Annotated in this window: 197 protein-coding genes and 4 pseudogenes (1 of these 201 cut by a window edge); 105 read left to right on the top strand and 96 right to left on the bottom strand. The window is 45.8% G+C overall.

Annotated elements, in window-relative coordinates:
- From ABWW54_RS01005 to ABWW54_RS00975, 7 genes are all read right to left on the bottom strand, one after another.
- Nucleotides 1-48, bottom strand: partial view of a mechanosensitive ion channel family protein gene (locus ABWW54_RS01005; RefSeq protein ID WP_353409182.1) — the start only. 789 nt of this gene lie to the left of the window's left edge; 48 of the gene's 837 nt are visible here — the first part of the coding sequence; its start codon is at nt 46-48; its stop codon lies off the left edge, out of view.
- Nucleotides 49-54: 6 nt separating this feature from the next.
- A complete protein-coding gene (locus ABWW54_RS01000) occupies nt 55-459 on the bottom strand; it encodes a DUF2721 domain-containing protein (RefSeq protein WP_353409180.1) in 405 nt (134 codons plus the stop codon).
- 41 nt (nt 460-500) lie between these two features.
- Complete coding sequence (locus ABWW54_RS00995; protein WP_353409178.1) at nt 501-5,819, bottom strand: DNA repair ATPase; 5,319 nt, start codon at nt 5,817-5,819, stop codon at nt 501-503.
- 288 nt (nt 5,820-6,107) lie between these two features.
- Nucleotides 6,108-8,060, bottom strand: coding sequence for a hypothetical protein (locus ABWW54_RS00990; protein WP_353409176.1), 1,953 nt, complete (start codon nt 8,058-8,060; stop codon nt 6,108-6,110).
- Nucleotides 8,061-8,085: 25 nt separating this feature from the next.
- Complete coding sequence (locus ABWW54_RS00985; protein WP_353409174.1) at nt 8,086-8,763, bottom strand: DUF1449 domain-containing protein; 678 nt, start codon at nt 8,761-8,763, stop codon at nt 8,086-8,088.
- A 14-nt stretch (nt 8,764-8,777) separates the two neighbouring features.
- Nucleotides 8,778-9,464 carry a PspA/IM30 family protein gene (locus ABWW54_RS00980; RefSeq protein ID WP_353409172.1) on the bottom strand — a complete coding sequence of 229 codons (687 nt, stop codon included), beginning with the start codon at nt 9,462-9,464 and terminating at the stop codon, nt 8,778-8,780.
- Between the two features lie 10 nt (nt 9,465-9,474).
- Complete coding sequence (locus ABWW54_RS00975; RefSeq protein WP_353409170.1) at nt 9,475-10,152, bottom strand: YjfI family protein; 678 nt, start codon at nt 10,150-10,152, stop codon at nt 9,475-9,477.
- An 89-nt stretch (nt 10,153-10,241) separates the two neighbouring features.
- Here ABWW54_RS00975 and ABWW54_RS00970 point away from each other — a divergent pair, with 89 nt between their 5' ends.
- Nucleotides 10,242-10,787 (top strand): TFIIB-type zinc ribbon-containing protein, encoded by a 546-nt coding sequence (locus ABWW54_RS00970; protein ID WP_353409168.1) that lies wholly within the window; start codon nt 10,242-10,244, stop codon nt 10,785-10,787.
- 118 nt (nt 10,788-10,905) lie between these two features.
- On the opposite strand, the gene ABWW54_RS00965 is transcribed toward ABWW54_RS00970, so the two are convergent.
- The 9 genes from ABWW54_RS00965 to ABWW54_RS00925 form a co-directional block, all read right to left on the bottom strand.
- The gene (locus ABWW54_RS00965) at nt 10,906-11,961 is read right to left on the bottom strand and encodes a putative urea ABC transporter substrate-binding protein (RefSeq protein WP_353409166.1); all 1,056 of its coding nucleotides are present in this window, start codon (nt 11,959-11,961) and stop codon (nt 10,906-10,908) included.
- Between the two features lie 18 nt (nt 11,962-11,979).
- The gene (locus ABWW54_RS00960; RefSeq protein ID WP_353409164.1) at nt 11,980-13,176 is read right to left on the bottom strand and encodes a toxic anion resistance protein; all 1,197 of its coding nucleotides are present in this window, start codon (nt 13,174-13,176) and stop codon (nt 11,980-11,982) included.
- A 90-nt stretch (nt 13,177-13,266) separates the two neighbouring features.
- Nucleotides 13,267-14,058 (bottom strand): hypothetical protein, encoded by a 792-nt coding sequence (locus ABWW54_RS00955; protein ID WP_353409162.1) that lies wholly within the window; start codon nt 14,056-14,058, stop codon nt 13,267-13,269.
- A 23-nt stretch (nt 14,059-14,081) separates the two neighbouring features.
- The gene (locus ABWW54_RS00950; protein WP_353409160.1) at nt 14,082-15,647 is read right to left on the bottom strand and encodes a phosphate ABC transporter substrate-binding/OmpA family protein; all 1,566 of its coding nucleotides are present in this window, start codon (nt 15,645-15,647) and stop codon (nt 14,082-14,084) included.
- A 59-nt stretch (nt 15,648-15,706) separates the two neighbouring features.
- Nucleotides 15,707-16,540, bottom strand: a complete 834-nt coding sequence (locus ABWW54_RS00945) for a vWA domain-containing protein (RefSeq protein ID WP_353409158.1) — start codon at nt 16,538-16,540, stop codon at nt 15,707-15,709.
- Between the two features lie 15 nt (nt 16,541-16,555).
- Nucleotides 16,556-18,268 carry an ABC transporter substrate-binding protein gene (locus tag ABWW54_RS00940; RefSeq protein WP_353409156.1) on the bottom strand — a complete coding sequence of 571 codons (1,713 nt, stop codon included), beginning with the start codon at nt 18,266-18,268 and terminating at the stop codon, nt 16,556-16,558.
- A gap of 107 nt (nt 18,269-18,375) precedes the next feature.
- Entirely contained in the window at nt 18,376-19,269 is an 894-nt protein-coding gene (locus ABWW54_RS00935; protein ID WP_353409154.1) for an ABC transporter ATP-binding protein, read from the bottom strand.
- A 13-nt stretch (nt 19,270-19,282) separates the two neighbouring features.
- On the bottom strand, nt 19,283-20,110 hold the full coding sequence (locus ABWW54_RS00930; protein ID WP_353409152.1) for an ABC transporter permease: 828 nt from the start codon (nt 20,108-20,110) through the stop codon (nt 19,283-19,285).
- A gap of 56 nt (nt 20,111-20,166) precedes the next feature.
- Nucleotides 20,167-20,577: a CopD family protein gene (locus ABWW54_RS00925; protein ID WP_353409150.1), complete on the bottom strand. Its 411-nt coding sequence runs from the start codon at nt 20,575-20,577 to the stop codon at nt 20,167-20,169.
- Between the two features lie 162 nt (nt 20,578-20,739).
- On the opposite strand from ABWW54_RS00925, the gene ABWW54_RS00920 reads away from it, so the two are divergent.
- Entirely contained in the window at nt 20,740-21,498 is a 759-nt protein-coding gene (locus tag ABWW54_RS00920) for a DUF4097 family beta strand repeat-containing protein (RefSeq protein WP_353409148.1), read from the top strand.
- A gap of 51 nt (nt 21,499-21,549) precedes the next feature.
- Here the strand turns inward: ABWW54_RS00920 and hemW are convergent, their stop codons facing one another.
- Nucleotides 21,550-22,719: a radical SAM family heme chaperone HemW gene (gene hemW, locus ABWW54_RS00915; RefSeq protein ID WP_353409146.1), complete on the bottom strand. Its 1,170-nt coding sequence runs from the start codon at nt 22,717-22,719 to the stop codon at nt 21,550-21,552.
- 99 nt (nt 22,720-22,818) lie between these two features.
- Here hemW and thrH point away from each other — a divergent pair, with 99 nt between their 5' ends.
- Nucleotides 22,819-23,442 (top strand): bifunctional phosphoserine phosphatase/homoserine phosphotransferase ThrH, encoded by a 624-nt coding sequence (thrH, locus tag ABWW54_RS00910; RefSeq protein WP_353409144.1) that lies wholly within the window; start codon nt 22,819-22,821, stop codon nt 23,440-23,442.
- On the opposite strand, the gene ABWW54_RS00905 is transcribed toward thrH, so the two are convergent.
- Nucleotides 23,439-23,843: an RNA-binding S4 domain-containing protein gene (locus ABWW54_RS00905; RefSeq protein WP_353409142.1), complete on the bottom strand. Its 405-nt coding sequence runs from the start codon at nt 23,841-23,843 to the stop codon at nt 23,439-23,441. The two genes, thrH and ABWW54_RS00905, sit on opposite strands and share 4 nt — an antisense overlap.
- A gap of 230 nt (nt 23,844-24,073) precedes the next feature.
- On the opposite strand from ABWW54_RS00905, the gene ABWW54_RS00900 reads away from it, so the two are divergent.
- Nucleotides 24,074-24,778 (top strand): hypothetical protein, encoded by a 705-nt coding sequence (locus ABWW54_RS00900; RefSeq protein ID WP_353409140.1) that lies wholly within the window; start codon nt 24,074-24,076, stop codon nt 24,776-24,778.
- Nucleotides 24,779-24,902: 124 nt separating this feature from the next.
- Here the strand turns inward: ABWW54_RS00900 and ABWW54_RS00895 are convergent, their stop codons facing one another.
- The 3 genes from ABWW54_RS00895 to ABWW54_RS00885 all read right to left on the bottom strand — a co-directional run bounded on the left by ABWW54_RS00895 (nt 24,903) and on the right by ABWW54_RS00885 (nt 26,899).
- Nucleotides 24,903-26,174, bottom strand: coding sequence for a metal-dependent hydrolase family protein (locus tag ABWW54_RS00895; protein ID WP_353409138.1), 1,272 nt, complete (start codon nt 26,172-26,174; stop codon nt 24,903-24,905).
- A gap of 71 nt (nt 26,175-26,245) precedes the next feature.
- Nucleotides 26,246-26,635 (bottom strand): hypothetical protein, encoded by a 390-nt coding sequence (locus ABWW54_RS00890; RefSeq protein ID WP_353409136.1) that lies wholly within the window; start codon nt 26,633-26,635, stop codon nt 26,246-26,248.
- Between the two features lie 9 nt (nt 26,636-26,644).
- The gene (locus ABWW54_RS00885; protein WP_353409134.1) at nt 26,645-26,899 is read right to left on the bottom strand and encodes a hypothetical protein; all 255 of its coding nucleotides are present in this window, start codon (nt 26,897-26,899) and stop codon (nt 26,645-26,647) included.
- A gap of 203 nt (nt 26,900-27,102) precedes the next feature.
- Between ABWW54_RS00885 and hisB the strand changes: the two genes are divergently transcribed.
- The 11 genes from hisB (at nt 27,103) to hemL (ending at nt 34,475) form a co-directional block, all read left to right on the top strand.
- On the top strand, nt 27,103-27,696 hold the full coding sequence (gene hisB / locus ABWW54_RS00880) for an imidazoleglycerol-phosphate dehydratase HisB (protein ID WP_353409132.1): 594 nt from the start codon (nt 27,103-27,105) through the stop codon (nt 27,694-27,696).
- An 8-nt stretch (nt 27,697-27,704) separates the two neighbouring features.
- A complete protein-coding gene (hisH, locus tag ABWW54_RS00875; RefSeq protein WP_353409130.1) occupies nt 27,705-28,361 on the top strand; it encodes an imidazole glycerol phosphate synthase subunit HisH in 657 nt (218 codons plus the stop codon).
- Between the two features lie 30 nt (nt 28,362-28,391).
- On the top strand, nt 28,392-29,132 hold the full coding sequence (gene hisA, locus ABWW54_RS00870; RefSeq protein WP_353409128.1) for a 1-(5-phosphoribosyl)-5-[(5-phosphoribosylamino)methylideneamino]imidazole-4-carboxamide isomerase: 741 nt from the start codon (nt 28,392-28,394) through the stop codon (nt 29,130-29,132).
- A gap of 4 nt (nt 29,133-29,136) precedes the next feature.
- Nucleotides 29,137-29,919 (top strand): imidazole glycerol phosphate synthase subunit HisF, encoded by a 783-nt coding sequence (hisF, locus tag ABWW54_RS00865; protein ID WP_353409126.1) that lies wholly within the window; start codon nt 29,137-29,139, stop codon nt 29,917-29,919.
- 17 nt (nt 29,920-29,936) lie between these two features.
- Nucleotides 29,937-30,320, top strand: coding sequence for a phosphoribosyl-AMP cyclohydrolase (hisI, locus tag ABWW54_RS00860; RefSeq protein WP_502907754.1), 384 nt, complete (start codon nt 29,937-29,939; stop codon nt 30,318-30,320).
- Nucleotides 30,317-30,640: a phosphoribosyl-ATP diphosphatase gene (locus tag ABWW54_RS00855; protein WP_353409122.1), complete on the top strand. Its 324-nt coding sequence runs from the start codon at nt 30,317-30,319 to the stop codon at nt 30,638-30,640. The genes hisI and ABWW54_RS00855 overlap by 4 nt, the downstream gene beginning before the upstream one ends.
- Before the next feature lie 13 nt (nt 30,641-30,653).
- Nucleotides 30,654-30,860: a Sec-independent protein translocase subunit TatA gene (tatA, locus tag ABWW54_RS00850; protein ID WP_353409120.1), complete on the top strand. Its 207-nt coding sequence runs from the start codon at nt 30,654-30,656 to the stop codon at nt 30,858-30,860.
- Between the two features lie 5 nt (nt 30,861-30,865).
- Complete coding sequence (tatB, locus tag ABWW54_RS00845) at nt 30,866-31,264, top strand: Sec-independent protein translocase protein TatB (RefSeq protein WP_353409118.1); 399 nt, start codon at nt 30,866-30,868, stop codon at nt 31,262-31,264.
- Between the two features lie 87 nt (nt 31,265-31,351).
- Nucleotides 31,352-32,092 (top strand): twin-arginine translocase subunit TatC, encoded by a 741-nt coding sequence (tatC, locus tag ABWW54_RS00840; protein WP_353409116.1) that lies wholly within the window; start codon nt 31,352-31,354, stop codon nt 32,090-32,092.
- 62 nt (nt 32,093-32,154) lie between these two features.
- The gene (locus ABWW54_RS00835; protein ID WP_353409114.1) at nt 32,155-33,036 is read left to right on the top strand and encodes a bifunctional 5,10-methylenetetrahydrofolate dehydrogenase/5,10-methenyltetrahydrofolate cyclohydrolase; all 882 of its coding nucleotides are present in this window, start codon (nt 32,155-32,157) and stop codon (nt 33,034-33,036) included.
- A 164-nt stretch (nt 33,037-33,200) separates the two neighbouring features.
- Entirely contained in the window at nt 33,201-34,475 is a 1,275-nt protein-coding gene (gene hemL, locus ABWW54_RS00830; RefSeq protein ID WP_353409112.1) for a glutamate-1-semialdehyde 2,1-aminomutase, read from the top strand.
- Nucleotides 34,476-34,513: 38 nt separating this feature from the next.
- Here the strand turns inward: hemL and ABWW54_RS00825 are convergent, their stop codons facing one another.
- Nucleotides 34,514-35,113, bottom strand: a complete 600-nt coding sequence (locus tag ABWW54_RS00825; RefSeq protein ID WP_353409110.1) for a DUF4870 domain-containing protein — start codon at nt 35,111-35,113, stop codon at nt 34,514-34,516.
- A gap of 114 nt (nt 35,114-35,227) precedes the next feature.
- Here ABWW54_RS00825 and metK point away from each other — a divergent pair, with 114 nt between their 5' ends.
- The gene (metK, locus tag ABWW54_RS00820) at nt 35,228-36,394 is read left to right on the top strand and encodes a methionine adenosyltransferase (RefSeq protein ID WP_502907742.1); all 1,167 of its coding nucleotides are present in this window, start codon (nt 35,228-35,230) and stop codon (nt 36,392-36,394) included.
- A gap of 90 nt (nt 36,395-36,484) precedes the next feature.
- Here the strand turns inward: metK and ABWW54_RS00815 are convergent, their stop codons facing one another.
- Nucleotides 36,485-37,576, bottom strand: a complete 1,092-nt coding sequence (locus ABWW54_RS00815) for an AI-2E family transporter (protein WP_353409108.1) — start codon at nt 37,574-37,576, stop codon at nt 36,485-36,487.
- Between the two features lie 77 nt (nt 37,577-37,653).
- Between ABWW54_RS00815 and ABWW54_RS00810 the strand changes: the two genes are divergently transcribed.
- On the top strand, nt 37,654-38,199 hold the full coding sequence (locus ABWW54_RS00810; protein ID WP_353409106.1) for an adenine phosphoribosyltransferase: 546 nt from the start codon (nt 37,654-37,656) through the stop codon (nt 38,197-38,199).
- Between the two features lie 80 nt (nt 38,200-38,279).
- Nucleotides 38,280-38,675 carry a hypothetical protein gene (locus ABWW54_RS00805; RefSeq protein ID WP_353409104.1) on the top strand — a complete coding sequence of 132 codons (396 nt, stop codon included), beginning with the start codon at nt 38,280-38,282 and terminating at the stop codon, nt 38,673-38,675.
- On the opposite strand, the gene ABWW54_RS00800 is transcribed toward ABWW54_RS00805, so the two are convergent.
- Entirely contained in the window at nt 38,672-39,049 is a 378-nt protein-coding gene (locus ABWW54_RS00800) for a CAP domain-containing protein (RefSeq protein WP_353409102.1), read from the bottom strand. The genes ABWW54_RS00805 and ABWW54_RS00800 overlap by 4 nt on opposite strands.
- Nucleotides 39,050-39,497: 448 nt before the next feature.
- Here ABWW54_RS00800 and ABWW54_RS00795 point away from each other — a divergent pair, with 448 nt between their 5' ends.
- Nucleotides 39,498-41,591, top strand: coding sequence for a S8 family peptidase (locus tag ABWW54_RS00795; RefSeq protein WP_353409100.1), 2,094 nt, complete (start codon nt 39,498-39,500; stop codon nt 41,589-41,591).
- 84 nt (nt 41,592-41,675) lie between these two features.
- On the opposite strand, the gene ABWW54_RS00790 is transcribed toward ABWW54_RS00795, so the two are convergent.
- The 3 genes from ABWW54_RS00790 to ABWW54_RS00780 all read right to left on the bottom strand — a co-directional run bounded on the left by ABWW54_RS00790 (nt 41,676) and on the right by ABWW54_RS00780 (nt 44,551).
- Nucleotides 41,676-42,407: a helix-turn-helix domain-containing protein gene (locus ABWW54_RS00790; RefSeq protein WP_353409098.1), complete on the bottom strand. Its 732-nt coding sequence runs from the start codon at nt 42,405-42,407 to the stop codon at nt 41,676-41,678.
- A gap of 89 nt (nt 42,408-42,496) precedes the next feature.
- Nucleotides 42,497-43,870 carry a hypothetical protein gene (locus ABWW54_RS00785; protein WP_353409096.1) on the bottom strand — a complete coding sequence of 458 codons (1,374 nt, stop codon included), beginning with the start codon at nt 43,868-43,870 and terminating at the stop codon, nt 42,497-42,499.
- Between the two features lie 33 nt (nt 43,871-43,903).
- Complete coding sequence (locus ABWW54_RS00780; RefSeq protein ID WP_353409094.1) at nt 43,904-44,551, bottom strand: PspA/IM30 family protein; 648 nt, start codon at nt 44,549-44,551, stop codon at nt 43,904-43,906.
- 305 nt (nt 44,552-44,856) lie between these two features.
- Between ABWW54_RS00780 and ABWW54_RS00775 the strand changes: the two genes are divergently transcribed.
- Nucleotides 44,857-45,480, top strand: a complete 624-nt coding sequence (locus tag ABWW54_RS00775) for a TetR/AcrR family transcriptional regulator (protein ID WP_353409091.1) — start codon at nt 44,857-44,859, stop codon at nt 45,478-45,480.
- Nucleotides 45,477-46,517 (top strand): hypothetical protein, encoded by a 1,041-nt coding sequence (locus ABWW54_RS00770; protein ID WP_353409089.1) that lies wholly within the window; start codon nt 45,477-45,479, stop codon nt 46,515-46,517. Before ABWW54_RS00775 ends, ABWW54_RS00770 begins: the two co-directional genes overlap by 4 nt.
- 35 nt (nt 46,518-46,552) lie before the next feature.
- Here the strand turns inward: ABWW54_RS00770 and ABWW54_RS00765 are convergent, their stop codons facing one another.
- On the bottom strand, nt 46,553-46,747 hold the full coding sequence (locus ABWW54_RS00765) for a CPXCG motif-containing cysteine-rich protein (RefSeq protein ID WP_353409087.1): 195 nt from the start codon (nt 46,745-46,747) through the stop codon (nt 46,553-46,555).
- 93 nt (nt 46,748-46,840) lie between these two features.
- Between ABWW54_RS00765 and ABWW54_RS00760 the strand changes: the two genes are divergently transcribed.
- The 3 genes from ABWW54_RS00760 to ABWW54_RS00750 all read left to right on the top strand — a co-directional run bounded on the left by ABWW54_RS00760 (nt 46,841) and on the right by ABWW54_RS00750 (nt 50,411).
- Entirely contained in the window at nt 46,841-47,959 is a 1,119-nt protein-coding gene (locus tag ABWW54_RS00760) for a hypothetical protein (RefSeq protein WP_353409085.1), read from the top strand.
- A gap of 6 nt (nt 47,960-47,965) precedes the next feature.
- Complete coding sequence (locus ABWW54_RS00755; protein WP_353409083.1) at nt 47,966-49,228, top strand: amino acid permease; 1,263 nt, start codon at nt 47,966-47,968, stop codon at nt 49,226-49,228.
- Between the two features lie 313 nt (nt 49,229-49,541).
- Nucleotides 49,542-50,411, top strand: coding sequence for a hypothetical protein (locus tag ABWW54_RS00750; RefSeq protein ID WP_353409081.1), 870 nt, complete (start codon nt 49,542-49,544; stop codon nt 50,409-50,411).
- A gap of 122 nt (nt 50,412-50,533) precedes the next feature.
- Here ABWW54_RS00750 and ABWW54_RS00745 read toward each other — a convergent pair whose 3' ends face one another.
- Entirely contained in the window at nt 50,534-51,856 is a 1,323-nt protein-coding gene (locus tag ABWW54_RS00745; protein ID WP_353409079.1) for an ABC1 kinase family protein, read from the bottom strand.
- A 151-nt stretch (nt 51,857-52,007) separates the two neighbouring features.
- Here ABWW54_RS00745 and ggt point away from each other — a divergent pair, with 151 nt between their 5' ends.
- Nucleotides 52,008-53,762 carry a gamma-glutamyltransferase gene (gene ggt, locus ABWW54_RS00740; RefSeq protein WP_353409077.1) on the top strand — a complete coding sequence of 585 codons (1,755 nt, stop codon included), beginning with the start codon at nt 52,008-52,010 and terminating at the stop codon, nt 53,760-53,762.
- Between the two features lie 409 nt (nt 53,763-54,171).
- Complete coding sequence (locus ABWW54_RS00735; protein WP_353409075.1) at nt 54,172-54,519, top strand: hypothetical protein; 348 nt, start codon at nt 54,172-54,174, stop codon at nt 54,517-54,519.
- Nucleotides 54,520-54,798: 279 nt separating this feature from the next.
- Here ABWW54_RS00735 and ABWW54_RS00730 read toward each other — a convergent pair whose 3' ends face one another.
- Nucleotides 54,799-55,071, bottom strand: coding sequence for a hypothetical protein (locus tag ABWW54_RS00730; RefSeq protein WP_353409073.1), 273 nt, complete (start codon nt 55,069-55,071; stop codon nt 54,799-54,801).
- The gene (locus ABWW54_RS00725; protein ID WP_353409071.1) at nt 55,061-56,884 is read right to left on the bottom strand and encodes a winged helix-turn-helix domain-containing protein; all 1,824 of its coding nucleotides are present in this window, start codon (nt 56,882-56,884) and stop codon (nt 55,061-55,063) included. Before ABWW54_RS00725 ends, ABWW54_RS00730 begins: the two co-directional genes overlap by 11 nt.
- Nucleotides 56,885-57,212: 328 nt before the next feature.
- Here ABWW54_RS00725 and ABWW54_RS00720 point away from each other — a divergent pair, with 328 nt between their 5' ends.
- The 4 genes from ABWW54_RS00720 (at nt 57,213) to tdh (ending at nt 64,102) form a co-directional block, all read left to right on the top strand.
- Nucleotides 57,213-59,309, top strand: coding sequence for a fibronectin type III domain-containing protein (locus tag ABWW54_RS00720; protein WP_353409069.1), 2,097 nt, complete (start codon nt 57,213-57,215; stop codon nt 59,307-59,309).
- A gap of 299 nt (nt 59,310-59,608) precedes the next feature.
- A complete protein-coding gene (locus ABWW54_RS00715; protein WP_353409067.1) occupies nt 59,609-61,744 on the top strand; it encodes a hypothetical protein in 2,136 nt (711 codons plus the stop codon).
- Between the two features lie 148 nt (nt 61,745-61,892).
- A complete protein-coding gene (locus tag ABWW54_RS00710; protein ID WP_353409065.1) occupies nt 61,893-63,080 on the top strand; it encodes a glycine C-acetyltransferase in 1,188 nt (395 codons plus the stop codon).
- On the top strand, nt 63,080-64,102 hold the full coding sequence (gene tdh, locus ABWW54_RS00705) for an L-threonine 3-dehydrogenase (protein ID WP_353409063.1): 1,023 nt from the start codon (nt 63,080-63,082) through the stop codon (nt 64,100-64,102). Before ABWW54_RS00710 ends, tdh begins: the two co-directional genes overlap by 1 nt.
- A gap of 71 nt (nt 64,103-64,173) precedes the next feature.
- Here the strand turns inward: tdh and ABWW54_RS00700 are convergent, their stop codons facing one another.
- Nucleotides 64,174-65,010, bottom strand: coding sequence for a purine-nucleoside phosphorylase (locus ABWW54_RS00700; protein ID WP_353409061.1), 837 nt, complete (start codon nt 65,008-65,010; stop codon nt 64,174-64,176).
- A gap of 116 nt (nt 65,011-65,126) precedes the next feature.
- Here ABWW54_RS00700 and ABWW54_RS00695 point away from each other — a divergent pair, with 116 nt between their 5' ends.
- Nucleotides 65,127-65,822 (top strand): NUDIX hydrolase, encoded by a 696-nt coding sequence (locus tag ABWW54_RS00695; protein WP_353409059.1) that lies wholly within the window; start codon nt 65,127-65,129, stop codon nt 65,820-65,822.
- A 38-nt stretch (nt 65,823-65,860) separates the two neighbouring features.
- Nucleotides 65,861-66,439, top strand: coding sequence for a thioredoxin family protein (locus ABWW54_RS00690; protein WP_353409057.1), 579 nt, complete (start codon nt 65,861-65,863; stop codon nt 66,437-66,439).
- A gap of 58 nt (nt 66,440-66,497) precedes the next feature.
- Here the strand turns inward: ABWW54_RS00690 and ABWW54_RS00685 are convergent, their stop codons facing one another.
- On the bottom strand, nt 66,498-67,337 hold the full coding sequence (locus ABWW54_RS00685) for an SDR family NAD(P)-dependent oxidoreductase (RefSeq protein WP_353409055.1): 840 nt from the start codon (nt 67,335-67,337) through the stop codon (nt 66,498-66,500).
- Nucleotides 67,334-67,999, bottom strand: coding sequence for a TetR/AcrR family transcriptional regulator (locus ABWW54_RS00680; RefSeq protein WP_353409054.1), 666 nt, complete (start codon nt 67,997-67,999; stop codon nt 67,334-67,336). The genes ABWW54_RS00685 and ABWW54_RS00680 overlap by 4 nt, the downstream gene beginning before the upstream one ends.
- Before the next feature lie 165 nt (nt 68,000-68,164).
- On the opposite strand from ABWW54_RS00680, the gene ABWW54_RS00675 reads away from it, so the two are divergent.
- Entirely contained in the window at nt 68,165-69,037 is an 873-nt protein-coding gene (locus ABWW54_RS00675) for a metal-dependent hydrolase (RefSeq protein ID WP_353409053.1), read from the top strand.
- Between the two features lie 19 nt (nt 69,038-69,056).
- Entirely contained in the window at nt 69,057-70,478 is a 1,422-nt protein-coding gene (locus tag ABWW54_RS00670) for a flavin-containing monooxygenase (protein WP_353409051.1), read from the top strand.
- A 69-nt stretch (nt 70,479-70,547) separates the two neighbouring features.
- Here ABWW54_RS00670 and ABWW54_RS00665 read toward each other — a convergent pair whose 3' ends face one another.
- From ABWW54_RS00665 to ABWW54_RS00645, 5 genes are all read right to left on the bottom strand, one after another.
- On the bottom strand, nt 70,548-71,720 hold the full coding sequence (locus ABWW54_RS00665) for a helix-turn-helix domain-containing protein (RefSeq protein ID WP_353409049.1): 1,173 nt from the start codon (nt 71,718-71,720) through the stop codon (nt 70,548-70,550).
- Nucleotides 71,721-71,840: 120 nt separating this feature from the next.
- Nucleotides 71,841-72,587, bottom strand: a complete 747-nt coding sequence (locus ABWW54_RS00660) for a sugar-binding protein (RefSeq protein WP_353409047.1) — start codon at nt 72,585-72,587, stop codon at nt 71,841-71,843.
- 14 nt (nt 72,588-72,601) lie between these two features.
- Entirely contained in the window at nt 72,602-73,120 is a 519-nt protein-coding gene (locus tag ABWW54_RS00655) for a gluconokinase (protein ID WP_353409045.1), read from the bottom strand.
- Nucleotides 73,110-75,494: a GH36-type glycosyl hydrolase domain-containing protein gene (locus tag ABWW54_RS00650; protein WP_353409043.1), complete on the bottom strand. Its 2,385-nt coding sequence runs from the start codon at nt 75,492-75,494 to the stop codon at nt 73,110-73,112. Before ABWW54_RS00650 ends, ABWW54_RS00655 begins: the two co-directional genes overlap by 11 nt.
- 14 nt (nt 75,495-75,508) lie before the next feature.
- Nucleotides 75,509-76,894 carry an MFS transporter gene (locus ABWW54_RS00645; RefSeq protein ID WP_353409041.1) on the bottom strand — a complete coding sequence of 462 codons (1,386 nt, stop codon included), beginning with the start codon at nt 76,892-76,894 and terminating at the stop codon, nt 75,509-75,511.
- A 75-nt stretch (nt 76,895-76,969) separates the two neighbouring features.
- On the opposite strand from ABWW54_RS00645, the gene ABWW54_RS00640 reads away from it, so the two are divergent.
- The 13 genes from ABWW54_RS00640 to ABWW54_RS00580 all read left to right on the top strand — a co-directional run bounded on the left by ABWW54_RS00640 (nt 76,970) and on the right by ABWW54_RS00580 (nt 105,281).
- Entirely contained in the window at nt 76,970-77,161 is a 192-nt protein-coding gene (locus tag ABWW54_RS00640; protein ID WP_353409039.1) for a hypothetical protein, read from the top strand.
- 482 nt (nt 77,162-77,643) lie between these two features.
- Entirely contained in the window at nt 77,644-80,349 is a 2,706-nt protein-coding gene (locus ABWW54_RS00635; RefSeq protein ID WP_353409037.1) for a glycoside hydrolase family 3 protein, read from the top strand.
- Nucleotides 80,350-80,705: 356 nt separating this feature from the next.
- Complete coding sequence (gene fbaA / locus ABWW54_RS00630) at nt 80,706-81,779, top strand: class II fructose-bisphosphate aldolase (RefSeq protein ID WP_353409035.1); 1,074 nt, start codon at nt 80,706-80,708, stop codon at nt 81,777-81,779.
- Nucleotides 81,780-82,391: 612 nt separating this feature from the next.
- Nucleotides 82,392-93,710: an SdrD B-like domain-containing protein gene (locus tag ABWW54_RS00625; RefSeq protein ID WP_353409033.1), complete on the top strand. Its 11,319-nt coding sequence runs from the start codon at nt 82,392-82,394 to the stop codon at nt 93,708-93,710.
- Nucleotides 93,711-93,730: 20 nt separating this feature from the next.
- A complete protein-coding gene (locus ABWW54_RS00620) occupies nt 93,731-95,950 on the top strand; it encodes a C25 family cysteine peptidase (protein WP_353409031.1) in 2,220 nt (739 codons plus the stop codon).
- Nucleotides 95,951-96,160: 210 nt separating this feature from the next.
- Complete coding sequence (gene miaB, locus ABWW54_RS00615) at nt 96,161-97,570, top strand: tRNA (N6-isopentenyl adenosine(37)-C2)-methylthiotransferase MiaB (protein WP_353409029.1); 1,410 nt, start codon at nt 96,161-96,163, stop codon at nt 97,568-97,570.
- Between the two features lie 287 nt (nt 97,571-97,857).
- Complete coding sequence (locus tag ABWW54_RS00610) at nt 97,858-98,829, top strand: PhoH family protein (protein ID WP_353409027.1); 972 nt, start codon at nt 97,858-97,860, stop codon at nt 98,827-98,829.
- Nucleotides 98,830-98,857: 28 nt separating this feature from the next.
- Nucleotides 98,858-99,343: an rRNA maturation RNase YbeY gene (gene ybeY / locus ABWW54_RS00605; RefSeq protein WP_353410360.1), complete on the top strand. Its 486-nt coding sequence runs from the start codon at nt 98,858-98,860 to the stop codon at nt 99,341-99,343.
- A 22-nt stretch (nt 99,344-99,365) separates the two neighbouring features.
- Nucleotides 99,366-100,226 (top strand): CorC family transporter, encoded by an 861-nt coding sequence (locus ABWW54_RS00600; protein ID WP_353409025.1) that lies wholly within the window; start codon nt 99,366-99,368, stop codon nt 100,224-100,226.
- 1 nt (nt 100,227) lies between these two features.
- The gene (locus ABWW54_RS00595; protein WP_353409023.1) at nt 100,228-101,154 is read left to right on the top strand and encodes a 5'-3' exonuclease; all 927 of its coding nucleotides are present in this window, start codon (nt 100,228-100,230) and stop codon (nt 101,152-101,154) included.
- Nucleotides 101,155-101,219: 65 nt separating this feature from the next.
- Nucleotides 101,220-103,142, top strand: coding sequence for an ExeA family protein (locus ABWW54_RS00590; RefSeq protein ID WP_353409021.1), 1,923 nt, complete (start codon nt 101,220-101,222; stop codon nt 103,140-103,142).
- Nucleotides 103,143-103,160: 18 nt separating this feature from the next.
- Complete coding sequence (locus tag ABWW54_RS00585) at nt 103,161-103,607, top strand: general secretion pathway protein GspB (RefSeq protein WP_353409019.1); 447 nt, start codon at nt 103,161-103,163, stop codon at nt 103,605-103,607.
- A gap of 90 nt (nt 103,608-103,697) precedes the next feature.
- Nucleotides 103,698-105,281 (top strand): peptide chain release factor 3, encoded by a 1,584-nt coding sequence (locus tag ABWW54_RS00580; protein WP_353409017.1) that lies wholly within the window; start codon nt 103,698-103,700, stop codon nt 105,279-105,281.
- Between the two features lie 31 nt (nt 105,282-105,312).
- Here the strand turns inward: ABWW54_RS00580 and ABWW54_RS00575 are convergent, their stop codons facing one another.
- Entirely contained in the window at nt 105,313-106,155 is an 843-nt protein-coding gene (locus ABWW54_RS00575; protein WP_353409015.1) for a 6-pyruvoyl trahydropterin synthase family protein, read from the bottom strand.
- Nucleotides 106,156-106,230: 75 nt separating this feature from the next.
- Here ABWW54_RS00575 and gltX point away from each other — a divergent pair, with 75 nt between their 5' ends.
- From gltX to pgi, 12 genes are all read left to right on the top strand, one after another.
- The gene (gltX, locus tag ABWW54_RS00570) at nt 106,231-107,637 is read left to right on the top strand and encodes a glutamate--tRNA ligase (RefSeq protein WP_353409013.1); all 1,407 of its coding nucleotides are present in this window, start codon (nt 106,231-106,233) and stop codon (nt 107,635-107,637) included.
- Nucleotides 107,638-109,009: 1,372 nt separating this feature from the next.
- On the top strand, nt 109,010-109,711 hold the full coding sequence (locus tag ABWW54_RS00565; protein WP_353409011.1) for a DUF3450 domain-containing protein: 702 nt from the start codon (nt 109,010-109,012) through the stop codon (nt 109,709-109,711).
- Between the two features lies 1 nt (nt 109,712).
- On the top strand, nt 109,713-111,056 hold the full coding sequence (locus ABWW54_RS00560; RefSeq protein WP_353409009.1) for a MotA/TolQ/ExbB proton channel family protein: 1,344 nt from the start codon (nt 109,713-109,715) through the stop codon (nt 111,054-111,056).
- A 90-nt stretch (nt 111,057-111,146) separates the two neighbouring features.
- Nucleotides 111,147-111,671 (top strand): MotA/TolQ/ExbB proton channel family protein, encoded by a 525-nt coding sequence (locus ABWW54_RS00555; RefSeq protein WP_353409007.1) that lies wholly within the window; start codon nt 111,147-111,149, stop codon nt 111,669-111,671.
- A gap of 84 nt (nt 111,672-111,755) precedes the next feature.
- The gene (locus ABWW54_RS00550) at nt 111,756-112,160 is read left to right on the top strand and encodes an ExbD/TolR family protein (RefSeq protein WP_353409005.1); all 405 of its coding nucleotides are present in this window, start codon (nt 111,756-111,758) and stop codon (nt 112,158-112,160) included.
- 4 nt (nt 112,161-112,164) lie between these two features.
- A complete protein-coding gene (locus tag ABWW54_RS00545; protein WP_353409003.1) occupies nt 112,165-112,767 on the top strand; it encodes an energy transducer TonB in 603 nt (200 codons plus the stop codon).
- A 91-nt stretch (nt 112,768-112,858) separates the two neighbouring features.
- Nucleotides 112,859-114,244, top strand: a complete 1,386-nt coding sequence (locus tag ABWW54_RS00540) for a tetratricopeptide repeat protein (protein WP_353409001.1) — start codon at nt 112,859-112,861, stop codon at nt 114,242-114,244.
- A gap of 91 nt (nt 114,245-114,335) precedes the next feature.
- On the top strand, nt 114,336-115,118 hold the full coding sequence (locus ABWW54_RS00535) for a DUF3450 domain-containing protein (RefSeq protein ID WP_353408999.1): 783 nt from the start codon (nt 114,336-114,338) through the stop codon (nt 115,116-115,118).
- Between the two features lies 1 nt (nt 115,119).
- Nucleotides 115,120-116,544 carry a MotA/TolQ/ExbB proton channel family protein gene (locus ABWW54_RS00530; protein ID WP_353408997.1) on the top strand — a complete coding sequence of 475 codons (1,425 nt, stop codon included), beginning with the start codon at nt 115,120-115,122 and terminating at the stop codon, nt 116,542-116,544.
- A gap of 28 nt (nt 116,545-116,572) precedes the next feature.
- Nucleotides 116,573-116,983, top strand: a complete 411-nt coding sequence (locus ABWW54_RS00525; protein ID WP_353408995.1) for an ExbD/TolR family protein — start codon at nt 116,573-116,575, stop codon at nt 116,981-116,983.
- Nucleotides 116,984-117,081: 98 nt separating this feature from the next.
- Complete coding sequence (gene gap, locus ABWW54_RS00520) at nt 117,082-118,074, top strand: type I glyceraldehyde-3-phosphate dehydrogenase (protein ID WP_353408993.1); 993 nt, start codon at nt 117,082-117,084, stop codon at nt 118,072-118,074.
- Nucleotides 118,075-118,233: 159 nt separating this feature from the next.
- On the top strand, nt 118,234-119,841 hold the full coding sequence (pgi, locus tag ABWW54_RS00515) for a glucose-6-phosphate isomerase (RefSeq protein ID WP_353408990.1): 1,608 nt from the start codon (nt 118,234-118,236) through the stop codon (nt 119,839-119,841).
- A 130-nt stretch (nt 119,842-119,971) separates the two neighbouring features.
- On the opposite strand, the gene ABWW54_RS00510 is transcribed toward pgi, so the two are convergent.
- The 3 genes from ABWW54_RS00510 to pyrC form a co-directional block, all read right to left on the bottom strand.
- On the bottom strand, nt 119,972-121,708 hold the full coding sequence (locus ABWW54_RS00510; RefSeq protein WP_353408988.1) for an energy transducer TonB: 1,737 nt from the start codon (nt 121,706-121,708) through the stop codon (nt 119,972-119,974).
- 123 nt (nt 121,709-121,831) lie between these two features.
- On the bottom strand, nt 121,832-122,617 hold the full coding sequence (locus ABWW54_RS00505; protein ID WP_353408986.1) for a TerC family protein: 786 nt from the start codon (nt 122,615-122,617) through the stop codon (nt 121,832-121,834).
- 98 nt (nt 122,618-122,715) lie between these two features.
- A complete protein-coding gene (gene pyrC, locus ABWW54_RS00500; RefSeq protein ID WP_353408984.1) occupies nt 122,716-123,747 on the bottom strand; it encodes a dihydroorotase in 1,032 nt (343 codons plus the stop codon).
- A gap of 229 nt (nt 123,748-123,976) precedes the next feature.
- Between pyrC and thrS the strand changes: the two genes are divergently transcribed.
- From thrS to ABWW54_RS00485, 3 genes are all read left to right on the top strand, one after another.
- Nucleotides 123,977-125,908, top strand: a complete 1,932-nt coding sequence (thrS, locus tag ABWW54_RS00495; protein WP_353408982.1) for a threonine--tRNA ligase — start codon at nt 123,977-123,979, stop codon at nt 125,906-125,908.
- Between the two features lie 220 nt (nt 125,909-126,128).
- On the top strand, nt 126,129-126,908 hold the full coding sequence (gene bamJ, locus ABWW54_RS00490) for a BamJ family beta-barrel-assembly machinery protein (RefSeq protein ID WP_353408980.1): 780 nt from the start codon (nt 126,129-126,131) through the stop codon (nt 126,906-126,908).
- A gap of 99 nt (nt 126,909-127,007) precedes the next feature.
- On the top strand, nt 127,008-127,256 hold the full coding sequence (locus ABWW54_RS00485; RefSeq protein WP_353408978.1) for a glutathione S-transferase N-terminal domain-containing protein: 249 nt from the start codon (nt 127,008-127,010) through the stop codon (nt 127,254-127,256).
- A gap of 27 nt (nt 127,257-127,283) precedes the next feature.
- On the opposite strand, the gene ABWW54_RS00480 is transcribed toward ABWW54_RS00485, so the two are convergent.
- Nucleotides 127,284-128,192 carry an AEC family transporter gene (locus tag ABWW54_RS00480; protein WP_353408976.1) on the bottom strand — a complete coding sequence of 303 codons (909 nt, stop codon included), beginning with the start codon at nt 128,190-128,192 and terminating at the stop codon, nt 127,284-127,286.
- Nucleotides 128,193-128,205: 13 nt separating this feature from the next.
- Nucleotides 128,206-130,104 carry an ATP-binding cassette domain-containing protein gene (locus ABWW54_RS00475; RefSeq protein WP_353408974.1) on the bottom strand — a complete coding sequence of 633 codons (1,899 nt, stop codon included), beginning with the start codon at nt 130,102-130,104 and terminating at the stop codon, nt 128,206-128,208.
- Between the two features lie 108 nt (nt 130,105-130,212).
- Between ABWW54_RS00475 and ABWW54_RS00470 the strand changes: the two genes are divergently transcribed.
- The 19 genes and pseudogenes from ABWW54_RS00470 to ABWW54_RS00380 all read left to right on the top strand — a co-directional run bounded on the left by ABWW54_RS00470 (nt 130,213) and on the right by ABWW54_RS00380 (nt 157,872).
- Nucleotides 130,213-131,028, top strand: coding sequence for a hydroxyacylglutathione hydrolase (locus tag ABWW54_RS00470; protein WP_353408972.1), 816 nt, complete (start codon nt 130,213-130,215; stop codon nt 131,026-131,028).
- A 146-nt stretch (nt 131,029-131,174) separates the two neighbouring features.
- Nucleotides 131,175-131,309, top strand: a complete 135-nt coding sequence (locus ABWW54_RS00465; RefSeq protein WP_353408970.1) for a hypothetical protein — start codon at nt 131,175-131,177, stop codon at nt 131,307-131,309.
- A gap of 295 nt (nt 131,310-131,604) precedes the next feature.
- Nucleotides 131,605-132,795: pseudogene (locus ABWW54_RS00460) on the top strand (immunoglobulin-like domain-containing protein); the annotation flags it as partial.
- Nucleotides 132,796-133,266: 471 nt separating this feature from the next.
- On the top strand, nt 133,267-135,864 hold the full coding sequence (locus ABWW54_RS00455) for a chitodextrinase precursor (protein ID WP_502907753.1): 2,598 nt from the start codon (nt 133,267-133,269) through the stop codon (nt 135,862-135,864).
- 213 nt (nt 135,865-136,077) lie between these two features.
- Entirely contained in the window at nt 136,078-136,716 is a 639-nt protein-coding gene (locus tag ABWW54_RS00450) for a hypothetical protein (protein WP_353408968.1), read from the top strand.
- A 61-nt stretch (nt 136,717-136,777) separates the two neighbouring features.
- On the top strand, nt 136,778-137,116 hold the full coding sequence (locus ABWW54_RS00445; RefSeq protein ID WP_353408966.1) for a hypothetical protein: 339 nt from the start codon (nt 136,778-136,780) through the stop codon (nt 137,114-137,116).
- Between the two features lie 15 nt (nt 137,117-137,131).
- Entirely contained in the window at nt 137,132-137,536 is a 405-nt protein-coding gene (locus tag ABWW54_RS00440) for a hypothetical protein (protein WP_353408964.1), read from the top strand.
- Nucleotides 137,537-137,607: 71 nt separating this feature from the next.
- Nucleotides 137,608-146,475, top strand: a complete 8,868-nt coding sequence (locus ABWW54_RS00435) for an FG-GAP-like repeat-containing protein (protein ID WP_353408962.1) — start codon at nt 137,608-137,610, stop codon at nt 146,473-146,475.
- Nucleotides 146,435-147,085 (top strand): hypothetical protein, encoded by a 651-nt coding sequence (locus tag ABWW54_RS00430; protein WP_353408960.1) that lies wholly within the window; start codon nt 146,435-146,437, stop codon nt 147,083-147,085. The genes ABWW54_RS00435 and ABWW54_RS00430 overlap by 41 nt, the downstream gene beginning before the upstream one ends.
- Before the next feature lie 172 nt (nt 147,086-147,257).
- Complete coding sequence (locus ABWW54_RS00425) at nt 147,258-147,602, top strand: hypothetical protein (protein WP_353408958.1); 345 nt, start codon at nt 147,258-147,260, stop codon at nt 147,600-147,602.
- 141 nt (nt 147,603-147,743) lie between these two features.
- On the top strand, nt 147,744-148,082 hold the full coding sequence (locus ABWW54_RS00420; RefSeq protein ID WP_353408956.1) for a hypothetical protein: 339 nt from the start codon (nt 147,744-147,746) through the stop codon (nt 148,080-148,082).
- Nucleotides 148,083-148,125: 43 nt separating this feature from the next.
- On the top strand, nt 148,126-148,458 hold the full coding sequence (locus ABWW54_RS00415; protein WP_353408954.1) for a hypothetical protein: 333 nt from the start codon (nt 148,126-148,128) through the stop codon (nt 148,456-148,458).
- 418 nt (nt 148,459-148,876) lie between these two features.
- Nucleotides 148,877-149,206: a hypothetical protein gene (locus ABWW54_RS00410; RefSeq protein ID WP_353408952.1), complete on the top strand. Its 330-nt coding sequence runs from the start codon at nt 148,877-148,879 to the stop codon at nt 149,204-149,206.
- A gap of 164 nt (nt 149,207-149,370) precedes the next feature.
- Entirely contained in the window at nt 149,371-151,674 is a 2,304-nt protein-coding gene (locus ABWW54_RS00405; RefSeq protein WP_353408950.1) for a hypothetical protein, read from the top strand.
- 240 nt (nt 151,675-151,914) lie between these two features.
- Nucleotides 151,915-152,838, top strand: coding sequence for a branched-chain amino acid transaminase (locus ABWW54_RS00400; protein ID WP_353408948.1), 924 nt, complete (start codon nt 151,915-151,917; stop codon nt 152,836-152,838).
- Between the two features lie 56 nt (nt 152,839-152,894).
- Complete coding sequence (waaF, locus tag ABWW54_RS00395) at nt 152,895-153,917, top strand: lipopolysaccharide heptosyltransferase II (protein WP_353408946.1); 1,023 nt, start codon at nt 152,895-152,897, stop codon at nt 153,915-153,917.
- Nucleotides 153,917-154,936 carry a lipopolysaccharide heptosyltransferase I gene (gene waaC, locus ABWW54_RS00390; protein WP_353408944.1) on the top strand — a complete coding sequence of 340 codons (1,020 nt, stop codon included), beginning with the start codon at nt 153,917-153,919 and terminating at the stop codon, nt 154,934-154,936. Before waaF ends, waaC begins: the two co-directional genes overlap by 1 nt.
- A gap of 191 nt (nt 154,937-155,127) precedes the next feature.
- Nucleotides 155,128-157,161 (top strand): lipopolysaccharide core heptose(I) kinase RfaP, encoded by a 2,034-nt coding sequence (gene rfaP, locus ABWW54_RS00385; RefSeq protein ID WP_353408942.1) that lies wholly within the window; start codon nt 155,128-155,130, stop codon nt 157,159-157,161.
- A gap of 9 nt (nt 157,162-157,170) precedes the next feature.
- Nucleotides 157,171-157,872 (top strand): lipopolysaccharide kinase InaA family protein, encoded by a 702-nt coding sequence (locus ABWW54_RS00380; RefSeq protein ID WP_353408940.1) that lies wholly within the window; start codon nt 157,171-157,173, stop codon nt 157,870-157,872.
- Nucleotides 157,873-157,903: 31 nt separating this feature from the next.
- On the opposite strand, the gene ABWW54_RS00375 is transcribed toward ABWW54_RS00380, so the two are convergent.
- Nucleotides 157,904-159,070: a patatin-like phospholipase family protein gene (locus ABWW54_RS00375; RefSeq protein WP_353408938.1), complete on the bottom strand. Its 1,167-nt coding sequence runs from the start codon at nt 159,068-159,070 to the stop codon at nt 157,904-157,906.
- A 289-nt stretch (nt 159,071-159,359) separates the two neighbouring features.
- Nucleotides 159,360-160,661: pseudogene (gene rhlB / locus ABWW54_RS00370) on the bottom strand (ATP-dependent RNA helicase RhlB); the annotation flags it as partial.
- Between the two features lie 255 nt (nt 160,662-160,916).
- On the opposite strand from rhlB, the gene trxA reads away from it, so the two are divergent.
- The gene (gene trxA / locus ABWW54_RS00365) at nt 160,917-161,243 is read left to right on the top strand and encodes a thioredoxin TrxA (RefSeq protein ID WP_353408934.1); all 327 of its coding nucleotides are present in this window, start codon (nt 160,917-160,919) and stop codon (nt 161,241-161,243) included.
- A 443-nt stretch (nt 161,244-161,686) separates the two neighbouring features.
- A complete protein-coding gene (gene rho / locus ABWW54_RS00360) occupies nt 161,687-162,949 on the top strand; it encodes a transcription termination factor Rho (RefSeq protein WP_353408932.1) in 1,263 nt (420 codons plus the stop codon).
- Between the two features lie 383 nt (nt 162,950-163,332).
- Here rho and ABWW54_RS00355 read toward each other — a convergent pair whose 3' ends face one another.
- Both ABWW54_RS00355 and ABWW54_RS00350 read right to left on the bottom strand, forming a co-directional pair.
- Nucleotides 163,333-165,108, bottom strand: coding sequence for a DUF885 domain-containing protein (locus ABWW54_RS00355; protein WP_353408930.1), 1,776 nt, complete (start codon nt 165,106-165,108; stop codon nt 163,333-163,335).
- 78 nt (nt 165,109-165,186) lie between these two features.
- Nucleotides 165,187-165,378, bottom strand: a complete 192-nt coding sequence (locus tag ABWW54_RS00350) for a hypothetical protein (protein ID WP_353408928.1) — start codon at nt 165,376-165,378, stop codon at nt 165,187-165,189.
- Between the two features lie 217 nt (nt 165,379-165,595).
- Between ABWW54_RS00350 and ABWW54_RS00345 the strand changes: the two genes are divergently transcribed.
- The 6 genes from ABWW54_RS00345 to ABWW54_RS00320 all read left to right on the top strand — a co-directional run bounded on the left by ABWW54_RS00345 (nt 165,596) and on the right by ABWW54_RS00320 (nt 169,948).
- Nucleotides 165,596-166,375: an SGNH/GDSL hydrolase family protein gene (locus ABWW54_RS00345; RefSeq protein WP_353408925.1), complete on the top strand. Its 780-nt coding sequence runs from the start codon at nt 165,596-165,598 to the stop codon at nt 166,373-166,375.
- A gap of 6 nt (nt 166,376-166,381) precedes the next feature.
- On the top strand, nt 166,382-166,993 hold the full coding sequence (locus tag ABWW54_RS00340; protein WP_353408923.1) for a DUF938 domain-containing protein: 612 nt from the start codon (nt 166,382-166,384) through the stop codon (nt 166,991-166,993).
- Nucleotides 166,986-167,846, top strand: a complete 861-nt coding sequence (locus ABWW54_RS00335) for a rhodanese-like domain-containing protein (protein WP_353408921.1) — start codon at nt 166,986-166,988, stop codon at nt 167,844-167,846. The genes ABWW54_RS00340 and ABWW54_RS00335 overlap by 8 nt, the downstream gene beginning before the upstream one ends.
- A gap of 7 nt (nt 167,847-167,853) precedes the next feature.
- Nucleotides 167,854-168,213, top strand: a complete 360-nt coding sequence (locus tag ABWW54_RS00330) for a YigZ family protein (RefSeq protein ID WP_353410356.1) — start codon at nt 167,854-167,856, stop codon at nt 168,211-168,213.
- A 99-nt stretch (nt 168,214-168,312) separates the two neighbouring features.
- Nucleotides 168,313-169,179 (top strand): ABC transporter ATP-binding protein, encoded by an 867-nt coding sequence (locus ABWW54_RS00325; RefSeq protein ID WP_353408919.1) that lies wholly within the window; start codon nt 168,313-168,315, stop codon nt 169,177-169,179.
- 10 nt (nt 169,180-169,189) lie between these two features.
- Nucleotides 169,190-169,948 (top strand): hypothetical protein, encoded by a 759-nt coding sequence (locus ABWW54_RS00320; RefSeq protein ID WP_353408917.1) that lies wholly within the window; start codon nt 169,190-169,192, stop codon nt 169,946-169,948.
- Nucleotides 169,949-169,975: 27 nt separating this feature from the next.
- On the opposite strand, the gene ABWW54_RS00315 is transcribed toward ABWW54_RS00320, so the two are convergent.
- Nucleotides 169,976-170,563, bottom strand: a complete 588-nt coding sequence (locus ABWW54_RS00315) for a lysophospholipid acyltransferase family protein (protein WP_353408915.1) — start codon at nt 170,561-170,563, stop codon at nt 169,976-169,978.
- Nucleotides 170,564-170,825: 262 nt separating this feature from the next.
- Here ABWW54_RS00315 and ABWW54_RS00310 point away from each other — a divergent pair, with 262 nt between their 5' ends.
- Nucleotides 170,826-171,752 carry a lysophospholipid acyltransferase family protein gene (locus tag ABWW54_RS00310; RefSeq protein WP_353408913.1) on the top strand — a complete coding sequence of 309 codons (927 nt, stop codon included), beginning with the start codon at nt 170,826-170,828 and terminating at the stop codon, nt 171,750-171,752.
- A 45-nt stretch (nt 171,753-171,797) separates the two neighbouring features.
- On the opposite strand, the gene ABWW54_RS00305 is transcribed toward ABWW54_RS00310, so the two are convergent.
- From ABWW54_RS00305 to ABWW54_RS00215, 19 genes are all read right to left on the bottom strand, one after another.
- Nucleotides 171,798-172,721 carry an OmpA family protein gene (locus ABWW54_RS00305; protein ID WP_353408911.1) on the bottom strand — a complete coding sequence of 308 codons (924 nt, stop codon included), beginning with the start codon at nt 172,719-172,721 and terminating at the stop codon, nt 171,798-171,800.
- Between the two features lie 46 nt (nt 172,722-172,767).
- Nucleotides 172,768-173,520 carry a TadE/TadG family type IV pilus assembly protein gene (locus tag ABWW54_RS00300; protein ID WP_353408909.1) on the bottom strand — a complete coding sequence of 251 codons (753 nt, stop codon included), beginning with the start codon at nt 173,518-173,520 and terminating at the stop codon, nt 172,768-172,770.
- A 4-nt stretch (nt 173,521-173,524) separates the two neighbouring features.
- Nucleotides 173,525-174,073: a tetratricopeptide repeat protein gene (locus ABWW54_RS00295; protein ID WP_353408907.1), complete on the bottom strand. Its 549-nt coding sequence runs from the start codon at nt 174,071-174,073 to the stop codon at nt 173,525-173,527.
- 1 nt (nt 174,074) lies between these two features.
- A complete protein-coding gene (locus tag ABWW54_RS00290; protein WP_353408905.1) occupies nt 174,075-174,425 on the bottom strand; it encodes a DUF192 domain-containing protein in 351 nt (116 codons plus the stop codon).
- Nucleotides 174,426-174,430: 5 nt separating this feature from the next.
- Nucleotides 174,431-175,309, bottom strand: coding sequence for a type II secretion system F family protein (locus tag ABWW54_RS00285; protein ID WP_353408903.1), 879 nt, complete (start codon nt 175,307-175,309; stop codon nt 174,431-174,433).
- Entirely contained in the window at nt 175,302-176,153 is an 852-nt protein-coding gene (locus tag ABWW54_RS00280; protein WP_353408901.1) for a type II secretion system F family protein, read from the bottom strand. The genes ABWW54_RS00285 and ABWW54_RS00280 overlap by 8 nt, the downstream gene beginning before the upstream one ends.
- Entirely contained in the window at nt 176,153-177,874 is a 1,722-nt protein-coding gene (locus ABWW54_RS00275; RefSeq protein ID WP_353408899.1) for a TadA family conjugal transfer-associated ATPase, read from the bottom strand. The genes ABWW54_RS00280 and ABWW54_RS00275 overlap by 1 nt, the downstream gene beginning before the upstream one ends.
- A 2-nt stretch (nt 177,875-177,876) precedes the next feature.
- Complete coding sequence (locus tag ABWW54_RS00270) at nt 177,877-179,196, bottom strand: type II and III secretion system protein family protein (RefSeq protein ID WP_353408897.1); 1,320 nt, start codon at nt 179,194-179,196, stop codon at nt 177,877-177,879.
- 12 nt (nt 179,197-179,208) lie between these two features.
- On the bottom strand, nt 179,209-180,408 hold the full coding sequence (gene cpaB / locus ABWW54_RS00265) for a Flp pilus assembly protein CpaB (protein WP_353408895.1): 1,200 nt from the start codon (nt 180,406-180,408) through the stop codon (nt 179,209-179,211).
- A 139-nt stretch (nt 180,409-180,547) separates the two neighbouring features.
- Nucleotides 180,548-180,787 carry a type IV pilus modification PilV family protein gene (locus ABWW54_RS00260; protein ID WP_353408893.1) on the bottom strand — a complete coding sequence of 80 codons (240 nt, stop codon included), beginning with the start codon at nt 180,785-180,787 and terminating at the stop codon, nt 180,548-180,550.
- Nucleotides 180,788-180,824: 37 nt separating this feature from the next.
- Complete coding sequence (locus ABWW54_RS00255) at nt 180,825-181,535, bottom strand: hypothetical protein (RefSeq protein ID WP_353408891.1); 711 nt, start codon at nt 181,533-181,535, stop codon at nt 180,825-180,827.
- An 11-nt stretch (nt 181,536-181,546) separates the two neighbouring features.
- Nucleotides 181,547-182,401 (bottom strand): hypothetical protein, encoded by an 855-nt coding sequence (locus tag ABWW54_RS00250; protein WP_353408889.1) that lies wholly within the window; start codon nt 182,399-182,401, stop codon nt 181,547-181,549.
- On the bottom strand, nt 182,398-183,825 hold the full coding sequence (locus ABWW54_RS00245; protein ID WP_353408887.1) for a pilus assembly protein TadG-related protein: 1,428 nt from the start codon (nt 183,823-183,825) through the stop codon (nt 182,398-182,400). Before ABWW54_RS00245 ends, ABWW54_RS00250 begins: the two co-directional genes overlap by 4 nt.
- A gap of 75 nt (nt 183,826-183,900) precedes the next feature.
- Nucleotides 183,901-184,248 carry a hypothetical protein gene (locus ABWW54_RS00240; RefSeq protein WP_353408885.1) on the bottom strand — a complete coding sequence of 116 codons (348 nt, stop codon included), beginning with the start codon at nt 184,246-184,248 and terminating at the stop codon, nt 183,901-183,903.
- A gap of 95 nt (nt 184,249-184,343) precedes the next feature.
- The gene (locus ABWW54_RS00235) at nt 184,344-184,631 is read right to left on the bottom strand and encodes a Flp family type IVb pilin (RefSeq protein WP_353408883.1); all 288 of its coding nucleotides are present in this window, start codon (nt 184,629-184,631) and stop codon (nt 184,344-184,346) included.
- 533 nt (nt 184,632-185,164) lie between these two features.
- Nucleotides 185,165-186,808, bottom strand: a complete 1,644-nt coding sequence (ubiB, locus tag ABWW54_RS00230) for a 2-polyprenylphenol 6-hydroxylase (RefSeq protein WP_353408881.1) — start codon at nt 186,806-186,808, stop codon at nt 185,165-185,167.
- Nucleotides 186,801-187,415: a ubiquinone biosynthesis accessory factor UbiJ gene (locus ABWW54_RS00225; RefSeq protein ID WP_353408879.1), complete on the bottom strand. Its 615-nt coding sequence runs from the start codon at nt 187,413-187,415 to the stop codon at nt 186,801-186,803. The genes ubiB and ABWW54_RS00225 overlap by 8 nt, the downstream gene beginning before the upstream one ends.
- A gap of 5 nt (nt 187,416-187,420) precedes the next feature.
- The gene (gene ubiE / locus ABWW54_RS00220; RefSeq protein WP_353408877.1) at nt 187,421-188,167 is read right to left on the bottom strand and encodes a bifunctional demethylmenaquinone methyltransferase/2-methoxy-6-polyprenyl-1,4-benzoquinol methylase UbiE; all 747 of its coding nucleotides are present in this window, start codon (nt 188,165-188,167) and stop codon (nt 187,421-187,423) included.
- 18 nt (nt 188,168-188,185) lie between these two features.
- The gene (locus ABWW54_RS00215) at nt 188,186-188,563 is read right to left on the bottom strand and encodes a gamma-butyrobetaine hydroxylase family protein (protein ID WP_353408875.1); all 378 of its coding nucleotides are present in this window, start codon (nt 188,561-188,563) and stop codon (nt 188,186-188,188) included.
- A gap of 165 nt (nt 188,564-188,728) precedes the next feature.
- Between ABWW54_RS00215 and ABWW54_RS00210 the strand changes: the two genes are divergently transcribed.
- The 3 genes from ABWW54_RS00210 (at nt 188,729) to ABWW54_RS00200 (ending at nt 190,706) form a co-directional block, all read left to right on the top strand.
- Nucleotides 188,729-189,088, top strand: a complete 360-nt coding sequence (locus tag ABWW54_RS00210) for an acyl-CoA thioesterase (protein WP_353408873.1) — start codon at nt 188,729-188,731, stop codon at nt 189,086-189,088.
- A gap of 218 nt (nt 189,089-189,306) precedes the next feature.
- Complete coding sequence (locus ABWW54_RS00205; RefSeq protein ID WP_353408871.1) at nt 189,307-190,017, top strand: SIMPL domain-containing protein; 711 nt, start codon at nt 189,307-189,309, stop codon at nt 190,015-190,017.
- A gap of 26 nt (nt 190,018-190,043) precedes the next feature.
- Nucleotides 190,044-190,706, top strand: coding sequence for a hypothetical protein (locus tag ABWW54_RS00200; RefSeq protein WP_353408869.1), 663 nt, complete (start codon nt 190,044-190,046; stop codon nt 190,704-190,706).
- A gap of 72 nt (nt 190,707-190,778) precedes the next feature.
- On the opposite strand, the gene ABWW54_RS00195 is transcribed toward ABWW54_RS00200, so the two are convergent.
- From ABWW54_RS00195 to dapF, 7 genes are all read right to left on the bottom strand, one after another.
- The gene (locus tag ABWW54_RS00195; protein ID WP_353408867.1) at nt 190,779-191,945 is read right to left on the bottom strand and encodes a cytochrome-c peroxidase; all 1,167 of its coding nucleotides are present in this window, start codon (nt 191,943-191,945) and stop codon (nt 190,779-190,781) included.
- 271 nt (nt 191,946-192,216) lie between these two features.
- Entirely contained in the window at nt 192,217-193,923 is a 1,707-nt protein-coding gene (locus ABWW54_RS00190) for an alkaline phosphatase D family protein (RefSeq protein WP_353408865.1), read from the bottom strand.
- A gap of 113 nt (nt 193,924-194,036) precedes the next feature.
- Nucleotides 194,037-196,472: a TonB-dependent receptor domain-containing protein gene (locus tag ABWW54_RS00185; protein WP_353408863.1), complete on the bottom strand. Its 2,436-nt coding sequence runs from the start codon at nt 196,470-196,472 to the stop codon at nt 194,037-194,039.
- A 324-nt stretch (nt 196,473-196,796) separates the two neighbouring features.
- Nucleotides 196,797-198,023 carry a cytochrome b/b6 domain-containing protein gene (locus ABWW54_RS00180; protein WP_353408861.1) on the bottom strand — a complete coding sequence of 409 codons (1,227 nt, stop codon included), beginning with the start codon at nt 198,021-198,023 and terminating at the stop codon, nt 196,797-196,799.
- Nucleotides 198,023-198,949, bottom strand: coding sequence for a tyrosine recombinase XerC (gene xerC, locus ABWW54_RS00175; RefSeq protein ID WP_353408859.1), 927 nt, complete (start codon nt 198,947-198,949; stop codon nt 198,023-198,025). The genes ABWW54_RS00180 and xerC overlap by 1 nt, the downstream gene beginning before the upstream one ends.
- A 1-nt stretch (nt 198,950) precedes the next feature.
- A complete protein-coding gene (locus tag ABWW54_RS00170) occupies nt 198,951-199,622 on the bottom strand; it encodes a DUF484 family protein (RefSeq protein WP_353408857.1) in 672 nt (223 codons plus the stop codon).
- The gene (gene dapF / locus ABWW54_RS00165) at nt 199,619-200,464 is read right to left on the bottom strand and encodes a diaminopimelate epimerase (RefSeq protein WP_353408855.1); all 846 of its coding nucleotides are present in this window, start codon (nt 200,462-200,464) and stop codon (nt 199,619-199,621) included. Before dapF ends, ABWW54_RS00170 begins: the two co-directional genes overlap by 4 nt.
- A 39-nt stretch (nt 200,465-200,503) precedes the next feature.
- Between dapF and yrfG the strand changes: the two genes are divergently transcribed.
- A complete protein-coding gene (gene yrfG, locus ABWW54_RS00160) occupies nt 200,504-201,148 on the top strand; it encodes a GMP/IMP nucleotidase (protein WP_353408853.1) in 645 nt (214 codons plus the stop codon).
- A gap of 18 nt (nt 201,149-201,166) precedes the next feature.
- Here yrfG and ABWW54_RS00155 read toward each other — a convergent pair whose 3' ends face one another.
- From ABWW54_RS00155 to glmU, 5 genes are read right to left on the bottom strand one after another with little or no spacing between them, the layout of a single operon-like run.
- Nucleotides 201,167-201,691 (bottom strand): GNAT family N-acetyltransferase, encoded by a 525-nt coding sequence (locus ABWW54_RS00155; RefSeq protein ID WP_353408851.1) that lies wholly within the window; start codon nt 201,689-201,691, stop codon nt 201,167-201,169.
- Complete coding sequence (locus ABWW54_RS00150) at nt 201,688-202,446, bottom strand: enoyl-CoA hydratase/isomerase family protein (protein WP_353408849.1); 759 nt, start codon at nt 202,444-202,446, stop codon at nt 201,688-201,690. The genes ABWW54_RS00155 and ABWW54_RS00150 overlap by 4 nt, the downstream gene beginning before the upstream one ends.
- Before the next feature lie 20 nt (nt 202,447-202,466).
- Nucleotides 202,467-204,638, bottom strand: a complete 2,172-nt coding sequence (gene uvrD / locus ABWW54_RS00145; RefSeq protein WP_353408847.1) for a DNA helicase II — start codon at nt 204,636-204,638, stop codon at nt 202,467-202,469.
- A gap of 6 nt (nt 204,639-204,644) precedes the next feature.
- Entirely contained in the window at nt 204,645-206,480 is a 1,836-nt protein-coding gene (gene glmS, locus ABWW54_RS00140; RefSeq protein ID WP_353408845.1) for a glutamine--fructose-6-phosphate transaminase (isomerizing), read from the bottom strand.
- 20 nt (nt 206,481-206,500) lie between these two features.
- Nucleotides 206,501-207,892, bottom strand: a complete 1,392-nt coding sequence (glmU, locus tag ABWW54_RS00135; RefSeq protein ID WP_353408843.1) for a bifunctional UDP-N-acetylglucosamine diphosphorylase/glucosamine-1-phosphate N-acetyltransferase GlmU — start codon at nt 207,890-207,892, stop codon at nt 206,501-206,503.
- 255 nt (nt 207,893-208,147) lie between these two features.
- Here glmU and pdxA point away from each other — a divergent pair, with 255 nt between their 5' ends.
- The 3 genes from pdxA to rpmE all read left to right on the top strand — a co-directional run bounded on the left by pdxA (nt 208,148) and on the right by rpmE (nt 210,228).
- A complete protein-coding gene (gene pdxA / locus ABWW54_RS00130) occupies nt 208,148-209,098 on the top strand; it encodes a 4-hydroxythreonine-4-phosphate dehydrogenase PdxA (RefSeq protein WP_353408841.1) in 951 nt (316 codons plus the stop codon).
- Between the two features lie 13 nt (nt 209,099-209,111).
- A complete protein-coding gene (rsmA, locus tag ABWW54_RS00125) occupies nt 209,112-209,903 on the top strand; it encodes a 16S rRNA (adenine(1518)-N(6)/adenine(1519)-N(6))-dimethyltransferase RsmA (RefSeq protein WP_353408839.1) in 792 nt (263 codons plus the stop codon).
- Nucleotides 209,904-210,024: 121 nt separating this feature from the next.
- Nucleotides 210,025-210,228, top strand: a complete 204-nt coding sequence (gene rpmE, locus ABWW54_RS00120) for a 50S ribosomal protein L31 (protein WP_353408837.1) — start codon at nt 210,025-210,027, stop codon at nt 210,226-210,228.
- Nucleotides 210,229-210,307: 79 nt separating this feature from the next.
- Here rpmE and xth read toward each other — a convergent pair whose 3' ends face one another.
- The 5 genes from xth to argH all read right to left on the bottom strand — a co-directional run bounded on the left by xth (nt 210,308) and on the right by argH (nt 214,797).
- The gene (gene xth, locus ABWW54_RS00115) at nt 210,308-211,093 is read right to left on the bottom strand and encodes an exodeoxyribonuclease III (protein ID WP_353408835.1); all 786 of its coding nucleotides are present in this window, start codon (nt 211,091-211,093) and stop codon (nt 210,308-210,310) included.
- Between the two features lie 19 nt (nt 211,094-211,112).
- A complete protein-coding gene (locus ABWW54_RS00110; RefSeq protein ID WP_353408833.1) occupies nt 211,113-211,790 on the bottom strand; it encodes a glutaredoxin domain-containing protein in 678 nt (225 codons plus the stop codon).
- 56 nt (nt 211,791-211,846) lie between these two features.
- Nucleotides 211,847-213,103 (bottom strand): diaminopimelate decarboxylase, encoded by a 1,257-nt coding sequence (lysA, locus tag ABWW54_RS00105; protein ID WP_353408831.1) that lies wholly within the window; start codon nt 213,101-213,103, stop codon nt 211,847-211,849.
- 114 nt (nt 213,104-213,217) lie between these two features.
- Nucleotides 213,218-213,361, bottom strand: a complete 144-nt coding sequence (lptM, locus tag ABWW54_RS00100; protein WP_353408829.1) for an LPS translocon maturation chaperone LptM — start codon at nt 213,359-213,361, stop codon at nt 213,218-213,220.
- A gap of 17 nt (nt 213,362-213,378) precedes the next feature.
- Entirely contained in the window at nt 213,379-214,797 is a 1,419-nt protein-coding gene (gene argH, locus ABWW54_RS00095) for an argininosuccinate lyase (RefSeq protein WP_353408827.1), read from the bottom strand.
- Between the two features lie 176 nt (nt 214,798-214,973).
- Between argH and hemC the strand changes: the two are divergent.
- From hemC to ABWW54_RS00055, 8 genes and pseudogenes are all read left to right on the top strand, one after another.
- Nucleotides 214,974-215,903 (top strand): annotated as a pseudogene (gene hemC, locus ABWW54_RS00090) (hydroxymethylbilane synthase); the annotation flags it as partial.
- 30 nt (nt 215,904-215,933) lie between these two features.
- The gene (locus tag ABWW54_RS00085; protein ID WP_353410354.1) at nt 215,934-216,671 is read left to right on the top strand and encodes a uroporphyrinogen-III synthase; all 738 of its coding nucleotides are present in this window, start codon (nt 215,934-215,936) and stop codon (nt 216,669-216,671) included.
- A gap of 199 nt (nt 216,672-216,870) precedes the next feature.
- Nucleotides 216,871-217,986: a uroporphyrinogen-III C-methyltransferase gene (locus ABWW54_RS00080; RefSeq protein WP_353408825.1), complete on the top strand. Its 1,116-nt coding sequence runs from the start codon at nt 216,871-216,873 to the stop codon at nt 217,984-217,986.
- A gap of 2 nt (nt 217,987-217,988) precedes the next feature.
- The gene (locus ABWW54_RS00075; RefSeq protein ID WP_353408823.1) at nt 217,989-219,251 is read left to right on the top strand and encodes a heme biosynthesis HemY N-terminal domain-containing protein; all 1,263 of its coding nucleotides are present in this window, start codon (nt 217,989-217,991) and stop codon (nt 219,249-219,251) included.
- A 38-nt stretch (nt 219,252-219,289) separates the two neighbouring features.
- Entirely contained in the window at nt 219,290-220,105 is an 816-nt protein-coding gene (gene mutM / locus ABWW54_RS00070) for a bifunctional DNA-formamidopyrimidine glycosylase/DNA-(apurinic or apyrimidinic site) lyase (RefSeq protein ID WP_353408821.1), read from the top strand.
- Nucleotides 220,106-220,270: 165 nt separating this feature from the next.
- Nucleotides 220,271-222,496, top strand: a complete 2,226-nt coding sequence (locus ABWW54_RS00065; protein WP_353408819.1) for a S9 family peptidase — start codon at nt 220,271-220,273, stop codon at nt 222,494-222,496.
- A gap of 199 nt (nt 222,497-222,695) precedes the next feature.
- On the top strand, nt 222,696-224,813 hold the full coding sequence (locus ABWW54_RS00060) for a S9 family peptidase (protein WP_353408817.1): 2,118 nt from the start codon (nt 222,696-222,698) through the stop codon (nt 224,811-224,813).
- Nucleotides 224,814-224,866: 53 nt separating this feature from the next.
- Nucleotides 224,867-225,316 carry a 2OG-Fe(II) oxygenase gene (locus tag ABWW54_RS00055; RefSeq protein ID WP_353408815.1) on the top strand — a complete coding sequence of 150 codons (450 nt, stop codon included), beginning with the start codon at nt 224,867-224,869 and terminating at the stop codon, nt 225,314-225,316.
- Nucleotides 225,317-225,335: 19 nt separating this feature from the next.
- Here the strand turns inward: ABWW54_RS00055 and ABWW54_RS00050 are convergent, their stop codons facing one another.
- From ABWW54_RS00050 to ABWW54_RS00005, 10 genes and pseudogenes are all read right to left on the bottom strand, one after another.
- Nucleotides 225,336-226,412: a glycosyltransferase gene (locus ABWW54_RS00050; protein WP_353408813.1), complete on the bottom strand. Its 1,077-nt coding sequence runs from the start codon at nt 226,410-226,412 to the stop codon at nt 225,336-225,338.
- Nucleotides 226,413-226,447: 35 nt separating this feature from the next.
- The gene (locus tag ABWW54_RS00045; RefSeq protein WP_353408811.1) at nt 226,448-226,954 is read right to left on the bottom strand and encodes a GNAT family N-acetyltransferase; all 507 of its coding nucleotides are present in this window, start codon (nt 226,952-226,954) and stop codon (nt 226,448-226,450) included.
- A gap of 4 nt (nt 226,955-226,958) precedes the next feature.
- Nucleotides 226,959-227,792 (bottom strand): hypothetical protein, encoded by an 834-nt coding sequence (locus ABWW54_RS00040; protein ID WP_353408809.1) that lies wholly within the window; start codon nt 227,790-227,792, stop codon nt 226,959-226,961.
- A 63-nt stretch (nt 227,793-227,855) separates the two neighbouring features.
- A complete protein-coding gene (locus ABWW54_RS00035) occupies nt 227,856-228,296 on the bottom strand; it encodes a hypothetical protein (RefSeq protein ID WP_353408807.1) in 441 nt (146 codons plus the stop codon).
- A gap of 35 nt (nt 228,297-228,331) precedes the next feature.
- Complete coding sequence (locus tag ABWW54_RS00030; protein ID WP_353408805.1) at nt 228,332-228,976, bottom strand: DUF1349 domain-containing protein; 645 nt, start codon at nt 228,974-228,976, stop codon at nt 228,332-228,334.
- Between the two features lie 33 nt (nt 228,977-229,009).
- The gene (locus tag ABWW54_RS00025; protein WP_353408803.1) at nt 229,010-229,303 is read right to left on the bottom strand and encodes a hypothetical protein; all 294 of its coding nucleotides are present in this window, start codon (nt 229,301-229,303) and stop codon (nt 229,010-229,012) included.
- A gap of 70 nt (nt 229,304-229,373) precedes the next feature.
- The gene (locus tag ABWW54_RS00020; RefSeq protein WP_353408801.1) at nt 229,374-229,664 is read right to left on the bottom strand and encodes a hypothetical protein; all 291 of its coding nucleotides are present in this window, start codon (nt 229,662-229,664) and stop codon (nt 229,374-229,376) included.
- A gap of 85 nt (nt 229,665-229,749) precedes the next feature.
- Entirely contained in the window at nt 229,750-229,830 is an 81-nt protein-coding gene (locus ABWW54_RS00015; RefSeq protein ID WP_353410352.1) for a hypothetical protein, read from the bottom strand.
- A 2-nt stretch (nt 229,831-229,832) separates the two neighbouring features.
- Entirely contained in the window at nt 229,833-230,252 is a 420-nt protein-coding gene (locus ABWW54_RS00010) for a hypothetical protein (protein WP_353408799.1), read from the bottom strand.
- A gap of 48 nt (nt 230,253-230,300) precedes the next feature.
- Nucleotides 230,301-230,686, bottom strand: a pseudogene (locus ABWW54_RS00005) (hypothetical protein); the annotation flags it as partial.

The following is a 230,686-nucleotide window of genomic DNA, read 5'->3' as shown; positions in this document are numbered from 1 at the left end:
CAGAGCGAGGTCCCAATATTGTTTGTAAGCGTTGATGTCTGTTTCCATAAAAATTTACGACTTGGTTTTTCTGACCTCGGTGCGGTCAAGTTCAATTTTGAGTGATTGTCCTGACTTCATGATTTCAGTCAGAGATAGCGTCAGTGAGATGACCATGCAGACTAAGCTGCCAACAAACAAGACTTCTCCCGTGTCTTGTCTGTCAAACATCAGGCACAGCATTGCCAATACACAGAATAAAAACGCCAGAACCCCAAACGCCTGCATGTATTTAATGAGAATAATGCGTAAATGCAAAGAACGAATTTGTTCTATTCTGTTGCCGCTATCATGATCGTCGGAGCTGCTATTGAGTGCACGAATAATATTCGCTAAGGCCAAATACCGATTGGTATAGGCCAGAAACAAGAGCGATATTCCTGGGAACAAGAACGCTGGGTCAGTGATGTTAAGGATCATAGGGCGGAGTGTACCCTATGCTTGAACCTACACGGAAGGGGTTAGGGCTTCTGCGTGCGCGATTTTGCTTTCTTCGTTGCTGCTTTTGTAATTGACTCTTTAACTTGATCAACGCGCTGTCCCAGCTCGGTGATATTTTCAAGCGTCCTCAAATCGATGTCCATTTTCTTTTCCATGCTTAGTATCAAAGGTTTAATACTGTTTTCCATTGCATTGGCCATCGTATCGAGGGTGTCCACCATTTGTGGCGAAGGTTGGTTTACAACTTCCACAACGGGAGGAGATCTGTGTTCAAAAGATTTGGCTATTGCAGAAATTGACCTGGCAAGTTGTGCCATTTGTTGACTTTGCTCAAGGTGCCAGCGAGCTTCTCTGTCATTGGCGGAATCTTGAGCATGACGTTCATTGGCTTGTCCTTCGGATAATGCGGAGTTCAATTGGTTGAGGCTTTGCACTATATCCATCATCTGGTTTGCGATCCGAAGCCCACTGTCGGCGTCGTCGCCACCGAGCGCATTGCTTCTTGAAAAGTCCTCCTTCATTTTTTGCCAGCGTGTTTGCTCACTTTTACTTAAGGAGCCTCTGAGCTCGCCAAGTTTTAGTAGGTTTTCTTCGGTTCCCTTGGTTAATAATTGCGACTCACCTAAGTAGTGATCATCAATGAGCTGCGAAAGCTCGGACTGATTCATGACTCCTGAGACTTTCTCAGCCATTTTGTTCATGTTTCTGTAACTGCCTTGCAATTTAAACGCGGGCTCGGTGCGATAGCGATCATCCTGCGCGGCAGATGCAATGTACTGTTGATTTACTTTAAATATGAGTTTTTGAATCACAAACAGCTTCTTTAGCACCGTTACAATTTCATTGATTTCGGCACCGCTATACTGATGACTTAAGTCAGTGCTTGCGACAGTTTCCCCTTGAGCCATTTTGATTAAATGGTAAACGTCTTGCATGTCACGTGTGGCAAGTGGTGCCAGTACTGGATTAGATGTTAATGCGTTTTCAATATAGCTAAGAGAAAACTGTTCCTCCATGCCACCTAAAATATCGCCAAGATTATAGATGTCAGCTCTGTTAGCCAGCATATCCGGGACTTTAAACACCTCGCCGGATTCAGTGTACGGGTTACCAGCCATTACGACACAAAACTTCTTGCCGCGCATGTCGTACGTTTTTGACTCATTGCGCCATATTCCTTCTATACGTCGCGTTCCATCACAGAGTGATATGTACTTTTGTAAAAACTCTGGGTGCGTGTGTTGGATGTCATCTAGGTAGAGCATCACGTTGTTACCCATTTCAAAAGCTAGGTTGATTTTTTCCAGTTCTTGCTTGGCGGTCGAGTTGGGTGCTTGCTCTGGGTCTAGCGAGGTCACATCGTGGCCTAGGGCAGGGCAATTTATTTTCATGAAAATTAGCCCCAAACGGTTCGCCACATATTCCATTAATGTGGTTTTTCCGTAGCCTGGGGGGGAAATCATCATGAGTAATCCCATTAAGTCTGTTCTCTTAGACTCACCGATTGTGCCCATTTGCTTTGCTAGGTTATCTCCTATAATTGGCAGATAGGATTCATTCACAAGTCTGTTTCGAACAAATGAGCTTAATGGCCTAGCCTTAAATGAGTTGAGCTTTAATGCCACTCGTTCTTCGTTCATAACGTGACTTCTTAGCTCTAAGTAGGCTTGGTAGTTTGGAATCGTCACGTTGTGGTGTTGATGCATTCTTTGCATGAACTCATCAGCACTGATGGTCAGCGTTTGATTTTCAAGTCTCGGATGTTCCCCTAAAAGCTGATCCACGGTTTGGTCGAGTTTTACCGAATTTTTAAAGAGGTTTAGCCCGCCAATTAGGTTGACCGCAGTCTCAGGGATGTAACGTTTTAGTGATGTCATCTCCTTTCGGTGTGCTAGGGCCTCAAGCCAAGCCGTCGCTAACGCGTATTGTTGTCTAGGTTGTTCTTTAAGGTTGTGAATGGATTGCTTAAATGATTCTAGGGCATTGGAATCAAGGCTTCTTTCGAACGACGACATTAATTCGGCTGCGTACCGGCTTTGAACAAATGCGTTATTGTCGCGGTTAGTTGTTGCCAGTTGTTCGGCCAAATAACTCGCTGAGCGCTCAAGTGATTGTTTGGTCGCATCGAGATTGATTTTTTCTGCGAAGCCCTCGATTTTTCTTCCTATGTCATTAGCAAGCAAGGAAAGCGCTTTGTCATCCGCAAATAGCTTGCGAAGTTCAAGGGCTGAAGTCGCCCTTTGGCGCCATTCGGTCTTTAGTGAAGAATGTTCAGCTTCAAGTAATGGCAGGTTCATGTAAAAAAGCTGAGCAAGCGCGCGCGACGAAGGGTCGTAGATTAACAGGCCTGCATCCTGCAAGACTGGAATAAGCGACTGTAGTATTTGAGCGGCATCATGATCGTGTATCCCTTTTTGGTAGCCTTGCTTATAGAGTGGGGTAGAGTAGTCACGAATCAGCTTCACTAGGCTTTCAGGCTCATTAATGCCGTGCGCGAGTGACTTAAGGTTAAGGTTTTGTTCTTCGCGTTTCGCCGATTCGAGAACTTGATAGGCTAAATACTCGGCTCGATAGACCGTGTCGGTTTCCGACTCAAGAGACATCGACCAGTACTCTTTTGCTTTGGACAGAGTTGGGTTGCAGACTTCTTCGTAGTAATTCGTACCGATTAAATGGAAGAACAACTTGTTGTCGCGAGGGATAATCGTAAGATCAAGGTCTTGCTGATTCACGCTGAATTTATGCTTCGTTCCAAGCTTGATAACCTTGCCGCCGTCTTCATAAATGTCGCTCTTGTCACGCAAAGATCGAATTGCTTGTTCTTTTAAGGCTTTAAAGCGAGAGTCGATGTCATCGGCAGCGACTTCAGAGTTTAGGTCTCTGAGTTGGCCAACCAAATCAGAGATTTTCATTACTAACGCGTCCGATGCGAAATAGGTATTCAGCTCGTCGTTACTTGATAACTTAAGCGATCGTTTCTCAATACTTTTTAAAATCCGAGAAGCGGAGTCCGAGAGTGTTTGAGCTCGTCGTTGTTGAGCCTCAATTAGACTTTGTTTGTGGGCCTCAAAGGAATCATATATTTCTTCGCGCTTCTCCATAATGTCAGAGAGAAATTGATCAAACTCTGAAAACTGACTCTCAAGGTCCTCTAATTGAACCAATAGTTTCGCAAGTTGATCGTCACACTTTTCTGGTGTGTTGGCAGCGCTTAATGCATTTGTGATACTTTGAGAGAACAGTTTGAACTGCGCCGAAAACTGTGCGATGGCTTCTTCAGAACCCAGCCCTTTTTGCTTTTGAGCGCCTTTTGCCTTTGTCTGGTTAAGCTTGGCGTAGACCTCTGAAATGGTGTCAACAATACGAGTTCGAACGGTTGTGTCTTCGATGTCTAACGTTGTGATCAGTTCCGACAATAGATCAAGTTGTGCGGTGGTATCACTAATGCGATCTAATACAGGCTTTATATCGGCGTTAGATTGAGCGATGTCGATGGATTCTGTGAATTCCAGTGTCCGTGAATGATATGACTCTAGAGACGCTTCATTACTCAGAAATATAACGGTTTGCTGGCCAAGTACGTCTTCATTGTCAATCAGTTCTTTAGATAGTGATTCGAGCTCGTGTACGTCGATGTACCGATAGGACTTGATGGTCGCTAAATGTCCTCGCTGTTTCCTTAGTTCGGAAATGGTTGAGACGAACTGCTCGGCCGTCTCCCAGGTAGTCGTTGTTATTCTACTGATTAGCGCTTGTTGCTCTTTTTTTGCGTCAGCAAGTGCCTGTGATGATTGTTGCTGAATGCTCTGAACTTTTTCGAATTCATCGATAACAAGTTCTGATGTAGAAGCAATGTCGTGTAGGGTGCTGGCGATCGTTTTGTTATTGGGGTTTTCAAGCCAATAGTGTGAATCAAAAACGCGTTTTGCCGCACGGTTTAACTCTTCGTAGTGGCGCATCGAAACTTCTTTGTTTTCTATTTGCGCGTATATGGAGTATAAATCCGATACGCCCCTTACTAATTCTGAGTTGCCTATTTTTCCTAGTTCGGTTGAGCTTTCAGGTTGTTGGCTTGCGAATTCTGCACTGATGTAGGATGTTTGCCATACCTGCATTGGATGCACGCGAGTTGGTTCGTGCTCAGCCGAGAATATGACGAGTTTCCCGTCGCCGCGCAATGCGTAACCGTTGCTGTAAATTGGGTTTTGTAGACTTTTAGTTATTAGGTTGTAGCTAAACAGAGCAAACTTTCCCTCGATGGGCTCATAAAATATATACAGTACGTCTTCACCATTAGGCGATCGAATTGTACGTTTAAATTGAAGGCCTTTGACCTCGTCTGGGAACGATTTGGATTCACCAGTTTGAAGGTAGACCCCGCCTGGAAAAATAATTCCGTGATCTTCTGGCAATTGAACACAAGATTGCCCCAATGCGTCGATTCGATGTACGTCTTCGGTAAGTGTATTAAATACAAGGTAGCGAGTGTCGTTCTCTTTGTAGGGCCTGATTGCTAACAAGATCAGGTCGCCTACCATGGCGTAGGAAACGTCTGCGTCATCTAACGATTGGTTTTTCTCCTCTACTGGTTCAGAGTAAATGCCTAACCCATCTTCCGTGTTATCTTCAATCTTGACCGTTAAATCACCACCAATCGTCTCAACAAATATTCGGTCCGCTATATTTACATGAGGGTGTTTGCCGTGAACAAAATCGTCTCGTGTAGAGTCAATCCACTCGAAGTCGTATTGTTGAGGAAGTTGAATGTCGCGTTCACCACGGTTGTCAATGTAACTAACGTCAGTGCCATCGGGTGATATTGTCCATCGAAAGACTCGTAAGTCGGAGGCGCGTTCACCGACCTGAAACCCGGCTAATAGCTTGCCGTCTTTGGTGGTTAATTTTACCAGTCGAGCAGCTTTGTAGTATCGATACAGTTCTTCAAAATCACTTTTAAAGCTGGAATCTGAGAGAAAAGATGACTTCAGGTCAATGGCTTTTAAGGTCAAATCTTCCGAATCTTGATCGAGCTCCAGCAGGGCGAACACATCATCGATTCGTGTTTCCTTTTTCAGCCCAATGAATACGTTGTAGCCGAAAAGTAAAGCGTCTCCCACCTGCACTATATCGCGCGCAATACAGTTGTTTTCTGTGCGGACTCTAGTACGCCCTATGGCTTCCATTTGTACGCCACCAAATTCAGCTAGGCGCGCCTTATTTAAGTCTTGCGCGTGTTTTTTTAGCTGTTTCCCCTGTTCATCTAAACGTGTGCGAATAACCTCATAGGCACCAGCCTCTGCTACTGCATTGTCTAAAATCTGATTGTCAGAACTGGCCATTTACTATCCTTCTGTTTAGGCAGCGTACGAAGATACTGCGATAGTGTTAACTGGGTTATTCGCTAAAAGCTAGAGTTTAGCGTTTGCTTATTTCTCAAGTAGAGCTGTCATCTCGGTCTGTTGTTTCGTCACGTTCTGAAATCGCTACAAATTTGTTGGCATTCATTTGATCGCGGTTTTGGAATGCTTGGATGGATCTTAGTGCCATTTCTATTGGATCGTTGATCATGCTTCTACCTCGATTGACGTACCACGCATTTCAAATTCGAGAGATGCGTGGTCATGGTTTTAAGAACTGTGTTCCTTTTCATCTGCACTCTTTGGCGAGGCTTGATTGTCAGGGCTGGGTAAGAAATTTGATAATTGACCAATTAGTGATTGGACGGTTTCGCTTTTGTTGGTTAAACCGTCTACCGCTTTTCCTAGAGAAAGTGATTTCGCAAAGGTGTCAAAGAAGTGTCCCTCACCTCCAACAATGTCAATTTTTGCTTCTCTGAGAGCGGTCGCAAGTACTTCTGCATTTTCTTTCGAGATGACTTTTCCGGCTTCAATAGATGCCATGGTTTCTTTCAAGGCGGTCTCCAGCGTCATGCGGAACTCTTCATGGGATCTGGCGTCATCACTCATGGTGTTCATGGCGTCGAATTTGTCGGTTAAGCCTTCAGCTTCCGCTTTAAACTGCGCGAGGGTTACATCTGCTTTTGCAGTTCCAATTTTCGCGCTCGCATCGGCCTCCGACTCTCCTTTAGCTTGAATTATTTCAGCTTCAGATTTCCCTAATTCTCGCACTGCAGAGGCTTGAGCTTCCCCTTTGTCTCGCACCACTTTTGCCTCAGCCTCGCCGGTCGCTTTTACAACTTCCGCTTGCGCTAATCCCAGAGCAGCACCTTCGGCTCGGGCGCCTTCAGCCAATTTTATTTTGGCTGCAGCTTCTTTTTCTGATGCTTCGAGGTTCGCTTCAGCAAGTACTGTAATCTCCACAGCCTTATGCTTCGAGGCCATTTCAGCCGCTTCAGCCGCTTTGACTTCGCGAACTTTTTTCTCTTCTGCATCACCTTCCGCGGATTTGACTTGTATCTGTTTTAACCTGTCAGCTTCAGAAACTTCCCTAACTTCGTTGATTTTTTCTTCTTCGATAGCGACAGTTTTATCGACTGCAACGCGCTCTCGAATGATGTCGGCGATATTTTTCTTTTCGCGCTCTACGTCTTTCTCAGCTTCGATGCTCGATATTTCAACTTCCCTATCACTCTGTACGCGTTCCATTCGTTTTGTGCGATCAACTTTCTCTGTTTCGATTGCTACTGCACGTTGGCGGTTTTCGTTGGCGATTTCGATTTCTCGTTGTTGGTTCTCGGTCTGAATAGAAAGATCTCTTTCAACTTCAATTTTTGCGGTTTCGGCCTTGAGCTTTTCCTCTTCCTGAACCTTAACTGTTTCGGCCTCTTCCCTTGCTACAACGGAAGCGACTTCTCTCGCTTGTTTTGCTTCCGCGTCGGCTTGTTGTCGTTCCAACTCTAGCATTGCTTCTTTAGCTTCGACGTTTTTCTTCTTGATCGCGAGCTCTTCGTCTTTTTCAAAGATGTTTGTTTGTACGTTTTGAGCGGCGGTAAGCTCAGTGATTTTTCGAATCCCTTCAGAGTCGAGAATGTTGTTAGGGTCTAATGCCGACTTTGGCGTTTGTTCTAAATAGTCAATGGCGACGTCTTCCAGTGAATACCCATTTAAGTCGCTACCTATTGCTTCAACGATGGCGTCTCTAAATCGTTGCCTGTCTTCAAACAATTCGACAAAATCGACCTTCTTTCCAACGGTCTTTAATGCTTCGGAAAACTTGGCGGCAAACAGGTCATAGACGGCCTGGGTGTCAGATGCACGTTGTGTTCCGACGGCTTTAGCTACGCGTAACACATCTTGTTCAGTTTCATTAACACGTAAGTAAAATGCAACCGCGATGTCAGCGCGCATATTGTCTTTACAGATCAGTCCGTCTTTTCCTCGTCGGTCTACCTCTAGTGTGATTAGAGATATCTTCATCAATTCCTTCATATGAATGATCGGGAGAACCATCCCGCCGGTGAACGTCACCTTCGGTTTTGCTCGTAAAGTATTAATGATCAGAGCGGTTCCTTGTTCTACTTTGATGTAGAACTTTTTCACTAGCATTAATATGCCAATAATAAAAACAATGATGAAGCCAACCACCATTAGTATGGGGGTGTATACCGTTAGATCTGCCATAGTCTATTCCCTTTGTTTGAGTTTTTTATACGCCGTCGAATTCGCTTTTTGCGATTACGCGGTAAAGATTGTTTTCGTTAATTTTTTCGATGACAACTACTTGGTCATTCTTTTTGAATTCTGTGTCGCCCATTGATCGAACGTTCAGTAGAAGGTCGACCCCATCAACACTCAGGAGCGCTTCTCCTCGATCAGCGTTAACAATCGCGGAACGAACACTGACCGTTTGACCTATGATGTGTTTGGTTTCATCAATGTCCAGCTTGGAGAATAACTTTCTAATAGGCCTGATCACTAAGGATGTCAGCATGACCGAGGCGTAAATTGATATCAGTAGAAGCCCAATACTCGCAACAATTTTTAATGCGGCAGTAGGGATCAACGGGATCAATAGGTAGGTGCCGTAATAACAAAACAACCAGCCAAAAATCGAAATGAAGGTCAACACAATTGTTAAGGGGACGCCGCCTAAACCGAATTTCAGTAGTAGGCCAGCAATTCCCTCTTGAGCAGATGTCGAATCGGCCGCATCAATGTCACCGTCATAATCCAGATCGAGTACGTCCAGGTCAACCATTCCCAGAACGGCGATAATCCAATAGAGCATGCAGATAATCAGTAATACCGTAAATATCGCAGTAGGAAATGAGGTTACTATTTGATGAAATGCGTTCATGTTTTCGTGTAAAAAGATTGCGAACATAATTTCCCCCTGGGTTATCGTTTTTTGTTTTTAATCCGATCGAGGACTTTTTTCGCGCTAGCATCATTCGTAATGCCGGCTTCGCGCAATCGTCTATCCAAGTCACTTTCCATTGAGTCTTGCGCTATCTCTCTATCTGCTGCGAGCTCAGCTTCGGTATGTCTTTGTTTTTCTTTTATTCGTTGAAGAGAGTCAATCGCTGTGCGCAATCGAGGGTTTTCAGAACTGTAGCGTTTGGCCACTAATTGCTGGGCTCGCTGCAATGCTTCTGTCGCCTTGATGGTCTCTGTTTGCTGCTTTAGTTTTTTAAGTTGAATTTCGGCCACATTAATCGTGTCACGTAGTGTGTCGGCTTGTTCTTTGTGTTTTTTGATCGACTCACTTTGAGCAGTCTTAATGTTTTCAAAGTCAGCGATCCGTTCAGATATTTCTAAGGCCAGTGCGTCATCTTTCTGTTGTAAGGCGATGAGTACAAGTTCTTCGCTCTCCTTAATTTTCGTTCTGAGTGTGGCGGAAGTTTCCTCCGCGACTTTCTGGCTCGCTATGATGTTGGCGAGTGCGCCTTTCGTGTGATTGAGGTCTTCAGCGGCATCTCGAATCTCTTGGTCTAAGATGTGCAGTGCATGTTCGTCGATTACATTTTCTCCAACCTCATTCACGCCGCCTTTGAGTGCCGTAATCATTTTTGACCAGATGTTCATGCGGGTCCCCTTAACTGGCTATTTCGAATTTCAAGAAACAAGAAAACGCTTCCGTTGCTTGGATAACATTTTCGGCTAACGTTTCCACCTCCAATACTACTTCGTTGATACTTGATGCTGAACTTAGAGCGCCAAACATGTGGTAGTAGTCACCGTGAGTGTCGTCGGTATCGAGACTAATGGTAGAGAGAGGCAAGTACTTATGAGTTTTAAGTACATATTCGTTGAATTGGGTTGTGTCAGAAATATCTTCAGCGCAAAACAAAACGGCCTCAACAAGTATTTGTTCTCCACCCACGCTGATGAATATTGGCAGGTCGCCGTACTCGTGCATACCTATAACGATTGAAGAGTCTAAGCCCTCAATGATTTCGATGGTGCAGCTGCCGTTGCTAAATGCTGGTCGATCTTTTAACGCACCGTAAAGGCTTTCAGTGGTCCAGCGGTGCGCGTTTTTGTTGTGCATATTATGCCCTCCTGTGGGTGTTTCAACGTGTTGCGAATAGGGTGTTTCAAGGTTTAGTGGCTGTGTTTCGATGCCAACAATGGGGGTTCTCAGCTCCTTTTCTACTTCATGAAGCAATTTCGAGTTCTCTGGGAGCACCCAAACTTCCTTTTTGACTAGACCTTTATCCCGCAGCCTTCTGCGGTATTCACGTTGATATTCTGCTGATGATTTTTTAGTCATGTAAGTAATAATATATCTTACATGTAAAATTGTCAAATTATGTCACATGTAATATAATTGTGCTTATTGAACATAAATGGGAAATTAAGATGAATTGCACCGCGTGTAAGAAAGGAGTGTTAAGTCCGGCGTACTTGGATGTCATGTTGCCAAGTCATGCCTGTAATGAGTGTGGTGGCGTGTTTTTGCGAATGATCGATTACTTTCGCTGGCAAGAAGATAACGAAAATATTGACTTGGTTGCCAACCCACCCGTCGGTATTCATGCTGAAGAGACATCGACAGCGATCTTGTGTCCAAAGACTGGTGTCTTAATGACGAAGTATCGAATATCAAAGGACACTGAGCATCGCTTAGATTTCAGTGCTGCAGCGAACGCGGTGTGGATGGATAAGGGAGAATGGGAACTATTGAAAACCGCAGGTCTGGCGACCAGGCTCAATAACCTATTTACTAGTCACTGGCAGCATGACATTCATGCTCAAGAGTCGAGCGAAGTGATGAGAGAATTGTACGCTCGGCGCTTTGGTGAGCACTATGCGGCGTTAAGTGAATTTAGAGCTGTGCTGGACGCCATGGATGATAAGCACGAGGCGATTGCCTACCTGATGGCTGAAGACCCCTATAAACCATAGAGCTTGAGGTGTGTTGTGCAAGCAGCCGGCGTTGGTTTAACTGGCGTAGTGCGGTTGCGGCTTAAAGGGGAGCGCAAGAATTTATTGCTCCCCTCCCGTTGTGACGTGGTTGTCTTTATTAGAGCTTTTCGTCGGCCGCGAGTTTCATGAAAGTGTCGTTAAACCGCAGCTTAACGTTGTTTTTATCTCCGGCTATTGTTCCATCTGGGTATTCGATACCCACCAGATCGGCATTTTCAGCATCAGCACCATAAAGCCCTTTGTCGAAGCTGAAGTTTCTCACATCGTCCATGGTTTTTTTAAGGTCGTCGCTCTTCGTGAAGTCGACGGCGTCGGATGCCGAGTAAAACATGGCGGTTGTTTTGAGCTGTGATTTGAACTCAGCGACCGTTCCGCCCGAATTTTCAGCCATAAATGAAAGTGCTTCTTCTGACGTTTTGCCTCGCCCAGCGATCTTGGATAAGGTTTCGTACCAAGCGCCTGTTAAGGCTTTTTTGAAACGTTCATCGGCGTTGGTTTTAACCACCATCAGATCAACAATTTCACCTTCGATTTTAGATGAATCGAACACCAATGTTGCGTCCTTAGCGTTGCGTGTTTCTATCAAAGGCGGATTCCACGTCACGACAGCACCATTGGGGTCGCTGACAAAGAGTGCTGCGATATCGGCGTCGGAGGTGTTAACGACGGTAATGTCGCGCTCTGACAGCCCGTTCATGTCCAGTGCTCTGGCTAGCATGTAGTGTGAGACAGAAAGTTCGACCAATCGTACTTCACGGCCTTTCAAGTCTTTGACGCTTTCGCCGTTCTTGATGACTATGCCATCATTGCCATTTGAAAAGTCACCAACAATGAGTGCCGTGCTGTCGATGCCGCCAACCGCCGGAATGGTGAGTGCATCCATGTTCGTCATGGTGCAAGCATCGTAGGCGCCTGTTGTATAAAGGTTAATTGATTCGATATAGTCGTTTATGAGCGTTAACTCTATGTCGATGCCGTATTTGTCAGCCCACTTTTTTAAAATTCCTGACTCGTCAGCGTAAGCCCATGGTTCCCAGCCAGTGTAATGCGACCAAGCAACCTTGAAGGAATCTTTTGCGAGTGCGTTGGTGTGGGTTGTCAGTGTTGATAGCACTAATGCAATCAATAGTAAGCCTTTTTTGATGTTCATCATATCTCTCCGTCGGGTATCTTAAAGCTCGATGCTTAGCTCTTGTTTTACTTGCGTGCCTTTTTCCATTTTGACTATAGAGTCTTCCATTTTTGTGGTTAAGGACTCCATCTCCAAAATTGACTGCGCCATGTGCGGTAACGCCTCTCTTCTGAAGGTGCTGATATCATTGAGCGCGCTATCGACATTTTCAAATGCAATCTTAAGTTTTTCAATGTCCAGGCTCGCACTGGATGCTTGCTTTTGTATTTCAACACCTTGGGTTTTCAGTTGCTCCGAAGTTTGAACGATCAGCTCATTGGTCGTATCACTGACGGCTTTCACGCCTTTGAGAACTTGTTTCTGATGCTGTAGCGCAACGGCAAGCGTTGCTGCGGTTTGTAGAGCAGTAACCGTGACATTGAGCGATCGGTCGACACCGCGTATCAGCTCTCGATTGTTTCGAACGATGGTTTCCGTGGTTAGCACCCCCTGCTGATTAACGGCTAGTTGTTGCTGTAAATCGATGATGCGCTGCTTTAATGGAAAGAGCACTTCGTCTTGGAGAAACAGTTTTCTGTCTTCGGGAACTTTACCGCTTTCAAGGGTCGTTGTTAGCTTTTGGTCCATAATGTGGCCATAAGCGATGTAGTCGTGAAGCTTGAAGGTGAGTTCACGCATCTCAATTTGGTCTTGCGAGAGGGTGACGTTGTCCCGCTCGAGCTGTGAGCGACCATCTCGGAGGCTGTTTATTATATCTTCAAGAACGTTTTCTACCGATTGGTATCGTGCAAACCATCGGCTTAAGGGCGTGCCGATGCCTGGAAGCATAGATAATAGTCGTCGAATACTGCCCATATCAAAGTCAACCCGGTTCGGGTTTATGTCGCTCACCTGTTCTTGTAGATTAAGCAGGGAGTTAGCCACTGAGCTTCCGTCTTGTGCGTCGTCCATAAGGTTGCGCATAGGTTCCTTCAGCATGGCACTTTTACGTGCCAACTCTCTTGAGACATTTTCCCCTAAAGCTTGAACCGCTCTGGCGTGATCCTGTTGCGCCCTAAGATCTTTAGGGTCAATGCTCAAAAGGCGTTCGATCATTTCGTCGGCTTGTCGCTCTATCGCCGGATCAATCTTGCTCTGTTGGTCTTCTTTTTGTGCAACAGAAGGCAGGCTTTTTTCTGCTTGCTCCAGCGTGAATAGTGCTAGGCTGTTCTCCGTTTTGGTAATTGTTTCACTCATATTTTACTCCTGCTGTTACTAAGTATTAGTGGTTGGGTAGTTGGGCATCGATAAGGGGTTGCCGTAATCACTATGTACGGACTCCAGGTTTTATTCGATGGCGTATTTATCTGACCTCTTTATCAGGCTGCTGAGTTCAGACATTGCGTCATCTATATCCATGACGGCGTGGCCAGCCTCTGTTTTTGTGTTTGCAAGTTTTGTCGTCACATGATCCAGTTGAGTCAGCGCTTTGTCATTCTGGGCGAGCAAGGCATCGGCTCGATCCAGTTGTTCTTGGCGAAGGGTCAATCTCTGATTTAGTGTGCTTTGTAGTTCTTGATTGTCTTGATCTCTTGCGCTTTTGAGTTGCCACTCAATATTGTCAACATCAATGGTGCTTATGCTTCTTAAAACCAGGCAAATGTTTTCAAGGTTATCTATGCCGCCTAAAAACACCTGTTCAGCGATGGTTAGATAGCGCATATACGTTATCTCGTTCTTGTTTAGACGTTTCCCCAAAATTGCCGTTAAGTTGTGATACTTGCTTTTAAATTTATCTATCTGGAGCACGCCTCGGTGCTCGCCCAGCGTGCTTAGCTCGCCTTCCAATCCTTCTAGAAGTTTGTTTCGTTTGCTTACTAGTTTGTTCCTGACGCCCGAAATATAGTGCGTGGCGTACTTATCTTTATTTAAAAAATAGTTGCCTATAAACCCGCTTGCACCCATCGCTAAGCCTGCGCCTATTGCGCCTAAGGTGAATATGTTCAATCCGAACGCAACGGCAGACACGCCACCTAGCATGGCTATTGCGGTTGGATAAACTGCCGTTGCCTGTTGCGCTGATTTTCCTAAAACAGCTTTACGAACGGCTGATTTGGATATTTCTTTAAGATCGTTCACGGTGTGTGCTCATAGAAATTGACTTATAGCTCTTGTGCAACCAGAACGATTTCGACTCTGGGTAACCTGTAGTTGTAGGCTCGAGACGATTCTCCCGATTGTTTTTTAAGGGGTCTTTGTCCGCCAAACCCAATGGCTCGCATTCGGTCCTTATCGACGTTGTAGGTCGTATTTATGTACCTTTTCACTGAATCGGCTCGGTCAGAGCTCAGTTCGATATTAACTTTTTTGTCTCCGCGTAAGCCTGTGTGGCCTCGAATTTCGAGTCGGTAATTAGGGTAGTGCTTTAGGTTTTCTATGGCTTGGTCAACTTGGCCTTTGCCTTCGAGCGTTAATAGATAGGTGCCACTGGTAAACACGATGGGTCTGACTTTCAGTGTTCCAATTTCACTAAGTCGGTCCCACTCTTTTGTGCTGAGTGTATCAAAGTCACTCAGCAGACTTTCATCGTTGCTGACTAAGTTTTTATTGGCATCACCAAATGCCCCTCCGAGACCATTTTTTTTGTAGAGCTCGTTAACGAATTCGCTGTTAGTTATGCGGTATGGATCTTGATTCGGAATCGGATTGCGATCTATGTCTCCATAATTGGTAAGAATTTCGATGGTCGATTCGATGGTGTCTATGAGCGCTTCCTCAGAGAGCGAACGTGACAATGTTCCGTACCATCTGCGAACATTGTCCGTCAGCGTAGACCAACTTACGCCATTTAATAGGTTTTCCACAGCGCTTTTTTCAAGCCCGGTGCTCTTTGATATATCGTTAATGAGTTTGTCATTATCATCGCGATAGTATTTTAGTGTTCTAAAATAGTTCTTCAGTAATAGCTCGACTACCTCAGGATTTTTCTGAGAATACCGTCGGTTGGTGATCAATATATCCACAATAAGTTGACGAGTGTCTTTCGTGCTCAGAATTCGTTTCACACCCTTTAGACTTAAGGCTCGTGAAACGTCGGGCTCCCACAATACCGCGGCTTGAACCTCTTTATTGGAAAACGCCTTCAGCGCTGCAGATGAACCGTCTGTTTCCTTTAGCCAGGCGCCGTCTTTGCGTAAGTTTTGTATATCAAAGTGCACGGCTACAGACTTTAGTAAGTGCTCGCTGGGGGAATCAGGCGTTAGTGCAATGCTAAGGTTCTCGTTCGATTTGAAGTCATCAAGTGATGTGATCTTATCTGACCAAGCGACGATCGCGTCTCCGCCTTTCGATTCGTCCAAGACCGCGGTAATAACGCCTGGATAGTCTTTGTCAGCGCCATTTACAATGTAGCTGTCGACGGTGCCAACAGCAAAATTGTATTCTCCGCTGGCTAACTTCGCATAGCGTTCTACATAGTTTGCGCCATCGTCTATGCAATTGAGTAAGTAGCCACTCTGGCGCATGCGTTTCTTCATTTCTGGAGAGCACAACGGGAAGTACCCAACCCAGTTGTCATAACCGATTGTGATTCTACCCTTGGTGCCTTTTGCGTCAGAAGAATCCGTCTGCAGGTAATCACCGACAATGGGCAGTACGAATTTGCTGCCAACGATCGCAACTATTCCGATAAACAGAAATATGGACGCTATTTTTACGTGCTTACCCATAACGATGAATGTCTCGATGTGTTTTTATATTAGTCTCAAAATGTGCTCTGAAAGGCTGCTTAGTTCGTTGAGAAGGTGTCGGCGTCAAATGAGGGGGATTCAGCAAGCACTTCAGACAGGCCTTTAGTTAGGCTGTTTGCGTCGTTGGCTTGTTTGTAATACGTTTTCCCTGGTTGGTTTAACGAGTGGCGGCTGTCGATGCAAAAACCGACCGTATGAATGACCACCGGAGACTTCTCCAAAACTCTTTCAACTGCAGAGTGTGGCGTCTCTTTTTCTGAAGACGCTTTCCCATCAGTCACAACCACAAGATTGTATTCGCCGTACCCTAATTGACGTTTTGCTTGTGCTTCGAGTGCTAAGTAGCCAATGTTTATTGCGGATTTGAGAGGTGTTCCGCCATCTGCACGAGTGCTATTAATGGCGTCAATGAATGAGTCTCTGTTTCCCGTGCCCAATGGTATTCGTTCGTTTCGACCATTGCCGTCAAATATAAATAGGCCGATATTGGCATCACTAGGAATGCTCTTTGCAAAACTTGCGAGTGAGTCTCTAGCCACGCTTAGTTTTGATCGTGAGCCTGAGCAGCCTTGTTTTGCCATGCTCCCAGAGCCATCAAAAACAACGTAATAGTTTTTGCTCGTCAGGTTAGCTGCAATTGCCTCGGTACTTTCGCCGAGTGTAGGCCAACTATTGTCGGTGGCCCTGAGTCCATAGGCCGACCCTGTGCTCGAACGCTGCTCGGCATAGCGTTCGCTACTACCGATGCCCGAGGTGTTACCAGAACTGTTGGTCTGGTTGCTGGTGTTTGATGAATTCCCTGAGTCGTCGCCAAAATAGTATATGGCCGCTGCCGCGAGAATGGCATACCCGATAACACTCGATGCTTTCATAGATGGCTCCCTGCTCTATAGTGGTGAAAAGACGTCAGCTTCAGCTTCAACTTGAATGATGCGAAACTCCACTCGCATGTTTGAGCGCCATTCCGTTTCTGTCTTGGGTGCGCAAGGCTGCCCATTACAGACCCCTGTTTTGGGTTGAGCGATGCCGTGGCCAACGACCGCAAATTGACTGCTATCAATGCTAACGCCATTGCGTTTAGAGTAGCTTATTAGATTGTCTCTTACTTGTTGCGCACGACTGACACTCAAGTTCTTGGCTGATTGCTTTATCCTACCCAGTACAACTGCGGGTTGGTTTTCCTTTTTCTTTCTTAAGTAGCCCATCGGGTCGGAGTGTCCTTCCACCGTAATGATGGCGCCACCGTAAGTCGATGCTAGGCTCATGACTTTATCAAACGCATCGCTGTATAGGCTTTCGGTAAACACTTGTTGGTTCGGTTTGAAAAACACCTCGAAACTGAAAAGCTCACCGTCTTTGAGTGCCCCTTGTTGTTGTTTTTTCGTTACTACCTTGGCAACCTCTCGCTCATTGAAGCGGGGAGCCTCTGCCTTTTTAGCGATCGTTAAACCTTTACGTAGCGCATTAAAGTCCCAGTCGGCATGGCCTAGCGTGGAGCGACCTGTAATCAGGCTGATGCTGCTCAATCCGTTTTGTATCTCCTTATTCAGGCGTTCGAAGTTTCGAGGGTAGCGAGCATCTTGGAAGAATTTAATGTTGTCTTCGAAGCGAGTAAATTCAGCGTCTGCGTACAGACCTTCAGCGTCGCCGATGGCTTGTGGGCTGTCCAACAGCATCTCAGCTGAGGCTCTCATCAGGCGTTGGTATTGGGATGAGTTTGAGCGCTTGCTTTTGACAACTGAGGCGACAGATTCTTGGGCCTGAATTAATGATCTTACCAATCTACTTACTTCTTCTTTGTTGGCATTTAGATAGTCGGACCTAACGGCGTAGACGTCTGAGATCACTCTATTGGCGGTTTTTGTGGAAAGGAGGATTTTTGCCCCCTTAACCGAATCTTCCGCGCCGGTGCCCACATTTCCACCGGATGTCAGCGCCAATGCATCTGGAATGATCACGAAGGCGGCATCGATATTATTTTCGTACAATGCGTTCATCGGAGAATTGTCGGTCCCCGTTAAGTCTGATAGCCACTTAATTGATACGTCATTCAACGAAAGGCCTGCGTCGTTCAATATTTTAGCCAAGTAGTCAACATGAGGACCGTAGGCTTGTAGGGCAATGGTTTTGCCGCGGAGGTCCTTTGCGGATTTGATGTTGTCTTTCACCACAAGAGCGTCTCCGCCAGCCGACCAAGTCAATTGATAAATAACCACCGGTTTGGTTCGTTTATCACGATTTAGTAGGTCACTCGCGGCGTTTATCATGCCGAGCGTGCCTCGAAGGTAGGGGGTATCGCCGCCTATAAATTGTTCCAATTGTTCGGTGAACACATCTTGTCTCTTGAGCGTTACGCGCACATTGTTTTTGTCGAAGATGGATCCAGAAGCGGTGGTCTTCTTATTCCCGTTTGCGTGGATAGTTGCTATGTCGCCACCCCAGGTGATGATAGGCAGCGTAACCGTTCCGTCTTTTACGTTTTTGGCTCTCGTTTTTACAACTTGATCTAAAGGAGCTGCCGATACATATTGTGGTTTGGAAAAAGAGACTTGAGAAGTCACAGACAACAGCGCAATGCTAAAAGCGAATAAGCGTTTCATTCTTATTGGTTCCCTTGGTTGTGCGAATGGTAGAGTAGTCGAAGGAGATCTCAATGACTCCCGAATACTTTATTTAAGGTCAATTAGACAATTTTCAAGATCACATCTCAAGGGATTGAGCGTGCATATTCTTCGTTTAACAACGTCTGAAAAGAATCAGGATGTTCTAAGTTGAAGTGTTTAACATGTTGTTGAACCTCGGGATCAAAGCCTTCTGAGCGAATGGTGGAGATCAGGTCTTGAAACGCGCGACTTGTTTTGATTTCAGTCGAAAGCGCAACGCTGGGCAGTTGATAGTCGGCGACAATTTTGGCGCCGCGTTCTACATTTCCCCGATCGTCCTGGTAGTACTGTGACAGCACCAGCATTCGTGACCCTAGATAACAAGCCTCTTCTAGATCGTGAGTAACAAAAAAGATCGTTAGCTTTTTAGCGTCCCATAGCTCTAGCAGGAAAATTTGTAATTCTTCTCGTGTGTCTGGGTCAAGCGCACCAAATGGTTCATCCATTAGTAAAATGGGCGGTTTCATGATTAATGCTTGGGCTATTGCCACACGCTGTTGCATTCCTCCGGAGAGCTCGTGAGGATGTTTGTGAGCGGCGTCTGACAGTCGAAGTATGTCCAAGTAGCGCATGGCTTCCTCGGTATCGCTGTCGTTTTTAAACCAGGGTAGATACCACTTCTGTTTGGTTAGGTTCTTACCCAATAGTACATTTTGCAATACGGTTAGCTGAGGGTACAGTGAGTATCTTTGGAACACTATGCCTCGATCTTGATCTGGAAAACTAACTTGCTTGTTATTGATTTTTAGCGAGCCGCTATTTGCTGCTTCTTGGCCGAGGATTAATCTAAGTAGGGTGGATTTTCCGCACCCGCTAGGCCCTACGAGAGTGCAAAACTCTCCAGGGTTGACGGCTAGGTCTACGTTGTCAAGAATTAGCTTGTCGCCATAGCTCTTGTAAAGATTTTCAATCCGAAGAATGTTTTTGCTGTCTTTCATAGGGGGTCTTAATCTATTTAGAAGCCACATACCACGCGTATTTGCGATGGATGATTTGTTTTAGTATGTAATCGAAAAAGAAGCCTAAGAAGGTGATCCAAATAACGTATGGGATGATTAAGTCCATGCTGAGGTATCTGCGAACCAGAAAAATCCGGTAGCCTAGGCCGTCGGTGGACGCGATAGCTTCGGAAGCAATCAAGAATAGCCACGCTGCGCCTAAACTTAATCTGATTGCTTCTAGTAATCTCGGTAAAATCTGAGGTAATACGATTCGATAAACCACCGCCAATTGAGAAGCACCAAGCGTTTGAGCCTTAACAATTTGCTCACGGGGTATCTTGTCGGTAGCCAAATAGATATCGCGAGCGATAATTGGGAACGTGCCTAAAAAAATCAGAGTGATTTTCCCTACTTCTCCTACGCCAAAGGCGATAAACAGGATCGGTAGTACCGCCAGAGGAGGAATCATGGATAGCACAGTGACGAATGTGGCGAATGTGGCAGACATGCCCTTGAATACGCCCATGTTTAGGCCCAGCAATAAGCCTAGAGCCGCCGCGAGTCCGACTCCAATAAAAAGGCGTTTTAGGCTTGATGCCGTATCTTGCCAGAGTTGATACTCGCCAGTGCGCCTATTTTCAGTGAAGGCAGCCTTGTCGATGGCTTTGATCATTTTGGAAATGCTGGGCAGCAACTTGTCGGCTGGGTTTGCTTCCAGCCTTGCGTTAGATGCTGACACGTATAACGCGATGGCTAAGGCAAATGGCAAAATGGTTAAAATCACTTTGAGCCATTTGGGAGGGCTGGCGTTCAGTCCAAAAAATAGTGGGGCTTTCATTGTCTCAACTGTTGGTGCTGTGCGGTTAATCTCGTTGATTGACGCAACTGTGTCATTTAAAAGGGCTTCAATACCACTAGAAATACAATGGGAATCAGCAATAGAACTGGAAGTTCATTGAGCCAGCGATAGAAAATGTGGCCATGAGGTATTTCGTCACGTTCGAACTTTTTCATCGTCGAGGCACACCAGCCGTGGTAGCCGGACATTGCCACCACAAGTAAAATTTTTGCGTGCAACCAACCTCCGTTAAAACCGTAGCTCAGCAACCAGATTCCAAATACCCAGGTGGCGATCATGGCGGGGGTCATAATGCCTCGCATTAGTTTGCGTTCCATGACTTTAAAGCGTTCTTTGCTTACATCATCTTCAGACATCGCGTGATAGACAAACAGTCTTGGCATATAGAAAATTGCTGCCATCCAGCAGATGACGGCGATTATATGGAGAGATTTTACGTAAAGCATAATTGAGCGGTAGGGAGTTATCGTTATGGGCTTAGATTATCACAGTCTTAGAGAAAGGTTTCATATGCGAGCAAATTGATCTTTAATGGTTTTTGGTAAACCTTTTGGCGTCTAAGTGCGTCTAAATAATAAATCGACTGACCAAGCAACGAGGAAATTTTAATGTATAAATATGGTGTTTTACTTTCGGTTCTGCTGTTTAGCAGTTCATCAATGGCATGGAATTGCAGTGAAGAGCGCACAATATCCACTGAGCTTGATATCGGCGCAGTTGCGGATATACGTGTTCAGGCAGGAGCGGGCGAGTTATCAATTAAAGGAAGCGACCAGAGAGGAAAGATCGGCTTGGTTGCTAAGTTATGCGCATCGGATGAAAGCGTTCTCTCCGAAATGGACGTTGAAACCGAGATTGACAATGAGTACGTGTCCATCGAAACGAGTATGCCTAAAAAGTGGAGCGGTAATACCTCCATGTCGATTGATTTATCTCTAGTTGTTCCCAAAGGGTCTCGTTTGGACGTAAAAGATAGTAGTGGAGACTTGGAGGTTAAAGGCGTGTCGGAGCTTACGCTTGTTGATTCTTCGGGAGATATAAAGATAAAGAATATCGAAGGTAAAGTTGATTTAGCTGACTCATCTGGCTCAATCAGAATGGCGGGCGTGGGCGAGGCTGAAGTAGCGGACAGTTCTGGGGCAATAGATGTTCGTGATGTTGTTAAGGATTTTACTATTAACGTGGATAGTTCCGGCGATATTGAGGTTCAAGGAGTTGGCGGGGATGTTTTAGTTAAAGTAGATAGCAGTGGCTCGATTGATGTTAAGGATGTTGCTGGCAGCTTCACAGTAGAAAAAGATGGGTCAGGCGGTATTCGATATGACAATATCGAAGGCGAAGTCGATATTCCCCGTAGAAAAAGATAGGGCTTTTAAGTCAAAGCAAGCTCTCTTTATTTGGGAGAGAGCTTGGGCGGTTTACTCCGATTGAGAATGTTCCAAGTAGTCTTCAAGCATGTTATTGAGCATGTTGTGACCAAAGAGAGTCGGGGTGATTTGGCTGTTTGTTTTATCGATTAATCCTAGTTTTAGGTGTTTCTGAATCAAAGCTGAAATGGAATGCTCGCTTTGAGCTGTGCGAGCCTCAAATTCGGATATCGAAAAGCCGTTATTGAGTCTCAGAGCATTAAGCATGTATTCGAACGTAAGTGTCCGTGGTGCAACTTGGCTTTTGCCTCCGAGCTTAGATGTTTTTGTAAGGTAGCTGTTCGGATGTTTGATTTTCCATGTTCGATAAACTCCATCGATCGTGGTTATTTTTCCATGTGCTCCTGCTCCAATTCCTAGGTAGTCTCCAAAATTCCAATAGTTTAGGTTGTGCCGACATTGGCGGGAATTTTGTGAGTAAGCAGAAACCTCGTACTGCTCATAGCCATGCTCTAGCAAGGTCTTTTGAAGCGCTTCTTGCATATCCCAAAGGGCTTCTTCTTTGGGAGTGATTGGTGGATTGTGGTGAAAAAGAGTGTTGGGTTCTATCGTTAATTGATAGCAAGACAGGTGAGTCGGTTGAAGTTTGATTGCTTGAGCTAAGTCTGACAAGGATTGTTCTAAAGTCTGATCAGGCAGTCCGAACATTAGGTCGAGGTTGAAATTATTCAACCCCGCCTCTTTAGCGTATTTCGCTGCGGCGATGGCTTCGGTTGAGCTGTGCACTCGTCCGAGGCGATTTAGGTGTTGTTGGTTGTAGCTCTGAACGCCGATTGAAAGTCTGTTTATGCCAGCCTCTTTAAAGCCTGCAAACTTGACCGCCTCGCTACTTCCGGGGTTAGCTTCGAGCGTAACTTCGATGTCCGCAGCAAAGTCGAGCCTCTCTTTTAGACCCCTAAATAGGATTTGATAGCTTTTACTGCTAAATAGCGAGGGGGTGCCGCCGCCGATGAATATTGTTTTTATCTCACGATCACGAACGGCTTCGCCGAAATCGAGTAGGTCAGCATCAAGGTCAGTAAGTAGTGTTTCCACATAGCGAGGTTCGTTGATCTCCTGCTTAGCTTGATGTGAGTTAAAGTCGCAATAAGGGCATTTTCGTTCACACCAAGGAATATGAATGTAAAGGCTGAGCGGAATTTTACGGTATTGAAATTGCATGTTGAGATTGTAGTGTCTACACCAGTCTTTAGCTATTGAATAGTGAGCTCAGTCGGATTATGGTTTGCTGCTGAGAACTTTTACCATAAGTGTTTTTCTATGAATGTTGTTTGTTTGGATTTGGAAGGGGTGTTGATCCCAGAAATATGGATTAATTTTGCAGAAAAAGTCGGTGTTAAGGAGCTATTAGCAACCACTCGCGATATTCCGGATTATGACGAGCTAATGAAGTTTCGTTTAGAGTTGTGCGCCAAGCATGATTTTCGAATTCAGGATATACAGGAAGTGATTGCCACACTGTCGCCATTAGAGGGTGCCAAGGCGTTTAGCGATGCACTAAGAGAAGATTATCAACTTATCATCTTGTCTGATACTTTTAAGGAGTTTGCGGAGCCGATGATGCGTCAATTGTCTTGGCCGACCATTTTTTGCCATGAACTGATTATTGATGACGATGGACGAATTAGTAATTACAAGCTTCGTAAACGGGACCATAAGCGAGAAACCGTAAAGCGACTGCATGAATTGAATTTTAACGTTGTTGCTGCCGGCGACTCGTATAATGACACCACAATGTTAGGCGAGGCCGAGCAAGGAATACTGTTTTGTCCGCCACAGAATGTGATTGATGAGTTTCCCCAGTTCCCCGTTGCCGCGGATTATGACGAATTGCGATCGGAAATTGATTCAGCCATAAAAAAGATGGAGCCCAGAGGAGGTTAGTTGTCTCTGCGCTTTAGTGCGCGATGTTCTCGGACACCGCGCTTATCAGGCTTGCGCAATTCAAACTCTATCTTTGGTTGTGATTTGATCGTGTCACTCATTTTTTTTCGTTGGGCTTTGCTGTTTTCAGTTTCGCAATAAAGCGTTTGAGCGATGACAGCCGGACCTCGATTTTCGCTGAGTTCAAGAATTTCAATTTGCATTTCATGATAGCCGCGTTTGACAAGCAATAGATCGCCCACCTTTACCGTTGAAGCGGGCTTACAGTTTTGGTTGTTCAAAGAAACCTTGCCGTTTTTCAATGCCTTCACAGAAAGTTGCCTTGTTTTAAAGAATCGGGCTGCCCAAAGCCATTTGTCGATTCGAACTTTGTTGGGTAATTTGTCTAATTTTGAACTCATAAGGGAGAGTTTACCGAACACTCAGTCATCGTGAAATATTAATTTTGGTGCGTAAATTTGAAAAATTCACAATTTTGGTGCATTTTGGGTCTATACTAGTAGATAGTCTATTAAATCAAAGTATTAGCAATCATTTGTAAGTGATTACTTTTACAGACTAATAAAAAGAATTAAAAGATAACTTTAGAGAGTTAAATGGCCTGTGTGGTTTTTGCTGCGAGGTAGAGAAAATGGATACATCAGTTGTTAATAAACAATTTAATTTTAAGGTAGGCAAGAGTCTAGTTGCCTTGGCCGTTAGTGCGTTGTTCAGTGTGGCTTCGCTCGCGGCTGACGATGCCCCAATGGATTTGGTCGATTCAGTATTGTCTGAGGCTAAAAAAACGGTTAGTTCCACCAAGTTTACAGGCGATTTTAACGTGTCGGTGTTTGGAGAGGGCGAATACGACTCCTTTCTAGGAAAGAGTGAGATCTGGGCTGATAACTGGGGCGTTTCTGCTGAGCTAAAGCAAAATGATCAAAGTGATGTGTTTGGATTGCCGAAAGAATCTAGCTTTTTTAATCTGGATGTTAAGCGTCGCTTTGGTAGCCATGACAAATCAAATATTGAACTTGGGCTAGGCTGGCAAGAACTCAACATTGATTCACAGTTAGACGCGAGTGGCCCTAAGGTTTCATTGGCTGGAAAGTACAATCTGTTGAAAGATTTTCAGGTCTATGGGTCTACGGCCTATTTTCCAGAGCTGGAAGATCAAATTAAGGCGGACACCACGCTTTCTGCCTATGAATTTGAAGCTGGATTGTTGTACACACCATTACCTTCTCTTTCTGTGAAAGCTGGCTACCGCGTATTCACGCTTGATCTTGAAGATCCGGTGCTAGAAGAACTTGGGTCTACTTCAGGGTTTCTGCTTGGTACTGATCTGAGTTGGTAGAATAATACTTAACTTACTTGCATCGATGCTTGAGTGTAAATAGGTTGCTTTCTTGTTGCTTCTAAACTCTGTGCTGATGAAAATTAGTGGTGATATCAAATTGGATTGATATCACCTTTTGCGTTTATTGCTTAAACACTTCGCCGCCCTTCATAACGAAACTTATATTTTCTAAAAGCTCGATATTATCGAGTGGGTTTCCATCGACGGCAACCAAGTCGGCGTGTTTTCCTTCACTCAAACTCCCTAGCATCGCAGTCTCGCCAAGTAGCTCCGCGGCGTGAACCGTTGCTGCTCGAATGGCTTCCATTGGCGGCATGCCGGCATCGACCATCAATTTGAACTCTTTGGCGTTGTCGCCGTGAGCAGATACACCGCTGTCGGTACCGAAGGCTATTTTAACTCCGGCTTGGTACGCTTTCGTAAAGTTTCCTTTCAACTGAGGGCCTATTGCCGCCGCTTTGGGTCGCACGATTTCAGGAAAGTAGCCGTCAATTTTGGCTTTCTCGGCCACAAACTCTCCGGCGAGGATGGTGGGAACTAGGTAAGTTCCGTGTTTTTTCATAAGGCTCCTAACTTCATCCGTCATTAAAGTTCCGTGTTCGATGCTGCTAACACCGGCCTTTATAGCTCGGATCATGCCTTCGCCGCCGTGCGCGTGAGCAGCCACTTTAAAGCCATAATCGTTGGCTGTTTCGATGATCGCTTTTAATTCGTCTTCCATGAATTGGGGGTTTTGGCCATTTTTAGCGGTGCTTAGCACGCCACCTGTTGCCGTAATTTTTATTAAATCTGCGCCTTCTTTATACCGTTGCCTTACGGCCTTTCTGGCCTCAGTGGCGCCGTTGACAACGCCATCTTTGGCATGAGGGTCGCCAATCAAATCATCGTTAACGCCGTTTGTTGGGTCCGCGTGGCCGCCGGTCGTAGCCAGAGATTTTCCGGCAGTAAATATGCGCGGTCCAGTTGCATAACCTTGCGCGATGGCCGTGCGTAGCGCTCTGGTTACCGTGCCGTCATCGCCCAAATTCCTAACTGTTGTAAACCCAGAGGCTAAGGTTACTTCTGCGTACTTCGCAGCGCGAAATGCAAAGTCTGCTGTGTTGAGTCTAAACCCTTCTGAGTAGCTCTTCGGATTGCTCTGGGAGGTGAGGTGAACATGCATGTCTATAAGTCCAGGTAGGCATGTTTTATCGCTTAAATCGATGGTGTTAGGTGCGGGCGACGTCTCAGCTCGTATGCTGATGATCTTTCCATCTGAAACTTGAATGGTTCTGGCTCCCGTAAGCTTTTTGTTCACTACATCAACTGTATTTCCACAGATCACTGTGAACGCTTGGGCAGTACTAATTTGTGGTGCGAGGATAAGTGCGCCAGCCAAAAGTAAGTGTTTCATTGTTTTTCTCCGATGGTTTAGCTCAGGCGTGAATCTTGCTGTTTGGCTTAAGAGTGTGGTCGCTGAGGAAGTTAATCGTTATTTTCTTTGTCCATTAAAAAGTCCGCTCTGCTGCGCAGGGTTTTGCGATCTCGGATTGCAGAAAAAGGGTCATTGTCTGAACTTGTGAGCTCCTTGGATTTGGCAATTTTTTCCTTGGTGCTCTGCTTGTTGGGCTTAATTTTGCTTCGTATAGCATGGTACAGAATATACACGCTAATACCGGATATCCATGCGATCCATTTATAAATAAATGATGCTCGGTCAATGTTTTCTGGTCCAACTGCTGTTAAATAGTCTTGGTGAATGCTGCTGACGACTATAAGGTAAGCGAGTAATATTAGGGTGGAGATTATGCTGGCTTTATATTGCTTCCAAATGATGACGATGAACGCCCATCGAAATGCTTGTTTGAATATCATGAGATCACCTTAACCAAAAAAATTAAGCCCTAACAATGCAAGAACTGCCAATAGTCCTTTTTCCTTGATGGAGCTTTTGATTTTATCTTCTTCTTCTTTGACCACTACCTCTAAGTCATCCTGGCGCATTTTTCTTGGGTCGTTGCCGGCGACGATAATTCGAGTACGAGCACGGTCGATGGCTTTTTCCCTGATAAAACGCCGGTATTTACTTGGGATGCCGCCAACATAAGGAATCGTTATTGATTTTGACTCTGATTTCATACTTTGGTCATTTTGATCGGGTTATCGGGATTAAATGGTGTTTTTAGCGCATCGAGTGCTCTGAAACGCTTCGAAGAACCTGCATAGACTGATGTTTTCTGTATGTCCAAGCCCAGAACAATGCTAAAATTCGCGCCCACTGACTTACTATTTGCGATCATTTTCATCGATTGCAATGATTTTTACCCTCACACATGACTGGCATGAGCAATCGCATAGCAGAAGTTACGCGTAATACTAGCGAAACACAAATTACCGTTAAATTGAATTTAGATGGTACTGGAAAAACGAATTTTGATACAGGCGTGCCGTTTTTAGAGCATATGATGGATCAGATTGGGCGTCATGGCTTGATAGATTTGGATGTGGTTTGTAAGGGTGATCTGCACATAGATGATCATCACACGGTGGAAGATATTGGCATTACCATTGGGCAGGCTTTTGATGAGGCCGTTGGAGATAAAAAAGGTATCCGACGCTATGGGCATGCTTACGTACCCCTTGATGAGGCCTTAAGTCGCGTGGTTGTGGATTTTTCTGGGCGCCCGACGTGTATGCACTCCGTTGATTACAGAAGGGCTAGGATTGGCGGCTTCGACGTGGATCTTTTTGATGAATTTTTCCATGGGTTTGTGAATCATGCTCGTTTGACTCTGCACATTGATAACATTAGAGGTAAGAACGCCCATCACATCGCCGAGACAATTTTCAAGGCGTTTGGCCGAGCGTTACGTATGGCGTTAGAAAATGATGAGCGCAGTGTAGGGGTCATTCCTTCCACTAAAGGTAGCTTGTAGGAATAGTCATGCAAATTGCTGTTGTTGATTTGGGGGTGGGTAACCTTCGTTCTGTAAAGCAGGCAGTGATCACGGTTGCTGAGGATGCGGACGTGATTTTAAGCAGTGATGCCGACGCACTTCTGCGGGCAGATAAAATAGTGTTGCCTGGCCAAGGTGCCGTCGGAACTTGGTTTAAGGAGCTCAATGCTCGAGGGCTTTCCGATGCTTTGATGGTGTGCCTTAAAGAGAAACCGTTGCTTGGGATCTGTGTGGGAATGCAGGCCTTGTTCGAATACTGCGAAGAAGATGGAGGCCAGGCGGGTTTAGGTGTTTTTCAAGGCGATGTTAGGCATTTCAGTCACTTTCATACAGATAGGCTCGAGACTGATGATCGTTTAAAGATCCCTCAAATGGGATGGAATCAAGTGTTTCATTTGCGAGACCATCCTTTGTGGTCGAACATTGAGAATGAATCACACTTCTATTTTGTTCACAGTTATTGTGCAAACACGTCACCGGATGCTGACTTAGGTACTGTTTACGGAGGCGCAGATTATGGCCATAAGTTCATTGCGGCGGCTGGCCGAGATAATATATTTGCGGTCCAGTTCCACCCTGAAAAGAGCCATGATAATGGCTTGCAACTGTTAAAGAATTTTACTAACTGGGATGGACGGGCTTAAGCTCGATGAAATCCAAAAAAAAGATTTGTTATGTTATTGATACCCGCAATTGATATTAAAGAAGGTAAGTGTGTGCGTCTTCGTCAAGGCTTGATGGAAGACTCAACCGTATTCAGTGATAGCCCCTTAGAAATGGCCGATAAATGGGTTGAGCTAGGTGCCAAGAGAATCCATTTGGTTGATTTAGATGGTGCGTTTGCGGGGCAACCAGCCAATGCTGACGTAATAAATGCCATTGCGGAAAAGTACCCAAACGTTCCTATACAAATTGGTGGTGGTATCCGTGACCGCGCGACGATTGAAGCTTATCTTGAAGCAGGTGTGCAGTATGTAATTATTGGTACTCGGGCAGCAAATGAACCGGAATTTATCGCAGAAATCGCACCGGAATATGGTCAAAATTTGATCATCGGATTGGATGCGAAAGATGGTATCGTGGCCGTGGATGGCTGGGCAAAAATGACCGAACATAATGTTGTTGACCTTGCTAAGCGTTTTGAAGGGGATGGGGTTCAAGCGATCATCTATACCGACATAGCGCGAGATGGAATGATGCAAGGCGTCAACTTGGATGCTACTCAGCGCTTGGCTGAATCTGTCTCTATCCCCATAATTGCGTCGGGTGGAGTGACTAATATGCAAGACTTAGTTGAGCTGCAAAAAATTGAAGGCTCTGGGATTTCTGGAGTGATAACCGGTCGCGCGATTTACGAAGGCGGCCTTGACTTTGCTGAGGGTCAAAGATACCTAGACAGCATGCTGAAAGCTTAGTGCGATGCCATTAGCGAAGCGAATCATCCCATGTCTAGACGTTGATAATGGGCGTGTGGTCAAAGGGGTTAACTTTGTGGGTATCAGAGATGCTGGTGATCCCGTTGAGGTGGCTAAGCGTTATAACGAGCAGGGTGCTGATGAAATCACCTTTTTAGATATTACGGCAACCTCTGACGACCGAGATACAATTTTGCACGTGGTTGAAGAGGTGGCAAATGAGGTTTTTATTCCTTTAACCGTTGGCGGCGGTGTGAGAGAGTTGGCCGATGTTCGCCGTCTGCTTAATGCGGGTGCGGATAAGATATCGGTGAACAGTACAGCGGTGTTTAAGCCCGAGTTTATAAAGGAAGCCAGCACTCATTTTGGTTCACAGTGCATAGTGGTGGCAATAGATGCAAAACAAACTCACTTCATTGATAAAGGTGATATTGCTGATCGTTGGGAGATTTTCACTCACGGTGGTCGTAAGCAGACTGGAATAGATGCGATCGAGTGGGCTCAAAAAATGTCGGAGTACGGCGCAGGAGAAATTCTGCTTACGAGTATGGATGGTGATGGAACCAAGGCGGGTTACGATTTAGCGCTGACTAGGGCGATAACAGACTCTATAAACATTCCCGTAATAGCATCAGGTGGGGTCGGCAATTTGCAACACCTAATCGAAGGTGTTGTTGATGGGGGAGCCGATGCCGTGCTAGCCGCGAGCATCTTTCATTTTGGTGAATTTACCGTTCTTCAAGCAAAGCAGGCCATGCGCGATGCTGGTATCGAAGTACGGCTTTAATATCGAGAAATATTGTGATTAGTTGGTTAGAAGATATTAAGTGGAACGACGCTGGTTTGGTGCCCGCCATTGCTCAGGATGCTGAAACTGGTGAAAACTTAATGGTGGCCTGGATGAATCGAGAGGCTTTGGCTGAAACGGCAGAGCTTGGGGTTGCCGTGTATTTTTCTCGTTCTAGGCAAAAAATGTGGCGAAAAGGAGAACAATCCGGTCACCAACAACGTGTAGTCGAAATGCGTTTAGACTGCGATTCAGATGTTATTTTGTTAAAAGTAGAGCAAAAAGGTGGCATTGCCTGCCATACTGGTCGTCGAAACTGTTTTTATAAGATATTTCGCGATGGCGAGTGGGTCGAGGTTGATCCTGTCTTAAAAGACCCTAAAGAGATATATAGAAAATGAGCGATCGAGTACTTGATGAGGTTCATGAGGTATTAATGTCCCGTCTGGGGGCTGAACCCGGGTCATCATACGCGGCCTCTTTGTACGATAAGGGCTTAGACGCTATCCTGAAAAAGGTGGGTGAAGAAGCTACCGAGACTGTCATGGCGGCGAAAGACGGTGACGCCGAAAAAATAGTGTATGAAATTGCTGATTTGTGGTTCCATACGATGGTTTTATTAGCTCATCAAAAGCTTAAACCACAACAGGTACTGGACGAACTTTCTCGTCGAATGGGTACCAGCGGGCTGGCTGAGAAGGCCGCGCGCAAATCTAAATAGTGAGGAAATTATCATGGGCTTAGGTGGAATTTCAATTTGGCAACTGTTGATTGTATTAGTGATCGTCGCGTTGATTTTTGGTACGAAAAAACTTCGCGGTGTTGGTGGTGATCTAGGTGGAGCCGTTAAGGGCTTTAAAAAGGCGCTATCCGATGATGACTCTAAGAGTGAAGAGTCGGTTGATCAAAGCGAAAAAGAACCAGCCGCTGACGACAAATAATTGGCATGTTGGATATTGGCTTCTCAGAGCTGCTAGTCATCGGGGTAGTTTTGCTCTTGGTGATGGGTCCGGAGCGATTGCCCGAAGTTGCGAAGCAGATTGCGTTTTTCATTCGTAAAGCTCGGCAAGGTGTTTATCGTTTGCGGTCGGAAATGCAAGATGAAATCGATGGGTCGCCGTTTGCGGATCTGGAAGCAGCGAAGCGTGAAATATCGGATCTTAAAAATGACCTTAGGCAATTCGGTCGTGACTTGGCCGATTCAGCGGAGCAAGATATAAATCACACTGATTCGCAAAACAGTAGCGCTGAAACTATAGGCAATGCTGTTGCAAAGACTGAGTCAAAAGGTTCGTCAAACGACGTGCATGTTGAAAGCTCTGGTGCGCAAATTCCTAAATCATAGCGTACCAATTATTAACTTTTGGCCGAGATAGAACGTTATCTTAAATGAGACGCGTCCGGCGGCAAAGACAGACATTAAATACAATTCGTGCAAGAACAAACCACACAAAAATCAGAACCATTTGTATCGCATTTAGTCGAACTGCGAAATCGCATGTTATGGGCGGTTGGGGCTGTGTTGGTCGTATTTTTGTGTTTAGTGCCATTTGCTAGCGAAATTTACGCTTGGTTTGCGCAACCTCTGATAGCGGCGATACCCGATGGTGGCAGTATGATCGCGGTTGATCCTCACGGCACGTTCTTTATCCCGTTTAAGTTGTCTTTTGCGGTTGCCTTTGCCATTGCTATTCCGTTTGTGCTCTATCAAGTTTGGGCATTCGTCGCTCCGGGCTTATACCAAAACGAAAAAAGTATTGTGATCCCACTTGTAGTATCCAGTACGGTTTTGTTCTACCTAGGAGTGGCGTTCGCCTATTTTGTGGTGTTTCCACTCATGTTCCAGTTTTTCGCCGCAATGACCCCTGATGGAGTGGCATTTACGCCAGACATAGCATCGTACATGAGCTTTGCTTTAAGTATATTTTTTGCGTTTGGGATGGCTTTTGAGGTGCCTGTGGCTTTGGTGTTGCTGGCGCGGATGGGCGTGGTTTCGCCAGCTAGAATTGCTCAAAATAGAGGGTATTTTATTTTGGGGGCGTTCGTTGTGGCCATGTTAATGACTCCACCAGATCCATTTTCGCAAATCATGCTTGCTCTTCCTGTTTGTTTGCTTTTTGAAGTTGGCTTGTTCTTTGCAAGGCGTGTGGAGAAAAAGCAGGCGCGACTGTAGTTACTCCGGCCCACTTGGTTTTTGTAATCAATAAAGAATTTTATTAGGAATTTTTCAATATCATGAATGCGCAAATAATAGACGGCAAGAAAATTGCTGCCGAAATCCGTTCTGAAGCAAAACTAGAAGCCACAGAGCTGATTGCTGACGGCGTGCAGCCTTGTTTGGTGGTGGTATTAGTCGGAGAAGATCCTGCTTCTAAAGCGTACGTTGGTAGTAAAGTGAAGGCTTGCGAAGAGACTGGAATCAAATCGATCAAAATAACGCACCCCAGTGATGTTAGCGAAGAGGCACTTATGGCCGATATAGAGCGTTTGAACGCTGATGTGTCGGTTCATGGGATATTGGTGCAGTTACCTCTTCCGAGCCACATTGATGAGGATGTGGTTACCGAGCACATACATCCGAACAAAGATGTGGATGGCTTTCACCCAGTTAATGTGGGGAAGCTGAGTATTGGAATCGATTGCCTTACTCCATGTACGCCCACTGGAATACCTGAAATGATTGTCCGTAGCGGCATTGATATGTCTGGTAAGCATGCCGTAGTTATAGGGCGAAGTAATATTGTTGGTAAGCCTATGATGAGCCTGTTGGTTCAAAAAGGAGAGAAGGCAAACTGCACTGTGACTTGTTGTCATAGTGGTACTAGAGACTTAACGTATCATACAAAACAAGCCGACATATTGATTGCGGCCATTGGTGTGCCAGAATTTGTTAAAGCAGATATGGTCAAGGAAGGTGCAACTGTGATTGACGTGGGTATCAATCGAGTCGAAGACCCTTCAACAGCAAAAGGGTATCGATTGGTAGGCGATGTTGATTTCGACGAGGTTAAAGGCGTTGCTGGCGCTATTACGCCAGTGCCTGGTGGTGTAGGTCCGATGACGGTTGCTATGTTGATGAAAAATACGAATAAAGCCGCTCGACTGCTCACTCGTTAACCGTTTTAACTTAGCTGGTATTAGTGAATTTTGCCGTCAATGCTTTGGTTGAGCGGTTGTGTCATTTGCGAGTTAACGTAATTAATCACCCTTCTTTCCCCACATGTTGAACAAAATTGCGTGCTAATATTCCAGCCCGAAATAGAAATTTAGACACTATTATCATGACAGAATCCCGGTTTTCTATCGCTCAAAAATACATTCCAGGCGGAGTCAACTCCCCAGTTCGCGCTTTTAAAAGTGTGGGCGGCGAGCCTATTTTTATTAAGAAAGCAAAAGGTTCTTATGTCTGGGATGCTGATGATAAGCAGTATATTGACTATGTTGGCTCATGGGGGCCTATGATCTTAGGGCACGCGCACCCAGAAGTGATTCAAGCGGTACAAGAGACGGCAGCCAATGGTTTGAGCTTTGGAGCACCCACAGAGTCAGAAACAACGTTGGCGCAGAAAATCTGTGAGCTAATTCCCAGTATTGATAAGGTGCGAATGGTCAGTTCTGGAACCGAAGCCACAATGAGCGCATTGCGCTTAGCGCGGGGCTATACTGGGCGCGAAAAAATCATTAAATTCGAAGGTTGTTATCATGGGCATTCCGACAGTCTGTTGGTGAAAGCTGGCTCCGGAGCGCTTACGTTTGGTGTACCAACATCACCAGGAGTTCCGGCTTCTCTAGCAGAACTTACCATCACACTGCCGTTTAATGACCTAGATAGTCTCGAGCAGGTCTTTAAACAGATAGGTGAAGAAGTGGCGGCCATTATTATTGAGCCGATTGCCGGAAATATGAACTTTATCGCACCTAAAGTTGGCTATCTTGAGAAAATGCGCGAGCTGTGTGACCAGTATGGAACCGTTCTAATTTTTGACGAAGTCATGACCGGGTTTCGCGTTGGTTTACAGGGAGCACAGGGAGTGTATGGGATAACTCCAGATTTAACGTGCTTTGGTAAGGTGATTGGCGGTGGAATGCCCGTAGGTGCCTTTGGGGGGCGCAAAGACATAATGGGTCATATTTCACCCGACGGACCTGTTTATCAGGCGGGTACGTTGTCGGGAAATCCAGTGGCGATGGCTGCTGGAATAAAAACCTTGGAGTTAATTTCCGCGCCTAACTTTTTTGAGAACCTCACGGTGAAAACAAAAAGTTTGTTGATCGGCTTAAAGAATGTAGCGCAAAGCGCGAATATCCCCCTATGTACTCAAGGTACCGGAGGCATGTTTGGGTTCTTTTTTACTGATCTAGAACGAGTTTCAAGTTTTGAAGAATCAATGGCCTGTGACTCTGCTCGGTTTAATAAGTTTTTCCACGGAATGCTCGAGAGAGGAATATACTTAGCGCCATCATCATTCGAAGCTGGGTTCGTTTCATGCACCCACAGTGAGAATGACATTGCAGACACCATTGAGAGAGCTGCTGAGGTCATGGACACACTTTGATGGACGGGTTTTAGCTTGTCTCAGCTGCGACGCTACTGTTAAGAGAGGGGCGTTGGTAGGATATGCCGGTCAATAATTGAAATATTGGCTGGGTACCTAAACACCGCACCACCTTTAGCTTTGATTATGGCAATTATTGTAAATACGAGATGTAGTAGTAGCAGTAGCAAGGCAGCAAAAACGCCTACGATCAGCAAAGCCATGAACATTGAAACCAATAAATAGAGATACAGTGTAATTTGTTGGCAGATGGCTTCTCTGCCATGGGTGTCGAGAACTCGCGATTCAGAGCGAGTATTCACCCAAATAAAATAGCAGGCCAGAAAGTTCGCCAGCGGTATTCCGGTAAAAATAAGTAGTCCCGAGGCATGAATCATTGCTGCCTGACTGTTGGTATCCGCATGTTTCGAGTTAGCCTCTGAAGAGGCTTCTGGTAATTGGGGCTGTCGTTTAACAAGCAGTAACATCCCCGTGAGTCCACACATTAACCCTCCAATTAACAGCATGATGGCGGTGAAAAATTGAATTTGAATAGCATCATCTATGCCAAATGCTGACCGTATTATCGGAAGCATGGCTATGCTCATCATCATTAATGCTATCGCAATAAAGAAAGAGCTTGAAAGGCGGTTTACCATTGCACTTAATTAGTTAGGCAGAGTTGAAGTTATTGGGCTGTATTAAATCATAGTCAATGATAGAATCCGTCGACTATTTTCAAAATACCCTTGATTTAACGAAAAGGTATAATTATGCGTGATTTTCTATTTACATCCGAATCAGTCTCTGAAGGCCATCCTGACAAGGTCGCCGATCAAATCTCTGATACAGTTCTTGACTATTTGTTCGAGGAAGACCCCAACTCTCGTGTTGCGTGTGAGACGTTGGTAAACACGGGCCTTGTTGTTTTATCCGGTGAAATTACGAGTGAACGCGGTCTGGATGGCGTCGTTGAACGTGTGCGAGAAACCATCAACGAAATAGGCTACAACGATTCTGAAATGGGGTTTGATGCTAAATCTTGCGCCATCATGATGACGCTTGATCGGCAATCGCCTGACATTGCGCAAGGCGTGAATGAAGGTGAGGGCCTGGATCTTGATCAAGGCGCAGGGGACCAGGGGTTAATGTTTGGTTACGCGTGCACAGAGACAGATGTGCTGATGCCTATGCCGATAGAATATTCTCATCGTTTGGTTAAAAAGCAATCTGAGATGCGTAAAAGCGGGCAACTTCCTTGGTTGCGTCCCGATGCAAAGTCTCAGGTAACAGTGCGCTACGAAGGTGGGAAGCCAGCATCGATCGATGCCGTTGTACTGTCGACTCAGCATGATGAGAGCATTAAGCAGAAAGATTTAGTGGAAGCTGTTATTGAAGAAATCGTGAAGCCAACATTGCCGGCCGACATGATAACGGCGGATACTAAATTTTTGATTAATCCGACTGGGCGTTTTGTCATCGGCGGCCCTGTAGGCGATTGTGGAATCACTGGGCGAAAAATTATTGTGGATACATACGGTGGAAGAGCGCATCATGGTGGTGGCGCTTTTTCAGGTAAAGATCCTTCTAAAGTGGATCGATCTGCGGCTTACGCTGGGCGATATGTGGCTAAAAATGTGGTTGCCGCAGGCTTGGCAGATCGTTGCGAAGTGCAGGTGGCTTACGCGATTGGTGTTGCTAAACCAGTTAGTCTGATGGTTAACACGTTTGGGACTGCCAAAATAGAAGAGTCAAAAATTGAAGCCCTAGTGGCAGAACACTTTGATTTGCGGCCTAAGGCCATTATTCAAACACTTGATCTGTTGCGACCTATTTATAAGAAAACAGCGGCGTATGGGCATTTTGGTCGTACTGAACCGGAGTACAAGTGGGAATCCACCGACAAGGCCACTTTATTGAGAGATGCGGCTGGTTTGTAAGTTTTTACCCAAGCGTTAATTCGGGATAAGAGGCGACGAGTCACGAGACTTCGTCGCTTTTTTACAACTAATACTCAGCCAGCTTCAACTTTAATGGGCGATTTTTTCAAGTTGCGCCTTTGTGTGTTTGGCAAACTTTAGGCTCCCGTCCCCAGATAAAAGAACGGCGATATAGCGAGTGCGTTCGAAATGTGCGAACACGATGAGCATCATCACCGTAATTGGGACACTTAAAAACATGCCCGCTATTCCCCATATGCTGCCCCATAGTGTTAAGCTCATCATGACAACAAAGGGACTGACGTTTAATGAATTCCCCATTAGTTTGGGTTCTAAGACGTTTCCAACGACAACTTGAATTGCTCCGACCCCGATCAGTACCACGAAGAATGGGAAGAATGTGTCGAACTGTATCAGTGCTAACATGGCTGGAAACAGCGTCGCGATTATGGAGCCTATCGTAGGAATAAAGTTGAGTAGAAAGATGCTAAACGCCCAAAAAACCGCGAAGTCAACGCCAACCATTTTAAGGACGAAGTAGCTGATTAGGCCGGTGATGGTGCTGGTTAATGACTTAATCCAGAGGTAGGTCTGAATATCCTCCTGAACGTGTACTAAAATACTCATGACTGATCCGCGCTTCGCTTGATCTGGGAAGATTTCTTTGATCTTCTTTCGAAAGGTGCCTTGTTCAGCGAGCATAAAAGCTACGTAAATTAATACCAGTGTTATGTTGCCGATCATGGCGACAACGATATCAGTGAAGCCAGTTAGCAGTGGTGCAATCTCAATGCCTTGAACCAAATCAGAAACTTTCGGCAAGCGATCAAAAATCTGGGCGGGAATTAACGCATTAACTTTGGTCGAAAGGTTAGCGAAGTTATCTCGATATCGGGGGATCGAGTTTTGCACATTTGCGACATTGTTTTGGACCATATCGATCGCGAACGCGATGAAAATTCCTATGCTAATTATGGATAGCAGCATAGTAAGCCAATTAGGTTCTTTTACCCATGGAATGATCTTAGTGTAGGTTCTGCTCATGGCATTGATTACGTACCAAATCATCAGCGCTACGGCCAGTGGTACTAAAAAGGCTTTGCCCACTACTAATACGTAAAAAACCCCAATTGTCGCCAATATGACGAGTGAGATCGAAATGGCTCTAGTGTCCAGCTTCATTATGTTCTTCCTATGTTGCGTGTCTAAATAGTAAGGGCTAAAAAGCCAATCAACAAGGTATGCTTTAGGGTATTGTTATGTCTTTCTACAATCACACCATTTCTAGAGTTATGGATTTAGCAGCAATCATAAGAACCATTCCGGATTTTCCAAAGCCAGGCATCCAGTTTAAGGACATTGAATCGATCACAGAAAACCCAGAGGCCTTTCGATACGTCATTGACTCTTTTTCTGACAAGGTTCAAGAGCTAAAGGTGGACAAGCTATTGGTGTTGGATGCGCGTGGTTTTCTTTTCGGTGCCGCTATAGGTTATAAGGAGGGGTTGCCGATAGTAATGGCAAGAAAGAAAGGTAAGCTCGGCGGTGAAACGGTCACCGAATCGTATTCGCTCGAATACGGCGACGCCACCGTTGAATTGCAGAAGACGGCAATATCAAAAGGGGATAGAGTCGCCATTATTGATGATTTATTGGCAACCGGAGGAACGGCTAGCGCAGCGTCATCGCTGATTGAAAAGCTAGATGCTCACGTTGTACTTTGCGCCTTTGTTATAGAGCTTGATGCTCTTAATGGTCGGCTTCAACTGCCGGACTCAGAGGTGCATTCATTGGTGCATTTTTAGATTGCTGTTCAGGACATTTATCCATAAGGCTGTGGTGATCATAATAGGCGGCTTCGATCAATTAAATTTTCTATTTTAAGATGAATGACCATTCAATATTAGTGTCTGCGGTGACTAGCAATGGTGTTGCTGGTTCAGAGTTTAGCGAACTCGAAATACGGTTGACAGGCGACGAGCAACGTCGTTTGAGCGAACAGATAGCGGCTGTTAACTTTAGGCTGAGAACCAGTTCCTGCAGTTACAAATCGGGGTTTCATGTTGCGGGTGATCCAACGTTGTTGATCGTTTTGGCGGGGTGCCTTCGGATTACCCTTAGAGCTGGCGATCACAGAGACTTTTCGATGGGGAAAATGTTTGTAGCTCAAGACTATCTAGCCGACGGAGTCAAATTTTCACCTGAAATTCATGGACATCGTGCCGAAGTGATTGGCGAGGAAGGAATTTTGGCTGTTCATGTTAAGCTGTCTAGGCGCTAGAATTCAGCAAAAACAACCACCCAAATTGGGCCCGATTTTGCAATACCCACGCTATTGAATTTAGAATTCATGACATTTTTACAATGTTGACTGCTGTTCATCCAAGCCTGATGAATTGCCGTTGTATCCCCATCTCCCCGTGCTATGTTCTCGCCCAGCGTTTTCCATTTTCTGGAATGCCGTGAGACTCGCTTACTTAGAGCTGCGTTCCGAGCTCCAATATGGCTTAAGGAGGACTTTTTTTTGAGGTGCTTTGCATGCCTTGTGGCCACCTTATGAAGGCCACAATCTAGCTTCAGACTTTTTGTTGGGCGTAGCTTTTTTGAGCCGCATTGTTGGGTGATTTTTCGTGATCGGTTGTGTTGGGAGAGCATGTCTTGCTCTAAGTTCGAGGCAGAACACGAAAAACTCTTTTTCCGCCACGTATTTTCTGCGTTTATTTCGCTTCTCAGTCGAATTATATCCTTTATTTTGGCCTCTAAAATCGTATTATTTTGTGCCTTCACAATTGTGTTGATTTGGCTTTGCGCGTGATTTGTTGCAAAAAATAAGAGCACGAAAATCGCGGAAGTTAAGGTTTTCTTATATTTAGCGAGATTTTTTAACATAATCCATATTATTGCTCGTTTTGTAATTCTTAGCTATTGCAAGACATCTCGTCCAGAATATTCAGTAACTTAAGTGACAAAAGCAAGGGTGCCCAGATTCGAATTGTTCGATATAGTGCACACTGTCTAGTTTTAGACGTGTGGGCAAGAGGGTAGTAGGTATAGGTAAGTCTTGCCTTACAAATAAAACCCCATCACTTAGGAAAATAATAAAATGATAAAAAATAAAAACGCGCTCAAAAGCTCGTTGTGCGGTGTCTCATTGAGCCTGCTCGCGATGTCGGCGCAAGCGGTTGTATTGCAAGACGATGCAGCAGCTTCTTTCAAAACCTCATCATCAACTCAAGCAAACCCAGCGTTCGCAAATCAACTTATCATCAAGTATAAGGACTCTTCATACGAAGGACAAAGTTATGCGTTGACCAGCGATATTGAAAAGACCGCTTCAAATGCCATGGGCGTGCCAATGAAGCATCTCAGAAGAATGGCGACGGGCGCCCATGTAATGTCTTTGCCAAAGAGCAAAGGCGGGGCAATGAGCAAAAAGCAACTGAAAACACTGATGCTTCAATTGCAATCCAATCCGAGTGTTGAATACGTTGAAATCGATCGCATGCTACAGGCGATGGCAACGCCTAATGATCCGCAATATGCGAATCAATGGCACTATTATGAAACGACTGGCGGCCTAAACACGCCGACGGCATGGGATACAACGACCGGCGCCGGTGTTGTTGTCGCGGTAATTGATACAGGGATAACGGCTCACCCTGACTTAGACGCTAATATCTTGCCGGGCTATGACATGATTAGCTCAGCGACCGTCGCTAATGACGGCAATGGACGAGATTCTAATCCAGCCGACACTGGCGATGCCGTGTTGGCAGGGGAGTGCGGAACTAACTCGCCGCCTAGCAATCAAAACAGTAGTTGGCATGGTACTCACGTGGCTGGAACAGTCGCGGCGGTCGGTAACAACAATACTGGTGTTGTCGGTGTTGCTTATGGAGCGAAAGTTGTTCCGATTAGAGCATTGGGTAAGTGCGGAGGTTTTACCTCTGATATTGCAGACGGCATTATATGGGCAGCAGGCGGAAGCGTTAGTGGCGTGCCGGCTAACCCAAATCCTGCCAAAGTGATCAATCTCAGTCTTGGTGGTGGTGGCTCATGTGACGCGACGTCTCAGGCCGCAATTAATCAAGCTGTTTCTCTTGGCGCGACGGTCGTTGTGGCGGCTGGAAACTCGGCTCAGAATGCAAGCAATGCGACCCCCGCAAATTGCCAAAACGTAGTGACAGTTGCCGCCACTAATCGTAATGGTGGTCGTGCTAACTATTCCAATTTTGGTAACGTGGTTGATTTAGCTGCGCCAGGTGGGCAGCAAAGTGATGGCATATCTGAGGGCGTGCTTTCTACACTCAATACTGGAAACAATGGTCCCGCATCACCGAACTACGAGTACTATCAAGGCACCAGTATGGCAACTCCGCATGTGGCGGGTGCTGCCGCTCTTATGTACGCCGTAGACCCTACGATTACTCCTGCTGAAGTCGAGAGCCTTTTAAAATCCACTTCACGTAGTTTTCCTTCGTCATGTTCAGGCTGTGGTACTGGTATTGTTGACGCAAGTGCCGCTGTTGCGGCCGCTAACCCCGGTGGTGGAAACCCTGGTGGCGGTCAGAACGAATTGACCAACGGCACAGCGAAAACCAACCTATCAGGAGCGCAGGGTAGCCAAGTGGTTTATACGCTTGACGTACCTGCTGGGGCAACTGATTTGAGTTTCGTCATGAGTGGCGGTTCGGGCGATGCCGATATGTACGTTCGTTTTGGCGCACAGCCAACCACCAGTACTTATGATTGCCGGCCATACCGTAATGGTAATAACGAAACGTGTGATATCAGTAACGTTCAGACAGGCACTTACTACGTCATGCTCCGAGGGTATAGCTCTTACTCTGGAACTAGCTTGGTTGGGAGTTTCACGGCGGGCGGTGGTTCTGGGCAGCCAGACACGATTTCGCAGAGCAATATTTCTGGTGCGCAAAATCAGTGGGTCGACTTTGAGCTGGATGTTCCAGCTGGACAAAGTAGCCTTGTGGTGAGCATCAGTGGTGGATCTGGCGATGCCGACCTTTACGTCCGTCGTGGTGCAAATCCAACGACTAGCACTTACGATTGTCGTCCATATCGTAACGGCAACAATGAGACGTGTACGATTAGTAGCCCTGCGGCTGGCACCTACTTCATTCGCCTTCGAGGTTACCGAGCTTTCTCTGGTGTTACGTTAACGGCAGCGCCTCAGTAAATTTAATCATTGCTAATTGATTTGGCAATCGACTAAATAGAGCGGCCATTAACTATTTGTTAATGGCCGTTTTTCTTTAACGCGTTATTTGAGCAGTTTCTTGAATGCGTGAAACTCCCACTTTCGTATCGCTAAAACCATACTTGTTCCATGTCTTTTTGTGAATGAACGCTTGCTGTCTTCAGTGTTGAGTTCATCATACAACTCCCCAATGCTTTCCAGACGTTCGATAATTTGAAGTATCGACTTATCCGAAAGGTCACCGAGCTTGATTATCCTAGCCGCATCATCCCCAGAGAATGAACCACTTAAAAACCGTTGTTGAGCTTCGTTCCGAAAGAACTGTTCTATAGGCCCATTCTTGTGCCACGCAAAATTGTTGGAAATTAGGCGTTTGATTTTGTTTTCAGGAAGTAGCTCAATCATTTTCATTCGATCAAGTTGCGCCAAACATCGTATGCAATCCGTTTCGCTAAGAGCATAAGTCTCCATTATTTCTTGGATCGTCCAATTATTAACAACGCAATAAGCAATCAGACACAACGCCGCGTCAGATACGAGTTCTCTTTCATGTTCAATACTGAGCTGTTCAATTTTGGGTGTCCTTGCCTCGTATTGAGCAACCAAATCGCTGATCTCTATGCCCAGTATTTCGCAAATTTTATCTAGCCTTTTTAATGAAAAATTTTTGCTGGAAAACATGTGCTTTATCGTCGATTCAGACAAATTTAGCTTTTCGGCTAACTGTTTATATTGAATCCCTTTGATTCTAAGTTCTGCTTTAAGTACGTCTACGAGTTGAGGTGAACGAGCCATGAGAAGTGTTTTTGTAGACGTAATGTCTTTGTTATGTGCGCCAAATTAGATGGACTAATTTGGCGCACTTTGTTGAGAATTTAACTAGTTTACGCGGCTTGCTTATTCGATGGCAATTTTAATCTAAACCCATATTTATCGAAAAGAGAGGCTATGATGATCAGTGTGATTCCCAACCCACCAATCAAAACCCACGAGCCTACGTGTAACAAGCTAACGATTTCTATCAGCGTTATTAGGACCGTTGCCGCAAGACCAGCAAATGCAAGCAGTTGTGCAGCCCGAAGCCCTTGGATTGTTTTCGCGCTATGCAGTATCAATAGAAGTACGGCAGAAATTGATACTAGACTGATGACTTTTACCAGTAATTGGTAGCTCACTGCAGCATAAATAACGTTAATGGCTATCACGCAGAATGTGGTGATTGAAACTAATGCTCGAAGAACAGTACCCTCGTGCCCGTTTGGTTGCTTCACCAAGTCCAAGGTTATTCCAATAAGTATGGCTGAAAAGACGGCCGTACTGTAAGAGTCAAATTGGTGTGGAATCAGTGACGCAATCAGGCAGCCGATAATTATGCCAGCGACGTACTGAGCAATGGTTAATAGGCTTTGTAAGGCGGACTTAGAAGAAAGCAACAGCGTCACATTTTTTAGCCCGTAGTAAATTAGGGAGAACAGGGTTAGTAGCACAAGTTCATCTACCGCGTATAAGCCAAGCGATCGAACGATGATGATTGAGCCTGGTAGAAATAGGCATGCCAACGCGTATTTGGCCTCGAGCGTGAGTAATATTTCCTTGGACTTTACTATGCCTAGAGTCACTCTCGTTGCGGCAAACAGCGCCACACCAGCTAATGCCGCTGCGAACATTGCCTCACGCGCGGGCACCAAAAGTAGGCTACAAATCATTAGAAAGCTGACCGTCAGCTTGGGGGCGACCTTTCTGGCAAATATGCTAAAACTAAATAGAGAAAGTAGAGACAAAAGCGCAATAGCGCCCAACGCTAGCGGCACAAATTGCCCTATGCTAACCGCTTGCCAATGAAGCATTGAGTGATAATTGTCCCCAAGTGCGCTGTCGAGTTGAAACATGGAGTACGTTAGCGCGCCAAGAATGGTGAAATTAGCGACAGCAGAGACCAACCCAAGACCGAAAAAGACGCGAGCGCCTTTAGCTTCTTTAACTATAAAACTCAAGAAAATCCCCGCGCCTGTAATCAACCCGGTCTGGGTGAGTAGCTTCATGTAGCGGTTTAAGTCGTTGCCGTCGGTCCAGCCTTCGATCAAAAATAGAGAGATAGAAGCGATAACGGCACAGGCCCCAAATATTCTAAGAGCGGCGGAAAGTGATCTACCCCCATTGGATTCCAGTTTGTCTTCAGTGCGCTGGCCATGGTCGGGCTCTTGGTAAGAGTCTTCGATGCCGGATTCGATGATCGAGCTATGCGTAATAGATGTCATATTGATCTCCTTGTTACGTCGATTGCTGTGTTTCTACACAGAGTTGTTTTTATCTTTGAGAGCAGAAAGCTGGTCCAAAAGCTTTGCTTTATCTTCTTGCTGAGCAAACTGTGCTTCTAATGGATCAGAGCAACATGCGTCGCTTACTGCCAGCTCTGTTTCAAGGACAACGCTTTCCCAGCGTTCAAACGTTTCATCTAGCTGCTCAGAGATATTGGATTTTGAGGTAACTTTACTGACATCAGCCACCGCCTGCCTTGATCTCATTAGATTATGGCGTTGCGTCATTTCATCAAGTTTGGTTTTCAACGTACTAAGGTTAGTCGACACGCTACTAATGAGGCCATCTTGCTGCTCTATGCTTTGCTTTAGTCTATTGGATTCCGCCTCGTTTTGGTTTCTCCGTGTTAGGCACTGAAGTGCCTTGCTTTCATTTTCAGTGGCTAGTGATTTCGCACGGTTTTCCCATACTTTGATTTGCTCAATAGACAGTTGCAGTTGAGATTCATACGCATTCTGTTGTTGGCGTAAAGTGGCTAATCGTGCTTGAGTTTTGGCGACGGCCTGTCTTGTTTGCTTAATACTCGCATCAATAATCGCGTCATGGTTTTCCAATTGTCCTACGGCACCTTCAAGGGTTGCAGTAACAGAGGTAGTAAGTCGTTTAATCAAATTCATCATATTCTCCTCCCAAAAAATGGGTTTCGTGTGTGTGTGTGATATCTGACTAAAACTATCTTTATCGTGTTTGAGCAATTGAACAATAGTGATTGATAAAGTGTCGCTCAATTGGCACCAAGGTCAATATATCAGCACTATCAATGCGGAAAGTGTGACAAAAATGAATTCAAGTGCCGAATAATGGCTAAAATGTGGTTTTCGTATCGAGCTTTATGGATCAGCTTTAAAAATTAGATATCAGAAGGTTTGATTTTGTCACCGACCGGTGATATAAGTGTCACCAACAGGTGATATTAGTGACTTCTATGAAAAAAGCCGTTAAGAATAAAGAGGACACAATGCAACGAATGGTCTCTTCGGTGGGAGAGCTAATAGCGGAGCAAGGGTTTGCCAATGTTGGTGTTAACGCACTTGCAAGAAAGGCCAAGGTCGACAAGGTGCTTATCTATCGGTACTTTGATGGACTAGAAGGGCTCTACGCCGCTTACGCAAATTCAATTGACTTTTGGCCGAGCGTTGAAGAGATTTTGGGCGAAGAGGATGACGTCCAAGAACTAATGTCTCAGCCGTTCGATAAGGTATTGAGGACCGTATTGGAGCGATTTGCGAACGCTGTTCGTTCTCGTCCATTGACGATTGAAATAATGGCCTGGGAAATGGTAGAACGGAATGCCCTAACGATCGCGTTAGAACAAGTCAGAGAGCAAATGGGATTAGATCTGGCAGCTCACATGCAGAAATTAGATCTCCCTAGTGCGGATTGGCCTACGATAACCAACACCTTCATCTTTGCCATTAATTATTTGGCAATACGTAGTCGCAAAATAGAGCGTTTTACAGGAATTGAAATTAATAGCGAACAAGCATGGACGCGTATGTTTGATTCGATGGAATTCTTAATCAATGGAACAGGAAATAGTAAATCATGAAAAAACAAAATAACGGCAGTCGTCCATTAGTCAGTATTTTGATGTTATGTGGGTTTCTAACCATCGTTGTAACGGGGATCATGTCGTACAGTTTTCGTTATAATCAGCTGTTGTCGGCAGTTCATACGGTATTTGGGTTACTGTTTGTGTTTTATGGCATTTTTCATTTAAGAAATAACCTTCGCCCGCTCGGTTCGTACTTAAAGAAAAACGAAATGCGTAAATGGGTTTGGAGCAGCGTGTTGATTATTCCTGTGGTCATCATCAGTCTCGGCTTGGGAGTTCCGCCGGCACAGTGGCTGATCGATGCAGGGTATGCATTAAAGGAATTAAGACCGATAGATCGTCAGCGAAGTTCGACTATCTACACAAAATTAACGCAGACAGGTCAAAAGCTCAGTATAGACATAAAGGCAGGAGAGCACTATTCCGGGCCTGGAGCAGTCATTATGGGGGTAACGACAACCGCTGTTCCACAAATGGCCATGTGGGTCGAAAGTTTTGAGGGCGAATATTTGGAAACACTCTATGTCACTAAGAAGGCTTCTGATAGTTCGTATATTGGTTCAATTTTTGGTGGCGAAGAGGTGCGACGCCCAGAGGCATTGCCGCATTGGTCGCACTCGAGAGGCGTAGTCAGCGAGGACGGTTTGCTCATGCCCAGTTCGGCGCAACCTTTGGCAGACGCGCTGACTGGAGCAACGCCGTTAACAAGCTTTGACTTACGTACCGTGACATCCGCAAAGCTAGAAAGAATAGTCGTAAAACTAGAGATCAATCGATCATTTGATTTCAATGATTTCTATCATGAAAAAGCGTATCCGGATGACCCTATTTACAGCGGCAGCGGAAATTCGGCACAACCATCGCTAATTTATTCGGTGGCCATCGATCTATCCTCCAAGCAGCCTTACTACTTTCTGTCTCTTGTTGGCCGTGGCCACCATTCTGGACGTGATGGCGATATTCACACTGACCTATCTGGCATTAGCACAGCTAAGCAAATGATAGCCAGGGCGATAGTTGAGGTTATGTAAGTACGCATGTTGTGGCGCTTGCCCAGTAATAAGCGCTAGAATGCATTTTCATCGTCAGTGAAAGTATCTACCCGTATTAAGCTCTGACCGTCTGACTCAATAATGAATTCAATTGGACGACAGCATACATAGCAATCTTCTATTGTTTGTTGATTGCCTTGGCTAAGATCGATATATGCGGTAAAACGTTCGCCACAATACGGGCACGGTGTTTGATGTTCATGCAGCATTCTTTAAGTGTAAGAAATAGCCCGTCAATGTTGCATGAAATACCTTCGGGACTCCGCTCCACGAAACATTGAAAAATACGATTTGATAAGCTAATGAAACACAGAGAAATTCAACGCACGCAGTCTCAGCCATCGTGGTGGGATCCGTATTCTTGTCAGCCATATAAAATGAAGTCTGAAGAGAAGCCAAGATCAGGCGTTAGTAATATTTTTGAATACGTCAAAGTAGCGTTATCAAACTTGATAGGGCTGCCGTTCATTGTTCTTCAATACTTGGCGCTATCAAAGAAGCACTCAAGCAAGTCTGCAACCGAATTTATTGGATTGAGCGTGGCTCTGGATCTTGAGTATGCACCTCAAATGGTCGAAATGGTTAAAGAGTTGGGCGTTAAGCAGCTCTTGATTCGAATTCCCAGTTGGGATACGGATGCGCTCCCTGACTATGTGAAATTTATGGAAATGTTTGATGACGTCGAGTTTGTGGTGAATGTATTGCAAAGTCGCGATAGCGTAACTCACCTCGGTGAATGGCAACATCAGACTCGTTCCATCGTTGGTGCGACTCGTCATTTGACCAAGATCTATTGGATTGGTAACGCGGTTAATCGTACAAAATGGGGATGTGTGCACTCCGGTCAAGCATTGGACCTTCAGGAGAAAGCAGAAGAGCTTAGGGCTGAATTTCAAGGCATTAAATTATTGGGTTCCTCAATAATCGATTTTGAACCGTTATTAAGCTGGCGTACCCTTTGGAATCTTCGTAAGTATCGTTTGGAGGGTAACGCAGCGCTGCTGTACGTAAATCGGCGCCATTCTCCCTATGGAACACAGTATGGAATCTTTGACTTAGAAAACAAATTGCGATTAGCGAAAGCGATGACACGGTTATCAAACCGTTGTGATGACAAGTTGTGGATTACGGAAACCAATTGGCCTCTTTTAGATACAAAGCCATACACACCTAACTCAGGAAATCCAAGCAGAACGTGTGATGAGGTAACGCAAGCTGAGTACTTAAAGATGTATTACCAAATCGCTTGGCAGACCGGTTGGGTAGAAAAAGTGTATTGGTGGCAGTTAATAAATCCAGGTTATGGATTAGTCGACCATCGAAGCGGGGAGCTAAGGAAAATGCCATCATATTACGCAATGAAGGATCTGTTGGGCGGCGAGTTGGAATTGCCTGCAAAGAAAATTGATAACCCATACTAAAGCAATATGAACAGTGAAAAGCCTATTTGGCACGGAGTGGTATTGGTCGCAGGAGGAGCGGTAGGCGCAGGGATGTTTGCGTTGCCCATGGTGTCGGCAGGAGCCTGGTCTGCGTGGGCTCTGATGGGGCTTGTTTGTGTCTGGTGGGTCACCTATCTTGCGGCGAAACTTCTACTCGACAGTAATATTGCAGTCTTGGGTGACGGATCAAGTCACAATCGCTCTATTCATGCTCCACCTCTGTCGTTCGGTACGCTGGTTAAGTCTGTGTTGGGTGTACGATGGGCATTGCTCAATAACATTAGTCTGGTATTCATCATGATGATTTTGATGTATGCCTACATAAGTGCCGGCGCCAGTATCGTTAGTTTGAGTCTAGATCAGTTTGGATTAAGTGAGCTAGACTTGAACCGATCGCTGTTAAGTGTCCTGTTTTCAGTGGTGGTTGCTCTTATTGTGTGGCTGGGAACCTCGGCCGTGGCTAAATTAAGTGTTGTTCTAATGGCTATGATGGCGCTGAGCTTTCTGATTGCCGTGATTGGATTGTTCCCTCAGGTCGATGTAACGCTATTGATGCAAAATCGATTCTCATACTACACATTCCTTTTGGCTGCTATTCCTGTATACGTCACAGCGTTTGCGTGTGCTGGGCTCGTGCCGACATTGGTTAATCATTATCGGTCTGACCGAGGGAAGGTTGAGCGATGCCTATTCTGGGGCACATTGTTAGCTCTTGGGATATACATTGTCTGGTTGGCTGCGACGTTTGGTACGATCGGGCGTCATGGCTTTGCGCCTATTCTGGAGGGCGGTGCAAATACTTCTGATTTGGTGCAAGCCTTGTCGGTAGCGGATGCGAAGGCGTCAACAGCGTCTTTAAGCCAAAAACTAATGTGGTTCTCTCACTGCGCAATTATCACGTCGTTTTTAAGCATCGGATTAGGTCTTTTCCACTTTATTCAGGACAAGCTGGGGTTGGGGGCGCGCTTGGTTCCGCGCAGCAAAGCCGTATTGATCTGCTTTTTGCCGCCGACAATCGCAAGCTTCTTTTACCCTAAAGGGTTTTTAGTTGCCATCGGGTACGCTGGCCTATTTGTGGCATTCAGCTTTTTTGTGGTGCCGGCCGTGATGAGTATGAGGCGCTTGAGTCAGCACCGAACGTTTGAGTTCTCACCTACGTGGATCATCCCCACTGTGTTTGGAGCTGGGTTGGTTTGTGCTGGCCTGAAAACACTTTATACATTTGGTTATTTGGCAAAATTTCCTTAAAAATTAAGGAGTAATTAGGTTTTTGAGGAGCCGCGCATCGCTGCGTTGTTCAACTCGTAGAATGCATTTCTTGCCATTGAAAACGTGAAAGAGATCGCAAGAAATGATATATTTTGCGATTCGTTACAGTTGATATCTATCAATTTGATGCAGAAAATAATATAAAAAAAACAGTTTTCTCTACAAATGACTAAAAAGGCATCAATAGGCATTCGTCGAGCCTAACGAAACTCACCGTTGATTCAGTTATCGGTGTTAGAAATAGAGTAGTACTGCGTGTAACTCTTTTAAGGGTCTAAATAGGTTGGAAATCATGAATAAATTTATCACTCCTAGGTCGAGTGTAAGGTCACGGTCCCCCGTGTTTTTTACCGTTGTTGTGTTTTTGAGCTCGTTTTGCTCGTCTTTGTATGCGCAAACGGTTGGCACGATTGGTGTGGCGGACATTACGTATAAGGCATCAGAACAAAAACTGTGGAACGATGCGAATGTCGTTAAGGAAGTCGCGGCTAGCCTTAATAGCGAGTTGGTCCAGACTCGAAAATTCACCGTTTTAGATCTACCTCAGGTAGAGAGGAGACTGTCAACGCAAGGGTTGACGTTGGCCGGATTCTACGCAAAAGAATATAAGAGCACTGAGTTGTTGCAGGCTGGTTTGGACTACATCTTAACGGTCGACATCACAGACTTTTCTTTCGCAAGTAATGGATCAAGCGACAATGTGAAGGCTAAAGGCATTGTCAGCATGGACTTTAGACTATTGGGAGTTGCGGATGTCACGGCCGACTTCGAGTCTCAAGTTATGGCGCAAACTAGCTTAACCTTACCAGCGAATTCAAAATTCGATTCTACTAACCTCATGAGGCAAGCCGTTAAACAGGCCTCTGAAGAGTTGGTAGATCAAGTTGTTACTACTCTGCATCCGGTTAGAATTATGCAAATCAACGACGAAGGGTTAATAACATTGAATTACGGCAATGGCTTTTTAGAGGCCGACGATGTCGTGTTGGTTTATGGAGCCGATCAGCAGATTAGCTTGGATGAGAATGGCAGAATAGTGGGCGAACCTGTCGGTAGGATTAAAGTGACTTCAGCGAGACGTAAATTTTCCAGTGCTCAGGCGATAGACGGGTTTACTTCTTTGGAAAAAGGGCAAGCTGGCCAAGTGGTGCTGGCGCAATAATACGAAAGAGAGGGTGTCAATGGGCCCCTGCGTATGTGTGATTCGGGTGGTGCCCACTGCGTGGCGCCCACCGCGTGGCGCCCACCGCATGATGGTTGAAACTCAAGGAGGCAGGGTTTATTTTACTTAAGGGTGGCGATGTAAGGTTCTACCATTTTATTGACATTCACCTGTGCGCCGAGCCTGGTTGCCAGTAAAAACATGCCCCCTAGTTTTCGATGCAGGTATAGCACACTGGTTGGCGGTGTCTGCCAAAACTCCTTATAGCCATAGACTTGTTCCGATAGTTCTGCGATCCGTTCTGACAAGCGAGCGTTTTCAAAATCGTATGTTCCTTTTTCTTGAAACGATTCTAGAGCGATATTAAATATCTCCACCAAAAAGTCTTGATACTCCTCACTCGCTTGACTTGCAACGTATCCTAATCTGTCGGCAGCGTCTAGGGTTAGTTCCCTGTCTTGTGCGACAACTCCTCGAATCATGCGCTTATAATCAGTAGCGAACTTTTTAGTGAATTTGCGAGTTGCCCCAAAGTCTAAAAGTACAATTTTGCCGGATTCTTCTTGATATAGGTAGTTGGCGAAATTGGGGTCGGTCTGCATCAACCTAATCTCGAATAGCTCGCTGAGCATCAGAGCAAATAGGTTCTCCATAAGCTCATCAATTTTTGACGGTGCAATTTCGGTTATGCTGTCCACTGGCACACCACCGACATAATCCATCGCCAAAATTGTTTTGGTGCTTAATTCGGGATAAGCCTTGGGTACAATAAATCGCTTATCCGAACCGAGCGTAGACTGAAATTTTTGTAGGTAGGCTAATTCTTGCTCATAATTTGCCTCCTCATGCAGTTGTGCTTTTGCATCGACTAGTAACGTGGAGATATCCATGTGAGAAGGAAGTAGGCGGGACACCTTCAATAAGCTGGCTATATTGTCTACGTCACTATCAATACTTTGAGCTACTCCGGGGTATTGGATCTTTAAAACGATCTCGCTTCCGTCATGAGTAGTTGCTCTATGCACTTGGCCAATGGAAGCCGCTGCTAAGGGCTGATAGCTAAAGCTCTGAAATTGTTCTTGCCAGTTGTCACCGTAACTTTCAACTAGTGACTGCACTAACTGGTGGCGTGGCATAATGAATGCTTTGTCTCTAAGCTGGCCGAGAATTTTTGAGAGCTCCGGGGGAAGAAATTCCGCGCTTTCCATCGAGAGAAGTTGCCCTACTTTCATCGCTGCACCGCGCATCGCTGACAGTTGCTTTGCTACCCTCCTGGCGTTGTTCGGGGTAAGAATTAGATCGCTCATCTTAGGTCGATTTCCTTTCGCTAGTTGTTTGGCTCCTTCGCCCAACATGCCCGCTGCGACCCCACCAGCCATTCTAGCAACGCGCCCGAAGCGGCTGATTCTAGACTTGGGTATGGCTTTCTCTTTATTTTTGCTCATGCTGTGTAGTGTATCTTTGATTGATGAGTTCTTCATCACATTCAGGGTCTCTATCTTTAGAGTGCAAAATGGGTCTACAATGCAGTTCACGAGTCAGGGCTATAGGCTCTATTCATTAAGACCCCTAATTGTCGAAAAGGCATAGATAAAAATGGTAAAAAAACAACTAATTACGCTTATTGGCTTTCTGCTTACAGCGTGTTCGAGTACGGCAGAACTAGTGCCGTTGGAATCGGAATCGTCCCTTAAGCAAGGGATGGTGGTTACTGCAAACCCGTTGGCGACTAAGGCTGGTGCAGACATTTTACGTAAAGGAGGATCTGCTGTAGATGCGGCAATTGCGATTGAAGCTGTGTTGAGTCTTGTTGAACCGCAAAGTTCGGGGCTTGGTGGGGGCGGTTTCATGGTCTACTTCGATAATCAATCGAAAAGTTTAGTCACCTACGATGGACGAGAGACCGCGCCGAAAAATGCCAATGAACGTATGTTCTTGAATGATCAAGGAGAGTCCATTGGATTTTTAAATGCAAAGAATAGTGGTTTGTCTACTGGCGTACCTGGAATGGTGTCAATGCTAAAGTTGGCCCATGACGATTATGGCGTATTGACATGGGGGCCGCATTTTGATTCTGCAAAGAATCTGGCTCGAGAAGGGTTTGCAGTGTCTCCTAGATTGCACGGTATGATTAAACGGTTTGGGAAGTACATCCCTAGTACCAAAGATCAAGGGCCAATCGACGCCCATAATTATTTTTTTGATGCTTCTGGTGAGCCGTTGGCAATTGGTGCAATACGAAAAAATCAGGATTACTTTCAAACGCTTGAGTTGATCTCAAATGACCCAGATGATTTTTATCGAGGAAAAATAGCCGACCTGATTGTCGAGCAGACTTCGCAGTCTCCAAGGTCTGGCTCCCTGAGCCTTGATGATCTAGCAAAGTATGAGGCAACTAAGCGAAAGGCAATTTGTTCTCCCTATAAGGATATGCAACTTTGCGGTCCACCACCACCCTCCTCATGGCTGGCGGTTGGGCAAATCATGGGTTTGATAGAAGCGGGTAAAGAAAATTCCAGTGCGGCCGATGGAAGTATTGAAGATTGGGTATCATTTGCGCAAGCGCAACGTTTAGCTTACGCCGATAGAGATCAATTTGTGGGCGATGCCGAATTTGTAAGCGTGCCTGTTAATGGCCTGCTTTCGCCAGAATATTGGCGAAAGCGTGCACAAGATACTGAGCAAGACAAGGCGGCACAGGCGGTTAGTTATGGTGACCCTTGGGAGTTTGAAAGCACTGAACGGGTTGCCTACGGTAAAGACGCAACTGAGGACATGGCTGGTACTACCCACTTTGTTGTGATGGATTTGCAAGGCAATGTTGTGTCGATGACAGCCTCGGTAGAAAGCATTTTCGGTTCTACTAGAATGGCGGGTGGCATGTTCTTGAACAATCAATTGACGGACTTTTCATTTAAGCCCAAGGATAGCGTTGGGCGTGAGGTTGCCAACCGCATCGCACCAGCTAAGCGTCCGAGATCATCGATGTCGCCGACCATTGTGTTGAGTAAGGACGGTGAGTTTTCGATGGCGACGGGTTCTCCCGGAGGCAACTCAATTATTGCTTATACCGCGAAAACGCTAGTGGGTGTTTTGGATTGGGGTTTAAGTCCACAAGAAGCGGTTGAGTTGCCGAATATGGTTGCGCGTGGCAGTAAGGTTCGCATCGAGAAAGAGAGGGCCAGCGATGAATTGGTGCAGGGCCTCAAGGACTACGGCTTCAATGTGAAAGAGAGTGCTGGCGAAAACTCCGGTCTGAGCGTGATTTTTCGAAATGAAGAAGGGGTGTTAATGGGGGGCGTGGATCCGCGTCGAGAAGGGACCATTGAAGTCGTAGAGGCGACAAACTGAGTCAGCATTTGAAGTCATTCGACCAAGGAGGGTCGAATAGTCAGCCGTAGGCTTTTTGTGGGCACGGCCTTTTGCTGATTATTCGGTTGAGTGTTGCGATTCGACTATTTTTTTCAAGCTATTCTGCTTTTGAGTTCCCTGATTCTCTTGTTTCATTAGATCTGTCAAATTCTTAACGCGTAATGTTTGGCATGTAAGCTATTGATAGTAATGTGTTTAAAATTCATTACATAAAAATTACGCTGGCATTAAATGCTATCTCGATTTTTGTCCTATAGTTTTTCCATCATTTGGACGCAAACGAAAACAAACAAGTTTCGGCGGCGTATATTTAGTTAAAGAGGAAAAAGTGCGGAAGTCATATTGGATCAAAATCTTGTTGGTACCGAGCCTAAGTTTGGTTGGGTGCATGCCTACGCAAGAGTCTGAAGTGTCTATGATCGCCCTTATTGCAAACGCGGCTAAATACGAAGATCGTAAAGTGAAGACTTATGGGTTTCTTAAGGTAAAAAGAAATGCTGGTCTGTTTGTTAATCGTGAAGATGCGCTGAATGACAATGTTTATCACTCGATAGCCCTTGATACATTAACCGTAGATGAGCTAGAGGCGATAAAGGCATGCAACAACCAATATGTATCCATAACGGGAACGCTAAATTTGAAAAACAACAGCCTGACTTTCTCTGACCAAGTTCAGATTAGAGGTAAGACAGAAGACATATATTCAAAGCTCGTTTGTAACATTAAAACAATATAGGAATCTCCCCCATGAAAAAAATTACTCTACTATCAACGCTTGTACTTACATTTCTTTTTTCAAACACCGTAATCGTTGCCAGCCCCAGTGCAAAAGAATCTGCAGACTCGTTGGCACCTGAACCAAGTGTGTTATGCCAAATTTGCCCTAAATGTTGCTCGAGCGACGTCTACTAACTGCTAGAGACATCACCATTAAATGGACTAGCTTGAATCGCTCTCGATTTAAGCTAGCCTTTGGTATTTTGAAAATCTACTAGAAGACGCGTTACGATCAGCACTACTTTCTTTCCAATACCTTAATTTCAGTTTCTTCGTTTAGAAGTTTCGGGTAAAGAATTTTCGTTTCGTCATTTGAGATTGTGTAATCCAAAAGCGGATTCTTAATCGCCAGCACGGTCGTATTTTGGCTGGTACCCAAGTCATAGAATTTAAGCTCGTTACCAGTATCGTTCACTGAAATATAATAAAAGCCACTTCCTCGAGAATATAAGCCATCATACGCAAATACATTTGTGTCGCTTACCAGCTTTGTCTCAGACTTAGTTTTCATATTCATTAACCAAGAGTCCGTCTTGGTGATACTTGTAATACAGAAGGTCACCCATGTTGGTGAGCTCTGGGCCATACCCCCCTTTGTCTGTGATTTTGATGGGCTCCGAATTGCCAGTTAAATCTAACTCATAAATTTGCCAGTCGCCGTCGATATCCGAAGAGTAATAGACCGATTCTCCATCCTTTGACCAACTGGCCGTTTCTATTCTGAAGGACTTTTTGTATTCGATAATACGCTTGTACTCTTTGGACTCAACGTCGATGACATACAACTGGTTGTCCTTCGATGATAGAATTTTTGAGTCATCAGGAGACCAGCGAATTCTTTGAATACTGCGGCCGTCGGTGAATTTGCTTAGTTGAAACTCTCGACCATTTTCTGATCTTATCCAAATCTGAGGTTGCCCACTTCTGAGTGACATAAATGCAATGTCATTAGCGTTGTGTGCGAATTCTGGGTATAGATCTATCTCACTGGACTCAATAAAAGGCTGTTCCTCTGTGTTACCAAGTTTTCGGCCCCAAATATCAATGCCAGTTTCCCCCGTCATAATGGTCAGTTTGTCTTCTGATTTGTGGCCATTGATCGAATGAAGTGTGCCGGAGTTCTCTAGAACCTTTTTATGAAAGCCATGTTTTATCGAATACGCGTTAATATTGTCGTCCTCGTCAATATGATAGATGTATCGATCATCGTGCGACCAGGTTAGGGCCTTGCGCCAGTCATTTAAATTGAATAGATTGCGAGTTTCTCGTGTCTGTAGGTCTAACAGCATTACTTGAGTACTTCCCCAGTTTAAATCTCTGGTGAATGCTAATTGATCTTCGCTGTTTGAGAGTGCAATATGGATATCACCTTTGGATTTGCCGGTTTCAGGGTTTGTAAGTTGTTCTTTTTTAAAAGTTTTTATTGAAAATTGGTAGATTTTGTACGGGTCCACCGCAGAGAATGAGTCCGTGTAATAGATGTGCTCGCCATTTCCCCAGATTACATTATTGGGTAATCCACTAGCGTTGCAATCAGTTACCTTTTCGGCAAGTCGATTTTCGTCGGCTACTCGGACTTTCATTATTTGACATTGGCCATCTAAATGTCTAATAAAGACTATTTCTGATCCGTCAGGAGACCAAGATGGAGAAAAGTCATCACCAGCATGTTGGGTGATTTGAATAGGTGATTCGCCGTCCACCGATTGCACAAACAGTTTAAAGTGGCGTCCGTTTTTAGGTCTATGGCTGTAACCGATAAAATCACCATTCGGTGAGTAACTAGGATCCTTTTCTTGCCCTAATAGGACGCTAAATGGTTTGATGACGTTAAATGGGTCTATCGAACGATAATCCAGAGACTTTACTATTTTCCCATACGCGAACCAGCCTATAGCAACTAATAAAGGGAGAGTCAGGAAAATTGCCAATGCCTTACTCGTCGTTCTCACTGGGTTTGCTGTCGTGTCGACAGACTGCCCAGTCTGTTTAGAGGGTGTGTTTGCTGTTTCTTGCCACGAAACGGCTTGGTTTAACTGATAGCCTTTTTTTCGAATAGTCGAGATGTACAGTGCATCATCGTCTTTGCTTAGAATTTTGCGAATCTGGTTTATGATTCGATATATAGCATGGTCGCCTACGACTCTGCCTTTCCAAACATGCTCTACGAGTTCATCTCGACTTATTACTTCGTCCGGGTGTTGTGCGAAGTAAACCAAGACATCCATAGCCAAAGGCTCAACAAAGAACTCCTCTGAGTTGAGAGATAACTTATTTTGATCGGGAATAACCTGCCAAGCACCGACGATGAATGTTTTGCTCATTAATTGAACCTAAAAACACATAGCCAAACGTCTTAATATAAACAAAATAAAGGGGTATTGCACGAGACCTTTAACCCTAGAGGTGAGCCGCATGAGGTTTTTTCATCCGTGTGGGTCCGAATTGCTCAGTAGATCGAGTGGTCCAACCAGATTGAAATCGATGGGTTTGATTTAAGTCTTTGATTTAGAACATCATTACCTCTCCATTACGTACAAATTCCCCAGTTCTTACACTCTCATAACCTTCATTACTTCAGATTGTGTCAAATTGCGTTGGTCGAAACGACTTCCCCATCAACAAATTGAGCAACCCTAGAGGACTGAAACAATGAACCCCTTTAAAATAGTAACCATGGCGTCTGTAATACCGGTTATTTGGATTTCTGGAATGACCGCAGCGATTGCCGTCGAAGATCAAGCGTCTTTCGAACGAACCGATATTGCGCAGCCACAAAGATTGATTGAAGACTGCATCTTGCAAGAAGTCAGCGATGGCACAAACAGAGTGCCGGAACTGATTCCGATTGATGATTGTGGTGGAGGCGGTAGCGGAGGCGGTGGTCCGTACCGAGCTCCCAGTACACCCAGTTCGATTACTTACGCTCCCTACACAAACAGTAATACGATGCGTGTTGCGTGGGGTACCAGCAATGGTTATGGATACTCTGTGCAGTATGAATTGTATGAGAGTCGCAATAACAGCGCTTGGAGCAAAATTTACACCGGTTATAGCCGAAGCAGAATTCTTACGAACAAAACAGCGGGTAAATATCGTTATCGCGTGATGGCAAAGAATACCAAGTACAGCAGTTCTTATCGTTATGGTAGCGATGCCTTGATTAATCCTCGAGAGGATGAAAATCTGTATTCGAAATATCCGTCGATTATGAGTGCAATGGATCAAAAAAATCTTCAGCATCGAAACTCCGCCTCGCCAGCGAAAACGGCACTAAAGCGCGCTAAAACGGTGGGTCAAAGCACGGCTATGCGTACCAGCGACGGGCGCTTCTATTTGGGAGATGGCTTTGATCTTGTGAGAGGGACACTCAAAGAAACGTGCCTGGATGTAGAGCACACCGGTTTTAGCATTACAAAAACACCGCCACTTCAACCAAGCACATTTGATGTTAGTTACGTGAACGACAATCGTCATCTGGCGCAACTTTTGGAAGTTTCGGCGTCTGCACAGATCGGCTTTTCGGGAGATGATTTTAGTTTAGGTCTGTCGGGCGAAAAAGAAAGGTATGTCAAATCGGTGACTGACGAAAGCCATGTTCGGTTTGTGGTAAAGGCAAATAATAGGCGCGAGTTTTGGAAACTAAACACGCCAACTGACGCCATTTACCCTGAGTTAGTGAGCCATGTTTTGTCACCAAACAATGAGGAAGCGAAAGCGGATTTTAGAGAACGCTGTGGCGATAACTTTATTAATAGTGCAAACCTTGGTTCAGCGCTCTATTTGGTGTTTACCTTCGATTCAAAGAAGTACTCATATGAAGAGCGGGAGAATGCAAAAGCCGAGCTTGGCTTGAAAATCAGTGATGTTTTCTCTGCAAACGCCGCCACAGGATCTTCAAGTTCGCTTACGGAAGTGCTAAATCGTCTTGAGGTTAAAATTAACGCGGATCAAGTAGGCGGTCCTGTCGGATTGGCCGCAAGCATCAATCCTTCAAACGTCATGCAAAAGTACAACCAGTTTGTACAAGATACCAATCCTGCTAACTGGGCGGCAGTGGACTACACCACGAATAATTATCAACGTCCCACCGCCTATAATGCATACACTCATGAACAAATTTTCGCGAAATACACCGGCAATCAAGGGCCGTTAGCGCAAATGAAGCGTTGGTTAGACATTAGTGTTCAACACAAAGAGCGCTGCGATCCGTACGCAGAATATGGTCAGAATCGCCCTACGCTATGCGGTACCTCTGAAGCCGAAATTAGTATTGCGATGGACTTGTGCCGAGAAACTCGTGAGTGGAATAATTGTGTTCACCCTTATCAATACAACACCGGAGATTTGACTTCTACGACACCAGGAACCTACCTTTACGGATGGTTGTCGAGCAATGTTAAGAAGCTGGCCGAGGACACTAACTCCAAAAGCTATAACCATCATGTTCACAGAGGTTCAAAGACCGTCAAAGACAGCACTTGCCTAGCTTCTTCTCTGTGTTTTACAAATAAGTTCAGAGGTAGTGGACCCGGTATTGGGAAGGGGTTTGATGTTAATACTGGTTACTATGATAACCCTAAGGGAAATGGTCGTACTTACAAGGTCTACCCAAAGCATTGTGCTTTAACCGAAGTTTATTTAAAGACAGGCCGCCCACCTTTTGGTGATACCACGGCTGATTGGAACTACACGGTGAATGTAGAGGGGCTGTGCCCAGTTAATGAAGATTTTGTGATCATTCCTTAATCACGCATTCCATGTGTTTGTTTAGCTTAGGAGAAAGTCGGTTGTACCGGCTTTCTCTTTTCTATTGTGAAAAGAAGTATGAATAAGGCGTAAGTGTCGTCCCGAAACCGCAAGTTGAGATGATAGTATGGATACACTCAGTCGTCGCATATTGCGAAGAAGATTCTTCGAGAGCATAAACGGCGGCCGCGGTTTTCATGTTGACACTATGCAGGTTGCTGAAGCCTGGTCATGATGCCGATTGTTGAAGAGGGACTAAGCCCGACAGGCTGGGTATACAATGAAAAAGGAGAGCTGGAATGAAAAGAATGTTACTGAGTTTGGTTTTAGGATGTTTCCTAGGGGGCTTTGGGATGTACATTCTTTCTCCTAAAAGCCCAACGGGTTCTTCCCAGAAAAAGTCAATTGGGGCGATTCTTGAACAAGTTGAAAAATCGGACCAGGTGGAAGCAGGAGTGGCGGAGTCGCCCGATCGATTCGCCATGTACAAAACAATTGACGATATTCTTAAGCTGCGATCTGATTTTCAGCAAACCGAGGCGTTGTATGTGCTTGCTGGAAGAGCAAGCCCTCGTAGGTTAATTGATTTGGTGAAACAAGCGGAAGAGGTGGCGGATGCGTCAGATCGTGGTTACGCCCTCGGTATTCTGTTTGCTCGGCTCACTGAAGTAAGCCCAGATCTAGCGCTTGAGGCCGCGAGCGATGTGCGTTTTGCGGCGGATGAAAATATCATTAGGGCCATATGGCGTACGTGGGCCAGACTGGATTTTGATGCGGCTTTAGCCGCCGCAAAGGAACTTTCTCCGCAGAATCGTAAAGAAGCTGCCGTCAATGCGATGTATTGGGCTTTAGGGGTGTTTGGCAACCAAAAAACAAATCAAATAATGGCCGTAACAGGCATTGAGCCAAGTTTGTGGGCTGTCTCTCAGACGATAGAGAAAATGGCTAAAAATTCGATTTCAGAGGCGATTGATACTGTTAATCAACTGTCAAGATTGAATCATCAAACCTACGTTGCACGTGACTTAGCGATCTTTGCAGCGAAAAGTCGTCCGGATTCGGCCTTGAGCTACGTTGACCTGTTTAACTCCTTGCCTGCAAGTAAAATTTATCGCGCCACTGTACTTAAAACAGTCGCCGAGCAGTCGCCTGAAACCGTGTTACAAACCTGGCGCGCCTCTGGTGGTGTGGAAGGAGCGACTGACGCGGTCTTTTCAGCGTTGGCACAATTGGCCTACGAAGATTTTGATCAGGCCACTGCATACGCAGAGGAGACTGTCGATGCGAACGTTAAAGCGAGAATGCTCAAGGTTATTTTAGCGGTTAAGGTCAGAGAAAACCCAGATGAGGCCATGGTGTTGGCGCAGCAATACCAAGAGCAGGGGATCAAGGGAATGTTGGCGTACACGGTGCAACGAATTCTTTCCGTGTCCCCATCGGATGCTCTACTGGCACTGGAATCTATGCCGAAAACGCCTGAAATTAATCGATTGATGGCGAAGGCCATCGGTCGCCTTTCTGAGAGCGACCCCAATGCGGCTATTGCGAAAATCCAAACTCTTGAGGATCCAGCTTTACGGGCTAAGGCGACTGCCCAACTCGTGACTGCGTGGTCTAGAAGTGATGTGGATTCGGCCTTAAGATATGCATTGACTTTGGACGAGTTGCAGGTATCTCAAAATAGTATTGGCATTGATCTTCAGTCAGCGAACCTGGATTTGGCGATGCAGTTTCTTGAAAAGTTTGATCAATCGAGCGTTGGTAGCAGCGTGTACGGTTTTGCAAATAGCTTATTGGAGCGTCATGGTATGGAGGAACTCATATCATTGCTTAGGCCGTACGATAAAAATGAAAGCTTTGCGAATATGAAAACGGTTCTTTTAAATCAAGTATCCAATAAAAGCATTGATGATGCTGAGCGCTTCATCGACGAGTTTTGGCGAGATGAAGATAAGAGCGATGCTTACGTTAATTTGGCGCACAGCGCTATTTACCAACGACCTGAGCAGGTGTTGTCTTTATTGGACAAGGTCGATAATGAATCTGATAAAGTCGCAATGGTTAGCAATATCATGGGGATTTGGGCGCACAAAGATAAAGCTAATGCCAGAGCGTGGGTTCAAGGTTTGCCAAATGGCCGAGTACGAGACAATGCGATTGTCGCTTATTCGCATCAGTTGGAGCCAGATTCTAACGGAGATACCAGGCTCATCAATTCGATTGAAAACACGGTACTCCGTGAAGAGGCGGTTATAGGAATGCTTTTCGATAAAATAGAAGAGGGGCCAGATAAAATCAATCGCTGGGGGGCTAGGTTTAACCTAAGCCAGCAAAGCATGTCCTACCTGTCTTCGATCGCGGATTGTTATAAGGTGGACGCGAACCAACCAGAATTGTTGCGAAAATGCCGTTCTTTGTTTTCTTCACGTCTCTGAGAGCACCTTATATTTGGAATATTCTTTGTCAAATTCGTGCATTAGCGAAACAAAGTGTTGTTTTTAAACAAAGCGGGCTCGGCATCAGTTCGCATCGCGTTTTTTGGCGTTAGTATCACCAGAATTAGAATTTAATAGGGGGCCTCTAATGGATCTTCTTTCCCATCTTCAGCAAGAAATAAACCAGCTTAAACAAACCGGTTTGTATAAAGCTGAGCGCGTTATTAGCTCGTCTCAACAGGCTCAGGTTTCTCTAGTGCAAGGCGACACAGTATTAAATATGTGCGCAAACAATTATCTAGGCTTGGCAAATCATGAACAGTTAATCGAAGCGGCTAAGGGCGGATTAGACAGCCATGGATTTGGTATGGCGTCTGTGCGATTTATATGCGGTACTCAAGACATTCATAAACAACTGGAGAAGAGCTTAAGCGACTTTCTGGGAATGGAAGACACTATTTTGTATTCGTCATGCTTCGATGCTAACGCTGGTTTATTTGAAACTTTGCTTGGAGCCCAAGACGCCATTATTTCGGACGCTTTGAATCACGCAAGTATCATTGACGGGGTACGGTTATGTAAGGCCAAACGCTATCGCTATGCAAATAATGACATGCAGGAATTAGAAGCGCAGCTCAAAGCCGCGAAGGCGGAAAACCCACGTTTCATGTTGATTGCCACCGACGGCGTTTTTTCAATGGATGGGGTAATCGCCAATCTAACAGGGATTTGCGATTTGGCTGAAAAATACGGTGCGATGGTCATGGTGGACGATTCTCATGCTGTCGGCTTTATTGGTGAAAATGGTCGTGGCACTCACGAGTATTGTGATGTGATGGATCGGGTCGATATCATTACTGGCACTTTAGGCAAGGCAATGGGAGGAGCTTCTGGCGGATTCACGGCGGCTAAAAAAGAAGTGGTGGAATGGTTGCGTCAGAGATCACGCCCATATTTGTTTTCTAATTCTCTAGCACCAGCAATTGTGTCGGCCTCAATTCATGTATTGGGTATGCTTAAGGATGGTAAAGCACTGCGTACGCGCTTGGAGCGCAACTCAGAGCATTTCCGAACACGCATGAATGAAGCTGGATTCAATTTAGCTGGCGCCGATCATGCAATCATACCGGTGATGTTGGGAGATGCGAAGGTAGCGTCGGAAATGGCCGCTAAAATGCTGGACAAAGGCGTTTATGTCGTTAGTTTCTCCTTCCCTGTTGTACCGAAAGGCGCCGCTCGGATACGAACTCAAATGTCGGCGGCTCATTCATTGGAACAAATTGACTATGTGGTTGATGCGTTTATCAGTGTTGGCAAAGAAATGCAGGTGATTTAATGAAGGCTCTCTCAAAATTGCATTCAGAACCGGGTATGTGGATGGTCGATGCCCCGAGACCCGAGTATGGCCACAACGATCTATTAATCAAGATTCGAAAGACGGCCATTTGTGGCACTGATATGCATATTTATCATTGGGATGAATGGTCGCAGAATACCATTCCAGTCCCAATGATTGTCGGTCACGAATACGTGGGTGAGGTCGTCGCTATGGGGCAGGAAGTAAAAGGCTTTGAAGCCGGTGATCGCGTCTCTGGTGAGGGCCACATTACCTGTGGGCACTGCCGTAATTGCCGAGCTGGTAGAGTTCATCTATGCCGCAATACCATCGGAGTTGGGGTGAATCGACAGGGTGCGTTTGCTGAGTATCTAGTAATACCCGCCTACAATGCTTTTAAAATACCTGACAATATCAGCGATGATTTGGCGGCGATCTTTGATCCTTTTGGAAATGCTGTTCATACGGCACTGTCATTTAATTTAACCGGTGAAGATGTGCTAATAACCGGGGCGGGGCCAATAGGAATAATGGCTGCTGCGGTCGCTAAACACGTGGGGGCTCGACACGTTGTCGTGACTGATGTCAATGACTATCGCTTAGACTTAGCTTCTAAAATGAACGCCACACGGACCGTAAACGTCGCCAAGGAAGACATACGCGATGTTATGTCTGAGCTCGGTATGACCGAAGGCTTTGATGTTGGAATGGAAATGTCTGGGGTTCCCTCGGCGTTTACCAGCATGTTGGAGAATATGAATCATGGTGGAAAAATAGCCATGTTGGGAATCCCGCCAAAAGACATGGCCGTAGATTGGAATCAGGTGATCTTCAAAGGGCTTGAAATCAAAGGTATTTATGGGCGTGAAATGTTTGAAACCTGGTATAAAATGGCCAGTCTTATTCAGTCTGGCTTAGATTTAAGTCCAATGTTAACCCATGAATACCCAATCGATGAATTTCAAGCTGGTTTTGAAAAAATGGCATCCGGCCAATCTGGCAAAGTTATTCTAAATTGGTGAGCTGGGTTCGGTCTGTGGAATAACGCATGCTGTTTGGTAGGCATTAAGAATTATGAAATGAGTGTTTAGAGTCAGTTTTGGGCAAGCACTGTTTCCAGAATCGATTTGATTTTTTGACCGGCGAGGCTGGCGTTAGCCAATACTTCTTCAATGGTGTCTGGCTGTTGGTTTGCATCACCCAGGGCTAAATTGGTGATGGCCGACAGTCCTAGCACATCCATGCCGATGTGATTTGCCGCGATTACTTCGAGCACTGTTGACATCCCGACGGCGTCAGCGCCAAGGGTCCGAAACATGCGTCTTTCAGCGGAAGTTTCTAACGACGGTCCAGTGACGCCGATGTAAATACCGCTGTGTAATGAGGTGCCGTTTTTTTCGGCTGCCGAAAAAGCGCTACCAGAAAGTGTTTTTGAGTAGGCCGTGGACATATCAGGAAATCTCACTCCGAAGTCTTCTGCCTGCCCAATGACCGGATTTTGACCAGTGAAATTAATATGATCGTTAATCAGCATAACGTCACCTGGCCGATAATTTGGATTCAATGCGCCAGCGGCATTCGTGACCACTAAAGAGTTTGTTCCTAATTGCCCAAGCGCATAAATCATCGTGCACACCTCTTGCGCGCTATAGCCTTCATAAAGATGCTGTCGTCCTGAACACAATGCGATTGTCTTGGTGCCATTACTGACAAGCTCCAGTAGGCCTTTGTGGCTTGGTGCGGTGGATTGAGGTAACCCATCAATTTGTTGATATTCTATATCACCTACTTTATCGAACCCATTTAACTCCAACCCAGATAACCCGCTACCTAGGATAACGGCTTGTTCGATGGAGTCGCCAAATTGTGAGCGGATACTGCGTTGTGCACTCTCGACGTTTTGTTTAAAAGCTTGGTAGGAATTCTTCATGGATATGCTCAGAGTAAGGGCGTTATGCGATTGTTTAGTATTCTAGAACAGATTAACTGTATCAGGCATAATTGGGTTTATGTTGTAGTGAATTAGGCCGTTAGGCACAGGGCGGGATGCACCAATTAGATCAAACTCAGTTACAGTTGATACGTGATTATCAGCCTAAGGAGCGAGTACAGCAAACATTAATGAAAGCCGCTGTGACGTTAATTTTACGAGACACTAAACACGGAACTGAAGTTCTGTTAATGCAGCGAGCTTTTCACCCGAAAGATCCGTGGTCAGGCCAAATGTCTTTTCCCGGCGGAAAAATCGAGACAACTGATGAGTCTTCTAGAGCAGCCGCTGAGCGAGAGGCATTTGAAGAAGTTGGTGCTAAGCTAAACGATCAAGATTACGTTGGCCGTCTTGATGACCTCTATGGCTTGAAAGTAAATGACGTCTTTAGTGTGCACATTGCCTGTTTTGTGTACAAAGTATCACGGGACTTGGAGTTGGTAGCGAATGAAGAAGTAGCTGACATGGTTTGGCTTCCATTTCAGTTTCTCAACGACCGAAAAAATGCACACGATTTTGTGCATCCGAGTGAGCCTTCATTGGCTATGCCTGCGGTAATGATCAATGCACAAAAATCGCAAATCTTGTGGGGGTTGAGTTTGCGCATGTTGAGCAATTTGCACGTCGTGTTAAATCAGCCTATGGCCGTCCTCAGCAAGCAAGAACATGCGCAATTACGAGAAATAGAAAAGCGAGAGCTAAGTGAGAAAGTGCTTGAAAAAATCCAGCAAGAATTAGACGATGGAAACTGAATTTTCATCCTCTGAAACGTTTATCTAAAGGTATTAAAATGGTTGCTGTTTCCTCTACTATGCAAGCGCTTGGAAGTCTGGCTCATGATTTTTCCTTGCCAGACGTTCGACGCGACAATACATTGATTTCATTGGCCGACTACTTGAATAAGCCTCTATTACTAATGTTCATATGTAATCACTGTCCGTATGTGGTTCACATAGCACAAAAAATGACCGAATTGGGTAATGAAGCCCAGTCAAAGGGGTTTGGTGTGGTTGCGATAAGTGCAAATGATTCAGTCGCGTATCCCCAAGATGGACCCGAACCGATGGTTGATTTTGCAAAACAGCACGGGTTTGAGTTTCCCTATTTATTTGACGAGACTCAAAGTGTCGCAAAAGAGTATGCGGCTGCCTGCACCCCTGATTTTTTTGTTTATGATAGAGGCCATCGCCTGCGCTATCGAGGACAGATGGACTCATCTAGGCCTGGCAACGCTCTTATTGTTGATGGTGCTGATCTTAATAGCGCGATTAATGACGTTCTGCATTCGGGCTTTGCCAATGAAGAACAAGTTCCGAGTATCGGCTGCAACATTAAATGGCGTTCTGGGAATGAGCCGGACTACTTTTAACTAAAACTGCATGTCCCATGAATGAAACGCTCTCACAGCACGTTGGTGAAGTACCACATTACCGCCGAGCGACCTTCATGATCAGCTCTAGGGCTTGATGATAGTGGTTTGGGAAATGCCGTTGAATCCAATCCATTGTTTTTGCGTCTCCCCCAATCACCAACCTCCTTTTGTTCCTTTTTACAGCGTTAATTATTTGTGTAGCTGCGGACTGAGCTGTGGTTCTGGCCAGCTTTTCAAACTCCTCAGCGTCAGCCAGGAACATTTGATCTAGATCGGTGGGTGGTGTGCTTCCTTCGCGTGAATTGAGGGCAATATTCGTTTTTATCCCTCCAGGGTGTACTGACGTACAGCTTACCTTGGAGCCAGTGGCGTTGAGCTCTTGGCGCAACGCCTCAGTTAAACCACGAACGGCAAACTTGCTGGCATTGTAGGCTGCTTGTCCCGGCACCCCAATCAGTCCGAACAAGCTAGAGACATTGACGATATGCCCCCATTGGGCTCGCTGTAGGTGTGGAAGAAAGGCTTTGGTGCCATACAACACGCCGGAAAAGTTGATGCTCATTAGCCACTCAAATTCCTCTAAGGTCGTGTTTTCAAAGGTGCCTGTACTCAGCGCTACACCAGCGTTATTAATGATAACGTTGATTTGATCGAAGTGTTCTTGTACCAAGTCAGCATAAGCAAAGACACTTTCTTTATCGCTCACGTCCAATTGGTGAGAGTGGACATTAATGCCTTCGCGGCTAACGAGTTCGGTGGTTTCCTGGAGCGTATCTCCATTCAAGTCAGAAATTGCCAGATCAGCCCCTAGATGCGCAAGCTCAATTGCGAGCTCTCGCCCAATTCCGCTGCCCGCACCGGTGATTACATAGGTTGCTCCTTTAAATTTATTCATGATTTCTTACCGTCGTTATCAATTTCGTTTGAGGTGTGGCTTGCACTTAAGCTGGTATCGAGTTGATGGTCACGTAGGTTGAGCAAAATTTCGGCTAGCCATTGCTTAAAATGCGCGCGTTCGGACTCGTCTGTGCCAAAACCAAGAGCCTCTTTTATGCTGCTTCCAGACACTACTTCCCCTACCAATGCTAGAGTAACCAGCATTACCAATCGGTTGGTGTTCTCTTTCGATGCCGTTGGGTCCATGGATTTTCTAAATTCGTGAGACAGCGTGACGATTTGCTCCATATTAGAACGCAAAGAGCTTTCAGCGCCGCTTAAATGTAGCCACACTGCAGAGCGACCTTCGTCACCATGATACGAGGTTTCAAGAACACGAGTAATTGCGTTGACACGTTCTTCAGGTGGCGCTCTTAACGCGTCGTCAATTGCGCGGGTGATTCGCTCTGTCGCTCTTTGCCCAACTCGTTCAGCCAGAGCATTGATCAGGCCCTCGCGGGAGCCGAAATGATGAATGATATTTGGGTGAGCCATTCCTGCCTTCTTTGCAACGGCGCTGATGCGTAAACCCGCCGGGCCTACATCAACCATGAGGGCCTCTGCGGCATCGAGAATCGCATTCTTTGCGATTTCGGGTGAACTATGCGTTTTTCTAGCCATTGGTATGTTGACAGTTTTGTAAATAGGTTCTAAATTAGTGTCATTCTAGTTTACAAAACTGTAAACAACAAGCTGCGCAACGTTGAATTAGCCGTATTTGGCCTAAATACGGCTAACGACTCAGCTTGAATATCTAACCATAGGCCAGTTTAGTTTGAGGTTGTTATGGCTGCCGAATCACCATCTTTAACTGTCGATGAGCCAAGTGTGCACGGTGTATCCAGATCAAGAATAGACATTGAGCCGCGCCGTGTTGGGTTTGAGTACGAGGATGTAGACTCTCCGTTCTTTTACGAAGGAAATCCATGTATCTCAGCAATGTGGGTTTCTTTGTCGGCTAGTTTTCCTCTGGGTGAGGCTGAGTTTATTAAGTCGACGCGTTTTTTCGAAGATCAAATTACCGATGAGAAGCTTAAGGAGGATGTCAAAAATTTTGTACAACAAGAAGCGCATCATTCATTGCAGCACCGTCAGGTAAACAAGTATTTTGATGGGCTGGGTTACTCAACAAGTAAACTCGAGGATTTCTATAAACAGGAACTCGATAAGCGGGCGAACAAATGGAGTCATGAAAGACGACTCGCTCACACTGTGGTGGTAGAGCACGTCACGGCGGTGATGGCGCATTATGCTTTGACGAAGAAAGAGCGTATGGCGGGGTTTCCTGAGTCTATCCGTTCATTGTTTCAATGGCATGCCATTGAAGAAATAGAGCACAAGTCAGTGACGTTTGATGTCTACCAACACTGCGTTGGAAACCGCAAGCTACTGATGTGGGCGTACTATTATTTTTTCTATTATGAGTTTCCATTGAACGTGTATCTGTCGAGTCGGTTTTTGTTAAAGGATATGGGCTATAAGGTTTCCTGGGCTGAGCGAAAAGGCTTATGGAATTACTTGAATGGTGAAGACGGCCTCGTAAGTTCGATGAAACCACTTTATCGTTTGTTTCGAAAGCCAGGCTTTCATCCTTGGGATCACGATGACTCAGCGCTCGTTGCTGATTGGAAGCAGCGACTCTCCCCCTATTTTAAGTAGTATCAGCAGAGCATTTGTAATGAATAATATAGAACATCTTGACGCGATTGTAATCGGCGCGGGTATCTCAGGAATTAGTGCCGCTTATCATTTGCAAAAACATTGTCCGACTAAGCGTTATAAGGTGTTAGAGAAAAGGGCTAATCTGGGGGGTACTTGGGATCTATTTAACTATCCTGGGATCAGGTCTGATTCTGATATGTACACCTTTGGCTTTTCATTTCGCCATTGGGAAGATGATTCATCAATTGCTGAGAAAGGCAAAATACTCAACTATCTGGGTGAGACAGCAAAGCAATTCGGTATTGATAAGAGAATTGATTACGAGGTGGAAGTACGCAAAGCGAGCTGGGATTCAAACGAGAATCGCTGGACGTTAACCACGAGAACCGGTGATCAATATTGTTGTCAGTATCTTTTTATGTGCTCTGGGTATTACAACTACGAGCAGGCTCACACCCCTGAATTTGATGGAATAGAGCGTTTCAACGGAGATGTGATTCACCCGCAATTTTGGCCTAAAGACTTTGATTATTCAGGAAAAAAGGTTGTTGTCATCGGTTCTGGGGCGACAGCAATCACATTAGTTCCAGCAATGGCGGATACCGCAGAACATGTGACTATGCTTCAGCGGTCGCCAACGTATATGGGGGCTAAACCCGCAGTAGACCCCATTGCAAACAGGCTGGGGTCACTGTTTGGTCGTTGGGCAGCTCGCTGGTGGTTTATTTTATCAACAATGTTTATCTTCGCTTTCTGCAAATTGTTTCCAAGCAAAGCCAAGCGAGTAATGAAACAAGAGATTAAAGATCTTTTGGGAGACAAATTTGACGACAAGCACTTTACGCCAACTTATGATCCTTGGGATCAGCGTGTCTGTTTGTGCCCTGATGGCGATTTTTTTGACGCGTTAAATGATGAAAAAGCATCGATAGAAACAGACACAATAGATGGCTTTGAAGTGGATGGTATACGATTGAATTCCGGTAAGAAACTCGACGCTGATGTCATCGTTACGGCTACCGGCTTAAAGATCCAGTTTTTTGGTGGCATGGATATTGTGATTGATGAGCAACCGCTTAGGCCCAATGATGCCTATGTCTATAAAGGAATGATGCTTAGTGATGTGCCGAATACCTTTTTAGCCGTTGGTTATACCAATGCGTCATGGACCTTAAAAGTGGATTTGACTCACCGTTACGCCACTCGATTGATAAATTACATGGATAAAAACGGGTATCAGCAAGGTAAGCCAAAAGTTAAAAAGGAGATGCACGATATACCATTATTGAATTTGAGCTCTGGATACATTCAGCGTTCTATAGAAGAGCTTCCCAAACAAGCGTCCCGTAAACCATGGCGCTTAAATCAAAACTACATTTTGGACACCATTGCATTAAAATATTCGCCAGTAACAGATCAAGAAATGGAGTTTTTATAGATTTACTTCTTGGATTCGACCGAATGGCGCATGGATTTGTCATCTATACGCCGACATCGAGAGCGGGCATTATTTCCCAAGCATTTTATTGCGATATTGACTGGGTGTGCTTCCTACCATTTTCTTGAAAAACGTGTTGAACGTAGCCTTGCTGTTGAATCCACAATCGGCCATGACTTCAATCATGGTTTTCGTACTTTGATCGGGGTTAGCAAGAATTTGCTTTGCTTCTTCCACTCGATAGTGATTTACGAACTCAAAAAAGTTGTGGTTGTAGTGACGGTTGATCACGTTAGATAAACTTCGTGATGACATTTGTAATTGTTTCGCGAGTTGGTCTAAGGTCAAAATGTTAGCAAGAAAGGGCTTTTTTTCAGTCATGTGTGTTTCAATCAGTGTGACCACCGCGGGGTCGATCTCGACCTTTTCAAGTTCCGGGTGCGCTTCTTTTGTTTCGCTGATCGGTTCTATTCCTTCAAACAGAGAGGATTGAGAAATGCTTCTGAAAATGAGAGCACTCACCAAGATAAAAACAGTGTAATTTCCAGTTAATCCTAGAAACTCAACGTCAATCGTATAGGGTGTATGAACACTAATGAGTATCGCGACCGAGACTAACACGGCCCATATACGTACGACTAAAAAGCCAATAACCAAAAAGTTAAGCCAACCAAAGTCAATTTCGTCGGCATTTGAATAACGTTTTCGAATTTGTTGACGACAATGTCGAATGTCAATCAAACACATTACGCTAAACGCCGCGCGTAAAAGTTCTCTAGCGAATCCGGTTAGGTGTCGCTCCAATGTGCCTTGATTCCAGTCATAGCCAGATAAGAAGGAATATTTGTCAGAATAACTCAGGGCGTAGAAATCAATGGTCACCCAGACTAAATATAACGCCGCCGGCGCCAGAAATAGTAAATCAATTCGGCTTAGTCGGTAATCTTTATAGACTAACGAGCGAGTGTACCAGAGCAGAATTGGCCCTTCGAGCCAGTACGCGATTTCGAAAACACGATACAGGTTGGGGGAGAAGTTAAGGGCAATGAGTTTAAACCCGTCACCATAGTTGATTAGTAAGTGGAGCGGGATAAAGGCTTGAGTAATGAGAAACCCAATCAGAAAAATATCACTTTTGTGCCGTTTATGCGGCACCAACATTATGAGCAACGCAAACAACAAACTCTGGTAGATGGTCGCCAGAAGTATGATGTCGTGCGTATTAAATATTAGGTTTTTCACTCTACTCTCCTAGGTGATCGGATGAGAGTATAACCTAAGCGTAGATGAATCTGGTGGCCCTAAAACAGCTCGTTGATCGAGCTGTTTGCTGAGAAGTTTGGTTGATCTAATATCGCCCGTTCAGTCCTTTGCATTGACCAACGTCAGAGTATCAAATACATCGGCATCAATATAGCCTCGATTCCTATCGCCATTAACTGGTTCAATTTCATGAGAGCCGATAAAGTGCTGTCGACCGTCTGGGCCATCTGAGTCGCAATAGGCCACCATAAATCCAAGCGTTTTTCCGGCAGACAATGTAATAGGTTTGGCTGTATTGTTAATGTCTTTGAACGTGTCTGGGTAAACTAGGAAAGCGGCTTCCCAAATGATCTTATTGCCTGACTCGCTCGAGCGCTTCCAAACGCTCTCAACGTGTTCATTGAGCAAACGTGGTTTACTCTTGAGGTTGTAATCAACGGTTTGGTTGTCGAGCGCTATGTGATAAGCAAATGCGTTGTAATTATCTAAGTGCTTGCCGCCGGATTTGTCTTCGTCTAAAAAAACTTCCAGAGTGTCGTCTTCCCAATACATTTCTAGCGGGTCGGCGTGTGTGTCGATGAGGATGTCATCAACGATCTCGGCTAACAAAAAAAGTCTGTCTTCGTTCCAGATAACTTTAAATCGACCTGTGAAATCTTCCGCACTCGGGGCTTCACCAAGCGTCAGTTGATCGATGGACTCCCATTGAGCCGCGTCCCAAATTGACTGATCGATGCGCCCATCGATCACTGGAGCTTGTTTAGCATAGGGTGATTCATACGCTTGCACTGATAAGCACAGGGATGAAACCAGTAATAAAACAAGGGATATTATTCTTAATGGCACGTTTTTCTCCGAAATTAGGGTGTTGAATTGCGTAATGCAGTGAGTGATCGTTCAATGAGTTCATCTATCGAGCAATCAATATCGACACTAATTGTGCCGGGGTCAAAGCTAGGGTCTTCCAGTGCTTGATACTGGCTTTCTAGTAAGCTGCTTGGCATGAAATGGTGTTGACGTTTTTCCATTCTGCTTTTTATTAAGTCAATGGGCCCGTTCAAATAGAGTGTGGTCACCGACGTCGCCGCAGACCGTATTTTTGATCGATGCGTTTCTCTTAGGCCCGAAAATGACAAAACACAGCGCTCACCGGATTGTATTGTGGTCACTAAATAGTCGTAGATAGCGTTTATCCATGGTGTGCGCATTTGATCTGTAAGGGGGCGACCGCTTTCCATGCAACGCTTGTTTTCGATCGAATGGAAGTCGTCTGCTTCAACAAATGTGTAGTTTAGGTGTTTGGCAACGGCAGAGGCAATAGTGGACTTTCCGCAGCCACTGACCCCCATCACTACGATTAATTGAGAGTCACCCGCCATTAGGCAACTCCACTTTAACGTCATAGTGACAGCCGGGTTCTATATTTTTAATTAATGCGCCGCTTAAAAGCACGTCATTCACATGGATCCTGGCCTGCTGAACGTCGCTATTTCTCGTAATGTCGATGTTGAATTCCGAGCCCCTGAAAAATCGCGTTAGTTTTGCCGATGGCCAGTTAGTCGGCATATTAGGAGATATTTTCAAGCCGTCTTTCGTGCCGGCAACGCCAAATAAGCCGTCTATTAAGCAGCGCATGAACCAATGAACTGTGCCGGTATTGAATAGTTGGCTTGAGCGCCCAGCTGTGCGCTTGAATTGGCGATATGCGCCTCGATAATAATTCGGTATAAATACTGGGAGTTGCCCGCGCTTCTCCAGATCATCAGACTCATTGTTTGGCAGCATTTTTCTAATGACATCGTAAGCTCGATCCGCGTGGCCTTGTTGATACAATGCATAGCTGTAGAATGCCGCCGCGTGGTTGTAAACAGAGCCGTTTTCAGCTGAGCCGGGGTGTTTCTGAGTAAGCCGTCCAACGTCTTCTCTCATGCTGGTGTAGGCTGGCGATAGCATCTCTACGCCAAAGGGGGTGACGAGGTGCAGATCAATTGCAGCGATCATTGCCGCTTCTCTGCTTGAGCTCGCTGCGCCGCTTAACATAGCCCATGATTGTGGGTTGAGGTAAATTTTGCCCTCGGAGTCGTCAGCGATGCCAAAAAGTTTTCCATCGTCCGTAATACCTCGGCCGTACCAGTCGCCATCCCACAGATGTTTGTTGACAGCCGCATTACATGCATTGCTCATGGCCTGAAACTCAGCGGTGAGGTCAGGAAGGTTTTGAGCATGGCAGATTGAAGACCATACTTTGCAGGCGTAGGCTGTGGCTAATGTGAGCCAGCCTGAAACGCCCTTACCTTTGTGTCCGACCATATTCATGGGGTCACACCAGTCGCCTTGTGCGATGAACGTTAGGCCTCGGTCATCTCGTTGATTGAACAGCCATCGCATCGCTCGGTGGATGTGTTCCGCCACGGTTGTTTGCTCGTCTGAATCAGCAAACCCGATGGTATTTTCGAGAAATTCGAAATCGTTCGTTTCTTGTAGGTAGGCGTCAATACAAATAGGTAACCACACACAGTGATCCATGTGCGGTATTTGATTGATGTATTTAAGTTCCGCTTGTTCGCTGAGTAGGACGCCATCAGGCATGGCGCCATTCGTGCTTTGTTGAGATAGAGCACGTATAAATGCAGAGCGCGCTCGCTCTGGGGATACGTACGCCATTCCCATGTTGTCTTGCAGATAATTTCGTGTTTGAGGGTCGGTGCTTAACCGATTAACATCGCCATGATAATAAACCTGACGCGGTAGCCAATGATTAACAAAGTTGTCCAGTTCTTTATCCGGCGTCTCTATTGAAAGGGGAGAGCGGCTGCGATTTATGTAATTTTGGTACTCTTTCGACGCTCGTGAGAACCCGTCGTTCTCAGTAAATAGGGCTGCATTTATCGCCTCAATTTCTTCCAGATTCTTTGCGGGTCCAAAAGCGAATCTCAATTGCTCATGTTGTCCTGGCTTTAGCCTTAGGGAATATTGCATCGCGCAGGTTGGTGTTTCGTAACTCGCTTCTTCGTTGCCTAAGTTTGCGGTCGAAAGCGCGTCTGGATTATGGAGACCCCCGTCTCCTTCAAAAGCCGATTGGCGTGCGCAATAGGAGTCCGGTGATCGTTCGGCCAGCAAGAACGTCAGATCTTTTAAATCTCTGTTTTTAAAATAGTCCGAATACTGTTGGTAAGGGGTAATGGATTTACAAACAATGGCTTGTAAGCTCTCATCGTAGTTCGCTGACTGATTCATCCAAGACATGTAGCCGACTGGAAAATAGGGTGTCAGCGATAGTCGTTTATCGACGTTCGCTACATTCTTTATTTGAACCTCCCAAAGTTCAAGTGGGCGATCGGGACTGAGTGTGACGCATATCTTGAGTTCAATGTCATTCTGCACCACTAGCCATGAAATGCAGTCGCCCGAGACTGAGAAGTCAAAACTGCGAGGCTGGCTTCTAACGGGCTCAAACGGAGCCGAGAATAATTCCTTGCTATCTAAATCTTTTACATAGAAAAAGCGGCCTGGGTGATGAGCGTAGTATGGCTGCTCAGGCTGCATAAAGGTCTTCGCTTCGAGGTTCGGTGCGTGAGCGTACTTTGCTGGCTCAGGTTGCATGAACTGAGCTGTGGCATACCCTCTGCAATTTATTTGCAGCATCATTGAAGGGTTCCACAGAAACGCCGAAGCCAGAGGCATTGCGGTAGGCGAACTCAGAGATACGGTTTGCCCTTTTAAACGAACTAAGGGCGATTTACTTTGTTTCATTGTTGTAGAGTCTTCTATCGGTTCGCCATGGAGGCTCTTTCAGCTAATTCGGTTTGAATTAGATCAAGCTTTTTATTGCTTAGGTTGTAAAACGAGACGACCACCACCGCGATAAGTGCAAAAATGCCGGGAAGAGCCGTTTGTAAAAAGTTGATGCCATCCATTGAGGCACCAGTTTGTGCTTGATTCGCTTGATACCCTAACATTCCTAGCAGCCCGAGCATCGCGGCGGACCCTGCTGCGCTACCAAGTTTCTGAGAAAAGGTGGCGGCCGAGAAGGTCATGGCCGTCGCACGATTGCCGGTGCGCCATTCGTTATAGTCGGCAGCGTCTGCGTACATAGACCACGTTAATGGAGACTTAGGACCTAACGCCAAACTAATCAGTATGTTTAGGGTGAACATAGCCCAAATCATGTCCTTAGGCACAAAATAGAATATGAATGACAAGATTGCCACGATGCTCATGAGGACAATCAGTAGTTTTCTCTTGTCAAACGCGCTCATTAAGAATGGCGTGGCTAAGCAGCCTGTTAGATAGGCGATCGATTGCCAGAATAGATAGTTTCCTAAAAGGCCTTCCTGGCCAACGTAGTATTTGAAATAGTAAAAGGCTGATCCAGCTCGCAACGTGAATGTGATCATCAATATCAGGGCTAGAATAAACAAAATAATCCACGCTCGATTTTGCAGTAGTTCTTTGATGTCTTCAGTGGGGCGAGTCTTCTGAGTGGGTGGTGGGGCCACACGTTCTTTGGTGAACAAGAATGTAATCAGGAAAATCACTGAAGCGATTGTGCCGTAAAGCGCGACACTCATTTGCCACCCTAATTCCGGGTTTGATTCGCCCAGCGCTTCGATCAAATCTGGGGTAAATTTCCCGATCAAGGCCGACGCGAGAAACGCGAAGATGAACCTGACGCTAACCAGTAGATTTCGCTCCCGCACATTACCGGTGATTACGCCAGAGAGCGATGAATACGGCGTTGATAAAATTGTGTAACAAAGCATCATCGCGCAATAGGTGGCAAAGGCCCAGATAGCTTTCCCTTGCAGAGAAAGATCCGGGGTTGAAAACGCCAAGACAGCGGAAATCCCCATTGGGATAGCGCCCCATACTAAATAGGGGCGAAATTTTCCCCAACGGGTATTGGTTCGATCTGCGATCGCGCCCATCAGAGGGTCAGTAAATGCATCAACAATTTTGGCCCAAAATATGACGCCGGCAGCCATCGCCGCACTTAAACCTAGTGTGTCCGTATAAAACGCCGCTAGGTAGCCACCAATGAGTGCCCAATAAAAATTAAATCCCGCGTCACCAACCCCGTAGCCCAATCGCTCTTTCCATGAAAGTGTGGCTAGACGAGACGTGCTATTTTCTGAAATAGTCTTAGTATTCAAAAGCTTAACCTCATAATTTACGATTTTTGTCGTAAAATTTTGTGTTTTTTCAGTATAGCCGATAGGAGTCGGAGAATGAGCTTCAGCGGCGTTCAACTTTTCGTAATACTTAAATTTGAACGTTCAAATACACGTAAGGGCGTGAAGTTTGACGACGAGGTTGACTCACCCTCATATAGTTGGACTCGTATCAAAAGAAGACTGTTTTTGATGCACAGCATGGCCGCCGTAATCGAGACTATCGAACGTTTTCTTGGAGATTTATAAAATGAGAGTCACACGGCGCGTTAATCAAGTAATACATCGACGAAGATCGATTTGATTGAATTTCATGCATCGCTTAGTTGGGGCGAACCGGGATTGCTGCGATAAGCAGAAGCCGGCGAAACTTTATTAAATAGAGGAGGAAATAACCGTATCAGGTAGGTGAGGTCAATCTTCACTGCAGTCTGAACGTGTTACCGAAATTTTATCTCTTGCTCCCATCGAGCGTGGTCGTGACCGATTTACATCGATTCACGTCTTAGTGTCGGTCTTTGTGCGAGTTGCGCGTTAAGCGTCAGACTCCAGATGTGACAGGCATGAGCATTTCAGGCTCGAAGCGGCAATGATCTGTTTTTTTGCTTTTCGAGCCTGAACTAAGCTCAAAAACAACAATAAATAATTAGAACTAGCTATAAAGCGATATCTGGTTGCTAGGGGCGGCCCATCAGTCAGGGTTTCTTGCGAGAGGTATTGCGGGTAACAGAATGATCAGTATGTTTTCTCCATCAAAAGAAGGTTTAGGTCGTAAGTCATTATTGACTTCAAATGCATTTATCCAAGGATCCGTGCTAGGCAATAGGCATTTGAAGAGCGCTCTCATTGCGGGATTTTTGGTGTCCACTCTAGGCGCGTGCACTTCCAGTAGCGTGAATGAGTCTACGCAGGCTGACAACGCTTCTTCTGATAAGGTAGCAACAGAAGAAACCGGATATCAGCCACATCTTTGGCCTAAGCGTGACACCAGCCCTCCACGAAATGATGATGTGGAGCGACGTGCAAAACAGGTGTTAGCGCAAATGTCAGTGGAGGAAAAAGTTGGGCAGATAATGCAGCCTGAACTTAAATACGTTACAGCTGAGGACATTAGAAAGTATCACATCGGTTCTGTGCTAAATGGGGGTGGCACTTCACCCAATAATAACAAGTTTGCTACCGTTGAAGACTGGGCCAATTTGGCGCAGCAGTTCTACACCGCTTCTATGGATACATCAGATGGAAAAGTAGCCATTCCACTGATATGGGGTTCAGACGCGGTCCATGGTAACAACAATGTTTATGGCGCCACTTTGTTTCCTCATAATATCGGTTTAGGTGCCGCTGGTGACCCCGAATTAATGTTCCGAGTTGGACGTGCAACCGCAATGGAAGTCGTTGCTACCGGAGTCGATTGGACATTTGGCCCCACCGTGGCGGTAGTGAGAGATGTTCGGTGGGGAAGAACCTATGAGTCGTATTCGGAAGACCCTAAAATTGTACGAGAATACGCAAGTGAAATGGTGCGTGGAATCCAAGGCGCCGACTCAACCCCTGGATATAAGCCAAAAAATGTAGTGGCAACAGCCAAGCACTTTTTGGGGGACGGTGGCACAACACAAGGTGTGGACAGGGGCGACACAGCCGTCAGCGAAAAAGAGCTTGTGGACGTGCATGCGGCTGGATATATCTCCGCGCTCGATGGAAACGTACTCACAACCATGGCGTCGTTTAATAGTTGGAACGGTAATAAGCTGCACGGACATAAATACTTGATGACGGACATTCTCAAAAGCCGCATGGGTTTTGATGGCTTGGTGGTAAGTGATTGGAATGGTCACATGCAGGTGCCTGGTTGTTCTGTCAAACAATGTGCGGCGGCGATAAACGCAGGCCTAGATCTAGTTATGGTGCCCAGCGATTGGAAAGCCATGCTCGAGAACACGATCAACGCTGTCAATTCTGGTGAAATCCCCATGGCGCGTTTGGACGACGCCGTAACGCGTGTTTTACGAGTTAAGTTGCGCGCAGGTCTCTTTGATGTCGGCCCAGTCTTAAATAGGCCTCATGTCGGAGATGTATCGCTAATGGGGCATAAGGACCACCGAGCGGTCGCACGCGAAGCGGTAAGAAAGTCGTTGGTGATGCTAAAGAATAATGGTTCCGTTTTGCCGCTGTCTTCAAAAAGCAATATTTTGGTGGCAGGCGATGGTGCTCATAATATTGGTAAGCAGGCCGGCGGCTGGACCTTGTCTTGGCAGGGAACTGGCAATAAAAATGAAGACTTTCCTGGCGCATCTAGCATCTGGGATGGGATTCGGGATCAGGTTGAAAGCGCTGGTGGAAAGGCGGTGTTAAAAGAAGATGGGGCGTGGTCTAAGCAAGATTTCGATGGTAAGGCGCCGGATGTTGCGGTTGTTGTTTATGGTGAGGAGCCCTATGCAGAATGGCATGGCGATATCACTAACATTGAATATCAGTATGGGCGAAAGTCGGATATCAAATTGCTTAAAAAGCTAAAGGATCAGAATATCCCCGTTGTGTCTGTATTCATTACTGGGCGCCCGCTTTGGGTGAATAAGGAGTTGAATGCATCAGACGCTTTCGTCGTTGCTTGGTTGCCTGGTTCTGAAGGAGCGGGTGTGGCAGAGGTCTTATTGAAGAGCGAGGACAACTCTATTCAATATGATTTTCAAGGGAAGTTATCCTTTAGTTGGCCCAAATCCGTTTCTCAATCTGTCTTGAATGTTGGGCAAGAAGGTTACGATCCGCTATTCCCTTACGGCTATGGATTGACTTACGGTGACTCAGCATTAATTGCCAATAATTTGGATGAGAGCACCGCGCGGATGACCGCAGGTTCCTTGGAAGAATCTTGGATGTTCGTATCACGAGAAATGTCTGAATATCAATTTCGCCTAATCGAAGAGGGCGCTGAACCCGTCTTGGTGGATGGAAACAGAAAGGTCAGTGCAGACGACGAAAACCTTTTGCTGATGTCTGTAGACAAGGTAGCGCAAGAAGATGCGCGCAGAATGTCTTGGAAGGGTTTACGCCCAGCCACGGTGTCTCTTGCAGCAAAATATCCACTGGATTTTAGCGAATATCTACGTCAAAGCTCGGTGTTGTCTTTTTCAATGCGAGTGGATAAAGCCCCCAAGGGAAATGTGAGTTTGTCGATGGTTTGCGCGCAAGACTGTGATAAATCAGTGGACTTTACCGCATCGCTTAAAGCCGCTTCGGTGGGTGAATACGTAGACTATAAGTTTGATCTAGGGTGCTTCGTTAACGATGAGGCAACTCTAAAAGCACTAACTCAGGCGTTTGTTATTAGCTCTGATGACGAGCTTGATGTAGTGGTATCGGACATTAAGGTTATGCCGAATGTGGCCAAGGGTCTTAAAAACGACTGCGGCCATGCTGTCGCGCTCAACTAGGTCACTGAGATTGATAATTTGAAAGAATAAAAATCTAAACTGATTGTATTGACGTTAGGTTGAACGATTTCCTCCTCTCTCCTCCTCTCTCCTCCTCTGAGGTGGAAACAGCAGCGGCAATGTTGATTTCGGTTAACATTGCCGCTTTGCTGCTGTTTTTATGGCAAATTCTCTCGGTAAAATATTGATTATCAAGTGCAGTTTGGTTGATTCGCGGGACATTAAGGCTCAATGAGTTTAAACTACGGCCATCTGACCATCTTGCTATGCAATACGCCATTTCACGAACTGTATTTCGCTAACACAAGGTGAGAATTAATTCTGATTTTAGTCAAGCCATACATGGAGGAGAGACCATGAGCAAATTTCGCACGGGCGTACTTTACGGCCAAGAATTGATAGACGTTTACGAAGACGCCAAAGCTAACGGTTATGCATTACCTGGTGTCAATGCGGTTGGTACGTCAAGCGTCAATGGCATTTTGGAGACCGCTGCAAAAGTCCAATCACCGGTTATCGTTCAGCTGTCTTTTGGTGGTGGCCATTTTTATGCAGGAAAGAGTCTGAAGAATGACAACTTGCAAGCGTCGGCATTGGGGTGTATCTCGGCCGCTAGACATGTGCACGAGTTGGCTGAAATGTATGGCGTGTCAGTGATTCTTCATACCGATCATTGTTCACTCGAAAACATAGCTTGGGTCGATCAGTTGATTGAATACCAGGAGGGTTTTTATGAACGCTTTGGTAAGCCTTTGTTTAGCTCTCACATGCTGGACTTGTCCGAGGAGACTTTAGAAGAAAATATTGAGATTTGCGAAAAATATCTCACTCGGTTGAGTAAAATCGAGGTCGGTTTAGAGATAGAGTTGGGTATCACAGGTGGTGAAGAAGACGGCGTTGATAATTCAGACGTGGACGTTAGTAAATTGTACACACACCCATCTGAGGTGTTTTATGCGTACGAACGCTTAAGTAAAATAAGTCCAAATTTTACCATCGCGGCGGCATTTGGGAATGTGCATGGTGTCTATAAGCCGGGCAACGTCAAACTGTCAGTCGAAATCCTCAAAAATTCGCAAAATTTTGTGGCGGACGAGATCGGCAAAACAGGCACTAAACCGGTCAGTTTTGTTTTCCATGGTGGCTCAGGTTCGTCTCAGGATGACATCAGAAAATCCATTGAGTATGGCGTAATCAAGATGAACTTAGATACGGATATGCAGTGGGCATTTAGCGCCGGTTTGAGGGATTATTTTAAGGATAATGCGGACTATGTTGCTACTCAAATAGGTAATCCAGAAGGGGACGATGTTCCGAATAAGAAGTATTACGATCCAAGAAAGATGCTGCGCCAGGCTGAAGAATATTTTGTTGCGCGGCTTGAAGAGTCGTTCGCGGATTTGAATTGCGTACAGCGTAATATTGACTAGTCTTGGCACTTAACTTTACAAAATGTACTGAATAAGTTGATTTTAGGCGTTTTTTTACGGATAAGCGCGCGTCAGTTTCTTTAACTGGTGCGCTTATTTTGGTATATTTTGCTCCAAACTCAGGATCGATGTTTGGTGTTTGTCATTAATAGGTTGAAAGTACTGACAAAAACCCTCTGATTTTGTGGTTCGGTGGTTGGGGTCTTCCATTTCAGGGTTGGATGATCTTCCTTTATTTCAGAAAATTGTGTCAACTTGTAAATTTTGCGATTTGCGGGGTGCGCTAAAGCGCGCTTGATGATAATTTTCCGAAGACAATACTAGTGAGCAGAAGCGGTTGGTAAAAGTACAGGGTTTCTGTTTATAGGGATTGTTTTTAATTTGGGGTTGGTTAGGTCTTTTTGGTTTTCGTTCAGGGTTTATGAAAGTCATCTTTAGTAGATTTGCTTGTCGCAATGCTGGTTGGCATTGCTGTCGGGTCCGTAGATCTATCCCGTTTTAATATTACTTCACACGAACTAATGAATAGTGACGCACAACTGCGTCTCCTTATTGTTAGGTGCCTGCTTGGTTGGCTGGCGCCAGTGTCATAGAGGTTACTCGGGCAATATAATGTTATTTAAGCAAGCATATAAAAGGGTCGCAATTGCTGCGGTTTTAGGGGTGGCATCTCAGTTAGCAAGTGCGACTGAGGAATTCTTCGTTCCATTTCCAGAGGATCACACTCTGGCGTTCTTAAGAGATATAAGCTCGACTCCGCTTTGCCCTGCAGGCACTCCCATCGTCGATAATGGCTCCCCTAGCCCGACTGACGACGTGCGCACCATTACTGACTTTGTCGTTCGCGTTGACAATACTTTGATTGTTATTGACCATTTTGAAGATGGGTATGAGCCAGGTAGCCTTGAAGACATAGCGCTTGGTGGATTGGGAACCCCTCAAGTCACGACTCGAGTATACGGTGATGGCGATATTAGTAACGGAGCGGTTCCTGGTGTTACCACAAATGCCGGAGATATATTGCTATCAGGTCAGGTTGTGGTCTTTGAGGAAAGTATTGATACCGGGACGCAGATTGGAGATGTTGAAATTGATGGGGCTGCCATAACCGGCGGTGGAACCCGTACACAAGACGGTCTGGATGGTGGCGATAGAATTTTCGCTACCGAAACTATTAACGTGACCCGAGCTCAATGGGCGGATGGCCCTGGAACCCTGTTCGCGGGCGCGTTCGAACTCTTTCCTTTAAGTCAATGGGGGCAGAGTTTTACCCTCCCTGTTGGCGAAGACTCGGCGGCTGGAGAATTCGCTTGGACCGGTCTCACGTTGATGGCGGCCAACGATGGTACAGATGTATCTATCGATGTGAACGCTGACGGAGACTTTAATGACGTTGGGATTGACGTAAATACCACGATTAATCGTGGTGAAACCGTTGAGGTTTTTGGTCGTAACAATTCCGGAGGACAAACGACGGGCGGTCTTTCTCAAGGTGCGAGAGTTGTAACGTCGGATATTGTTCAGACAAATATCATTTCGGGTGAAGAGTGTAGTAACTATGCGGCTCGATGGTTTACTCTGTTCCCGGATGCGCTGTTGGGTAATAACTATTACGAACCCGTTTCCACTCGAGCAGCTGACGCCACAAAGATTTATTTATATAACCCTGCAACCTCACCTATTTCTATTAACTGGGAAACAACTGCCGGCGTTCAAACGCCGATTATTGTTCCTGGGCGCGGTGTTGTGGCTCAAGAAATGCCCGTTGATTCTGGAGCCCGCTTTTATACCGACAGTTCAGTTAACTCATTTGGCGCTTTAACCGTGACTGATGTGGTCGGTGGCGCTGAGTCAATTGTGCACGATTGGGGGCATGCCTCGACGTCACAGCGTTTGATGGGTAACATTGTTCAAGTTGGCTACGCGGAAGGGGATGACCCCTCCCGCGATGACCTATACCCTGCTAACGCTGGTATTGGTGAAAACAGTTCTCCAGTGTGGCTCGTGGCGGATAACCTTAAAGATCCGACCGATACGCAGTATCAAATATGTGTGGATGTGTCAGGTGATGGTGGTCCCAATACTGACCCAAATACCGGAAATCAGTACGATTATACATTTTTGCTCGACCGTCTAGATAGCGCTCGCCTCTACGATGGTGGTAGAGATACGCCCAATGCCACCCCGGCCCACTTAGATGGGGACCAAAGTGGTATGTTGGCGTTTGTCTGTGATGGCAGTGATGCGATTCTAGCGGCCGCTTGGGGGCAGGCTCCAGACACGGCTGCTCGAGGCATTCCAGCGGTCGATTTAGGGACGACTGTACGGTCGGTCAGTGCGGATGTGGCGTTTCTTGGGGACACTGTCTTTGAAGACACAAATAGCAATGGCGTTCGCGATCCAGGCGAAAATGGCATTCAAGGCGTTACCGTTATCTTGACGCCATCATCGGGGGTTAATTTAGGAGCCGGGCCGGGCCAGCCGATTACAACCACGACTGATTTTAATGGAAGCTACCTTTTTCCAAGTTTGATCAGCGGCGACTACACGGTCGAAGTGATACCGCCTTCAGGCTGGGTTCAAACCTTTGATCCAGATGCCTCTAACGGTGACCCGGTTGTTCTCGATGACACATCAAGTCCAACGATCGTGGATGCAATTGGTCGATTGGATCAAGATTTTGGGTACGTTAATAATGTGCCTGCAGGTCAAATCGGTGATTTTATTTACAATGATGTCAACGGTAATGGAATCCAGGAGCCCGGTGAAACCGGGATTCCTGGCATTGATGTGGAGCTGTGTACGCTTGGCGCATTTACCGATTTCGCGACCGATAATTTTAATGTTGCTTCTTACAGTATTAATGCGGCGCAATGGTCTGGGAATTGGATTGAGCTGAATGACGACAATAACCCCGGCACCGCAGTTGATGGTGGGCATGGTTTTGGCGGTGTCGACGGTTTTAACTTAAATATTTTTGCTGATGCAGCGACGATTCGAGGGAACGTCAATGGCGCAGGTCCAAGCATTACCCGCCAATTTGACCCTTCTTCTTTCGACGATCAATTGACCGCCACACTCATTATTCGTGCAAACGCCGGTGTTACCTATGAGTTAGGTGACGACCAACTTGATGTGCAAATATCCATCAGTGGTGGAGGGTTCACATCAATAGGCACGATAGAGGCCGCTAATTTGAGCACGGCGTTCACGCCGGTAGCCTTTACGTTTGACAGTCAGGGTGCCAGCAACGTCCGAATTAGACTCCAAGTCAATGGAAATAACATTACTGGTCCTGAAGTAGAGGCCCTGATTCTGGATAACATCGCAATCTCCGGCCGAGCGGTAACGTGTTCCACGCTAACCACGGATGCCTCTGGTTTTTACCTGTTTACTGGACAAGCGGATGGATTTTACAGCACCACAGTATTGAACCCTCCTGCTGGTGCAACAAACACGGATGACCCATCCGGTGACGCAAATAATACCAACGAATTCGAACTGACGTCTTCTGGTGGCTTTGGCGGTAATCTTGAACAAGATTACGGCTATTTCATTCCAGCTCAAGTTACTGGGCATGTGTATTTTGATGTGAACGGTAATGGTGTGCAGGATGTAGGTGAGCCAAACATTCCGAACCTAGACGTTGAAATTACCGATTCTTTAGGCAATTTGCATGTGGTTACCACCGATGCGAATGGCGACTACATTTCGGAGGTTCCGCCGGGATCAACGATTGTTAAGCTTGACGAAACTGACCCAGACTACCCCACTGATTTTATTCAAACTGATGGTGTAGATCCCAACCCAGTCATCGCTGTCGCAGGTATTACTGTTGACGCCGGTGATGACGGGTTTTATCAAGGTAACTCAATCGGTGACACGGTCTATCAAGAACAAGATGGCGTGGTGGGCGTTCAAGACGGAACGGACCCAGGTATTCCTAATCTAACGGTGACCTTGACTCCTCCTGCTGGTGTGGACTTAGGGTTAGGCTCAGGCGTGCCGATTGATACGATTACTGACGCCAGTGGACAATATTCGTTTGTTGGTTTGCCGGACGGTACTTACACGGTTACCGTGCAACAACCCACTGGTTCTACCCAGACAGAGGACCCAGATGGCGGCAACGACAATCAATCTGTGGAAGATCTGGTTGGCGGAGAAACGGATAACGATCAAGATTTTGGTTACACAAATACCGTGCCCAGTGGCCTGGTTGGTGACCTGATTTTTACCGATGCGAACGGCAACGGGATATTTGATGCGGGTGACACGCCGCTTCAAAACATCGACGTTCAAATTTGTGGTGATTTAGACGATAACAATGCGACAGTGAATACGTGTCGCACCGAAACCACTAATGCCAGCGGTAACTATTTGTTCGGTGATGGTCTGAACCCTGATGGCTCTCCGAACGCAGCTGATTCCGGATTGCCCGCCACAGGATCTGGTGAGGTATACACAGTCACTGTGTTAACACCGCCTGCGGGCCTGACCAATAGTGCTGACCCAGATAATGGCTTGCCAAACTTTAGTCAACTTACCTTGACTGCCGCTGGCGGTAACCTTGATCAGGACTTTGGGTATTTCACCCCAGCACTTATCAATGGTCATCTTTACTTTGATACCAATGGTGATGGTGATCAGGATGTCGGTGAGCCTGATTTAGTTAATATTGATGTCATTATTACCGACGTCAATGGTAATCAACAAGTTGTGGCAACCGACACTGATGGTAACTACGTTGCTCAAGTGCCTCCTGGCTTAACAACGGTTAACGTTGATAATACGGACCCTCAATTTCCTCTTAATGTCACGCAAACAGAAGGTACGGACCCGAGTACCGTTACCGCAATCAGTGGCAACAATGAATTTGCTGGAAATGATGGTTACACCCAATTGGGTTCGATCGGCGATCTTATCTTTTTTGACAATACAGGTTCCGGCACAATCGGCGTCTATGATGTAGGTGTAGATTCTGGTGTTCCTGCTGTGGTTGTTACTCTGACGCCCCCAGGTGGAGTTGACTTAGGTAATGGCGCAGGTGTGGCGATTACCACCACCACAGACGCTAACGGTAACTATCTTTTTGATCAATTGCCGGCAGGTAGCTACACGGTTTCTGTGGCTGCCCCTACTGGCGCTGTGCAAACAGTTGACCCTGAAGAGTCGGGCCAATGTAGCACGTGTGATAGTCAGTCATCCGTCACTATTACGGCTGCGGGCAATGACTTGGATCAAGATTTTGGTTACAGCATAGGGTTGTGTCCCGTCGGCACTATTACGTTCGATGAATATACGCTGGCGTCCGCCAATTCGACGACCATATTTAATAGTGAATATTCCACAGGCGGCGCAGATAATACAAATTCTCCGCTCGCTGGCGGTCAAGGTTTTGCCATCTCGGCGACCGGTGGTGAAAACGTGGCTGTTGTGTACAACACCAATGCCGGTACCGGCGGTAACGACCCTGATTTAGAGATTTCGAATACCGGTAACGCGCTAATTGTTCAAGAAGGCGGAAACTTGGGCGGAATAGGCGAGGGCGGGTTTATTCCCGATGACGTCGTTGGTGGCTTGATTACGTTTGACTTTGAAACGCCAATTACTGAATTCAGTGCTACTTTGGTGGATTTTGAAGGGCCTGCCGCGACACTTACTTTCATTAATACGGCAACCGGCGCTTCAGTGTCGGTCAGGCATGACCAAATTGTGGCTGGCTCTGGTATTGCTGCCTTTGAACAAACAGTGGCTGATTGTCCTTTGCTCGCGGACGAGGAAGTGTGTGTGATCAATAATACGATCACTGCTCAAGAGTTGGCTACCTTTGGCAGCGTGGTCATGAATTCGTTCAATCGAATTGAATATCAATTCGCCGCCAGCGGCGCGATTGATGACATGAACTTTCGCTACGACTGTACTACCTCTTCGGCTATTGGGGATACGGTATTTTCAGATACTAATGCGAATGGCGTTCAGGATCCTGGAGAAGCAGGAATTCCAGGAATTAATGTGCAGATTTGTGGTGATCTTGATGATAATGATGTGACCCCCGCAACATGTCGAATCGAAACTACGGATGCGAACGGCAATTACCTGTTTGGAGACAATCTGACGGCGGATAAGTTGACGGCAGATCCAGCTGACGATCCCTTGCCGCTGACCAATGGTACTGAAGACTATACGATTGAAATTTTGAATCCTCCTGCTGGGCAGGCTAACTCAGCGGATCCTGACGGCGGAGTTTCGAACGTTTCTCAGCTTACTTTGCCAAATGCGTTGGCTAATTTAGATCAAGACTTCGGTTATACCGTGCCTGGCACTCTAGGAGATCTTATCTATTATGATATTGATGGTGATGGCGTTTTCAACGGTGCAGACTCTGGTATAGCTGGTGTGTTGGTTCGATTGGACTTGCCCGATGGCAGCACTGAGTTTGATACCACCGATGCCAGCGGAATTTATTCATTTGATACAGCGCCGGGCGGGGATTACACCATCACGGTGGATCCGAATGGTAATACGTTACCGACTACCAGAATAAGCACAGTTCCTACCGCTGATCCAGACGGCGGAGCTGACAATAGCTCTGTAATTACGTTGGCTCCTGCGGCGTCAAATCTTGATCAAGACTTCGGTTACCAACCTAATAAAATATCCGGTAATGTCTCTGAAGACACGACAGGTAATGGCGCTGGCGACACCAATCTCGCTGGCGTTATTGTTCAGCTGTATTCCGACCCTAACGGTGATGGCGATCCGAGTGACGGTGCATTACTAGGCACGGCGACAACTGATTCAAATGGTAACTATGAATTCATCACTACCGACGCTAGCGTCGGTGTGCCTGAAGACGATTACGTTGTTCTTGAGATTGATCCGGCAGGCTTAAGCTCGGTGAGCGACGGTGACATTACGCCCGATGTGGGTGGAGATGTAGCCAATAGCGCTGCGCCGTTGGGTAATCTGGACAATATATTGCCAGTGACCGTAGGGGCTGGTGAAGTCGACGCCGACAATAATTTCGTAGACACCAACGTAGGCAGTATCGCTGGTCGAGTTTGGTTCGATGAAGATCTTGATGGCATACTCGATACAGAGGAAACTGGTATTACTGGCGTTTCTGTTCAACTTTTGAACAACCTTGGTGCGGTGATTGCCACGACCGTGACCGATGAAAGCGGTAACTATTTGTTTCCAAATCTGACAGCGGGCGATTACACGATTAACGTTGTGGACTCAACTCTGCCAACCGGCTTGAGTAATACGGCGGGTGTCGGTGGTGTGGACCCTAAAGCGGTCGCATTATTAGCTGGCGAGAATCGTCGCAACGTCAATTTTGGTTATATTCCAGATGATTCTAATGAAGGCGCCGTTGGTGATCGAGTATGGGCGGATGCTGATGGCGATGGCGTTCAAGACCCGGGTGAAGCTGGGATTAGTGGTGTTGTCATGTCTTTGCGAGATGGCGACGGTAACGTCATAGCGACAACAACAACCGATCAAAACGGGGACTACCTATTTACCAATATCACGCTGGTAAACGGGAGTAACGTTGGGGTTGCAGATGACCTTAGTGTCACTATCGATAATACAGGTGGCCCACTGGCCGGATACACGCCTACTTCAGGTCCTCAATCTGAAGGGGGGTATCTCAGTAATCCTGTCACGCTAACTCCCACTAATCCAACTGTGACGGATTTGGATTTTGGCTTTAATCGAGCAAATCTAAATTCATTAAGCGACACTTTCTGGTTTGATGCAGACGCTGATGGCATTTTTGATCCAGAGGAAAATCCGATTTCTGGCGTTACGGTTAATTTGTATAACGACTCCGATAACAATGGCATCCCCGATGTGGATGCTAATGGTCAACCAGAAGTGGTCGCCACGGATGTCAGTGATTCCAATGGCGATGTTGATTTCTCAGGGCTTGAAGATGGCAACTATATAATCGGTGTGACGGATATTAATTCCGCTCTAAACGGTTTGAATGGAACCACGATCGAAGCCGTTAATGCTTTGTCCGATACCGTGACCTTGGCGGGTGGTGCAACGGATGATCAGAACAGTTTTGGGTATAACAATCCTGGCCTGATCTCCGGCGTGGTCTATAACGATGAGGATTCAAACAGCGATCAGGACCCAGGAGAAGCGGGCACACCACAACAAACGGTCACACTTTTGTTGGATTCGGACGGTAATGGCAGTTTTGAAACGACCGTGTCTACTACCCTGACGGGGCCAGACGGTTCCTATGAATTTGACGGCTTAGTTCCGGGTGATTATCGCGTGGTGGTTACGCCACCTGCGGGCACACAAACTGAAGACGTTGATTCGGTCATCGATGACCAAACAGACATATCGCTTGCGATTGGTGAGAGCTCTGTAAACAATGATTTTGGCTACGTGAATAACCCTGAGCTATTTAATATCTCAGGTACTGTGTTCCTAGATCCAAATAAGAACGGAGTCGAAGACGCCGGTGAAGTGGGCATACCTGAGATCTCCCTAGAGTTGAGAGTGCCAGCCATCGAAATTATTAACGGTTTACTTGATGTTAATGGCGATGGAGTTGGAAATGGCGCTGATGATGGAACCTACCTTGGTGTGACTATTATCAACGGGCGACCAGACTTAAATGATGATGGCTCTACCAATGGCGCGGACGATGGTGAGATTAACGGTATAACGATCATAAACGGTCGATTTGACACGAATAATGATGGTTCTGTTAGTGTCGCTAACCGGCCTTTAGATGATCTTAATATTCCTGCGCTCGTGGTAGCGACAACCACCACAGATAGGGCAAACGCCACGTTGGGAGACTACTCGTTCAGTGGCCTGCCAGCGGGTAACTACGAAGTCGCGGTTACTGACGAAGCCGCGCTATTGGGAGGCTATGATATCACCAGTGGCTTAGATGTACTGGATGCTACGATAGTGAATGCGGACGTGGTCGACGTTGACTTTGGTTACATACGAGAAGAAACAACAGGCTCACTATCTGGAACTGTATGGGTAGACGAAGAGACGTCGGATGATCCGTATAACGATGTACCAGATGGCAACGAGTTGAAGCTATCGGACGTTGATGTTTACTTGTGTACGGCACCATTATTGCCAGCGGGATCAACATTTCCTGGGACGACCGACGATGTATTGAGCTTTGAGCGATTTACATTTACACCGACTGGTACGATTAGCTCAGTTAATCAAATTCGTACTTTGGGTACGGTGACTGACACTACGCCGCAATCAACCATTGGTTTAATCGGCGGAGACACCAATGGTGCAGTAGAGGATTTTGGTTATATCTATCAGGGTTTTATTAACTTGACTGAGACCGGTGAATATAACTTCAGAACCACTTCTGATGATGGAACCGTTCTATTTATTGATGGTGAATTGATTGTCAATAACGATGGGTTGCACGGCAACGTGACGGTGACAAATCAAGTGACATTGGATGCTGGATTCCACTCAATAGAGATTCAATTCTTTGAGCGTGGCGGTGGCCAAACGCTAGTGGCGGAGTTCAGTTTGCCGAGTGCGCCAGCTAGCTTTAATGCGGTTGCCTCAGCTCAGTTGTCGACAGTGGTCGATTTCTGCGATCCGTTGCACCCAAATTATTTGGCAACGACTCAAACCGACGCTAATGGAGATTACTCTTTCAAAGACTTGCCTCCAGGCCAGTACGTGACTGATTCTGATCCAAAGGACATCCCAGATGGTTTAACGAATTCAGTGGACCCGGCTCCTGTGAACGTGTCTGAAGGCGAAGACGTTACTGATGTTGATATCGGTTATCGTCCTGAAGCTGGATCTGGAGCGTTATCGGGGTTTGTGTGGGTAGATGCAAACGGAGACGGTATTGCTCAACCCGGTGAAGCACCTATTGGTGGTGTCACGATAGAGGTTAGAACAACCGATGGACTGACCAGTGGTTCAGGAACCGTACTCTTCACTACGACCACAAATCCTGATGGATCGTGGAGTGTGACTGATATTACTGGGGCGGATCTGCAAGATGGTTTTCTTGTCAATTACGTGCAAGCTGACATCGATACTCAATCTGGGTTAGATCTTAGTGAGACTCAGCCTACCAACTTCCCGCTAGGAGACTTTAATTATTTTCCTGTCGATTTGTTAAGCGACGATGATAATAATATTTCGTTCTTAGATTTCGGCTTTCAACCTCCGAGCGATACAGCAGGAAGTTTGGCTGGAACCATCTATGCTGATGTTGACCAAGACGGGAACTATACCCCTGGTGTGGATAACGAACTCGAAGACGTTAGTTTGAACTTAGTGAATGCGGCAGGCGATGTGATTGCTACCACAACGACTGTCCCGTCGTTCATAGATCCTGATACAGGTGATGAGCGCAACTATCTGTTTACTGGGTTAGCGGACGGTGATTACCAAGTTGTTATTACCGACAATCAGAATGTAACACGCGAGTTAAATCCATCGGAGACGATAGTAAACCCGTCTACGATTGATACGTCCAATGCGGCAACGCGTAACCTTATTGATCGCGATGCCGGATTTGTTTCTGATACACGCTTAAGATCAATCGGAAATCGTTTCTTCTTTGATATCAATGGCGACGGAGACGTCGATGAAAATGAGCCAGGCATAGCGGGAATCGTTGTTCAATGCTGGTTGGATGCAGACGCGAGTGAAACGCCTGATGATCCGTCAGTTGCGTCAGCTGATCAGCAGCCTGTACCCGGCATAGATAATTTAATTAGAACGGTGACCACTGATGCAAGCGGCGAGTACTACTGTACTAGTCTTCCTGAAGGTCAGTACATTGTGACAGTCGCTGACGCAGGCGGATTTTCTGAAGCCGCGGACAGCACATTGATCACCGGTAATGCAGGCGACAATTTTGCTAAGCCTTGGACCTACGTTGTAACGCAAGCGGCGTCAGGTGTACCTAACTACACGGCGGATTTCGGAGTGTCGGGAAGCAACACCTTGAGTGGCACGATCTTTGTTGAAGACGAAGACTTAGTTGAGCCAGCTGGAACTGGTATTGCTGCAGGCGAATTAGATGGTGTGGCAGGTGGCCCGAGTCCGGACACGTCAGCAACACCCATTGATGACCCAGTGGTAGCTGGCGTTCCGGTTGATTTGTATGTGCAGGCGCCAGACGGAAGTTTTAATTTGATTCAAACTGTATTAAGTGGTGCGGACGGTGACTATTCATTTACTGGTTTGCCAGACGGGAATTACCGCGTGGTGGTACGACCTGATGGAACGGGTATTGACGGCTACGGTCAAACAGGTGATCCTGACCTGGTGGCTGTAGAAGCTGTTTCAGGCAATGCCTCTGATTTGGTTTGTGATAGCCCGACGGCGGCACTTTGCGATGATCAAACAGGCACGCCGATTGATGTCGATTCTGGCAGTGCCAGCGGAGCAGCGGTCAATGTGGTTGGTATTGATTTTGGTTACCAACGTAACTTCACAACAACGCCAGTTACAATGAACTCTTTTGAGGCAACGCGCATCGGCGACAATGTGAGATTTGTTTGGCAAACTAGCAACGAAGTGGGGCACGCGGGTTTCCAGATTTACGCTCGCACAGAAAGTGATTGGCAATTGATTTCAGATGAGCTTATTCCCGGGCTTCCGGGCCAAGCGTTACAGGTGCGTACGTATGAATTTACAACGCAAAGTGATGCAACTTGGTTCGCGTTAGTGGATGTGTCAAATGGCGAAGAAGTAACGGCTCACGGGCCATTCAGAGTTGGACAAGCCTATGGGGCGACGGAAACTGAAACGGACGGTTTTGATTGGAGTCAAATTGAAAAGGCTAAGCCAGCGAATGACGATCAATATGACTCAATTGAAGAAATTCTTCGAAACGCTGAGTTAGATGATGAAGAGCGTGCTGAACGTGCGCTTTCTAACTAGACTGGGCGGGAGATACTGATATGAAAACGATGACGATTAAGCAAGTGATGATCAAAGATCGAGTGAAAATGAGTGGTGTTAAGCGCGGCGTTGGTATAACTCTGGCGGGTTTAACCGCATCATTAATGATGTCGCCAACGGCCATGGCCGTTGAATTGCTGAATCTCATGGTCAATGACTCAGGTATGCAGCGAGTCACGTATGAAGAGCTTGCGAGTGCTGGCGCTGATTTACGAGGTTTGAGAACGCGGAAAATGAACGTCACGGTCGATGGCGATTCCGTGCCAATGCGTATCGTAGGGCAGCAAACTGGGTCTCAACGTTTCTTTGGACCTGGTGGTTACATTGAGTTTTACGCTGATTCTGCCGAAAGTCTGTATTCTGAAGAGCAAGCGTATACATTGCACTTTATGAGTCGAGCGGAGTTAAGGCAGACTCCTCCGAAGTCGATTCGCAACGATAAGACGAGAACGGACGTAACGGCCAATGCCGCGACAAGTTACCTTCATACTTTGGTTGTAGAGCAGAATAACTATTATGATTTTGCCGCGCCATCAAAGACAGACCCTTGGCATTTTGGTCAAAACTACAGCATTTTCGCTACCCCATATTATGACTTCGAGCTCGATAATGTCGTTGGCGGAAGCGGCTTGGCGAGCGTAGAAGCTCAGATGTATGGATTGTTGGATTTTCAAATAGAAGGCAATGATCATCACTATGAGGTACTGGTGAATGACCTAGTCTTAGGGGACCAGCAATTTGACGGTAACTCAATTGACACATTCACGGCTTCTAATGTGGTGGTGAGTGAAGGCACCAATACGTTTAAATACAACTTTCGGCCTATTGCTGAAGTTCCATTTGATATCGTTACGCTAAACCGCTTCGAAGTCACCTATAACCGCTACTCAATTACCACGTCTAACTATTTAGAGGGCCGGTTTAATACAGGCCACGCGGTTGTTGAAGGAATCACTTCAGACGATTTTAGTGTTTACCGACGTTATGATAACGGCACAATCGAACGACTGACGAGAGCTGTTCGAAGTGATGATAACGTTGTTTTTAATACACGAGGTATTGATGCTGAGTATATTGTCGCTGCCGATACTGGTTTTAAGCGCCCAGTTGTACAACCGCTATTAACCAAGCAGAACATCACATCGGGTCGAGCGGAGTATTTGGTTATCGCGCACAGTAGCTTGATGGGAGATGAGCTTGATGAGCTTGTGGATCTTAGGTCTCAAGAATATGCGGTGAAAGTCGTAGACGTAGAGCAAATTTACGCACAATTTGGCGATCATGTGCCCAGTTCAGATGCGATTTTTAATTACATTAAATTTGCCGCAAATAGTCTGGATACTAAAATGGTTGTTTTCATTGGAAACGATACTTACGACTATAAGCAGCAGCAGACACAGTCGGTTAGCCTTATACCCACTCGTTACGTAACCACTCCGGGCGGCTTGCTTTTGGTAACGCAAACGCCTTCCGATGCGGCTTACGGAGACTTGATTGAGGGCGGTGCACCAGAATTACCCATTGGCAGAATTTCCGTTCGCAATAAGAGCGAATTAGCCTCGGTGGTGAATAAACTAAAAGCCTATGAAGCCAGAGATGGTTACGTTGGTAGAGTATTAGTAGCCGCGGATAAAGAAGACAGTGGCAATGGTATTTCCTTTACACAAGACGCGGAAGCTCTTATCGCGGCAATGCCGAAAACGTGGCGAGATTCGATACGAAGTGATTTTCGGGCCTTTCCAGACGTTGATGGTGGACAGTTGGCTCATGAAAAAGCACTGCGTGCTATGAATGCAGGCGTGTCGGTTGTTAATTTTATTGGTCATTCTTCTCACAGACGCTGGAGTTTCAGTACTCCTCCGATGTTGTTATCTAGTCAGATTGCAGGTTTGACCAACGTTGGTAAGCCTGCTTTGGTTACACAATGGGGTTGTTGGAATAGCTATTTCGTGGATCCAGCCGGAAACACGATGGCTGACGAATTTTTGTTGGGCGGTGAAAATGGCGCGGCGACGGTACTAGGTGCCTCTACGTTAACGTCGTCGGCTGAAGAAAGAGCGCTTGGCGTCGAGCTAAATAAACGCATGTATGATCAGGGGGTGACTATCGGCGATGCCGTAGTGCAGGCTAAAAAGGCCGTGGCTGAGCGTGAGGATTTCCCAGCCATTCAAATGGGTTGGCAAATTATTGGGGATCCAGCGCTGAAGGTAAACCCCTAACGTTAAGCACTCTTTGTGAACAAAAAGCCGCCATTTGAGCGGCTTTTTTGTTGTCTGTGGTCCTGGGCGTGCATGTTTTGATTGTTTCTTAATTAATCTGAGTGTCTTCTACTTGAAAATGCCGCTAAAATACGCGCCCGCTCTATTTGAGCCTCAATCAGAACAGTGTGCCCCTGAATTAACAACAGTAACGACCACTAAACAACCGACATGACAAATCAAATTACGATCGAGCCTTCGGACATTAAAAAGTCGAGCAAGCAAACAAGCGCCTCTAATACAATCGATGCATCGGGTGCCCAAAAAAAAGTATTTATAAAAACCTTTGGGTGTCAAATGAATGAGTATGATTCTAATCGCATGCTTGATTCATTGGGCGAATCACATAACGCCATTAAAACCGACAGTGAGCAGGACGCTGACATTATTCTGCTTAATACGTGCTCAGTGCGAGAAAAGGCCCAAGAAAAAGTATTTTCTCAGTTGGGTCGTTGGAAAAATCTTAAAGATAACAACCCTGAGTTGGTGATCGGAGTTGGTGGGTGCGTCGCATCCCAAGAAGGCGACAATATCATGAAGCGTGCACCTTACGTTGACATGGTGTTCGGGCCGCAAACTCTGCACCGTCTACCGAAAATGGTTGATGAAGCTCTCGGATCTAAAGAGTCTCAAGTTGATATTACCTTTCCGGAAATTGAAAAGTTCGATAAGTTGCCTGCGCCAAAAGTGGAAGGGGTAACTGCGTTCGTTTCAATTATGGAGGGGTGCAGTAAATATTGTTCATTTTGTGTTGTTCCGTATACGCGTGGAGAAGAATTCTCACGTCCGTTCGACGATGTCTTGGCGGAAGTGTATTCTTTGGCGCAACAGGGTATCCGTGAAGTGACTCTGCTAGGTCAAAATGTGAACGCTTATTGGGGCCCGATGCATGATGGCTCCATGGCCGATTTCGCATTATTGATTCGATACGTCGCTGAAATTGAGGGGATCGAGAGAATAAGGTACACCACATCGCATCCGTTGGAGTTTACCGATAGCCTTATTAACGTCTACGCCGATGTGCCTAAGCTCGTTAATCATTTGCATCTGCCTGTTCAATCTGGTTCTGATAGGATTTTGGCGGCCATGAAGCGCCGCTATAAAGCGCAAGACTATATTGAAATCATTGAGAAGATCCGAAAGGTTCGGCCAGATATCAGTATGTCTTCAGACTTTATTATCGGATTTCCCGGGGAAACGGATGAGGATTTTGAAGACACCATGAATCTGATTGAAACCATTGGCTATGACTTGTCGTTTAGTTTCATTTACAGTACACGCCCTGGTACCCCAGCTTCCGATTTGGAAGACGATGTTCCTATGGATGTTAAAAAGGAACGTTTGGCACGATTACAGAAGCGCATCACAGAAATGGCCATGGGAATCAGTCATGGTATGGTTGGCTCCGTTCAAACCGTGTTGGTGGATCGCCCTGCTCGCAAGGATCCTAAGCAAATATCGGGGCGGACCGAAAACAACAGGGTGGTGAACTTTGACGGTGATCAATCATTGATCGGTCAGTTCGTGGATGTGAAAATCACCGAAGCTTTGCCGAATTCGCTACGAGGAATTATGGTTTAGCCAAAAGCGATATTTGGTTCTCGCAGTTGCGGCATGTTTGCGTAATTAGGCTTGTTTTATTTGTGTTTGTGTTCTATAAAAGTTGTATGCAAATATTATCCACCTGCGAGAAGTCTAGCGTTGGCTAGCGTGCATTTGCCAATCTGGTCAATTTATTATGGATCGAGTAGCGCCCAGTGGACGTGGCAGAACAGCTCATTTAACCTAGCAATTAACCGATTAGCATTAACACTGAAACGTATTCAGCCTGCACCTAATGCGGTCTTACAACCTATCGGAACACACTTTTGAATCAAGCACTCCCTGCGAAAACGCTTTCGTTAGACTCGCCTGAGTCTCCCATTGACAACACACGGTTATCGATATTATGCGGAGAGCGGCATGCAAATATCAGAATAATCGAACAAGAGCTGGCTGTAAAATGTTACCAGCAAGGTGGTGATTTTGTGATTCAAGGTAATGCCTCGGATGTTGGTGTTGCGTTTAAAGTCATAGAAAAACTGTATAAGCTCACTAATAGAGGTCAAGGTTTGGACGAATCAAAAATTTATCAAGTAATCAACAATATGTCAGAACCAGGTGATGAGGATCTAGATTTTGAGCGCGTTAGGGCGCCATTAAAGCAAGTTGTTGCCAAGTCAAAAACACAAAGTGAGTACATGCGAGCAATCGAGAAGCACGACGTTGTTTTCGGGGTTGGCCCAGCCGGGACAGGAAAAACCTACATTGCGGTTGCCAAAGCAGTTGAGGCACTTGTCAGTGATGAGGTTAAGCGGGTAGTTTTGATACGCCCGGTGGTTGAAGCGGGAGAGCATCTCGGCTTTTTGCCTGGTGATATTGGGCAGAAAATAGACCCCTACTTACGTCCGCTTTATGACGCATTGTATGAGCTGCTTGGCCCCGAAAAGGTACAGGGCTTAATAGAACGGAAAATCATAGAACTCGCTCCTCTAGCGTATATGCGTGGACGCACTCTCTCTGATGCATTTGTAATCATGGATGAAGCGCAGAATACAACCGTAGCACAGATGAAAATGTTGTTAACTCGCACTGGTTTTGGTTCCAAGGTTGTCTTAACCGGAGACCTCTCTCAGTTAGACCTTCCAAAAGGCACTTATTCTGGGCTAAAGCATGCATTAACTATATTGAGCGGAGTTCGGGGCATTAGTGTGACCAAGTTCACCGGTAAGGACATTGTTCGGCATCCATTGGTGCAGCGTATCGTTGAAGCCTATGAGAAGCATGATCGAAATGACTGATGAGGTCGGTGAGCCTACGCGTGAATGCATTGAACTTGTGGTCGATGTGCAAATTGCGCAGGACTTAGATCGTAGTCGCATAGCAGACGCACTTCCGTCAGATCAGCTACTCAGTGATTGGGCATCAAACGCTTATCGAGCTGTCTGCGAATATGGGGGATGGCCGACAACGAATGAAGTCACAATTAGGCTCGTGTCAGGTGATGAAATTGAGCAGTTAAATGGTGATTATCGTGGTAAGAATAAGGTAACTAACGTGCTTTCTTTTCCATTTGAGGCGCCACTGGGCATTGACGTTGAATTGCTGGGTGATGTGGTGATCTGTCACGATGTAGTCATGACAGAGGCGGCGGCCGAGAATAAGAAACCATTTGATCATTACGCTCACATGGTGACTCACGGTGTACTTCATCTATGTGGGTATGATCATCAATGCGATACGAGCGCCCATGAAATGGAGTCGCTAGAAATACGAATTTTAGCCAATAATGGTTATCCTAACCCCTATCTATAGAACGCAGTTTTAATCGACAAACATGAAAAGTAAAGACCAACCTCCTTCGATATTGCAGCGCATTGGCGCTGCGTTAATTAGTTTTATACCTGCGCGTCGCGCTGCCTCCAGAGAGGACGTACTCGAGCGTTTGCAGCAGGCTGAGGAGGATGGAATCGTGGAGCGCGACTCTTATGACATGATTCAGCGCATCTTATACGTGTCTGACATGCGAGTACGAGATGTCATGATACCTCGCACGTCGATGGAGATTATAGAGCGAGATGCGACGCTCGATAGTTGTTTGGATGTCATGGTAGAGAGTGGGCACTCTCGATTTCCGGTGATCGACAACGAAAAAGATCAATTTGTTGGAATTCTGTTAGCCAAGGATTTGCTTAAGTTTTTCGATGAGGATAACAAGCAGCGTTTTACCATGCGCGATTTAATTAGACCCGCCGTGTTTGTGCCCGAGAGTAAACGCTTGAATGTTTTGTTAAGTGAGTTTAGAACCTATCGGAACCATATGGCGTTAGTTGCTGACGAGTTTGGTGCCGTGGCAGGGGTTGTTACGATTGAAGATGTGTTAGAACAAATCGTGGGCGACATCGAGGACGAGCATGACGTTGATGAAGAGGAAGACTTCATTCGCACGCTTTCCAATGGGGAAACTTTGGTTAAAGCTCTGTTGCCGATTGATGAGTTTAATGACCATTTTAAGACGTACTTTAGTGAAAGTGGCAGCGACACTATCGGAGGGCTGATCTCTCAAACCGCTGGTCACATACCCCAACCAGGGGAAGGCATTGAAATTGAGAACGTGAAATTTGAAATCATTCACGCTGACTCCAGACGGATTCACATAGTGAGAGTCATCAAACTGACTAACGACATAGAAAACTGATATGAGTAGTTACCCAGAACGAGAAGCGCCTACGGCCTATCTTATCGACGCCAGTATTTATATCTTCAGGGCTTGGTTTTCCGTTCCTGATTCGATGCGCGGCGAAGGCGGTATGCCGGTTAATGCGGTGTATGGTTTTTGTAAGTTTTTGACCGAATTTTTGGAACGTAGTAATGCCAGCCATGTGGCCGTCGCATTCGATGAAAGTCTAACTCAATCTTTTCGTAACGACATCTATCCTCAGTATAAGATGAACAGAGAGTTGCCACCTAAGGAGTTGTCAGATCAATTTAGACTCTGCAAAAGAGTCGCCGAGGCGTCTGGTTTGTTGTGTCTAGCTCACGATCGATACGAAGCGGATGATCTTATTGCAGGTGCGGCAAAGTCGGTCCGAGAAGACGGCTATAGAGTCGGTATTGTAACGGGAGATAAGGATTTAGCGCAGGTTCTAAGAGGACATGATTTTTGGTGGGATTTTGCTCGCGATCGGCAACTGGGTCCCGCCCAAGTTGTAGAAAAATTTGGTGTTCCCCCAGAAGCGATTCAGGATTATCTCGGTTTGTGTGGAGATGCTGTAGACAACATTCCAGGTATTCCTGGAATTGGTCCTAAGACGGCAACCGCATTGCTGCAAGAGTTTTCGACCATGGAGCAAATCTACGATCGGCTGGGCGATATTCAGTATTTAAAGGTTCGCGGAGCTAAAGGGTTGGCGGCTAAGTTGAAAGAGCATCGTGAACAAGCGTTTCTGTCAAAACAATTAGCGACGGTAGAATATGATATTCCTATCCCCATTACGGCCGACGGGTTGCGGCGAAAGTCTGCGGAATTAGGTTCTTTGCAACAAGTTGGCGATATTATGGGGGGGCGAGGGGCTGGTTTGTTTGAGCGTCTGGCTGGCTCTGCTCGAGCTTCACTTGCGCTATAAATCCGCATCTGCAATTATCACCACTCATAATTCACCCCAAACACCCTAATGAAAGTCATGCAGCCATGTACCTAAATTACTTTGGGTTAGTCGAACCACCGTTTTCGATAGCCCCAGACCCGCAGTATCTTTATATGAGTGCGCGCCACAGAGAGGCGATGGCACACTTGAGTTATGGGCTGTCTCAGGGTGGATGCTTTATTGTGCTATCAGGTGAGGTGGGTACGGGTAAGACCACTTTGTGTCGAAACCTGATGGCAGATCTGCCCGAGCATGTCGATGTTGCGCTTATTCTGAATCCGAAGATAAATCGCCGTGAACTGTTAGAGACTGTTTGTGACGAACTAAAAATAACATACCCTGACGATTGCTCTAAAAAGCAATTGCTGGATTCCATTAACGACTATCTGTTAAAAGCGTATTCTGAAAACCGGCATACGGTGCTCATTATTGATGAAGCTCAACTGCTAAGTCAGAGTGTTTTGGAGCAGATTCGTTTGTTAACCAATTTGGAAACAACGAAGGCAAAATTACTGCAAATTATTTTAGTCGGTCAGCCTGAGCTAAACGATCTGTTAACGCGCAATGATCTTCGGCAATTGGCTCAGCGTGTCACTGCGAGATATCATTTGCCGGCCATTGCGAAAGATGAAATTCAGGATTATGTGAATTTTAGGCTTGGTGTGGCTGGTTGTAGGAAACCATTATTTAGTGCGCAAGCGTTGCGTCATTTGCATCAATTGAGCGGGGGAATACCGCGTAAAATTAATGTTTTGGCGGACCATGCCTTGCTTGCAACTTACGCGAAATCTCAACTTTTAGTTGATTCGAAAACCGTTAAGTCGTCAGCCAACGACGTCTTTATAGATAGCGTGAAAAGCAATGGTGGTAAAAAGACAAGGAACTGGGTAGCCGGAATAGCCGCCGCCGCGTTGCTTAATTTTTGTTTATGGTGGTGGTTTACGTCTCCCAATACGCAAAGCGTTGATTCGCAGCTGTCACAAAGTGAGTCCTCTAAGGAGGCTCTGAATTCTGATGTTGTTATGCCAGAGGTCGGGGCAGCCCAGAAAGATGATAGTGCCGCTGGTTCGCAGGAGCTTATCAACATCGCGGATTTATCTGAAAATGAAGAGTTGCTGACCGAAATTGCCGAATCCAGAGGTGTGAACCCTGGTTCAGTCGTTATTTCTGAGGAGTTTTTAGATCAAGACTTAGAGCCTGATGTCGTTGTTGATGATTTAACTAGCCAACAAAACTTCGCTACGGACACATTGGGCGAGGTGGCTTTGACTGAAAATGCTGAGAACGTCGAGGTGGTTCAAAAAAGAGTTACACCAGCGTATTTGAGCAGTTCCGCGTTTGGAAGGGTGCTTGAGGTGTCACCGGATCGCACTGGTAGAGTTGCGGCGTTCAAAAATTTGGCCGTCGCCTGGGACGTAGACTTGACTTCTGGCTTACTCGGCCCGCTGTGTGAAGAGCTTGAGGCCCGTAGTGTCGATTGTTTGCCTGTGTCGTCTTGGCCGGCCATATTAAGATTTAACCGACCAACGATTATGGTGCTTGAGCATAAGGGCCAGCAACATAGAGTCATTTTGTTTAAGTTACTAGATGGCGTCGCCAGCGTCTTGGTCGGTGAGCAGAGTTATGAGTTACCTGTCTCAGAGTTACGGGATCGTTGGTTCAATAATGCCATGGTGTTTTGGCGTCCTGGCGAGGCAGGAAAACAATTCTTGCAGCAGGGTGACGTGAGCGATGGCCTGCCAAGCGTTAGATTAAAGTTAAATAGCGTGTTAACCAAACTCAAATTGCCACAATTGACTGAATTGCGCTCCACCACTTTTGATGCCGACTTGTCCAGTAAGGCTAGACTATTGCAGGAGCGGTTCGATATATTAAGTGATGGAAAGATTGGCAGTGAAACCTACTTATTGATGAATGAGTTACTCAATCCGGAAGAAGTGCCAGTGTTGTTTCCAAGACCTATTTAGATTTTTGGAAGGATATTTATGTCGACTATTTTAGAGGCTCTAAAAAAATCCGAAAAGGAACGCAAATTGAATGCGCTCCCAACCCTATCCGATATGCCTGTGCCTCAAGAATCTTCGCGTTGGCCTTTGATTGTGATTGCGATACTAAGCTTGGTGTTAGCCTTGATGATTGGTTTGTTGCTGGGGCCCTGGTTTTCCGCCCCTCAAGTTGATTCGATGGCGTCTGTTGATAGCCAGAACGAGTTGCAGGGCAAGGAGCCAGTTGACGCTAAGGTCTTGCCCCCCTCCGACATCATTGTCAATGTTGTGTCCTACTCGGAAAACCCCAAGCAACGGTTTGTTATATTGGATGGTAAAATGTTCCGTGAGAATGATTTCGTTCGAACTGGGTTGCGCGTAGAAGAAATAAAACCAAGTGCGGTTGTTTTAAATTTACGCGGCGAGTCTATTACACGCACGCCGTAAAAACCTCAGACTTCAGGTCAAATACGACGATTTAGAATTGCGCTTTAGTTATAATCCGCGCATTCCGTAACCATCACATCATTCTCCAATATGAGTCAACTAGCAGTCGAAGTGGCTAAGCGTCGTACTTTTGCCATTATTTCGCATCCAGATGCCGGTAAAACCACGCTAACTGAGCGCCTTCTTTTGTCTGGCGGGGCTATTCAAATGGCTGGTAATGTCAAGGCACGCAAGACAGGGCGTCATGCAACCTCTGACTGGATGGAGCTGGAAAAGCAACGTGGAATCTCGGTGACGTCATCCGTAATGCAGTTTGAGTACGCCGACAAAATGATTAATTTGCTGGATACGCCGGGTCACGCCGATTTCTCCGAGGATACTTATCGAACACTTACCGCCGTTGATTCGGCACTGATGGTGATTGATATCGCCAAGGGCGTCGAGGAGCGGACAATAAAATTGATGGACGTGTGTCGATTAAGAACCACGCCAATAATGACCTTTGTTAATAAAATGGATCGAGAGGGTAGAGACCCGATCGAAGTAATGGACGAAGTTGAATCTGTACTGGATATTTTGTGTGCCCCAATGACTTGGCCAATAGGTATCGGTAAATTGTTTCGTGGGGTTTATCGAATCTATGATGATACGGTTCATTTATTTGCAGGAAGACCCGGTAACGATGAAGAGCAGGATCGTTTAATCAAAGGGTTGGATAATCCTGAAGTCGATGAAATCCTTGGTGACATACTGGCCAGTGATTTGCGTGATGAATTAGAATTGGTGCAAGGTGCAAGTAATGAGTTTGATCTTGAGTTGTATTTGAGCGGTGACTTGACGCCTGTGTTTTTTGGTTCCGCGATTGCTACCCTTGGAATTGACGAGTTAATGGAAAACTTTGCCCGCTATGCGCCAGCTCCTCAAGGGCGGAGCGCGGAATCCAGAGAGGTTAGTTCGGCCGAAGAAAAATTTACTGGGTTCGTTTTTAAGATCCAAGCAAACATGGACCCCGCACATCATGATCGAATTGCGTTCATGCGCATTACGTCTGGCAAGTTTACCAAAGGTAAAAAACTCAAGCACGTGCGCTTGAAGCGAGATATGGCGATCAATAATGCCAGTTCGTTTATGGCCTCAAAACGTGATGCTACGGAGGAAGCTTGGGCGGGTGATATTCTTGGCATTCACAATCATGGCACAATTCAAATCGGTGATACGTTTACCGAAGGGGAGGAGCTCAAGTTCACGGGGATACCTAATTTCGCTCCAGAGCTTTTTCGACGTGTCCGTTTGCGTGACCCGCTACGCGCTAAAGCGTTGCAAAAAGGCTTGATCCAATTGAGCGAAGAGGGTGCAACTCAAGTCTTCAGGCCTGTGCAAAACAATGACATGATCCTTGGGGCTGTGGGTATTTTGCAATTTGATGTGGTCGCTCATCGCTTGAAAGCTGAGTACAATGTGGAGTGTAGTTTTGAGGCAGTTCAAGTTGCCACGGCACGTTGGGTACACTTTCCCGATGCAAGGATGGAAGAAGAGTTTCGGCGTAAAAATGAACAAAACATTGCGCTAGATGGAGCGAACGAACTTACCTATATTGCGCCAAATATGGTTAACCTTCAGTTGACTATTGAGCGTTGGCCTGATGTTGATTTTCGAACCACGCGGGAAATATAGAGCTGTTTTGGATTCAGTTATATAAGCGCAGTTAGACAGACTCCGCAATCGCGCCTTTGCCTATTCCTTCAAAAGCTTGAACCTTAAATTCATGGGACTTGAACGACGTTTCATGCTCGGTTTCAAGAATGCTCAGTACGTGGTCAGCGATGCATTCTACTGTAGAGTCATCGCTCATTAGGTGCACGCGCTCTTCATTGAGTTCTAAGCCAAATGCGCCTTGCTCGCTGCTATAAGCAAATTTGATGCGTCCACTTTTTAGCCACTCAACGTCTTCCTGCGTGCCGATGTAGATATCTTCCCAACGTTTAGCCATGTACTTTTCAAGTTTTCGGCTACGTTTTCCGTCTTTCCAAATTCTGATGGTGGAGCGGTGCCCATGAGCAATCCGCTGGCAATTACCATCGTGTTTCTTGAGCCCGTGACTGTAGGTATAAAACGCGCCAAAGCCTAACTCTTGATTCAGTGTCAACGTGAGGTCCGTGACGTTTTTGGGTAGGGCTTCGAGAAGCTTGGTTTTCAAAAAAGCAGCGATTTTCTTTTTGGTTACCTTTTTGTGCTCAATTAAGCAAATTGAGCTCTGGGGTGATGTGTGTTCAATCCAGTCACCGTTTTTAAGCGCAAAGTTTAGAGTGGGTCCAGACCGCTTTATTCCTTTGTGTTTCGATGGGATCAGCAGCTTATGGTCTACCTCGTTATCGATTACCTGCTTGATGGTTTTTTTGACCTTAGAAAAGTCGAAGACCATGCTTTGGTGGTCCAATTCACCCAGTAACTCAACATCAACGGACCAACTGGCGCCGATTAATCCGCGAGTTGGATCCAGTATTGAGCAGTCAATGGCGGTTAGGTTGTTAACAAAAAGGCGCGGCATTGGTCTATTTCATGAGTAATTCGTATTGGAATTATACTACAATCCGCACGTTACAATTTTTATGTTTTAGCTCTTATGACTGTCACTCGATTTCCACCCAGCCCTACAGGCTACCTACACATAGGTGGTGCACGCACCGCTTTCTACTCTTGGTTGCATGCGCGACAACAAGGCGGTAAATTTGTCCTGCGGATTGAAGATACTGATTTGGAGAGGTCGACTCAGGAATCCGTTCAAGCCATTCTTGATGGGATGCAGTGGTTGGGGCTTGATTACGATGAAGGACCCTATTATCAAACTCATCGCTTTGATCGATATAAAGAAGTTATCAATCAATTGCTGGACAAAGGTGAGGCGTATCATTGTGAATGCAGTCGGGAGCGGCTGGACACAATGCGCGAGGAGCAAAAGGCCGCAGGCGTTAAAGCTAAATACGACGGGCGATGTCGAGAGCTTAATTTGCCTGAGAGTGAAAGTACCGTGGTCAGGTTTAAAAATCCAGTTGATGGCGAGGTTGTCATTAGAGATCTTGTCAAAGGAAATATTGTTATTTCCAACCAAGAGCTTGATGATTTGGTGATCGCTCGTCCTGATGGGGTTCCAACTTATAATCTTACTGTGGTGGTGGACGACATGGACATGGGGATCACGCACGTTATTCGTGGTGATGATCACATCAACAATACGCCTCGTCAGATTAATATTTTGCACGCGTTAGGTGCGGAGCTACCACTGTATGGCCACGTGCCCATGATTTTAGGCGAGGATGGAGGGCGTATGTCAAAGCGTCACGGTGCCGTGGGTGTGATGCAGTACAGAGACGACGGGTTCCTGCCGGAAGCGCTATTGAATTACTTAGTGCGTCTAGGCTGGTCGCATGGTGATCAAGAGTTGTTTGGTCGAGACGACTTGTTGAAACTGTTTAAAATCGAAGACGTGAGTCGAGCGCCGTCCACGTTTAACCCTGAAAAATTGTTGTGGGTAAATCAAGAGAAAATTAAAGCGTTGTCGCCTCGGCAATTATTGGAGGAGAGTCGCTGGCATTTTGAACGGGCCGGTTTATCCATCGAGGTTAATGATTACTCACTGGGGGTGATTGGTTTGATTCAAGAGCGTTGTAAAACGCTAATTGATGTTGTGGAACAATCGCGTTGGTTCTTCAGTGAAGTAGAAGCGTACCAGCCGAGTGCAGTAAAGAAATGGGTGAAGGCAAATTCAAGCGCATTGTTGACAGACCTCATTGCAAAGCTTGAAGGTCTTTCTGACTGGGCAGCTGAAGGCATTCAGGCCTCCGTTCAAGCCGTAGTTGATGGCAATGAGGTTGGCTTTGCCAAAGTGGCTCAGCCAATTCGTATTGCGGTGACTGGTGGCACGATGTCGCCATCGATCGACCTTACCTTGTTTCAATTGGGCCGTGATGAAAGTCTATCGAGGTTGAAGGCTGCGATTGCGGCGTTCGATGAAATTATCGCAACGCGTTAAACTGAGATTTTTAAGACAAGTTGTCTCGAAACGTGGTGCGTCGCACAGCGAGGTCATAATGTCTCTATGAATTTATTTTAAAGACTCGTGACCTCGGGCTGTTTGGCTGTTAGAATCAGCCTCCCGTTTTGGGGTGTAGTGAATAGAGTTGGTTTCATTTGTTCGTGTTGGCTATTTTTGCTTGGCGTATTTGATGATGCAAGTTAGACTGTATTCCTGCATTTCGATGCGTAAAATATACTGCAATAAGACAGTGAATTAATAATAGTTATTGCCTAGTTTGGTGAGTAGAGCGCCCGGTTTTTTGGTGTTTTCTTTCTGGCGGTGATGATGAGCCTTAGGAGAAGAAGTTAGCCTTGCGGCTTCGCGAAGCGAGATCGGTACGTCAAGTACCGGGCGACCGTTTTGTGAGGGTGTTTGCAGTTCTTTCGGTTTACCTCGATAGTGCTGGTTGGTTTCAAAATGAAGCAATGCTTAGCTAAACGGGTGGTGGCGTTCGTTAAAGATGTCGTTCTACCTTTGCGTTATGGTTTAGGGGTAAGAGTCTAAATAGGTCATTTTCCACTGAGTGGTTGTGCGCTATTTGAACTTTTTTGATTGTTGCTTTAGTGGCAATCCCTGCTAAGAAGCCTAGTGATTAGCTATTTTGTTTTCCCCAACCTGTCTGTTCGCGATAAGCGACGGTTCTGCAAGTCAACGTTTTAGTGCCTCATGTCTCAAATGCGAGAGTGTGAGAAAAAGCGGCTTTCAGTTTTAATTAACTGCTTCTATATGCTTTTTCAGCGGCCACAGCTAAGTGTGGTTTAGCGATCTAAAACCCTAAAGTCTCCCTTCTTTATAAATGATCTTATAAGCGCATGTTAGTGCCTAGGTCGCTCCAATAAGACAATTTGCATTCATGTTGTCGGACATTTTGTCTTGCAATCTAGTGAGGCCGCTAATGGGTTTTGGTGGCTAAGGCTAGAACATGTAGGCTTTAAATAGTCGTATAGGTTATGTCATTCAAAATCTGTTGTTATTGCTGGTTGTGAATTGGCGCTTAGTAGTGTTTACTAAGGGGCTGGCACTTTCGGCAGTATTAGCAGCCTTAAGTTGTGTTTCCCCGAAGGGGAGGCCGTTAAGTGTTACACAGTGATCTAGCTACTTGGTTTAGGTGGGTAGGATTTTGTCAGGCTTTTGGTTTGGCAAGCACTGGGAAAAGTATAAGTTTCAATTTGTAGTTGAGTTTGTGTTCAGGGTTGTTGGTTTGGCAAGCATACGTTTGCTGGATTGATGCTCTACAGGTCGGCTGTGAGTTTTAAAATTAATCAATTAAAGTTGATTATCATTGAATCTAGCTAAGTAGATTTCATTACAAGAGGTTAAGTCTAAAATGAAAAAATCTGTGTTGAATTGGATTGGTCGAGTAGTGGCGGTAACTGCCATTTTTGCGGCCGCTGCTACCACTGGGTGGGCGCAGTCAGCTGGCGACCAATCGGTCGATAGCGAATTTGCTCGTGAGTTGAAGTTGGTTGAAGCATTGAAAGTGTATAACTCTCAACTTCAAGATCAATTGAAAGCTCAAGCGACCGCTCAAACTGAGATCCAGGCATCCATCGAATCAGCAAAAGAATTAGAGCCGCAAGTCGCGCCGTTGTTGGGCAAAATGTTGTCGGCGTTAGACAAGTTTGTTAAGGCTGACTTGCCTTTCCATCTTGAAGATCGTCAAGAGAGCATCGGTCGATTGAAATTGTTGATGGTAGACACCACTGCCAGTACTTCCGTAAGGTATCGCAGCATTATGGATATCTATGCCGCTGAAATGGAGTATGGAACTACTTACGAAGCGTATGATTCTGTAATAACAATTGATGGACAAGAAACGCCTGTCGATATGTTACGTATCGGCCGTGTTGGTCTTTATTATCAAACAAAGGATCAAAAGAATTCTGCGATGTATGACAATGTCAACAACGCATGGAAGCCATTACCTGCGGACACTAATCGAAATGTACGTAAAGCAATCAAAGTTGCAGCAAAAACCGTTGCACCAGAATTATTGAGCTTGATTATCAATGCTCCGGAGGGCGCGTAGCATGAAGCGTTTATTATCTACAGTTGCTCTAGCAGCAGCGTTTATCGCAGCACCTGTTCAATCGCAATCGGTTGACCAGTTGCTAGATCAAGTTAAGTCAGGCTCTTTTGAAAAGAGCAAAGAAGCGGTTGCTTTAGAGCGACGTTTTTCAGCGGCTGGCGCTGGCAAAGTAAATTTGCTTCAACAATTGCGCAGTCAGCGTGCGGCGTTAGAAGCCACGAGTGAAGCGTTGGAAACTCAGTATGCGACCAACAGCGAAGCATTGAATGCCGTTCGTACCGAACGTGAGCGTTCATTGGGTGACTTGAAAGAGCTTTTTGGCGCTATCCAGCAAGTCGTGGGTGAAGCGGAAGCAACGTTTGATTCTTCCATTATTTCTGCTCAATTCCCAAATCGCTCTGCAGGCTTCGACGCAATTTCTAAGAAGGTTTCAAATCAGTCAAATCAATTGGTGACTGCTTCCGAGATCGAATCTTTGTGGAAGGCTGTTTTTAATGAAATGGTTCAGCAAGGCAAAGTTTCTAAGTTCTCAACATCAGTTGCTACCGCAGCTGGAGATCGCGAAAATCAAGAAGTGGTGCGTGTTGGTACCTTTAATCTGATTGGAGACGGTAAATTTTTGACTTATGGCGCCGGTGGCGTTGCAGATTTGCCTAAACAACCAGATGGTCGTTATTTAGATCAGGCAAAGGGATTGTTTAACGGTGCCGCTGGCGGCACAGCTAGCTTCGCCATTGACCCTACTCTTGGAACCTTGCTGGAAGCGGCCGTTGAAAGTCCAAGCCTAGGCGACCGTATCGCTCAAGGTGGAACGGTTGGTTACATCATTTTGGGTGTGGGCGCATTTGCTGCGGTGATCGCCATTATTAAGATTTTGATTTTGTTTGGTGTTTCGGCTGCGGTTAGAAAACAAGCGCAGAATCCAGATTCTCCAAGCGATAAAAACCCATTAGGGCGTGTTCTTAAGGCCGCCGAAGATACCAAGAGTACTGATTCTGAAGCAGTTGAATTACGACTGTCTGAAGCAATCATGAAGGAAACACCCAAATTAACTTCTTGGTTGATGTTCTTGAAGATTGTCTCTGTGGTAGCGCCATTAGGCGGTCTACTTGGTACGGTATTGGGTATGATTACAACGTTCCAATCAATTACGCTGTTTGGCGCTGGTGATCCTAAGTTGATGGCCGGTGGTATATCTGAAGCGCTTGTAACCACGGTTTGTGGACTTGTTGTCGCTATTCCAATCGTACTTCTTCATACCGCTGCGGCTTCAAAGGCCAAGCGAGTTGAAGAGATTTTGGAAGAGCAATCAGCCGGAATGGTAGCACGTAAGATCGAGGGCTAATCGCTCTCGGTCTCCTAGTTAAGTTCAAGCGAAAACGCTTTGAGTTAATTCGCTTGAACTGTTAACACAAGAGACAGAGGTTTCAATAAGATGGATATTACAGCTATCTTCGAGTACATCCGCGATTTTATGGAACTCGGTGGACCAGTACTCTATTTGATTGCCGGCTTGCTTATAATCATGTGGTACATGATTTTAGAGCGCATTATGTATATCAACGGACCACACAAGCAGGCTGTTAAGGCAGCCATAGATGAGTGGGAATCACGCAGTGAACGCAGCTCTTGGGCGGCGCATCAAGTACGTGAGCAATTGGTATCAAACGTGTCCTCAAAATTACGCGAAAATCTTTCTATGATTCAGGCCTGTGTTGCCTTAGCTCCTTTGTTTGGGCTTTTAGGTACGGTTACGGGAATGATCGAAGTTTTCCAAGTCATGGCGGTTACTGGTACCAGTAACGCAAGAGCTATGGCAGGCGGCGTGTCACGAGCAACGGTTCCTACTATGGCGGGTATGGTTGCGGCGCTATCAGGCTTATTTTTAAGCTTCTGGTTGCAACGTAAGACTGAGCAAGAGCGTGAGCTAATCAATGAGCATTTAACACTGGATCATTAATTCGATTTAAGTGTAATTATTAAACATCCCTATTATCTTTGAGCATGAGCTAGGTTGTTTGTGTTCAAACCTAGGAGAAAGTAAATGAGACGAGCATCTAGAAGCAGACAAGAAGAAGACGCCAAAATCGACATTACGCCGATGTTGGACGTTGTCTTTATTATGCTTATCTTCTTCATTGTCACCGCGAGCTTTATTAAAGAAAGTGGTGCAAAAGTTATTAAGCCTGAAGCGGTGAACGCGGTTAAGTATCCAAAAGCCAGTATTTTGTTGGCGATTGACGAGAATAACGATATTTGGCTAGATCGCCAGCAAATCGATCCGCGAGCTATTAAGGCTAACTTAGGGCGTTTGCGCGCTGAAAACCCTGAAGGTGAAGTGATGGTTCAGGCTGACATCAACTCTGAGGCGGAAACGCTTCTCGAGGTAGTCGATAAGCTACGCGATGCCAATATCCCTGTTACCAATATTTCCACTAAGTCGGAGTAGTATTATGGTTAGATCATTTTCATCATTTGTCATCGCGATATTCGTGACGTTGGGACTAATTGTCGCAATGTACGCACTTATCAAGATGGATGAGCCGGACCTGGAGGAATCTAAAGCCCTCAAGTTGCCAGAGTTTACGTTTATTCCAAAAAATGAAGACGTGGAAACAATTACGGCTAAACCTGATCGTCCTGATGAAGTTCAGGAAGCGCCTGATCTACCTGAGAACGACATTGTTCCTGATCAGTTAGACATTGATTCTAATTTAGCGTTAGGTGTGGTTAAGCTTGGTATTAACACGAGCACCAAAGGTTTTAATTCGAATGACGGTGAGTACTTGCCTATCTTTCGCGCTCCTCCTATCTATCCACGAAGAGCGGCTGAACGTGGTTTGTGTGGCTGGGTAGAGCTTAAGTACACTGTTACAGCAGCAGGTGGTACGCGCGATCCAGTGGTCACGGCGAGTTCGTCAAGAATGTTCGAACGAGCCGCGGTTAAGGCGGCTGAGAAGTATAAATATAAACCACGTCAGGTTGGTGGGAAGCCAGTAGACGTGCCAAATGTGCCAATTCGTATTAAATTCGAAATGGATGGCGGCAACTGTTAAGGCATTTTTCCATGGTGATTCGGTCCGCCCAGGCGGGCGAATTACCAGTACGAAAATGATGTCACAACATGCAATTTAGAGGTGAACAATTATGACTGGTATTAATACAGCAAGTGTCACGCAAGCTTTTAAAGCGGCTTTTAGACCACTCCTGCTAACGGCGTTGGTATTGCCGTTTGCTGCTGGCTTGGAAACCACCGTGTTAGAAACACAAGTAGCTCATGCACAACAAAGCAATAACGAACCATCCAAAAAGAAAACTCGACGCGTAGAGTCTATTCGAGCCAAACACGTTAAAACGTTCGAGAAAATAAGTGAAGCGGTTGACGCGGATGATATTAGAGGGGCTTTGGTTCAGCTTGAAAAGCTTGGAAAAGAGCCTGACCTCAATAACATTGAAAGAGCTTACTATCACAACTTTAAGGGCAGTATTTGCCTCAATCAAGATAACCTAAATTGTGCGTTACGCGAGTTCAAAGCGGTAACAAACATCAATGAAGGCATCTCGGTCGCGTTTTCTAACCAAATGCTCTACCAAGTAGCTCAAGTTCTTTTTCTGCAAGAAAAGTACCGTGAGGCACTTCAGTTCGCACAGCGTTGGTTTAAAACACAAACTGATCCTTCAGCCGACGCTTATATCTTAATTGGGCAGGCTCATTACCAGCTTAAAGAATACGACCAAGCACTGCCTAATATTCAAACAGCAATTACTAAGTATGAAGCCTTGGGCACTACGCCAAAAGAAGGTTGGTTGAATTTGCTAAGTAATATCTACCGAGAGAAGCAACAGTATCGAAAGATGATGCCTGTTGTGAAGCAATTGGTTAAGTTCTATCCCAAGAAGAACTATCTCCTGTCGTTAGGTTATATCTTCAATGAGTTGGATGATTACAAGAGCATGGGTTCTTTGTATCTAGCTATGTATGACCAAGGCTTATTGAAGACCGAGTCAGAGCTAAACACCGTGAGTTCATTAATGATGAACTTAGACAACCCGTATAAAGCGGCAACTATTATGGAAGCGGGTTTTAAGTCTGGGGTCTTTAAGAAGACACTCAAGAACTACAAAACCTACTCACAAGCGTTGTACGCATCAAGAGAGTTTCAAAAGTCCACTGAGCCATTAGCTCAGGCAGCCAAATTGACAACCAAAGATGGCAAATTAGATGATCAATTGGGGCAGGCGTATATAAACCTTAATCAATGGCGAAATGCTGAAGCGGCTCTAAAAAGAGCTCTTTCTAAAGGAAAGTTGCGCGACAGAGGGCAAACAATGCTGAGCTTGGGTTTGGTTCAATTTGAATTGAAGAGACCCAAAACTGCATTGGAAACGTTCAACAAAGCACTTCGTTTTGAAAAAGTCGCTAAAGACGCAGATAACTGGATCAAGTATGTAAATGCCGAAGTTCGTCGAGAAGAAGAACTACAACGTGAGATCGTGATTAACACCGACGTTGACCCAGCAGAAGCATTTTAAACAGCGGTTATTTGAAGCAGCATTTAAGTTAAAAATTAAACAGGCTTAGTTAACTAACTAGACTAAGTCCCTATAAGACAAGAGGTTAAGTATGAGTACATCAGTACTTAAGGCAAAGATGAGAGCGGGTGTGATGGGTGTTGCACTGGTCTCGCTAATGCCATTAAGCGCTTTGGCTGACCAAACCGATGATATTGTTAATTCAGGCATTGCCAGAGGCAATTCGGCAGTTGCATCTCAAAAACGCATCGATAAGCTCGCTGAGGATACGGAGAAGGTGGTTTCAAAGTATCACCAGCAACGTAAGAGCGTAGAGGTTCTAAAGAAGTTTAACGATAGAATGCGTCGAACTTTGGAAGCACAACAGGTGGCAATGCAAAAATTAGAGCGCTCGATTGAAGATGCGTCACTAATTGAACGACAGATTGTTCCGTTGATGCTTAGAATGATCAGCGGACTTGATAAATTTATTGAGGCTGACGTCCCATTTAAACTCGAAGAGCGTCGAGCACGCGTGGCTCGAATTCGTGGTTATTTGACTAACGCTAATATCGCTGCCGCTGAACGATTTCGCCAAGTGTTAGATGCCTATTCCACAGAAAGCAATTACGGTAAGACGATTGACGTTTATACCGAAGAGCTTGATTTGGATGGTGCTAAGCGCACGGTCAATGTATTGCAGGTAGGCAGAGCTGGTTTGTATTATCAAACAATTGATGGGACTGAGTCTGGGTACTGGGAAAAGTCTGACAAACAATGGAAAGCATTGGATTCTGTACATAATGAAGGCATTACTAAGGCTATTAGAATCAGCCAGGGCAAAGCATCTAAAGATCTAATGACATTGCCGATCATTGCGCCGGAGACTATTTAATATGAAACATTTATTAAAAACCGCCATCCTGGGTGGTGTTCTAGCCATCGGTTCGTTAACCGTTTCAACACCGGTTGGTGCTCAGGCCTTAAACATTGATGAGATTCTTCGAGGCGCACGCAGCGGTGCCACAAAGGATAAGAACGCAGAACGCGCTCGTGAAAGCCGATTTAGAGCTGATTTAGGAAAAGAACAAGGGCGACTTCGTTCTATGACTAACGAGCGTGTTAGGCAAGAGCGAATTTCAGATGAGCTTGAAAAGCAATTTGAAGTTAATGATCTAAGCATTAAAGAGCTGCAAGAAGATTTAGCTCGTGAGCTGGGCGACCTTAAGCAACTATTTGGGGTAATTCAACTTTCCGCTTCTGAAGCGCAAGAAGACTACCGCAGTTCGATTATTAGTGCTCAATATCCGGATCGTGCTGAAAACTTGCGCGAAATGGTTGAGAAAATGGCGAGCCTGACAGAGTTGGTCTCCATCGATGAAATTGAAGACCTTTGGGTGCAGTTGCAAAACGAGATGACCCAGCAAGGTAAGGTTGTTACCTATAACGCCCCTGTCTCCTATATTGTTGATTATGAAGACACGCTCGATGAAAATGGCGAAGTTAATGGCCAAAAACCGGTTTTTGAAGTTCGTGAAAAGGCGGTAACTCGAGTTGGTGTGTTCAACGCTGTGACTGGAAACGATATTGTTACGTATGATGACACGCGCGGTTTCGTAGCGCTTGAACGTCAAATGGGTGCAGAGTTTACTCAGGCTTCACAAAATCTACAGTCTGCCAGCGCGGGTATTACTCCTTTTAAGTTAGACCCAGCTAGAGGCGGCTTACTTCAAGCGCTCGTTCTTGAACCATCTCTCCAGGAAAAGGCTGATCAAGGAGGAATCGTCGGCTATGTAATCATGGTTCTGGGTGTGATCGCATTATTACTTGCGGCTGTGAGGTATTTGATCTTAATGGGCGTAGACAGTTCGGTGAGAAAACAGGCTCGTGACATGAAGAGGCCTTCGCTGAAGAATCCGCTTGGTAGAGTGATCAAGGTATACCAGGATAATCCAAAGTCAGACCCTGAATCTATAGAGTTGAAATTGGGTGAAGCCATGCTTAAGGAATCACCTAAGATCAACCGTGGGGTCATGTTCATAAAAATCATAGCAGTAGTCGCACCTTTATTGGGTCTTCTGGGTACTGTCACAGGCATGATTCAAACATTCCAGGCGATTACCCTCTATGGCGCAGGTGATCCGCAAACTATGGCTGGCGGTATCTCTCAAGCATTGGTAACTACGGTTCTGGGACTTGTTGTGGCTATACCTACGGTGTTTGCTCATTGGTTTGTTTCTAACAAGGCAAGAAGCATCGAAGGTATTCTTGAAGAGCAGGCCGCCGGCTTGGTTGCTGAGAAATACGAGGGACAAGCTTAGTGCTTGTCTCTTGCTAGAGGACTAAAAAATGAAAAGACTAGGAAAACAAAATACTGAAGAAGAAGCGGATATTGATATCACCCCAATGCTAGACGTGGTGTTTATCATGTTGATTTTCTTTATCGTGACGGCCAGTTTTGTTAAGGAATCGGGCTTGGATTTAAATAAGCCGCCTGTAACTGATACACCACCTGATGCTGATGCGCCAAGGCCTATCGTTCTTGAGATTAATAACTTGAGTGAAATAAGAGTTGATAATCGTTTGTTGGACGATCGAGCCATCAAATCAACGATCACCAGATTGACGGCTGAACGCCCAGAGGCTGCAGTAATCATTAAAGCCGCTAAAAAGGCTAAGACGAAAGCGATTATTGCTGCCGTCGACGGCATCAAGGCTGCAGGCGTACCAAGGCCGACTATCTCGTTGGCAAAAGACTAGTAAGTCATAATTTGAAATAGTTGTAAAAAAAGCACGCCTAGGCGTGCTTTTTTTGTTGTAACCAGTGGTTTTATTGAAAAAATAATTGAGGTGCAAAAATGCTGAACATAGCAATTAATGGTTTCGGACGAATCGGCAGAAATATCGCAAGGGCTCTATACGAGAATGGATATCAAGATAGAATTAGGATAGTGGGAATCAATGACCTGGCGCCGACGGAATCGAATGCTCATATGTTACGTTATGATTCAGCGCACGGAAGATTTAACGCGCAGGTAGAAAGTACTCAAGACAGCATTACGATCAATGGCGACACTATTCCGGTAACAATGCAGCGCGATCCAAGCAAGCTTCCATGGAACAAGCTTGACGTAGACATAGTGTTTGAATGTACTGGGTTTTTCCGCAGTCGTGAGAAAGCACAGATGCATATAGATGCGGGGGCCAAAAAGGTTCTAGTGTCTGCACCTGGAAAAATGCTCGATAAGACCGTTGTATACGGTGTCAATGACGAAATACTTGAGGGCGGTGATCGGTTTGTGTCTAACGCGTCGTGTACCACTAATTGCTTGGCGCATATAGCTAAGGCAATGAACGATTCGGTTGGTATCGAATCGGGCTTGGCGAATACTGTGCATGCGTATACCAATACGCAAAACCTATTAGATTCTTATCATAAAGACATGCGTAGGGGGAGAGCTGCAAACTATTCAATGATACCTACGTCTACGGGGTCAGCAAAAGCCATTGGTGACGTTATTCCTGAGCTTGACGGTAAGTTGGATGCGGTGGCGGTTCGAGTGCCAACTCAGAATGTGTCATTACTAGATTTCACTTTTGTGCCGAAAAGGGCTGTCTCGGTAGAAGATGTTGAAGAGATCTTTAATGAGTATGCGCTTACGCGTAAGGGGGTCTTTGAAGTTAATAGCGTCCCTCTGGTTAGCATTGATTTCAACCACAACGCTAGCTCCTGTATCGTGGATATTAAGCAGACCAGAATTGCAGGAAAGCTAATAAAAATTCAATCATGGTATGACAATGAATGGGGATTTTCCAACAGAATGCTGGACACAGCACTTGCTATGAAATAGCTATCAAAGGTAGGACAGAAGGGCCTTTGTAGCAATTGGTTTTGCAGCCGATTATAAGGAAAAGTAATTGTAACCAAACTAATTGATACTATAAGGCAGTCAGTAGTCTAGTATAATTCGCGGGCTCCCCTTAACTAACTATCCTCATAAGTACCAAATATGCAATCGCATCTATCTAATGAAATAAGCGCAATCTTGGCTAATAAAGCATCGGCTGATGAATCCATGGGCATTAAGTCTAAGTTTGAAAAGGACGAACAGCGCGCGAATCGTTTTTCCAAGCAATTGGACGATCTATTTTTTGACTTTAGCAAATCACATATTGACCAAGAATTAGTCGATACGTATCTAAAGTACGCCGATGAAATTAGTTTGGTGGCCGCAAGAAAAGACTTTTTGGCCGGTGAGAAGATAAACAACACCGAAGAGCGATCGGTTCTTCATACTTTGCTCAGAGATTCAAGCAATCAAGGAATCGCGACTAAAGAGCCTTCTGTATTGCAAGAAGCCAAATTAGCTCAACAGGGCTTTGCCGAGCAATTTGCTCGAATCGAGCAGGCCTTGGATCAGCGTAGCAAGCCGATTAAAGACATTATTCACGTGGGCATTGGGGGCTCGTCTCTAGGCACACAGCTATTGTTCGAGGCACTTCAAGACGCAAATGAGCATAGACAGATTCACTTTATAGGAAACATAGATGCGCATCAATTGATGAACGTATTCGCGAAATGCGACGTTCAAACAACGTTGGTGATAGGAGTTTCTAAGACCTTTACTACCGCAGAGACGTTGAAGAATTTAGACTCAATTTGCCAATGGTTTAAGGACAACGGGGTAACTGATCCACTTAGTAATTTCTTTGGTGTTACAGCAAACCCGGAACAAGCCTCGCACTATGGTCTTCCAGACGAGAACGTTGTCACTTTTCCGGAGTGGGTCGGTGGTCGGTACTCTGTCTGGTCTTCCGTGTCTCTTTCAGCCGCGTTGGTTCTAGGAAAAGATAGGTTTGACGAATTCCTTATCGGTGCTGCGAGTATGGATAAGCACTTTTATCAAGCTGACCTGAAAGATAATGTGTGTTTTCAAGCGGCTATCCTAGATCATTATTATGCCAACTATATGGACGTCGGCTCGAAGGCAATATTTGCTTACGACTTTAGGTTTCGTTCTCTCGTTGATTATTTACAACAGCTCGAAACTGAGAGCAACGGTAAAGACCGCACTAGAGACGGAGAGCCATGTGAGCAAAAAACATCTATGGTCGTGTGGGGTGGCGTCGGGACAGATGTGCAGCATTCCGTATTTCAAATGCTCCACCAAGGGACTTCACTCATCCCTTCAGAATTTATTTTGGTCAAAACACCGGACCATGATTTAACCGAACATCATAATGAACTGTTGGCGAATGGCATCGCACAAACTGCCGCACTACTCGAAGGCCAAGATTTAAGCACTGTAGAAGCCATACACGGTGATGAAGGCTTATCTGACGCGGCTAAAAAAGCGAAAGTGTTTTCCGGTGATCGTCCGTCGCTTACCATCCTGTTAGAGCGATTAACACCAACGGCGCTTGGTGCTCTGTTGGCATTCTATGAGCATAGAGTATTCTTTGGAGGCGTGTTGACGAATATTAATTCCTTTGACCAAATGGGGGTTGAGCTTGGTAAGCGTCTTGCGAAACAAGTTAGGCCTTTGATTGATAACAAACGGGCAACAGGGACTGAGTTCGATCCCTCCACTGAGCTGCTGTTAAGTAAGCTGATCTAAAGAGTGTGCCGTAATGAACTCGATAGGCTCTTTTCCTTGATTTTCTAAGATTGGATGCGAGCTTAAAGGCACGCATAAAAAAAGCCCGGCTTTTTAGCCGGGCTTTTTTATGAATGCCTATAAAGTAAAACTAGCCAAGACGGAACTGAACCTTGGTTGAAATGTTTTTACTGTCGACAGGAAGGCCCGTACGCTGATTGCGAGCGGGAGAAAAGCGCCACTTTTTGACAGACTTCACAGCGGCATCGTCGAATACCTTTTTAGGTTTTGAGTCAACAACCTCAATATCGACCGGTATGCCTTCTTTTGTGATCGAGAATCGAACTTGCACCCAACCTTCTGTGTTGCTTTTAAGGGCACGGTTAGGGTAGCGCGGAGGTGAACGAGAAATAACCTTGGCCGGAATAATTTTAGGCGGCTCAGGTTTGATCTCTTCAACCTTCGCAACTTCCTCCACTGGAGCAGCTTTTTCTTCTTCAGCCGCATTAGCTGCGGCGATCGCGGCTCGTTTTGACTTAATGCTGTCATTGAGCTTTGTGATTCCAGGGTTATCTGAATTTAGGTTAATCCGCTTTAACAATGCTGAGAGCTTAACCGCTTCTTCCAAATTATCTTTTCCTAAGCTCGTGTTAGCAAGCGCTAATAACTTATCGCTTAACAGCTGAACACGCGGCTCTGAGTTGGCACGGCTAATCTTATTGCCCTTTAATGCGGATGACACCATTTGGTAGGCGTTGCCCTTCTTAGGTGGAACCAGGTTTCCGCCAGCAATAGCATCGTCAATTTCGTCAAGTAGGTTTTGTTCTTCTTGAAGTGCTTTGGACGCACTGTTTTCGGAATCAAACTCACCAAGTCTAGCTAACGTAGCGGTAGTCGCATCGATCTCTTCTTTGGTGCCGTTGGCTTGAACTTCTTTAACTCGTTCGGTGATCGCTTGGCTTAAGCTCTCACTCAATTGGTCATTTTCTAAGTTTAGAGGTTCAATCTCTCTCAAAGCGTTAATGGCTTTCAACGCTTGGTCGAACTTGGATTCGGCAACCAGCGTATCGTAATTAGCACGAACCGCTGCGGCTACAGTCTTTTTGCCTTCGTAGGCTACTGTATCGTAAGGGTCAATTTGCAACGCTTGATTGTAATAATGAAGCGCGTTATCGCTTTCTGGCTCGATATACCGCCCGTCTAATATCGCGTTTGCTGCAAACTGGTTTAATTCATTGGTTTGGCTAACAGCTTGATTGATCTCTTGCTCGGCTTCTTGTTCTATGTTCAGAGAGTTATCAACCACAACTTGTTGTGGTTGTTCATCATCGCCACCCAAGAAAAGAAACGCGATTAAGCCTAACGCAACAACGCCGATGGCAGCGTATACCGCGGGGCTAGTTTTTTTCTGAGCTGCGAGCTGATCAAGGTTTGCTTGGTTTTCAGCAGGACCGACAACCATGATGTCTTCGCCAGCCTCTTGCTTTGCAACCAACTCTTCGTGAACAGACAATGCAGACTTAAACGCTAGGAAAACTTGGTTTCCACTGATTGGCTTGTTAAAAGCTCGATACACGATTGGCTGAATGTTTGACTTCAAAATTTCAGCCAAAGGTTCTTTTTCGCCAACAAGCATGAGTACCTGCGTTGGGTCCGCTTTTTTCAGCTGAACCGCTTGCTCGATTGCCTTTTCAGTGTTCCCACTGCTATCGCAATCTAAAATTATGATGGCATTACCATCGAGTAAGTCCTGTTGTTTTAAAACCTCATCAACCGTTTCCCTAGCATTGATTGTGAGTTCAGTTGAATTTCCATTGATAATGGATTCAACAACATTTGAATCATCTGAAATTAATAAAACAGATGGGGCTTGAGCCTGCTCAGACATATTGCCTCCGAATTTTTAGAATTTAATTTATTATTTGTCTAGTAATCATAGCACCGAGCGGATGGTCTAAGCATGCTGCTCGGTGCGCTTATTACGCTATTTCACAGATTTCACTCTTCTTTCTTACTTATTTGAGCTCATCTGTTTCATTTGGTTAAGTTTTTTCTGGTATCTACTTTGAACTATGTCACTAACTATCAACACCGTAAGAACAAAATAGAATGTTGTTTTAGACATTTGTATGACTTCGTTGCCAAATAATGTCATATGAGAAAGGTGGCCGCCCTCAGAAAGCAGCATTACACCAACAAGGAACAGGATGAATAATCCCATTACCTCATACATTCGATTCTTTTTAAGGAACTCAGAAACCGTGTCTGCAAGTGCAACCATCAATATACCTCCGATGATGATGGCGGTTGCCATCGTATAGAAGACTTTGGTGACGGCCATTGCGCTAAGAATAGAGTCGAACGAGAAGACCACGTTCATCGCTACAATCCAAAAAATAATGCTTCCAATAGACTTGGGGCTGCGCTCTTGTGCATGAGACTCTTCTAAGGTCATCATGTGGAGAATCTCCTTCATCGCTGTGTAGAGAATGAACACTCCGCCAAACAGCACAATGATGGCATGTAAGGTAAAGGTGGCGTGAATCACGCCCTCCCAATGTATTCGGAAGAGTTCTTGTTGAAATGCGGCTATCATCTTTAATAGCAGGAATAGCAATACAATTCGAAAAACAACGGCAAGCACGATTCCCCAGAAGCGGACTTGTTTTTGCTTTTCCAATGGAGCGCGTTGGCTTTCCAATGAGATGTAAAGTAAGTTGTCGAATCCTAAAACCGCTTGCAGCGCGATTAGTAAAGTTAGGTCAACCAAATTAGCAATGGTGAAAAATTCAGCCATTTAATGCCCCCAGTACAGATTTATTCAGTGTTGTTATTAGGTTATGTGATTGTTTTAGCACACTTATGCGCATAAACAAACAGGCTTAGGTCTGACTTTTACGTTGACAATTTCCAGTTGAGTTCTTGGCCCGCGTAAAAGGGAACAATATCATCGCCATTTTTTAAGGTGATTTTTTCAGGCACACGCCAACTTGTTTTGGTTAACGTGATGTGTCCTGAATTGCGGCTCAATCCGTAAAAATCTGGGCCGTGGTGGCTTGCGAATCCTTCGAGCTTGTCCAGAGCGCCGAGGTCGTCGAATATTTGAGCGTAGAGTTCAATTGCGCTCCACGCAGAGTAGCAGCCAGCGCAACCGCAAGCACTCTCCTTTGTGTGTTTAGTATGCGGTGCCGAATCAGTGCCTAGGAAAAACTTCGATGAGCCAGAAGACACTACTTCTTGTAGGCGCCGTTGGTGAACGTTGCGCTTTAGCACGGGTAAGCAATAGTTATGTGGGCGTATGCCGCCAACTAGAAGGTCGTTACGATTCAAGAGTAGGTGTTGAGGCGTTATGGTGGCAGCAACATGTTGATCACACGACAATACGAAATCCGCCGCGTCGGCGGTGGTAATATGTTCAAAGACTATCTTCAAATCTGGAAAGCGATCGTGAATGGGGGCTAGGTGTTGTTCTATAAACAGCTTTTCACGATCAAAAATATCGACATGTGAATCCGTAACTTCACCATGAATTAAAAGTAGCATGCCGGCATCGCTCATGCTTTCGAAAACTGGATACAGAGCTTCAATACCACTTACGGCTGCATCCGAATTCGTGGTGGCTCCGGCTGGGTAGAGTTTCGCAGCGGGTATTTCTTCGCTAACCGCTTCCTTGATCATGCTGGGAGTGGTTTCATTGGTGAGGTAAAGCGTCATCAGTGGCGTGAAGCTGTCTACGTCTGATGCTTGAAGAATTCGGTTGCGATAACTTAGAGCTTGAGCCTTAGTCGTGACCGGTGGCACCAAGTTTGGCATCACGATGGCGCGTTTAAAGCATCTTGCAGTCGCAGGAACCGTTTCGTTAAGCATCTCGCCATCGCGAAAATGTAGGTGCCAATCATCTGGCTTAGTAATGGAGATTTGAGTCATAACGAATAAATAGTGTGAAGTGTATTGACCAGATTCATCAGGAATAAAGGTCTTTCGGTGTTTTGTTTTCTGTTGTTTGGGCTACAATAAGCGGCTTGGCGTCGGAACCTAGGCGATAGGCTGCCGTATGGATGTTTGTATGTACTATTTTAGAGCATTGTACAGGGCCACAAGTTTAAGTAACCAGCGTCATCCAGTTTAACAAAAAACACACAGTGAAAATAAAAACATGTCGATCAATATTACCTTTCCAGACGGTGCTGTAAAACAAGTTGAAGCGCCCACTACTGGAATTGAAATTGCCAATGGTATCAGCAGTGGTTTGCGCCGCAACGCTGTTGCTATTAACGTTAACGGTGAACAATGGGATTTGAGTCGTGAAATCACCACCGACGTTACGGTCGACATTATTACGCGTGATACGGAAGAAGGTTTGGAGGTGCTGCGTCATGATGCAGCACACGTGATGGCCGAAGCCGTAAAGGAATTATACCCTGAGACCCAAGTGACTATCGGGCCGTCCATTGAGAATGGATTCTATTATGACTTTGCTCGAGATGAAGCATTTACGCCAGAAGATTTGGATAAAATTGAAGGCCGGATGAAGGAGATCGTAAAGCGAAATGAAACCATCGAACGCGAGGTTTGGGATCGAAATGAAGCAATTTCGTATTTTAAGAGTATTGGAGAAGTCTACAAGGCGGAAATAATTTCTGATCTACCAGAGAGTGAAACCATTACCGTCTATCGCCAAGGTGAATTTTTGGACCTTTGTCGTGGGCCACATTTACCCAGTACCGGTATCTTAAGGGACGGTTTTAAGCTAACGAAATTAGCTGGAGCGTATTGGCGTGGCGACTCGAATAATGCACAACTACAACGAATTTACGGAACGGCATGGTCAGATAAAAAGCAACTTAAGGCCTACCTAAAACGCATGGAGGAGGCTGAGAAGCGAGATCACCGTAAGCTTGGAAAAGCGCTGGATCTATTTCATATCCAGGACGAAGCGCCTGGAAGCGTATTCTGGCACCCCAAAGGCTGGGCTGTCTATCAAGCCGTTCAGCAGTATATGGGAGCCAAGCAATACGAGCGCGGTTACCAAGAAATTAGGACGCCGCAAGTGGTGGATATTTCTTTATGGGAAAAGTCCGGCCACGCCTCTAAGTTCGGTGATGACATGTTTACCTTATCAACAGACGATAGAAATTACGCGATAAAGCCGATGAACTGCCCCTGTCATGTTCAGGTTTTTAATCAGGGCTTGAAAAGTTATCGTGATTTGCCGCTGCGTTTAGCTGAGTTTGGCTCATGTCACCGAAACGAGATGTCGGGTGCCTTACACGGGATAATGAGAGTGCGAAGCTTTGTACAAGATGATGCTCATATCTTTTGTACAGAAGATCAAATCCAAGAAGAGGTGAAGGAATTTATTGATTTTCTTCATGAGGTTTACGCCGATTTTGGATTCGAAGAGATAGTTTATAAGTTATCTACTCGCCCAGAGCAACGAGTAGGCAGTGACGAGGATTGGGATAGAGCGGAAGAAGCGTTAGAGTTAGCTCTGAATGACAACGGACTAGACTGGGAACTGCAACCTGGTGAGGGTGCTTTCTACGGACCCAAAATAGAATTTTCATTGAAGGATTGCATTGGCCGTCTATGGCAGTGCGGCACGGTTCAGGTGGACTTCTCAATGCCGGGCCGACTGGGTGCTGAATACATTGCTGAAGACGGTTCCAAACAAGTTCCCGTCATGCTTCATCGAGCCATTCTGGGTTCGTTAGAACGTTTCCTTGGCATACTCATCGAACAGCATGCTGGTGCATTGCCAGCTTGGTTGGCTCCTCAGCAAGCCATGGTCGCGACGATTGTTACCGATGCTAATGACTATGCTCAGGAAGTGGCCAATGCATTGAGAAATGCCGGACTTCGTGCTGATGTTGACTTACGCAATGAGAAGATTGGATACAAAGTTAGAGAACACAGCTTGCAAAAAGTTCCAGCGATCTTATGTATTGGTAAGCGCGAAGCTGAGGAAGGCACGGTAGCGGTTCGCAGGTTTGGCAGTAAAGCGCAAACCGTAATGCCTTTAGAGCAGTTTATTGAAGAGTTTCAGCGAGAAGTTGAAGATAAACAAATGTCGGAAACGGCTTCTTGATTTGTCTGCAAGACCCAACTGTCGCTGGGTAGGTTACAAAACGGCGAGAATGTGTTGATGACATGTTTTTCGTTGTAAGATTCCAGCGGTAGCGGGCCCGTTATTGGACCTGGCGCTGGCGAAAATTGACTACTATGCAAGAGGCGTGACGCCTCTTGCGTTAGAAACGGAACCTTTCTTAACAATATTAAAATTAGAAATACCACTTGTGGAGAATATAATGAATTTCAAGAAAAAAATGACCGTAGCCGCTGGAATGGTGGCCATGGTTGGAACGGCATACGTTGGCTCTGGCTTGTTGCCCGTGTCTAACGTTGCATTTGCCGATTCAAAGGCTGTTCAGGCTGGAAGTAAAATAGATCTTTCAAATGAAGCCTCTAAACTTGGTTATATGTACGGAGTGAGAATTGCGTCGGATATGAAGCGTGGCGGTTTGGATTCATCCATTGATGTGGACGCAATTGAAGCGGCATTTCGAGATGTATTCAGCGGTACGGACTTGCAGATGTCGGAAGAAGACATGGTCCAGGTGCAACAAGCCTATCAGCAGAAAATGCAAGATGAGTATCAAGCGATGATCGCAAAGAACTCAGCTACCAGCGCTGCCTTTATGGAAAAGAACGCCAAAGAAAAAGGCATTGTCACGACTGAAAGTGGGCTCCAATATAAAGTTGTTCGAGCGGGTAAAGGTAAGCAACCTTCTGACACTGATACAGTTAAAGTTCACTATGAAGGAAAGTTGATAGACGGAACAAAGTTTGACAGCTCATACGATCGTGGTACGCCTGCAGATTTCCCTGTGAGCGGCGTCATTCCAGGATTTAGTGAAGGCTTGCAAGCGATGAAAGAGGGCGCTAAGTATACGCTGTTTATCCCAGCTAGCCAGGCATACGGAGAGAATGCTCCTCCAACAATTGGTCCGAATCAGGCTTTGGTATTTGAAGTGGAGTTAATTGAAGTTGTAAGCCAGGCTGATGCCGAAGGTAAGAAAACCTCATAATATAAGGTCTTCTTCAATTCACTAAGATCTTAATAGTCTTAAATTATTGGACTATGGGCCCATTGCGAAAGCGTGGGCCTTTTACTATAAAGTGCAGCCATGAACAAAACCCATTCTCTTTACTACAGCAAGTACTGTTATTTTTGTCAAAAAGTTCTGATCAATCTTCGTAACCGTGAGGATCTAGATATTGAGCTTCGCAGTACCTCTGACCGTCAACACGCTTCTGATTTGATGCAAGGAGGTGGAAAAACGCAAGTGCCTTGTTTGCTTATTGAATCAGAGAACGGAAGTTCAGAGTGGATGTATGAGTCAGATGACATCATCCAGTACTTTTCCAAAGTTTAGAGAGTAAGGGCAGTAGCTGAAAGCGGGTCAATGGATTATGGCCGCGATTAAAGGCAACCAAGCAAAGGAGAACAAAGTGCTGTAGCCCAAAAGCGTGGCGCAAAAGCGTGGCGCTAAGCCGGCTTGGATTGCCATGATGCCGGGCGTGATCATGCTTGGCATTGCTGATTCAAAAATTGTGGCTTGCATGACCGCTTCACTGGTATTAAGACAGTTAAGGGCGGCATACGCCAGCATGGGTGCCAGTATCATTTTTGTCGTTACCGCGGCTCCCAGCGGGACTCTGTGTTCAGGTAATAATTGCGGTTGAAATTGCAATCCAATGACCACAAGCGCGACAGGCATCAGGGTGCTGCCTAACAATGTTAGCGTCATCGCAAGGTCAACGGCGAAAGGCTGCTTGGGTAGCATTGCAGCGACTAACAGAGCAATGAATGGAGGGAAAGATAAAACCTTCTTAAGCACGCTCAAAAGGCTGACAGTATTGCCGCTTGAAGATGGGGAATAGAGCGAGATAATCACCACACCCACGGTACTCAACATGAGGAAGCTACCAACTTGATCGTAAATAATGGCGTAGTTGAGCACCTCGTCACTGAAGTATGCTTGGACCATTGGGTAACCCAAGAATGAAGTATTACCCAATACTGTGAGTAAAATGACGGCCCCTTCTAATGGTTTTGGAAACTTAAATATTCTAGAGATGCAAAGCATCAAAATGCATCCGATGGCAGCCCAAGCCCAAGCAAAACCTGCAGGAATCAACATTTGAGAATCGAAACTCAGCGCCGGTATTTTGAGTAAGATAATACTCGGCATTGCCAGATAAATGATGTAGGTATTCATCCAGCCGACAACACGGGAGGGGGCACTAATGTATTTACGCGCCAACGACCCTAATAAGAAAAAGCCGATTATATACAGTGTGGTTTGCACTGGAGTTTGGCCTCTACATTTCTTCCAGCTCTTCCCAGCGTGTAAAACACGCTTCTAAGTCTTCTTGCTGTGATTTAAGTGTATTGCCAACCTCGGTTATTTTTGACGCATCCTGTTGGTAAAACTCGGGCCTAGCCATTTCTTGCGTCAAAGATTCTATCTTTTTCTCTAAGTCGTCGATCTTTTGCGGCATTAAATCAAGTTCTCGCTGCAGTTTGTAACTTAATTTCTTTGCTTTAACGGCCGGACCAGGCTTGATCGGAGTCTTGGGTTGAGCGTTGTTTTGGACTTGGCTGTCTGTGCTATCACCAATAATTGATGAGGGTTTAGCCATTTTGGCTTCGTCTCGTTTTTGTCTTAGCCAGTCCTCATAGCCACCAATATATTCAAATACCTTGCCGTCACCTTCAAACGCAATAGTGCTCGTCACAACGTTATCTAAAAAGGTTCTGTCGTGGCTCACCAATAGGAGTGTGCCACTGTAGTCCATTAATAGCTGCTCTAATAATTCGAGCGTTTCATAGTCCAGGTCATTGGTTGGTTCATCAAGTACCAAAAAATTGAATGGCTGAGTAAAAAGCTTGGCCAGCATTAGGCGGTTTCGTTCACCACCAGACAGCTTGGCAGCAGGTGCTCGTGCCCGGGCTGGGCTGAACAGAAAGTCCTGTAGATAGCCCATAATATGCTTCCTTTGACCATTAATCTCGATTTCCGTATTCCCTGACACATTATCCTGCACGCTTAGGTCATCACGGATGGCTGAGCGATGTTGATCTAAATAGGCAATTTGCAGAGACGTGCCAATCTTTACTTCGCCGCGCTGTGGCTCAGTTTCGCCGGTTAATGCCTTTATTAGCGTCGACTTTCCGCAGCCGTTGGGGCCGATAATTCCGACTTTGTCACCTCGCAAAATTCGGCATGAAAAATCGTCGATAATGACTTTTTTGTCGAATTCAGCATGAAGATTTTTGGCTTCGATTACGACCTTGCCAGACTTTCCGCCTTGGTTGAGATTAATGCTCGCTGTGCCCTGTCTCTCTCGGCGCTGCCTTCGTTCGTCACGCATCTTTTTTAAAGCGCGCACTCTGCCTTCGTTGCGAGTTCGACGTGCTTGAATACCTTGTCTTATCCACACTTCTTCTTGTGAGAGCCGCTTATCAAACTTGGCATTATGGCGTTCTTCTTCTTCGATGGCCTTCGCTTTTGAAGAAATGTAAGTATTAAAGTTGCCAGGATAAGAGGTGATCATACCTCGGTCCAGCTCAACAATTCGGGTGCATAAACGGTCGATAAAACTGCGGTCATGGGACACAATAATCAGCGTCACATTTAGTCCTAAGAGCAAGTTCTCAAGCCACAGAATGGTGTCAATATCCAAGTGGTTAGTTGGTTCATCTAACAAGACAATATCGGGTTCTTTGACCAGGGCGCGGGCCATTAGAACACGGCGTTTCATCCCTCCCGATAGAGATGAGAAGCGTTGATCACCGTTAAGGTCAAATTTCGAGCATAAGACCTGAACTCGATGGTCAAGCGACCACGCATCCAGTTCGTTGAGCTCTGCTTGCAGCGTATCGTTAGCGTTATTATCAGAGTTATCATCGACATAGAACTCGGCGAGTTTGGGGCCTCGTTTCTCGTCACCCAACGCAATAACACTCCGAATGTCATAGTCTAGGTCGTTAGGAACTTCTTGAATTAAGCGGCCAGTGATGATGCTTTGTTGCCTAATCAGCTCACCATCATCGGGTAATATCTCACCGTCTATGAGCTTGAGCAGAGTTGACTTGCCTGCTCCGTTACGACCAATCAAACCGATTCTTTCATTGGCTTCGATTGTTAAATTTGCATTGTCTAGAATAGCGTCAGCGCCAAAGCTGATATTGACATCTTTTAAAGTGATTAGCGCCATGAGAAAAGGTATGCTTGGAATAAATTAACGGCGTGAAGTCTATCATTAACACGGCGTTGAGTATTGGTTCCTAAGCCTTGTTTTATCCCATTTTTTAGTAGGTGTCGTATGTTAGTCGAGCAAATTAGTGTCAATAACAGTTTACGTAATTACATGTATCTGGTTGCGTGCCCTGAAACCAGAGAAGCCGCAGCGATTGACCCGCTTGATCACGAACTTTTACTTAGCCGAGCGCAACAGCTTGGCTGGACAATTCGTGGCGTTATTAATACGCATGAACACCATGATCACATTGGAGGTAACGAAAAAGTGATTCAAGCTACCGGCGCCACGCTTTTTGCACACCACCAGGCATTGGATAAAATACCGAATGTCGATGAAGGCCTTAAAGCTGGTGATGCGGTTCAGATTGGCACCTCAGTTGAGCTAATTGCATTGGACACACCGGGGCATACTTTTTGCCACACTTGCCTCTACTACATGGGCAAAGGAGATTTCGAAACAACAGAACAAATGCCAGCATTGTTTAGCGGTGACACTTTGTTTAATGCAGGTGTAGGCAATTGCCACAATGGCGGTAATCCAGAGACGATGTATCAGACGTTCAGAGATCAGTTGTTCTTGTTGCCGGACTACACGCGAATCTTTCCCGGGCACGATTATATTGTGAATAACCTTCAGTTTTCTTTGGATAGGGAACCGAATAATGCGGCTGCAAGAAGCCTACTAGTGGCCATGGAACAATGGCCTATGGACAGTCATTTTGTCTCTAATATAGCGATGGAAAAGCTCGTTAATGCATTTTTCAGGTTAAATAATAATGAAGTCATTGAGACGCTAAGAGCCAAATTCCCGGATCTACAGGGTATGCCAACCGAGGAAGAGGTGTTTTTAAAACTCAGGGAATTGAGAAACCAATGGTAGGGGTAATCGTATTTTGTAAAACGCCAAAGGTAGGCTGAAATTATTAGTAGATTGAGTTGTGGGGGTGGCTGCTTTCACGGAGTTCCAATTCGCTTTCACAAGGCAGTGAGGCGAGATTAACGACAATTCTGTCGAAGAGCGGCTACATGTTCACGTCCACGATTCGAGCCTCTTTGCATTTCATTGCCGCTGAGACCAATTTAAACCTTATTTCAGGCCTTAACTACGCCGTTATTGTAGCCATACTTTTACTATTGATGGAAGAATTGGATTCTATATAAGTCTTTATTAATTATAAGTAATTTGAGATTTTTGGCGTTCCCCCCCCCTCTTGCCCAGCAGCATCGTAGAAGAAACTATTTCCAAGCTTCTGATCTATTGGTGGGGACAGAGATGGGCTTAAGGTTAAAAATGGCAACGTTGTCATAATTGATTGACAACGTTGTCTGATTGGTGTTTAAATAATTTTTGTGAGTGAAAATACTCACCGTAGTCTGTTAAAAACCACGCTTGATTTTTTGAGCGTAAGTGGCTGGCAGAAGGTCCAATTCAAGAACTCATCGTTTCACGTTAAAGATGATTTTTGTGAAAAGTGACCACGAAAAAATTCGATCTAAAAATAATAATATCAAGCAGAGTGCGACCAGATTGGCTGGCACGTATACCCTGTATATCAGAGGAAAAAACATGAAGGTCCGATACCCTACGCGATTTTTTGTACCAGTTTTACTGTTCATATCTGCACTGCTTCCAAAAATCTTGGCAGCGGCTCCCGGAACCCCGAGTTTGGCTTGGATGCCGGCCTCACAAAACGCTTCCACCCAATTTGCAGTTCGTTGGGACATGTGGTGGGGAGACAATGCGACGTCCTGGCGGCTGTTTGAAAACGGAGTTGAAATCTACAGTTCGACCATTTCCGACAACTCCCCCAATGCGCAATTTGGCGAACACATCATCTCCAAAGAGGTCGGAGGTCAATACACATATTATGTTGAAATATGTGATGACAACGGTTTAAGTTGTGTAACCAGTAACAGTCGCAATGTGACTGTTACTGGTGGCTCGAATGTTAACCAAGCGCCCGTGATCAGCGTATTAGGAGACAACCCATTTACGCTCTTTGTTGGAGATGTGTTTACTGACCCAGGTGCATCGGCAACTGACGATAAGGATGGCTCTGTGGGGGTGGTGTCTTCCGGCGTCGTGAACGCTCAAGCAGCAGGAACGTATCAAATTACTTATAACGCCACGGACAGCGATGGTCTTGCTGCAGAGTCTAAGGTTCGTGAAGTGCTGGTGGTTGCAGACGTGTTGCCGCCAATGATCACGTTGATTGGCGCTGATACCATAAATATTGGCGTTGGGGAGGTGTTTGATGACCCTGGTGCCACGGGCGTTGATAATCGAGACGGCGCTGTTGAGGTAGTCGTCAGTGGTTCGGTGAACAGCGATGTTATAGGCACTTACAGTGTGAGCTACAACGCATCTGATGCGGCGGGCAATCAGGCCGTTGAGGTGATTCGAACCGTTATTGTTGAAGCATTTGTTGATACGCAGCCGCCGGTGATATCGTTGCTTGGTTCTTCGTCTGTCTCGTTGTCGTTGGGGAGTGAATTTACTGATCCGGGTTACACCGTGATAGACAATGTCGATGCGAACGTTGTGGTTGCTGTGTCGGGGGCGGTTGATACCTCAACAGTGGGCGTTTATCCAATTACGTATACCGCGGCTGATGCGGCAGGAAACCAAGCTATTCCAGTGACTCGAACAGTCGCGGTTGTTGGCGCTGACTCAAATGAAATTTTGTCTTTGTTTACTCAGGCCACGACAGACCCTATTAACTGGACCACTGTGATTACACTCACTTACCAGAGTTCAGAACAGGTAGATTTAAAAGGGGCTAAGATTACGATCGCTGCCTATCAAACGTTCACCAGTGTCAATCTAAATTGTGAGGGCGTTGATCCGACGCCAATTGAGTATTCGTTTGAGGTTGACACCCAGACTGGTGAGCAATTGACTGTCTTAGCTCTGCCTTATTCGGGAGCAAACCTCGATTCTCAGTTTGGTGGCCTAGGGCAGACATGTTCGATTACTTTGTATCCTGGTGCGATTTCTGATGGAAATGGCGACCCTTATGATGGCAGCGCCATTCGCGTTATTGGAATTACTACCAGTGAAGGATCGGTTTCCCCATCGAGTTCGAGCGTTGCCCCTTCTCGGTTGGATCCGGTTAACTTGGAAGTTGTTGGATGGCCGAGCACGCTAGCAATGGGCACGATAACTGATAATTCTTCGGCTATTACCGCTGACTTAGCTGCGGCTGATGTTGATTCAATATTTAAATACGCAGGAGATGGCACTGGAAATCGTGGTGCACTAATCGAGCCAGTGGTTGTTCGTCAGACCATCGAGCAGTCGCGGTCTGTAGAAACTTTGCGTGGAAAATCAGTTAATCCTGTCTTAGTAATTTACACCGCTAATGCGAGTAATGGCGGGGTTGCCAGCGAGGATATTAGTAACTATACGAACCTCGTAATGCATTATCGAAACTTAATTCGTCAGGCTGCTACGATGCAGTCTTACAAGGACGCTAACCATGTTTCGCCAGGTTCGATAATCCTCAATCCAGATTTGTTTGGTGAGTGGCAAAAGAATCGTGATTCATCTTTTGCCACGGCATTCGGAACCGCAGAAAATTGGACTCCAATTCTAGTTAGGCAAGCCTTAAAAGAGGCTATTTCAGCAGACGCCGATTACGTTATTAGTAACAATTTGGGCGCAACATCGTCGTTAAGCAGTTTATATGATCTAGCGGGAATTAAGTCTGAAATAGATGCTGCCTTGGATGACAATATTTTAGGGTGGGTTCAGTCGCAAAATCTAGTGTTATCAACCTTCAGTCCTGACGTGACCTTTAGTTGGGTCTTGAACCTTTGGAACCCGGGAAGTGCAAATTGGGTGCATGATAGCTACAGCGGCATGCAAGCGGTTTGGAATGAAGCGTCGAAAAGTGTCTCGGAATTTGTTGAATCAATAGGGGCGTACACAGCTAATTCGTATCGACCTGACTTCATTGCGTTTGACAAGTATGAGCGCGACGGATTCTCTCCAACAGGAAGAGCGAACTACGCATTTGGGTCACGGGAGTGGGATAACTATCTAACTTACGTTCGACAAATAACGGATAGCGTTGATACCCCTGCAATGCTGTGGCAGATTCCAGGCGGTCATTTGCCCAGTAATGATGAAGAAATCGGCAGTTACGACATAGAAAATAACGCGTCTAGTGCAGCAACTTACTTTATGGGAGATAAAAGCATCGGTGCCTCGGTGCTAAATATTCGGTCAGAAGTGCTGACGATTCCGCTTAATCCGGTGGTGTACAACGGTTCGTCCTCAGTGGCAGACCTGTTACAAACAGAGTCGAATTATGATTGGGGTGCCAGTCGATTGCGACACGCGGCTTACAGTAATGTGTTTGCTATTTTATGGGGCGGTGGTTCTACTACCGCCGTGGTGCCAATTGCTACCAATGGGGCTGGTGATAATGGTTGGTTGAGCAATAAGATACAACGCTATCAGAATGCAGGGCAGGTCCCGCTTTATCATATTCAATCCGATTCTAATACGCAGGCCTTAACGTCAATAGCCGCGCTCAACAATGATCTCAATAGTGTTGAAAATGTGATGAATAACTCCGTGTTTCTCTACGAAACACCTTCTAATGCGATGGTTCCATCAAGCATCTACAAATGGGCCGATTTTCTCGACGCATTAAATCCGATGCATAACACAGGCATAGCCGGCGTTAAATTCTGGTTGACTGACCCTGACGCGAACGAAGTGACTAACGTTCAATACGCGAAAGTCGCTATCGCTGCTTTTCTTGCTCAAAGCATGAAGGAGACGATTAAGTTTGATGCGTGCGATGAGAATAACTGGTCCATCAATACCGGGGACCCAGTCAACTATCCTTTGTCCTCATCATGTGGCCAGCTGCAGCAGGTTTATGGTGATTATGGTATGAATGCGAACGGAAGTGATAATCCTTATTCTTGTCCTAGAAATCCCAAAATGGAGATAACGGCGAAGACTCATGCGTCTTGGTATGGCGCGCCTGGGCCTTTGTTTACAGCGCCCGATGCCGTCTTGCAAGAGAAAGGACTTTTGGTAAATGGAAGCGTAGGACGTTGGAGTTACAGTGGCCCTGATTGTTCGAGCTCTACGGCTGAATTTAATGCTCAAGCTCCCGCTTATCTAAGAGATGAATGCGCCATCTATGATGGGCAAAAAGCAGGCGGCTTTGTATGGGACGGCAGTGCAGGTAAGTCCTTGGAAGGGTGTGGCTGGTGGGGGAGGGGTGTTATTCAAACCACCGGTCGTCTGAACTTTGGTAAATTGAATCACTTTTTAGGCAGAAGTCACGTTGACCCAGATAATATTAATCAAACAGTGGAAGGCACATTTGTGGAGGCAGCACCAAGCAACCCGCTTTTTGCCGATCTAGACTTATGTTCGAACCCGGAATTAATTTGCAGTACACAAGAGCATAAGGAAATTAAGTGGGTGGCAGGTTTGTTTTTCTGGATGAATGAAGTCCAAGGGTATAACGTTGACTCTGGTCCCTACGCAAACTGGAACTACTACGATGAGTTAAAAGCCTATGTGGATGGTGGCATGACGGGTAATAAATTCATCGACGATGTGTCTGGCATTGTGAATCGAGGTTGTCCTGACGCTACGTGCCCTGTATCTGGGGCTGTTGATGGCATTGGTGATCGTAGGGCCAATTTTTTCAAGGTCCTAGAGGCCTTGGGCTTGAATCCTCAATAGCCCTCATCACTTGTTCGTACCAATTAGGCCCACGTTCATAAATGTGGGCCTTACTTTTATATCAAACCCAAAAATTGACGTCTGTCTCGCTTCTTGGCGAATCTGTAATTTTGTTAATTTTTAGTATTGACTGATATATTTTGCTAAATATACTGTCTCCGACCCTACTCTAGGCTTAGGCCTATAACTAATTGTAAAAGGATGACAGCTTTCATGCCCGCGTTGTTTCGACACTCGCTGTTCAAGGCGATTGCACTTATTTTCGTATTGTTTTATCTCGCTCTCATTGCAGTGGCTTCGTATCGCTATGGTTCATTGATCGTTAATCCCAAGGTTGCGTGGTACGCAGCGAACATGCAATTGATCGAGCATGAGCAAACTGAAGAAGCCCGAGCTCTCGAATTAGGGCCCTCTATAGCCAAGAGTGCTGCAATATTAGATTCGGCTGCAGCGGTTATCGAGCCTGTAATTGACTATGATGCGAAAGATCGTTTGACTGACGAAAAAATAAGGGAAGCTGAAGAAGCTCTTAAGCAGATGGTGGCCTTAGAAGAAGGCTACGCGCCCAGTAAAATGACGGACGTGCCCGCGTCGGCGATACCTAAGCTCTCAGATGTTGCTGTAAATCAATTAGCTTTAGCGAAAGAAAGCGAGGAAAAAGGAGCTGAGCTTTTTGACCAGTTAGCGGCCGATCCAGAGTCTATTCCGACTGAGCAACAGATCAATGATTTGTTGGCGAAAGGCTCGCAGAAACAATCAAATCAAGGAGCGATTCCCGCGCCCGTATTGCAGCGTGTTGAAGAATCCACGGGTATTACACCCGAAGAAATAAACGAATTATTAGATCAGTAATAAAATACCAGACCTCAATCATTGCGGTCTGTGTTGATTAACCCTACAAGAAAGGAAAAGGATGATGTTTAAAAGAACGTTTGCGTTTTTACTATTGATGATCGTGTCAGCACAAGGTTTTGCTGAACTCAAGTACACAGGCCATTTAAATGTAAAACGGTATTACCCTGTTGCAGGGACGGTGACGTATCTCATGATGGAAGGAACACTTGAAAATCCGGCTGGTTGCGCAAGCGCTCACTATTACGCGATGACCTCCACGCACCCTGAATTTGAAGAGTATCGAAAGCTCATTCTAACGGCCAAAGCATCCGGTCAGAAATTAGGCGTTTACATTTGGGCAGACCCAGGACGTTGCGTGGGCTCATACCCAGAAATCTATTCAATATTCATTCAATAGTAGGGAGACGCCATAGTGACTATTAAAACAAGTTTTCCGCTGATCAGCTCGTTGGCTTTAGCCATCTTTGCCTGCAATGTGGACGCTGGTCCGTATACCGCTGCTAAAAATAATGCTTGCCCAAAAGCGTGGGAGGATTCTAAGGCGGTTATACCTGTCATACCCACCTCAAGGGAAACGTGGGATGCGTCGGTGGCTGCGGATAAAACCGCAGGTTTAGCTCACATCACAAATCGCGCCCAGCTTGAAACCATTGATGCTGTTCCGGTCACTCCTCAAAATAAGGTGGATGATCAGCTGACTGTGGCGAGTGAATGCCTGGTGTATCGCAACTTTGAAGTGGATACCGCAGATTACGTTGCGCCCCCAAGCGTTGCCCCAAACAACAGTTTGGGATGGCTGCCGGCGGCCATTTACTAAAAAAGACAAGAATATAAATAGTGATCGTCCCCGAAAGTATTTGGGGCAAAAAAAGGATTATCGAGCGCACCATGATACGTTTATTAACCAACGCTTCTTTTACCCAATTCATTTCTTTAGCCGCAGCAACATTTGCTATGGCGGTATCGCCTGGAATCTACGCTGACGATGTTGTCGGCTCAGATGGGGGCAGCATTTCTGTCGACAACAGTGGTCAAGCCGCTTGGACAATGCCATTGGATGTTCCCAGTGGCATCAATGGGGTCGCGCCAAACTTAACCTTAAGTGTTTCTACCGGAGGTGGAAACGGAACCTTGGGTGTGGGCGGAGGTTTGTCTGGCTTGTCTGCGATTTCTCGATGTGGGAAAAGCTTGCATCAAGACGGCTACTTTGAAGCACCGCAATTTGTTAAAGAGGATGCTTATTGCTTAGACGGCTCTCGTTTACTCCTTGAGACTGGCACTTATGGTGAATCTGGCAGCACCTATCGAACGGCAATTGAGTCTTTTCAGCGCATAAAAGCGGTCGGTGCGGTTGGAGATACCGGACCAAGTTTTTTTGAAGTTACTAACCGGGCAGGAGCAAAGACCTATTATGGGTCTTTTGAGGACCGGAACACGTTTGAGAGCGACCCTGTTAGTGGCGCAAAGTCAGTTTGGAAAGTTGACTACTTAGAGGACAGCAATGGCAACCGTTTGAAGTACGAATACTCAGACGTCGGAACAGAAGAAATTCAATTAACAAGTATTTACTACGGCTATAACCCAAGCCAGGGTGCCAATGCTGGCCTAAGAGTTTCACTAGAGTATGAAAGTCGCCCAGACACGTCGCAGGCGTATTCTCGTGGCGCGTTATATTCACAAACCAAAAGAGTCTCGAACATAAAGACGTTTGTTGGCTCGAGCATGGTCAGAGATTATCGACTCGGTTACGAGCAAGGTGCGGTCACACAAGCGTCTAGAATTGTCTCTGTGCAAGAATGTTCGGCTAATGATCAATGTTATCGCCCGTCCATTCTTCGTTATGCTCCTGAGACAGAAACAAACTGGCGAACGTCCAATGCGACCTTGCCTGTTGCCTTACAAAGCACTGATAAAAAGCCGTACGGCACATTGGTGGATATCAACAATGATGGAAAGGTGGACGTTGTTCAAGCTTACCGTGACGGCGAGACCAGCTACACGATCTCAACGTGGTTGGGGCAAACTTCCGGTTGGGTTCAGAGCGCTGAATTTCAATTGCCTTCGATTTTGTATGACTACCATCTAGCTGAAGATGGAATGATCAAAGGTCAACTGTTAGACGTTAATGGTGATGGCTGGTTAGATTACGTAAAAGCGTTTAAAACGCCTACCAAAACAACATTGCGAGTCTATCGAAATACAGGCAGTGGTTTTGAAACCGTACCAACGACCGACTTTCCTGTTCCATTTCAAGAAATTGATGTTGATGGAAAGGTGCGCAGCTTAGCGGAGGTAGTAGACTTAAATTCTGATGGCCTTGTGGACGTGGTTCAGTCTTATAAGTTAGCCACTGGCGCTGTAGAACAGGTGGCGTGGATTAATACGCTTGCCACCGGCGTTGACGGCTGGGCTGTAAGTGCTGACTATCAGCCGAAGTCTTTGCTGACGGACTACACCTTAGGAGAAGAAGGTCGCGTCTTAGCCAGCATGCAGGACGTTAATGCCGACGGTTTGGTTGATTGGGTTGAGTCTTATCAAGTAGACGGAATTATTACCAACAATACCTGGCTAAATACTGGGCGAGGCTGGGCGGCCAGCGCTGACTACACCTTGCCTAATACGGTTGCTGTGTTTAATTACGATATCAACAAAGGTGTGGCGGCTTATTCCTTCTCAGATGTTAATGGCGATGGACTGCCTGATCTATTAAAATCTTTGTGGGAAAACGGCAATCAACAGCACGATGCTTGGATCCACACAGGGCTCGGGTGGCAGCAAGACGCTGCCTATCACTTGCCAGCGGCGATGACGTCATCATGGCAAAACGGCAATACCGTCACCATTGGCGGTTTGATTGACCTGAACAGCGATGGTCATCCCGATTTCATGCGCAGTTTTACTCAAAACGGTGAGTCGTATGAGCAGATTTGGCTGTTCAATAAAGACACCAAGACATGGTCTGTGGATTCGAGTGGCGATTACGCCATGCCATTCATTAATTACGTGGTCGAAAGCGACGGTAAGTCGAGTGCTCAAGCTGAACTAGCTGACTTGGATCACGACGGTTACCTAGAGCTGTTTAACTTATCAACCGGTGAGATGTATACATCGGCCCCCAATATTGGCAGCCATTACCCTGGTACTTTGATTGAAACTCAAGACTCGTTTGAGTCTGCAACCAAGTTGTACTATGGCATTACGACCGATGAGTCGATTTACACGCCATCGGCTTATTCGGCTTACCCAAATGTGGCGTACAACGCACCAACCCGCGTGATCACAAAAGTGACGGCATCCAATGGCGTGGGTGGCGAAGTGATTGCGCATCATACTTATGGTGGAGCGAAAGCCAATGCGGCCGGGCTAGGCGGATTGGGTTATGCCTTTCATGGCATGCGAGACGGCAGCTCTGACGTTGAATTGATGACCCATTTTCATCAAACTTACCCCTACGCAGGGAAAGTTAAGTCTTCCTCAAAGGAGTTGAATGGAACGGTTCTTTCGTTGTCTACGTCCGAGATGACGACTAAGGTTATTTCGATTAATGATTTAGAGACACTTCACGCCTACCCCTATATCTCCGTTGCGAACACCTATGACTTTTTGGGTAGGTTAATTAAAACAACGCGCTCGCAAACTGAGATAGATAACTTTGGTAACACCATCAGCAGTACGGAAGAGACGTTCAGTGCTGACACGACGGATACTTTCCAAGGCTTAGGTGTTAGTGCCAATAACGCGTTGGCGGCGCAACCCGTGGGCTCCAAGTTGGAGAGAAAGGTCGAGACTGAGGTTGAATTTAAAGCTCCTGATTTGGCTAACTGGATTTTTGGCTTACCGGAAAAGAACACGGTCACACTCACTGGCTTTACTGAGGGCCAGCAAGAGGTCTACACAAACGTTTCCACGGCCACGTTTTTTGACGATGGAAAACCAAAGAGCGAGACTCTTGAACCAAATAATCCTCAACAAGTTACCAAAAGCTATACCTACGATGGCTTTGGTAATCGTGAAACCAGTTCTATTGAAACCAATGACGTGGCGAAGCGAACCACCACGACGGAATTTACCGACGATGGGCGCTTCCCGAAAAAAGTGATCAACAACATTGGCCACGCAATCACCACTGAATTTAATCAGCTAGTGGGCAAGCCAAATCTGATTACCGACCCAAATGGAATCAGTAAGGAAATTTTGTACGACGGCTTTGGAACCGTACTGCGAGAAACTCGCACACACCAAGCAAATGGCGCCACACGTGGGCGGCAAATTGTTTTGCCTAAATGGTGTAGTGACAATACAAACTCAAGCATAAATTGCCCTCAATACGCCCAATACTTTATTGCGGCTCTCGATGATGAAGGCGAAGCACCTGAGATTTCCTATTTCGATCGAAACGGTAAAGAGTTACGTAAGCAAACTTACGGATTTAACGGTGAGATCATTGTCGTCGACAGAACGTACGACAGCGAAGGGCGAGTGAGAACCGCTTCCCAACCTTATTTTAGGGATAAAGAGCAACCGTTTGTCACGCTGTATCATTATGACGAACTAGGCCGCGAGGTAGAGCGAGTTAATGCCGAAAATAAACGCTTTAATACCGCTTATGACGGTTTAACCGTTACCGTCACCAATCCCGGTAACAATGATACTGGCACCCAAGTATCGAAGGTGGTTAATAATATTTTTGGCCAACCGGTTGAGTCACACGATGCGCTCGGCAGTGTCACAAAGTACGTTTACGATGGCCGCGGGAAGTTGGTTAAGACCATCGATTCTAAAGGCAATATTGCAACGATTACCTACGACCCTGTTTTTGGCCGAAAAGTCAGCATGGATGACCCTGATTTAGGTGTGTGGAGCTATGAGTACGATTCGTTGGGTAATCTTCAGTTACAGACCGACGCAAAAGGTCAAAAAACCAAAATGGTGTACGACAATCTCAATCGTTTAGTGGAACGAACGGACGATTTTGACGGTGTGAACCCTGAGGTGACTACCTGGACTTACTCCAACGAAAAAGTGGCCGGAAAGATTAAAGGCGGTCTTGAAAAAGTTGAATCCACCAATCTGACACGCACCGTTCAGTACGATATGTTCGGCCGCGTGGCGCAAGCCACTTCTGTCATCGATGGTCAAACCTTCACTCAACGCACGGGTTACAACGGTACCGCTGATAAGCTTGATTGGGTAGAGTATCCCTCAGGATTAACCGTGCGCAGTACCTACGACGATTATGGTTTTCCTGCCACTGTAGAAGGTTTGACACTCAATCGCGGGCGCTATGGCGAGTTTCAAGATGCATCTCGAGATCTTATCGGTCTGCAACGCGACTTCGAGCGTTGGAAAGATCAGAACCTCAGCCTAGCTCAATTAGCCGAGTTGGAAAATCACGAGCGCGAAGTCAGGCGTTTAGGAAAATACTTAGCCGACTTCTACGATGGCTTTGAAGACAACGCACAAAAACAGGGACACCAAGATGTCGCCCAGCGTTATATTGATTTAGTAGAGCGTGTTCAAGCTAAAATCACGCAGCACCAAAATTGGCTAAGTATTTATCAGGCCAAAGCCGATGTCATTCAAAATCGCCTGCGCCCGCAAATAGAAAGGCAGGACGAACTATTACCTGAGTACAATCGGCTGGATAAGTTAATTACCGAAGAGCGAAGCAGATTCGATAATCGCTATAAAAAAGACCATGATAACTACGCTGCAAAGGCTAAAAGTTACGCTGATCAACTCAATCGTATTGGTACTGAAATTAACCAAAACATCGCTACCATTCGAAACATTGAGCCACACGCCAAGGCGAACCTAGATACGATTCACCACTACATGCGTGTGTTGTTTATCCCCAGAATCGCGGATATTTACATCCGTCACCCAGAGCAGTTCGCGCGCGATACGGGCAATGATGCTAACCTGGGTTATGTGCTGAATCACTACATGAATAACATTAGTCAGCATCAGATCTCTCATGGTTTTCAGCAAATAGCTAACCACGCTACCGATTTAGAAAACCGCACGAATAACATCGAAGCAGCTCAAGCTCGGATCACCGCGCTGGAGAAAAAAGCAGTCGATCAAAAGCTTCAATGGTGGTACGACCATTGGGAGACTCGCCGCAAGGGTGAGGAAAGAAAGCTGATTGCATCTGGAAAAATCATCACGGATTTAAACAATCAAATTAAGCCAATAGTTGATGAGCTTAATGTGATCGGAACAAGGACCGAACCGGACCACCTACGGTTGACTAATTGGTTGGTGCCGATCATTGAATCGCATAACAACGTGATCTTGTCGTTTAATGACCGTGCTCGAGGCTACGTAAACCAAATTTCGGCGAACACAGGTACTTTTGTAAAACGCGAAGACATTAAGTGGGAGAACTTTCTAAAGCCATTTTTTAATCACGCGAACTACGCGCAGTGCTTAACCAACACAGCCAATACGCCAGGGCATTGTTATGCCACGCATTTGGTGCACGTATACAATGATGATGGTTCGGTAAACACCGCAAAGCAGACAGCAGAGAGAAGTAAAGTAGATGAACGCCGAATGGTCGATGTGCGTTCGTTTTGGAATAATCAACGTTTCTTTTGCGCGCAAAATTACGGTTACAGTTGCCCGAGCACTTTCCGTCCGGAAATTGAACGGTTAACTAAAACTTTACACATTAATCAATGTGCACGCTTAACAGACAATGAACGGATAGAGCACGATAAAGCCGTTGAAAAAAGCAACTCCGTAATACCTTGTGATACCGCACTGTGGGGAAAAACCTACGACCGCGTCGTCGATGGAGTCACCACGGCACGACCCTATTACCCGTATTTGGATGCTTCAATAGCTAAAATTACGAGTGGAAACCTAGCGGCATTTCGTACTGCGGCAATCAATAAGCATAAGGCGAAAATTGAGACCTTAGTGACGGCCGCCACTAGAAATACCTATAACGCGGAAACGAGTTATGACGACATCGTAAATAATCGAGTGTGGTCAGCTAACCCGGGTGCAGATCAGAACACAAAGCCACAATCGCGTGAGCAAAAATGTGTGTCGTGGGCGCCCTCTGCCACCTCTGGGAATCAGCCTGCGTGCATGGCCTACGTCAATAGGGAGGAAGACAGCGGCAGTGACTCCGATCCCGGTGAGTTTGTGTTGATCCGTAAGGGCAACGTGCAAAACTTAACGTACAACTCAATGGATGCCGCGGCTCGTTTAGCGAACAGCACGCTGAAGTCGCATCAGCAATCAATTGAACGCATCCTAAATGCAGCGCAAGCTAATACTTACGCAAGTCGTTATCTGGCGATTCAGGACAAATCCAGCGAGGTCACAAGGCTCTATAATGAAATAGATCGGGCCTATGAAAACGCGGATTACATAGACGACTATGACGCCAATAAAAAAATCTATTGGCAGGCTGAAGCCATTAACTCTAAAGGGCAAGTCGAGAAAGCAAGGTATGGTAACGGTGTAGATACCACCTATGCGTACGATCAATTTGGTCGTATTCGCAGTGTCCACACCAAAAATGGCTCCGCGGGCATTTTAAATAAAACATATCAATACGACGCATTGGGTAATTTGATCAGCCGTCACGATATCATCGAAGACGTGCGTGAAACTTTCAATTACGATGGCCTTAACAGGTTGACCCAAGTTAACTACGCAGGCACCGGATCAGACTTTGCAAGCTCGATAGGGCAGTCGGTTGTTAATTACGGCTATGACGAACTGGGTAACATTATTCATAAGTCAGACATTATGAACACCGGTGAGCAGTATCGTTATGGTGAAACGGCGGGCGCCGAGCACGCCGGACCACATGCGGTTACTTCTATCCCAGGCATGGGCGATTTCCGTTATGACAAAAACGGCAATCAAACTTTCGGTCGTGGCCGAGCGGTGAGTTATAACGCTTTCAATAAGCCTGATTTAATTACGCACCAAGGCCGCAATACGCAAATGCGTTACGGCCCAGAACGGCAAATGGTATGGCAACTCGAAGACCAAAAAGACGGCGGCCAACAGAAGACCATTTTCGTCGGTGGTGCGTTTGAACAAGTAACCGAAGTGGCCGGTGGCGTGACTAATCGTCACCACATTACGGTGGCAGGTAATGCCATCGCCATTGTTGATACCAAGCCAGGTTCTTTAGCGCTTGTTAAAGAAAGTTATTTACATAAAAACCATCAGAGCTCCGTGTTGGCTATTACGGATGCCAGCGGCGCGGTGGTTGAAAAACGCTACTTTGACGCGTTTGGTGACATCAAGGGTTACATCGGTAAAGCCGCAGGCTATTTAGAAAATTTCATTAACGATTCCTCAATCACACCGCTCAGTTTCACCGGCCACCGTTGGTTAGCCGCCGCGGGAGTAGTCCACATGAAAGGGCGTGTGTATGACCCGGTAATTGGTCGCTTTCTAAGTGCTGACCCGCACATTCAAGCGCCACTAAATAGCCAAAGTTTAAATCGCTATGCCTATGTACTGAATAACCCATTGAGTCTCACCGACCCGAGCGGCTATTTCTTCTCGAAAATCTTCAAGGCGCTCAAAAAGCTATTTGCGGCACTCAAGAAGATTATTAAAGCCGTACTCAAAGCCATTAAGAAGGTGGTGAAGAGTATTGGGAAGATATTGAAGAAGATAGGAAAGTTTATTAAAAAATATGCGAGAGTTATCATTGCCGTAGTGGTGGCGGTGGCTATTACCTATTTTACAGTCGGAGCGGGATCTGCTTATGCCGCAGCTGGAGTAAAGGCTAGTTTGGGAGCTACAGTTGGAGCAGGTGCTGCCGCTGGAGCCGCGTCAGGATTAATAATGACGGGTAGCTTGAAAGGTATGCTTGAAGGTGCTGTATTTGGTGCCATTACAGCTGGTTTTGCTCATGGAGTTAATGCGGCTGCAACATCTCAGATCAAAAACCTGGGAACAGGTGTGTTGAAACCTGGCGTTCAACAGGCACTTACGCAGTCAATAAAGTTTGCTGCGAAAGTTAAATTGGTGGTAGGGCATTCTATTATTGGCGGGATGCGCGCTGCTTACAATGGAGGAAAGTTCCTTGCTGGTGCTTTAACGGCGGGATTGGGTAAGGTATCGACTTTTGCGACTAATTCCTTTATTTCAGCCGCTAATATTACTGATACAGTTGCTCAGGGGATTATTGTTGCAACAGTGGGTGGACTTGTTTCTATGCTCGCAGGAGGCAGTTTCGAGTTAGGCTTTGTTACAGCGGGGTTGGCCTTTGCAGTGAATGAAGTCACCCAGGCAGTTAGCAAAAATGTCTTGGCTAAACGAGAGAAATTGGCACAATTGGCGTCAAGTGCTGAGGGAGATACAAGCTATGCAAAAGATGTACGAAATGGTCGTTTTCGCGCGGGGGCGTGGAAATGTAATCAATTTGTTGCTGACAAGCTTGGTGAAGCTGGTATGGGGCCGGTAATGCTGAGCGAAGGAAGCTCTGAATATATGACGGCTAACGGGTGGGCTAACCGTAGCCATGAAATTTCTGGCTGGGAAATTGTTGATAATCCAATGCCAGGGGACGTTGCCGCTATTCCACGAAGCGGTGGGTCTGGACATGTTGGGATTTATATATCGGATAGAGGGTATTTTAGTAGTAATGTTATGGCTGCGAATGAGCTCAGTGTCGGCTGGTCAGCTTCCCACTTGAGGAACAATTACCTCAATGCTTGGGCTGGTGCGAATGGTGATACAGTCTATCGGAGGTATGTCGGTGGTGAGTAGTATTGCCGTTCGAAGATGTATTTTATCCTTGATATCATGTTTTTTGTTCGCGTGTGGAAATGAACCGAGTTCGACGGTAACAGATAGGTTCGAGAGTCTAGAATCTTCCGAGGAGATCGAAGAGCTATTATTGGATGAAGTTGGGCGTTTAAGTCAATGGGTGTTGAAAAAAAGGAGAGAACTTGATTCAACACATAGTTATATATTTGAAAATGTATTGGTTAAGGACTTATATATAAATTCAATTAGGCACCTGCCGTATACGAAGAAGATTGTAGCGAATGAAGCTCTGAACTTTGAAGTGAAAAAGCTTCTAATTCGGTTTTCACAGTGCCTTAACTTAGACGACTATTTGAGCTTAGGTAGGTTGGTTTATACAACTGGCGATGAGGACCTGATGACGGTTCTAATTTCCCCTGGTCCTGAATACGGAGTGAAATTGGATGAGAATTACAGCGACCCTGAAGTAATCGAGTTTTTAGACTTAGTACTATACAAGTATCCGGTGTTGGTTGAGTCCATAGAGTTAATTCGATCGGGAAGTAACTTTAGGCAAACTATTGAATATAGGAAAGCAGGAGAGCAACAGCCCGTGCTTACTTGTTTTTAGGCTAAGCCTAATAAATGGGGACAGAGCCGATTTTTAGCCAGAGCTTCTGTGAGAACGTGGTAGTGCTGGAGCTAGGTTTGATCGTTCAGAGTATTAAAGGACGCGATTTTGAGTTAATGAGGAAAGTGCCGATTAGTACTAGATATTATTCGGCTAACAGATAAAAACAGTAATGAAAAAAATAAGTTTTCAAATATTCTTTGCCTGTGTTTTGGGCGTTTGCATGCTCCCTAAGGCGGCGACAGCGGGTCAGTGGACGGCATGGTTTCCTGCTCATGTTGTGTACATTCACTCGAATGAGCACATCTATTTTCAGCTTAACCCAACCACGTCGCATTCAAACCCAGATGGGTGTGCAACTCAAGGTTGGTACATTGTTAAACCCGATAACAAAATAGCGGACCGTATTTACAAAATGCTACTCACATCTAAGGCCTCCGGAAAGAAAGTTCGTGTCTATCTTTCTGGGTGTTACGACAATAAACCACTGGTGCATCACATGATGCTTTGGAACTAATTGAAGTGAGGATAGGGCTCTTATAATTAGAGTCTTAATCTGACGGTTGTGGCTGAATAGTGTTAGCGCATCATTTTTCTTAGTTATCAAGCCTAATTAAGAATGCAATTTTAGAAATAAGAATAAGTTTTTGGGATAACCATGATTTTTAGTAAACATTTTATAAGAGCATTCGTTTCGGTCTTCATGTTTCTTGCGACCGCCGTGGCGCATGCCGACTGGACGGGTAGACAAGATTTGCATCGAATCTACACAGCTGTAAGTACGGTATACATTCAGACCCAACCTTCGAGCGCTCACATAAATCCGGAGGGTTGTAACTCTTCAAGTAACTACGCGATGGATTCGACGGCGCTGTTGTTTGAGGAGCGGTACAAAATGTTACTGACGGCTCTGGCGTCCGGAAAACAGGTCAGCCTTGAGATATCTGGTTGCCACGGTAGTTACCCGAAACTAACTAAAGTCATCATTTATAATTAAAGTTCTTGTCTCTGATTGGGAGGCAACTGGAAAGAAACATAGAATGAAATTATTTAAAATCACTTTTTTGCTCGTTGTGCTCTTTGTGGCGAGTGCCGATGCTTTTGCTGCTACGTGGACCGGTAAGTTAACGCTGCACCGTGTTTACACTGCTGCAAGCACCGTGTATGTGCAAACCAGCCCTTCAAGTGCGCACATAAATCCTGATGGATGCAAAGCAGCCAGTAATTATGCCATGGACCCAGAGGCCACGTTGTTCAATGAGCGTTATCAATTACTGTTGACGGGTTTGGTTTCTGAGAAAACGGTCAGCTTGGAGCTTTCAGGGTGTCTCGGAAGTTATCCAAAAGTGACAAAAGTTATTTTATATAAATAGCGTTTTGTCTTTATATCTTAACCTCTAAATATTCAGTCGCAGTTATGAATCGAATGTCGATTATAGTCGCTCTTGCGTTAATTGGGCTTAGTGTAATTAACGTTGCCAATGCAGGTCAGTGGACAGGCTGGGGTGATGCGGATCGCATTTATTCCCACAGTCAGTCGTATTTGTCATATTTAACACCCGCTGAGTTGCATATAAACCCTGACGAGTGCCCTCGAGCGCGCCCCTATAAATTTGACCGGTCGCAGGAAAATTCCAAGGAAATATTTCAAATGTTGTTAACTGCGAAACTCAGCGGATTCAAAGTTCGTGCTTATTTATCAGAGTGTGTTGGCAGTTACCCAAGGATCCTTTATTTGGAAGTTAAATGAGCTAGTAACCGTATAAAAATCCACTTAAATTTAGAATTAACATGAAAATAAAATTGCTAATGGCTTGCGCATTGATTTGTGCCTTTTCTGGTATGGACGCAAACGCCAATGGGTGGACCCCATGGGCTAACGTTGACCGTATTTACTCACACACAAAACTGTATTTTACTTACTTTACCCCTGCTACCGCTCACGTAAATCCTGATGGTTGCGCTAGATCTACACCTTTTCGAATCGATCGTACTCAAGAAAATTCAAAGGAAGTTTTTCAAATGTTGCTTACAGCAAAGGCCAGCGGACTAAAAGTACGAGCCTATCTTGCTGGGTGTCTAAGTAGCTACCCCAAGATTTTGTATCTTGAAGTGCAATAATAGTAGCAGTACTAAAGCCTCCTTTGCTGCATTGCCTGCATGGGCGTGTTAACCGAAGGTTTTTCTGTCTCCACTATTTTGTGAATCTTAATTTTACCCCCCCGATCTTAAATTTTATGAATTCTATTGTTAGGTTTTTAAACGTTTTTACTTTGACGTTTGTTTTGAGCATTAGCGTTATTTTTAGCGCTCACGCTAGTGCTGTTTCCCCCACTGAACTGGAAGACTGGTATGACAGATTCGGTAATCGCCATAAGAGCGCCACCTTCCCCGATAGCTCGAATGCAGCGCCTGGTGTTTATCAGCGGCCGTCACTGTGGGGGCAATCTGGGTCAATGAGAGCGTTGGTCGAGGTTCACAAAGGCAATCAAGACAGTGTATCAATACTTAAGTTAGCGGAGGCCGCTGAACATGTATTGGCTTACACTTCTGAAAAATTAGGTTTTATTGACGTATTACAAAATAAAACTTTGCCAGCTTGGGGTACAGGCTACTACTCCTGTAACCAGTACCGTGTCAGCGCTGTTCATACGGGGGTATTGTCCTACCCGATCGCGTATTTTTCCAGGGTTGTATTATCAAACCCTCTAAAATACCAATCAGAAATGTACACGCGGTTAGATGGCTCGGTGGTTAATTATTATGACTTAGCGAAGGAGTTCTTGACTGAGGCCAATAGAGCGGTCGAGTCTCATTCCCATCAATTTGATGCGCAAGAGGGAGCGTATAGGTTTCCGAGCAACTACAGCAGCATTGGCTCATGCTCAGAAGTGTTAATCTCGGGCACCACGAAAAAGCTGCATGGTGCGCAAGATTTCACGTTAAAGAACAATCAAATTCAGCCCTACAATATGACTATGGCGTTGGGCATGGCGCACATTGAGCTTTCGAATGCATTTACATTGTTAGGCACGAGTTTGGGTAACACTGAAGCGGCAAAGCATCTGGATATCGCAAGCAAAATTGCGGCGGCGTTTAAGCGAGATACTCATTTAGGCGATGCTTCGCAAACCTTTGACTGGCGTTACTTGAAGTTCGACGTTGATGGCTCACAAGGCCGGGTTGAAGACGTAACTCACGCTGGACTGGTGGTTGGTTTTATTACCAGGATGTTCGAAGAGAGTTTGGTATTTAATCAGGCCGATATCCAAGTTTTAATTGATGCGTTTAATACGGTCGCTCAGAATCCGGCTAAGGTTCATACTCACGTCAATTACACTTATGGGAGTTCGACGCCAACCGCATCAGCTCAAAGAAAGGCACAACGCGGTATCGTTTCCTGGACTCCCTTGTCGTTGGTCGACCCAAGTCTCTATGACAAAATACGTCAGATTTTTCACCAGTACGAAGGGGGATACGATGCCAATAACTGGTACGGTGAGGCAGTTTTGTTAAGGTTTGCGCCTAAAGACAGACAATATCCCATTCTGGCTCGAAGTCCTTCTGATCATAAGTCATACATCCCGAATTATGCATTGCGTTTTAGCAATGGCAGCGGTTTGTATCGCAATTCGGCTATTCCAGTAACAACCATCGACGGTAAGTCCGCCAGCTCGTGTGCTGAATACGTTTTTTCAAAGCCTCAGACACGTCCACTTGAAATCGAATACCGACAAGTGCAAAGCATTGGGAACTTAGACAGTTGTTCCGGCACGGCATGCGGAACTTCGCCTGGGTTTCATGTATTTACGGCAAACCTGGCGCGTATTGAAGAAGAAGACGTTGCCAGTTTTCTAGCTGCCACACCTCTTCAAGAGAGTGACTGGAGCTATGCTGACTCGTTGCCTATGGACCCTTCTGGTGTAGCTCAAACTGGATCAGTTGCTCCGAATCAGCCTTACAATAGGGTTTTGGTATGTCGAAGTGGAGCTGGAAATGCGCGTGATAATATTTCAGTGCGATACGTTGGCATTCCATTAACAGTTCCTTTGAACTTGGAGTATGACGATGACTTTCGTTATTCAACTGATGGGTGGATTGGCAACTCTATTTGCACTGATTTTACGAACACGCATCAAAGCGCAGATTCAGGGCATTCACTGGGGTATTTGAAGATATCTGAAACGCATACTTATGCCTCGTCGGATAGCTATTCGACCTGTAGGCCATTGTCGACAGGAAAGCTGGATTTCTCTTACCAGAAAGATCAAGTGCTCAATTATGGTCAGGGTTTTAAAATCAGTGGTTGGACTCGTTTCCAAAGTAATTACAACGGTGGCTCAAGAGTAAATAATCGGTGTGTGAAAGTGCTTGATGCTTCGCAAATACCCGAAGTGGTGCTTGCGTCTAAATGCGTTAATTGGACTAACACAAATGATACTGGTTGGCGGCATTTCGATTATGACTTTACAGCTCAAGTGGGAACCGTACCTGAAGTTCGAGTTGTGATTGGCGGAACGGACAGTTGGAAGGCAAACTGGAATCAAACTATGTCTATCGATGATATTAAGATTACGGTTAAGCAGTAGGTAAACTAACCTGACTACCCAGAGCGCCTTTGGTCCAAAGCTCTGATCAAAGGCGTTTTAAGTTCAAATTGAATTGATTAGTTTTTGCGAGAACTCAGGTAGAAAAAACTTTTATCTGAAATATTGACAAAACGGTGTTTCAAACCTCGATGGAACCCCTATAATTCGACTTTTAAGCAGGCTTGCCATTCGGTCGGCCTGTTTTGGTTAATTTAGCAATTTAAAGTCGAGGAAAGAGCAATGTCATTTGATGATCGTGATGGTTTCATCTGGATGGATGGAGAGTATGTAGATTGGCGCGATGCGAAGGTGCACGTGTTAACACACACATTACATTACGGTGTTGGTGTCTTTGAGGGAGTCCGGGCTTACGCGACTGACAATGGGCCTGCGATATTTCGCCTTGATCGGCATACCGAGCGTTTGCAGCAATCGGCAAAGATTATGGGTATGAAAATCCCATTCTCCGATGAGCAAATTAACGAAGCTCAGCTAGAAGTGGTGCGCCGCAATAAGTTGAACTCGGCCTATTTGCGTCCCATGGCCTATTATGGCGCCGAAGGTATGGGGTTACACGCCAGTAACTTAAAAGTTCACCTCATGGTTGCCGCTTGGGAATGGGGAACGTATTTGGGTGACGATGCCTTAGAAAAAGGCATTCGTGTTAAGACGTCGTCTTTTAGTCGCCATCACGTGAATAGCACCATGGCCAAGGCAAAGACGAATGGTCACTACACCAATTCCATTCTGGCTACTCAAGAAGCAGCAAATTCTGGTTACGATGAAGCGTTATTGCTTGATACAAATGGTTATGTTGCGGAAGGCGCAGGTGAAAACATATTTGTGATCCGGCGTGGCAAAGTTTATACCCCGGAGCTGACATCGGCACTTGAAGGAATTACTCGTGACACCGTCGTTGAAGTACTCACAAAGGACATGGGGCTGGAAGTCATTGAGAAGCAAATTACGCGTGATGAAGTTTATACCGCCGATGAAGTGTTCTTTACGGGTACGGCCGCCGAAGTAACCCCCATTGCATCATTAGATGATCGTGAAATAGGGAACGCTCAACGAGGCGACATCACAGCCGAGGCACAGTCTCGCTACTTTGACATTGTTAATGGGCGTGATAAGTCACGTGAAAGCTGGTTAACGTACGTTTAAAGTATTCATATACTGGGGGTATCCTTATCTGTCGGATACTCCCATTTTCATAAAAAATGTCGTTAACAGCTAAAAAATACCTCGTTGTTGGGCCGTCATGGGTAGGCGACATGGTGATGGCGCAAAGCTTATTCATTGATATTAAGGAACGCGAGCCCACCGCCCAAATCGATGTGCTTGCACCCGCTTGGACGGCTGCGATGGTAGATCGAATGCCGCAAGTCAGCACCCTGGTCGCCGGCAACTTCAATCATGGCAAACTCAGTTTGGGCGAGCGCTTCTCATTGGGCCGAAGCTTGCGAAAAGAAGCTTATTCTGACGCTATATTATTGCCCAATTCATTGAAGTCGGCGCTTGTTCCAGCGATTGCTAAGATACCAAAACGGACTGGATTTGTCGGTGAACAGCGCTGGGGCTTGGTCAATGATATTAGAAAGTTAGACAAACAAGTGTTGCCAATGACGGTTCAGCGATTTGTGGCGTTAGGATTGCCTAAGTCGTCTGACCCCAGGCCGCTAGACACAATACACGCTCCCAAACTGGTGGTGGACGAGGGCGAGGTTTCCACTGTTCGTGCTAAAAATGAACTCTCCGTTGATTCGCCCATTTTAGCGTTGTGCCCAGGAGCGGAATTTGGCGCATCGAAGCAGTGGCCAACTAGGTACTATGCTGAGGTAGCCAATCATTATTTGTCTCAAGGCTGGCAAGTTTGGTTGTTGGGCTCTGATAATGATGTTCGTGTTTGTAATGAAATTAATTCCCTGACGCAGAAAAAGAGCGTCGTACTGGCTGGGCGCACGACCTTACCCGAGGCGGTTGATTTGATTTCACAAGCTTCGCTGGCTGTGAGTAATGATTCAGGTTTGATGCACATTGCTGCGGCATTACAAGTGCCGTTGGTGGCTGTGTATGGATCTACTGACCCCAACCATACGCCGCCACTAAGCGCTAATCATGCTATCGCTAGGGTTGATTTGGAATGCAGTCCCTGTTTTAAAAGGGAATGTCCGTTACAGCACTTGGATTGCCTTAATACATTAATGCCAAACTCGGTTTTAGCGTTGGCAGAGAGGCTCTAATGCGTGTGTTGGTTGTTAAGTTGACCTCCATGGGAGACGTTTTACATCTCATGCCGGCGTTGTCAGATTTAGCAGAGAAACACCCCGGTGTTATTGTTGATTGGATGGTCGAAGACAGTTTTAGCGAGATTCCTCTCTGGCACCCCTCAGTCAAGCGAGTTGTTAGCGTGGCGACACGACGGTGGCGTGGTTTTAAATTAGCCAATATCAAGGAGTTTCTGTTGTTTTGGCGATACTTAAGGTCAGAACGATACGACGTCGTCATTGACGCACAAGGCTTGATGAAAAGCGCGGTATTTAGCCGTTTTGCTAAGCTTAATAGAGGTGGTCTTCGTATCGGCTTCTCTGGCGACTCAATTAAGGAGTCACCGGCAGCCAAGTTCTATAAAAAAACGGTCGTTGTTGATCGTCAGCAACACGCAATTGATCGTTTGCGCCAATTATTTTCCGGTGGTTTTGATTACGCTCTACCAATAAAAGACCCTAATTATTCTTTGAGTGCTAGAAGGGTAAGTTCTAGAGACTTACCTACCATATTCTTGTTTCATGGAACAACTTGGGCGACCAAGCACATACCGGATTCCGTCTGGAGAGAGCTGGCTGAATTAATAATAGACGATGGTTATAAGGTCGTTCTTTGCTGGGGCAACGACTTAGAACACGATCGTGCGAAGTGGATAGCGAAAGGCTTGAACCATGCACATGTGCTACCAAAATCCAGTCTTACGGATCTTAAGAACGCTTTAAGCAAAGCCAGTGGCGCGATCGCGGTTGATACAGGGTTAGGACATTTAGCTGCCGGGCTGGGCTTGCCGTGTATCTCAATTTACGGTTCAACTAACTCGAAATTGACAGGCGCTCTTGGCAAAAACCAAACGTGGGTGCAAAGCGCGTACCCTTGTTCTCCCTGTATGCTTAAGTCTTGCCCTAAAATAACCAACCAGGTCACTATGCCGCCCTGTTATCAGGAGTTGGACGCCAGTGAAATTTGGCAGTCGCTCTATGAGGTGATTGCTTAATCGCGATAAAGTCCCACACTTAATCCGATTGATATTGGGCTGTTGGCTCCTATCTTGTTGCTAAATTCATTAATAAGGCGTCGCAACAGCGATTTGCGCGTATAATCACGTTAAATCAATGCCTCTTTATCATCATGCACTTCGCCTTCTGTCTATATAAACATTTTCCCTACAGTGGCCTGTCTTTGGACATGCTTAGAATCGCCAATGAGTGTATCCAGCGCGGTCATAAAGCGACTGTATTCACGGGGAGTTGGGAGGGTGATGTTCCCGATGGCCTAGAGGTTATTATTATTAAACATTTTGGCTTAACCAATCATACTCGAGCGCATTCATTTCATCGTAAGTTACGTAAGCAGCTGGACGACCACAGTTTCGATGTGGTGGTTGGGTTTAATAAAATCCCAGAGTTAGATATTTATTACTGTGGTGATTATTGCTACGTAGGTCGTTCGTTCTTGCGTCATTCGTGGTTTTATCGGTTCACACCACGCTTTTTATACTTTTCAAATTTCGAGAGGGGCGTATTCAATGCGTCATCTAAAACCAACATTCTTTCCTTATCCGATAGAGAAAAGCTGATTTATCAGCAGTACTACCTAACCCAAGATTCTCGTTTTCTATGTTTACCTCCAACGCTTGAGAAAGCGCGTTGGGCACATTTGGATAAACTCCCAAACCGTGAGTCTCTGAGAACGTCGTTGGGCATCAAAGAAGATGAAAATCTGGTGTTGCTGATTGGATCCGGCTTTCAAACAAAGGGTTTGGATCGTGCGATTGTTGCGTTAGCCGCATTGCCAACTGAGCTGCTGTTGAAAACAAAGCTCTTTGTCGTGGGGCAGGATAAAATTGATACGTTTCAGCGCATTGCTAAACGCTACGGCGTGTCTGATCAAATTCACTTTTTGGGTGGTCGGAAAGATGTGCCCGCATTGATGAAAGCTGGTGATATGTTATTGCATCCTGCGTACGCTGAAACAACTGGCGGTGTATTGCTAGAGGCGATCGTGTCTGGTTTGCCGGTATTAGCGACGCCGGTTTGCGGTTATGCCCCACACATAAAAACGGCTGAAGCTGGCCACGTGCTGCGCAAGCGTTTTTCCCAAGAAGAACTCAATACCAAGCTGCATGAAATGTTGCTGTCTCAAGAGAAAGAAACTTGGCGTCAGAATGGACTGAGTTATGGCCAGAACCCTGGGCTGTATGTCATGCCACAAAGGGCCGTCGATTTTATAGAGCAAACTTGCGCGCAACGCAGTTTGTACTTAAATCGGACGGACGAAAAGAGTACCGACGAACAGCTCTACATCACCAATGAATTGCGTCAGGCGCTGCGTGGTGAAGACTCTTTCTATCAGATGATGAATATCGGAGGAAAGGTCTATCGAGAGGCGCTTGGCCGTCGCACTTTACGATTCACGCGTGGTGAAAAAGATTACTTTCTTAAAATGCATACAGGTGTTGGTTGGGGCGAAATATTTAAGAACATCATTTATTTGAGGGCTCCTGTCGTAGGAGCTTTAAATGAATGGCATGGCGTTCACCGTCTTAAGGATTTGGAAATCGACACAATGACGGTTTCGGCTTATGGTATTCGTGGTCGAAACCCTGCTACCAAGCACTCATTTATTGTTACCGAAGCGCTGCCAACCGAAACCAGTTTAGAGGACTTTTGCGGTGAATGGAGCAACAACCCTCCTACCACGTTAAAGGAAATTCGTCTAAAGCGTTGGATTTTAAATAAGGTAGTGGAAACAGCCAGAGTGATCCATGAAAATGGCGCTAATCATCGAGATTTCTACTTGTGTCATTTCTTGTTAGATGCTCACTTTGAGGAAGACAATCATGTGTCTCAAGAAAGTAAGTTGTACTTGATTGATCTTCATCGTATTCAAATGCGTCGCAAAACGCCTGAACGATGGGCGGTAAAAGACATAGCAGGGCTGTACTATTCCAGTAAGGAAATTGGCCTTACTCAACGCGACCTATATCGTTTTATGAAACTATACCGCGGAAAGTCATTGCGTGAAATTTTGCGCACTGAAATGCCGTTTTGGCGAAAAGTGGTTAGTCGAGGAAATAAATTATACGAGTCAGAGAAACGAAAGGCCCGTGTTAAAGAGAGTTTGCAGAGGCAGCGCGCGCAAGAACGTCTGCAAGAATCTCTTCCTGATGATGTGGTTAAACCATCGAAGACTTCGATGAGAAACCACTTAGGGAAATAGTCTCTAGTCATGATCTCAACGCATTGGTCGCAACGCCGAGCTAAACACAAACGCAATTGGTTTCGAGCGTTAAGGACCGACACAAAGATACCCAGTTCGTTGCCAGTTAGGGTTGACGAACTTAATAGGCTGTTGAGCGATTCGGCGCCAGAAGATGTGTTGAAAAATGACCGCACAACAACAGTGGCATGTGTAACTCTGGGTGATCGTAAGGTCGTTTTGAAGCGATATAATCCTCGGAATCAATGGCATAAGGTTAAGCGAGCTCTGCGCAAGTCGCGCGCGCGCCGTTGTTGGGACATGAGTTATGTTTTCCAAAAAGCAGGCCTGAATGTCTCTCCGCCTTTATTAATGCTCGAAGATCGGCTTGGTCCATTTCGTCGAAATGCGTTCTTTGTTAATGAAAAACTTCAGGGCAAAGAGCTATTAGATGAGCTGCCGAAGATGAGCGAGCCTGATAGACAAAAGGTGAAGCAGGCTATTACAGAAGCATTCGCAAAAATGAAGCGTGCTAGAATCGTGCACGGAGATATGAAAGCTACTAACCTTTTGTGGGTTAATGACGAGTTGTTTTTCATTGATTTAGATGCGTCTGAGCGACACGGGCCGTGGTCTCTTACGTGGACTGCAAACCACAATAAAGATAAAAAGCGGTTTGTCAGAAATTGGGAAGACACACCCGAAGTCGCTGCTCTATTTAGCAACCTCTAAGTAAGCACAGATTTGATTTAGGCTACCTGTATTATTTTTCTTTATTGCGGTCAGATTCGTACCCTAAAAACTCAGACAGGGTGTCTTTTTGACGCATTGCATCATTATAGCCTAGAGTCATTAGCTGCTGACAAAAGGCGGAATCAAACATTAAGTAACTTACTAGTCTTCGGCTATTACTTTTACCCATGCCGAGGAACTTTAGCGCAGTTCGGAAACTTCTAGGAAGGTTGTCATAGTGTGCTTGTGCAATGTCAGCGATATCTTCCGACGGCGTGACCACTTGGTATTCCACCGTTTTTAATTGAGCTGGATTATCTTCGGGGTGATTTTCCAATACATGATTGGTGCGGTCCATCCGTTCTATGTCCGACTGCAGGCTATTTAGAAACAGAGTATCGAGTATGTAGCCGAATATTTGGCCTAAACTTGGGCGCTCTTGAGGAGGCTCTGGCGTTTCATCACCTTCCTTTATTCGTAGTCCGATGATCAAAACCTTTCTCGCACCAAGATGAAGAGCGGGACTAATTGGAGCGCTTTGTCGCATGGAACCATCGCCATAGTGTTCCTTACCTAGTCGTACAGAAGGAAAAATAACTGGGATTGCCGAGGAAGCCATGAGGTGGTCAATGTTGAGTTTTTCGCGGATTCCCTCGCGTCGGTTGCGCTTCCAATTCTCGATTTCGTCGCAGCCATCGAAAAAGCTTTTTGATTCACCAGAAGTGTAGCTACAGGCGGTGATGCAGTACCCATGCAGGTGACCATTTTCAATCGCCTTGTCGATGCGATTGAAGTCGACGTACTGTGTTAGCAATTTGCGAAGAGGGCTGTTGTCGAGTAAAGAGCTGGGGCCATTCCTCCAGTTGCCAGGGCCGAGGTTGCACCATGCCCAATGTGTAATCCGCTTTGCCAAATTCTTGGCGTCCGCAAAAAAAACATGGTTTAGCTCAAATTGTGACCAAACTTGGCTTATGCGTTCGACGCCAGCATGGAAGTCGCTGGCATTTGAGGCCAATGCGACTGTGTTTATTGAACCCGCTGAGGTTCCGCAAATGATCGGAAACGGATTGTCGCACTCCTTAGGAAGCAGTTCCGACAAAGCTCTTAACACACCTACTTGATAGGCCGCACGAGCACCGCCGCCGCCTAACAGCAAAGCTGTTCTGCTATTTGGGTTTTGCGGTGTTGTGGCAGTCATGTTGTTAACGCTAGGTCGGTTACTGAAATTGCCTGTCTAGGAGAGGCTCGGCTACATTAAATCTTATGGTTGAAGAGATCTAGCCTATAGCTGGAACCTCAATATCTCGACGCCCACGAAGTGGAATACGTCGCTTTTGTTGCGGCTCATTTTTGCGTTTCTCGAGCGCGACCAGCTTATCAGCTTCTCTTTGCTCAGGAGTCTTAGCTGATCCTTGTTTCTGGTTACGATTCTTGCGAGGCAGACGGTTAGGATTGCCTTTTTCTCGACGCTCTTGCGGGCGATCACTTGCGCTTTTATCGCTTGACGGTTTGCCGCCTCTTCGCTCGCCGCGAGTATCTTTGCGAGCGCCTTTTTTATCTCGACTGTTATCGCGTTTCCTGTTGGACCGCAGTTGGCTTAAATCGGGCTTCTCAGGATCCTTGAATAGTAAGTCGCCAATTTCTCTCTCTACTGGAATGCTGTGCTCAATGAACTCTTCGATGTCCATGATGTTCATGGCGTAGGTTTCGCAAATTAGGCTGATTGCCGTGCCGCTAGCGCCGGCTCGACCGGTACGGCCTATACGGTGTACGTAATCTTCAGCGTCAGTTGGTAAATCGAAGTTAACAACAAAATTGACGTTTGGGATGTGTAAGCCGCGAGCGGCAACATCGGTTGCAATTAATACGTTTACGTTGCCGTCTTTAAACTGTTGAAGTAACTTCTCTCGTTTCTTTTGGGGAACGTCTCCTGACAGGAGGGCGCATTTGAATTTATTGGCGTTCAACCACGCTTCGATTTTTTCGGCGATATGTTTTGTGTTTATAAACACAACGCATCGTTGATCATTCGCTTTCTTCAGGATACCCATCAAAAGAGGAATTTTCTCCTCGTTGGATGGCATATACGCAATTTCCTCTACTCTGTCAGCAGTAACTTCTGCTTCAATTTTAACCACCTCAGGCTCGCTCATATGTTCGTAGGCGAGCTCAGCGACACGATGAGATAAGGTGGCAGAGAAAAGTAAATTGAGCCGTTCGCTTGGCTCAGGCATGGCTCGAAATAAGTAGCGGATATCCGCTATGAATCCAAGGTCGAACATGCGGTCTGCTTCGTCGAGAATGATGACTTCCAGCGCATCCAAGGAAAAGACACCTTGCTTGAAGTAGTCGATAATTCTTCCCGGTGTGCCAACCAGAATATCAACGCCCTTTTCGATTACCTGACGTTGCTTGTCGTAATCTGTGCCACCGTAAGCCAGGCCCATTTTGATATCAGTGTGTTTGATTAAGGGAATGCCGTCTTCGTGTATTTGTATGGCTAGCTCACGTGTCGGTGCAACAATCAGAGCTCTCACTGGGTTTTTCTTTTTGCTCTCTTTTGGTTCATTGTTTAAAAGTTGGTTCAAACACGCGATTAAGAACGCGGCTGTTTTGCCGGTGCCTGTTTGTGCTTGCCCACTGACATCTTTGCCCTTGAGCGCAACGGGTAGCGCCATTGCTTGGATCGGAGTGCAATACTCGAATCCGGTTTCATCGATGCCTTTGAGTACGTCGGCATGTATGTCCAGGTCTGTGAACTTGGTGTCGCTTAGGTGTGTTTCTGTCATGGAATGTATATCGACTCGTTGGTCGAGACGTATTTTTTTAACGTTGGCTCTGGGCACTAAAACCTGTTGCGCAGTCGGGGCTTAAACCAATAGATTTATCGTGTTACTCAACAACTGTCTTCTTAGAGTAACTCTTCGTAAAACCTAAACTAAAATTCAAAGTAGAGGTCATTACAGAATGCTAATTTTTATACTTGCAATATGCAAAATAATCCGCACACTATACCCTAATTTAGAACTCAAAAGGCGAATACTATGTCTCAAAATACTGTTGAAATTACCGACGCTAGCTTTGAAACCGATGTGCTTGGCGCGGAAAAGCCAGTGCTTGTTGATTATTGGGCTGAATGGTGCGGTCCTTGCAAGATGCTAGCTCCTATATTGGACGAGGTTGGCGCTGAATATGGCGACAAATTGACCATCGCGAAGCTCGATATTGACTCAAATCCTAATACACCACCAAAATACAGTGTTCGAGGGATTCCCACTTTGATGTTATTCAAAGATGGAAACGTGGCTGCTCAAAAAGTAGGTGCCATGTCAAAATCTCAATTGATGGCTTTCATAGACGAAAACATTTAGCTTTAACTGTCGGGGTCTGCCTTAACTCCGACCATCTGCAAGCCCTTGCTTTGAGTTGATAGTAGCAAGGGTTTATAACTGAGCACTTCGATTTATGGCTTAGCTTCAAAAGCTAGACAGCTTTTAAACGACGTGGTAATGTGTCTGTAGATTCGCAGTCGTCGAATCAATTTCTCAAAAATTACAAGTCTGGTGCAATCGTTGATTGCCGCTCAGAATTTGGAAAAAACTTTGCTCCCTTTCTTGGCCGCACGTCGGCTTGATCAGTATCGAGTTTGTAGCTCAAAAGCACCTTTGCTTTTAATCATGAGTTCGATTCTTGGTAAAGAGAGTTAAGAACCTTAAACCACGAAATTCCCTTAATATTAATCAATCTATAAAAATGCATCTATGCTCACGGCTAATTTCTAGCAATGTGAATGGATGTATAAAAAATAATAATCATGCCAGCATCGTTAACTGACCTTAAAAAGAAGTCGCCGACCGAATTAACTGCAATAGGTCGCTCAATGGATCTCGACGGCCTAGGCCGTATGCGTAAACAGGATCAAATATTCACGATTCTTAAATCAATGGCCAAGAAGGGCGAAGATATAGAAGGTGAAGGCGTCGTCGAAATCTTGCAAGATGGCTTTGGCTTCCTGCGTTCAGCGGACAGCTCTTATTTAGCAGGCCCGGATGATATCTACGTCAGTCCGAGCCAGATACGGCGTTTTAATTTACGCACAGGAGACACGGTCGCTGGTTTGATACGCCCGCCGAAAGATTCCGAGCGCTATTTTGCACTACTTAAAGTATCGACGATCAACGGGTCAACTCCAGAAGAAGCCAGAAATAAAATATTGTTCGAAAACCTGACTCCATTGCACCCTAACAAGAGCATGAAGCTTGAGCAGGAAAATGGTACTTCCGAGGACTTAACAGGGCGGGTAATCGATTTGATTGCGCCGCTTGGTAAGGGGCAAAGAGGGTTGATTGTGTCGTCTCCTAAAAGTGGGAAAACGGTGATGTTGCAGCAAATCGCACAAGCAATTACTACTAACAATCCTGATGTAGAGTTGATGGTGTTATTGATTGACGAACGCCCTGAAGAGGTGACCGAAATGCAACGTTCTGTGAGAGGTGAAGTTATTTCCTCTACGTTTGACGAACCGGCCGCACGACATGTGCAAGTAGCCGAAATGGTTATAGAAAAGGCGAAAAGGTTGGTAGAGCATAAGAAAGACGTGGTGATTTTGCTGGACTCCATCACACGGCTGGCTCGTGCATACAACACCGTCGCGCCAGCGTCGGGTAAAGTACTGACTGGTGGTGTGGACGCAAATGCTTTGCAGCGCCCAAAGCGATTCTTTGGAGCTGCTAGGAACATAGAAGAGGGTGGCAGTTTAACTATCTTAGCCACAGCATTGATCGAAACCGGCTCTAAGATGGATGAAGTTATCTATGAGGAGTTCAAAGGCACGGGCAATATGGAAGTTCATCTTGAGCGCAAAATTGCTGAAAAACGTGTTTACCCATCAATTGTGGTTAACAAGTCTTCAACTCGACGTGAGGAGTTGTTAATCGATCCAGAAGAGCTGCAGAAAATTTGGATTTTGCGAAAGCTCTTGCACCCAATGAATGAGGTTGAGGCCATTGAGTTTTTGCTTGATAAACTCAAAGCAACTAAGGCAAATTCAGAGTTTTTTGGTTCAATGAAACGCTAACCAGTTATCTCTTACCGATTTGTAAAAAGCCGTGCTAAACGCACGGCTTTTTTTATTTTCGCCGAAATTTTCGCAAGCGATTAAGTGTGCGTTTATGTTCTATCATCATCTTCGGAAGAACAAAATATCGTACTACCGCAAGAAGAACTAACAGTAAGCCTGTAGGTAATAAACTCCTCATCTGAATGGATAAAGCCACTGAGCCTAATAACATGACGTATTCTAATCCGATAACCAATGAGCGGCGGCTTTTAGGAATTGTGAATGACGAACCACATTCAGTGCAATTTATTCGTTCATCGTGGATCATGAAGATCACTCCAAGAGCGCTTAAGCTTGCTTGATTGCAACTCGGGCATTGCCGCATGATCGTTTGCACGACGTTATGACTTGGTTGCTAACCACTGTTCAAAGACATCTTCCAAAACTGATAGAGGCAGTGCGCCGTTCTCAAGTATCTTGTCGTGAAATTCACGGACGTCAAAGTTATTACCTAAAGTCTTCTCCGCTCGTGCTCGCAATTCTCTAATCTTTAGTTCCCCTGTTTTGTAAGCCAGAGCCTGACCTGGCCAGGTGATATAACGGTCAACTTCGGACACAACATTGTTCATTGAAAGCCCGGAATTTTCCGCCATGTAATCGATCGCTTGTTGGCGAGTCCAGCCTTTGCTGTGTAATCCCGTGTCTACAACGAGTCTGCATGCGCGCCACATTTCATAGGAGAGCCTGCCAAAGTTTGTATAGGGTGTTTGATAAAACCCCACCTCTAAACCGAGGCGTTCGCTGTATAGACCCCAACCTTCGACGAATACCGTCTGCCCACCGTATTTTCTAAAATTTGGAAGGTCCAATTCTTGCGATAAGGCAATTTGTAAGTGATGGCCAGGTACAGCCTCATGAAGAGATAAAGCCTCTAATTGGTATATGGGTCTTGTATCTAATAGCGTGGTGTTGACGAAATAGAACCCGGCCCTAGAGCCATCACCTGCGGGTCGCTGGTAGTAGGCTGTGGTGGTTTTTTCAGCAATATCCAGTGGTATCTCTTTGAGGCCATAAGGCATTCTTGGTAATTTACCAAACAGTTTTGGCAGCTCGCCATCCATTTTCTTAGAAATGGTCGCCGCTATTTGCATTCGCTCTTCGCCACTTTTTGGGTAAAACTCTGGATTTGTCTTTAAGTATTCTAACCAAGCTTTGAAGTCACCTTTAAAACCAGATTGAACAATCACCTCATCCATTTCTTTTCGAATGCGAGCAACTTCACTTAATCCAACCTTATGAACATCATCTGCACTCTGTTCAGTGGTAGTGAAAAACTTTACTCTGTGTTCATAGTAGTCTGCTCCGCCAGGCAAGCTGCTTGTATCCACCTTGCTATTGCAATTAGGCTTATAAGACTCTAGGTAAAAACGATGAAATTTTCTCAGTGCTGGAATGACGGATTGTTCTACTTGCGTTTTTGCTGTTTCACGTAAGGTTGCAAAGTCAGACTCCGATATAACGGTTGGTTTACTGGCAAAAGGCTGCATAAAGCGGCTCTCATTCACGTCATCGACTAGGTGCGTTTCGATAGACTTTTCATATCCGAGCATGGGTTCGCAGGGCTGTACCCAACCGGCATTCAAACCCTGTCGTACCCTTGTTGTTGCCTTTTCTAAGTACTCAGGCATCTTAGAAAGTCGATTGACGTAGCTTAGAAAATCGCTTTTGGTGAAAAAGGGCAGTCTGCCGACCATCGAGGTTAGAGTAAGGTGAGGACCGCCCCGATTGGTAATGATCATGTAGCGGCCACCATGCTTGGATGCCTCAACTTGGTTTTGTAGGTCAAGGGTGAGTAAATCATGATTCAGCTGGTTTTCAGCCGAGAGCCGCGACGTGTCTATGTTATTGAGTCTTGTTAAAAACTCTTTAGCCTTTTGTGTCGAGGCATTGTAGGCCGCCAATGATGGGTCGGGCAACAGAGAATCAAAATTTCGCACGCCAAGGCTGGTAGCAAAGGTGGGGTTTTCAGATAGGAGAGAGTTCCAATGATCCTCTAGAATTTGGTTAAATTTTTGTTCGGCTGATGTAGTTTCATTGGCCAATAATGTGGTCGAGCAAAGAGCGGTAACTAAAAGAACCAGCTTGATCGACAGGGGTAAAAAATTTAGGCGTTTCATGGGCAATTCAGCCCATGGGTTTACACGGGCGATTTAATCAATAATCATCCGAGTCTACCACTACCGCCCGTACTATTTCTATGCTGCGTAGCCTGGCTTGTTACTCAAAATAACGCTCGGCAGCTTACTTACCACATGCATTACGTCTTCTACGCTTTGTTCAGTGTCGGATTTGGTGCCATACAAATTAACCTGAGAAACTTCCACAGTAACACCATTAGGTAGTACACAAATCATTGTGCCGGCTTCTGGGTTGCTTAAAATTTTCATGTCGACTCCGTGTCGTGTAAGGTTAGTTTTAACTTCAATAATGATAGTTTAGGGTTTGAATCGGTTTAATGCCTCACCCAAACGGATGAATTTGATGGAGATCTGAGGACTGCCTTTGATATGATGGCCGGCTAGGTAACGCGTCGTCTCTTGTGACGATTCGCTATTTTATATTTGATGAAGAAAACGTAATTCAGCTAAGGTGTGGCTTAGATTTATGAAGACAAAATATGCAATGCAAAAACTATTGATATTGATTGGAATGGCGTTAGTGAGCACATCGCTAAATGCTCAGAGCTTTGGGGATATCCTTACTATTGGTGACAGTTTGACGGCTGGATTAGCGGGAAACAGTGGGGGAACGATAACGTGTGCTGCTCTTGGTGGTCGTGTTATCGCTGCGGATCAACAGAGAACTTGTCGAGGTGATGGTAGAGAAGGAGTAGGAGGTTGGCAGCCTAGGTTGAAGGCTTTGGCTAACGCCAGCGTATATAACTACGGCAGTTCCAGTGAAACTACGGGAGAAATGGTGGCTAGACTGCCGGCACACCTAGGTGCTCGAAGTGGAGAATTTGTGCTTATATTGGGCGGCACGAATGACATGATTCGAGGGGTATCGGTGGCGCAAGCCATTGCAAATTTATCCAACATGATCCAGCGTAGTATTGATGCCGGTAGAGTACCAATCATTGCCACCGCACCGCCGTTGATAGGTGGCCGATTTAATTCCAGTAATTCCAGAATTCTTCAGCTGAACGCTGAGATTCGTCAGTTGCCGGAGCGCTTCGAAAGTTTACAAGTTGCCGAGATCTATAATCAAGTTGTTGGCAGTTGGGGCTCGTTGAATTCGGGAGACACTATTCATTTCGGTTCTAGTGGAAACGTCATTGTGGCGGATATCTGGTTTGCGGCCATGGAAAAATCCAGACAAGCTCCTGAGCGCGATTCTTTAATTCTGGCGCCAATTCTACAATTGTTGCTCGACGATGCGAGCTAGCTCTTTATGACCATCGAAATTCCATATTCAGAGGCTTGCGAGAGAAATAAAGACCCAATATTGACGGTGATATCTGACTATCTAGATCGATCTAAATGCGTGTTGGAGATTGGCACTGGCACAGGTCAACACGCCATATATTTTTCCCAGGTTAAGCCTCATTTACGCTGGCAAACCAGCGATCAATCGCATTACTTGTCTGGGATTGAGGCACAGTTGGAGGTGGCTCGAGTCGGTAATGTAAAGGGTCCAGTGCTCTTGGATGTTAAGCAGGAGTGCTGGTTCAAGCATGAGCAACGGTTCGATCTGATATACACGGCAAATACGTTTCACATCATGGCGGACGACGAAGTTGAAGCTTTTTTTGAGCGTTTGAATACGGTTATGAACAAGACGTGCTTTTTGGTGGTTTACGGTCCCTTTAAATATGAGGGAATGTTTACCAGCGAAAGTAATGCCGCATTTGATCTTAGGTTACGAGATCGGGGTGTCGGAAGTGCGATAAGAGATTTTGAGTGGGTGAATCAATTGGCTGTCGATTCGGGCTTAACTCTGATTCGAGATGTGAAAATGCCAGCGAATAATCAGTGTTTGATTTGGGGCGTAGGCCATGACTAGTTCAAATTTGATCTCGGCAGATGAATTGTCTCGCGTTATTGATCAGCCAGGGTTAAGGGTTCTTGATTGCTCTTGGTACTTGCCTAATCAATCAAGAGATGCTTTTGAAGAATTTAAAAATAGACGAGTAAAAGGCGCCGCTTTTTTTGATATTGACCTAGTTAGTGACAGAGATTCTGAATTACCTCATATGCTGCCATCGGCTGAAAATTTTGCTGCGGCATTGTCGGATATGAGCATCTCGAATAGCTCCAACGTCGTGGTGTATGATTCCGCAGGTTTGTTTTCGGCGGCGAGGGTATGGTGGATGTTCAAAGTGTTTGGTCATGACAATGTGACCATACTCAATGGCGGTCTACCTGCATGGCTGAAGTCCGGAGGAGTGACCGATTCGGGACGAATTGAACCTCTACAGACGTTAGAAAATCAATATAAAGCCAAACTGAATGAAACCTTTTTGACCACTCATGACGTCTTAAAGAAGAATTGTGAGACCGGCGAGTATTTGGTGTTGGATGCACGATCGAAGAAAAGATTTAATGGCGAAGCGCCTGAGCCTCGTCCGGGTTTGGTTTCTGGGCATATGCCACAGTCAAGATCATTGCCCTACGATTTATTGATTGAAGATGGAATGCTCAAGTCGGTTGATGGACTTTGGTCCGTCTTCAGAGAATACGGGCTCGGCAGCCCTGAAGCTTCAGATTCGATTGTAACAAGTTGTGGGTCGGGGATTACGGCAGCGTTGATTACTCTGGCTCTGTCAGAAGTCGGTCTTGGGATGCATAAGCTGTATGACGGTGCTTGGGCTGAATGGGCCTCTTTGGAAGATACGGTAATATTAACCAGTGTCTAAAGTGTCTATCGATCAACTCGAGCATGTGTTAACCGATCGAGGCTCTAAGTACGCGGTTTCTGGGGCGTCGGCCCACAGCAAAGCAGATGCATTGGCTGTGGTGAAGACGCTTTGTAATAAAAAGAAGTATGCCAAAGCGACTCACAATACCTGGGCATTGATTCTGTCAGATGGCGCTCAGATAAAGAATGATGATGGTGAAAGTGGTGCCGGATTGATCGTATTGCGTATGTTAGAAGAAAAGCAACTCTTCGATCACGTGGTTATTGTGACCCGTTGGTATGGAGGGGTGCATTTGGGTGGTGACCGTTTTCGTCACGTAAAGCGCTGCGTACAAGCTTATTTTCAGAGCTTTGTTGAAGTCTAAAATAGGTAAAAGTCTGTGAATAAACGGTGGCAGATATTGAGAAACAAGAATGCGAGCCTCATTAATAGGTTCATAACGGCAATCAGGAGAGAATGTTAGATGCAGGAATTAGCACAAAATGGCTCAGCATTTGTCAATGTTGATAATGTGAGTAAGCGCTTTGGTTCTACTGTTGCTTTGGATAGCGTAAGTTTTAGCATCGATGCTGGAGAGATAGTGGGTCTCATCGGGCCAAACGGGGCGGGTAAATCAACTCTTTTAAAAGCGATGATGGGGTTGTTAAAATTTTCCGGTGATTTGTCTGTGTTTGGGCAAAATCCGATGTCTAATCGTGCGGATCTGTTAACGAAGATGAGTTACATCGCCGATGTGGCGTCATTGCCCGGCTGGATGACCGTGAGGGAACTGCTTAACTTCGTGTCGGACACTCATCCAAAGTTTGAGCTAAAGCGAGCTATCGAGCTGCTAAAAGACACGCCGATAAAAATGAATTCGCTAATCGAATCGTTGTCAAAAGGGATGAAAACACGGTTGCATTTATCCGTTATTTTGGCGGTAAATACCGACTTTTTGGTTCTTGACGAGCCAACCCTCGGGCTGGATGTTCTCGTTCGCCGAGATTTTCAAGATCGATTGGTGGAAGACTATTTTAATCAGCAGAGAAGTATTTTGATAACCACTCACCAAATTGATGAAATAGAGAGCATATTGACGCGAGTTCTGTTTATCAGTGACGGCAGAATTACACTGGATATCAATAAATCGGATTTAAAGACCAAGTATTGTAAGTTGCTGACTCAAGGAAACGTGGTGTTTAGCGATCCTGATACGCAACCTATATATCAACGGCAATTACCTGAACATACTGAGCTAATCTTTGAGGGTGTCGATCGCGAAAAGTTGGCCGAATACGGAGAAGTTGTAACGCCTTCGTTAGAAGATTTGTTTGTCGCTACCAACTCCTGAGGGACTTAATATGAATACGTTTATCGCTTTAATTAAACGCGAAGTGTTAGAACATAAAAGCCTATGGAGAGTGCCTGCGGTATTACTGGGTATCGCATTATTGGTAAAGATGAGTTTTACCTTTGGAAATCTACATATCGATTTCGATGTTCCAAAAGGGTTTGATCTTGAGTCAACGGTTGACTCATTTCTTGTCTCGGCTGTAGGCAAAGCGTTGTCTGGAATGAACTATATAATCATGTTGGTTATGTTCGTTGTTGCCATTTTCTACACGCTTTCGAGCCTGTATAACGAGAGGCAAGATCAAAGTGTCTTATTCTGGCGCTCTCTACCAATCTCTGACACACAAACGATATTGGCGAAATTGGCGATCGCTATGATTGTGATTCCGGTTTTGATTTTGGTATTGCAGAGTGTTGTGGCAGTGCTATTTCTAGGTGCACAAAGTGTTGATTATCTTGGCTCGTATTTGTCAGAAGCGACGGTAAGAATGGCTAAAATCATGTTGTGGTCGATGCTACCAACCATTGCGTGGTGTTTGTTTTGCTCTCAAATGGCAAAGAAAAATCCATTCATGATGGCGTTGGTCATACCGATTCTAGTAATTGTGGTGGATAAGTTATTTTTAAGTGGTGTAGTCAGCGATACATTCGTCATTAATCGACTGACTGGTGTTGAGCGCTATACCAGTGGCGTGCTGATTATTGGGTCGATATTTTCAGCCGTGTGTATAAGCGCGACCATTGCCCGTCGCGGAGAGCTTATTTAACTTAGCGATCTTCCGGTCATTTAAACGTCAGAGCGAATTGTCCATGACAATTTCTCTGGCTTTCTGGTTTGCAATGTTTAGGGCTTCCTTCACTTGTTTGCATCCTTGTTCTATATCCGTAGAACGTTCTAAGAACACCGGATCACCATAAACTATGCCAAGGTGACCAAATAGAAAAGGTATGAATGATTCATCCCAGCTCGAAAATTCCTTTCGTTTGCTTGCGTAATAGGCCACGGGGATAATGGCCGTGCCAGTCGAAGCCGCGAGTTGAACCGCCCCTGGTTTTACTTCAAAGGCAGGCCCTCTAGGGCCGTCGGTGGCTATGGCGAGCTCCGCGCCACTTTTTAGCAACCGAATCATCTTCTTTAAGGCTTGTACACCCTTGCGTGAACTGGAGCCGCGAATCGGTGTTTTTCCAAAACGTTTGGCGAGCCAAGCCATGTAATCACCATCTCGGCTATCAGAGACTAGGGCGTGTATATTTCGTTGACTTCGTAATTGAGGAAGAATGAACTGTTGATTGTGCCAAAATACGAAAGTATGCCCTTTGCCTTCCAGACAGAGCTCGTCAGCGTGGCCCTCGCCAATGACGGTTATTTTGGAGAACCACATGATCATTTTTAGGTAGAGCCAAAATAGGGGCGCAATAAAAATGAAAATTAGGATAGATATTAGTTTTTTCTTCACAGCAGGTCCTTAGACTCGATATGCTTTGGCAGAGTGCATGATACTCGTTCGTCGAGCCTAATAGAACCAATGAGGCGTATTTGAATCCCCTGGTTTCGCTAAATATCCATTTTTGATGCTCTATGCCATCAGGCTTTAACTGTGCTTATGCTATTCTCTAGCCGATTCAAACTTGTGTGGATTGTGTGTGAGTAATTCATTGAAACCGTTTCCCATCGGGCTCTTTTTGGCACCTAAATATTGGCCTACCTGGTTGGCGCTAGGCATTGTTAAATTAATAACCCTGCTTCCGTTGAGAGTGTTGGCCGCCATGGGACATGGTGTGGGGATGGCCGCCTATAAGTTGGGAGCGTCAAGACGAAAAATTGCGTTTAAGAACATCCAATCATGTTTTCCCGAGCTGAGTACGGCTGAGTGCGAGGCGATTAATAAACAACATTTTAGTTTAGTCGGGCAGTCGGTGTTTACTGTTCCCGCGAATATGTGGATAGGGGCTAAGCGCTTTGCCAGCAGAATCGAGGTGATCGAGCGAGAGCATTATGACAAGGCTCTTCAGACTAATCGCAACATTATATTGCTCGCTCCGCATTTTGTTGGATTAGATGCCGGAGGGTTTGCGGTATCACAGGAGCGCGATGCCATTACCATGTACCAGTACGCCAAAAATGGGCTGATGGACGAAATTGTTAAGCGAGGACGTGGCCGCTATGGCGGTGTTTTGATAGAGCGCAAAGCGCCATTGAGGCAGACGATCAAGGCGATTCGTAAAGGCATGCCATTCTATTATTTGCCGGATCAAGATGCCGGCCGCAAAGGCGTGTTTGTGCCATTTTTCCATCCACTTGCATCAACCGTTCCAATGCTGGGAAAATTCGCAAAAATGAGCAATGCGGTGGTGATTCCAGTCAAAACCAAGGTGAAACCCAAAGGCAAGGGCTATGAGGTTAGCTTTGGAGCCCCTTTGGAAAACTTTCCAAGTGGTGATGACATGGCCGATACCTTGACGATGAATCAAGCTGTTGAAGCCATGATAAGAACGATGCCTGAACAGTATTTTTGGGTTCACAAACGGTTTAAAACTCGCCCTCCAGAAGAGGAGGGGAAATTCTATTAGGCTATGATGTTATTGTCTTGCAGCTACCCTGAGTAATCCTTTGGATCAGTCTGTTACTCGATAGATCGTGGCTTTTCTTGATGATTGTAGAGTCCCTGTATTACTCATAAGTTCCCCGCCGGCAATAGCCCAAAGTCTCGCAGAGTTAAGTTCTTGAGAGGACTTTAAGTCGTTGACCACTTGTAGGGCTCGTTTGTGTGACAGCTCTGCATTGTCATCGGCACGCCCCTGCGGATCTGAATATCCAATTACAATGTAATCCTTATCTCCATTTTGAGCGATAGTTTGAGCGATTTGATTCAGGTCTGATGCGTCGTATCCATCGCTTAATCGCGATGAAAAATACACAGACCCTATGTCGTCCAAATTTTTTCGTGGAACGATATTCCTATTGTCCAGAACGCTTTTGATGCTTGAAAAGCTTGGACGTACTACCGCCTTGATGAGCAATCTAGGTCGACTATCGAACTCACTTAAATGAAACATCGCCGACGCTAGATGTACGTCCTCGTTTCCGTAATACGCAGTGACATAACGTTGATGGTTACTATCGCCATCAATAAAATTGTTGAGGTTTAATTTCCAACCAGGGATGTCCCCGCATTGAGTTCCTAGGCATTCAAAAGAAACAGTGTAATTGTGTGCGGTTAAGATCGACTTAAGCTGTTTCATTATCGACGCTGAGCTAGCGCCTTCTGAAAAATCGAAAACAGACTGGCACATTGCTCCTTGCAGTTGATAGGCACTTTGCGGGCGAAACCCTTTTGTAAAGTGATTGTCATCAGCGGATTGATAGATCATAGGCCCGTTAATAATTTCAACCACTTCATCCGGTTTCATGTGCTGTCGAAACAAACTAGAGTCTTCGATTAAGTGCGGGAAACACAAGCTGTTTTGTGCGATAGCTGAGACATTAAAGAGCAGGGCAAGGATGATGGAGCCCAGGATCGCGGCAAGGTTTTTCTTCATTGTAAGTCGTGTTCTAAGCATCTAAATTCAAAATTAGGTAGGGTAGTTACAGGTCGTTGGAATATATTGGGGTTTGCATTCTCATGATTGAATGCGCGGTGATGGCCACATACCGTTCACTGTGCAGTGCACCTAGAATATTGCAGGAGCGCTGTTCGTCAGAAACTCTGATTACCCCAAACCAACCCTCTAAGACGGTTCTATGAGCTAGGTCCTTTAAACCAGGTACTTTTAATTTGTGGCACCAAAGAGTCTTAATTTTGAGCAAATTAGCATCTTGAATATTGATCTTTTCAGTTTTCGTGCCAATCTTTACGCTCTTGTTAGACGCATTTCGAAACTGTAAATTGTCATTTGGAATTGCATTAACGTTGGTAAATCGTTGCCGCTTGACATCCAGAACCGGTATGTCTTTCTTGAATGCATCGAAAATCGCTTTGTTGGGGCTAATAATATTAACCGTATTTATCTTTCCGACTGCGGCCGCATTTAATGCCTTCTCGAAAAGCCGTGACTCCCCGTACGCTTTAGCTATGCCACCAACGGATTTATCGCTGTCGACAAACTGAGGCATCATCGCATTAGCCAACGTGTTTCTCATAGCTTGGGCCGAGGCATTGTTTAGAGACCCTGCTCTGACTGCTTCAAACGTCGCAGCGTTTAACGTGGATTTGGTTCTGTAGACATAGGTGACTTCTAGTAAACCGAAGAGCAATATAAAGAAAAATGGCATGGCTATGACGAACTCAATTGCGGTTGAGCCTCGTTGCTTGTTTCTTAATACTATTGTCTTGTTCATGCTGTTATTTGATTATCGACTTGGCGTCAGTCACGGTTCGTGAGGGACTATTTAGTTGGTTACGAATATCAGATTCACTCGGTTGGGTTCTACTCAGATCCTGACATCCCTCGGCCATTTTTTTGCGTAAGGAGATGGATTTTGTGAAAAATGCAGACCCCTTATCTATGTGCCGTAACGCCATATCTAACGTTTCGATAGACTGGCTACGTCTGGTTAGGGCTAAGTTGTACCAAGCTTTTTCATAGTCAATGTCGGTCGCCAATACAGTCTCGTAGGCGTTAATCGCCGCTGGATATCGGCCCGAGCGATAGTAAATATTGCCCAGTTTGAACCAAGCGTCACTTAATGCCTTGTGTTCAAAAACAATGTTGAGAAAAAGTTTTTCGGCTTCGACCAGCTTGCCGTCTTCGTAGGCCTTATTGGCCTGAAATAGTCGGTCCTCTAACGGGGCTGGAGCAAACGGTGAGCGTTCGGCCGTTCGCTGAGGAGTGCTCACGCAAGCTCCGAGTAATATTAAGGTTAAACCTACGATGATGTGCTTTGTAGACATGCTATTTTGTTGCCTCTGAAATTAGTGAAAATTGGTCGCCAGATACAATGCCTTTTTGGGTGCAAATACCAGATTTGAGTTCCACAACCCGTTTAGCCCCCATGGCCATGGCGACTTGCCAAGGTTTTAGGTTCTCAACAACCTTCATCACCCTGTTATTGTTATCAAGAAATACGATGTCTAAAGCGAATTGCATACCAAACATGTGCACACTTGAACAGTTATCGAACCACATCGCGTCGTCTGAATTTAGCGCCTTTTGGCCAATCAGCCCTCTGGCTCTTTGCCAGAATGTAGTAGGAACGACAACATTGGTGAAGGCCAGTTCTTTGTTTATTAGTATGTTCTTCATGGCGCCTAAGTCTCTGCTATAAACTTCAAGATGATAGGAAAGAATAGGACAACGAACGTGCATGGAAAAATGAAAGCAACCAACGGAAAAATAAGCTTAACAGGGGCTTCCAACGCCAGTTTTTCAGCCTTTTGGAATCGTTCGACTCGGCGTTGATCTGCTTGAACTCTTAGCGTTTCGGAAAGGCTGGCTCCCGTGGACTCAGCTTGAGCGAGAGCCGACACCAGGCTATTAAACTCCTTAAGGTCAATCCGTGCAGCCATAAGTTTCAGTGCCGCTATTCGGCTCATGCCAGCACGTACGTCACGCAGTACGGCATTGAACTCGCTGTTAAGCGGGCCTTCGGGGCCCTTTTCAACGGCTTGTTGAATCGCGCCACTCAGATTCATGCCCGCTTCAAGTGCCATAATGATGAAATCCAAATAGACAGGAAGAGAGCGCACCATCTGCAGTTCACGTTGCTTTCTTCGATCATTCGCCGACAAGAAAGGCATGAAAAAGCCAAGACAAGCCGCAATAAATACATAAAGCCCGTTGACGCTATCGATTAGCGACAAAGTAAAATAACAAATACTTCCGCTGAAGATCATCGCGGTCAGTTGAAGGCCGAACAACTGTTCCGGCTCCATCAAATAAATCATCTCAGCTCGTTGCAACATCCGCTTACTTCTTTCGACGTATTCCACACCGAGATAGCGGCCAATGTAGAACGCGAAGAAATTGACTAACGGCCAGATTAACTTGAGGCCAAATGGAAGCGGATCTTTGTATTTTCTATTATCTGTTGGGATTTGGTGCCCGATGTTCTTTATTGAATAGATCAAACAGAAAAGAGCCGCTGCGCACATGCCGCCGATTAAAAGTGGGATCAGAGTACTAAACATCGATATTCACAATTTTACGTATGAAAAAATATCCGATTCCAAGCATGCAGAACAGAAAAGCGAGAGTAAGCCATCCGTACCATATGGTGAAAATTTGGATCATATAGGGAGCGGTATCTTCCATAAAACACAGTACGATACCAATAAAGATCGGTAGACAAACCATGACAATTCCCTGCATACGGCCTTGTGCCGTTAATGTCTTTATTTTCCCCTCCATCTCGATCTTAGTTCTTAGCGTGGTGGATAGACGTTTAAGGACCGCTGATAGATTGCCTCCCACTTCCCGTGATATTTTCATCGCTGACACCACGAGTTCCATCTCAATTGAGTCTACCCGTTGATTCAAATTGTCCAAAGACTCGTCGTAACTCACGCCTAACCTTAACTCGTTTAAAAATAGGTCAAATTCTTGCTTGATTGGACCGCCTTCTTCATTTGATGTCAGTTCTATCGCTTGGTTAAGGCCCATGCCGACCGACATCGCGCTTGAAACATTGAGCAAAAAATCCGGAAGCTGTTGGATGATTGTGTTCTTGCGGCGTTTTTTTAACAGCTTAAGCAGTAAGGTGGGGACAAATACCAATACGACGGCGATGACCAAAGTCAGGAAAAATGATCGTGTCGCAATAAATAGAACCAGTGAGACCAATAGGATCAACGAAATCGACAGAAGGATGATCTTTTCGATGTCTATAAACAGAAAGAGGTCGCCTAACGTTGTTTGTGTCTTATTCACAAACATGTTTTTGGCGTTGTTCGCGCCGTCAGCCACAGGCGAAACGATCAGGAAGACCAAGATACCAATAAGGATGCTGAACAACGCTGAGATCAATAAAACCACTAGAAGCCACCGTTGTCGGGTTCATTTGACTTAAATATTCCCACGTCAACGGCCACGCCACTTTCACGCAGTTCTTCGTAGACCTTGGGAATTAACCCGGTGGCAATGAACTCCCCGATGACTTTGCCTTTTTCATCTCTTCCAGTCTGTTTGAACTTGAAAATCTCACCGAGTTGAACCACCCCTTGGTCGATTCCAGACACCTCGGCAATGCTGGTTACCTTGCGGCTGCCGCAAGACAGTCGTGTTTGCTGAATAATGATATCCACCGCAGATGAAATTTGTTCACGAATGGCTTGAATAGGTAGCTCCATTCCCGCCATCATGACCATGACCTCTATTCGGGAAACGCAATCTCTTGGATTGTTTGCGTGTGCCGTTGTTAGCGACCCATCGTGCCCCGTGTTCATCGCTTGCAACATATCTAGGGCTTCGCCACCTCGACACTCACCAACAATGATTCGGTCTGGCCGCATGCGCAGGCAGTTTTTAACCAGCTCTCTAATCTCTACCGCGCCTTTACCTTCTTGATTGGCTGGCCTTGCTTCTAATCCGACTAGGTTTGGTTGATATAGCTTTAACTCGGCTGCATCTTCGACAGTAACAATTCTCTCTTTGTCAGGGATGAAGTTAGAACAAATATTCAACAAAGTGGTCTTTCCAGACCCTGTACCGCCTGAAATTACAATGTTTTGTTTGTTGGTCACGATGGTCTCAATAAACTCGACCATATTTTGATTTAAAGACCCAAAGTTGATCAGATGTTGTGCGGTTAATTTCTCCTTCATGAATTTTCTAATCGTGATGGATGAGCCCTTCAGTGCCAATGGCGGAATTACCGCGTTAACTCGCGAACCATCTTTGAGTCGAGCATCCACCATAGGGGAGCTCTCATCAATACGTCTGCCTAGTGGGGTTACGATTCTTTCTATTGCGTATTGGACTGCTCGATCGTTTGTGAAGGTCACGTCGGATCGCTGAAGCTCGCCTTTTTTCTCAAAGAAGATTTCGTCGGCGCTATTAACCATGATCTCACTGATGTCGTCATCCGCGATCAGATCTTCCAGTGGGCCAAGTCCGATGGATTCATTTAGGACTTGTTTTACTAATTCACTCTTGGTTAACGAGGCAGGAATATCAGTAAACTCATCGGCTATTTCGGTGAGCATAGTCTGTGTCATTTGAAACACTTCATCATCGCTCATGTCTTTAACATTGATGCGACGTAGATCCATCTTGTTCAGCAAGCTTTCATGTATTTTTCCACGCCACTTCTTACTCAGCTCAACTTTTTCCTTGAGGGCCGCATTGTGTGTGGTGTCGTTTTGGTCCCCGTTGTCTTCGCGCTCTTCTGGTTGGCTTTCTAACTGTTCGTCATTTTGTGCATCGATGAGCTTTTTGCTTTGGCTCTGCGCTTCAGTACGACCACGGTTTTTGATTCTCAAAACGTAGGAATCAATGGCAATAATATCGTCTTCCTTAATCGGGCCAAAGGTTTCAACTTTATTGCCATTAACCAGAACTCCACTGGAGCTATTTTTTAAGTCAGTGATGTGTATTCCATCAGCCCTGTCATCGAGCTGCGCATGTTTGGTGGCTATTTTCCAGCCCCGCAATACGATGCCGCTTGCTTTGTCTTTTCCGATCACGACCTCTAGATCAGATGAGATGAACGTATCGACATACGTGCCTTTATTGGTATTTATAGATGCTTCAAACATAATTAGTCTGCTATGTCCTCATCGAATTGGCTGCCATCAATCAAGAGCTCTTCTAAACTCTTAGCGTGTTCAAAAATTGTTCTATCGCTGTAGTCGACGTTAGCTGTGTTAATGATCTTGGGTGTCACTAACACAATCAATTCCGTTCTTTGTTCTTGAAAGCCTTTTGATTTAAACAGCTCCCCGATAATCGGAATCTTGCTCAAAAAGGGCAGACCTTGAACCGCCTTACTATCGCTACTTGATAGCAACCCAGAGATGGCCAAAGTCTGACCAGGTTTAAGGCTGACGCTGCTTTCCGTTTCTCGAGTTAGTAGGCCTGGTACGCCATTGACACTGGTGCCGGAGTCAATAGAGCTCACCTCTGCTTTAACCATTGAAATAATGGTGTCAGTGCCTACGAGTTCGGGTTCAATTTCCAATTGAATTCCGTAATCTTGAAATTCGACGGTTGTTTGTCCGAGCTGATTTACGGTTTGATAGGGAATCTGTCCGCCTGCTAGAAAGCTGGCCGCAGACCCCGTTTGTGTCGTTAATGTGGGTTCCGCTAAGATTCTGCCCAACCCGTTTTCTTGCAGTAATTGAATTCTTGAAGAAATGCTGGTGGCTAAACGCCCAAATGGGTAGAAGTCGTTGTCTCCGATTGGAATTGATTGACCAACAGCTTCCCAATCAACCGCGGCGTCTTGGGGAACAAGCGAGTACGAAGGATTATCTAAAAAGGTGCCAAAGGTGCCCAATATAGGTCCTTGAACACTGTCATCCCAATCGATCCCCAGTTCTTTTCGATACCTTTTTTGCACTTCTAAGATTCGTACTTTAAATTCGATCATTTCGCCACGAGGTACTTCTTTTACAAGTACCAAAGCATCAGGGAACGCTTTAGTTACTGCGTTTTGAAACTGCGTGAAGAATCTCGGATCTACGGCTCCTTCGATGACTAATCGATTGTGAACGGATCTGACGTTGACCTTATCGTAGGTTTGTAAAATAGATCGCGCCATCGATACATTTTGATGCATGTCGCTGTCGAAAACGGTGATGTTGAATGTCGATAACCTTTCACCTGTGGTCCAAACTAAGACTTTGGATTCGCCAGCTTCTTGAGGAATGAACATCAGTTCTCCAGTTTCAAGCACACTCGCCTTCACGGTAGCTTCGTCACCGACGGCGATGCGAGTGATGCTGCCAACATCGACGACTTTGACTGACCCCAGAGTCAACGTAAAGTCATAGACCTCAGCACGAACGGTACTGGAGATAACCGTGATGACAGCAAAGAATAATAGCGGCTTAAGTGCTGTTAGATTTTTTGAAAACATAGACATCGACCCTTAAGCCTTTCGTTTTAATAAGTTGTTGTTTGAATTTTTCGCGATGTGTTTTACAACGTCATTGGCCGTACATCGCTGGTGATGGGCCGACCCGCAGGGGCTTATGTGACCGACATCGTTCTCGACATCGTTCTCGACATCGTTCTCGACATCGTTCTCGACATCGCTCTCGACATCGCTCTCGACATCGCTCTCGACATCGCTCTCGACATCGCTCTCGACATCGCTCTCGACATCGCTCTCAGTCTCAGATTTACGAGCGATGGCTAGGCTTTTCACAAAGTGTTGCCCGCTTTTGTGCGGTGTAGAATTACTTATTGTTGCTATTTTGGGTGCCTTGTAGGAGCGCGTTTCTTTGACTCCGTTTTTGCCATAAAAGCTGAAAGACAGGGACTTTTGGTTGGGGTCACTGGCTGTGATTGATGCTTGATTTACTGGTTCCCAGAAATGAACTAAATCATCATTACTGTTTCGTAGTAAAAATAAAATGTCTCCCAAGCTACTTGAGAACGCCAAGTTATCGGAATCGTCTGCTTTCATGGCCAGAGTCACGGAGCTGTATTCAAATTGTTCTGTGTCATCTCCCAGGAAGTCTTGTTCATGGAATGGCTGTTCCTTGGTTAGCAACGGCCGTTGGTCTACCGCTAAGACCTTTATATTTTGAAAAAGAGAGATCATGGTATCTTGACCCGAAGACGCTCCGTCATCACCACCTTCTGCAGTTTCTAACTCACCACGAAGAAAAATGTCGACTCTGTCTCCCACCGTCAGTAATCCCGCGTTGCTTGTGAGTGTGTCGACTTCCAGAGTCACTGGCCGTTCACCAACTTCAAGTAAGTCTGAGAAGCGTTCAATCAGGCGGCCCTTCAGGAAATGAGTTAATAATGGCTCTCCACTTTTCATGCTTACCGTGAGTAAGCTACCTTGATGTTGATCGAAGTAATCTGGTCTTATTGCTGAATCTGATAAGTGGTTCGCGTTGAGCTGCGCTATCGACATGTTACTGGGGCTAACTGCTTCGCCTTCTTCCACGTCAACGGACGCAACAACTACGTCGACCATTTGGTCGCCCTTGCCTTCATAGCTCAGTCTGATGCTCTCTTCAGTGCTTTCTAGGTATTGCTGTGCAACGTAAAATGCGAGAAAGCCCACGAGTATGGCTATTAGTAATAGCCCCCAACTTTTAAAAAAATTCTTCATATGCCCGACGCTCAAATGAGCCTCTTTTCCTATGTTTGTAATTTTGTACTAAATAAGTCAGCGCCATTTTGATAGGGGCTGCTTTTGTGTTTATTGTTTTTAATGAAATTGCATTTTTGAATTAGTACGGCAGATCGAGTCACTCCTTCTTTTCTTTTTTAAAAGAAACCAGAGAGCCGTCATCGCTGACGCGAGGAAGCGAGGTGGCATACATGTAAGCCGAGTGTTCCTTTTTTATCGCCTCCTCCAGCATAGTGAAAACACTCTTGTTGCTAGGTGGTATCGGAGTCAAGAGTGATAAGGCAAACACACCTAAGCCAATTAAGTATTCGATCATTGTGACGCCATATTGGGTCTGAGTACGTTTTGGATTTTGCATAAATTTATTAATACTGATGTAAGGTGTCCGATTCTCTCTATCGCTCTGACACAGCGATGCCATAGGTTTTGCCTTCTTGCCGAACGAAACTTAGATTTAGTTTTTCTCCGTTTTTGTTCATTGCGATAGCTGGAACTTTCTTGCGAATTTTTCCGAACATATCCGGCGCTAACATGGACCAGCCTTTGCGTTCCATTTGCGTGGTGTAATAGTTCAGATTTCTATCAATGCTATTGCTATTAGAAAACAGTATGGTGCGGACACGTTTGCCTTGTTCGTTTGCTTCTGTGTCAATCATGATTTTGGTGTTTGGTAACGTTGGAAAGTCGCGGCCAACTGAACGCGTGGCCTTTTTCATTTTGTTTCCACTGCCCTTTATGTACTCAAACATTGGCGTTATACCTAAGGTGCCATGAGTGACTGGGTAATCACCTTGCTCTATTTGCACGGTCATTAAATATCCTTTTTCTTTGTGTGACAGTATCCGCCAATCTCCAAACAAGACGTTGGTCATTTCCGTATCCCACTCGTCCTTGTAGAAGTCGACAATGTGAGCTTCGTCTTCTTTGGTCTTAAATTGGTAAATACGCATTGGTAGACCGTTCACCTTCATGTTGTTCGCTACCGTGACTACGTCCATCATTTTGGAGTAAGGAAATTCTGGAAATTTCTCGGCTTTGGCTGCTTCACTGAATGTACCAAAGAGCGCAATGAGAGCGATGGTTAGAATCGGTATTGTATTATTCATATTCATTCTCCCTAGCGGTTAGGGTAACGTCTAAGACGATGGCTAGGAACAGGCTCTGAAGTCACCTTACCAAGCTCTAAGGAGTCGGACTTTAAAGGGTCGAAGAGAAAGCCAACGAAGTCTTGAATCGAATCCCCAACTTTGCCGTCCACCAGCGCTAACGGCAGTAATCCTCTGACACGACCCTCCATGTCTGAAGGCCCGCCAGCATTCCACCCGTCGGTCAAAATTGCGGATTTAGATGAAAAAGTAGGTTTCAAATTTTCGAATTCCTTCATCCATTTAAACTCTTTGATTTCTACCGAGACATCGCCGCTATAGTAGCCTTGGCGGTTCACTTTAAAATCGCCTAGAAGATCCAAAGGTTTGGTAATTGCCCCGACTGCGTTCGTAAGCTTTCCTGGTGGAGAAGAATGGGATTGAGTAAGTCGAACAAAGCTCGGCTGCTTTTTTACTTTCGAATTGCTTACGTACATCGGTTCGTAATTTTTACTAGATTTGAGCCCTCGGTCGTGAAAAAGCTGCATTGGATCCAGTTCCCAATCATCCAGATCAAGGTGCTGGGTGCTGTCGACAAACGTATCGGGTTGTGAAAATACTCTGTGATGCATTTCGCTTTGAAGCTGCAAGTTGGACTTCTTGAGTGCCTTATTCGGGTGGTATCTGGGCACATCTTGAAACCACACGGTTCTTTCCCACGCACTGTAGCGAGATGCCTGTTCGACTTTTTGTTTGGAGTCAATCATCTTGCCCATCAATGAGGTCAGGGCCAACACACTCACTAAGACAAAGCTCGCGACGATCACAAACTCCACAATAACAGCTCCCTTTTGCGCGGAGCCCACGTCGCAACGTTGATGCATCATAGTTTTATCCCGCTCGCCGCCAGAATTGCAGCGGCATGATCTATCTTGCTTGCCTTGGTCAGTCTCGCTTGCCAGAACGGGTTATACATATTCCCGAATTCGATGTTTCTATCGCGCCTTGGCCACAGGTCTGGAGCTCTGGAGAAATAGGTTTCCGCTTTGCCTAAAGAAATTAATTGGTCTTTGGCTGCACCACCGTGCTCGGCAACATCAAACCGTTTTTGCAGTCCGTAATTCTGTTTATCTTTTACGGCTTCTTTCCAAACACGTGCAGCAGCAATGGGCTTTCCGAGCAACGCGACCATCCCGGGTCCTGTGTCAGTCAGCCCGTTGTCTTTCAAATCATAGAATGGTTTAAGATTACTGGTTCGTGACAAATTATTGCTGCGATCATCCGCCGCAGCGATCCAGGCGGCTCTTCCGTTTCTCCAAACGCCGCCATACCGGTGTCTAGAGCGATCACGGTAGTAGTTGTAACTTGAGGTTCCTCGGTCTGAGTTTAAGGCATGGCCAGCGCCCCATCCTAATGGCGCATCTACAATGGTGATGGTGGTGAGCCACAGATCGACTTCAATCAGAAATCGTTGCGTGTCCATGGCTGTCCAATCCCAAATGTATTTATTATTTACGATAGCGGGCTTGAACTCACTGGCACCTCTGCCGTGAATCAAATCCGCTAACCAGTCATTAGATCTATTCTGAATGAAACGGTCAGTAGATTGGTTAACCGTGGAATGAAATTCTCCGAAGCGTTGTAAATACCGGCGGTTCTTTTGATCAAAGCCCCAAGGTTTAGGAACTTGATTCTTCTCGACGGTGTCTCGGTACTCGTCGATGTACTTGATGACGGAATACCCGCCCAAAACAACGGAACCTTTGATATCTTGATCGTTTCCTTCAATGACTTTGGTGTAGACCTCATAGGCAGCGCCAGTCATTCCTATGTGGAACACTTCTTGCAATCCAGAGGTTATTTTAATGATGTTATCGCTGATTGGAATAACGGTTTTAGCCGCGCCATCGAAGATCTGCTTCATTACCTTTGCCGCTTGAGCAAGCAGTCTGGATGCCGCTTTAATAATTTGGCCGGCAACTGGAATCCATGAGAGAAAGTTCGAAACAACATCAAAGTTGAATGCGGTTTGTTCCACCATGTGACCGTAAGAGCTTAATCCAACCATTTGGCCGATTGCTACTTGGTTTGCCACCATGATCCTATTGGTGGTGGCCATGAAATTCATGTCACGTGCGGTGATGCTGGAAACACTGTACGCCGCTGCATCAGCGGCATTTTGTGCTTTCATTTTATGGCTGGTTACTTGGCCTACGTCATACAGCGAATAGATAGATAGGCACGCTGCAGCAAGCAGGAAGAGAGCGAGCACGGTCGAAAAACCACGCTGTCTAGCAAAGTTAGAGTTCATACACTTAACCTAGGGAAGATTTACATTGAGATAAGACAAGACTCAGTAAGCGAGCTTACTGATAAGAGGCTTAATTCAACTTAGATCAAAAACATTGTCAGGATTCTTCCTGCAAAGGTTATCGGCAAGTATTCCAACTTCGTCTCTGGATCTTCCTGCTTCAAGTGCATCAAATACAGTCTGGTAGTATTCGGCGTTAAGGCTTTCTGCCTCAAGATCCGAATACCCAAGGGACGCTTTTGTATCTGCAATTGGTTGTGAAGAGCCTTGTTTGCGTCGGACGTCGACTTCGTCGAATACGAATTTAGCTTTATCGCTCCACATTCCACATCCGACGTCTAGCATCTGATCGGCGAATGAAGTTGAAGATAATGCAAACAAGGGAAGTAATAATAATGTTGGGTAGGGTCTGGGTAACATCATAGTTATTCACTGGGCGGCGGTAGTAAGAAACGGCTCTATCGCATGATTAGGGTAGGCTGGATAGAGCCGCAGTAATTTAAGATGTGTTACTAAGTCTATTTCTGAGATTCAGTCGACTTACTAGCACTCTCTCCGTAATTACCCAAATCGTTCTTTTTCTTCGCCAAATCGCGGGCGTCTGTGGCTGCGTTTTTAGCTTGCGTGTTGTCTTGGTTTTGACCAGACAATTCAGCAGTCAACTCACCCATTTGTCCACGAATTCCCTTACCAAAGAGGCTGAATACCCCAATAGCTGAAATCGCGATCAGCGCAACGATGATGATGTATTCGACCATGCCTTGGCCTTTAGATTCCTTGATTTTCTTGATGCTAATGTAGTTCATTTAGACTCCTTAGAGTTTCTGTAGTTGGTTAGACACATAACTCTCCCGTAAGGCGCATAAGTTAGTTTAGGGTTAACGCCAAATTAGAGAGTTTGATGGGGTCAAAAAATAAGAAAAACGTATTCGTTTTAGCTAACAAATAGGTTAAATCTATTTAATGGACGCTCAACATACAACAGGAGCGATCAGTTTGTCTAGTAACTTTGATGCGTGTCAAAAAAAAATAATATAAAACCCCACCTCCAACTTTGATGTCTTATAGATGATATAAGGTGATGATATTTAAGGATAAATTATTAGTGTCCGAAAAAACAAATACGCTGAAAGCGTTTAATGGAGCGGCTTTAGCGTCGTAAGCATGGTGCTTGAAATTTGAAAGTCCGGGCTGTTTTCCATTAATTATTCGTTACGATAGAACTTTAGATGACAGGCGTTCTTTCGTCATTTGAGGATTATTTTTTCTGTCTCTATTAACTCACGAATGCGATTTTATCTAAAAATAGGGGCGTTTCCGTTGGCCGACAACGTGGTATTTAAGTGCGTTGTCCAACCAAAATTAGGATCCCAATTACCCCGATAGACGGAAGAAAAAGATTGAGCTTATCGAATTCAATAATTTCCAATTGCACTGACAGCGTGCCGAAAATGCTAATGCACACCAGGCTAGATGCCAAACGTTCCCAATGGCTCATTGATTTGGGATTTTGTTCTCTGTTTATTGCCGTTTGAGCTGACTTTTCGATCGCTTGTGGCAGGCTTTGTAATGCGCTTTGCCATTGAGGGAAATTTCTCTTAATGTCGTCGAATAGTTTCTGCGGAGACATTTGTTTTTTCATCCAATCTTCAAGAAAAGGCTTCGCTGTGTCCCATAAGTTTAGGTCGGGATAAAGTTGCCTGCCCAAGCCCTCGATATTGAGCAAGGTTTTATAAAGTAGAACGAGCTGCGGCTGCACAGGCATTTCAAAACGTCTCACTGTTTGAAATAAGTGCATCAACACATTTCCAAAGGATATTTGGCTCAACGGTTTCGCAAAAATCGGTTCGCAGACCACACGAATGGCTTGTTCAAATTCAGCCGCCTTAGTCCCTTCTGGTACCCATCCAGCCCGAATATGTGCATCAGCGATGCTTGCGTAGTCGCGATTAAAAAACCCGAGCAACATCTCTCCAAGGTAGCGTTGATCCTGTATATCCAGTGTGCCCATGATTCCAAAATCAATACTGATCCACTTGCCTTCGTTCGAAACGAAGATGTTCCCCGCGTGCATATCTGCATGGAAAAAGTTATCTTCAAAGGCCTGTTTGAAAAAAACGGCGACGCCATCTTCTGCCAATGCTTTTAAATCGATACCTTGTTCTTTGAATGACTCTATTTCGCGAATTGAGATGCCATTAATGCGTTCCATGACAAGTACATTTTCACTGGTGAAGTCCCAGTAAATTCGCGGAACGTAAATCAAATCGGAGTCTTCAAAATTGGCGCCCATGCGTGCGGCATTTGCAGCTTCTGTGCGCAAGTCAAGCTCGTCGTGAATCGTCAGGTCATATTCCTTTATTACGTCTAAAGGTCTAAATTGTTTACCGCGTGACCAGTACTTTTGAAGAAAACTGGCGGCACGGTACATGACTTTTAAGTCGCTCTCGATGATTCTTTTAATGCCTGGCCGCAGCACCTTTATCACAACTTCATTTGTTGAGGTGCCATTTTGTCCAGGTACTGAGATACCTGGTTGTAGGGTAGCCGCATGGACTTGAGCAACCGACGCCGACGCCAAAGGTTGTTCGTCTATTGATTCAAATACACTGTCTAATTGGTCGCCGTAGGCTTGTTTGATGATTTTTAATGAGGTGGCTGGCGAAAAAGGGGGGACTTTGTCTTGTAGTTTGGCTAATTCTAAGGCGACGTCATCGGGAAGTAAGTCTGGTCTTGTGGACAGTGCCTGTCCCAATTTGACGAACACTGGCCCCAATTCCTCTAAGGCTGCTCTAATTCTTTGTGGGCGATCTTCTCTTGATGGAGCGCTACGCCCTAAAGCCGCTGCTAGAAATAGTTTGGCTGGCTTAGGCAGGTCAAAATCATTCACTATTTCAGTAAGTTGATATTTCCTGACGATACGTCGAATTTGCCACAATCTAGAAAATGATCCAGCGACTTTTTGCCGTTTAATGTCACTCATTGGGTTCTAAGTTGTCTATTTTTATTTTCAGTCTTTCAAGCTTCGCCGCTAATCGATCGGTATCGGCACGAATGTTGTCAACCGAATCAAGAAAGCGCTCAACATCGTCTTTGTTTGCCGCTACCTTCATGTCGTTTTGAATCAGGTCAGAAACGAATTCGTGCAAGCGAGAGCGAGATTCGACCGCAAATTCTTTAGTCTGGGTAGCAACAAAACTCACTGTTTTAGCTGGCGCATCACCAATTTGATCTGCCAACATAGATTCCCAATCGATATTTAAGTCGGACATTACTTGAGCAAAACGCTGTCCTACTATGGGGTCACCTGAAATTTCCAGCTCGCCCGGTTCAAGTTCAGCATTTTCTAGCCCGTCCCGACTGATTTTTATCAGTGCGCCTGGCGTGGCGCTTAGGGTAACGTCGACGGAGTCTGTGGGCTGATTTGATAATTCTAGCCCTTCAGATTGAGGCGTTACTGAAATTGTTAAGTCCAGTTTCTGAATATGCAAGGCCATGGTTTTTCCTTGCAGTTTTTTCAACTTAGATGAGCCATCGACGTCATATTGCAGCGCCTTATTACTCGCTAATTCAAGTAAAGAGAAGAGCATAAGTCTTAATACTTATAGCCAATATGGAGAGCCACGATGCCCCCCGTTAAATTGTGGTAGCGCACGCGATCAAACCCTGCATCGAGCATCATCTGCTTTAGTTCTTCTTGTGGCGGATGTTGACGAATGGATTCAACCAAATATTGATAACTTTCACGGTCGCTTGAAATTATCTCTCCCATTTTAGGGATTACATTGAATGAATAGGCATCGTAGACCTTACGAAAGGTTTCATTGGTGGGCTGAGAGAATTCTAAGATAATGGCGCGGCCACCTGGTTTTAAGCAACGAGCCATGGATTTCAATGCCTCTTCTTTGCGCGTTACGTTTCGTAAACCGAAGCTGATTGATATACAGTCAAAGCTGTTATCTTCAAACGGTAAGTTTTCGGCATTTACAAGGCAAAAGTCAACATTACCAGCAATGCCTTCGTTTATGAGTCGTTTTCGACCTTCCGCAAGCATGGCCTCATTGATGTCCGTAACCACGACTTGACCATGTTCACCTACTTTTTTTGCGAATTTGAGTGACAGGTCGCCACTGCCGGCAGCGAGATCTAAAACGCGATCACCAGCGCCAACACCGCTTTGAGCGACGGCAAACCATTTCCAAGCTCGATGTACTCCGAATGACATGGCGTCGTTCATAACATCATAATTGCTGGCAACCGATCGAAACACGTCGCCTACTAAACTTTGCTTGTCACTTTGATTTACTTCTTGAAAGCCAAAATGGGTTTTTTGTTCTGCCATGATTAGTTGCTTGTAGTTCTATGTAAGGTGATAGTCGGTTTCTTGTGCTGTACGTAAAGTGCCTTTGTCTGAGAGCCGCTTTAAGTAATTTTGCCATTTTTCTTTGCGTTCAGACCCCAGCTCATACAAGTAATCCCAGGAGTATAATCCTGAATTATGAGAGTCGCTGTAAATCAGTTTTACGGCATAATTACCGACTGGTTCAAGGGCAACGATGTTGACCAGTTCTTTGCCTTCTTGAAGAACTTCTTGCCCAGGGCCATGGCCCTTTACTTCAGCTGACGGCGAGTGAACACGCAAATACTCACATGGCAACATGAAGGTTTCGTCGTCAAATGCAACTTCCAAGACTCTGGATTTGCTGTGCAGCTTAATGTTACTTGGAGTGTGATTCATTGTTTGATTATATCCTGAGTTCTAGGGATAAAAATCTTTTTAGTGAAATGACATCAATCGTCTTTGGGTTTATCGATAGAAATCTGCTATTTTCGGGTAAAACAGCCTCAGAAGAGCTTGGGTTATGGGCTTGAGAGCACGAAAAGTAAGAGGAGATTATTCACAGTGGAACATTATAAAATAGTACTTCCCGCCGACCTCAATGATTATGGCAACTTATTCGGTGGAACGTTGTTAAAGTGGGTCGATGAAATTGCCTATATTCGCGTAAGTCTTGATATGCCCGGTCAGCATTTCGTGACCATTGGTTTGGACAACGTTGAATTTAGGCACCCCATCCGTGAAGGCCAAATACTTCGCTTTCGTTGCCAGCAGACCCGCGTTGGCAATACTTCAATTACGTATAATGTTAAGGTTTATGGTGCTCGATACGAGACTGAGACCGAAGCCGTTCTGTTCGAAAATAACATCTCGTTTGTGTGCGTAGACAAAGACGGAAAAAAGACTCCAATTGTAAAGCCTTGATAAATAGCGAGATGCCTTGAGTCAATTTATTAATTTACCTTTAAGCTTATGTTCAGGTTGATGGTGACATACTCGGAGAACCTAGTTTGAGCCAGCAGTATGAACATGAGCTCGTTTGGCGATTTTGGCGTCATTTGAGAATTTTATCGAGGTGCCATTGTCAGTACTGAGTGCTCGTAACATGATTGCCCATGACCTACCAATTCATTGGAGAACCTATGAAGACTCTTGTTTTATCCGTATTCCTTTCCTTGTTGTTAACATTATCGCCAGATTCGGCCGGAGAGATTTCAATGCACGCTAAAGACACCATTAGTGTCAGTGGAACAGGTGAAGTGTCGGCTGAGCCTGATCAAGCCATTGTTTCACTGACGGTTTCCGCAACAGACCTTAACGTAAATAAAGCCAAATTGGATGCTGACAAAAAGTATCAGGCTGTCTTAGATGCGGCTAAAAATCAGGGCGTTAAGAAGGCCGATATTAAGATATCCAGTATTAATTTGAATCCTGAATATCAATGGCGAGACAATTCACAAATATTAATTGGAACGCGCGTAAGTCGCTCTTTGTCGATCACTTTAAATGAAATAGAAGGAGTTGCACCATTGCTCCAAGAATTAGTTGAAGGCGGAGTGTCAAACATTGATCAGGTGCAAACAGGTTTCCAAAATAGATCTGAACTGGAACGAAAAGCTTTGGTAGCCGCGATCTCAGATGCTAAAGAAAAAGCCGAATTTTTGGCCGAACAGTTTGATAAGCAGCTCGGTTCGGCTTATACGATCACCGAGAACAACCGATCGCAACCCATGTTTCGCAGTCACAGTGAAGGGATGATGCAGGCCAAAACTATGTCGGCTGAATTACCGCAAGAGCAGTTTGGCACCCTTAAGGTTACAGCCAGTGTTAGTGTGGTGTTCCATGCTCAATAACAGAGCACAATTGGGTGATTAAGTTTATGTTTAAATCGTTCTTTGCCATCGTTGTGGTGGTTCTCTTTGTTGGGTTCTATGGCATTTATTCAGCCAGCGCACTGCCCGATTGGTTTGATGAATCTAAAGCAAATCGAGACTTTGCAAATGACGCTGTAAACGAACAATTGAACCAAGGGGGCGTTGATCTATTAGCTCAAAAGTCTTTGGATATATTGAGGGGGCAGGTTTCTTTCACTGAAAAGGAATTTAATGCCATGTTTTTGGCAAGCCTTAAAGCCGATGCCGATGGGCGAAAATTGCTCGCCGTCAGTGATGGAATAAAGGTGTTTCTTAATGAAGGCGAAGTTGCTGTGACAGCCGTTATCAACTTGGATAAGCTCGCAAAGGTAGAGCCAAAAGCACGCGAGGCGGTTGAAAAGTTTGATCGTTTGTTTTGGGTTATCGAGGGAAATCGCATAGCCGTTACAGTATTTGGCAAGCCTGTTGTGCACAACGGTGGCCTAGCTGTAGACAACATGTTTCATGCAAAGATCGGCGAAATCAGTTTCAGCAATGATACGTTGCGTCAATTAAAAGTGCCTGTTGAAAAAGCACAAAACACCTACCTGGATTTGCAGTATTTGTCCTTAAAAGAGGTAACGGTGAAGTCGAATCAGATTGCGTTTGTCGTTCGCCCAAGATTTTAGTGGCTTAGGTAAACAGTGCTTTTTCGTCGGCTTTATGAGGATGTTAATTAGAATTGGTTTGGTGGCTAGGGACTAGTTGGAACTGTCTTCACTTAAAAGTAGTGCCAGTATCGCAGCAATAGCAAGCGGGCGGGATAGCTCGCCGGTATTAGGAAGCTCTGACTCAACCAACTGGAACGGGTCGCTGAACGCAGAATCGCTTAAAAATTCGTTGTCCGTTAACGTCCCCAAGAACGCAACCAACGCAGCTCGCTCCTCCGCGTCTAAACCCATTCGAATCGGCTGGCCATTTCGTGAAAGACGGTTGTCGAGATTTGGATTGTCTTGAATGCCTGAGTTGTAGAAATCAACAACTTGCTCGAGGCTGCTAAAGCGGCCATCGTGCATAAAAGGAGCTCGTACTGAAACGTTGCGTAATGAAGGGGATTTAAAACGTCCGTTACCAACACCATTGTCGGCGTTCGCTGCGTCAAGACCGTTGTTTCGCGCTTGATCCATCAGTTGCAAGTCCGTGTTATGGCAGGATCGACAGTTAGTTTGTCGGCTGTTGAATAACTGCCTTCCTTGCTCTTCTTGAGCGGTGAAATTAGAAAAGTTGATGGCCACGCCTTGATCATACTTCGATCGATAGGAAACCATCGCCCGAATAAATTGAGCCAATGAGTTAGCTATCCGTTGACTATTAATGTCGCGGCTACCAAACGCGCGTTCAAATAAGGGTGGATAATAGTCCGTTGCCGACAGTTTCTCGACGACGTTGTTTAAGGTTTCACCCATTTCAACGGCATCTTGAATAGGCTGAAGAACCTGTTCCTCTAGGCTGGCGGCGCGTTCATCCCAGAAAAAACGGTTTGGTTCGTAGTAACGAGCATTACTCAAGCCCATAGAATGCCTTGCTGTGAGTCCGCCTGAGAATCCCGTGGACAATCGGTCTTGGTCTGAAAAACCTCTTGATTGGGCATGGCAGGAGGCGCATGACGTTGAGTTATCTTGCGACAACATTTTGTCGTAAAAAAGGACTCGCCCTAAGGTTGCTCCAGCATCCGAGGTGGGATTGTCGTTAGGAGTAGTGTCTGCATTTCTGATTCCGTTTAATGAAAAGTGCGCAGGTAACGGTGGGTTAGCGTAGTTTAACAGGCTGTTAGGCAGGATGGGGCGAAGTTCCGTTTGTCCGTTTACTGAAGGTACGGTCAATGCCATCGCCGCCGTGATTACGATAACTACGATTGGGCTGGTCATGAAGCTCAGTAGGCTATTGTTGTATTTGAATTGGAGGAGCAAATGGATTCTATTAGCGTCATCAGATGATAGGTATACGCGCATGTTAGCTATTCGGATTGATTGACGTTGCTCGGAATCATATGAATTTGTATCAATAATGAGTAGATTGATACAAATGAATTACATCTGCGTGTGACATTGTGAGCAAGATAGATCTGAGGACGTTGCGCGCTCAGGAGTCATCCTATTTCTCCCGAGCACCGTTATATCCGTTTGTAGTTTGAGGGCTCTATGCCTTGAATTGCACGCCATTGTGTCCGCGTTCAATGACAGTCTCTTTTAGAGTTGATATCGTGTAATTGGTTTCTTCAACGGTGCTGATAGCTATGAAGCTCGTTTTGGCATTGGATTGAGTTAAGTTAAGCCTGACATAACCTTGATGGAAATTGTCAGTCCATACGACTTCGTCCAGTTGTGACTCGAATGCCCGGTCCAATTTGCGCGCAACATCGCCGCTATAACCGCTTTCAATGAAGTCGCCAGGTGAGGTGATTCCGGCCGTACCAAGCTCTATTCCCATCGGAGTGCCGTGATCGTCATTAAGTTGATTCATCCAGAAACTATGGCTGTCTCCGGTTAAGAAAATCAGGTCGGTGGCGTCGACTGATTGACAGGCTTCGTAAAATTTCTGTCGTGCCCATGGATAGCCATCCCAAGTGTCAGTGTAAAATGGCAAATTGTATTTAGCTTTCCATTTAAGGGCCTTCGCGGCTTTGGTTTCAAGTTGCTCAGGCCGTTCGTCCTCTAGTATTTTCAATTTGTTAATATCGGGGACCAGCATTCTCGCGATGGGACTGGCATTTCCTAGCAACCGCCATGGACGATGTTGTGTGGAGGTGAAGGTATCCTTGACTAATTGTTCGGTTCTACGGGATAGCATTTCGCGACCCGGTGCGCCAATAATCATTGATTTAAATCGGTTGGCATCTTCAATGGAGTTGATTTTATCTGTGTAGTTAAGATAGTTTATTTGCTCAGCTCTGGCCGTATGTCTGGTTTCCAAGGTAACTAAATCAGCGAGATCCCCGATTTTGTAGGCACGTGAAAAAGCAAGTCTTTCGTCCATGCTCTTTGGGTCACGAATTGGCATCCATTCGTAATATGCCTGAACTGAAGCTGCTCGACGATCAGTCCATTCCCCTTCCGTTTTTGTTTGATGATTTTGCGCGCCGCTGAGCCAAGGATTGTTGGCACTCTCATGGTCATCCCAGCAGGAAACCAATGGGTGAGCGGCGTGCATTGCCTGGCTTCCTTTGTCGGTTTTGTATTGAGCATGACGAGTTCGATAGTCGTCTAACGTTATTGTTTCATGGGCCGGCTCGTGAACACGGTTTAGCTTTTGCGCGACCTCTGAGCCCCAACCTTGCGCGCCATACTCGTAGATATAGTCCCCTGTATGCAATACTAGATCCACGTTTGTGTCTTTGGCAATGGCGTCGTACGCATTGAAGTATCCAAAAGCAAAGTTTGAGCAGGAAGCTAGTGCAACGCCGTATTTTTCAACACGCCCTGTCGGCAGTGTCTTCGTTCTACCGACAGGGGAGGGGGAGCCTCGAAAAACAAATCGGTAGTAGTAGGTGGTTCCCGGGTTTAACCTCGAAGGAATGACTTTTACAGTAAAGTCTTTCTCTTTGTTTGTTAAACAATCGCCCTGCGCGACCAAACTATTAAAGTCAGGGGATTCTGCAAGTTCCCAGGATACATTCGCGTCGCTGTTGGTACTGGCAACGCTGAGTCGCGTCCATAGCACTACGCTGTCTGAGGCAGGGTCGCCGCTGGCGACACCGTGCCGATAGAAGTTGGCATTTTTGTTCTTAGAGTGACCGGTAGCTGAATCGACGTTAGGGTGACTAACTTGTGGACGAGAAGAGCAAGCGGAGAGTACCGCCGATGCCATTGCGCTAAGTACAAAGCGACGATCGTAGAAGCGTTTCATTTAATTTAGATGTTCAATTTAACAATGGGTAGATGCCGCGAAACAATGTTTATACTGGCATGGCGAAGATGATTTGAAGGCGTCCTTGCCATTCAAATCGATACTTGAAAAAGCTAGAAGTCTGCAGAGAAAGACAGCACCGCCGTTCGTGGTGCGCCTATCCATGCGCCGAACCCTGAGATACCACCAAGGTATGATTCATCAAGTAAATTGTTGACGACCAAGCTCACGTCTATTCCTTCGAGAGCCTCGCCGAATGCAGCTCCGGACATACCAAAGTAGAGGTCTGCCGTTGTATACGATTTTGCCACCGATGTGTTTGCAATATCAATGAATCGATCGTCAACGTACTTCGCACTCAATCCCGCTCGATAGATGTCGTTTTTCCAATCAAGAGAAACAACCAGAGAGTTTTCAGGTGTATTGACTACTTTATTCCCAGGGAAAATACCAAGAGCGGCGTCAGCTTCATTGCCCAGCCCAGTTCCGACGTATTCGGCATTGGTATAGGTGAAGGCAGAGTACAAGGAGATAGAGTCACTTGCATAATACGTTCCAGAGACTTCAAAGCCGTCGGTTTCGATGCCTCCTACGTTGTCGTAACGGCCGTCAGCCCCTATCGTGTAGTTGGGAATGTTGCCTGCCGTTTGAGCGCCAAAAAACTGCAAACGGTTTTCGAATGTGTTGTTGAAGTAGGTCACCGTCGCCGACATTCTATTGGACTGAAAGCGCAGTCCCAGTTCAACATTTTCCGATGTCTCTGGGGTCACATTGGTGGTATCAACGGCATCACGTTCAAGGACAAGGTCTCCCAGCGCTTTGTAGTTTTCAGAATAACTCGCAAACAATTCTAAACCGTCGATGCCGCTATCGATGCGTAAACCACCTGAAAACAACACGTCTGAATCTGAATTGAGGGTCGATCGATTGCCCGTGTCAAAGTTGTCCACGCGCTCAACATCAACAAAGAACTGACGAATGCCCACGGTCGCTGTGACCGAGCCCATGGTCAGGCTGTCTTCGATGTAGTAGTTGAAGACTTCGCGCGGGTATTCGCGATCATATTGAACGTAATAAGGCTGAGCATCGAATGCTGGACCAACGGTCGTGTCCGTTATTTTGTGCCAATCTCTGAATTCTTCTCTAGTTTGATCCTCATACCAAATCCCCATTCTTAATTCGTTATCAAAATCGCCGAACGTTAACTGATAAGCCAAGTCACTGGTTATGCCAACGCGATCTTTTTGGTAGTGCGTATGTCGATACGACTGCACCGCGATTGCGTCGCTTGAGTAGCATGCGGGGTCGTATTCTGAGCCAGCGCCACCGTAAGGGAAGGTGATTGATGACGTGCATCCTTCGCGCGGGCTGAGCGCATTCCCGGCCGCATCCACAAAGTAGATGGCACCGGTAATGGGGCCCCCAAAGGTAGTGGAGCCACCGATTATTTCGGACTCAGGCCCGCCGTTGTCATTGGCTACGTTCACGATCTGAGGGGGCACCCAATCTCCTCGGCCTTCGTTAGCGTGCGTATAGACGCCGCCTTTTAACGCCAAGCCATTCTCTAGTTGGCGCTCAAATTTCAAGTACGCAAACGTGTTCTCTCGCAGTGTCGACCATCCTCGTCGGTGAACCTGATCGATGTAAGGTACGCCGGTCCATTGATCAAGCAGGCGATCTGAATCAGGATCACTTTCGAACTCGGCTAGGGTAATTCGTTGGTAGTTGTCTTCTTGAACATCATCGTGAGCAAGATACGCAGTAATCGTAGTGTCTCCTATTTCTGAGACTAATTTTGCAGCGAAGTGGTCGCGGTCATTCTCAGCGGCGCTATTTACCCAGTCTGTGGCTTCTTGGTGAGAAGCTGAGACGAACATGCGTGTGGTATCACCAAATATCGAGCCTGTGTCATAACTTGCGGCATAGCGTCGCGCATCGTGGTCGCCAGCAGAAAACTGAATGTTTGATTTTGCCGTTTCGCTAGGGGTGCGTGTTACGAAATCCAAGGTTCCGCCAAGAGCTTCCAATGATCGAGAGCCGATGTCGGCGGTACCTTGGGAGACATCCACGCCTTGTAGGTTTGATGAATCGATAAACCGATTTGCCTTGGAGCCGCCGCCGTAGTTAGATTCACCGTTGGGGAACCCGTCAATCGTTATTCCGACCTGTTGGTCAGAGAGGCTGTTTTGAAACCCGCGCAGATTGATGGTCGTTGACCAGTCATCAAAACCAAATGTATCCCCTTCAGTGACATTAACGCCGGGCAGGGCATTGATACTAGAAAGTACCGAGGTGATCGGGTTCTGTTTGTCTAGCATGCTTTCAGTCGTTGACTGGTTTGCAAAGATCTTCTTTTTACTAACGACCACGATCTCATCTAATGTCGTGTCTTGCTGAGCAACGGCTTCAATTGGATTGAGCGTGGCGGCCACCGCGGGTGCCAAGACGACCACCTGAGCCAATCTAAGCATTAGCTTTGACGGTTTAGGAATGCTTTTATTTGGGTTGATGACGTGCTTAGTCGATTTTGTGCTTGTATTTGTTTTCATGGAGGGGGACCTAAAGGTGTTTAACATACAATCCGCTAGTGTCATCCCGTCGTATGACAAACCGGTATCAACTCGGTTACACGTGGATGAACATTGTATGACGGTCTTGACACATAAATGAGTACTTCGAGCCTGTTCCCGATGTTGCCGCACATCGCCCATCCGGTGGCGATATGGGCTCAGTGCCTAGGTTAAGATCGTTGATCATTCGGTAGTATTCGCTTCGGGCTTCGGGCTTCGGGCTTCGGGCTTCGGGCTTCGCGTCTAAGGGGGGGGTAGTGGACTAATGAGCTAGGCGCTTTGTGACAGCTAAGGAGTAAGAGGCTAATCGATTGATGCCTTTACCAGTATGTCGACCATTACCTCGCTGCCTACCCACGTTGGATCACTCCAGTCACCCATGCCGATATTCCACTGATGGCGATTGAGTGTGGCCGAACCGATCAAGCTTATCTCTTTGTTCTTTGACGTTATCGTAAAGTTCAATTTAACAGGGTGGCTTATGTTTTTGATGCGAAGGTTTCCATTGGCTATATAAACGCGATCTGAGGTGTTGGAATTCTGTTCGGCGTTGGGGTCTGTAACAAACTCAAACGCACTGAACGTGGCGTTGGGAAATTGAGAGGCATCAAAAAAATCATCAGAAAGGATGTATCCGTCTCGCTCGGAGTCATTTGATGATACTGAGCCTATGTTGATATCAACCACGAAACGCGACTCCGCTAAATTGTTATCATCAAATTGAAGCGTAGCGGCCCAAACCTTCCACTCACCTGTGAACGGTGCCCCCGCTTGCTGACCAATAAATTTCACATGGCTATTCTGGTAATCGACGTTCCAGATTGGCAGATTGCTGAGGCTAGGGTCTGCGTTGCTGGCTTCGGCTTTTGTGCTCGGGTTCACGGAGGAGGTGGCCTTTATTGTTGGCGCGCTCCCCCAATTACCTAAAAATAGCAGACTCAGAACAGTGGCAATTAAAAAGACGCCAACGCTTGTTCGGCTTAACATGCGTGATAATACGCTGTCTCGGTCAATTAGGTGGTGCTTTAGCGCAGCACCGATATGGATTGCTGCGAGAATGGCCAGAAAGTTGGCCAGCGACTCATGTACCCACTGCAGGGTGTCTGCCTTGGACTCGCTAGCGACAATAAGATCAGGTAGAGGTACAAGGTTGAACCAGCTCACCGAATACGCGTTGGCTGACGACATTAGCCAGCCAGTAATTGGCAGAGAAAATAGAGTGAAATACAATAAACCGTGAGAGGCGTGTGAGATGTTTTTCTGCCACGCAGGCATGGTGCTAGGGAGTTCAGGCGGTCGTCGAAACAGACGATAACTCAACCGCAGGATTGCCAATATTAGGATGGTGATCCCGACTGATTTATGATTTGCAATTAACCCTAATTGCTTTACCACAGACCCTGCGTGTTCAGCACTCTCCGCAAGTTCTATGAGAATGTATTGAACCAAAATTAGGCCAGCAACCAGCCAATGAAGTGTCTTTGCAAGCGGGCGATAACCAGCCTCTAGATTGGTTGGGTGTTGATTCATTATTTCGGTTTTTTGGTTTTAGCGCGTGGGTGAGCGTCGTCATACACTTGGGCAAGATGTTGAAAGTCAAGGTGAGTGTAGATTTGCGTAGTGCTGATGTTTGAGTGCCCAAGCAGTTCTTGAACGGCGCGCAATTCACCGCTGGACTCTAAGACATGGCTCGCGAATGAGTGACGGAGCATATGAGGGCTCACCGAGATTTCCACTCCTTGTCGTTTTGCCCAATACTGAACTCGAGCCTGCACATTTCGCGTGCTAATGCGCGTTCCCAATTTGCTAATGAATAGTGCATCAAAGTCCTTAATCGGCAGCACGTTGCGTTGTAACAACCAATCGCGGATTGCTTTATTGGCTTGTGCACCAATAGGTAAGTCTCTCTGTTTACTCCCTTTTCCCGTGACACGTAATATTGATTCTGATAAATCTAGATCATTAAGGTCAATTCCACAGAGCTCACTGAGTCGCAGGCCTGATGAATAAAAAAGTTCCAGAATCGCTTTATCTCGATAACTTAGTGGGTCGTCTAACGTTAGCTCAACCAGTGAGACGATTTGATCCACAGACAGTGTTTTCGGTAGGCGTTTTTCGCCTTTAGGTGCGCGGACGTCATCAAATGGGTTGTTCTTGAGAGCCCCTTTACTAACCAAGTGCTTAGCCAGACCTCGTCCGCTGGACAAGATTCTTTTAATGCTGTTCGAGTTTAAGCCCTTTGAATTAAGGCTGGCGGCAAACAAACGTACGTTATGTGAATTCAGCCCTTGCCACAACATCACTCCGCGTTGGTCCATGAATGCGATTAATTTTTCTATATCACGCCTATAAGCTTTAAGTGTGTGAGTCGAGAGTCTGCGCTCAGTGGCTAAAACCGCCAGGTAATCATCAAGTGATTTTTTTGCCGACTGATCTTGGCGTGCGTTGCTGCTCACGTTATCCGCGAACGCCTTGGGGCTGTAAGCGTTTAAGGCATAGGCCTGCCATCAGGCCTAGTTTGTCCAAATGCGCGGTACCTAAGTCGTTGGTGTAGCGCTCTGCATTCCGAGACCCTAAAGCCAGAACACCCAATGGATTTTGCCCACTTTGGGTATACAAAGGCACAAGAGCAGCGGACATGATGTCATCATTGAAAAAAAGTTGCATCACGTTGTTTGGCCAGCGGTTGTCGCACATTGAGCGATTATTGTTAAGCCTGCGCAACGTCTCTTCGTATCCGCTTGCTTCGCTAGGCCGCCGAGTCACGGATTGTGATGTCTTTATAGAAACCTGATCAATCGCGAAAGTGTGGCGAAGCGTTCTTGGGAACTCCGATGCAAACTCAGACAGATTTGTGCAGCTAATCAGTTGACTGATTACTTCAGAAAACTGATTGCTGATCTCCTCATTGTCTCTGGCATTTTGAAATAGCTCGGCTTGCTGCATTTTTTGCGCCAGCAATCGTTCTTTTAGAACTGAGATTTGACGCTCTAACAATGATGAAGTGCTACGAGTATCAGACAAGGAGATAAACTCTAGAAGCTCTGGATGCGATTGAAAAATTGTAGGATTACGCCTCAGGTAGTCTGCCAGCTCTTGAGGAGAAATGGATTTGTGTGAGTCGGTCATTTTTGGTCTTCTATTCTAATTGTGCCTTCGAACGACGTTTCTGCAGGACCTGTCATCATGACAGGTGAGCCCTGACCGTTCCATTCGATTGTTAATTCTCCGCCCTGCAAATGTGCCGTCACCTTCTGATCTAAAAGTCCTCGCTGAATCCCTGCAACCACAGCGGCACACGTTCCTGATCCACAGGCAATTGTCTCCCCTGATCCCCGTTCGAACACTCTTAAGTTTATGTCAGAGCGAGAATTAACTTGCATGAAGCCAATATTTGCTCGCTCAGGAAACACTGGATGAGATTCCAGCGTCGGCCCTAAAGTCAAGACGGGTGCATTTTGCACGTCATCAACCAGAATCACCGCATGAGGGTTCCCCATAGAGACGGCTGAAAACTCAATTGTTTCATTATCTATGTCCAGCAGATACGTTACTCTAGGCTCCTCTTGCTGAATCGGGATATCGACGGGATTAAATCGTGGCTCACCCATATTCACGGTTACTAAGTTCGAGTCTTCGTGCGCGGTGAGTGTCATTTCTCCGCTTATGGTCTCCACGCGTATTGGGTTTTTGTCGCTTAGACCTTTTTCATGCACGTAGCGGACGAAGCAACGAGATCCATTACCGCATTGTCCAACTTCACTGCCATCGGAATTAAGTATTCGGTATTTGAAGTCTATGTCGGGCCGATTGGAATGTTCTACAATCAATATTTGATCGCAGCCGATGCCAAAATTACGATCAGCGATGTGTGTGGCTATCTCAGCGCTAACATCGAATTGGGTTTCTGTAAAATCCAATACAACGAAGTCGTTGCCCAGGCCGTGCATTTTTGTAAAAGCTAAATTCATAAACCGTATTTAATCACACATTCAGGATATAATCGCGACATGCAAATAGATTGGTCACAGATAGAAACCGTATTGTTGGATATGGACGGCACCTTGCTTGATTTGCACTTTGATAATCACTTTTGGAATGATTATATGCCGCAGGTTTACGCACAAAGCAAGGGTATTTCGCTGGATCAATCGGTTTCGTTTTTAGCGCCCATGTTTAAGGACTGGGCTGGAACGCTAAAATGGTACTGCGTCGATCATTGGTCTCAGGTTTTAGAATTGGATATTATGTCTTTGAAGCAAGATGTCGCGGATAGAATATCGTATAGACCAAATGCGCAAGCCTTTCTCTCAAAATGTCAGAGAGAGAGTGCTGATGTCAGAATGATCACCAACGGACATCGCAAGGTTCTTGATTTGAAAATCGAGCATACAAAAATCGACCGTTATTTCGATCACCTTATTTGCTCTCACGAATTAGACTATCCGAAAGAAGAGCAGGGTTTCTGGACTAGATTGCAGGAGTCTTTGCCGTTCAATCCTCAGAAATCGTTGTTTATCGACGACAATGAGAGTGTATTGCATTCCGCTGCCGAGTATGGAATTAAGCATCTTTACAGTATTGCCAAGCCTGATTCGAAACGAACCAGAGACGCTGACAGTGCCTACCCAATGATCGACGTGTTTGAACCCTAAACCTGCACCATAACAAAGTTAAGTGGTGGTTTTTCTAAACAGGCGAACCTCAGTTCCGTCTGCTTCAACGCGTTTAGATTCAAGTGTAAACCCCAGTGATATTAATAAGCCTCCAGAGGACTGGTTCTCACTTTCTACTGTTGCCTTGATCTCGCTCAATGCTAGCAGCTCGACAATTCGGGGAATGAATGCGTCGAGTGCTTCTTTCATATAGCCTTGGCGCCAAACGGATTGAGCAAGTACGTAACCGATCTCTAGACAGCCGCTTTCGGTGTGATAGTTAAATATTATTATGGTGCCGATGACACCGTTATTATTGCTAATCACAAATTGGCCTGCTTCCTGCTTGAGCTGGCGTTCACGTATCATGGCAAGCCATGCTTTAGCGTCTTCCATGGTTTTCCATGTTTGATACGGGATGTGGCGATTCACTTCTTCAACAGAATGAATCGCATATATGTCGGCGAGGTCACCTTCCGTCACTGGTCTAATAAAGAGTCGAGGAGTCTTAATTGCAACAGATTGAGCCCGATCTAAGGTCATTTCGCAGCAAAGCCGTCTAGTCGTTCTTGCGTGTCGCTAATACCATCAAATTCAAGTTCGTTTTCTGACTTTAAAGCTAATTCAAGAGCCAGCTGTTCTTCGCTTAGTCGATACAGAGTTTTGTATGCTGAAACCGCCCCAGTGCTGGCAGCCGCTATTTTTTTTGCGAGTTTTTTTACGGACAGGTCTAATTCATCGACTCCCTCTATCGATTCGTTGGCAAGCCCCCAGTTTGCGGCTTGCTTGCCTGTAAAAACGCTAGCACTGTATGACAGTTGCCTCGCCCTTCGAACCCCGACTGCCCTGGCGAGATTTTGAGCCATGCCCCAGGTTGGCCGAAGTCCCCATTGAGCGTGTGTATCGCCAAATTTAGTGGTTGATTCGGTGATAATGAAGTCACAACTTAGTGCAATTTCTAAAGCACCGGTGAAGCAGGCGCCATGAACTTGAGCAATGACAGGAGTGTCAAGGTGTCGGATTTTGGTAGTGACCGCGTTTGCGACAGAATCTAAAACATCACCGATTTTTCCCGAACGCGCTTCTATGCCCTTTAGGACTTTTAAGTCCACGCCGGCTGAAAATGCACGTCCTTCGCCTTTTATAATAATGACTTTGACGGTGCTGTCTTGCTCCGCTTGGGTCAATGCTGCTAAGAGGTCGGTTAACATTTCAGGCGTAAAGGCGTTGAGCGCTTCTGCTCGACTCAAGGTGATTGCAAAAACACCAGCACTGTTATCGCTTGAAATGAATGTCATAAAGGCCTCTGGGTTGTTTTTTATATTGGCGTCAGGTTTGCGTAGGCTAAAACCAACCATTTACTGCCTAGATCGGTAAAGTTGATTTGAATTCGCGCGTACTCACCATTACCTTCTAGGTTGGTTACCATGCCTGCACCGAACTTGGGGTGGGAAACCTGCATACCGACTGCAATTCCGCTCTCATGGGCACTTTGATCGTCAACCCAGCTTGACTGACGAGAGGGTGCTGAATAACTGTTTTTCGGTTTTGCTCTTACCGATACTAAAAGCTCATCGGGTATTTCGCTTAAAAATCTGGAGGGACTCGTGTATTTTTCCGCGCCATAAAGCCGGCGCATCTCCGCGTGGCTTAACCAGAGTTGCTCTTTGGCTCGGGTCATACCAACGTAGCAAAGCCTGCGCTCTTCTTCTAAACGACCAGCACCTTCATCTAATGATCGCTGATGTGGGAACAGTCCTTCTTCCAATCCTGTTAAAAACACCAACGGGAACTCTAATCCTTTAGCGGTATGCAGGCTCATAAGCTGAACGCAATCTTCCCATTCTTCAGCTTGCCCTTCGCCTGCTTCCAATGCCGCGTGAGCTAAGAATGAGGCCATCGGTGGTAAATCGTCTTCGGTCTCCTCTATTTCATACCCACGGGCAGCCGTGACTAACTCCTGAAGGTTCTCTACTCGAGCCTGACCTTTTTCGCCCTTTTCTTTCTGAAAATGTTCAATCAATTTGCTTAAATCAAGCATGATTTCTATTTGCTGATACAAATCTTGATCTTCAATTTGTGAGCGGATTTCTTGAACTAGGTTAATGAATCCACTCAATGCTGTTGCGGCCCTACTGGTTAGCTGAGAACTACTGATTAACTGGTTGGCGGCATCCCAGAAAGATATCTGATTACCGCGAGCGTATTCTCGAACCAAATCAACGGTTTTATTGCCAATGCCACGAGTAGGCGTATTCACGACGCGCTCAAATGACGGGTCATCATCACTGCGGGTACAGATTCTTAGGTATGCTAATGCGTCTTTAATCTCGGCGCGTTCAAAGAATCGTAGGCCACCATAGACCTTGTAAGGCATTCCAGCCTGCATCAACTGCTCTTCAAACGTGCGTGACTGGGCATTTGATCGATAGAGAATGGCAACGTCGTTTCGGCTTCCTCCATCATTAATCCATGACTGGATTTGATCAATGACGAATCTGGCTTCATCGCGTTCGTCGTAGGCAGTGTATAGCTTTACGGGTTCCCCTTCGCCACTGGCTGTCCATAGATTTTTACCCAATCGAGTGTCATTGTTTTGAATGACTGCGTTAGCAGCATCTAAAATGCTGGTGGTGGAGCGATAGTTCTGCTCCAAGCGGACAGTTTTAGTTTCAGGAAAATCTTGTTCGAATTGCAAGATGTTCTCGACCTTGGCACCGCGCCATCCATAAATACTTTGATCGTCGTCGCCAACGGCAAATAGGTTGTGTGATTTGGCCACCAACAACCGTAACCAAGAGTATTGAATTGTGTTGGTGTCCTGAAATTCGTCTACGAGTACGTGTTGAAAGCGTTGTTGATAACGCTCTCGTAGGACTTCATTGTTTTTTAAAAGCTCAAAGGCGCGTAACAACAGCTCAGAGAAATCGATTAAACCAAACCGTTGGCACAATGTTTCATAGTGACTGTAAACCGCTAACAGTGTCTGCTGCTGAGGGTCATTGCTCTGGGGAATGTTTGCAGGGCGTCGGCCTTCCTCCTTGTGGCCGCTGATGTACCACTGGATCTGTTTGGGGGGCCAGTAAGCCTCATCGAGCGCCATCTCTTTAAGACAGCGTTTTATCATGCGTAGCTGATCGTCGCTGTCTAGTATTTGAAACGCTTGCGGTAAGTTAGCTTCTTGGTAATGTTGCCTTAGAAGTCTGTGGGCTAGGCTGTGAAACGTGCCGATCCACATCCCACCCATAGGCAAGCCAAGAATATCTTCAATGCGGCTGCGCATTTCGCGGCTGGCTTTGTTGGTAAACGTAACCGCCAAGATAGACAGCGGGGACACGCCGTGACCTTCAACCAAATAGGCTATACGAGATGTGAGAACTCTTGTTTTACCGCTGCCAGCTCCTGCTAAAATCAGGAGAGGGCCAGGCGAGGCAGCAACCGCCTCACGTTGCGCATCGTTTAAATCATTGAAGATATGGGATATATCCATAACGTATTATTCGACCGTAACCGACTTAGCGAGGTTTCGTGGCTTATCAATGTCAGTGCCTTTGATTAGTGCCACGTGATAGGCCAACAATTGAAGAGGCACCACGTACAAGACGGGAGCGATATGACTGTGAACGGGAGCCACATTGATCACCATGGTTTCTTCGTCGGTGACCAGCCCAGAGTCGACGTCAGCAAATACGAACAGCTTTCCACCTCGAGCTCTAACTTCTTCTAAGTTGGATTTTAATTTTTCCAATAACTCGTCATTGGGGGCAACAGCCACAACGGGCATGTCTTCATCAATCAGGGCTAGTGGACCATGTTTTAGCTCACCAGCGGCGTAAGCCTCAGCATGAATATAGGATATTTCTTTGAGTTTTAGCGCGCCTTCCATGGCTATCGGGAAGTGGGCTCCTCGGCCTAAAAATAACGCGTGCTCTTTGGTGCCAAAGTGTTTAGACATCGCAATGATTTGTTCCTCCAAATCCAACACGGTTTCTATTTGCTTTGGCAGTGACCTTAACTCCTGAACAATTTCAGTTTCCATAGAGTCAATGCTACGTCCATCACCAACCATGCGGCGCCGCAAACAGATTGCCACCATCAAAAGAGTCACTAATTGGGTCGTAAATGCCTTGGTAGAGGCAACGCCAATTTCGCGACCTGCGTGCGTAAATATCGTTAGATCACTGGCACGAACCAATGAGCTTTCTGGGACATTGCAGATACACAGCGTGTTTGAATACCCTAACGTTTTCGCCATTTCTAGGGCCGCCATGGTATCCAAAGTCTCACCTGATTGAGAAATGGTGAGAAACAGTGTGCCGGGGTTTACTACGTGTTTTCGGTAGCGGTATTCACTGGCAATTTCGATATCGCACTTGATGCCGAATTCTTCAAACCAATATCGAGCTACTGAGGCGGCGTAATAGCTCGTTCCGCAGGCGATGATCTTGAGCTCTTTGGTGGCATCAAAAATTTCCCGAGCTTGTTCTCCGAAAGCAAGCTCCAAAACGCTGTCGGATCCTAGTCTGCCTTCCAAGGTTTCTGTAATGGCCCTAGTTTGTTCATGGATTTCCTTCTTCATGAAATGAGCAAATCCTTCAAGTTCGGTTTCATCGTCGCTTAACGTGCTCACGATAATCTTACGTTCAACGGGATTTCCTGATGCGTCAAATATTTCCACGCTGTCACTTGTCACGCGCGCTATATCCCCGTCTTCCATCACCATGTATCGCTTGGATACTGGAATTAAAGCTGACATATCAGATGCAATGAAGTTTTCGTTTTCACCGAGTCCGATCAACAACGGTGAGCCGCTTCTCGCCGCAATTAACACCCCTGGTTCTTGTTTTGATACTACGCCTAAACCATACGCACCATGCAGCTCTGAAATGGTTGATTGAACGGCCTTAAAAAGGTCTTTGCCCTGTTGCATGTGCCAGTCAATCTGATGCACGATGACTTCGGTGTCAGTCTCAGAACTAAAAGGGAAGCCTTGCTCTTTTTGGATTGCTCGAAGGTCTTGGTGATTTTCAATGATCCCATTGTGGACAACGGCGACTTGAGATGACGATGTGTGTGGATGAGCATTGTGTTCAGCAGGCCTGCCGTGGGTGGCCCAGCGAGTATGTGCCACGCCAATAGAACCGGATACGGACCCTGAAATTTTCTCTAAATTGACCACTCGACCGACACTGCGACGCAGGTCTAATTCCTCTTCGCTGCTGATGACAGCCAGCCCAGCGGAATCATAGCCGCGATACTCTAAGCGTTTAAGTCCATCGATTAAAATAGGTGTTACATCACGGCTTGATGCCGCTCCAACAATTCCACACATGGTTTTATACCTTGATTTTATTACTGCTTTTTTTCTTTGACTGGTCGTTGCCAACCGTTGATTTCACGTTGTTTCGAGCGGCTGATTGCTAACGCGTTTTCGGACACATTGGTCGTCACCGTTGATCCCGCCCCTATGGTCGCGCCATCGGCTATTTTGATCGGCGCGATCAGCTGACAATCAGATCCTACAAATACATTGTCGCCTATTTCAGTTCTGTGCTTGTTGGCGCCATCGTAGTTGCAGGTGATCACACCTGCTCCTATGTTTGTTTTTGCGCCCACGCTCGCATCGCCGACGTAGCTAAGATGGTTAACCTTAGCGCCGTTAGAGATTTGCGCATTCTTAGTTTCGACGAAGTTGCCAATTTTGACGCCAGCCTCTAAAACGGTGCCTGGGCGCAATCGCGCAAATGGACCAACTTGAGTCTGGCTTTTAATTTTTGTGCTTTCTATCACTGAATGAGAATGTATCGATACATTGTCGTCGATCACGCTTTGACTTATGACGCAATTCGGAGCAATTGTGCAATCGCTACCGATGGTGGTAGGTCCTTGAATGACCACATTGACATCGATAATGGTGTCTTCGCCAATAGAAACATCACCTCTTATGTCTACCCTAGAAGGATCTACAATTGTGACACCGGCGTCCATCAGCTGTTGCGCTTGTTGCCACTGAAACGCACGTTCGACTGTTGCCAGCTGGGATCGACTGTTGATGCCGTCTACTTCATGGTTGGCCTCAGGTTGAAGTGTCGTGATCGGATCCCCAGCTTCGTACGCTAAGCCAACAACGTCGGTTAAATAGTACTCCTGCTGATTATTGCTGTTTCCTACTTGCTGTAACCATGAACCTAATTCATGCCGCCTAGCGCAAATGATGCCTGAGTTGATTTCTGTGATTTTTTTCTGGCTGCTAGAGGCATCTTTTTCTTCAACAATACCCGATACAGCCTGGGTGCTGTCGCGAGTAATACGGCCGAGCCCAAACGGGTTTTGCACAATTGCAGTGAGCACCGTTAAGGTATGTGCCTGCATTGAATCGGTCATTCGCTGCAATGTGGCAGCTCTAATGAGTGGAACATCAGCCGTTAGCATCAGGACATTTGCCTGCTCCGGTATGGCCGGTAGCGCTTGAGATACAGCATGGCCTGTGCCGAGTTGTTGTTCCTGTACAATAAACTCCAGGCAGTTCAGTTGAGAGTGGTGTGCAAGCGAGTCGATGACTTGCTCCTTAGCGTGACCAACGACAATGTGAATCTTTGCTGGCTTTAACTCTAGAGCACTATCGATCACGTGCTCGACTAAGGTTTTACCTGCTATTTGGTGTAAAACTTTGGGTAGTTTTGAGCGCATCCGGCTGCCTTTACCAGCCGCAAGAATAACTACATGCAGAGGGGGGTTGCTCATGGTATCTAAGGTGACTATTAGAAAGTGGTAATTCTATCAAACAGACCGCTCAGTAAATAGCTAAAAAAACAAAGCTTGCTGTAATAGCTGCGTAAATGATTGCTAATCAAGAGAGAGTCAGAGCTCAGTGAGAGAGTGGTGTTTCATTTTTAGTGCCTTCGGCCTTGTGGCCGTCTTTAAACTGTTAGCGAACTAGCTGATATTGTTGCTCTGGGCGGGCTATAATTGAGGTTCAAAAATTAAGCATCGAAATCAGTGAAATCTAAACCAATTGCATACACGCTAGGCGAGCCAGCCGGTATCGGGCCCGACATTTTAATTCAGTTAGCGCAACACGTTGATTTGAGCGATGTCGTCGTGCTCGGAGATAAGCGAGTATTGTTTGAACGCGCCGAGCAACTCAAATTGGACGTGCCTAGTACACTTCAATATGAGTCAATTGATGTGTCAGATTTTACTGTCGCTGGTGAGGCCTTAGTTGACAACGTTCCGGGTGTATTGGCGATGTTGGATCGGGCAATTGATGGTTGTTTGGGTGGTGAGTTTTCGGCTATGGTGACTGGCCCGCTTCATAAAGGGATCATTAATGAGGCTGGTTTTGAGTTTTCAGGGCATACCGAATACCTGGCTGAAAGGACTGATGCCGATCTGCCGGTAATGCTTTTAGCGACCGACTCATTGAGGGTGGCTTTGGTGACCACGCACTTGCCCCTGCGCGATGTTGCCGATGCCATCACGGAGGACCTTATTGTTAAGGTCTGTAATGTCATTAATAGCGATCTCAAGAAGAAATACGGCATCGTGGAGCCTCGAATTCTGATCTGTGGCTTAAACCCGCATGCCGGCGAAGGCGGGCATTTAGGTCGAGAAGAAATTGATATTATTGAACCGGCTTTAGACGTATTGCGTGCCCAAGGGGTTAATATTGTTGGGCCGCTTCCAGCTGATACATTATTTACACCTAAGTATCTCCAGCAGGCGGACGTGGCCATTGCCATGTATCATGATCAGGGGCTTCCAGTGTTAAAATCACAAGGCTTTGGTAAAGCCGCGAACATTACATTAGGGCTTCCTATTGTCCGAACGTCCGTGGATCATGGCACGGCGTTTGATATGGCTGGATCAGGTTTGGCTGATACAGGAAGCTTGCGAACGGCAATAAGCGTGGCGAGAGACATGGCCGCTGCAAACGCAACCAGTATCTGACCAAGGTGTCATTATGAATCAATTTGCAGCGCCCAGAAAATCACTTGGGCAAAATTTCTTACAAGACCCGAACATAATTAACAAAATCGTGTCTTCATTGGGGCTTAAGGCGAACGATGTGGCCCTTGAAATCGGGCCTGGACGAGGTGCCTTGACTGAATTAATGCTGCCACTGGCTAAATCGCTACACCTTGTGGAATATGACCGCGACCTAGTGGCTTACTGGCAAGACAGGGCGTTGTCGGCCGAAAGTCTGTCAGTGCATGGGGTTGATATATTGAAATTTGATTTGACCGATATAGTCGATGCTGAGCAGCAGAAAATCAAGGTGATAGGCAATCTGCCGTACAATATATCTAGCCCTGTATTATTTCATTTAATGAAGTATGCAGATCAGATCGAATCTCAGGTTGTCATGTTGCAGAAAGAAGTGGTGCAACGCATGTCAGCATCACCGGGAGGCAAAGACTACGGGCGCCTCTCAGTAATGTTGCAACAACGCTACGCTATAGAGTACTTATTTACAGTGCCTCCGGGTGCGTTTTTTCCACCACCTAAGGTGGAGTCGGCAATCGCGAGATTAACCCCTCTTGCGGAGGTTTTGCACCCAGTTGACTCTCACGCTGATTTTGCTCAGCTTGTTAAACAGGCCTTTTCTCAGCGGCGAAAAACCTTGAGGAATACGCTCAAGGGCATGTTGAGTGCAGAGCAAATTGAGTCGGTCGGTGTCACGCCTTCAGTGAGGGCAGAGACTTTATCGGTGTCTGAATTTGCCGCGTTAGCTAATTGCTACACGGCAGGTTGAGATTTCGATAATATCTTCGAAATTTGCTTGAACTGCCCTGCGCTTTGCCCTAACATCGCGTGCCCTGAGTAATGAATTCGCGCAAAATCACGAATTCGATCTCTAAATATCGGAGAACATCATGAAAGCAGACATTCATCCACAATATAGTGATATCAACGTAACTTGTGCTTGTGGCAACACTTTTACAACTGGCTCTACGTTGGGTAAAGATTTAACCGTTGAAATTTGTTCTGAGTGCCACCCGTTTTATACTGGTAAGCAGAAAGTAATGGATACTGAAGGCCGAGTCGGTCGTTTCAAGTCTCGTTATGGAAAGAAGTAATTTCAAATGGTTTTCATTTGGATTTAAAAAAGGCGCCATCGGCGCCTTTTTTTATGTTTGACTAAAGCCCAGTGGTGTTCTATTGCTGGTTGTATTGTGCGACCACCGGTGTGTGATCTGATGGTCTTTCCAGTTTTCTTGGGGTTTCATCAATATCGCTACTAATCGCGCGGTCAAGCATGTCCGATGAGCTGAGTATTAAGTCTATTCTTAACCCTTCGTTGGCTCGATATCCAGCGCCTCGATAGTCCCACCAAGAAAACTTTTCGCCCTCTGTGTGAAAGTGTCGATAGGTGTCAAACAGTCCTTCAGCCATGAGTTTTTGCAGCATCAGCCGTTCTATGTCACTGCAATGAATTTTGCCTGACCAGCGTTTGGGGTCGTGGCAATCAATGTCCCCAGGAGTGATATTGAAGTCGCCAACAAGCACGGTATTGCTGTGTTGTGCAAGAGTTTCTCTCATAGACTCTTGCAGTTTGGCGAACCATTCTCGTTTGTAAGTGAATTTATCTGAATCCAACGCTTGCCCGTTAGGGCAATAAACGTTGATTATGCGCATGCTGTCTTGATCTCCGAACGTGACGTCGGCTGAGATGTAGCGCCGCATCGGGTCTTCGAAATTAGGCAGGTCCGTGACAACGTTTGTTAGAGGGGTCTTGCTCAGAATCGCGACCCCATTGTACGTCTTTTGACCCGTGAATGCGCTGTGATAGCCAAGTTCCCTAAAATGATCAACGGGAAAGTCATCGTCGATCATTTTCAATTCTTGTAAGCAGAGTAGGTCGGGAGAGTTTGCTTTTAGCCAATCGCTAACGTGTTCAACTCGCACTCGAAGTGAGTTGACATTCCATGATGCTATTTTCATTTTTTGTTCTTGGGTGGACTTACTTTTGCGACGTTAGATAGCCCGCTTCTTCCAATGCTCTGGTAATCATTGGTTTAGAGTGGCCTTGAATAATACGCTCACCGATAAATAGTGACGGAACGCTAATTTGTTTGGACAGATTGGATAATCGCTCTCGCGCACGACGATCAGTTCTAATATCTCGTTCAACGAAAGGAACTTGCTTTTGAGTTAAGAAGAGAACAACAGACTGGCAGGGTTTGCAGTTATCAGCGGTGTAAACCATCACGGGGGTGCTGCCATCCAGCAGTGGTGCTGGATCACTGGCTCGCCTGACTTCTTTTATCTTCTTTTTGCCCGCGTTTTCGTCTTTCAGAAGGTCAGAATCGAGCACTTTTACGTTTTTGGGCGGAGGGGAATCCTGATAAGACACCGTTCCGTACTCATCAACCCATTTGTACAATCTGCCGTCGTTCTTGGTCGAAGGCGAGGTTTTCGCCTTTGCGCGGCTTGCCGCGTTTTGTTTTTCCTGAGCGTCAGAAAGAGTATCTTGAGCAGCCTGAAGGGCTACTTTGGCGTCATCTAGGGCTGTTTTGGCCTGTTCGATACTCTTTAAGTTTTCAGTGGATTGACCTTCTGTTTCACCATTGGCTGGTCCAACCAGCATCAAAAGTGCGGCTAGATAGCAGCGAAAGGAATGGGGTAAAGGTGTTTTCATAGAATACCAATAACTGATTTTTAGCCAAAAGGCCAGTTACAGAAGGTTCAATCTCGCTATTCGGGCAGTAGTGATTCGCCGCGTATCAGGTCTTCTTGCTCTTCGCGCTGCCGTATTATGTGTACTTTGTCATCGTCGACCATGACTTCAGCTGGTCGAACACGAGAATTGTAATTGCCGGCCATGGAAAAGCTATACGCACCCGCCGACATCACCGCCAATAGGTCTCCTGCTTGAGTGTCCAGTTCTCTGTCGTAACCCAAAACGTCAGAAGACTCACAGACAGGACCAACCACGTCAAATACCATTTTCTCGCCCGTTGAATTTTTTTCAACGGCTGAAATTCTGTGGAATGCTTGATACAGTGAAGGTCTGAGTAGGTCGTTCATGCCGGCGTCAACGATCGCGAAGTTTTTGCTTTCATTATGTTTGAGGTATTCAACCTTGGTAAGAAGGACGCCAGAGTTGCCGGCGATATATCGGCCGGGCTCAATGCCAATCGGCAATGTGATCCCATGCTTTTTCACGCCATTGAGCATCGCTGTTACGTACTCTTGAGCTGATGGGGGAACTTCGCCTTGGTAGTCGATTCCTAGACCGCCACCCAAATCGAGCTGTTTAATCTCGATGCCTTTGTTGGCTAGACGTTTTACCAGGTTTAATACAATTTCGAGCGAATCTGAAAAAGGGCTGGTTTTGGTAATCTGGGAGCCAATGTGACAGGCGATTCCGTGCACTTGAATATTAGGCAGTGCGGCTGCGCGTTGATAGGCGTCATACGCGGCACCCATGGGGACACCAAACTTGGCTTTGTCCATGCCCGTTGAAATGTAGGGGTGGGTTTCAGGATCAACGTCAGGGTTAACTCGAAATGCGATTGACGCTACTACGCCCAGTTTTTCCGCGACCTGTTGCACTCTTTCGAGTTCCGCCACGGATTCAATATTGATGCTACGCACACCTTTGCCGATTGCAAATTCTAATTCAGATTTGGATTTGGCCACGCCGGAAAACACAACGTTATTTGCGTCACCGCCAGCAGCAAGAACACGGCGAAGCTCTCCTTCTGAAACAATATCAAAACCAGACCCAAGACGTGCAAGCAAATTGAGTACGGCTATGTTGCTATTGGCCTTTACGGCATAAAAGATGCTGTGAGGATAGTCCCCAAAGGCCGTATCGAGAGTGCGCCACTGGGTCTCAAATGCGGCTCTAGAATAAACGTAGCAAGGGGTGCCGACGGCACTCGCAATTTTTTGCAAAGGGATGTTTTCGGCATGCAAATGGCCGTTTTGATATTCGAAAAAAGACATGATGTGTACAACTACAACTGAAGAGGCTAACCCTCGCGTCGAAATGGCGAGAGGGCGTTGGGCTAATCTCACAAATTGAGTGAGACCGTAAGGCAGATTATTGAGAGCGGTTCTCTATTTAACTGGCGATATTTCGTCGTCTTGAACCTTAGGGGCTTCCAGAGGTGGCTGCTCAACGATTAATGGGCCTTTTTGGCCGCATGCCGATAGCAAAAATAGAGTGGTCAATAAGGCGCTTAAAGTGACAATTTTTTTCATAATCTTGTTAGTTTTCGTTATTTTTTTAGTCTGATGGAGGCTGCGTCAACCGCTTCTTTAACTCGGATTGGTGCCGTGCCGCCGAAATGGTCTCTGGCGCGCACGGAGCCTTCTAAACTTAAGACATCATATACGTCTTCGGTAATCATAGCTCCAAATGATTGAAGTTCGTCTAAGCTTAAGTCTGAAAGGGGCTTATTCTGCTCTATAGCAAAATGTACCGTACTTCCTACAATTTCATGGGCGTCTCTGAATGGCACGTTGAGTCGAACTAGGTATTCGGCAAGATCGGTTGCAGTCGCGTAGCCCTTCAGTGCGGCGTTGTACATGGTCTCGCGATTAAAGCTGATGCTTGGCACCATAGCCGCAAACACTTGGAGTGACCGAGCGACCGTGTCTACCGTATCGAATATAGGCTCTTTATCTTCTTGATTGTCTCTATTGTACGCCAATGGTTGGGATTTCATTAAGACTAAGAGGGCTTGAAGGTTGCCGATTACCCTGGCGCTTTTCCCTCGCACGATTTCTGCAATGTCAGGATTTTTCTTTTGCGGCATGATGCTTGAGCCAGTGCAAAAAGCATCTCCTATTTCAATGAATTTGTAGCTCTCAGATGCCCATAGAATAATTTCTTCGCACATTCTTGATAAGTGCATCATCACGAGGCTGCAGGCCGACGCGATTTCAATCAAAAAATCACGATCAGACACGGCATCCAAAGAGTTGCGACTTGGTCGGTCAAAACCTAGCAGCTCGCAGGTCATGTCTCGGTCTAGCGGAAAGCTTGTGCCGGCTAAGGCAGCGGATCCTAATGGCATCACGTTCAAACGTTTTCGAGCGTCAGCCAATCGCTCAGCGTCACGTTCAAACATTTCATTCCACGCCAGTAAATGATGAGCCAAGCTTATGGGTTGCGCGACTTGAAGGTGGGTGAAGCCAGGCATGATGGTGTCTATCTCTTGGCCGGCTAGATCCAATACGTTCTTTTGCAAGCCCTCAATCAGGCTGACAATATCGTCAACCGACTCTCGCATATACAGTCTTATGTCTGTAGCTACTTGGTCATTTCGTGAACGCCCAGTGTGCAACTTCTTGCCGGCTTCGCCAATGGCGTCGGTCAGGCGTGCTTCGATGTTCATGTGCACATCTTCAAGCTCAGTCGACCAGCTAAATTGCCCTGCGTTTATCTGTTCTTGTATCTCCAGTAAGCCGCTTTCGATACTCAGAGCTTCCTCAGTCGTGATAACGCCAATTTTCGCCAGCATTTTGCTATGCGCAATGGAGCCACGAATGTCTTGCTTGTAAAGTCGTGAATCAAAACTAATGGATTCCGTGAATGCTTCAACAAGAGCGTTGGTGGGTTCCGTGAAACGGCCGCCCCATGGTTTTTTCGATGCTTGGTTATTCACTGTTTGGTCAGCGCCGTATGGGCGCATATTGAGTGGCTGAAAAGTTTTCAGAATTATAGCTGTTTGCTGGCGACTGTGTTAGCGCTGTACATAAAGAAATAACCATAATTGTATGTAAAGGCGGGTATTTGTGTAAAAAATTGAACGAGTTATAGGACGCTATGATAAAGTCACCGTCCCTAATAAGAAAAAACGTTTAACGTATGAAATCTATTCGCATTGCTACTCGTAACAGCCCGCTCGCGATGTGGCAGGCAAACTACGTAAAGCAGCGTTTGGAACAAGAGCACTCTGGGATAGACGTCACTGTGGTTGGTATGACGACTAAAGGCGATCAGTTGCTTGACCGCAGTTTGGTTGCCGTTGGCGGCAAAGGGCTTTTTCTAAAAGAGCTGGAAGTTTCGCTGCTAAACAAAGAGACAGACATAGCGGTACATTCTATGAAGGATGTCCCGGTCGATCTGCCTCAAGGTCTTGAAATACCCGTAGTTTGTGAACGTGAAGATCCTCGAGATGCGTTTGTTTCGAACCAGTATCAAAACCTATACGCCTTGCCCGATGGGGCTCGTGTCGGAACGTCGAGTTTGCGCCGAGTTTCTCAACTTAAAAACGCGTTTCCATCGTTAGAGTTTCTCGAGCTTAGAGGAAACGTAAACACTCGCTTAAGAAAACTCGACGACGGTGATTACGACGCGATTATATTGGCGACTGCAGGCCTTAAGCGACTAGGATTCGAAGATCGAATTAAGCAGTTTATTGCCCCTGACTTATGTTTGCCGGCGGTAGGGCAGGGCATCGTTGGTATTGAATGTCGATCAGATGATGAGCAAACGAAGGAAGTTCTTCGCGCCCTGCATAGCGTCGAAAGTGAAGTCATGCTCGCCGCAGAACGAAGCATGAATGCCGCTTTAGAAGGTGGATGTCAGGTGCCGGTTGCAGGGTACGCCGAGATATCTAATGGCAGGCTTGAACTGCGTGGCATGGTCGGTCAGACCAGCGGGCAGAAAATATTGCACGCACGTGAGGTCAGTAAGAGACTGACGGTGGCGAGCGCTGAAGAGGCTGGTCAACAACTCGCGGAAGATTTGTTAAAACAAGGCGCAGCCAGTATTTTGCAAGCCGTTTACCGGTCACCTCCGGTATTGAAAAAAGTCGATAAGCCGGTGGTTATATTGACGCGCCAGAATAAGTTTTTAGGCAACACTGCCGCAATACTGCAACGTTTAGACTTTCAGCCAGCACACATTCCAACTTTGGCTGTTGAGCCTAATTTTAGTCCTGAAGTGGCTACTATTTTCGCTGATCTGTCTGGTTTTACCGATGTTGTGTTTATCTCGCGCAATGCCGTCGAAATCGGCATGCAAATGATTAATCATAACGGTGGAATGCCCGAAAACATGCGCGTGATGGCCGTGGGGGCTGAAACCGCTAAACAACTCTACAGTCATAAAATAGACGCACTGTTCCCTGAAAAAGGGAGTGGCGCCGAAGCGTTGTTGAAAGTAGGGCCAATGAAGGACCTTAGTCGGCGCAAAGTATTGCTGGTTCGAGGTGAGTCTGGCCTGGATTGGCCTGCTAAAGAAATGGCTAGGCGTGGTGCAAAGGTGGTTCAGGCCAAATGCTATACGCAATCTATCCCTGCCTCATGTGCAGAGAGAATCAAGGAGATATTCGACCAAAATGCTCGCATTGAAGGTCTCTTCGTACACAGTTCGCAAAGCCTTAAGAACTTGCTTGAAGCGTCAGGTGATCTGGCAGAGCGGTTGAAAAATGTAAATTTGTTGGTAGGTAGTAAGAATATCAAACGTACGGCTTTCGAACTTAATTGGTTGGGTGACGTGCACGTCGCTGCATCTCCTTCGAATAAGCATATGATGATTGCTTTTTCAAATATGCGCTAGAGCGGTCTTTTATGAAGCTGTTCTGTTGTGGCTCTGGGTTTAGGCTCTAACGAGCTGACACAAGTTTACACATGGCTTGTCGTTGACTGGTCAGAACCCATGAAGCCTGTGATATTATTGATAAAGTTTGAATGGTGGCCATTCGGCCGCTGTTCGTTGAAATCTAATGCGCCAGAGAGGGCGCGAAGGTAGTTTAAGTATGACTGATCAAACGATACCCGAAACCAAATCTAGTGAAGCTTTACCACTCCCAGTGGAGCGCACTGCTTCGGCGAAGTCCGGGGGTAAGGGCCTCAGCATTTTTGCGATTTTGTTATCTCTGGCTGCGCTGGGCGGATCTGGGTACAACGTATATAAATCTCAGTTGAGTGGTGTTGAACAGCAGAACAACTATGTCGTGAAAATAAACGAGATTGGAACCAACGTTACGGTATTGGCCGAGCGTATGGCGCAACTGCAAAGAGCTCAACGTGTTGTAGAGCAAAGTTCGGTATCGTCAGAACAGCTGCAAACACGCCTTCTTGAAACAAACAGCAAAAACGATTTGGTCTTTAGAGACATTAAAGCGACCCAAAAAGACCTACAGAACACGCTTGAGAAGTTGTCAGTTGATTCTCAGCGTAGTGGAGATAAGCTTGCGTTAGAAGAAGTATCACAATTGTTGAAACTGGCTAATAACTCAGCGGTCTTCGCAGGCGATAAGCGAAGTGCCATTAGCGCATTGAAACTCGCGGACAGCCAGCTTAAGCAATTGGCCGATCCACGCTACGCCGTCGTTCGTCGTTCCATCAATGAAGAAATTTCTATTTTGAACGAAATTGCATCGGTGGATGTGATTACCGTCACATCAAAACTCGACGAGATAGCTAAAAAAATAAGCACCCTTCCATTGGAGAATGAACCTCCGGTTATCGGAGAGCTTGATATTGCCCATCATACCAACGACGAGCAAATGACATTTACCTCAGAGTTGAAAAAACTGTGGGTCGACACTTTGAATACCGTAAAGATCAAGCGAATAGATCAGCCGCCTAAGCCCTTATTGGCCCCAGAGCAGCGCTATTTTCTGGATCAAAATATACAGTTGAAACTCAATACCGCCGAGTTGGCCGTGATGCAAGGTAACGGCGACGTTTATCGGCGAAACATCGAGGCAGCCACCGCTTGGATTAACGAGTATTTTGACCCACTAGATGAAAACGTGCGCCAAGTAGCGTCGGAGCTGTCGGAGTTGGCTGGTGAAAACCTCGGCGGTAAACTGCCTTCCATTGCCGCTTCTTACGATGAATTACAACGAATAAAAGGTGGTAACTAGCCATGCGTTGGGTTTTCATTGTTGCGTTTGCGCTTATTTTGGGCTACGGCTTTGTTCAGTTTGTGAACATTTACCCAGATAATTACGTCAAGATCTACGTCGACACGTATTTGGTGGAGATGTCCTTCACGGCTTTTCTATTGTTGTTGATCCTGACTTCAGGCGCAATTTATGTGTTTTTTTGGTTGCTCGGTTCGACCTTCAGGGCGAGCAATGTGTTTTCTCGATGGCGCAAGAAGCGAAGTCACTTAAAAGCCAATCAATCACTCGGAACGGGCTATTTAGCGCTCATCAAGGGTGATTGGAAAAAAGCAGAGAAGAGTCTCATTGCCAAAACGGATAATAGCGCAGTCCCCTATATAAATTATTTGGCTGCTGCGCAAGCTGCTCAAGAGCAAAGCCAGATAGAGCGCAGAGACGAGTATTTGGCGTTGGCTTACAAAGTTGCCCCTAACGAGCGCTTTGCTATTGGGTTGGCCAAAGCGCGCCTTCATCACCTAGCGGGTCAGCATGAGCAAGCCGAAGCCACGTTAAATGATATTGAAGGCGAAGGGCGCAAAAATAGCCAATTCATCGCCATGCTTTTACAAACGTATCAAGCCACAGAAAATTGGGACGGAGTTCACGACCTGCTTCCGGCGGCTCGTAAGTACGATGTTTTACCCGCAGAGCTGTTAGAAAAAATAGACGTTGAGGCGCATCAAGCTTTGCTACTGCGGTCCAGTGATCGTCAGGCTACCTGGAGACAATTACCTAAGGTTCAACAGCAAAAGCCTGAGAACATTGCGTTGTATGCTAAAGATTTGATGCACAATGGTGACAACGGCGCGGCTGAAAAGCTACTCCGTGTTGCGTTGAAAAACCAATACGATGAATCGTTGGTTAGCTTATATGGGAAACTTTCCACGGAAAAACCGGCTAAGTTGCGTCGAGTGATCGAAGGGTGGTTAATGGCAAGGCCCGAAAGTGCTGAACTCAATTTAGCGGCGGGTCGAATGGCGTTACAGGAAAAGAACTCTGAGCAAGCAATTGAGTTCCTAGAAAAAGCGATTTCCCTAGGGCAATTACCAGGAGCCTTCGCCTTGTTGGGCGAGGTGTTGGAGTCAAATAATGAAAGTGGCCGAGCATTGCAGCTATATCGAGCTGGGTTAGCCAAGCTAGCCGCCGTATCTGAACCCAGTTTAGGGCTGGCTGTGCCATCTGATGAGGTTGCTTCTACTGACGAACAGGTGCCATCTCAAGGTGAGTTGATCACGCGCGATTAATTGCGATATATCGATTTAGTGACGTTGAGGGTTGAGCTGTGCCTGAGTTACCAGAGGTAGAAACCACGCTTCGGGGTATTGAGCCCTATTTGTTGGGCCAAACAATTTCTGATGTGATTGTACGCAATCCGAGTCTGCGGTGGCCGGTACCGGTGTCTGACCTTCAGGCTCTGATAGGATTGAAAGTTACACTGTTAGAGCGTCGTGCCAAGTACATACTCATTCATACTGAAGCTGCGGCCATTATTTTGCATCTAGGTATGTCAGGCAGCATACGTATTTTGCCTTCAGACACGCCAGCTGAAAAACATGACCACATCGATTTGGTTGTGGCTAATGGTATGGTGGCTAGGTTCAATGATCCTCGTCGGTTTGGTTGCTGTTTGCTGGCCCAACCTCCTGTTGCAACTCATAAACTCCTTGTGAATTTAGGGCCCGAACCGTTGTCTGCTAAGTTTACTGGTGAACATCTATTCAACGCTTCTAGAGCGAAAAAAACACCGATCAAAAACTTCATAATGGACGGTGCCATTGTGGTTGGAGTGGGGAATATTTACGCCAGTGAATCCTTATTTGAAGCCGCGATTAGACCAACTACACCGGCTTATAAGGTGAGCAAAAAACGTTATGACCTGCTCGCCTGTGAAATAAAAAAAGTGTTGGCTAAGGCTATTAAAGCGGGGGGCACAACTCTCAACGATTTTACCCAAGCCGATGGAAAGCCTGGTTATTTTAGTCATGAATTACAAGTTTACGCACGCAACGGCGAGCCATGCAACCGATGCTCTAAGCCAATAAAGTCGAAGGTGATTGGTCAGCGAAATACGTTTTTCTGCTCGGGTTGCCAACGCTAACCTTAAACGTCTTGATGTGATTGGTAATCTAAGGATGAATAACCTACCACTAAATCACATTTACTTTTATTTGCTGAGTACTTATTCTTTCAGGGTAAGCCAAATATCTATTGTTTGGCCCCCGTTTAATTCCTAACGTTTTCGTTAGGACCCAAGAGAATAAATATGAAAATTCTAACCAAGGCACTTCTCTGTGTGGCGCTATGCTCACTGGCTGCGTGTCATAACAAGCAAAATGACTCTGTGGTAAACAAGCAGACGTTAAGCTCAGCCCCTCAATCAAAAAACATGAACCAGTTTCAAAGATTAAAACAACTTCCAACCCCTGCGCCCGTCGCTAAGCGCGTGCCCAGTGAGAGAAATTACCACGGCAATGTTCTTCAAGACCCGTATTTTTGGATGAAGGACCAAGGTTACCCAAAAGTGGACGACGAAGATGTGCTTAGTTATCTAAAAGAGGAAAACGCTTATCATAAGTCGTTTTTAGATCCTCATGAGGGCTTGGTGAACACTGTCTTTGAAGAGTTCAAAGGTAGAACTGACGAAACCGAAGAATCGGTGCCTTACATTGAGAACGGCTATGAATACCGATGGTTTTATCGCGAGGGAGAGGAGTATCGAACCAGAAGTAGAAAGAATCTAGAGACGGGCAAGGAAGCCATATTCCTTGACGAAACAAGTTTGGCAAAAGGGCATAAATATTTTGTGCTCGGTGGGTGGGCAATCAGTCCAGACAATAGATACTTGGCTTATTCTTTCGATACCGCGGGTGACGAACGTTATCAAGTCAAAATTAAAGACCTAGAAACCGACAGTTACCTAGACGATGTATTGAATGACGTGCAAGGTAGCGTGGCGTACAGTTCTGATGGTAAATCGCTGGTTTACTCATTGCTTGAGCAAGAGCGTTGGCACTCTAAGGAGTTAAAGGTTCATGTAATCGGTGAGCCGCAAAAAAATGATCGTACGCTGTATCAAGAAGACGACGACGGTTACTTCATCGGTTTTTATCAGACCAGTAGCAAAGAGTTTTTCGTCATTAATTCCAGTCAAGGTGAAGTACAAGAAAGCTACGTAGTTTCGAGTGATTTGAAAGGCGATCTCGTTCCGATGGTTTCGCGTAAAGAAGGGTTTCAGCAAAGAATAGATCATGCTCATGGCCATTTTTATATGCTTGCCAATGATACGCACACCAACTTTCGCTTAGCCAGAACAGCTGATTCTCAGCCAGCAACGGCCAATTGGCAGACGGTTCAGGAAGGGAGTGATGCGGACTACCTTTTGAGCCTGCAAGCGTTTGATGGTTTTATCGCAATGAAATCACGTAGTAATGGTTTCGAGAAAATTGAATTGATCGATTATCCGGCCGACCTCGATCAAGACTTAAAACGAGCTGAAATCAATTTTCCAGAATCGGTGTTCACCGCCTCAATCGGAATTAACCCTGAGTTTAAGACAAACTTTTTGCGGGTGAATTATGAGTCTATGATTACGCCTGATACCACGTTTGATTATCAGGTAGACAGTAAGCTACTCACCACACGCAAGGTAAAAAAGGTCCCATCAGGTTACGACAAAGATCAATACGATACCGAGCGTTTAATGATTACAGCTCGTGATGGTGTCGATATACCGGTCACGATCGTTTACAAAAAGGGATTCAAGAAAGACGCCAGTCACCCCATGTGGCTCTACGGTTACGGTGCTTATTCATCTACTGTAACGCCCAACTTTTCGACGCTCAGGTTAAGTGCTCTTGATCGCGGTTTTTCATTCGCCATTGCTCATGTCAGAGGTGGCTCGATGATGAGTTATCAGTGGTATCTAGATGGAAAGCTTAAAAAGCGAGAGAACACTTTCAATGACTTTGTGGACGTGGCAAAGGGGCTGGTAGAACGTAACTACGTTGCGGCCGGAAATATTTCTGCTTCTGGCCGCAGTGCCGGTGGTGAATTGATGGGAGCCGTGACCATACAGGCACCTGATTTGTGGCGCTCTATAAACCTTGGCGTTCCGTTTGTGGATGTTTTAAATACCATGCTCGATGCAACGTTACCTCTGACACCACCAGAATGGAAAGAATGGGGTAATCCGATTGCCAGTGCCGAAGATTACGCGTTGATTCAAAGCTATTCTCCTTACGACAATATTGCCAAGCGTGACTATCCTCCAATGTACGTCTCTGGTGGGCTCAATGATCCCAGAGTAACGTATTGGGAGCCCGCTAAATGGACTGCGAAGATGCGTGAGTTAAAAACTGACGACAACCTACTGGTCATGAGAATAAACATGGGAGCCGGACACTTTGCTAACTCTGGTCGGTATGGGCGCCTTAAAGATTACGCCGAAGAGTATGCGTTTATGTTTCTAGCGCACGGCATCAATCAATAACTAACCGCTGACGGTTAAGCTTATTTTACCTGATCGTTTATAAGGTTAAGAGACGCGCCACCTTAGTGTGAGGTCGGCGCGCTTGGGTAAGAGCGTTCACTGGGCCTTTTACCGCCTAACAAGAGCCGTTTTAATAAAGAATACGTCAATTTTCCAGAAAAATTGAAAGCAGAAGTCGCATTGCGTCAAGGAGAAACCTTTGAGTAAAAATTTATATATTGGATTAAAACACGCGAGTGTTTTATTAGGGTCCGTGCTTGTCATGGGAAGCGCCTATGCTGAGGCAGCAGCAACCGAAGAATCGGATCGGAAATTCACGTCGCAACGTGTCTTTGATCTTGAGTACGGTGATTCGCCACAAGTTTCGCCAAATGGGAAGAGCATTATTTACGCCCGTCGATCGATGGATAAATTCTCTGACCGAGTGGCGAGCAATTTGTGGATGCTGGACGTGGCTCGCGGTACTCACCGGCCTTTCATTAATGACGAAGGGTCAATATCGTCCGTCCGATGGTCTCCAAAGGGAGATCGAGTATTGTACTTAGCGAATGTTTCAGGACGGCCGAGTTTGCGTATTCGTTATATGGACACCGGTGAAAGCTTCTCCTTGGCTCAGTTTGAGCACAGCCCGAGCGCGCCTGTTTGGTCGCCGAACGGTAAGTTCGTGGCGTTTTCCAAATTTGTACCCAGCGAAAAAGCATCGTTTGCAAAACCCGTAACCGCGCCTAAAGGCGCTGAATGGGCAGAAGCCGCCAAAGTGTACGATGATTTGGTATTTCGTTTTAACGGGGCAGGTTATCTACCTAAAGGCTCGCAGCAAGTTTTTGTTGTCAGCACGGATGGTGGAACGCCTCGGCAAGTCACTAAGAGTGAACATGGATTTAATAACCCCAGCTGGTTAAGCAATGATGAGCTGATTGTTGTTGGTAATGAAGTCGATAATCCAGAGCTTGACCCGATTGAAAGCGACCTCTACTCGGTTAATCTGAATGATTTGGCAATAACGCAACTGACCTCTCGTGATGGCCCCGATCATTCGCCCCTTGTGTCCTCCAACGGTAAAACCATCGCTTTTCTAGGGTATGACGACAAGCTCAAAGCTTATCAGCAGACTGATTTATTTGTCATGTCCGTTGATGGAAGTAACGTGCGTAATCTCACTGAGGATCTGGATCGTTCGATCAGCAGTATTAAATGGAGCGAAAACGGGAATTCGTTAATTTCACAAGTAAACGTGGATGGAGAGACTCATCTTATTTCAATCAGCTTGTCTGGTAATACAAGAACGCTAGTGACGGATTTGGGGGGAACCTCTTTGGGAAGGCCCTACGCTTCTGGCAGTTTTTCTGTGGGTAATGGCGTGATAGCGTATACGCAAGCCGACACGCAAAAACCAGCGGAAATTGCGATACTTAAAAGTGGAAAAACCAAAACCTTAACGGCTCTGAACGAGGATATTTTGAGTGGCCTCGATATTGCGCAGATCGAAGAACTTAAAGTGAAGTCGAGCTACGATGGTCGTGAGATAGAAGCCTGGGTGGCGTTGCCAACTGGCTTTAAGGCCGATGGCAGCATGCCTATGATCCTAGAAATACACGGTGGTCCATTCGCCATGTATGGCCCGTTTTTCGCCGCAGAAATCCAGCGTTATGCGGCTGAAGGGTATGTCACGGTCTATGTTAATCCGCGCGGCTCAACTGGCTATGGCGAAGAATTCGCTCAGCTCATCGATAAAGCCTATCCCAGCTTCGATCATGACGACTTAATGTCCGTAGTCGACGAACTGGTTAAACGTCAATACGTTAGTGAAGATCGCCTGTTTATTACCGGTGGTTCTGGTGGCGGTGTATTGACTGCGTGGGCCGTGGGGAAAACCGATCGGTTTGCAGCAGCAGCGACCATTAAACCTGTGATCAACTGGGCGACAATGGCATTGGCGGCCGACATTGCGCGCTTCGTTAGCCGCCATTGGATGGGCGTTCAGCCATGGGAAGACCCTGAATTCTATTGGAAGCAATCCCCTATTTCGTTGATCGGTAACGTGACTACCCCGACCATGGTAATGGTTGGCGAGGAAGACTGGCGCACACCCACGTGGGAAGCTGAGCAATTTTACACTGGTTTGAAGTTACAGAAAGTTGACACCGCATTGGTCCATATCCCTGGTGCGTCTCACTCGATAGCGGCACGCCCCAGTCAGTTGATTGCAAAGGTCGACAACATCTTGGGGTGGTTTGCCAAGTATGACCAAGCCAACGAAGCGGCTATTGACTCAATGAAGGAAGCAGAAGAGGTCGTTGAGCAAGTTGACGAGTAGCGGCCCGCATAAGCGGATTGCAATCGTGTCAGAGAGCCTTGCAAAGATAGCGTTTGGGTGGATTGGCGTGTCTACAACGCCAATCCACCAATACCCAAAACAACGCGTTGTTTAGACGACGCGAAAAACGCCCTGATGAACTCTCGGCGCGGTCGGCTCTTTTTCGATGGCGCAATGGTCGTCAAGGCAGTGGTTATCAAAAACTGTACCTTGGCGGCTTAGGGTGGCCAGTCAAGTTTGATAGCTACCTACTACGATTCAATGTGGGTAGCTCGGTTCCCAAGCACATTGATCCAGTAAAAAAAGGTCGCCACTTTCGGCTTAACATTGTTTTGATGAATGCCAAATCCGGCGGTGAGTTTTTCTGTGATTCACCTCTATTTGAATCAAAAAGGATTAAGTTGTTTCGACCTGATATTGCCGAGCACAGTGTGAGTGAAATTCGAGCTGGTGTTCGCTTGGTTTTCAGTCTGGGATGGATCTATGGAAACAATGAGCCTTAAACAAGCTGAAATGCGGTAACTAGAAGAGTTTAGTGTAAACCTCGCTGACTCTTGTAAGCATTCTGTTCAGCGTAAAATTGGCCTCATACAGCTCAAAAGAGGCTTGCCCCATTTGGCGTAGGGTGCCTTTATCAGTAAGCAGCGAGTTAAGTTTATCGGCGATTATTTGCTCGTTGTCTTGGGCCACAAGATACCCATTAACCTCATTTTTAACCACTTCGTTCATCCCGCAAACGTCAGTGGAAATCACCGCCAAACCATTGCTCATGGCTTCCAGAGCACCCAGTGGCATACCCTCATAGCGAGAGGTCAGAAGCATGACAGAATAGTTCTTTAACCTTTCTGCTGCGTTGGGGTCATCGAGCACCAAACGGATGCGGTGTTTCGCGCTAGAACGGCTTAGTTGCGTGGTCAACTCTTCAACCGAGCCACCTGAGGCAAACATAGTTAGCCTAACATCATCATGCGTGAGCTCCAGAACACGAATCGCTGATTCGCAGTTCTTTTGGTAGGTGGCCCTACCCAGAAAAACAACGTCCAACGTGTTACCCGACGGTCTAGTGGTCGCGGTGCTCGACGGTTCGACTCCATTGTTGATGGTGTTGACACAATCATGGCGAAATAAATTATGTTCACGACCAAGCTGGTGGTCAAAGTTTGAAACCGTAATCCAGTGGCTGGTTGTCCATTTAAGTCCGCGCTCTATCGCTATTTTGATTCGCCTCTTGAGCGCATTTGGTTCGTGAGAAAAGTGCCAACCATGCACGGTGTAAAGCGTCCTAATATTAGTCAATTTTGCCGCGCAACGGCCATAAAATGAGGCCAGAGAAGAATGAACATGAACTAAATCAGGTTGTTCTGCGTTTAACGCCAGCCTGATTCTATAAATCGCACTAATGACATTGAATGAGTCAATTTGAGTAATGACCATCGTTCGAACCCCAAGCGCCCGTGCTCTATCTGAAAGCACGCCCTCTGAACCTGATATGAGCAAAATATCATAGCTGTGCTTGAATTTTTCGAGCAAGGCAAGCGTATGGAATTGTGCTCCTCCAATATCGCTTCGGGTAATGATGTACGTTAATTTTTTAAGCACAGAGCAGTCATCGTTTGGTCTATTGTTTATAGAGGCTATTGGATTTTTAGGCTAAACGTTACGCCGCTAAGCAGTTCGCCGTTTAGACTGATAATGTCTTTTTCGTTACTGAGTTCTATAAATCCATTTTTATTTAAGACGGATGCCGACGCCGGGTTATTGCTTAACACCTTAGCTCTTAATTCGTCCATTTTAAATGTTTCTTTTGCTACGTTTATTAGCTTCGCAAGGCAATAACTCGCATGACCTTTGCCAGTATGATACTGAGCCACGCGATAGCCTACAAAACAAACTTTGTCTTTGGCGTTGATGTTTTTCAAGTTTCCTCTGGCGCAAACCTGATTTGCATCCATCAGAACCGCTGAGTACCCCTTTTTTAGTTCTAGGTTCGTAAGTGCGCTGTCTATGTGACGTTTTACTCCACTGCGGGTGTAAAACCGTGGGTCTCGCGCCGAAATCAGAGTTTCAAACCAGGCTCTGTTTTCCTGCTCAAACCTAAGTAGGGAATCCAAGTGTCTATGGGAAAGGGGCTCAAACGTCACTACCTTAACCTTTAGTTGCTTGCCAAATGGCGTGTGGTAGAAGTAGTTGTGCAGCTCTTTTTCGCTTTTCATCAGCCTCTATATTAACGGCAGCACTGTTTAGCGATTTGTAGTTAAGAACTAACGATTCGAGGTCCTGCACGACCAGTTTGGTCGTAACTTCTTTTAGGGCGTTAATACTAGGGCATCTTAAAAAAGAGAACACTTCGTTGACTCTTGATAGTGGGGCCTTACAGAGATCTTCATAACTTGTTATAAACGTGTTTGTTTTTGTGTTGGTCAACATAGTTAAAAAATCTTGCTCTAAAGTCTGCTGCTGATGACAAAAGGCTTTGAACTCAACTGGATCTACCTCAAATGGCGTTGCATCGCGCGGTTTCGAATTAGAGTGCCACACCTTATTTTTACGAGATAACTTATACGAAACATATCTGGCTAAAAAATCAAAGCGATACAAAAACACGCATTTTATATGAGCATTTTGCGTTAACCATAGGCCTAGGTCTTCGAGCATGGGTTTGCCTTGTGCCCAAGTTAGTTTAAACCCCTCGCATTTAATGTCTTTTGACTTCTTGAACGGATCTACATGGGTGCTTCCATTATGTCGCTTTACTATACTCCTGCCTAAGGACTGGAGTTTTTTATAGTTAGAGATGGTTAAACCTTTTTTTTCAAGGTGGTTTAACGCGTTCAGTGCTCGGTCATAGTGCTTGATCTCGTTATGCCAGCCTGTTTGATTAAAGGGTTCATGGTGACACCGAACAACAGGATGTGAAGATAAATAGTTCGTCAGCAACGTAGAGCCCGACCTTCCAGCCGCAAGTAATATGTAATTCATACCATCAGCGAGTCAAGAGTTTAGGAAAATACGTTCTATTCGTAGCCACCACAGCCGCAATCTCTATTTCCATTTTGCTGGGTCTTCTTTAAAACCGGAACTCTCTAGCCGCTCTAAAAACGTAAATGTCTTTGGGGCTTCTTTTTTTATTTCCGTCCACACACTATCGAATTCTACTTTTTCCAGGTTCGCTGCAATGCCAGAGCACCAATCAACCCAGGTGTTTTTTCTGACTCGTCTATTCTTTCTTAGAAAAATCTGTTCATTGCATAAATCTAAGTAGTTGTATATTAGCTCTCTGGTGTGGTCCTTCTTTTCAGCAGCGACGCTCTTGCCTATTAGAGCGTCCACCGGAATACCTTTGGTCAGCTCTCGGTATTGTTGATCGATCGAATCTTCGAATTCAGATTGCGCGATCTTTGAACTCACTCTCAACTGAAAAGCCGCGACTAATACACCAACGGCGGTGAATATAGAAACGATTGAGTTCCAATCAATACTCATACTCTGATCCCCCTAGTTGTTTAGATATTGAAACGTCATTCCTCGAATACAATATTTGAATACACAACCTCATGAGTTTCACTTAATGGTGACTGCGCTATGAATCCAACTTTGATATTCGTCTGACTGGCTAAATTAAATGACCTTAGATAAGACCATTGTTTACCATCTTTGGAATAGAGAAAAGTGACGGTGTTGGTTTTTCTTTCTATTTTAAGATAAACCGTGTTGTTCTCAATCGAATAATGATAGGCATCGTCGCCCGTTAAGCGAGTCACCGTGGAAGCAATTCCGTTGTTTCCTGATTTGAATCGTTCAAATAACAACTTTCCCCAATTCTCAGCGTCGGCATAGAGAAACAACGCGCCACCATCGTAAGCGGTATTAAAATTCGCCGTTACCTTCGCTGACAGAGAAAAGTCTGATATCGGCTCAAACAACACTCGGGGAGCGGTATCGTTTGAGCTTGATCCATCCGCATTAGTGTATAGATCAGTTCCTTTGTTCGCCAAGATGGTGATCTTGTCATCATCGATCACTACGTCTGATTTATGATGCTCAGCTGATAAGCTATATGGGATGCCTAAAGTTCTTAGGCCTTCAATCGTTTCTTTGGAGTCAGCAACAAAGCCAAATAGAAAAACTCCGATTATCGACACTATGCTGGTTATTTTTTTCATGCGATACCCAATCGTGTGCACCTTAGTGCCTTGCTAAGTTTCACCTGTAGATGAAGAATTTTGCTCCGTGAGCAATAGAGTCGCACCAATTTTACCGAATACTTTCATAGCCTCAGACGACAACATTGCGCCCGAAACACTATTGGCTGGATTAAATTGAACTTCTAAGAGATATTCGCCTTTTGGCAGATTTGAATTCCTTATTGCCCATAGATGGAGTTCTGTAAATTGCTTAATTAGATCCCATTCTCCAACACAAATTTGGCCTAAGTCTTTTCCACCAACACCTTCGTTGGCATCAATATAGTTCACAATATTTATTGGCATGCGATATCCGTAAACTTAACGCACGCCCTACGGAAGGGGAACTTAAAGTGCTTGTCACTGGGTTTAATTTTCAGGGCTTCCATTTTTTATGTGCGAGTGCATCATGCCCAAAACCCGCTGACATAAATAGATCACGATAGTCAGTTTGAGCAAGTGAAATTGAACTATATAGCTTTTCTAGATTACCAGCACTCAATTTTAAAACAGAGAGCCACAAACGTTCTAAATGTTCTTGCTCCCACCTAGAACAGCCAGGGACATTATTCGAACAATCTGCAAGCAATAGTTCTTTAACTTCATCACATTCTTCAGCTAGAAATAAAGTTTCAACCGCTGACAGTGTTGTGTTTGTTAACTCCATTGCATTATGCCACCGACGCTCTTAAAACGGGCGCGCGCGGTTAGCGCATTCGAATGAACGAAGTGAATGTAAGGTTTTAAGTTTGTTATATGCTCTCATTTATTTCACTAGCAAAGCTGTCAATACAGCCTTTACATATAGAAGCCCTAGCTCCTTTTATCAGCATTTCTAATTCTGATGATTTTTCGCAGAAAGAGCATCATCCTTCCACCATTCTGAGCCGGGGTCAACTTCGTATTCATCTCGAAGGTAGTTTAATATCTCTTTCTCTGAAAAAGGCGACGATCTCCATTTTTCAGATATACCTTTGTATCCTTTTTCGGCTTTTAGTTTTGCTTCGTTTAATGAAGCAAAATTAATCACGCCTACCGTCTCCCAAGAGGAACTACAGAACATCAACAAATATTCGTTTTCATTCGAATATGGTTCAGCAATGATCAAATATGGTTGCTCTCTAACCCTGTTAAATTCGCCATCTAAGCTTCCTACATGTAAATCAATTCGATCGGTAAACTCTACATCAGAGCTTGTATCTGCATAGAATAGAACTTTGCATGAATCTATTACGGGAGGTAGGTTTTCAATCATAGTATTGATGCATATCGCTCACAAAACGGGCTCGCGCTGTTTGCCTTGTTATGTAGCTTTTTCAAGTTCATCTAAGCATTGGCTATAAACGGCAATAAGTTTTTCTATAGCAATATTTGTTGTGACTTTACTTCCATTGTCCAATTTGCAATGAAGTTGTAATTCGGCGGAGTTTCTTATTGTAAATCTACCTACAAAACCATCAGTGGTTGGCCCCCAATGAAGAGCAGCATAGCATTTCGGTAAATTCCTAGTTTTTAGAATTTCCATCTCTCTCCTCACGGAAGTGACAAACTGAGGAACATAAACCAAATTATCAATATAAGTTAGGCGAACACCACCTGTCCATATGTCTACATATTGTTGTTTTGGACTAATTTTCTTTCCAACAACTAAAGAGAATGTATCTCGGTGTCCGATTTCCATTTCAATGG

This window comes from Arenicella sp. 4NH20-0111 (assembly GCF_040366405.1).
Lineage (GTDB): Bacteria > Pseudomonadota > Gammaproteobacteria > Arenicellales > Arenicellaceae > Arenicella.
This window is presented reverse-complemented; position numbering and strand designations above follow the sequence as displayed.

What these genes read in the sequence shown, in the direction of transcription:
- ABWW54_RS01000 (WP_353409180.1), bottom strand. Translation starts at nt 459, where the DNA reads ATGATCCTTAACATCACTGACCCAGCGTTCTTGTTCCCAGGAATATCG.
- ABWW54_RS00995 (WP_353409178.1), bottom strand. Translation starts at nt 5,819, where the DNA reads ATGGCCAGTTCTGACAATCAGATTTTAGACAATGCAGTAGCAGAGGCT.
- ABWW54_RS00990 (WP_353409176.1), bottom strand. Translation starts at nt 8,060, where the DNA reads ATGGCAGATCTAACGGTATACACCCCCATACTAATGGTGGTTGGCTTC.
- ABWW54_RS00985 (WP_353409174.1), bottom strand. Translation starts at nt 8,763, where the DNA reads ATGTTCGCAATCTTTTTACACGAAAACATGAACGCATTTCATCAAATA.
- ABWW54_RS00980 (WP_353409172.1), bottom strand. Translation starts at nt 9,464, where the DNA reads ATGAACATCTGGTCAAAAATGATTACGGCACTCAAAGGCGGCGTGAAT.
- ABWW54_RS00975 (WP_353409170.1), bottom strand. Translation starts at nt 10,152, where the DNA reads ATGACTAAAAAATCATCAGCAGAATATCAACGTGAATACCGCAGAAGG.
- ABWW54_RS00970 (WP_353409168.1), top strand. Translation starts at nt 10,242, where the DNA reads ATGAATTGCACCGCGTGTAAGAAAGGAGTGTTAAGTCCGGCGTACTTG.
- ABWW54_RS00965 (WP_353409166.1), bottom strand. Translation starts at nt 11,961, where the DNA reads ATGATGAACATCAAAAAAGGCTTACTATTGATTGCATTAGTGCTATCA.
- ABWW54_RS00960 (WP_353409164.1), bottom strand. Translation starts at nt 13,176, where the DNA reads ATGAGTGAAACAATTACCAAAACGGAGAACAGCCTAGCACTATTCACG.
- ABWW54_RS00950 (WP_353409160.1), bottom strand. Translation starts at nt 15,647, where the DNA reads ATGGGTAAGCACGTAAAAATAGCGTCCATATTTCTGTTTATCGGAATA.
- ABWW54_RS00945 (WP_353409158.1), bottom strand. Translation starts at nt 16,540, where the DNA reads ATGAAAGCATCGAGTGTTATCGGGTATGCCATTCTCGCGGCAGCGGCC.
- ABWW54_RS00940 (WP_353409156.1), bottom strand. Translation starts at nt 18,268, where the DNA reads ATGAAACGCTTATTCGCTTTTAGCATTGCGCTGTTGTCTGTGACTTCT.
- ABWW54_RS00935 (WP_353409154.1), bottom strand. Translation starts at nt 19,269, where the DNA reads ATGAAAGACAGCAAAAACATTCTTCGGATTGAAAATCTTTACAAGAGC.
- ABWW54_RS00930 (WP_353409152.1), bottom strand. Translation starts at nt 20,110, where the DNA reads ATGAAAGCCCCACTATTTTTTGGACTGAACGCCAGCCCTCCCAAATGG.
- ABWW54_RS00925 (WP_353409150.1), bottom strand. Translation starts at nt 20,577, where the DNA reads ATGCTTTACGTAAAATCTCTCCATATAATCGCCGTCATCTGCTGGATG.
- ABWW54_RS00920 (WP_353409148.1), top strand. Translation starts at nt 20,740, where the DNA reads ATGTATAAATATGGTGTTTTACTTTCGGTTCTGCTGTTTAGCAGTTCA.
- hemW (WP_353409146.1), bottom strand. Translation starts at nt 22,719, where the DNA reads ATGCAATTTCAATACCGTAAAATTCCGCTCAGCCTTTACATTCATATT.
- thrH (WP_353409144.1), top strand. Translation starts at nt 22,819, where the DNA reads ATGAATGTTGTTTGTTTGGATTTGGAAGGGGTGTTGATCCCAGAAATA.
- ABWW54_RS00905 (WP_353409142.1), bottom strand. Translation starts at nt 23,843, where the DNA reads ATGAGTTCAAAATTAGACAAATTACCCAACAAAGTTCGAATCGACAAA.
- ABWW54_RS00900 (WP_353409140.1), top strand. Translation starts at nt 24,074, where the DNA reads ATGGATACATCAGTTGTTAATAAACAATTTAATTTTAAGGTAGGCAAG.
- ABWW54_RS00895 (WP_353409138.1), bottom strand. Translation starts at nt 26,174, where the DNA reads ATGAAACACTTACTTTTGGCTGGCGCACTTATCCTCGCACCACAAATT.
- ABWW54_RS00890 (WP_353409136.1), bottom strand. Translation starts at nt 26,635, where the DNA reads ATGATATTCAAACAAGCATTTCGATGGGCGTTCATCGTCATCATTTGG.
- ABWW54_RS00885 (WP_353409134.1), bottom strand. Translation starts at nt 26,899, where the DNA reads ATGAAATCAGAGTCAAAATCAATAACGATTCCTTATGTTGGCGGCATC.
- hisB (WP_353409132.1), top strand. Translation starts at nt 27,103, where the DNA reads ATGAGCAATCGCATAGCAGAAGTTACGCGTAATACTAGCGAAACACAA.
- hisH (WP_353409130.1), top strand. Translation starts at nt 27,705, where the DNA reads ATGCAAATTGCTGTTGTTGATTTGGGGGTGGGTAACCTTCGTTCTGTA.
- hisA (WP_353409128.1), top strand. Translation starts at nt 28,392, where the DNA reads ATGTTATTGATACCCGCAATTGATATTAAAGAAGGTAAGTGTGTGCGT.
- hisF (WP_353409126.1), top strand. Translation starts at nt 29,137, where the DNA reads ATGCCATTAGCGAAGCGAATCATCCCATGTCTAGACGTTGATAATGGG.
- ABWW54_RS00855 (WP_353409122.1), top strand. Translation starts at nt 30,317, where the DNA reads ATGAGCGATCGAGTACTTGATGAGGTTCATGAGGTATTAATGTCCCGT.
- tatA (WP_353409120.1), top strand. Translation starts at nt 30,654, where the DNA reads ATGGGCTTAGGTGGAATTTCAATTTGGCAACTGTTGATTGTATTAGTG.
- tatB (WP_353409118.1), top strand. Translation starts at nt 30,866, where the DNA reads ATGTTGGATATTGGCTTCTCAGAGCTGCTAGTCATCGGGGTAGTTTTG.
- ABWW54_RS00835 (WP_353409114.1), top strand. Translation starts at nt 32,155, where the DNA reads ATGAATGCGCAAATAATAGACGGCAAGAAAATTGCTGCCGAAATCCGT.
- hemL (WP_353409112.1), top strand. Translation starts at nt 33,201, where the DNA reads ATGACAGAATCCCGGTTTTCTATCGCTCAAAAATACATTCCAGGCGGA.
- ABWW54_RS00825 (WP_353409110.1), bottom strand. Translation starts at nt 35,113, where the DNA reads ATGGTAAACCGCCTTTCAAGCTCTTTCTTTATTGCGATAGCATTAATG.
- metK (WP_502907742.1), top strand. Translation starts at nt 35,228, where the DNA reads ATGCGTGATTTTCTATTTACATCCGAATCAGTCTCTGAAGGCCATCCT.
- ABWW54_RS00815 (WP_353409108.1), bottom strand. Translation starts at nt 37,576, where the DNA reads ATGAAGCTGGACACTAGAGCCATTTCGATCTCACTCGTCATATTGGCG.
- ABWW54_RS00810 (WP_353409106.1), top strand. Translation starts at nt 37,654, where the DNA reads ATGTCTTTCTACAATCACACCATTTCTAGAGTTATGGATTTAGCAGCA.
- ABWW54_RS00805 (WP_353409104.1), top strand. Translation starts at nt 38,280, where the DNA reads ATGAATGACCATTCAATATTAGTGTCTGCGGTGACTAGCAATGGTGTT.
- ABWW54_RS00800 (WP_353409102.1), bottom strand. Translation starts at nt 39,049, where the DNA reads ATGCTCTCCCAACACAACCGATCACGAAAAATCACCCAACAATGCGGC.
- ABWW54_RS00795 (WP_353409100.1), top strand. Translation starts at nt 39,498, where the DNA reads ATGATAAAAAATAAAAACGCGCTCAAAAGCTCGTTGTGCGGTGTCTCA.
- ABWW54_RS00790 (WP_353409098.1), bottom strand. Translation starts at nt 42,407, where the DNA reads ATGGCTCGTTCACCTCAACTCGTAGACGTACTTAAAGCAGAACTTAGA.
- ABWW54_RS00785 (WP_353409096.1), bottom strand. Translation starts at nt 43,870, where the DNA reads ATGACATCTATTACGCATAGCTCGATCATCGAATCCGGCATCGAAGAC.
- ABWW54_RS00780 (WP_353409094.1), bottom strand. Translation starts at nt 44,551, where the DNA reads ATGATGAATTTGATTAAACGACTTACTACCTCTGTTACTGCAACCCTT.
- ABWW54_RS00775 (WP_353409091.1), top strand. Translation starts at nt 44,857, where the DNA reads ATGAAAAAAGCCGTTAAGAATAAAGAGGACACAATGCAACGAATGGTC.
- ABWW54_RS00770 (WP_353409089.1), top strand. Translation starts at nt 45,477, where the DNA reads ATGAAAAAACAAAATAACGGCAGTCGTCCATTAGTCAGTATTTTGATG.
- ABWW54_RS00765 (WP_353409087.1), bottom strand. Translation starts at nt 46,747, where the DNA reads ATGCTGCATGAACATCAAACACCGTGCCCGTATTGTGGCGAACGTTTT.
- ABWW54_RS00760 (WP_353409085.1), top strand. Translation starts at nt 46,841, where the DNA reads ATGAAACACAGAGAAATTCAACGCACGCAGTCTCAGCCATCGTGGTGG.
- ABWW54_RS00755 (WP_353409083.1), top strand. Translation starts at nt 47,966, where the DNA reads ATGAACAGTGAAAAGCCTATTTGGCACGGAGTGGTATTGGTCGCAGGA.
- ABWW54_RS00750 (WP_353409081.1), top strand. Translation starts at nt 49,542, where the DNA reads ATGAATAAATTTATCACTCCTAGGTCGAGTGTAAGGTCACGGTCCCCC.
- ABWW54_RS00745 (WP_353409079.1), bottom strand. Translation starts at nt 51,856, where the DNA reads ATGAGCAAAAATAAAGAGAAAGCCATACCCAAGTCTAGAATCAGCCGC.
- ggt (WP_353409077.1), top strand. Translation starts at nt 52,008, where the DNA reads ATGGTAAAAAAACAACTAATTACGCTTATTGGCTTTCTGCTTACAGCG.
- ABWW54_RS00735 (WP_353409075.1), top strand. Translation starts at nt 54,172, where the DNA reads ATGCCTACGCAAGAGTCTGAAGTGTCTATGATCGCCCTTATTGCAAAC.
- ABWW54_RS00730 (WP_353409073.1), bottom strand. Translation starts at nt 55,071, where the DNA reads ATGAAAACTAAGTCTGAGACAAAGCTGGTAAGCGACACAAATGTATTT.
- ABWW54_RS00725 (WP_353409071.1), bottom strand. Translation starts at nt 56,884, where the DNA reads ATGAGCAAAACATTCATCGTCGGTGCTTGGCAGGTTATTCCCGATCAA.
- ABWW54_RS00720 (WP_353409069.1), top strand. Translation starts at nt 57,213, where the DNA reads ATGAACCCCTTTAAAATAGTAACCATGGCGTCTGTAATACCGGTTATT.
- ABWW54_RS00715 (WP_353409067.1), top strand. Translation starts at nt 59,609, where the DNA reads ATGAAAAGAATGTTACTGAGTTTGGTTTTAGGATGTTTCCTAGGGGGC.
- ABWW54_RS00710 (WP_353409065.1), top strand. Translation starts at nt 61,893, where the DNA reads ATGGATCTTCTTTCCCATCTTCAGCAAGAAATAAACCAGCTTAAACAA.
- tdh (WP_353409063.1), top strand. Translation starts at nt 63,080, where the DNA reads ATGAAGGCTCTCTCAAAATTGCATTCAGAACCGGGTATGTGGATGGTC.
- ABWW54_RS00700 (WP_353409061.1), bottom strand. Translation starts at nt 65,010, where the DNA reads ATGAAGAATTCCTACCAAGCTTTTAAACAAAACGTCGAGAGTGCACAA.
- ABWW54_RS00695 (WP_353409059.1), top strand. Translation starts at nt 65,127, where the DNA reads ATGCACCAATTAGATCAAACTCAGTTACAGTTGATACGTGATTATCAG.
- ABWW54_RS00690 (WP_353409057.1), top strand. Translation starts at nt 65,861, where the DNA reads ATGGTTGCTGTTTCCTCTACTATGCAAGCGCTTGGAAGTCTGGCTCAT.
- ABWW54_RS00685 (WP_353409055.1), bottom strand. Translation starts at nt 67,337, where the DNA reads ATGAATAAATTTAAAGGAGCAACCTATGTAATCACCGGTGCGGGCAGC.
- ABWW54_RS00680 (WP_353409054.1), bottom strand. Translation starts at nt 67,999, where the DNA reads ATGGCTAGAAAAACGCATAGTTCACCCGAAATCGCAAAGAATGCGATT.
- ABWW54_RS00675 (WP_353409053.1), top strand. Translation starts at nt 68,165, where the DNA reads ATGGCTGCCGAATCACCATCTTTAACTGTCGATGAGCCAAGTGTGCAC.
- ABWW54_RS00670 (WP_353409051.1), top strand. Translation starts at nt 69,057, where the DNA reads ATGAATAATATAGAACATCTTGACGCGATTGTAATCGGCGCGGGTATC.
- ABWW54_RS00655 (WP_353409045.1), bottom strand. Translation starts at nt 73,120, where the DNA reads ATGGCGGGTGACTCTCAATTAATCGTAGTGATGGGGGTCAGTGGCTGC.
- ABWW54_RS00650 (WP_353409043.1), bottom strand. Translation starts at nt 75,494, where the DNA reads ATGAAACAAAGTAAATCGCCCTTAGTTCGTTTAAAAGGGCAAACCGTA.
- ABWW54_RS00640 (WP_353409039.1), top strand. Translation starts at nt 76,970, where the DNA reads ATGAGCTTCAGCGGCGTTCAACTTTTCGTAATACTTAAATTTGAACGT.
- ABWW54_RS00635 (WP_353409037.1), top strand. Translation starts at nt 77,644, where the DNA reads ATGATCAGTATGTTTTCTCCATCAAAAGAAGGTTTAGGTCGTAAGTCA.
- fbaA (WP_353409035.1), top strand. Translation starts at nt 80,706, where the DNA reads ATGAGCAAATTTCGCACGGGCGTACTTTACGGCCAAGAATTGATAGAC.
- ABWW54_RS00625 (WP_353409033.1), top strand. Translation starts at nt 82,392, where the DNA reads ATGTTATTTAAGCAAGCATATAAAAGGGTCGCAATTGCTGCGGTTTTA.
- ABWW54_RS00620 (WP_353409031.1), top strand. Translation starts at nt 93,731, where the DNA reads ATGAAAACGATGACGATTAAGCAAGTGATGATCAAAGATCGAGTGAAA.
- miaB (WP_353409029.1), top strand. Translation starts at nt 96,161, where the DNA reads ATGACAAATCAAATTACGATCGAGCCTTCGGACATTAAAAAGTCGAGC.
- ABWW54_RS00600 (WP_353409025.1), top strand. Translation starts at nt 99,366, where the DNA reads ATGAAAAGTAAAGACCAACCTCCTTCGATATTGCAGCGCATTGGCGCT.
- ABWW54_RS00595 (WP_353409023.1), top strand. Translation starts at nt 100,228, where the DNA reads ATGAGTAGTTACCCAGAACGAGAAGCGCCTACGGCCTATCTTATCGAC.
- ABWW54_RS00590 (WP_353409021.1), top strand. Translation starts at nt 101,220, where the DNA reads ATGTACCTAAATTACTTTGGGTTAGTCGAACCACCGTTTTCGATAGCC.
- ABWW54_RS00585 (WP_353409019.1), top strand. Translation starts at nt 103,161, where the DNA reads ATGTCGACTATTTTAGAGGCTCTAAAAAAATCCGAAAAGGAACGCAAA.
- ABWW54_RS00580 (WP_353409017.1), top strand. Translation starts at nt 103,698, where the DNA reads ATGAGTCAACTAGCAGTCGAAGTGGCTAAGCGTCGTACTTTTGCCATT.
- ABWW54_RS00575 (WP_353409015.1), bottom strand. Translation starts at nt 106,155, where the DNA reads ATGCCGCGCCTTTTTGTTAACAACCTAACCGCCATTGACTGCTCAATA.
- gltX (WP_353409013.1), top strand. Translation starts at nt 106,231, where the DNA reads ATGACTGTCACTCGATTTCCACCCAGCCCTACAGGCTACCTACACATA.
- ABWW54_RS00565 (WP_353409011.1), top strand. Translation starts at nt 109,010, where the DNA reads ATGAAAAAATCTGTGTTGAATTGGATTGGTCGAGTAGTGGCGGTAACT.
- ABWW54_RS00560 (WP_353409009.1), top strand. Translation starts at nt 109,713, where the DNA reads ATGAAGCGTTTATTATCTACAGTTGCTCTAGCAGCAGCGTTTATCGCA.
- ABWW54_RS00555 (WP_353409007.1), top strand. Translation starts at nt 111,147, where the DNA reads ATGGATATTACAGCTATCTTCGAGTACATCCGCGATTTTATGGAACTC.
- ABWW54_RS00550 (WP_353409005.1), top strand. Translation starts at nt 111,756, where the DNA reads ATGAGACGAGCATCTAGAAGCAGACAAGAAGAAGACGCCAAAATCGAC.
- ABWW54_RS00545 (WP_353409003.1), top strand. Translation starts at nt 112,165, where the DNA reads ATGGTTAGATCATTTTCATCATTTGTCATCGCGATATTCGTGACGTTG.
- ABWW54_RS00540 (WP_353409001.1), top strand. Translation starts at nt 112,859, where the DNA reads ATGACTGGTATTAATACAGCAAGTGTCACGCAAGCTTTTAAAGCGGCT.
- ABWW54_RS00535 (WP_353408999.1), top strand. Translation starts at nt 114,336, where the DNA reads ATGAGTACATCAGTACTTAAGGCAAAGATGAGAGCGGGTGTGATGGGT.
- ABWW54_RS00530 (WP_353408997.1), top strand. Translation starts at nt 115,120, where the DNA reads ATGAAACATTTATTAAAAACCGCCATCCTGGGTGGTGTTCTAGCCATC.
- ABWW54_RS00525 (WP_353408995.1), top strand. Translation starts at nt 116,573, where the DNA reads ATGAAAAGACTAGGAAAACAAAATACTGAAGAAGAAGCGGATATTGAT.
- gap (WP_353408993.1), top strand. Translation starts at nt 117,082, where the DNA reads ATGCTGAACATAGCAATTAATGGTTTCGGACGAATCGGCAGAAATATC.
- pgi (WP_353408990.1), top strand. Translation starts at nt 118,234, where the DNA reads ATGCAATCGCATCTATCTAATGAAATAAGCGCAATCTTGGCTAATAAA.
- ABWW54_RS00510 (WP_353408988.1), bottom strand. Translation starts at nt 121,708, where the DNA reads ATGTCTGAGCAGGCTCAAGCCCCATCTGTTTTATTAATTTCAGATGAT.
- ABWW54_RS00505 (WP_353408986.1), bottom strand. Translation starts at nt 122,617, where the DNA reads ATGGCTGAATTTTTCACCATTGCTAATTTGGTTGACCTAACTTTACTA.
- pyrC (WP_353408984.1), bottom strand. Translation starts at nt 123,747, where the DNA reads ATGACTCAAATCTCCATTACTAAGCCAGATGATTGGCACCTACATTTT.
- thrS (WP_353408982.1), top strand. Translation starts at nt 123,977, where the DNA reads ATGTCGATCAATATTACCTTTCCAGACGGTGCTGTAAAACAAGTTGAA.
- bamJ (WP_353408980.1), top strand. Translation starts at nt 126,129, where the DNA reads ATGAATTTCAAGAAAAAAATGACCGTAGCCGCTGGAATGGTGGCCATG.
- ABWW54_RS00485 (WP_353408978.1), top strand. Translation starts at nt 127,008, where the DNA reads ATGAACAAAACCCATTCTCTTTACTACAGCAAGTACTGTTATTTTTGT.
- ABWW54_RS00475 (WP_353408974.1), bottom strand. Translation starts at nt 130,104, where the DNA reads ATGGCGCTAATCACTTTAAAAGATGTCAATATCAGCTTTGGCGCTGAC.
- ABWW54_RS00470 (WP_353408972.1), top strand. Translation starts at nt 130,213, where the DNA reads ATGTTAGTCGAGCAAATTAGTGTCAATAACAGTTTACGTAATTACATG.
- ABWW54_RS00465 (WP_353408970.1), top strand. Translation starts at nt 131,175, where the DNA reads ATGTTCACGTCCACGATTCGAGCCTCTTTGCATTTCATTGCCGCTGAG.
- ABWW54_RS00450 (WP_353408968.1), top strand. Translation starts at nt 136,078, where the DNA reads ATGCCCGCGTTGTTTCGACACTCGCTGTTCAAGGCGATTGCACTTATT.
- ABWW54_RS00445 (WP_353408966.1), top strand. Translation starts at nt 136,778, where the DNA reads ATGATGTTTAAAAGAACGTTTGCGTTTTTACTATTGATGATCGTGTCA.
- ABWW54_RS00435 (WP_353408962.1), top strand. Translation starts at nt 137,608, where the DNA reads ATGATACGTTTATTAACCAACGCTTCTTTTACCCAATTCATTTCTTTA.
- ABWW54_RS00430 (WP_353408960.1), top strand. Translation starts at nt 146,435, where the DNA reads ATGGTGATACAGTCTATCGGAGGTATGTCGGTGGTGAGTAGTATTGCC.
- ABWW54_RS00425 (WP_353408958.1), top strand. Translation starts at nt 147,258, where the DNA reads ATGAAAAAAATAAGTTTTCAAATATTCTTTGCCTGTGTTTTGGGCGTT.
- ABWW54_RS00420 (WP_353408956.1), top strand. Translation starts at nt 147,744, where the DNA reads ATGATTTTTAGTAAACATTTTATAAGAGCATTCGTTTCGGTCTTCATG.
- ABWW54_RS00415 (WP_353408954.1), top strand. Translation starts at nt 148,126, where the DNA reads ATGAAATTATTTAAAATCACTTTTTTGCTCGTTGTGCTCTTTGTGGCG.
- ABWW54_RS00410 (WP_353408952.1), top strand. Translation starts at nt 148,877, where the DNA reads ATGAAAATAAAATTGCTAATGGCTTGCGCATTGATTTGTGCCTTTTCT.
- ABWW54_RS00400 (WP_353408948.1), top strand. Translation starts at nt 151,915, where the DNA reads ATGTCATTTGATGATCGTGATGGTTTCATCTGGATGGATGGAGAGTAT.
- waaF (WP_353408946.1), top strand. Translation starts at nt 152,895, where the DNA reads ATGTCGTTAACAGCTAAAAAATACCTCGTTGTTGGGCCGTCATGGGTA.
- waaC (WP_353408944.1), top strand. Translation starts at nt 153,917, where the DNA reads ATGCGTGTGTTGGTTGTTAAGTTGACCTCCATGGGAGACGTTTTACAT.
- rfaP (WP_353408942.1), top strand. Translation starts at nt 155,128, where the DNA reads ATGCTTAGAATCGCCAATGAGTGTATCCAGCGCGGTCATAAAGCGACT.
- ABWW54_RS00380 (WP_353408940.1), top strand. Translation starts at nt 157,171, where the DNA reads ATGATCTCAACGCATTGGTCGCAACGCCGAGCTAAACACAAACGCAAT.
- ABWW54_RS00375 (WP_353408938.1), bottom strand. Translation starts at nt 159,070, where the DNA reads ATGACTGCCACAACACCGCAAAACCCAAATAGCAGAACAGCTTTGCTG.
- trxA (WP_353408934.1), top strand. Translation starts at nt 160,917, where the DNA reads ATGTCTCAAAATACTGTTGAAATTACCGACGCTAGCTTTGAAACCGAT.
- rho (WP_353408932.1), top strand. Translation starts at nt 161,687, where the DNA reads ATGCCAGCATCGTTAACTGACCTTAAAAAGAAGTCGCCGACCGAATTA.
- ABWW54_RS00355 (WP_353408930.1), bottom strand. Translation starts at nt 165,108, where the DNA reads ATGAAACGCCTAAATTTTTTACCCCTGTCGATCAAGCTGGTTCTTTTA.
- ABWW54_RS00350 (WP_353408928.1), bottom strand. Translation starts at nt 165,378, where the DNA reads ATGAAAATTTTAAGCAACCCAGAAGCCGGCACAATGATTTGTGTACTA.
- ABWW54_RS00345 (WP_353408925.1), top strand. Translation starts at nt 165,596, where the DNA reads ATGAAGACAAAATATGCAATGCAAAAACTATTGATATTGATTGGAATG.
- ABWW54_RS00340 (WP_353408923.1), top strand. Translation starts at nt 166,382, where the DNA reads ATGACCATCGAAATTCCATATTCAGAGGCTTGCGAGAGAAATAAAGAC.
- ABWW54_RS00335 (WP_353408921.1), top strand. Translation starts at nt 166,986, where the DNA reads ATGACTAGTTCAAATTTGATCTCGGCAGATGAATTGTCTCGCGTTATT.
- ABWW54_RS00325 (WP_353408919.1), top strand. Translation starts at nt 168,313, where the DNA reads ATGCAGGAATTAGCACAAAATGGCTCAGCATTTGTCAATGTTGATAAT.
- ABWW54_RS00320 (WP_353408917.1), top strand. Translation starts at nt 169,190, where the DNA reads ATGAATACGTTTATCGCTTTAATTAAACGCGAAGTGTTAGAACATAAA.
- ABWW54_RS00315 (WP_353408915.1), bottom strand. Translation starts at nt 170,563, where the DNA reads ATGTGGTTCTCCAAAATAACCGTCATTGGCGAGGGCCACGCTGACGAG.
- ABWW54_RS00305 (WP_353408911.1), bottom strand. Translation starts at nt 172,721, where the DNA reads ATGAAGAAAAACCTTGCCGCGATCCTGGGCTCCATCATCCTTGCCCTG.
- ABWW54_RS00300 (WP_353408909.1), bottom strand. Translation starts at nt 173,520, where the DNA reads ATGAACAAGACAATAGTATTAAGAAACAAGCAACGAGGCTCAACCGCA.
- ABWW54_RS00295 (WP_353408907.1), bottom strand. Translation starts at nt 174,073, where the DNA reads ATGTCTACAAAGCACATCATCGTAGGTTTAACCTTAATATTACTCGGA.
- ABWW54_RS00290 (WP_353408905.1), bottom strand. Translation starts at nt 174,425, where the DNA reads ATGAAGAACATACTAATAAACAAAGAACTGGCCTTCACCAATGTTGTC.
- ABWW54_RS00285 (WP_353408903.1), bottom strand. Translation starts at nt 175,309, where the DNA reads ATGTTTAGTACTCTGATCCCACTTTTAATCGGCGGCATGTGCGCAGCG.
- ABWW54_RS00275 (WP_353408899.1), bottom strand. Translation starts at nt 177,874, where the DNA reads ATGTTTGAAGCATCTATAAATACCAATAAAGGCACGTATGTCGATACG.
- ABWW54_RS00270 (WP_353408897.1), bottom strand. Translation starts at nt 179,196, where the DNA reads ATGTTTTCAAAAAATCTAACAGCACTTAAGCCGCTATTATTCTTTGCT.
- cpaB (WP_353408895.1), bottom strand. Translation starts at nt 180,408, where the DNA reads ATGAAGAATTTTTTTAAAAGTTGGGGGCTATTACTAATAGCCATACTC.
- ABWW54_RS00260 (WP_353408893.1), bottom strand. Translation starts at nt 180,787, where the DNA reads ATGCAAAATCCAAAACGTACTCAGACCCAATATGGCGTCACAATGATC.
- ABWW54_RS00255 (WP_353408891.1), bottom strand. Translation starts at nt 181,535, where the DNA reads ATGAATAATACAATACCGATTCTAACCATCGCTCTCATTGCGCTCTTT.
- ABWW54_RS00250 (WP_353408889.1), bottom strand. Translation starts at nt 182,401, where the DNA reads ATGATGCATCAACGTTGCGACGTGGGCTCCGCGCAAAAGGGAGCTGTT.
- ABWW54_RS00245 (WP_353408887.1), bottom strand. Translation starts at nt 183,825, where the DNA reads ATGAACTCTAACTTTGCTAGACAGCGTGGTTTTTCGACCGTGCTCGCT.
- ABWW54_RS00240 (WP_353408885.1), bottom strand. Translation starts at nt 184,248, where the DNA reads ATGATGTTACCCAGACCCTACCCAACATTATTATTACTTCCCTTGTTT.
- ABWW54_RS00235 (WP_353408883.1), bottom strand. Translation starts at nt 184,631, where the DNA reads ATGAACTACATTAGCATCAAGAAAATCAAGGAATCTAAAGGCCAAGGC.
- ubiB (WP_353408881.1), bottom strand. Translation starts at nt 186,808, where the DNA reads ATGAGTGACATTAAACGGCAAAAAGTCGCTGGATCATTTTCTAGATTG.
- ABWW54_RS00225 (WP_353408879.1), bottom strand. Translation starts at nt 187,415, where the DNA reads ATGCTCTTCTCTTTACTTGAATTAGCGAGTAATAAGGCGCTGCAATAT.
- ubiE (WP_353408877.1), bottom strand. Translation starts at nt 188,167, where the DNA reads ATGGCAGAACAAAAAACCCATTTTGGCTTTCAAGAAGTAAATCAAAGT.
- ABWW54_RS00215 (WP_353408875.1), bottom strand. Translation starts at nt 188,563, where the DNA reads ATGAATCACACTCCAAGTAACATTAAGCTGCACAGCAAATCCAGAGTC.
- ABWW54_RS00205 (WP_353408871.1), top strand. Translation starts at nt 189,307, where the DNA reads ATGAAGACTCTTGTTTTATCCGTATTCCTTTCCTTGTTGTTAACATTA.
- ABWW54_RS00200 (WP_353408869.1), top strand. Translation starts at nt 190,044, where the DNA reads ATGTTTAAATCGTTCTTTGCCATCGTTGTGGTGGTTCTCTTTGTTGGG.
- ABWW54_RS00195 (WP_353408867.1), bottom strand. Translation starts at nt 191,945, where the DNA reads ATGACCAGCCCAATCGTAGTTATCGTAATCACGGCGGCGATGGCATTG.
- ABWW54_RS00190 (WP_353408865.1), bottom strand. Translation starts at nt 193,923, where the DNA reads ATGAAACGCTTCTACGATCGTCGCTTTGTACTTAGCGCAATGGCATCG.
- ABWW54_RS00185 (WP_353408863.1), bottom strand. Translation starts at nt 196,472, where the DNA reads ATGAAAACAAATACAAGCACAAAATCGACTAAGCACGTCATCAACCCA.
- ABWW54_RS00180 (WP_353408861.1), bottom strand. Translation starts at nt 198,023, where the DNA reads ATGAATCAACACCCAACCAATCTAGAGGCTGGTTATCGCCCGCTTGCA.
- ABWW54_RS00170 (WP_353408857.1), bottom strand. Translation starts at nt 199,622, where the DNA reads ATGACCGACTCACACAAATCCATTTCTCCTCAAGAGCTGGCAGACTAC.
- dapF (WP_353408855.1), bottom strand. Translation starts at nt 200,464, where the DNA reads ATGAATTTAGCTTTTACAAAAATGCACGGCCTGGGCAACGACTTCGTT.
- yrfG (WP_353408853.1), top strand. Translation starts at nt 200,504, where the DNA reads ATGCAAATAGATTGGTCACAGATAGAAACCGTATTGTTGGATATGGAC.
- ABWW54_RS00155 (WP_353408851.1), bottom strand. Translation starts at nt 201,691, where the DNA reads ATGACCTTAGATCGGGCTCAATCTGTTGCAATTAAGACTCCTCGACTC.
- ABWW54_RS00150 (WP_353408849.1), bottom strand. Translation starts at nt 202,446, where the DNA reads ATGACATTCATTTCAAGCGATAACAGTGCTGGTGTTTTTGCAATCACC.
- uvrD (WP_353408847.1), bottom strand. Translation starts at nt 204,638, where the DNA reads ATGGATATATCCCATATCTTCAATGATTTAAACGATGCGCAACGTGAG.
- glmS (WP_353408845.1), bottom strand. Translation starts at nt 206,480, where the DNA reads ATGTGTGGAATTGTTGGAGCGGCATCAAGCCGTGATGTAACACCTATT.
- glmU (WP_353408843.1), bottom strand. Translation starts at nt 207,892, where the DNA reads ATGAGCAACCCCCCTCTGCATGTAGTTATTCTTGCGGCTGGTAAAGGC.
- rsmA (WP_353408839.1), top strand. Translation starts at nt 209,112, where the DNA reads ATGAATCAATTTGCAGCGCCCAGAAAATCACTTGGGCAAAATTTCTTA.
- rpmE (WP_353408837.1), top strand. Translation starts at nt 210,025, where the DNA reads ATGAAAGCAGACATTCATCCACAATATAGTGATATCAACGTAACTTGT.
- xth (WP_353408835.1), bottom strand. Translation starts at nt 211,093, where the DNA reads ATGAAAATAGCATCATGGAATGTCAACTCACTTCGAGTGCGAGTTGAA.
- ABWW54_RS00110 (WP_353408833.1), bottom strand. Translation starts at nt 211,790, where the DNA reads ATGAAAACACCTTTACCCCATTCCTTTCGCTGCTATCTAGCCGCACTT.
- lysA (WP_353408831.1), bottom strand. Translation starts at nt 213,103, where the DNA reads ATGTCTTTTTTCGAATATCAAAACGGCCATTTGCATGCCGAAAACATC.
- lptM (WP_353408829.1), bottom strand. Translation starts at nt 213,361, where the DNA reads ATGAAAAAAATTGTCACTTTAAGCGCCTTATTGACCACTCTATTTTTG.
- argH (WP_353408827.1), bottom strand. Translation starts at nt 214,797, where the DNA reads ATGCGCCCATACGGCGCTGACCAAACAGTGAATAACCAAGCATCGAAA.
- ABWW54_RS00080 (WP_353408825.1), top strand. Translation starts at nt 216,871, where the DNA reads ATGACTGATCAAACGATACCCGAAACCAAATCTAGTGAAGCTTTACCA.
- ABWW54_RS00075 (WP_353408823.1), top strand. Translation starts at nt 217,989, where the DNA reads ATGCGTTGGGTTTTCATTGTTGCGTTTGCGCTTATTTTGGGCTACGGC.
- ABWW54_RS00065 (WP_353408819.1), top strand. Translation starts at nt 220,271, where the DNA reads ATGAAAATTCTAACCAAGGCACTTCTCTGTGTGGCGCTATGCTCACTG.
- ABWW54_RS00040 (WP_353408809.1), bottom strand. Translation starts at nt 227,792, where the DNA reads ATGAATTACATATTACTTGCGGCTGGAAGGTCGGGCTCTACGTTGCTG.
- ABWW54_RS00035 (WP_353408807.1), bottom strand. Translation starts at nt 228,296, where the DNA reads ATGAGTATTGATTGGAACTCAATCGTTTCTATATTCACCGCCGTTGGT.
- ABWW54_RS00030 (WP_353408805.1), bottom strand. Translation starts at nt 228,976, where the DNA reads ATGAAAAAAATAACCAGCATAGTGTCGATAATCGGAGTTTTTCTATTT.
- ABWW54_RS00025 (WP_353408803.1), bottom strand. Translation starts at nt 229,303, where the DNA reads ATGCCAATAAATATTGTGAACTATATTGATGCCAACGAAGGTGTTGGT.
- ABWW54_RS00020 (WP_353408801.1), bottom strand. Translation starts at nt 229,664, where the DNA reads ATGGAGTTAACAAACACAACACTGTCAGCGGTTGAAACTTTATTTCTA.
- ABWW54_RS00015 (WP_353410352.1), bottom strand. Translation starts at nt 229,830, where the DNA reads ATGCTGATAAAAGGAGCTAGGGCTTCTATATGTAAAGGCTGTATTGAC.
- ABWW54_RS00010 (WP_353408799.1), bottom strand. Translation starts at nt 230,252, where the DNA reads ATGATTGAAAACCTACCTCCCGTAATAGATTCATGCAAAGTTCTATTC.